The 230,686-nt window shown below is 34.5% G+C and carries 248 protein-coding genes, 6 tRNA genes, 1 other RNA gene and 6 pseudogenes (2 of these 261 running past the window's edge); 121 read left to right on the forward strand and 140 right to left on the reverse strand.

The window, feature by feature from the left end; translation table 11 throughout:
• Both SMGD1_RS04710 and SMGD1_RS04715 read left to right on the forward strand, forming a co-directional pair.
• Positions 1–650, forward strand: the 3' portion of a protein-coding gene (locus SMGD1_RS04710) for an SPL family radical SAM protein (protein WP_008338856.1). The gene continues 601 nt to the left of window position 1, outside the view; 650 of the gene's 1,251 nt are visible here — the last part of the coding sequence; the start codon falls outside the window, past its left edge; it ends in the stop codon at positions 648–650.
• On the forward strand, positions 647–1,303 hold the full coding sequence (locus tag SMGD1_RS04715) for a glucosaminidase domain-containing protein (RefSeq protein ID WP_008338958.1): 657 nt from the start codon (positions 647–649) through the stop codon (positions 1,301–1,303). The genes SMGD1_RS04710 and SMGD1_RS04715 overlap by 4 nt, the downstream gene beginning before the upstream one ends.
• 18 nt (positions 1,304–1,321) lie before the next feature.
• Here SMGD1_RS04715 and SMGD1_RS04720 read toward each other — a convergent pair whose 3' ends face one another.
• From SMGD1_RS04720 to SMGD1_RS04730, 3 genes are all read right to left on the reverse strand, one after another.
• Positions 1,322–1,564 (reverse strand): hypothetical protein, encoded by a 243-nt coding sequence (locus SMGD1_RS04720; RefSeq protein ID WP_008338817.1) that lies wholly within the window; start codon positions 1,562–1,564, stop codon positions 1,322–1,324.
• 68 nt (positions 1,565–1,632) lie between these two features.
• On the reverse strand, positions 1,633–2,943 hold the full coding sequence (locus SMGD1_RS04725) for a M14 family metallopeptidase (RefSeq protein ID WP_241761441.1): 1,311 nt from the start codon (positions 2,941–2,943) through the stop codon (positions 1,633–1,635).
• Positions 2,915–3,655, reverse strand: coding sequence for a M15 family metallopeptidase (locus SMGD1_RS04730; protein WP_008338921.1), 741 nt, complete (start codon positions 3,653–3,655; stop codon positions 2,915–2,917). Before SMGD1_RS04730 ends, SMGD1_RS04725 begins: the two co-directional genes overlap by 29 nt.
• 137 nt (positions 3,656–3,792) lie before the next feature.
• On the opposite strand from SMGD1_RS04730, the gene SMGD1_RS04735 reads away from it, so the two are divergent.
• The 11 genes from SMGD1_RS04735 to SMGD1_RS04785 all read left to right on the forward strand — a co-directional run bounded on the left by SMGD1_RS04735 (position 3,793) and on the right by SMGD1_RS04785 (position 10,841).
• Positions 3,793–4,104 carry an ArsR/SmtB family transcription factor gene (locus SMGD1_RS04735; protein ID WP_008339042.1) on the forward strand — a complete coding sequence of 104 codons (312 nt, stop codon included), beginning with the start codon at positions 3,793–3,795 and terminating at the stop codon, positions 4,102–4,104.
• Positions 4,097–4,501, forward strand: coding sequence for an arsenate reductase ArsC (locus SMGD1_RS04740; RefSeq protein WP_008339041.1), 405 nt, complete (start codon positions 4,097–4,099; stop codon positions 4,499–4,501). The genes SMGD1_RS04735 and SMGD1_RS04740 overlap by 8 nt, the downstream gene beginning before the upstream one ends.
• A complete protein-coding gene (locus tag SMGD1_RS04745; protein WP_008339086.1) occupies positions 4,501–5,754 on the forward strand; it encodes an arsenic transporter in 1,254 nt (417 codons plus the stop codon). The genes SMGD1_RS04740 and SMGD1_RS04745 overlap by 1 nt, the downstream gene beginning before the upstream one ends.
• 12 nt (positions 5,755–5,766) lie before the next feature.
• Positions 5,767–6,711 (forward strand): permease, encoded by a 945-nt coding sequence (locus SMGD1_RS04750; protein ID WP_008339020.1) that lies wholly within the window; start codon positions 5,767–5,769, stop codon positions 6,709–6,711.
• An 11-nt stretch (positions 6,712–6,722) separates the two neighbouring features.
• Positions 6,723–7,166: a rhodanese-like domain-containing protein gene (locus SMGD1_RS04755; RefSeq protein WP_008339126.1), complete on the forward strand. Its 444-nt coding sequence runs from the start codon at positions 6,723–6,725 to the stop codon at positions 7,164–7,166.
• A complete protein-coding gene (locus SMGD1_RS04760; protein WP_008338907.1) occupies positions 7,163–7,396 on the forward strand; it encodes a thioredoxin family protein in 234 nt (77 codons plus the stop codon). Before SMGD1_RS04755 ends, SMGD1_RS04760 begins: the two co-directional genes overlap by 4 nt.
• A gap of 91 nt (positions 7,397–7,487) precedes the next feature.
• Positions 7,488–8,336 (forward strand): CvfB family protein, encoded by an 849-nt coding sequence (locus SMGD1_RS04765; RefSeq protein WP_008338848.1) that lies wholly within the window; start codon positions 7,488–7,490, stop codon positions 8,334–8,336.
• 2 nt (positions 8,337–8,338) lie between these two features.
• Positions 8,339–8,551: a hypothetical protein gene (locus tag SMGD1_RS04770; RefSeq protein ID WP_008339124.1), complete on the forward strand. Its 213-nt coding sequence runs from the start codon at positions 8,339–8,341 to the stop codon at positions 8,549–8,551.
• Between the two features lie 37 nt (positions 8,552–8,588).
• Complete coding sequence (gene trpB / locus SMGD1_RS04775; protein WP_008339050.1) at positions 8,589–9,806, forward strand: tryptophan synthase subunit beta; 1,218 nt, start codon at positions 8,589–8,591, stop codon at positions 9,804–9,806.
• A gap of 388 nt (positions 9,807–10,194) precedes the next feature.
• Entirely contained in the window at positions 10,195–10,431 is a 237-nt protein-coding gene (locus SMGD1_RS04780) for a hypothetical protein (protein ID WP_008338966.1), read from the forward strand.
• 5 nt (positions 10,432–10,436) lie between these two features.
• Entirely contained in the window at positions 10,437–10,841 is a 405-nt protein-coding gene (locus SMGD1_RS04785) for an ester cyclase (protein WP_008339128.1), read from the forward strand.
• Here the strand turns inward: SMGD1_RS04785 and SMGD1_RS04790 are convergent.
• Genes SMGD1_RS04790 through SMGD1_RS04800 form a run of 3 tightly spaced genes read right to left on the reverse strand, consistent with a single transcriptional unit; the run spans position 10,834 to position 13,269 of the window.
• Positions 10,834–12,012 (reverse strand): YbfB/YjiJ family MFS transporter, encoded by a 1,179-nt coding sequence (locus SMGD1_RS04790; protein WP_008339015.1) that lies wholly within the window; start codon positions 12,010–12,012, stop codon positions 10,834–10,836. The two genes, SMGD1_RS04785 and SMGD1_RS04790, sit on opposite strands and share 8 nt — an antisense overlap.
• Positions 12,009–12,722 carry an endonuclease III domain-containing protein gene (locus SMGD1_RS04795; RefSeq protein ID WP_008338703.1) on the reverse strand — a complete coding sequence of 238 codons (714 nt, stop codon included), beginning with the start codon at positions 12,720–12,722 and terminating at the stop codon, positions 12,009–12,011. The genes SMGD1_RS04790 and SMGD1_RS04795 overlap by 4 nt, the downstream gene beginning before the upstream one ends.
• The gene (locus SMGD1_RS04800) at positions 12,715–13,269 is read right to left on the reverse strand and encodes a methylated-DNA--[protein]-cysteine S-methyltransferase (protein ID WP_008338808.1); all 555 of its coding nucleotides are present in this window, start codon (positions 13,267–13,269) and stop codon (positions 12,715–12,717) included. The genes SMGD1_RS04795 and SMGD1_RS04800 overlap by 8 nt, the downstream gene beginning before the upstream one ends.
• Positions 13,270–13,363: 94 nt before the next feature.
• Between SMGD1_RS04800 and SMGD1_RS04805 the strand changes: the two genes are divergently transcribed.
• The 6 genes from SMGD1_RS04805 (at position 13,364) to SMGD1_RS04830 (ending at position 17,558) form a co-directional block, all read left to right on the forward strand.
• Complete coding sequence (locus tag SMGD1_RS04805; RefSeq protein ID WP_008338949.1) at positions 13,364–14,152, forward strand: MlaE family ABC transporter permease; 789 nt, start codon at positions 13,364–13,366, stop codon at positions 14,150–14,152.
• A gap of 98 nt (positions 14,153–14,250) precedes the next feature.
• A complete protein-coding gene (locus SMGD1_RS04810; RefSeq protein WP_008340781.1) occupies positions 14,251–14,604 on the forward strand; it encodes a hypothetical protein in 354 nt (117 codons plus the stop codon).
• Positions 14,586–15,521 carry an MlaD family protein gene (locus SMGD1_RS04815; RefSeq protein ID WP_008340783.1) on the forward strand — a complete coding sequence of 312 codons (936 nt, stop codon included), beginning with the start codon at positions 14,586–14,588 and terminating at the stop codon, positions 15,519–15,521. The genes SMGD1_RS04810 and SMGD1_RS04815 overlap by 19 nt, the downstream gene beginning before the upstream one ends.
• Positions 15,518–16,177, forward strand: a complete 660-nt coding sequence (locus SMGD1_RS04820) for a hypothetical protein (RefSeq protein ID WP_008338752.1) — start codon at positions 15,518–15,520, stop codon at positions 16,175–16,177. The genes SMGD1_RS04815 and SMGD1_RS04820 overlap by 4 nt, the downstream gene beginning before the upstream one ends.
• A 197-nt stretch (positions 16,178–16,374) precedes the next feature.
• On the forward strand, positions 16,375–16,668 hold the full coding sequence (locus tag SMGD1_RS04825) for a chorismate mutase (RefSeq protein ID WP_008338746.1): 294 nt from the start codon (positions 16,375–16,377) through the stop codon (positions 16,666–16,668).
• A gap of 8 nt (positions 16,669–16,676) precedes the next feature.
• The gene (locus SMGD1_RS04830) at positions 16,677–17,558 is read left to right on the forward strand and encodes a sulfurtransferase (RefSeq protein ID WP_008338791.1); all 882 of its coding nucleotides are present in this window, start codon (positions 16,677–16,679) and stop codon (positions 17,556–17,558) included.
• A gap of 36 nt (positions 17,559–17,594) precedes the next feature.
• Here SMGD1_RS04830 and infA read toward each other — a convergent pair whose 3' ends face one another.
• From infA to rpsJ, 23 genes and pseudogenes are all read right to left on the reverse strand, one after another.
• Positions 17,595–17,813 carry a translation initiation factor IF-1 gene (infA, locus tag SMGD1_RS04835; RefSeq protein ID WP_008338996.1) on the reverse strand — a complete coding sequence of 73 codons (219 nt, stop codon included), beginning with the start codon at positions 17,811–17,813 and terminating at the stop codon, positions 17,595–17,597.
• An 18-nt stretch (positions 17,814–17,831) separates the two neighbouring features.
• Positions 17,832–18,590, reverse strand: a complete 759-nt coding sequence (map, locus tag SMGD1_RS04840; protein WP_008338758.1) for a type I methionyl aminopeptidase — start codon at positions 18,588–18,590, stop codon at positions 17,832–17,834.
• Between the two features lie 3 nt (positions 18,591–18,593).
• Positions 18,594–19,856 carry a preprotein translocase subunit SecY gene (gene secY / locus SMGD1_RS04845; protein WP_008340788.1) on the reverse strand — a complete coding sequence of 421 codons (1,263 nt, stop codon included), beginning with the start codon at positions 19,854–19,856 and terminating at the stop codon, positions 18,594–18,596.
• Between the two features lie 2 nt (positions 19,857–19,858).
• A complete protein-coding gene (gene rplO, locus SMGD1_RS04850) occupies positions 19,859–20,257 on the reverse strand; it encodes a 50S ribosomal protein L15 (protein ID WP_008339145.1) in 399 nt (132 codons plus the stop codon).
• A gap of 3 nt (positions 20,258–20,260) precedes the next feature.
• Positions 20,261–20,701: a 30S ribosomal protein S5 gene (gene rpsE / locus SMGD1_RS04855; RefSeq protein WP_008339003.1), complete on the reverse strand. Its 441-nt coding sequence runs from the start codon at positions 20,699–20,701 to the stop codon at positions 20,261–20,263.
• 8 nt (positions 20,702–20,709) lie between these two features.
• A complete protein-coding gene (rplR, locus tag SMGD1_RS04860; RefSeq protein ID WP_008338738.1) occupies positions 20,710–21,066 on the reverse strand; it encodes a 50S ribosomal protein L18 in 357 nt (118 codons plus the stop codon).
• A gap of 13 nt (positions 21,067–21,079) precedes the next feature.
• The gene (rplF, locus tag SMGD1_RS04865) at positions 21,080–21,616 is read right to left on the reverse strand and encodes a 50S ribosomal protein L6 (protein WP_008338837.1); all 537 of its coding nucleotides are present in this window, start codon (positions 21,614–21,616) and stop codon (positions 21,080–21,082) included.
• A gap of 9 nt (positions 21,617–21,625) precedes the next feature.
• Positions 21,626–22,024, reverse strand: a complete 399-nt coding sequence (gene rpsH, locus SMGD1_RS04870; RefSeq protein WP_008339032.1) for a 30S ribosomal protein S8 — start codon at positions 22,022–22,024, stop codon at positions 21,626–21,628.
• A 74-nt stretch (positions 22,025–22,098) separates the two neighbouring features.
• Complete coding sequence (locus tag SMGD1_RS04875; protein WP_008340791.1) at positions 22,099–22,284, reverse strand: type Z 30S ribosomal protein S14; 186 nt, start codon at positions 22,282–22,284, stop codon at positions 22,099–22,101.
• Positions 22,284–22,829 carry a 50S ribosomal protein L5 gene (gene rplE / locus SMGD1_RS04880; protein WP_008339136.1) on the reverse strand — a complete coding sequence of 182 codons (546 nt, stop codon included), beginning with the start codon at positions 22,827–22,829 and terminating at the stop codon, positions 22,284–22,286. The genes SMGD1_RS04875 and rplE overlap by 1 nt, the downstream gene beginning before the upstream one ends.
• 4 nt (positions 22,830–22,833) lie before the next feature.
• The gene (gene rplX / locus SMGD1_RS04885) at positions 22,834–23,064 is read right to left on the reverse strand and encodes a 50S ribosomal protein L24 (RefSeq protein ID WP_008338880.1); all 231 of its coding nucleotides are present in this window, start codon (positions 23,062–23,064) and stop codon (positions 22,834–22,836) included.
• Positions 23,064–23,432 carry a 50S ribosomal protein L14 gene (gene rplN, locus SMGD1_RS04890; RefSeq protein WP_008338775.1) on the reverse strand — a complete coding sequence of 123 codons (369 nt, stop codon included), beginning with the start codon at positions 23,430–23,432 and terminating at the stop codon, positions 23,064–23,066. The genes rplX and rplN overlap by 1 nt, the downstream gene beginning before the upstream one ends.
• The gene (rpsQ, locus tag SMGD1_RS04895; protein WP_008339115.1) at positions 23,432–23,680 is read right to left on the reverse strand and encodes a 30S ribosomal protein S17; all 249 of its coding nucleotides are present in this window, start codon (positions 23,678–23,680) and stop codon (positions 23,432–23,434) included. Before rpsQ ends, rplN begins: the two co-directional genes overlap by 1 nt.
• Before the next feature lie 9 nt (positions 23,681–23,689).
• Entirely contained in the window at positions 23,690–23,878 is a 189-nt protein-coding gene (gene rpmC, locus SMGD1_RS04900) for a 50S ribosomal protein L29 (RefSeq protein WP_008338863.1), read from the reverse strand.
• Positions 23,865–24,290, reverse strand: a complete 426-nt coding sequence (gene rplP, locus SMGD1_RS04905) for a 50S ribosomal protein L16 (RefSeq protein ID WP_008338902.1) — start codon at positions 24,288–24,290, stop codon at positions 23,865–23,867. Before rplP ends, rpmC begins: the two co-directional genes overlap by 14 nt.
• A gap of 2 nt (positions 24,291–24,292) precedes the next feature.
• A pseudogene (rpsC, locus tag SMGD1_RS04910) lies at positions 24,293–25,002 on the reverse strand (30S ribosomal protein S3).
• A 1-nt stretch (position 25,003) separates the two neighbouring features.
• On the reverse strand, positions 25,004–25,321 hold the full coding sequence (gene rplV / locus SMGD1_RS04915) for a 50S ribosomal protein L22 (protein ID WP_008340796.1): 318 nt from the start codon (positions 25,319–25,321) through the stop codon (positions 25,004–25,006).
• 2 nt (positions 25,322–25,323) lie between these two features.
• A pseudogene (rpsS, locus tag SMGD1_RS04920) lies at positions 25,324–25,601 on the reverse strand (30S ribosomal protein S19).
• 1 nt (position 25,602) lies between these two features.
• Positions 25,603–26,448, reverse strand: coding sequence for a 50S ribosomal protein L2 (gene rplB / locus SMGD1_RS04925; protein ID WP_008339143.1), 846 nt, complete (start codon positions 26,446–26,448; stop codon positions 25,603–25,605).
• A gap of 1 nt (position 26,449) precedes the next feature.
• Positions 26,450–26,731: a 50S ribosomal protein L23 gene (locus SMGD1_RS04930; RefSeq protein ID WP_008339166.1), complete on the reverse strand. Its 282-nt coding sequence runs from the start codon at positions 26,729–26,731 to the stop codon at positions 26,450–26,452.
• Between the two features lie 9 nt (positions 26,732–26,740).
• Positions 26,741–27,340, reverse strand: coding sequence for a 50S ribosomal protein L4 (rplD, locus tag SMGD1_RS04935; protein WP_040766442.1), 600 nt, complete (start codon positions 27,338–27,340; stop codon positions 26,741–26,743).
• Positions 27,337–27,912 (reverse strand): 50S ribosomal protein L3, encoded by a 576-nt coding sequence (gene rplC / locus SMGD1_RS04940; protein ID WP_008340803.1) that lies wholly within the window; start codon positions 27,910–27,912, stop codon positions 27,337–27,339. Before rplC ends, rplD begins: the two co-directional genes overlap by 4 nt.
• 9 nt (positions 27,913–27,921) lie before the next feature.
• Positions 27,922–28,232, reverse strand: a pseudogene (gene rpsJ, locus SMGD1_RS04945) (30S ribosomal protein S10).
• A gap of 156 nt (positions 28,233–28,388) precedes the next feature.
• Here rpsJ and SMGD1_RS04950 point away from each other — a divergent pair.
• The 3 genes from SMGD1_RS04950 to SMGD1_RS04960 all read left to right on the forward strand — a co-directional run bounded on the left by SMGD1_RS04950 (position 28,389) and on the right by SMGD1_RS04960 (position 30,561).
• Positions 28,389–29,453 (forward strand): ATP-binding protein, encoded by a 1,065-nt coding sequence (locus tag SMGD1_RS04950; protein ID WP_008335216.1) that lies wholly within the window; start codon positions 28,389–28,391, stop codon positions 29,451–29,453.
• A 3-nt stretch (positions 29,454–29,456) separates the two neighbouring features.
• Positions 29,457–30,008, forward strand: a complete 552-nt coding sequence (gene rnhB, locus SMGD1_RS04955; RefSeq protein WP_008340805.1) for a ribonuclease HII — start codon at positions 29,457–29,459, stop codon at positions 30,006–30,008.
• 61 nt (positions 30,009–30,069) lie between these two features.
• Entirely contained in the window at positions 30,070–30,561 is a 492-nt protein-coding gene (locus SMGD1_RS04960; RefSeq protein WP_008340808.1) for a cytochrome P460 family protein, read from the forward strand.
• A gap of 10 nt (positions 30,562–30,571) precedes the next feature.
• Here SMGD1_RS04960 and SMGD1_RS04965 read toward each other — a convergent pair whose 3' ends face one another.
• Genes SMGD1_RS04965 through SMGD1_RS04980 form a run of 4 tightly spaced genes read right to left on the reverse strand, consistent with a single transcriptional unit; the run spans position 30,572 to position 33,000 of the window.
• Positions 30,572–31,123, reverse strand: coding sequence for a hypothetical protein (locus SMGD1_RS04965; RefSeq protein ID WP_008340810.1), 552 nt, complete (start codon positions 31,121–31,123; stop codon positions 30,572–30,574).
• Entirely contained in the window at positions 31,124–32,341 is a 1,218-nt protein-coding gene (locus tag SMGD1_RS04970; protein WP_008336034.1) for a molybdopterin molybdotransferase MoeA, read from the reverse strand.
• Positions 32,338–32,775, reverse strand: a complete 438-nt coding sequence (locus SMGD1_RS04975; protein ID WP_008336106.1) for a molybdopterin synthase catalytic subunit — start codon at positions 32,773–32,775, stop codon at positions 32,338–32,340. The genes SMGD1_RS04970 and SMGD1_RS04975 overlap by 4 nt, the downstream gene beginning before the upstream one ends.
• 3 nt (positions 32,776–32,778) lie before the next feature.
• Complete coding sequence (locus SMGD1_RS04980) at positions 32,779–33,000, reverse strand: MoaD/ThiS family protein (protein ID WP_008336942.1); 222 nt, start codon at positions 32,998–33,000, stop codon at positions 32,779–32,781.
• Positions 33,001–33,094: 94 nt separating this feature from the next.
• Here SMGD1_RS04980 and SMGD1_RS04985 point away from each other — a divergent pair, with 94 nt between their 5' ends.
• The 3 genes from SMGD1_RS04985 to SMGD1_RS04995 are packed head-to-tail and all read left to right on the forward strand — an operon-like array spanning position 33,095 to position 36,773.
• Complete coding sequence (locus tag SMGD1_RS04985; RefSeq protein WP_008336581.1) at positions 33,095–33,742, forward strand: MqnA/MqnD/SBP family protein; 648 nt, start codon at positions 33,095–33,097, stop codon at positions 33,740–33,742.
• Positions 33,743–33,765: 23 nt separating this feature from the next.
• Positions 33,766–34,689, forward strand: a complete 924-nt coding sequence (locus tag SMGD1_RS04990) for a cytochrome-c peroxidase (RefSeq protein ID WP_008336121.1) — start codon at positions 33,766–33,768, stop codon at positions 34,687–34,689.
• Complete coding sequence (locus SMGD1_RS04995; RefSeq protein WP_008336152.1) at positions 34,686–36,773, forward strand: EAL domain-containing protein; 2,088 nt, start codon at positions 34,686–34,688, stop codon at positions 36,771–36,773. Before SMGD1_RS04990 ends, SMGD1_RS04995 begins: the two co-directional genes overlap by 4 nt.
• Here SMGD1_RS04995 and SMGD1_RS05000 read toward each other — a convergent pair whose 3' ends face one another.
• Positions 36,774–38,039: a malic enzyme-like NAD(P)-binding protein gene (locus tag SMGD1_RS05000; protein WP_008340815.1), complete on the reverse strand. Its 1,266-nt coding sequence runs from the start codon at positions 38,037–38,039 to the stop codon at positions 36,774–36,776. It abuts the gene before it with no gap.
• Between the two features lie 261 nt (positions 38,040–38,300).
• Between SMGD1_RS05000 and SMGD1_RS05005 the strand changes: the two genes are divergently transcribed.
• Positions 38,301–40,709, forward strand: a complete 2,409-nt coding sequence (locus tag SMGD1_RS05005; RefSeq protein ID WP_008336409.1) for a sensor domain-containing protein — start codon at positions 38,301–38,303, stop codon at positions 40,707–40,709.
• 46 nt (positions 40,710–40,755) lie between these two features.
• Here SMGD1_RS05005 and SMGD1_RS05010 read toward each other — a convergent pair whose 3' ends face one another.
• From SMGD1_RS05010 to SMGD1_RS05040, 7 genes are all read right to left on the reverse strand, one after another.
• Positions 40,756–41,229 carry a NanQ anomerase/TabA/YiaL family protein gene (locus SMGD1_RS05010; protein WP_008335438.1) on the reverse strand — a complete coding sequence of 158 codons (474 nt, stop codon included), beginning with the start codon at positions 41,227–41,229 and terminating at the stop codon, positions 40,756–40,758.
• Positions 41,230–41,343: 114 nt separating this feature from the next.
• Positions 41,344–41,428 (reverse strand) — tRNA-Leu (locus SMGD1_RS05015).
• A 48-nt stretch (positions 41,429–41,476) separates the two neighbouring features.
• A tRNA-Leu gene (locus SMGD1_RS05020) sits at positions 41,477–41,561 on the reverse strand.
• 32 nt (positions 41,562–41,593) lie between these two features.
• Positions 41,594–41,670, reverse strand: a tRNA-Arg gene (locus SMGD1_RS05025).
• Positions 41,671–41,771: 101 nt separating this feature from the next.
• A tRNA-Arg gene (locus SMGD1_RS05030) sits at positions 41,772–41,848 on the reverse strand.
• A gap of 55 nt (positions 41,849–41,903) precedes the next feature.
• Positions 41,904–41,980, reverse strand: a tRNA-His gene (locus tag SMGD1_RS05035).
• A 25-nt stretch (positions 41,981–42,005) separates the two neighbouring features.
• A tRNA-Pro gene (locus tag SMGD1_RS05040) sits at positions 42,006–42,083 on the reverse strand.
• A 145-nt stretch (positions 42,084–42,228) separates the two neighbouring features.
• On the opposite strand from SMGD1_RS05040, the gene SMGD1_RS05045 reads away from it, so the two are divergent.
• The 3 genes from SMGD1_RS05045 to SMGD1_RS05055 are packed head-to-tail and all read left to right on the forward strand — an operon-like array spanning position 42,229 to position 45,500.
• Entirely contained in the window at positions 42,229–43,566 is a 1,338-nt protein-coding gene (locus SMGD1_RS05045) for a sodium-dependent transporter (RefSeq protein WP_008335472.1), read from the forward strand.
• 2 nt (positions 43,567–43,568) lie between these two features.
• On the forward strand, positions 43,569–43,844 hold the full coding sequence (locus SMGD1_RS05050) for a hypothetical protein (protein ID WP_008335136.1): 276 nt from the start codon (positions 43,569–43,571) through the stop codon (positions 43,842–43,844).
• 36 nt (positions 43,845–43,880) lie between these two features.
• Positions 43,881–45,500 (forward strand): diguanylate cyclase, encoded by a 1,620-nt coding sequence (locus SMGD1_RS05055; protein WP_008336599.1) that lies wholly within the window; start codon positions 43,881–43,883, stop codon positions 45,498–45,500.
• 39 nt (positions 45,501–45,539) lie between these two features.
• Here the strand turns inward: SMGD1_RS05055 and SMGD1_RS05060 are convergent, their stop codons facing one another.
• The 3 genes from SMGD1_RS05060 to purN form a co-directional block, all read right to left on the reverse strand.
• A complete protein-coding gene (locus SMGD1_RS05060) occupies positions 45,540–46,319 on the reverse strand; it encodes a thiazole synthase (RefSeq protein ID WP_008335319.1) in 780 nt (259 codons plus the stop codon).
• Positions 46,320–46,436: 117 nt separating this feature from the next.
• Positions 46,437–47,798 carry a bifunctional ADP-dependent NAD(P)H-hydrate dehydratase/NAD(P)H-hydrate epimerase gene (locus SMGD1_RS05065; protein ID WP_008335817.1) on the reverse strand — a complete coding sequence of 454 codons (1,362 nt, stop codon included), beginning with the start codon at positions 47,796–47,798 and terminating at the stop codon, positions 46,437–46,439.
• A 2-nt stretch (positions 47,799–47,800) separates the two neighbouring features.
• Positions 47,801–48,355 (reverse strand): phosphoribosylglycinamide formyltransferase, encoded by a 555-nt coding sequence (gene purN / locus SMGD1_RS05070; protein WP_008336200.1) that lies wholly within the window; start codon positions 48,353–48,355, stop codon positions 47,801–47,803.
• Positions 48,356–48,482: 127 nt separating this feature from the next.
• On the opposite strand from purN, the gene SMGD1_RS05075 reads away from it, so the two are divergent.
• Genes SMGD1_RS05075 through SMGD1_RS05105 form a run of 7 tightly spaced genes read left to right on the forward strand, consistent with a single transcriptional unit; the run spans position 48,483 to position 56,014 of the window.
• Positions 48,483–48,986 (forward strand): GlcG/HbpS family heme-binding protein, encoded by a 504-nt coding sequence (locus SMGD1_RS05075; RefSeq protein ID WP_008335713.1) that lies wholly within the window; start codon positions 48,483–48,485, stop codon positions 48,984–48,986.
• Between the two features lie 56 nt (positions 48,987–49,042).
• Entirely contained in the window at positions 49,043–50,005 is a 963-nt protein-coding gene (locus SMGD1_RS05080; RefSeq protein WP_008336759.1) for a KpsF/GutQ family sugar-phosphate isomerase, read from the forward strand.
• Positions 50,002–50,793 carry a pseudouridine synthase gene (locus tag SMGD1_RS05085; RefSeq protein WP_008335718.1) on the forward strand — a complete coding sequence of 264 codons (792 nt, stop codon included), beginning with the start codon at positions 50,002–50,004 and terminating at the stop codon, positions 50,791–50,793. The genes SMGD1_RS05080 and SMGD1_RS05085 overlap by 4 nt, the downstream gene beginning before the upstream one ends.
• 1 nt (position 50,794) lies before the next feature.
• Positions 50,795–51,982, forward strand: a complete 1,188-nt coding sequence (locus SMGD1_RS05090; protein ID WP_008335966.1) for a replication-associated recombination protein A — start codon at positions 50,795–50,797, stop codon at positions 51,980–51,982.
• A gap of 47 nt (positions 51,983–52,029) precedes the next feature.
• The gene (locus SMGD1_RS05095) at positions 52,030–52,317 is read left to right on the forward strand and encodes a hypothetical protein (protein WP_008335413.1); all 288 of its coding nucleotides are present in this window, start codon (positions 52,030–52,032) and stop codon (positions 52,315–52,317) included.
• 1 nt (position 52,318) lies between these two features.
• Positions 52,319–54,295 (forward strand): methyl-accepting chemotaxis protein, encoded by a 1,977-nt coding sequence (locus tag SMGD1_RS05100; RefSeq protein WP_008335856.1) that lies wholly within the window; start codon positions 52,319–52,321, stop codon positions 54,293–54,295.
• Between the two features lie 12 nt (positions 54,296–54,307).
• Positions 54,308–56,014 carry a response regulator gene (locus SMGD1_RS05105; RefSeq protein ID WP_008336945.1) on the forward strand — a complete coding sequence of 569 codons (1,707 nt, stop codon included), beginning with the start codon at positions 54,308–54,310 and terminating at the stop codon, positions 56,012–56,014.
• Positions 56,015–56,038: 24 nt separating this feature from the next.
• On the opposite strand, the gene rplT is transcribed toward SMGD1_RS05105, so the two are convergent.
• Together rplT and rpmI are read right to left on the reverse strand one after the other, a co-directional pair.
• Positions 56,039–56,398: a 50S ribosomal protein L20 gene (rplT, locus tag SMGD1_RS05110; RefSeq protein ID WP_008336303.1), complete on the reverse strand. Its 360-nt coding sequence runs from the start codon at positions 56,396–56,398 to the stop codon at positions 56,039–56,041.
• Positions 56,399–56,506: 108 nt separating this feature from the next.
• Positions 56,507–56,698, reverse strand: coding sequence for a 50S ribosomal protein L35 (gene rpmI, locus SMGD1_RS05115; protein ID WP_008335149.1), 192 nt, complete (start codon positions 56,696–56,698; stop codon positions 56,507–56,509).
• An 81-nt stretch (positions 56,699–56,779) separates the two neighbouring features.
• Here rpmI and SMGD1_RS05120 point away from each other — a divergent pair, with 81 nt between their 5' ends.
• Positions 56,780–57,007: a hypothetical protein gene (locus tag SMGD1_RS05120; protein ID WP_008336068.1), complete on the forward strand. Its 228-nt coding sequence runs from the start codon at positions 56,780–56,782 to the stop codon at positions 57,005–57,007.
• A 28-nt stretch (positions 57,008–57,035) separates the two neighbouring features.
• On the opposite strand, the gene ffs is transcribed toward SMGD1_RS05120, so the two are convergent.
• Together ffs and SMGD1_RS05125 are read right to left on the reverse strand one after the other, a co-directional pair.
• Positions 57,036–57,133, reverse strand: an RNA gene (gene ffs, locus SMGD1_RS14560) — signal recognition particle sRNA small type.
• A 59-nt stretch (positions 57,134–57,192) separates the two neighbouring features.
• Positions 57,193–57,534: an Hpt domain-containing protein gene (locus SMGD1_RS05125; RefSeq protein ID WP_008336380.1), complete on the reverse strand. Its 342-nt coding sequence runs from the start codon at positions 57,532–57,534 to the stop codon at positions 57,193–57,195.
• A 47-nt stretch (positions 57,535–57,581) separates the two neighbouring features.
• Here SMGD1_RS05125 and SMGD1_RS05130 point away from each other — a divergent pair, with 47 nt between their 5' ends.
• The 7 genes from SMGD1_RS05130 to SMGD1_RS05160 are packed head-to-tail and all read left to right on the forward strand — an operon-like array spanning position 57,582 to position 64,825.
• Complete coding sequence (locus SMGD1_RS05130) at positions 57,582–58,058, forward strand: hypothetical protein (RefSeq protein WP_008335749.1); 477 nt, start codon at positions 57,582–57,584, stop codon at positions 58,056–58,058.
• Positions 58,055–59,722 carry a glycoside hydrolase family 3 N-terminal domain-containing protein gene (locus tag SMGD1_RS05135; protein ID WP_008336951.1) on the forward strand — a complete coding sequence of 556 codons (1,668 nt, stop codon included), beginning with the start codon at positions 58,055–58,057 and terminating at the stop codon, positions 59,720–59,722. Before SMGD1_RS05130 ends, SMGD1_RS05135 begins: the two co-directional genes overlap by 4 nt.
• Positions 59,723–61,192 (forward strand): sodium:solute symporter, encoded by a 1,470-nt coding sequence (locus SMGD1_RS05140; RefSeq protein WP_008340826.1) that lies wholly within the window; start codon positions 59,723–59,725, stop codon positions 61,190–61,192.
• A 1-nt stretch (position 61,193) separates the two neighbouring features.
• Complete coding sequence (locus SMGD1_RS05145) at positions 61,194–62,276, forward strand: anhydro-N-acetylmuramic acid kinase (protein ID WP_008336936.1); 1,083 nt, start codon at positions 61,194–61,196, stop codon at positions 62,274–62,276.
• Positions 62,269–63,207 carry an aminoglycoside phosphotransferase family protein gene (locus SMGD1_RS05150; RefSeq protein WP_008336626.1) on the forward strand — a complete coding sequence of 313 codons (939 nt, stop codon included), beginning with the start codon at positions 62,269–62,271 and terminating at the stop codon, positions 63,205–63,207. Before SMGD1_RS05145 ends, SMGD1_RS05150 begins: the two co-directional genes overlap by 8 nt.
• Positions 63,204–63,857: an N-acetylmuramate alpha-1-phosphate uridylyltransferase MurU gene (gene murU / locus SMGD1_RS05155; RefSeq protein ID WP_008336047.1), complete on the forward strand. Its 654-nt coding sequence runs from the start codon at positions 63,204–63,206 to the stop codon at positions 63,855–63,857. The genes SMGD1_RS05150 and murU overlap by 4 nt, the downstream gene beginning before the upstream one ends.
• Positions 63,854–64,825: a lytic murein transglycosylase gene (locus SMGD1_RS05160; protein WP_008336143.1), complete on the forward strand. Its 972-nt coding sequence runs from the start codon at positions 63,854–63,856 to the stop codon at positions 64,823–64,825. The genes murU and SMGD1_RS05160 overlap by 4 nt, the downstream gene beginning before the upstream one ends.
• Here the strand turns inward: SMGD1_RS05160 and SMGD1_RS05165 are convergent.
• Genes SMGD1_RS05165 through SMGD1_RS05175 form a run of 3 tightly spaced genes read right to left on the reverse strand, consistent with a single transcriptional unit; the run spans position 64,815 to position 67,700 of the window.
• Positions 64,815–65,618 carry a D-hexose-6-phosphate mutarotase gene (locus tag SMGD1_RS05165; RefSeq protein WP_008336070.1) on the reverse strand — a complete coding sequence of 268 codons (804 nt, stop codon included), beginning with the start codon at positions 65,616–65,618 and terminating at the stop codon, positions 64,815–64,817. The two genes, SMGD1_RS05160 and SMGD1_RS05165, sit on opposite strands and share 11 nt — an antisense overlap.
• Positions 65,612–66,880, reverse strand: coding sequence for a sugar MFS transporter (locus SMGD1_RS05170; RefSeq protein ID WP_008340831.1), 1,269 nt, complete (start codon positions 66,878–66,880; stop codon positions 65,612–65,614). The genes SMGD1_RS05165 and SMGD1_RS05170 overlap by 7 nt, the downstream gene beginning before the upstream one ends.
• Positions 66,873–67,700 carry an HAD-IIB family hydrolase gene (locus SMGD1_RS05175; protein WP_008335427.1) on the reverse strand — a complete coding sequence of 276 codons (828 nt, stop codon included), beginning with the start codon at positions 67,698–67,700 and terminating at the stop codon, positions 66,873–66,875. Before SMGD1_RS05175 ends, SMGD1_RS05170 begins: the two co-directional genes overlap by 8 nt.
• A 32-nt stretch (positions 67,701–67,732) precedes the next feature.
• Between SMGD1_RS05175 and SMGD1_RS05180 the strand changes: the two genes are divergently transcribed.
• Positions 67,733–68,428: an SDR family NAD(P)-dependent oxidoreductase gene (locus tag SMGD1_RS05180; protein WP_008335663.1), complete on the forward strand. Its 696-nt coding sequence runs from the start codon at positions 67,733–67,735 to the stop codon at positions 68,426–68,428.
• Between the two features lie 7 nt (positions 68,429–68,435).
• On the opposite strand, the gene SMGD1_RS05185 is transcribed toward SMGD1_RS05180, so the two are convergent.
• The 3 genes from SMGD1_RS05185 to fliD form a co-directional block, all read right to left on the reverse strand.
• Positions 68,436–68,690, reverse strand: a complete 255-nt coding sequence (locus tag SMGD1_RS05185) for a hypothetical protein (RefSeq protein WP_008335490.1) — start codon at positions 68,688–68,690, stop codon at positions 68,436–68,438.
• Positions 68,677–69,051 carry a flagellar export chaperone FliS gene (gene fliS / locus SMGD1_RS05190; RefSeq protein ID WP_008336801.1) on the reverse strand — a complete coding sequence of 125 codons (375 nt, stop codon included), beginning with the start codon at positions 69,049–69,051 and terminating at the stop codon, positions 68,677–68,679. Before fliS ends, SMGD1_RS05185 begins: the two co-directional genes overlap by 14 nt.
• Before the next feature lie 90 nt (positions 69,052–69,141).
• Positions 69,142–70,518 (reverse strand): flagellar filament capping protein FliD, encoded by a 1,377-nt coding sequence (gene fliD / locus SMGD1_RS05195; protein ID WP_008336386.1) that lies wholly within the window; start codon positions 70,516–70,518, stop codon positions 69,142–69,144.
• Positions 70,519–70,703: 185 nt separating this feature from the next.
• Here fliD and SMGD1_RS05200 point away from each other — a divergent pair, with 185 nt between their 5' ends.
• The 12 genes from SMGD1_RS05200 to SMGD1_RS05255 are packed head-to-tail and all read left to right on the forward strand — an operon-like array spanning position 70,704 to position 84,702.
• On the forward strand, positions 70,704–71,744 hold the full coding sequence (locus tag SMGD1_RS05200; RefSeq protein ID WP_050752152.1) for an N-acetylneuraminate synthase family protein: 1,041 nt from the start codon (positions 70,704–70,706) through the stop codon (positions 71,742–71,744).
• On the forward strand, positions 71,737–72,927 hold the full coding sequence (locus SMGD1_RS05205) for a UDP-N-acetylglucosamine 4,6-dehydratase (RefSeq protein ID WP_008335556.1): 1,191 nt from the start codon (positions 71,737–71,739) through the stop codon (positions 72,925–72,927). Before SMGD1_RS05200 ends, SMGD1_RS05205 begins: the two co-directional genes overlap by 8 nt.
• Positions 72,928–72,945: 18 nt before the next feature.
• A complete protein-coding gene (neuC, locus tag SMGD1_RS05210) occupies positions 72,946–74,079 on the forward strand; it encodes a UDP-N-acetylglucosamine 2-epimerase (protein ID WP_008335628.1) in 1,134 nt (377 codons plus the stop codon).
• Positions 74,072–74,914 carry an NAD-dependent epimerase/dehydratase family protein gene (locus SMGD1_RS05215; RefSeq protein WP_008335803.1) on the forward strand — a complete coding sequence of 281 codons (843 nt, stop codon included), beginning with the start codon at positions 74,072–74,074 and terminating at the stop codon, positions 74,912–74,914. The genes neuC and SMGD1_RS05215 overlap by 8 nt, the downstream gene beginning before the upstream one ends.
• A complete protein-coding gene (locus tag SMGD1_RS05220; protein WP_008335785.1) occupies positions 74,911–75,972 on the forward strand; it encodes a nucleotidyltransferase family protein in 1,062 nt (353 codons plus the stop codon). Before SMGD1_RS05215 ends, SMGD1_RS05220 begins: the two co-directional genes overlap by 4 nt.
• Complete coding sequence (locus tag SMGD1_RS05225) at positions 75,969–77,360, forward strand: B12-binding domain-containing radical SAM protein (RefSeq protein ID WP_008336024.1); 1,392 nt, start codon at positions 75,969–75,971, stop codon at positions 77,358–77,360. Before SMGD1_RS05220 ends, SMGD1_RS05225 begins: the two co-directional genes overlap by 4 nt.
• A gap of 8 nt (positions 77,361–77,368) precedes the next feature.
• On the forward strand, positions 77,369–78,133 hold the full coding sequence (hisF, locus tag SMGD1_RS05230; RefSeq protein WP_008335164.1) for an imidazole glycerol phosphate synthase subunit HisF: 765 nt from the start codon (positions 77,369–77,371) through the stop codon (positions 78,131–78,133).
• A complete protein-coding gene (gene hisH / locus SMGD1_RS05235; protein WP_008336014.1) occupies positions 78,126–78,758 on the forward strand; it encodes an imidazole glycerol phosphate synthase subunit HisH in 633 nt (210 codons plus the stop codon). The genes hisF and hisH overlap by 8 nt, the downstream gene beginning before the upstream one ends.
• A complete protein-coding gene (locus tag SMGD1_RS05240) occupies positions 78,751–79,980 on the forward strand; it encodes an N-acetyl sugar amidotransferase (RefSeq protein ID WP_008336841.1) in 1,230 nt (409 codons plus the stop codon). The genes hisH and SMGD1_RS05240 overlap by 8 nt, the downstream gene beginning before the upstream one ends.
• Entirely contained in the window at positions 79,973–80,668 is a 696-nt protein-coding gene (locus SMGD1_RS05245; RefSeq protein WP_008335671.1) for an acylneuraminate cytidylyltransferase family protein, read from the forward strand. The genes SMGD1_RS05240 and SMGD1_RS05245 overlap by 8 nt, the downstream gene beginning before the upstream one ends.
• Positions 80,661–82,661: a 6-hydroxymethylpterin diphosphokinase MptE-like protein gene (locus tag SMGD1_RS05250; protein WP_008335425.1), complete on the forward strand. Its 2,001-nt coding sequence runs from the start codon at positions 80,661–80,663 to the stop codon at positions 82,659–82,661. Before SMGD1_RS05245 ends, SMGD1_RS05250 begins: the two co-directional genes overlap by 8 nt.
• Positions 82,662–82,695: 34 nt before the next feature.
• Complete coding sequence (locus tag SMGD1_RS05255; RefSeq protein ID WP_008336662.1) at positions 82,696–84,702, forward strand: motility associated factor glycosyltransferase family protein; 2,007 nt, start codon at positions 82,696–82,698, stop codon at positions 84,700–84,702.
• 30 nt (positions 84,703–84,732) lie between these two features.
• Here the strand turns inward: SMGD1_RS05255 and SMGD1_RS05260 are convergent, their stop codons facing one another.
• The 8 genes from SMGD1_RS05260 to SMGD1_RS05295 all read right to left on the reverse strand — a co-directional run bounded on the left by SMGD1_RS05260 (position 84,733) and on the right by SMGD1_RS05295 (position 92,506).
• On the reverse strand, positions 84,733–85,560 hold the full coding sequence (locus SMGD1_RS05260) for a flagellin N-terminal helical domain-containing protein (RefSeq protein ID WP_008336323.1): 828 nt from the start codon (positions 85,558–85,560) through the stop codon (positions 84,733–84,735).
• 88 nt (positions 85,561–85,648) lie between these two features.
• The gene (locus SMGD1_RS05265) at positions 85,649–86,485 is read right to left on the reverse strand and encodes a flagellin N-terminal helical domain-containing protein (RefSeq protein WP_008337001.1); all 837 of its coding nucleotides are present in this window, start codon (positions 86,483–86,485) and stop codon (positions 85,649–85,651) included.
• Between the two features lie 137 nt (positions 86,486–86,622).
• Complete coding sequence (locus tag SMGD1_RS05270) at positions 86,623–87,459, reverse strand: flagellin N-terminal helical domain-containing protein (RefSeq protein ID WP_008335895.1); 837 nt, start codon at positions 87,457–87,459, stop codon at positions 86,623–86,625.
• 163 nt (positions 87,460–87,622) lie between these two features.
• The gene (locus SMGD1_RS05275; protein WP_008336101.1) at positions 87,623–88,462 is read right to left on the reverse strand and encodes a flagellin N-terminal helical domain-containing protein; all 840 of its coding nucleotides are present in this window, start codon (positions 88,460–88,462) and stop codon (positions 87,623–87,625) included.
• A 163-nt stretch (positions 88,463–88,625) separates the two neighbouring features.
• The gene (locus tag SMGD1_RS05280) at positions 88,626–89,450 is read right to left on the reverse strand and encodes a flagellin N-terminal helical domain-containing protein (RefSeq protein ID WP_008335261.1); all 825 of its coding nucleotides are present in this window, start codon (positions 89,448–89,450) and stop codon (positions 88,626–88,628) included.
• 239 nt (positions 89,451–89,689) lie between these two features.
• On the reverse strand, positions 89,690–90,517 hold the full coding sequence (locus tag SMGD1_RS05285; protein ID WP_008335088.1) for a flagellin N-terminal helical domain-containing protein: 828 nt from the start codon (positions 90,515–90,517) through the stop codon (positions 89,690–89,692).
• A 163-nt stretch (positions 90,518–90,680) separates the two neighbouring features.
• The gene (locus SMGD1_RS05290) at positions 90,681–91,508 is read right to left on the reverse strand and encodes a flagellin N-terminal helical domain-containing protein (RefSeq protein WP_008335808.1); all 828 of its coding nucleotides are present in this window, start codon (positions 91,506–91,508) and stop codon (positions 90,681–90,683) included.
• Between the two features lie 155 nt (positions 91,509–91,663).
• A complete protein-coding gene (locus SMGD1_RS05295; RefSeq protein WP_008335695.1) occupies positions 91,664–92,506 on the reverse strand; it encodes a flagellin N-terminal helical domain-containing protein in 843 nt (280 codons plus the stop codon).
• 194 nt (positions 92,507–92,700) lie between these two features.
• Here SMGD1_RS05295 and topA point away from each other — a divergent pair, with 194 nt between their 5' ends.
• Genes topA through SMGD1_RS05320 form a run of 5 tightly spaced genes read left to right on the forward strand, consistent with a single transcriptional unit; the run spans position 92,701 to position 97,811 of the window.
• Positions 92,701–94,926, forward strand: a complete 2,226-nt coding sequence (topA, locus tag SMGD1_RS05300; RefSeq protein WP_008336353.1) for a type I DNA topoisomerase — start codon at positions 92,701–92,703, stop codon at positions 94,924–94,926.
• A gap of 3 nt (positions 94,927–94,929) precedes the next feature.
• Positions 94,930–95,451, forward strand: a complete 522-nt coding sequence (locus SMGD1_RS05305) for a YfcE family phosphodiesterase (RefSeq protein ID WP_008336239.1) — start codon at positions 94,930–94,932, stop codon at positions 95,449–95,451.
• Positions 95,448–96,293 (forward strand): biotin synthase, encoded by an 846-nt coding sequence (locus SMGD1_RS05310; RefSeq protein ID WP_008336981.1) that lies wholly within the window; start codon positions 95,448–95,450, stop codon positions 96,291–96,293. The genes SMGD1_RS05305 and SMGD1_RS05310 overlap by 4 nt, the downstream gene beginning before the upstream one ends.
• A gap of 10 nt (positions 96,294–96,303) precedes the next feature.
• Entirely contained in the window at positions 96,304–97,458 is a 1,155-nt protein-coding gene (locus SMGD1_RS05315) for a cation:proton antiporter (protein ID WP_008335814.1), read from the forward strand.
• On the forward strand, positions 97,458–97,811 hold the full coding sequence (locus SMGD1_RS05320) for an AMMECR1 domain-containing protein (protein ID WP_008336794.1): 354 nt from the start codon (positions 97,458–97,460) through the stop codon (positions 97,809–97,811). The genes SMGD1_RS05315 and SMGD1_RS05320 overlap by 1 nt, the downstream gene beginning before the upstream one ends.
• On the opposite strand, the gene SMGD1_RS05325 is transcribed toward SMGD1_RS05320, so the two are convergent.
• On the reverse strand, positions 97,808–98,773 hold the full coding sequence (locus SMGD1_RS05325) for an NAD(P)-binding domain-containing protein (protein WP_008335087.1): 966 nt from the start codon (positions 98,771–98,773) through the stop codon (positions 97,808–97,810). The two genes, SMGD1_RS05320 and SMGD1_RS05325, sit on opposite strands and share 4 nt — an antisense overlap.
• A gap of 65 nt (positions 98,774–98,838) precedes the next feature.
• Here SMGD1_RS05325 and SMGD1_RS05330 point away from each other — a divergent pair, with 65 nt between their 5' ends.
• Both SMGD1_RS05330 and SMGD1_RS05335 read left to right on the forward strand, forming a co-directional pair.
• Complete coding sequence (locus SMGD1_RS05330; RefSeq protein WP_008336509.1) at positions 98,839–99,207, forward strand: hypothetical protein; 369 nt, start codon at positions 98,839–98,841, stop codon at positions 99,205–99,207.
• A 44-nt stretch (positions 99,208–99,251) separates the two neighbouring features.
• The gene (locus SMGD1_RS05335) at positions 99,252–100,007 is read left to right on the forward strand and encodes an OmpA family protein (RefSeq protein WP_008340846.1); all 756 of its coding nucleotides are present in this window, start codon (positions 99,252–99,254) and stop codon (positions 100,005–100,007) included.
• Here the strand turns inward: SMGD1_RS05335 and SMGD1_RS05340 are convergent.
• On the reverse strand, positions 99,996–100,871 hold the full coding sequence (locus tag SMGD1_RS05340; RefSeq protein WP_008336400.1) for a ketopantoate reductase family protein: 876 nt from the start codon (positions 100,869–100,871) through the stop codon (positions 99,996–99,998). The two genes, SMGD1_RS05335 and SMGD1_RS05340, sit on opposite strands and share 12 nt — an antisense overlap.
• Positions 100,868–102,760, reverse strand: a complete 1,893-nt coding sequence (locus SMGD1_RS05345; protein ID WP_008335824.1) for a sensor histidine kinase — start codon at positions 102,758–102,760, stop codon at positions 100,868–100,870. Before SMGD1_RS05345 ends, SMGD1_RS05340 begins: the two co-directional genes overlap by 4 nt.
• A 102-nt stretch (positions 102,761–102,862) precedes the next feature.
• On the opposite strand from SMGD1_RS05345, the gene SMGD1_RS05350 reads away from it, so the two are divergent.
• From SMGD1_RS05350 to SMGD1_RS05360, 3 genes are read left to right on the forward strand one after another with little or no spacing between them, the layout of a single operon-like run.
• Positions 102,863–103,444 (forward strand): class I SAM-dependent methyltransferase, encoded by a 582-nt coding sequence (locus SMGD1_RS05350; RefSeq protein WP_008336477.1) that lies wholly within the window; start codon positions 102,863–102,865, stop codon positions 103,442–103,444.
• A complete protein-coding gene (gene asnB, locus SMGD1_RS05355; RefSeq protein WP_008336574.1) occupies positions 103,444–105,249 on the forward strand; it encodes an asparagine synthase (glutamine-hydrolyzing) in 1,806 nt (601 codons plus the stop codon). Before SMGD1_RS05350 ends, asnB begins: the two co-directional genes overlap by 1 nt.
• Positions 105,250–105,288: 39 nt before the next feature.
• Positions 105,289–106,749 (forward strand): sensor domain-containing diguanylate cyclase, encoded by a 1,461-nt coding sequence (locus SMGD1_RS05360; protein ID WP_008337010.1) that lies wholly within the window; start codon positions 105,289–105,291, stop codon positions 106,747–106,749.
• On the opposite strand, the gene SMGD1_RS05365 is transcribed toward SMGD1_RS05360, so the two are convergent.
• From SMGD1_RS05365 to SMGD1_RS05395, 7 genes are all read right to left on the reverse strand, one after another.
• Positions 106,730–107,614: a class I SAM-dependent methyltransferase gene (locus SMGD1_RS05365; protein ID WP_008336652.1), complete on the reverse strand. Its 885-nt coding sequence runs from the start codon at positions 107,612–107,614 to the stop codon at positions 106,730–106,732. The genes SMGD1_RS05360 and SMGD1_RS05365 overlap by 20 nt on opposite strands.
• Positions 107,614–108,237, reverse strand: coding sequence for a uracil phosphoribosyltransferase (gene upp / locus SMGD1_RS05370; RefSeq protein WP_008336788.1), 624 nt, complete (start codon positions 108,235–108,237; stop codon positions 107,614–107,616). Before upp ends, SMGD1_RS05365 begins: the two co-directional genes overlap by 1 nt.
• Positions 108,234–108,989, reverse strand: a complete 756-nt coding sequence (locus SMGD1_RS05375) for a slipin family protein (protein WP_008336586.1) — start codon at positions 108,987–108,989, stop codon at positions 108,234–108,236. Before SMGD1_RS05375 ends, upp begins: the two co-directional genes overlap by 4 nt.
• Positions 108,990–108,992: 3 nt before the next feature.
• Positions 108,993–110,285, reverse strand: coding sequence for an NfeD family protein (locus tag SMGD1_RS05380; protein WP_008335954.1), 1,293 nt, complete (start codon positions 110,283–110,285; stop codon positions 108,993–108,995).
• An 84-nt stretch (positions 110,286–110,369) separates the two neighbouring features.
• The gene (locus SMGD1_RS05385; protein WP_008336550.1) at positions 110,370–110,963 is read right to left on the reverse strand and encodes a hypothetical protein; all 594 of its coding nucleotides are present in this window, start codon (positions 110,961–110,963) and stop codon (positions 110,370–110,372) included.
• 20 nt (positions 110,964–110,983) lie between these two features.
• Positions 110,984–111,469, reverse strand: coding sequence for a GAF domain-containing protein (locus tag SMGD1_RS05390; protein WP_008336464.1), 486 nt, complete (start codon positions 111,467–111,469; stop codon positions 110,984–110,986).
• A complete protein-coding gene (locus tag SMGD1_RS05395; protein ID WP_008336880.1) occupies positions 111,469–111,987 on the reverse strand; it encodes a GAF domain-containing protein in 519 nt (172 codons plus the stop codon). The genes SMGD1_RS05390 and SMGD1_RS05395 overlap by 1 nt, the downstream gene beginning before the upstream one ends.
• A gap of 63 nt (positions 111,988–112,050) precedes the next feature.
• Here SMGD1_RS05395 and arsC point away from each other — a divergent pair, with 63 nt between their 5' ends.
• Positions 112,051–112,404 carry an arsenate reductase (glutaredoxin) gene (gene arsC, locus SMGD1_RS05400; RefSeq protein ID WP_008336754.1) on the forward strand — a complete coding sequence of 118 codons (354 nt, stop codon included), beginning with the start codon at positions 112,051–112,053 and terminating at the stop codon, positions 112,402–112,404.
• Positions 112,405–112,410: 6 nt separating this feature from the next.
• Here the strand turns inward: arsC and SMGD1_RS05405 are convergent, their stop codons facing one another.
• The 6 genes from SMGD1_RS05405 to SMGD1_RS05430 all read right to left on the reverse strand — a co-directional run bounded on the left by SMGD1_RS05405 (position 112,411) and on the right by SMGD1_RS05430 (position 116,588).
• A complete protein-coding gene (locus SMGD1_RS05405) occupies positions 112,411–112,962 on the reverse strand; it encodes an iron-sulfur cluster assembly scaffold protein (RefSeq protein WP_008336221.1) in 552 nt (183 codons plus the stop codon).
• 9 nt (positions 112,963–112,971) lie between these two features.
• Complete coding sequence (locus tag SMGD1_RS05410; RefSeq protein WP_008336952.1) at positions 112,972–113,415, reverse strand: deoxycytidylate deaminase; 444 nt, start codon at positions 113,413–113,415, stop codon at positions 112,972–112,974.
• Positions 113,405–114,241 (reverse strand): peptidyl-prolyl cis-trans isomerase, encoded by an 837-nt coding sequence (locus SMGD1_RS05415; protein WP_008335052.1) that lies wholly within the window; start codon positions 114,239–114,241, stop codon positions 113,405–113,407. Before SMGD1_RS05415 ends, SMGD1_RS05410 begins: the two co-directional genes overlap by 11 nt.
• A gap of 66 nt (positions 114,242–114,307) precedes the next feature.
• Positions 114,308–115,594, reverse strand: coding sequence for a diguanylate cyclase (locus SMGD1_RS05420; RefSeq protein ID WP_008336033.1), 1,287 nt, complete (start codon positions 115,592–115,594; stop codon positions 114,308–114,310).
• Entirely contained in the window at positions 115,594–116,211 is a 618-nt protein-coding gene (locus tag SMGD1_RS05425; RefSeq protein ID WP_008335685.1) for a chemotaxis protein CheC, read from the reverse strand. The genes SMGD1_RS05420 and SMGD1_RS05425 overlap by 1 nt, the downstream gene beginning before the upstream one ends.
• A gap of 14 nt (positions 116,212–116,225) precedes the next feature.
• Positions 116,226–116,588, reverse strand: a complete 363-nt coding sequence (locus tag SMGD1_RS05430; RefSeq protein WP_241761442.1) for a response regulator — start codon at positions 116,586–116,588, stop codon at positions 116,226–116,228.
• A gap of 192 nt (positions 116,589–116,780) precedes the next feature.
• Between SMGD1_RS05430 and gltX the strand changes: the two genes are divergently transcribed.
• The 10 genes from gltX (at position 116,781) to SMGD1_RS14565 (ending at position 128,176) form a co-directional block, all read left to right on the forward strand.
• Positions 116,781–118,169, forward strand: coding sequence for a glutamate--tRNA ligase (gene gltX / locus SMGD1_RS05435; RefSeq protein ID WP_008335518.1), 1,389 nt, complete (start codon positions 116,781–116,783; stop codon positions 118,167–118,169).
• 80 nt (positions 118,170–118,249) lie between these two features.
• Positions 118,250–119,296, forward strand: coding sequence for an SO_0444 family Cu/Zn efflux transporter (locus tag SMGD1_RS05440; protein WP_008336591.1), 1,047 nt, complete (start codon positions 118,250–118,252; stop codon positions 119,294–119,296).
• Positions 119,289–121,058 carry an ABC transporter ATP-binding protein gene (locus SMGD1_RS05445; RefSeq protein WP_008335855.1) on the forward strand — a complete coding sequence of 590 codons (1,770 nt, stop codon included), beginning with the start codon at positions 119,289–119,291 and terminating at the stop codon, positions 121,056–121,058. Before SMGD1_RS05440 ends, SMGD1_RS05445 begins: the two co-directional genes overlap by 8 nt.
• Positions 121,058–121,705, forward strand: a complete 648-nt coding sequence (locus SMGD1_RS05450) for an HAD family hydrolase (RefSeq protein WP_008335414.1) — start codon at positions 121,058–121,060, stop codon at positions 121,703–121,705. The genes SMGD1_RS05445 and SMGD1_RS05450 overlap by 1 nt, the downstream gene beginning before the upstream one ends.
• A gap of 36 nt (positions 121,706–121,741) precedes the next feature.
• Positions 121,742–122,047, forward strand: coding sequence for a hypothetical protein (locus tag SMGD1_RS05455; protein WP_008335673.1), 306 nt, complete (start codon positions 121,742–121,744; stop codon positions 122,045–122,047).
• A 48-nt stretch (positions 122,048–122,095) separates the two neighbouring features.
• Positions 122,096–123,265: a TolC family protein gene (locus SMGD1_RS05460; protein ID WP_008340847.1), complete on the forward strand. Its 1,170-nt coding sequence runs from the start codon at positions 122,096–122,098 to the stop codon at positions 123,263–123,265.
• Positions 123,258–124,355 carry an efflux RND transporter periplasmic adaptor subunit gene (locus SMGD1_RS05465; protein ID WP_008336448.1) on the forward strand — a complete coding sequence of 366 codons (1,098 nt, stop codon included), beginning with the start codon at positions 123,258–123,260 and terminating at the stop codon, positions 124,353–124,355. Before SMGD1_RS05460 ends, SMGD1_RS05465 begins: the two co-directional genes overlap by 8 nt.
• 9 nt (positions 124,356–124,364) lie before the next feature.
• Entirely contained in the window at positions 124,365–127,418 is a 3,054-nt protein-coding gene (locus SMGD1_RS05470) for an efflux RND transporter permease subunit (protein WP_008336933.1), read from the forward strand.
• A gap of 69 nt (positions 127,419–127,487) precedes the next feature.
• A complete protein-coding gene (locus tag SMGD1_RS05475; RefSeq protein WP_139064126.1) occupies positions 127,488–127,790 on the forward strand; it encodes a monooxygenase in 303 nt (100 codons plus the stop codon).
• Between the two features lie 182 nt (positions 127,791–127,972).
• The gene (locus tag SMGD1_RS14565; RefSeq protein WP_394357042.1) at positions 127,973–128,176 is read left to right on the forward strand and encodes an Hsp20/alpha crystallin family protein; all 204 of its coding nucleotides are present in this window, start codon (positions 127,973–127,975) and stop codon (positions 128,174–128,176) included.
• On the opposite strand, the gene SMGD1_RS05480 is transcribed toward SMGD1_RS14565, so the two are convergent.
• Positions 128,171–128,842 (reverse strand): hypothetical protein, encoded by a 672-nt coding sequence (locus SMGD1_RS05480; RefSeq protein WP_008336446.1) that lies wholly within the window; start codon positions 128,840–128,842, stop codon positions 128,171–128,173. The genes SMGD1_RS14565 and SMGD1_RS05480 overlap by 6 nt on opposite strands.
• 73 nt (positions 128,843–128,915) lie before the next feature.
• Between SMGD1_RS05480 and SMGD1_RS05485 the strand changes: the two genes are divergently transcribed.
• Genes SMGD1_RS05485 through SMGD1_RS05495 form a run of 3 tightly spaced genes read left to right on the forward strand, consistent with a single transcriptional unit; the run spans position 128,916 to position 132,904 of the window.
• The gene (locus tag SMGD1_RS05485) at positions 128,916–129,860 is read left to right on the forward strand and encodes a FecR family protein (protein ID WP_171801002.1); all 945 of its coding nucleotides are present in this window, start codon (positions 128,916–128,918) and stop codon (positions 129,858–129,860) included.
• Between the two features lie 16 nt (positions 129,861–129,876).
• Entirely contained in the window at positions 129,877–131,061 is a 1,185-nt protein-coding gene (locus SMGD1_RS05490; RefSeq protein ID WP_241761443.1) for a hypothetical protein, read from the forward strand.
• Positions 131,018–132,904, forward strand: a complete 1,887-nt coding sequence (locus SMGD1_RS05495) for a tetratricopeptide repeat protein (RefSeq protein ID WP_241761444.1) — start codon at positions 131,018–131,020, stop codon at positions 132,902–132,904. The genes SMGD1_RS05490 and SMGD1_RS05495 overlap by 44 nt, the downstream gene beginning before the upstream one ends.
• Before the next feature lie 52 nt (positions 132,905–132,956).
• Here SMGD1_RS05495 and SMGD1_RS14570 read toward each other — a convergent pair whose 3' ends face one another.
• Positions 132,957–133,271: a sensor histidine kinase gene (locus SMGD1_RS14570; RefSeq protein ID WP_316680460.1), complete on the reverse strand. Its 315-nt coding sequence runs from the start codon at positions 133,269–133,271 to the stop codon at positions 132,957–132,959.
• 15 nt (positions 133,272–133,286) lie between these two features.
• Between SMGD1_RS14570 and SMGD1_RS05505 the strand changes: the two genes are divergently transcribed.
• On the forward strand, positions 133,287–134,549 hold the full coding sequence (locus SMGD1_RS05505; RefSeq protein ID WP_008337006.1) for a type II toxin-antitoxin system HipA family toxin: 1,263 nt from the start codon (positions 133,287–133,289) through the stop codon (positions 134,547–134,549).
• Complete coding sequence (locus SMGD1_RS05510; RefSeq protein ID WP_008335852.1) at positions 134,542–134,928, forward strand: hypothetical protein; 387 nt, start codon at positions 134,542–134,544, stop codon at positions 134,926–134,928. The genes SMGD1_RS05505 and SMGD1_RS05510 overlap by 8 nt, the downstream gene beginning before the upstream one ends.
• Positions 134,929–134,965: 37 nt before the next feature.
• On the opposite strand, the gene SMGD1_RS05515 is transcribed toward SMGD1_RS05510, so the two are convergent.
• A complete protein-coding gene (locus tag SMGD1_RS05515) occupies positions 134,966–136,081 on the reverse strand; it encodes a sensor histidine kinase (RefSeq protein ID WP_008336792.1) in 1,116 nt (371 codons plus the stop codon).
• Positions 136,074–136,721: a response regulator transcription factor gene (locus SMGD1_RS05520; protein WP_008336338.1), complete on the reverse strand. Its 648-nt coding sequence runs from the start codon at positions 136,719–136,721 to the stop codon at positions 136,074–136,076. Before SMGD1_RS05520 ends, SMGD1_RS05515 begins: the two co-directional genes overlap by 8 nt.
• Positions 136,722–136,818: 97 nt before the next feature.
• On the opposite strand from SMGD1_RS05520, the gene SMGD1_RS05525 reads away from it, so the two are divergent.
• The 7 genes from SMGD1_RS05525 to SMGD1_RS05555 all read left to right on the forward strand — a co-directional run bounded on the left by SMGD1_RS05525 (position 136,819) and on the right by SMGD1_RS05555 (position 145,384).
• Positions 136,819–137,010, forward strand: coding sequence for an SHOCT domain-containing protein (locus tag SMGD1_RS05525; protein ID WP_008334973.1), 192 nt, complete (start codon positions 136,819–136,821; stop codon positions 137,008–137,010).
• Between the two features lie 87 nt (positions 137,011–137,097).
• Positions 137,098–139,230, forward strand: coding sequence for a copper-transporting P-type ATPase (locus SMGD1_RS05530; protein WP_008336685.1), 2,133 nt, complete (start codon positions 137,098–137,100; stop codon positions 139,228–139,230).
• Between the two features lie 52 nt (positions 139,231–139,282).
• Positions 139,283–139,591, forward strand: a complete 309-nt coding sequence (locus SMGD1_RS05535; protein WP_008336333.1) for a hypothetical protein — start codon at positions 139,283–139,285, stop codon at positions 139,589–139,591.
• Between the two features lie 96 nt (positions 139,592–139,687).
• A complete protein-coding gene (locus tag SMGD1_RS05540; protein WP_008335486.1) occupies positions 139,688–140,068 on the forward strand; it encodes a FixH family protein in 381 nt (126 codons plus the stop codon).
• A gap of 9 nt (positions 140,069–140,077) precedes the next feature.
• A complete protein-coding gene (locus SMGD1_RS05545) occupies positions 140,078–141,271 on the forward strand; it encodes a TolC family protein (protein ID WP_008336761.1) in 1,194 nt (397 codons plus the stop codon).
• Positions 141,268–142,263: an efflux RND transporter periplasmic adaptor subunit gene (locus SMGD1_RS05550; protein WP_008336028.1), complete on the forward strand. Its 996-nt coding sequence runs from the start codon at positions 141,268–141,270 to the stop codon at positions 142,261–142,263. The genes SMGD1_RS05545 and SMGD1_RS05550 overlap by 4 nt, the downstream gene beginning before the upstream one ends.
• Before the next feature lie 10 nt (positions 142,264–142,273).
• On the forward strand, positions 142,274–145,384 hold the full coding sequence (locus tag SMGD1_RS05555) for an efflux RND transporter permease subunit (RefSeq protein WP_008335811.1): 3,111 nt from the start codon (positions 142,274–142,276) through the stop codon (positions 145,382–145,384).
• A 16-nt stretch (positions 145,385–145,400) separates the two neighbouring features.
• Here SMGD1_RS05555 and SMGD1_RS05560 read toward each other — a convergent pair whose 3' ends face one another.
• A complete protein-coding gene (locus SMGD1_RS05560; protein ID WP_008336913.1) occupies positions 145,401–146,801 on the reverse strand; it encodes an HD-GYP domain-containing protein in 1,401 nt (466 codons plus the stop codon).
• A gap of 88 nt (positions 146,802–146,889) precedes the next feature.
• The gene (locus tag SMGD1_RS05565; protein ID WP_008335454.1) at positions 146,890–147,945 is read right to left on the reverse strand and encodes a hypothetical protein; all 1,056 of its coding nucleotides are present in this window, start codon (positions 147,943–147,945) and stop codon (positions 146,890–146,892) included.
• 189 nt (positions 147,946–148,134) lie between these two features.
• On the opposite strand from SMGD1_RS05565, the gene SMGD1_RS05570 reads away from it, so the two are divergent.
• Positions 148,135–148,974 carry a PhnD/SsuA/transferrin family substrate-binding protein gene (locus SMGD1_RS05570; protein ID WP_008336295.1) on the forward strand — a complete coding sequence of 280 codons (840 nt, stop codon included), beginning with the start codon at positions 148,135–148,137 and terminating at the stop codon, positions 148,972–148,974.
• On the forward strand, positions 148,971–150,893 hold the full coding sequence (locus tag SMGD1_RS05575; protein WP_008335195.1) for a sensor domain-containing diguanylate cyclase: 1,923 nt from the start codon (positions 148,971–148,973) through the stop codon (positions 150,891–150,893). The genes SMGD1_RS05570 and SMGD1_RS05575 overlap by 4 nt, the downstream gene beginning before the upstream one ends.
• An 8-nt stretch (positions 150,894–150,901) precedes the next feature.
• On the opposite strand, the gene SMGD1_RS05580 is transcribed toward SMGD1_RS05575, so the two are convergent.
• A complete protein-coding gene (locus tag SMGD1_RS05580) occupies positions 150,902–151,342 on the reverse strand; it encodes an HvfX family Cu-binding RiPP maturation protein (protein WP_008336096.1) in 441 nt (146 codons plus the stop codon).
• A gap of 160 nt (positions 151,343–151,502) precedes the next feature.
• Here SMGD1_RS05580 and nrtS point away from each other — a divergent pair, with 160 nt between their 5' ends.
• Entirely contained in the window at positions 151,503–151,868 is a 366-nt protein-coding gene (gene nrtS, locus SMGD1_RS05585) for a nitrate/nitrite transporter NrtS (RefSeq protein WP_008335218.1), read from the forward strand.
• Positions 151,869–152,229: 361 nt separating this feature from the next.
• The gene (locus SMGD1_RS15140) at positions 152,230–152,769 is read left to right on the forward strand and encodes a methyl-accepting chemotaxis protein (RefSeq protein WP_394357043.1); all 540 of its coding nucleotides are present in this window, start codon (positions 152,230–152,232) and stop codon (positions 152,767–152,769) included.
• Between the two features lie 19 nt (positions 152,770–152,788).
• Here SMGD1_RS15140 and SMGD1_RS05595 read toward each other — a convergent pair whose 3' ends face one another.
• Positions 152,789–153,070, reverse strand: a complete 282-nt coding sequence (locus tag SMGD1_RS05595; protein ID WP_008337018.1) for a hypothetical protein — start codon at positions 153,068–153,070, stop codon at positions 152,789–152,791.
• A gap of 128 nt (positions 153,071–153,198) precedes the next feature.
• Positions 153,199–155,214: an EAL domain-containing protein gene (locus SMGD1_RS05600; protein WP_008335203.1), complete on the reverse strand. Its 2,016-nt coding sequence runs from the start codon at positions 155,212–155,214 to the stop codon at positions 153,199–153,201.
• Positions 155,215–155,353: 139 nt separating this feature from the next.
• Between SMGD1_RS05600 and SMGD1_RS05605 the strand changes: the two genes are divergently transcribed.
• Genes SMGD1_RS05605 through SMGD1_RS05620 form a run of 4 tightly spaced genes read left to right on the forward strand, consistent with a single transcriptional unit; the run spans position 155,354 to position 156,921 of the window.
• Positions 155,354–155,881, forward strand: a complete 528-nt coding sequence (locus SMGD1_RS05605) for an RBBP9/YdeN family alpha/beta hydrolase (RefSeq protein ID WP_008336905.1) — start codon at positions 155,354–155,356, stop codon at positions 155,879–155,881.
• Between the two features lie 22 nt (positions 155,882–155,903).
• A complete protein-coding gene (locus SMGD1_RS05610) occupies positions 155,904–156,104 on the forward strand; it encodes a hypothetical protein (RefSeq protein ID WP_008336655.1) in 201 nt (66 codons plus the stop codon).
• A 45-nt stretch (positions 156,105–156,149) separates the two neighbouring features.
• The gene (locus SMGD1_RS05615; RefSeq protein WP_008336048.1) at positions 156,150–156,374 is read left to right on the forward strand and encodes a hypothetical protein; all 225 of its coding nucleotides are present in this window, start codon (positions 156,150–156,152) and stop codon (positions 156,372–156,374) included.
• Positions 156,367–156,921, forward strand: a complete 555-nt coding sequence (locus SMGD1_RS05620) for a GNAT family N-acetyltransferase (RefSeq protein ID WP_241761445.1) — start codon at positions 156,367–156,369, stop codon at positions 156,919–156,921. The genes SMGD1_RS05615 and SMGD1_RS05620 overlap by 8 nt, the downstream gene beginning before the upstream one ends.
• 7 nt (positions 156,922–156,928) lie before the next feature.
• On the opposite strand, the gene SMGD1_RS05625 is transcribed toward SMGD1_RS05620, so the two are convergent.
• Entirely contained in the window at positions 156,929–157,195 is a 267-nt protein-coding gene (locus SMGD1_RS05625) for a hypothetical protein (RefSeq protein ID WP_241761446.1), read from the reverse strand.
• A 98-nt stretch (positions 157,196–157,293) separates the two neighbouring features.
• Between SMGD1_RS05625 and SMGD1_RS05630 the strand changes: the two genes are divergently transcribed.
• From SMGD1_RS05630 to SMGD1_RS14850, 4 genes and pseudogenes are all read left to right on the forward strand, one after another.
• Positions 157,294–157,659 carry a nitrous oxide-stimulated promoter family protein gene (locus tag SMGD1_RS05630; protein WP_008340866.1) on the forward strand — a complete coding sequence of 122 codons (366 nt, stop codon included), beginning with the start codon at positions 157,294–157,296 and terminating at the stop codon, positions 157,657–157,659.
• Between the two features lie 67 nt (positions 157,660–157,726).
• Positions 157,727–158,641, forward strand: coding sequence for a DUF234 domain-containing protein (locus tag SMGD1_RS05635; RefSeq protein ID WP_008335351.1), 915 nt, complete (start codon positions 157,727–157,729; stop codon positions 158,639–158,641).
• Between the two features lie 4 nt (positions 158,642–158,645).
• Positions 158,646–159,494, forward strand: coding sequence for a prephenate dehydratase (locus tag SMGD1_RS05640; protein ID WP_008336944.1), 849 nt, complete (start codon positions 158,646–158,648; stop codon positions 159,492–159,494).
• A gap of 114 nt (positions 159,495–159,608) precedes the next feature.
• A pseudogene (locus SMGD1_RS14850) lies at positions 159,609–159,740 on the forward strand (nitrous oxide-stimulated promoter family protein); the annotation flags it as partial.
• Between the two features lie 109 nt (positions 159,741–159,849).
• On the opposite strand, the gene SMGD1_RS05645 reads toward SMGD1_RS14850, so the two are convergent.
• Entirely contained in the window at positions 159,850–160,923 is a 1,074-nt protein-coding gene (locus SMGD1_RS05645) for a protoglobin domain-containing protein (protein ID WP_008335599.1), read from the reverse strand.
• A gap of 132 nt (positions 160,924–161,055) precedes the next feature.
• Between SMGD1_RS05645 and SMGD1_RS05650 the strand changes: the two genes are divergently transcribed.
• Entirely contained in the window at positions 161,056–163,161 is a 2,106-nt protein-coding gene (locus SMGD1_RS05650; protein WP_008336453.1) for a helix-hairpin-helix domain-containing protein, read from the forward strand.
• On the opposite strand, the gene SMGD1_RS05655 is transcribed toward SMGD1_RS05650, so the two are convergent.
• A complete protein-coding gene (locus tag SMGD1_RS05655) occupies positions 163,139–165,346 on the reverse strand; it encodes an ATP-binding protein (protein WP_171801003.1) in 2,208 nt (735 codons plus the stop codon). The genes SMGD1_RS05650 and SMGD1_RS05655 overlap by 23 nt on opposite strands.
• A 165-nt stretch (positions 165,347–165,511) precedes the next feature.
• Here SMGD1_RS05655 and SMGD1_RS05660 point away from each other — a divergent pair, with 165 nt between their 5' ends.
• On the forward strand, positions 165,512–166,705 hold the full coding sequence (locus SMGD1_RS05660) for a molybdopterin-dependent oxidoreductase (RefSeq protein WP_008335816.1): 1,194 nt from the start codon (positions 165,512–165,514) through the stop codon (positions 166,703–166,705).
• A gap of 9 nt (positions 166,706–166,714) precedes the next feature.
• Complete coding sequence (locus SMGD1_RS05665) at positions 166,715–167,023, forward strand: hypothetical protein (protein WP_008340877.1); 309 nt, start codon at positions 166,715–166,717, stop codon at positions 167,021–167,023.
• Here the strand turns inward: SMGD1_RS05665 and SMGD1_RS05670 are convergent.
• The 4 genes from SMGD1_RS05670 to SMGD1_RS05685 all read right to left on the reverse strand — a co-directional run bounded on the left by SMGD1_RS05670 (position 166,999) and on the right by SMGD1_RS05685 (position 172,458).
• The gene (locus tag SMGD1_RS05670; RefSeq protein WP_008335488.1) at positions 166,999–168,783 is read right to left on the reverse strand and encodes an EAL domain-containing response regulator; all 1,785 of its coding nucleotides are present in this window, start codon (positions 168,781–168,783) and stop codon (positions 166,999–167,001) included. The genes SMGD1_RS05665 and SMGD1_RS05670 overlap by 25 nt on opposite strands.
• Positions 168,784–168,811: 28 nt before the next feature.
• The gene (locus tag SMGD1_RS05675; RefSeq protein ID WP_008336109.1) at positions 168,812–170,620 is read right to left on the reverse strand and encodes a sensor histidine kinase; all 1,809 of its coding nucleotides are present in this window, start codon (positions 170,618–170,620) and stop codon (positions 168,812–168,814) included.
• Positions 170,621–170,638: 18 nt separating this feature from the next.
• Complete coding sequence (locus tag SMGD1_RS05680) at positions 170,639–171,643, reverse strand: GGDEF domain-containing response regulator (RefSeq protein ID WP_008335549.1); 1,005 nt, start codon at positions 171,641–171,643, stop codon at positions 170,639–170,641.
• Between the two features lie 110 nt (positions 171,644–171,753).
• On the reverse strand, positions 171,754–172,458 hold the full coding sequence (locus SMGD1_RS05685; RefSeq protein WP_008335710.1) for a response regulator transcription factor: 705 nt from the start codon (positions 172,456–172,458) through the stop codon (positions 171,754–171,756).
• 107 nt (positions 172,459–172,565) lie between these two features.
• Here SMGD1_RS05685 and SMGD1_RS05690 point away from each other — a divergent pair, with 107 nt between their 5' ends.
• A complete protein-coding gene (locus tag SMGD1_RS05690; RefSeq protein WP_008335448.1) occupies positions 172,566–174,398 on the forward strand; it encodes an ATP-binding cassette domain-containing protein in 1,833 nt (610 codons plus the stop codon).
• On the opposite strand, the gene SMGD1_RS05695 is transcribed toward SMGD1_RS05690, so the two are convergent.
• The 6 genes from SMGD1_RS05695 to SMGD1_RS05720 are packed head-to-tail and all read right to left on the reverse strand — an operon-like array spanning position 174,395 to position 179,348.
• Entirely contained in the window at positions 174,395–174,910 is a 516-nt protein-coding gene (locus SMGD1_RS05695; protein ID WP_008335357.1) for a M48 metallopeptidase family protein, read from the reverse strand. The two genes, SMGD1_RS05690 and SMGD1_RS05695, sit on opposite strands and share 4 nt — an antisense overlap.
• A complete protein-coding gene (locus SMGD1_RS05700) occupies positions 174,900–175,670 on the reverse strand; it encodes a hypothetical protein (RefSeq protein WP_039919847.1) in 771 nt (256 codons plus the stop codon). The genes SMGD1_RS05695 and SMGD1_RS05700 overlap by 11 nt, the downstream gene beginning before the upstream one ends.
• Positions 175,670–177,031: an ATP-dependent RNA helicase DbpA gene (gene dbpA / locus SMGD1_RS05705; RefSeq protein ID WP_008337037.1), complete on the reverse strand. Its 1,362-nt coding sequence runs from the start codon at positions 177,029–177,031 to the stop codon at positions 175,670–175,672. Before dbpA ends, SMGD1_RS05700 begins: the two co-directional genes overlap by 1 nt.
• A complete protein-coding gene (locus SMGD1_RS05710; RefSeq protein WP_008336819.1) occupies positions 177,031–177,222 on the reverse strand; it encodes a YwbE family protein in 192 nt (63 codons plus the stop codon). The genes dbpA and SMGD1_RS05710 overlap by 1 nt, the downstream gene beginning before the upstream one ends.
• A 46-nt stretch (positions 177,223–177,268) precedes the next feature.
• Positions 177,269–178,513: an EAL and HDOD domain-containing protein gene (locus tag SMGD1_RS05715; RefSeq protein ID WP_008335644.1), complete on the reverse strand. Its 1,245-nt coding sequence runs from the start codon at positions 178,511–178,513 to the stop codon at positions 177,269–177,271.
• A 55-nt stretch (positions 178,514–178,568) separates the two neighbouring features.
• A complete protein-coding gene (locus tag SMGD1_RS05720) occupies positions 178,569–179,348 on the reverse strand; it encodes a TrmH family RNA methyltransferase (RefSeq protein ID WP_008335776.1) in 780 nt (259 codons plus the stop codon).
• Between the two features lie 31 nt (positions 179,349–179,379).
• On the opposite strand from SMGD1_RS05720, the gene SMGD1_RS05725 reads away from it, so the two are divergent.
• Entirely contained in the window at positions 179,380–179,949 is a 570-nt protein-coding gene (locus tag SMGD1_RS05725; protein WP_008340884.1) for a cytochrome b/b6 domain-containing protein, read from the forward strand.
• Here the strand turns inward: SMGD1_RS05725 and SMGD1_RS05730 are convergent, their stop codons facing one another.
• The 3 genes from SMGD1_RS05730 to SMGD1_RS05740 all read right to left on the reverse strand — a co-directional run bounded on the left by SMGD1_RS05730 (position 179,950) and on the right by SMGD1_RS05740 (position 182,892).
• Entirely contained in the window at positions 179,950–180,546 is a 597-nt protein-coding gene (locus tag SMGD1_RS05730; RefSeq protein ID WP_008335899.1) for a 2OG-Fe(II) oxygenase, read from the reverse strand. It abuts the gene before it with no gap.
• 133 nt (positions 180,547–180,679) lie between these two features.
• A complete protein-coding gene (locus SMGD1_RS05735) occupies positions 180,680–181,654 on the reverse strand; it encodes an iron-sulfur cluster assembly scaffold protein NifU (RefSeq protein ID WP_008336467.1) in 975 nt (324 codons plus the stop codon).
• A gap of 23 nt (positions 181,655–181,677) precedes the next feature.
• On the reverse strand, positions 181,678–182,892 hold the full coding sequence (locus tag SMGD1_RS05740; RefSeq protein ID WP_008335220.1) for a NifS family cysteine desulfurase: 1,215 nt from the start codon (positions 182,890–182,892) through the stop codon (positions 181,678–181,680).
• Between the two features lie 174 nt (positions 182,893–183,066).
• On the opposite strand from SMGD1_RS05740, the gene SMGD1_RS05745 reads away from it, so the two are divergent.
• A complete protein-coding gene (locus tag SMGD1_RS05745; RefSeq protein ID WP_008336278.1) occupies positions 183,067–183,570 on the forward strand; it encodes a hypothetical protein in 504 nt (167 codons plus the stop codon).
• Positions 183,571–183,587: 17 nt separating this feature from the next.
• On the opposite strand, the gene SMGD1_RS05750 is transcribed toward SMGD1_RS05745, so the two are convergent.
• Positions 183,588–184,325, reverse strand: coding sequence for a GGDEF domain-containing protein (locus SMGD1_RS05750; protein WP_008336569.1), 738 nt, complete (start codon positions 184,323–184,325; stop codon positions 183,588–183,590).
• The gene (locus SMGD1_RS05755; RefSeq protein WP_008340887.1) at positions 184,325–185,164 is read right to left on the reverse strand and encodes a helix-turn-helix domain-containing protein; all 840 of its coding nucleotides are present in this window, start codon (positions 185,162–185,164) and stop codon (positions 184,325–184,327) included. Before SMGD1_RS05755 ends, SMGD1_RS05750 begins: the two co-directional genes overlap by 1 nt.
• A gap of 151 nt (positions 185,165–185,315) precedes the next feature.
• Here SMGD1_RS05755 and SMGD1_RS05760 point away from each other — a divergent pair, with 151 nt between their 5' ends.
• The 6 genes from SMGD1_RS05760 to SMGD1_RS05785 all read left to right on the forward strand — a co-directional run bounded on the left by SMGD1_RS05760 (position 185,316) and on the right by SMGD1_RS05785 (position 190,311).
• Positions 185,316–186,575, forward strand: coding sequence for a 3-isopropylmalate dehydratase large subunit (locus tag SMGD1_RS05760; protein WP_008335555.1), 1,260 nt, complete (start codon positions 185,316–185,318; stop codon positions 186,573–186,575).
• Between the two features lie 93 nt (positions 186,576–186,668).
• Positions 186,669–187,892, forward strand: a complete 1,224-nt coding sequence (locus SMGD1_RS05765; RefSeq protein WP_008335777.1) for an OmpA family protein — start codon at positions 186,669–186,671, stop codon at positions 187,890–187,892.
• Positions 187,893–188,465, forward strand: a complete 573-nt coding sequence (gene mobA / locus SMGD1_RS05770; protein ID WP_008340888.1) for a molybdenum cofactor guanylyltransferase MobA — start codon at positions 187,893–187,895, stop codon at positions 188,463–188,465.
• A 52-nt stretch (positions 188,466–188,517) separates the two neighbouring features.
• Complete coding sequence (gene moaC, locus SMGD1_RS05775; protein WP_008335051.1) at positions 188,518–188,988, forward strand: cyclic pyranopterin monophosphate synthase MoaC; 471 nt, start codon at positions 188,518–188,520, stop codon at positions 188,986–188,988.
• The gene (locus SMGD1_RS05780; protein ID WP_008336026.1) at positions 188,969–189,238 is read left to right on the forward strand and encodes an HP0495 family protein; all 270 of its coding nucleotides are present in this window, start codon (positions 188,969–188,971) and stop codon (positions 189,236–189,238) included. The genes moaC and SMGD1_RS05780 overlap by 20 nt, the downstream gene beginning before the upstream one ends.
• Positions 189,239–189,252: 14 nt before the next feature.
• The gene (locus SMGD1_RS05785; protein WP_008335943.1) at positions 189,253–190,311 is read left to right on the forward strand and encodes a DUF6781 family protein; all 1,059 of its coding nucleotides are present in this window, start codon (positions 189,253–189,255) and stop codon (positions 190,309–190,311) included.
• Between the two features lie 74 nt (positions 190,312–190,385).
• On the opposite strand, the gene SMGD1_RS05790 is transcribed toward SMGD1_RS05785, so the two are convergent.
• From SMGD1_RS05790 to SMGD1_RS05860, 15 genes are all read right to left on the reverse strand, one after another.
• Positions 190,386–190,976 (reverse strand): DUF302 domain-containing protein, encoded by a 591-nt coding sequence (locus SMGD1_RS05790; RefSeq protein ID WP_008335888.1) that lies wholly within the window; start codon positions 190,974–190,976, stop codon positions 190,386–190,388.
• A 44-nt stretch (positions 190,977–191,020) separates the two neighbouring features.
• The gene (locus SMGD1_RS05795) at positions 191,021–192,364 is read right to left on the reverse strand and encodes an FAD-dependent oxidoreductase (protein WP_008335848.1); all 1,344 of its coding nucleotides are present in this window, start codon (positions 192,362–192,364) and stop codon (positions 191,021–191,023) included.
• 27 nt (positions 192,365–192,391) lie between these two features.
• Complete coding sequence (locus SMGD1_RS05800; RefSeq protein ID WP_008336103.1) at positions 192,392–193,330, reverse strand: DUF302 domain-containing protein; 939 nt, start codon at positions 193,328–193,330, stop codon at positions 192,392–192,394.
• A gap of 33 nt (positions 193,331–193,363) precedes the next feature.
• Positions 193,364–193,795, reverse strand: a complete 432-nt coding sequence (locus SMGD1_RS05805) for an MOSC domain-containing protein (protein WP_008335279.1) — start codon at positions 193,793–193,795, stop codon at positions 193,364–193,366.
• 175 nt (positions 193,796–193,970) lie between these two features.
• Positions 193,971–195,080, reverse strand: coding sequence for an MBL fold metallo-hydrolase (locus SMGD1_RS05810; protein ID WP_008335060.1), 1,110 nt, complete (start codon positions 195,078–195,080; stop codon positions 193,971–193,973).
• Positions 195,081–195,088: 8 nt separating this feature from the next.
• Positions 195,089–195,388, reverse strand: a complete 300-nt coding sequence (gene soxZ / locus SMGD1_RS05815; protein WP_008336790.1) for a thiosulfate oxidation carrier complex protein SoxZ — start codon at positions 195,386–195,388, stop codon at positions 195,089–195,091.
• A gap of 56 nt (positions 195,389–195,444) precedes the next feature.
• Positions 195,445–195,906, reverse strand: coding sequence for a thiosulfate oxidation carrier protein SoxY (locus tag SMGD1_RS05820; protein ID WP_008337011.1), 462 nt, complete (start codon positions 195,904–195,906; stop codon positions 195,445–195,447).
• A gap of 38 nt (positions 195,907–195,944) precedes the next feature.
• On the reverse strand, positions 195,945–197,180 hold the full coding sequence (locus SMGD1_RS05825; RefSeq protein ID WP_008336018.1) for a c-type cytochrome: 1,236 nt from the start codon (positions 197,178–197,180) through the stop codon (positions 195,945–195,947).
• Positions 197,161–198,459, reverse strand: a complete 1,299-nt coding sequence (gene soxC, locus SMGD1_RS05830) for a sulfite dehydrogenase (RefSeq protein ID WP_008335942.1) — start codon at positions 198,457–198,459, stop codon at positions 197,161–197,163. Before soxC ends, SMGD1_RS05825 begins: the two co-directional genes overlap by 20 nt.
• 330 nt (positions 198,460–198,789) lie before the next feature.
• A complete protein-coding gene (locus tag SMGD1_RS05835; RefSeq protein WP_008335967.1) occupies positions 198,790–199,272 on the reverse strand; it encodes a hypothetical protein in 483 nt (160 codons plus the stop codon).
• Between the two features lie 98 nt (positions 199,273–199,370).
• On the reverse strand, positions 199,371–200,858 hold the full coding sequence (locus tag SMGD1_RS05840) for an NAD(P)/FAD-dependent oxidoreductase (protein WP_008335989.1): 1,488 nt from the start codon (positions 200,856–200,858) through the stop codon (positions 199,371–199,373).
• Positions 200,859–201,048: 190 nt separating this feature from the next.
• On the reverse strand, positions 201,049–201,369 hold the full coding sequence (locus tag SMGD1_RS05845; RefSeq protein WP_008336329.1) for a hypothetical protein: 321 nt from the start codon (positions 201,367–201,369) through the stop codon (positions 201,049–201,051).
• 62 nt (positions 201,370–201,431) lie between these two features.
• A complete protein-coding gene (locus SMGD1_RS05850) occupies positions 201,432–202,025 on the reverse strand; it encodes a DUF2231 domain-containing protein (protein ID WP_008335630.1) in 594 nt (197 codons plus the stop codon).
• A gap of 112 nt (positions 202,026–202,137) precedes the next feature.
• The gene (locus SMGD1_RS05855) at positions 202,138–202,494 is read right to left on the reverse strand and encodes a tetratricopeptide repeat protein (RefSeq protein ID WP_008335277.1); all 357 of its coding nucleotides are present in this window, start codon (positions 202,492–202,494) and stop codon (positions 202,138–202,140) included.
• Positions 202,495–202,592: 98 nt separating this feature from the next.
• Positions 202,593–202,952 carry a c-type cytochrome gene (locus SMGD1_RS05860; RefSeq protein WP_008336554.1) on the reverse strand — a complete coding sequence of 120 codons (360 nt, stop codon included), beginning with the start codon at positions 202,950–202,952 and terminating at the stop codon, positions 202,593–202,595.
• A gap of 259 nt (positions 202,953–203,211) precedes the next feature.
• Here SMGD1_RS05860 and SMGD1_RS05865 point away from each other — a divergent pair, with 259 nt between their 5' ends.
• On the forward strand, positions 203,212–203,565 hold the full coding sequence (locus SMGD1_RS05865; RefSeq protein WP_008335275.1) for a DUF6488 family protein: 354 nt from the start codon (positions 203,212–203,214) through the stop codon (positions 203,563–203,565).
• 81 nt (positions 203,566–203,646) lie between these two features.
• On the opposite strand, the gene SMGD1_RS05870 is transcribed toward SMGD1_RS05865, so the two are convergent.
• Genes SMGD1_RS05870 through SMGD1_RS05895 form a run of 6 tightly spaced genes read right to left on the reverse strand, consistent with a single transcriptional unit; the run spans position 203,647 to position 207,766 of the window.
• The gene (locus tag SMGD1_RS05870; RefSeq protein WP_008336946.1) at positions 203,647–204,060 is read right to left on the reverse strand and encodes a PAS domain-containing protein; all 414 of its coding nucleotides are present in this window, start codon (positions 204,058–204,060) and stop codon (positions 203,647–203,649) included.
• 9 nt (positions 204,061–204,069) lie between these two features.
• On the reverse strand, positions 204,070–205,143 hold the full coding sequence (gene aroC / locus SMGD1_RS05875) for a chorismate synthase (protein ID WP_008335514.1): 1,074 nt from the start codon (positions 205,141–205,143) through the stop codon (positions 204,070–204,072).
• Entirely contained in the window at positions 205,144–205,824 is a 681-nt protein-coding gene (gene rnc / locus SMGD1_RS05880; protein ID WP_008340893.1) for a ribonuclease III, read from the reverse strand.
• 21 nt (positions 205,825–205,845) lie between these two features.
• The gene (gene rnhA, locus SMGD1_RS05885; RefSeq protein WP_008335404.1) at positions 205,846–206,274 is read right to left on the reverse strand and encodes a ribonuclease HI; all 429 of its coding nucleotides are present in this window, start codon (positions 206,272–206,274) and stop codon (positions 205,846–205,848) included.
• Positions 206,249–207,295, reverse strand: coding sequence for a tetratricopeptide repeat protein (locus SMGD1_RS05890; protein ID WP_008335554.1), 1,047 nt, complete (start codon positions 207,293–207,295; stop codon positions 206,249–206,251). The genes rnhA and SMGD1_RS05890 overlap by 26 nt, the downstream gene beginning before the upstream one ends.
• Before the next feature lie 3 nt (positions 207,296–207,298).
• A complete protein-coding gene (locus SMGD1_RS05895) occupies positions 207,299–207,766 on the reverse strand; it encodes a hypothetical protein (RefSeq protein WP_008336424.1) in 468 nt (155 codons plus the stop codon).
• A gap of 95 nt (positions 207,767–207,861) precedes the next feature.
• On the opposite strand from SMGD1_RS05895, the gene SMGD1_RS05900 reads away from it, so the two are divergent.
• Together SMGD1_RS05900 and SMGD1_RS05905 are read left to right on the forward strand one after the other, a co-directional pair.
• Positions 207,862–208,569: a hypothetical protein gene (locus SMGD1_RS05900; RefSeq protein WP_008336571.1), complete on the forward strand. Its 708-nt coding sequence runs from the start codon at positions 207,862–207,864 to the stop codon at positions 208,567–208,569.
• Positions 208,566–209,084, forward strand: coding sequence for a cyclic nucleotide-binding domain-containing protein (locus SMGD1_RS05905; RefSeq protein WP_008335459.1), 519 nt, complete (start codon positions 208,566–208,568; stop codon positions 209,082–209,084). The genes SMGD1_RS05900 and SMGD1_RS05905 overlap by 4 nt, the downstream gene beginning before the upstream one ends.
• On the opposite strand, the gene SMGD1_RS05910 is transcribed toward SMGD1_RS05905, so the two are convergent.
• From SMGD1_RS05910 to SMGD1_RS15155, 6 genes and pseudogenes are all read right to left on the reverse strand, one after another.
• Complete coding sequence (locus SMGD1_RS05910; protein ID WP_008335763.1) at positions 209,074–210,138, reverse strand: YeiH family protein; 1,065 nt, start codon at positions 210,136–210,138, stop codon at positions 209,074–209,076. The two genes, SMGD1_RS05905 and SMGD1_RS05910, sit on opposite strands and share 11 nt — an antisense overlap.
• 51 nt (positions 210,139–210,189) lie before the next feature.
• Complete coding sequence (locus SMGD1_RS05915; protein ID WP_008340897.1) at positions 210,190–213,774, reverse strand: DUF748 domain-containing protein; 3,585 nt, start codon at positions 213,772–213,774, stop codon at positions 210,190–210,192.
• Between the two features lie 57 nt (positions 213,775–213,831).
• The gene (ccoG, locus tag SMGD1_RS05920; protein WP_008337033.1) at positions 213,832–215,265 is read right to left on the reverse strand and encodes a cytochrome c oxidase accessory protein CcoG; all 1,434 of its coding nucleotides are present in this window, start codon (positions 215,263–215,265) and stop codon (positions 213,832–213,834) included.
• Positions 215,266–215,425: 160 nt separating this feature from the next.
• The gene (locus SMGD1_RS15145; protein WP_394357044.1) at positions 215,426–215,770 is read right to left on the reverse strand and encodes a CZB domain-containing protein; all 345 of its coding nucleotides are present in this window, start codon (positions 215,768–215,770) and stop codon (positions 215,426–215,428) included.
• A 66-nt stretch (positions 215,771–215,836) separates the two neighbouring features.
• Positions 215,837–216,664: pseudogene (locus tag SMGD1_RS15150) on the reverse strand (methyl-accepting chemotaxis protein); the annotation flags it as partial.
• Between the two features lie 57 nt (positions 216,665–216,721).
• Positions 216,722–217,588, reverse strand: a pseudogene (locus SMGD1_RS15155) (nitrate- and nitrite sensing domain-containing protein); the annotation flags it as partial.
• A 216-nt stretch (positions 217,589–217,804) separates the two neighbouring features.
• On the opposite strand from SMGD1_RS15155, the gene metH reads away from it, so the two are divergent.
• Complete coding sequence (gene metH / locus SMGD1_RS05930) at positions 217,805–221,296, forward strand: methionine synthase (protein ID WP_008334954.1); 3,492 nt, start codon at positions 217,805–217,807, stop codon at positions 221,294–221,296.
• Between the two features lie 88 nt (positions 221,297–221,384).
• Here the strand turns inward: metH and SMGD1_RS05935 are convergent, their stop codons facing one another.
• From SMGD1_RS05935 to SMGD1_RS05945, 3 genes are read right to left on the reverse strand one after another with little or no spacing between them, the layout of a single operon-like run.
• Positions 221,385–222,047, reverse strand: a complete 663-nt coding sequence (locus SMGD1_RS05935) for an ATP-binding protein (RefSeq protein ID WP_241761447.1) — start codon at positions 222,045–222,047, stop codon at positions 221,385–221,387.
• A gap of 28 nt (positions 222,048–222,075) precedes the next feature.
• A complete protein-coding gene (locus SMGD1_RS05940) occupies positions 222,076–222,993 on the reverse strand; it encodes an IS3 family transposase (RefSeq protein ID WP_139064117.1) in 918 nt (305 codons plus the stop codon).
• The gene (locus tag SMGD1_RS05945) at positions 222,951–223,265 is read right to left on the reverse strand and encodes a transposase (RefSeq protein WP_008340464.1); all 315 of its coding nucleotides are present in this window, start codon (positions 223,263–223,265) and stop codon (positions 222,951–222,953) included. The genes SMGD1_RS05940 and SMGD1_RS05945 overlap by 43 nt, the downstream gene beginning before the upstream one ends.
• A 253-nt stretch (positions 223,266–223,518) precedes the next feature.
• Between SMGD1_RS05945 and SMGD1_RS05950 the strand changes: the two genes are divergently transcribed.
• The 3 genes from SMGD1_RS05950 to SMGD1_RS05960 all read left to right on the forward strand — a co-directional run bounded on the left by SMGD1_RS05950 (position 223,519) and on the right by SMGD1_RS05960 (position 225,122).
• The gene (locus SMGD1_RS05950) at positions 223,519–223,800 is read left to right on the forward strand and encodes a DUF3465 domain-containing protein (protein ID WP_081444044.1); all 282 of its coding nucleotides are present in this window, start codon (positions 223,519–223,521) and stop codon (positions 223,798–223,800) included.
• A 100-nt stretch (positions 223,801–223,900) separates the two neighbouring features.
• Complete coding sequence (locus SMGD1_RS05955) at positions 223,901–224,290, forward strand: hypothetical protein (protein WP_008336234.1); 390 nt, start codon at positions 223,901–223,903, stop codon at positions 224,288–224,290.
• A gap of 73 nt (positions 224,291–224,363) precedes the next feature.
• Positions 224,364–225,122 (forward strand): alpha/beta fold hydrolase, encoded by a 759-nt coding sequence (locus SMGD1_RS05960; protein WP_008335564.1) that lies wholly within the window; start codon positions 224,364–224,366, stop codon positions 225,120–225,122.
• A gap of 276 nt (positions 225,123–225,398) precedes the next feature.
• On the opposite strand, the gene def is transcribed toward SMGD1_RS05960, so the two are convergent.
• The 5 genes from def to SMGD1_RS05985 all read right to left on the reverse strand — a co-directional run.
• On the reverse strand, positions 225,399–225,923 hold the full coding sequence (def, locus tag SMGD1_RS05965) for a peptide deformylase (RefSeq protein ID WP_008336157.1): 525 nt from the start codon (positions 225,921–225,923) through the stop codon (positions 225,399–225,401).
• A gap of 10 nt (positions 225,924–225,933) precedes the next feature.
• Entirely contained in the window at positions 225,934–227,001 is a 1,068-nt protein-coding gene (locus SMGD1_RS05970; protein ID WP_008335071.1) for a GGDEF domain-containing protein, read from the reverse strand.
• Positions 227,002–227,010: 9 nt separating this feature from the next.
• A complete protein-coding gene (clpP, locus tag SMGD1_RS05975) occupies positions 227,011–227,601 on the reverse strand; it encodes an ATP-dependent Clp endopeptidase proteolytic subunit ClpP (protein WP_008335160.1) in 591 nt (196 codons plus the stop codon).
• 2 nt (positions 227,602–227,603) lie between these two features.
• The gene (tig, locus tag SMGD1_RS05980; protein ID WP_008336776.1) at positions 227,604–228,905 is read right to left on the reverse strand and encodes a trigger factor; all 1,302 of its coding nucleotides are present in this window, start codon (positions 228,903–228,905) and stop codon (positions 227,604–227,606) included.
• Between the two features lie 99 nt (positions 228,906–229,004).
• On the reverse strand, positions 229,005–230,686 hold the 3' portion of the coding sequence (locus tag SMGD1_RS05985; protein ID WP_008335384.1) for a CHAT domain-containing protein. 706 nt of this gene lie beyond the right edge of the window; 1,682 of the gene's 2,388 nt are visible here — the last part of the coding sequence; its start codon lies off the right edge, out of view — the gene reads right to left on this strand; its stop codon occupies positions 229,005–229,007.

Raw genomic sequence — 230,686 nt, forward strand, 5'->3', positions numbered from 1 at the left:
ATGCTCTGTTTCTTTTTGCAAAAGAAAATCCAAATGTTATCTTAGAGTTTAAAACAAAATCTGACAACATAAAGTATTTTTTAGAAAATGAAGTACCAAACAATATACTTTGTACATGGTCACTCAATACTCAAACTATCATAGAAAATGAAGAGCATCTAAGCGCTTCCCTGGATAAACGAATAAATAGTGCAAGAAAAGTAGCAGATAAAGGTGTTAAAGTTGGTTTTCACTTTCATCCAATAGTAGAATATGAAAACTATCTTAGTGAGTATGAAGAAGTTTATGCCATACTTATAAAAGAGTTTAAAAAAGAAGAAGTAGCACTTGTAAGTTTTGGCACACTTACCTTTATAAAACCTGTGATAAAACAACTTCGTGAGAGAGAGTTTAGGAGTAAAATCACACAGATGCCATTTGTAGATGCGAGTGGAAAAAGTTCTTATCCTGAGGCAACAAAGGTAGAGATGTTTAAATATGCCTATGAAAGTCTAACTCCTTGGCACAAAGATGTTTTCTTTTATCTGTGTATGGAAGAGCATGAGATGTGGAGCAAAACTTTTGGCTACCAATACTCAACAAACAACGACTTTGAAAGAGCTATGCTAGATGCATACTGCAAAAAACTAAATATGGAGTTTTTAATATGAAGTTATTTAACTTAACACTAACCATAGCACTACTGTTTTTCTCAAGCACGCTTATGGCTAAAAACTCAAAGCCAATAACTGTACAAGAGAAAAAAGCAAATTTTCGCAAACTAATAATACCTGCCATAAAAACTGTTTATGATGAACTTGAAACACAATATGTGGAAGTATCACATTACATAAATAATACTAAATATTATAGAAGTAAAATCTTAAACCTTAAAAAAATTTATAAGGTTACAACAGATAAAGCACTACTGCGAGCAATAAAGCCTCATCCAAAGAGTATTGCAATCGCACAGGCAGCTATGGAAAGTGCATGGGCAACATCAAAATTTTTTCGTAAAGCCAATAATGTTTTTGGCGTCTGGTCATTCAACAAAAATGAGCCAAGAATAGCTGCAGGGGAAAAAAGAGGTACTAAAACAATATGGCTTAAAAAGTATGCGAGTATTGAAGATTCTGTAAGAGATTATTATAAGAACTTAGGACGTTCTCCTGCATTTAAAGAGTTTAGAAAGTTAAAAATGAAAACAAATAATCCATATAAGCTGGCAAAAAAGTTAGATCGTTACTCTGAGATGGGTGCTAAATATGGAAAAGAATTGACTTCGATGATAAAATCAAATAAATTTTATCTATACGACAAATAAATATAGAGGCGGAAAGTCTTAATGACTTCCACATCCACCACCGCAACAACCGTTGCTTGTTGACTCAGCGAAAGCGATAACAAAGTTACTGCCAGCTTCTTGAACTTTAAAGTCGTGTTTACCACAGAACTCATCGTTCATATGATCTCTCATCTCTATGGACTTCATAAGTGCATCATCTTTAGATGCTACTTCGATGCCATTTTGAAGATCACTTTTTTTAAAACAGCCACACTCGTTTTCTACAATAATTTTAAACATATTTTTTCCTTTAATATAATATTATCGTATATTATCGGAGTGAACTTTTCTTTTACTGATGTAAAAAATTAAGTTCTAAATTTAATTAAAACCATACCTGCAAATTTATTTTTAGAGTAATACTCTACTCTATAAATAGTACCTTTTTTATCAAGTGAGTAGTGTTTTAAAATCTCTTTACTTTGGATCTCTATACCTGTTTCTTTTTTACTTTCATTTGTATAGCCTATAACATTGACTCTGTAACCGCTATTCTCTTGTACTAAAAAACTACTCTCTACATCCACAAGTGATCCAAACTTTACATCTTGGAGTTTCCCATCAATCTTAAGTTGTACACTTGGAGAAACATCATCATAATCTTGATAATCTGCTTTTAGCCTTGATAGTCTTCTGTTGCCATACTGAATGACATAAGTGTTGTCTTTTTTTATAATTGTAAGGAGAGGATTACTTGCTTTAAAATCTAAAACACCATCTTTTTTAATAGGAAAATATTTTACTATATCTCTTATCTGAGCTAGTGGCAGTTTAATCTTACCATCATATAAAGATATATATATGTCATCATTTATAGCTTTGTAAACGCCGCTAGAGTCCATTATGAATTTTCTTTTATACTCTATGCCCATAATATCCATATATTTTTCTAATGCTAAAAGATGGTAGTAAACTCTCATATGTGTCGGAAGGTTTTTACTTGCTTCATTACCAAAGGCTGCTTTTCCTTGGTTGATAGCAAAATATGTAAGAGATTTTTCCATCTCTTTATCGCCCTCTTTTGTTCTAGTGTTATGAACATGGTAAATATCTTCATTTTTAATAAGATTATCATTAACGTATTTCACAACTTTTGAAGATATCTCTTCAAGGTTTCCATAAACAGGTATGTCTATATTTGATTGATCTACAATAGAGCACTGACCCCATCTAGAAGGAGAATGCATACTGTCTTCATATGTTTTTCTGTAAAAGCCGCTTCCATCATGAAGATTTACTATAAGTTTTACACTCTCATCTTTTATATAGTTTTTAATTCTTGAGATTGTCTCATACTCTGGATCTTTTGCGGATAGTTCGGCGAATTTTCTATTCATATCGCCATAAGGACCTCTGCTTCTCTTTATGATGCTATAAAAGTTGAGATTTGGGACTATCCAAACAGAACCTTTGGTTATCTCATAATGAGTTGCAAGAAGAGATGCTGATAAAAAACCACCTGGCTCATCGCCTTGGATTCCACCTATCACAAGAAGCGTATTCCCATCTTGTTTGCCTTTTTGAATAAGGTCAAATTTAAAGCTATTATTTGCACTGACGATTATGGGCAGTAAGAGTAATATAATTAAACTATATAACTTCAACATGCCACGGTTCAAATCGTACTCCATCACTATTATTTTTCTTATATCTCATACTGATATAATCAAGTTTTTTCATTTTTTCAAACTCTAAAGTTGAAGCAAAAGCATCTGTAAAGTTTTTATATCCCCAACCAATAACTCCAACATCAAAATCACTGATAGTATGATAAGAGTATGCAGGAGGTGCTATTTGTATAGTAGCCTGTGTAATATTCCCGCCATTATGATAAAGTTTATTAGCGTAGAGGCTTAATTGCTTTACAACGTTCCTAACACCAGAAGTTAGCACAAGAGTTTGACCGACATCTTTTTTTAACTTCTCATAATCCTCTACTGCTGTACCTTGAAATAGGAAGTGTCCAGTATGAGAAATTTTAACAATATCTTTATCTGAAACTATGTTGTTTATATCAGAACAAGTTTTAGACCCGTAAAATCCATACTGATTAGGGTTTTCAGAAAAAAGCTTATCAACTAAAGATAGTTCATCTTTTGTAAATTCACCAATCTTAGGGTAGTTTCTTCCGTAGTAAAGAGAATCATTAAATGAGACTATATTAAAATTTGCATAGCCTATATATCTGCTTAATCTCTTTAGTCTATTATTTAGAGATTTAAGAGTAGCGTACTCATGATATGAAAGATATATATCTTCGCTTTTGTCTATAAAGTCATTGGCAATTAGTGGTGATAATGATAATGCTGTTAAAAAAAGTCTTCTATTCATAATCGTAATTGTACCTAATTTATCTTCTACTTATTCTTGTATAATATCAAATATTTACTTCAACACATCAACATATCTTGATATATTAAATTATTATGCTATTATTTCATTTTGAATAATAAAGGGAAGTTCTAATAATGGAAATATTTTTAAAAACTATTAGCTCCATAAATGATGAAACAAGAGTAGAAATACTTCACTTCATAGATAAAAATGGTGAAGTATGTGTCTGTGACATTGAAAACTCTTTCAAGATGATTCAGTCTCGCATCTCAAGACACCTGAAAATCCTAAAAGATGGTGGTTTTTTAAAAGTAGACAGACGCGGAAGATGGGCATTTTACAGCATCAGAACTCCACTTGATGAGTTTAGGCAGTCAATTTTAAAAGAGATTAGTTTTTCAAATATAGAGATACCTAAATTAAATAAAGGATGTAAAAGTGAATAAAAAAGTTTTAATATTATGCACAGGAAACAGTTGCCGTTCTATCATCGGTGAGGCAGTTTTAAACAAATATCTTGATGGTGTAGATGCCATGAGCTCTGGAGTAAAAGCCAGTGGAAAAGTAAATCCAAATGCCAAAAAAGTTTTAGAAGCAAACGGCTTATGGAGAGATGATTACCACTCAAAGACTTTAGATAAAGTGATAGATATAGAGTTTGATTTAGTTGTTACAGTTTGCGATAATGCGATGGAATCTTGTCCAATATTTCCAAAAAACACTAAAGTAATACATATTGGTTATGAAGATCCTGATGGAAAAGAATATTCTGCATTTGAGAAGACTTTAAAGCTTATTAAATTTGAACTTACACCAATTGTTAGAATGGAACTGGGTCTATAATGTTACTGGCATCTATCATTTTTCTAATCACTCTGATATTTGTTATCTGGCAACCTAGAGGTCTTCAGATTGGTACAAGTGCAGTTATTGGTGCTATCGTTGCACTAACTCTTGGAGTGGTAAGCTTGAGTGATGTCAGTATAGTTTTTGACATTATCTGGGATGCTACACTTGCTTTCATCGGTATTATCATACTTTCAATGGTTTTAGACGAAATTGGTTTCTTTGAGTGGGCAGCTCTTAAAATGGCAAAACTCTCTCATGGAAATGGGCATCTGATGTTTGTATACTCTATTATTCTAGGAGCTATAGTTTCAGCTTTGTTTGCAAATGATGGAGCGGCTCTTATTTTAACTCCTATTTTACTTGCAAAGATGAATATCCTTCGCCTTAACACAAAAACAATTTTAGCCTTCTTGCTAGCAGGCGGGTTTATAAGTGACAGTGCATCTCTGCCTTTTGTATTTTCAAACCTTACAAATATTGTAACGGCTAACTATTTTGATATTGGGTTTGCCGAGTTTTTTTCAAACATGATTCTTCCTTATTTTGTAAGTGTTATTGCGAGTATGGCTGTTCTTTGGGTGATTTTAAGAAAAGACATACCTCAGAGTGTAGATATTCATCTTCTAAAAAATCCTGATGATGTTATAAAGCACAAGGGATTATTTAACTTTAGTTGGTTGTTTCTAGCTCTTTTACTAGCCGGCTACTTCATCGGAGATGCTTATAACATTCCAGTTTCGGTCTTTGCTCTTGGTGGTGGAGTTCTTTTTTTACTAATAGCCTCTTACACAAAAACTGTAGAGCCTAAGCGCATTATAAAAGAAGCACCTTGGCAGGTTGTATGGTTTTCACTAGGTCTATACATAGTGGTTTACGGACTCAAGAATGCGGGACTTACAGACTACATAACCCAAATACTTGTATATCTAAACTCTCAAAGCGAAGTTGTTGCAGTATTAGGAACTGGTTTTTTAGCAGCATTTTTGAGTGCTTTCATGAACAATATGCCAACTATAATGGTTATGGATATTGCACTTGTAGATATCGCCAATGAAGCGATGATCTATGCGAACATAGTTGGATGTAATCTTGGACCAAAGATGACTCCGTTTGGATCACTTGCAACTCTACTTTGGCTTCACTCTTTAGAGAAAAAAGGTGTTCACATAGATTTCTGGTCATACTCAAAATTTGGTCTCATAGTAACTCCACCTGTTCTTTTGGTAGTTTTACTATCCCTGACTTAAAAGGTAAAAAATATGTGGAAAGAGAGTGTTGATTATCTAACGAATGACATTTTAAAGCTCGAAGGTCATCTTGGTGAAGCAATAAATTTCTTCATCTATGACACTGTAAAAATATGGTTTTTGCTTATTACTATTATCTTTGCAGTCTCATATCTAAGAACACATTTTAATACTGAATATGTAAGAGCGCATCTACAAGGTAAGTCACAGTTTTACGGAAATGTTTTAGCATCTCTCTTTGGTATAGTAACTCCGTTTTGCAGCTGTTCTGCTATACCTCTATTTTTAGGTTTTATACAAGCTAGAATTCCTCTAGGTGTAACTTTTTCATTTCTTATCAGCTCTCCAATGAACAACGAGATTGCCATTGCACTTCTCTTTGGTCTGTTTGGATGGAAAGTCACGGCTATCTACATCGGTTTTGGACTTTTAGTTGCCATACTAGGTGGTTATTTTATTGGTCGTATGAATATGGAGAAATACATTCTTATGGATGTAAAACAGATGGATGGAGAGCTAGAGGAAGTACAGATTAAGCTCACTCAAAAAGAGAGAGTCAAAGAATCATATGACTACACTCTCGATATATTTAAAAAGATATATCTCTATGTTCTTGTAGGTGTCGGAATTGGAGCAGTTATTCATGGTTATATTCCTGCTGACTTTATAGCATCTTACACTGGAGCTGATAATCCTTTTGCTGTAATCATAGCAGTTGTTATGGGAATTCCAATGTACTCAAACGCAGCGGGTGTAATGCCTCTAGTAGAAGTACTAACAGGTAAAGGTATGCTACTAGGAACTGCTCTTAGTTTTATGATGGCAGTAACTGCTCTTAGTCTTCCAGAAGCTATGATACTAAAAAGAATACTTCACGTTAAGCTAATAGCTCTGTTTTTTGGTATAGTTGGTTCAGGCATTATAGCTATAGGCTATATATTTAACTTTATATTATAAAAGGGGAACAGATGCAAAGATATTTATTGATAATTGTGTTTTTTACAACTCTTGTAAGTGCACAAAATTTTGACGCATATTTAAAAAGTTTTGATTATAAATCAAGAACAGATATGAAGATAAGGACAGTTGAGATGCTAAACATGGTAGAAGATGGAACTGCCCAAGTTATTGACATACGATTTCGTGAAGAGTTTGAACTTTGGAGTTTAGGATTTACAAAAAACATACCTCTAAACGAACTCCCAGAGAGACTTGATGAATTGGACGAAAACAAGCTAATCATAACTGTATGTCCGCACAATGACAGAGCAAATATTGCGAGAATGTATCTAATGCTAAAAGGCTACAATGTCAAATATCTAAGCGATGGAATACTGACAACTGTTAATTACCTAAGAGGTGATAACGCAAAAGAGTTTTTAGAAGAATACAAAAAAGGAAAACAAAAATGAAAATAGAGATTTTAGGCACAGGCTGTGCAAAATGTAAAACTTTAGAAGAAGTTGCAAAACAAGCGGTAGCAAAAATCGGTGGATTTCACTCAGTTATTAAAGTTGATGACATCCAAAAAATCATGGACTACGGAGTTATGAACACACCTGGTCTAGTTGTAGACGGTGTAGTTAAAAGCACAGGAAAGGTTTTAAGTGTTGATGAGGCTATTGCTCTTATGCAGGCTTAACCATCCTCAAATAACAAAACAGCTATAATGTCACCAATAATTTATGTATAACCTACGTAAACTAAAATAACGGAACAACCGGAGAAACACGATGAAACAAAACGAATACCTAGAACTAGGTAAAATCAACACACTTTTTATAGACAGACTCACAACTCCAGGTGCATACCTGATGGCACTTGATGGGAATGATGTACTTCTACCAGGACCATACCTCACTCCTGAGATGAAAGAGAGAACACTTGTAGATGTGTTTTTATATACAGACTCAGAAGATAGACTTGTAGCTACTACACTCACTCCAACTGCAAAACTTGATGAAATGGCACTATTTGAAGTTATAGACACTGCACCTTTTGGAGCATTTATGGACTGGGGTTTAAGTAAAGATCTTTTAGTGCCAAATATGTTTCAAAAAACACCTTTTAAAGTTGGCGAAAAAAGATTTATAAGAGTAATTTACGATGAGCGTACTCACCGTCTTGTCGGAACTGAAAAGCTTGGTGACTTTTTTGAACATAAGGTTAAGGGCATTAAAATAGCTGATGAAGTAAATATTTTAATCATTGCAAAGACTCCTCTTGGCTACAAGTGTATCGTAGAAGATAAGTACGAAGGTCTGATTTATCATAACGAGATTTTTGAGAACATAAAACTTGGCGATAGAAGAAAAGCTTTTGTAAAAGATGTTAGAAAAGATGGAAATATTGACTTAAATCTTAGAAAAGCAGGCAGTAAAAAAAGCGGCAGTTCTTCTGACAAAGTTCTTGATCTATTAAAAGAGAACAACGGTATCATGCCTTACAACTACAAAAGTGATGCAGAGCTTATAAAAAATGTATTTGGTCTTAGTAAAAAAGATTTTAAACGCTCACTTACGACACTTCAAGAAGCTGGTGAGATAGATGTAAAAGATACTGGAATATATATAAAGGATTAAAAGTGGGTAAAAAACAGAAAAAAAGTGTAGAATTATCAGATCAAAAAATAAACTTTATGATTCAAAAAATATCTTATAAAGCAATACGCTACTATCCAACTGCGATGAGTCTTGATGTTATGGTTACAGATGAAGATGGTACAAAGTTAGGGATGCAAAATATCCCTTTTGCACACATTCCTAAAGAGATAAAGAAAATTATCAAGCCAAATTAACTATAATTGTTCCAAATATAAAAAAGGAACAACTTTCATGTCTAAATCTTACTTAGAATCAACTCCAGATGAAAATGGATTTTTTGGAAAATTTGGAGGCTCTTTTATACCTCCGGTTTTAGAACAACCATTTGCTGACATAACTCAAGCATATAAAGAGCTAAAAGACTCTCCAGAGTTTATTAAAGAGCTTAAATATGTTAGAAAACATTACCAAGGACGTCCTACTCCTATCTCATTTGCAAAAAATCTTACTGAGCTTTGTGGCGGTGCTAAAATATATCTAAAAAGAGAAGATCTAAACCACACTGGTGCACACAAACTAAACCACTGTATGGCTGAAGTTATTTTAGCTAAGCATCTGGGTAAGACAAAAGTTATTGCTGAAACAGGTGCCGGACAACACGGTGTTGCTCTTGCGACTGCAGCTGCATACTTTGGGCTAGAGTGCGAGATTCACATGGGCGAAGTAGATATCGCTAAAGAGCATCCAAATGTTGTTCGTATGAAGATTCTTGGTGCTAATGTTATTCCTGCTACTCATGGATTAAAAACACTAAAAGAAGCAGTTGACAGTGCATTTGATAGTTATGTTCCACAGGCTGATAAAGCTATTTACTGTATCGGTTCTGTAGTTGGACCTCATCCATTTCCAATGATGGTAAGAGATTTCCAATCAGTAGTAGGACACGAAGCAAAAGAGCAGTTTTTTGAGCATGAAAACAACTTACCGGATGCAGTAGTTGCATGTGTTGGCGGTGGTTCAAATGCTATGGGTATTTTTGCCGGATTTATAGATGACAAAGAAGTTGAACTTCACGGTGTTGAACCTATGGGTAGAGGTGAAAAATTAGGTGAGCATGCAGCAACACTTACTTATGGAGAAGAAGGAGTTATGCACGGATTTAACTCTATCATGCTTAAAGATGAGAATGGAGAACCTGCTCCGGTTTATTCTATTGGTTCTGGTATTGACTACCCATCTGTTGGTCCAGAACACGCTTACTTACAGAGCATAGGCAGAACAACTGTCGGTCTTTGTAACGATGAAGAGGCAGTAGATGCTTTTTACAAACTTTCTCAACTTGAGGGCATCATCCCAGCGCTTGAATCAGCTCACGCTGTCGGATATGCAATGAAGCTTGCAAAAACTCTTGGAAAAGATAAAACAATTCTAATCAACTTAAGTGGCAGGGGTGACAAAGATATAGACTTCGTTGTAGACAACTACCCTATTCCAAACGCCAAGTTTTAAACACTCTCCAAAAAGCTACATATATGTAAATGTAATGTTTACATATATGAGCATTCTCAAGATTATTATTCATATTTTTTTTAAGATTATTTTTAGCAAAAAAAGATTAATTTGGCAGTATAATTTCAGTGAAGATAAAAAATTATTCCTGCAGAGAATATCGCCAAATATTTAGCTCTGCAAGAATATAGTTTACAAAAAATACTCTGTTTATATATATAGAAGTATTTGAAATGTATATTAACTAAAAAGACTTAGACTTAAGTTAAATATAAACTATTTTTTATCTGTTAAATAAATTAAAAAGTTAGTTGCTTTTATGCTACAAATTATGTTTTCATAATTTATCCACTGCTATGTGGAGTATTATTTACAGAGGTAAAAAAAAATGACACTAGAGGACCTTCAATTTGCACTGGAGTTAAACTGTGTAATGACTAAAGATATCGATTATTTACTAGAGTACAGTAAAAAAAATGGTATCCATACTGAAGATATAGACACTCAGTTGTTAAAGTTGGGTTATGATAAAGTATTTGATAACCAATATGAGGAGGATAATTATGATGATTACTTCAATAATATCCAAAAATTTCCAAATAAAGCTAGATTTTATGATGAGTAATAATTATGGTAAGTAGTAACAAAAATATAGTCTCTAAATACTATGAAATGTGGAATTCACATGAGTTTAAAAAGGCAGAAACTATATTAGATGCAAAGCTTCGTTTTCGTGGATCTATTGGAATTGAAACAGTTGGTATTGACGAATTTAAAGAATATGCAAATACTATTTTAACAGCTTTTCCAAATTTATATCATGCAACCGAAATAATTATAGGGGAAGCTTCTCAAGTGGCTGTATATGTAACCTATACAGGCACACATAAAGGAAAGCTATTTGAGTATGAGCCAACAGATAATAGAATAAACTATTCGGGCGCATCATTTTTTACTATTAGAAATGAAAAAATAACTGATATTAAAGTACTTGGAGATAGATACTCTCTTTACAACCAGATTAAGACTATATAGTCTTAATTGAAATTCTCTTCGCATATAGCAAAAACAATATTCCAACAAAAACTATAGATGCTGTTACATAAAGAGTAGAGTTATAATTTCCAAAACGCTCTATTAGAGCAACACTGTAAAGTGGTGCACTTACCTGTCCGATGCCATAAGCAGCTGTCATTGCACCCATAAGCACTACAGGATTTTTCCCTGCAAGCTTTCCGCCAAGATGCATAAAGAGTGCTACAAGACCTATAAATGTACTTCCATACAGAGCACCACTTAGCAAGTTTATATATATGTTTGTAGTAAATGCAGGAATCAAGATGCCGACAACTTGCAAAGCCATTGCAACTATGATGATGTTGACACTTCCATAGTTATGAGCTAATCTTGTCCAGATTATAGAAGATGGAATACCAGCGATTCCTACAACAAGCCAACCGAGACTTCCATAACCTTCAAGTCCTTCAAGCGAGTTTATAATATCCGGCAAGAATGTTCCCTGAACTACAAAACCAACTCCCTCTGCAAAATAAGCCAATATTAGCAAAATCACGTATGGAGAAAAGATTGACATAGATAGTTTATATTTCACGGCTTCTTGTTTTAAAACTTTATCAAATGAGAGAATATACATAGAATAAAAAGAGATTACAAATGCAAATATAGACAGAACAAACCAGGCATCTGAGAAAGTTCCATTTTTTAGCACATACTGGCTTATCAGTTCACTTGTAACAATTGCAATACCTATACCACTAAAGTGAATGCCCATTGCTTTTGTTTTATCTTCATAATTTAGTTTTACCATAACCAAAGCACCACCAACTATTAGGAGCATGGCCGAGCCAAAGCCAGCTACTATCCGAGATAGCAACCATAGAGTCTCGTTTGTGGTTGTTGCTAGGATTAGTGTAGTTATTACGCTTAAAATCAAGCCTATTCTAAAGTACTTTACTTTTGTGTTAATATCTTTCATAAAAATAGAAAAAATAGCACCCAAGAGGTAACCTACAAAGTTAAATGAAGCCAAAACTCCTGCATCTGTGATTGATAAAAAACCATCCAACATAGAAGGAAGCAGTGAGGTAAAAGCAAATCTTGCAACACCAACTCCGACAACTATGGCTAAGATGCCCGCAAGAAGTATTGCAGCATTATTGTTTCTGTCTAATAAATTTATATTCATACTATTTTCTCTTTTAAAAAACACCCAACGCCATAAGGTTTTTTATAGTAAAACTCTTTTGAGTGATTAACGATAAGTGCATGGTATTCCTGGTAGACAATAAGAAGTTCTTTCTCATCTTTTATGCATTCTTTTAAACCATCTTGCATCAGAAGTTTCATATCTTTGTATTTTGCCTTCTCATCTATAAGTCCGAGTTCTACAAGCAGTCTTTTTGTATATGCATCTACCTTAAACTCTGGCTGCTTATAACCATACAGCAAAATGGAGTCTGCTGTCTCTTCTCCGATGCCTAAAACTGAAAGTAGTTCATGTCTAGTTGGAATTCTACCATCAAGTCCTTCAAAAAAAGAGATAAATTCTAAAATATATTTAGCCTTTTGATTATGATAACCAGATGGTTTCATCGCAAATTTAAACACATTTATATCTAGCTCTTTTATAGCTTCTGGTGTAAGGGCATCTATCTCTTTAAGATTATGAAGAGATTTAACTACTGATGTAAATGTGGTGTTTTGAGTAAGGATAGAGCCTAAGCAGACCTCAAACACTTCATTTACATCTTGAGGGAAAGAGTAGTCTAGTATATGGTATCCCTTGGAATTTCCATTTTTGGACTCATTTTCTCCATCGTAGTTTGTAAACGGCCACCAACCTTGAGGTCCATAACTAGAATAAAGTAGTTTATAAATCTCATATATTTTATTCATTTTCATCTATTTCGTTCAAAGCTTCGTATGCCAATATTATTTTTTTCCTATCTATTCCCCATCTATAACCACTCATCGCACCGGACTTTGCTATAACTCTATGACATGGGATAAGATAGGCAATGTTGTTTGATCCGATTGCACTAGCAACTGCCCTAACCGCTTTTGGCTTATTTATTGAGTTTGCAATATCTTGATAAGTTGTCACTGCTGCATCTGGAATGCTTAAAAGTGCTCTCCAGACATTTATCTGAAAGTTTGTACCCTTTACAAACATATTTACCTTCGTTTTATGAAGAAATATATTTTTCAGATACTCGTGTACTTTTTCATCATCTCTTACTAGGTAAGCTTTTTGCCATGTTTTTTCTAGCTCGTAAAGTAATTTTTCTTCATCTTCTTCAAAAGCTAAAAAACATACACCTTGCTTAGTGAAGGCCAAAATAGATCTTCCAAAAGGCGTAAAACCATAACCATAAACTATCTCTAATCTTTTTTCTAGTTTTTTATACTCTTGTGGAGTAATAATATCAAAACTTTTTTTCATATCTAGCTCCAACTAAGCTAATTAAAATTAACAAAATTATACCTAACACTAAGGCAAATTATAGGATAATAACGCAAAATTAGGAGTCTGACTAGTGGTTTTAAGATTTATAGAAGGTATTGGCGATAAAACAATCAGCATGATGTCTTCATTCTATGAAGCATTAAGATTTACTTCCCTCTGCTTACTACATATGATTCAGCCAAGTAGCTACAATCCTGCAATGAGAATGGTTCTTACAAAACAAATATATTTCACAACAGTTCAGATTATTCCTCTTTTTATGACCATGGCTATTCTTTTTGGTTCTGTAATTATTGGAGTTGTCATTGCCCTTGCCACACAGTACAATTTACAAGATGAGATAGGTTCTATTATTATTACTTTTGTAATAGATGAGTTTTCCCCATTTTTTACAGCTCTGCTTATATCTCTGCGCTCTGGTGCTGCAGTAAACACCGAGATAGCAGTGATGAATGTGAACAAAGAACTAAACACCTTAGAAAAGTATAAAATCGATTTGATTGACTACCTATTTTTACCAAGAATAATTAGTGGCATGATTAGTGCCGTATCACTATCTATATTGTTCGCGGTGATTATGCTTAGCAGTGGTTATATTTTTACTCTTTTTTATATGAATATGGATTTTCACACATATAAATATATACTTATAAGCGCCATCGAGTTTAAAGATCTAGTTGTTTTGCTTATTAAGAGTATGGCTTTTGGATTTGTAACTATGCTTATCCCAATATACAGCGGTCTTAAAACTACTAGTGCTTACACGGCAATTCCAGTATCTGTTTTAAATGGAATGGTGAAGCTTTTTATCGCATTATTTTTTATCGAGGTGTTATCATTACTACTACAATCACTGTAAAACTATTTGATCGGTACTATGAGATAGGTGATTACCTGATAACAGCAGATGAGCACTCTCTAATCTCTAAAAAAACACCTTTAATATCAAACCTTGATATGCTTGAAAATATTGCTCTTATAAAAGAGGTACATGAGCATCTACCGACCAAAGAAGCACAAGAGCAAGCTAAAGAGCTTCTTGAAAAGATAGATCTTGGAAATATAGCTTTATACAGGTTAAACCAATGTGACTCTTTTGAAATATTTTGCGTATCTCTTATCCGTGCACTGATGACTAAAGAGATGAATGTTATAATAGTTTCACCATTTCATCTGGTAGATAACCTAAGAGATATAGATATAATTTTAACAACTATAACGAAATTAGAAACTGAGAAAAATATTTTAATCTTAGATACTATCTCAAACGAAACTCACTATAAGGGGTCCTCATGCAATATAGTAAAATGAAACTTGCAGTAGGTATTTTTGTAATTTCACTTTTCATAACTATAATCACATTTCTTTACCTTGTCCTTGAAGATAAAGGAACATTTAACAAAAGATATAACTATCACTTCACAACAGATAGTGCTTCATTTTTCAGTGTTGGAATGCCTTTGAAATTTTCCGGTTTTGATATTGGTGTTATTGATAATATTTCACTAAACGATGACGGCACAGTTTACATGACCTTTTCAGTAGATGAGCACAATAGAAGATGGATGACTGATGGAACAGTTTTAATGATCATAAAACCGCTTATAGGTTCGGCTCACATCGAAGTCTACTCCGTAATTGACAATGAAGTACTTGAAGCTGATGCAGAACTGCAGATGCTTCAAAATGATGATATTAACGATATGATTTCTAAGCTTGAACCTGCCGTAAATAAAATCATTAGCATTATAAATAATATAGATGCCATTACTGCTTATATTGCAAAAGACGATTCAGACCTCATGCTAACTTTGCAAAATATCAAAAAATTTACAGCTGATTTATCAAATAGCGATTCACTTCTAACCAGCATTACAGGGGACAAGAAATCTACACAAAGTATAATAGCTTCACTGAACAAAACTACAGAGATAATGAAAGAACTTCAGAAGATAAGTAAAGATATCAGTAAAACAACATCTACTCTTGATTCAAGTATTGTTACACCTGCCTCTTCAGCCATAAAAGAGCTTGATAAAATCATGAAAGATGTTAAACAAAAACTTGACGCTTTAGATGGCACCGTTAAGGCTGTTGGAACTTATGATAAAGACTTAGTTGATTTAAAAGAACAGATATCTGTAAGTGTTCAAAAATCTAATCAGATTATGGACAAGGTAGATGCTCTGATGCAAGATGAACAAAAGCAGGAGGTAACTCTACCATGATAAGAATAACTATTTTATCTCTTAGTTTACTGTTTTTATCTGCTTGTTCATTTAAGTCTCCACCAAACCAGTGGCAGTACAAAAGTACAGCTGCATTTGACTCTTATACAAAGAACTTTCTAAGCTCAAACGATTCGTTAGCAAGAAATGATTTAAATAGGGCCATAGAGCATGCGAAACAAAGCGCAGACTTAACAATGCTTGCTCGTGTATACTTAGGAAAATGTGCTCTGAATATCAGCGTTGGCGTAAAAGACAGTTGCCAAGAGTATCAGAATATTTCTACTCTTGTAGATGATAAATCACTATATGCTTACTATAGTTTTATTACACTTATGCCAAATGCTTCGCTAGTAGATCTAAATGCTCAATATAAAGATTTTGCATTGCATCTGAATAAAAAAGATTTTACTAAAGCCAATAATGAACTATTGAAAATCTCTAAACATACTTCTAAACTTTTGTGTGCTTCGCTAATGAAAGAAAAACTTAGTAACACAACAAGAGATGAAATGATAAAAACAGCATCTTTTTACGGCTATAAAAAAAGTGTACTCTTTTGGTTAAATGAACTAAAAACAAATACAACAGATGAAGAGACACGTAAAAATATATCTAAAAAAATGTTTATATTGGAATCAAAGGATGAAAAATAATCAATCCCAAGGAGAATGGGATTGAAGCATGGGCTTAGAGTCAAGTTAAGACCATACATGGAGAATCGTAAAAGTATTATATATCTTAATAGTTACTAAAGTGTTAACAAAGTCTTATCTCTTTTTAGATAACATTGCTTATATTAAAAAAAAGCAAAAAAATCTTTAAAGAAAAAACAATAATTGAGGAAATAAATATGATTAAATGTAATTCACTAGAAGAAGTTAGAACAGAAATAGACATGCTAGACGATAAAATCGTAGAGTTAATATCAGAGCGTAGCCATTTGATTCGTCAGGCTGCTGCATTTAAAGAGAGTGTTGATGAAGTTAAAGCAGAAGATCGTATAGATTTTATATTGCAAAAAGTTCGTCACAAGGCAATACAATTAGATGTATCTCCAAATATGATTTCTGATCTTTTCACTATTATGATTAATGAAATGGTAGAAACAGAAATATCAGAATTTAGAAATAAACAAACATTTTAAAGATTAGCATGAAATACCTTTTATTACTTAGCTTAGGCTTTTTCACACTTCTTGCATCTGATGCTTTTATAACTCCAAGCGAGCTTAAAAACTCACTTAAAGATAAAAACATCATTATCATCGATGTAGCTGATGACACTATATATAAGACTAGTCACATCAAAGGAGCAATTAACTCTGATGTAACTAAGTTTATAAATCAAGATCCTCAAAATATATACTCTCTTATGAACTCACCAGAAATAATCCAAAAGGAATTAAGATTACTTGGGATTAATCAAGACTCAAAAGTAATTATATATTCTCACAATACAAATAAAGGTGTACTACATTCTAGCTATTTAGCGTTTATACTGCTTTTTAGTGGCTTTGACAATATAACTATCTTAGATGGTGGCTACATGGCTTGGATATTTGAACATGAACTACTAACATCTTCAATAGTTCCAGATGCTAAAGATATTGGAAATATCGTTGTAAAACCAAATAAATATCTTTTAGTATCTCGTGACAAAGTGCAAGATAATCTTGCTTCAACTTTAATGCTGGATGCAAGATCTTCTCAAATGTACTATGGGACTGAGCGCTCTGAAAAAGTTGCTTCTATCGGTCATATTTCATATTCTAAAAGTAGTTTTTATAAAGATAAGTTTTTAAGAGATGGTCTTTTAAGAGATCAAAGTGAGTTAGATGAGATTTATATATATGGATATGGGCTTAAAAGCAGTGATCATGTAATAGTTTATGCTGATAATGCTTTAAATGCAAGTATGGAGTTTTATATATTGTATAAACATATGGGATTTAAAAATACAAAATTATATGAAGCTTCTCTTTTAGAGTGGGGAAATGCTTTGAATTTACCTATGACAAGGTTTAAGTGGGAGTAGAGGTTTGTCGGCATCTAATGCCAAAACCTCTTCTCTTTATTTGTAACGATATGTGATACGTCCCTTATCAAGACTATATGGTGTTAGCTCTAATTTAACTTTATCACCTGGAAGTATTTTAATATAGTGCATACGCATTTTTCCTGCAATATGACATAAAATAATATGTCCATTTTCTAATTCAACACGAAATGTTGCGTTTGGCAAAGCCTCTATAATCTTGCCATCTACTTCGATAACATCTGATTTAGCCATTTTAATCCTTCTTCTTCTCTAAGCTTGAGATAAAATTTCAGCTTTACCGTTGATAACTGCAACAGTATGCTCATAGTGTGAACCGCGTAAATTATCGGCACTAACAACATCCCACTTATTTTCTAAAATAATTGGTTTAGACTCTTTTTGACAAATCATTGGTTCAAGACAAAAAACCATTCCGTTTTTTATTTTTGGTCCTGATTTTGGATCTTTGCCATCAAGGTAATTTGGTATTTCAGGCTCTTCATGAGGCTTCTTACCAATTCCATGTCCACAAAAATTGTGCAGAGGAACAAAACCTCTACCTATAATAAACTCTTCCATAATAAGAGATAACTCTTTAAATCTCATTCCCTCTTTTATCTCGCCAATAGCATGATATAAAGTATCTTTAGCACACGCTATTAACTCTTCATCTAGCTTTTGAACTTGACCTACAGGAACTGTGATTGCAGCATCTCCAAACCAACCATCAAGCTCAGTCCCAATATCATAACCAATCACATCACCCTCTTGGAGCTTGTAATCTGTTGGTATACCATGGATAATAACTTGATTAAGTGAAGTACATACTGCATTAGGAAAGCCGTAGAGACCTTTAAAAGATGGCTTAGCACCATGAGAGCGGATATAATCCTCAGCCATAGCATCTAGTTCTTTTAAAGAAATCCCTACTTTTGTATTTTGAGCAAGAAGGTCTAACGCACCACCAACAATTTTGTTAGCAGCACGCAGTTTCTCAATTTCTTGAGGTTTTCTAAGCGCAATGGCCATTATTTATAAACCAACAGCACTTAGTGTCTCATATTTACTCATGTAAACTTGAGCCTCAATTTTTCTCATAGTATCTAGAGCAACTTGAACAACGATCAGAACCGCTGTTCCACCAAAGAAGAAAGGTACACCCATCCCCTTGATAATCATAAATGGCAAAGTCGCAACAAGACCAAGATATAAAGCACCTGTAAAAGTTAATCTACTTGCAGTTTCATTTAAAAACTCCATTGTAGCATTACCAGTACGGATACCTGGGATAAATCCACCTTGTCTTTTTAGATTATCAGCAATATCTTTTGCGTTAAATGTAATCGAAGCATAAAAGAATGCAAAGAAAACAACAAAAGCAAATGTTAAAAAGTTAAAAAAGTAACTATTCGGATTTAACAAGTCAGCGATTCCCTGAATAGTAGGGTTAGTACTACTTGATAAAACTGTCATTGGAAACATTAAGATCGCAGAAGCGAAAATTACTGGAATAACACCAGCTAAGTTAACTTTGATAGGAATATAGTTCATTACTCTTTTGTTTTGATTTTGCATCATAACTTTTTTAGCGTATGTAACAGGCACACGACGCTCACCAAGTTCAACGTAAATAATAATTGCGACAGTACTTAATATAAGAGCAAGAATAGCAATTACAGTTAAGAAACTCATAGCACCCGTATTTACCATTGTAATAGTTTGACCTATTGCACCTGGAATAGCAGAAACGATACCAGCAAAGATAATAAGAGAGATACCATTACCAATACCACTCTGAGTAATCTGCTCACCAATCCACATTAGTAACATAGTTCCAGCTAGCATTGAAACTGCAGAAAGTATGATAAATGTATTGTGATCAGCCAAAATTGCACTATTGCCATTTGGACCAGTTAAACTTTGAAGTCCTACACTAATACCGATTGCTTGAATAATAGTTATTACAATAGTCGCATAACGAATAATTTGCATATACTTAACCATACCGTCACGTTCTTTTTTCATTTGACCTAAAGGAGCGAAAGTAGCAGCTAGTAGTTCCATGATGATTGAAGCAGTGATGTAAGGCATAATACCAAGAGCGATAATAGACATTCTCTCAACAGCATTTCCACTAAACATATTAAATAAACCTAGTGCATCGGCTTGGTGTGAATCGAAGAATGAAGCAATAACAGCAGTATCTACGCCTGGTACTGGCACATAAGCCAGTAGGCGGTAGATGAATAAAAACCCGATAGTAATAAGTATCTTATTAACTAGATTTTTATTCACGACTATTTACCTGTTGTAGTAACGTTGTCGTCTTTAATTTTTGATGCTAGATCTTTAGCAGATGCACCAACTAATTTAATTTTAGAAACAGAAGCACTAATTTTATGAACACCACGGATAGATTCCACAGTTATTTCAGCTAATTCAGTAATTGCTACAATTTTCTCAACATTAATTACATAAGGTTTCACATTACGAGAAAAGAATCCAATTTTAGGAAGTCTTTTTGAAAGTGGCTGTTGTCCACCCTCAAAGTTTCTTTTTCTCTTGTAACCTGAACGAGATTTCTGACCTTTTTGACCACGTGCTGCAGTCTTACCAGTTCCAGAACCTTGTCCACGACCAACTCTTTTACGGTTCTTTGTTGAACCTTCTGCTGGTGATAAATTTTCAATACCCATTCTCTATCCTTTTATACGAGTAAGTGCTTCAACTGTAGCACGAACAAGTGTTCCTGGATTGTTTGAGCCAATTGATTTAGTAAGTACATCTTTAATACCTGCAAGCTCAAGAACGTGACGAGCTGCTCCACCTGCGATAACACCTGTACCTTCAGATGCTGGCTTTAAAAGGATACGACTTGCATTGTATTTATGCTCAATATCATGTGCGATTGTTGTACCTTTGATACTAATTGTAGTAAGGTTTTTAAAAGCGTTATCAACACCTTTACGGATAGCGTCTGGAACTTCCTTCGCTTTACCCATACCATAACCTACAGTACCATTTTTGTTACCAACTACGATAAGTGCAGTAAAACGAAATCTTCTACCACCCTTAACAACTTTAGTAACACGACCAATATTTACAATTGATTCTTCAAAATCTTCTCTATTGATTTCCATCATAGCCCCTAAAACTTAATTTCGTTAGCACGAAGTGCGTCACCAAATGCAGCTATAACACCGTGATATTGGTAACCATTACGATCAAATACAACTTCAGAAATGTTAGCTTTTTTAAGTGTTGCAGCAAATGCCTCACCTAGTGCAGCTGCACCTTCTTTATTCGATTTGTGACCTGTTGACTTTGAGTTAAGTGCCGCTAATGTTGTTGCAGTTGCATCATCAATAGCCTGTACACTTAAATAACGATTTGAACGAAATACAGAAACACGAGGAAGTGAAGCACAACCAGATATTTTTGCACGAATACGACGCTTACGCTTTAAACGATTAGCAACTTTCGATTTTAATACTTTAGCATTCATTTATACTCCTCCCTTATTTCTTAGAAGTTTTACCGGCTTTACGCACGATATGCTCTTCTATGTATTTAACACCCTTACCTTTATAAGGCTCTGGTGGACGGAATGATCTAATCTCAGCAGCAACTTGACCAAGTTTTTGCTTGTCATGGCTTTTAAGAGTAATAACATTCTTTTCAACGCTTGCTTCTAAACTTTCTGGTAATTCATAATTAATATCATGAGAAAAACCAAGTTGAAGATTAAGTACTTGACCTTGAACGGCAGCACGGTAACCAACACCGTTAATCTCTAATTGCTTAGTATAACCAGTAGTTAAACCAACAACGATATTTTGAGCTAATGCTCTATATGTTCCCCAGAAAGCTCTATGAGCTTTTGCTTCTGATAAAGTAGCAAAATTTAAAATATTACCTTCTAAAGTGAAAGCAACATTTCCTTTTGTATCTAAATCAACACTATTTTTGCCTTTAGCAAAAGTTATAACATTTCCATTTGCACTAACATTAATGTCAGCTGCAAATTCTACAGGTAATTTACCAATTCTTGACATGCTATCTCCCTACCAAACTGTACACATAACTTCGCCACCAATGCCAAGCTCATAAGCTTTGTCATTAGCAAGTACGCCATGTGATGTACTAACAATAATAGTTCCGTAACCATTTTTGAAACGTTTGATATCTTCTTTACCTTTGTAAACACGTCTACCAGGCTTAGAAACTCTTTGAATCTCATTAATTACACATTTTTCATTTTCATCGTACTTAAGTACAACTTTGATCGTCTTCTTAACGCCGTCTTCAACAACGTTACAACTCTCAATATAACCTTTATCTACTAAGATATTTGCTACAGCTTCAACACTCTTAGAGTGAACTAAAGTAGTAACTGGTAATCTTCTCATACCTGCATTACGTACACGCGTTAACGCATCTGATACTAGATCATTTATTGCCATTATTTTTCCTTGACTTTGTAATTACTTTAGTCTAAACCAAAGTAAAAACTAATAATTAGAAGTTTCCTCTTGGATTACCAAGAAGACTTTCTAACACCTGGGATTAATCCCTCGTTTGCCATCTTTCTAAAACAGATACGGCAGATTCCGAAGTCACGTAGTACTGAATGTGGACGTCCACAGATTTGACATCTAGTATATCCACGTACTTTAAACTTAGGTTCTCTTTTCGCTTTAGCGATCATAGACTTCTTAGCCATTAGTTGCTCCCTTTACTAAAAGGCATACCAATTTTCTCTAAAAGAGCAAATCCCGCCTTATCTGAATCAGCAGTTGTTACAACTGTGATATTCATACCATGAATTTGCATGATTGAATCATAATTAATCTCTGGAAAAATTAGTTGCTCTTGAAGACCGAAGTTATAGTTACCACGACCATCAAAACCATTTCTTGGAACACCACGGAAATCTTTTACACGTGGAAGTGCAATAGATATTAGACGATCAAGAAAGTTATACATGTTTTCACCACGAAGTGTAACACGTATACCAACTGGCATACCTTCACGAACTTTAAAACCAGCAACTGATTTCTTAGCGATTACAGTAGTTGCTTTTTGACCAGCAATTTTAGTAATTGTATCTTCAATGTTTTGGATAAGTTTATTATCTTTCATTGCAAAACCAGCACCAACAGAGATAATGATTTTATCTACTTTTGGAGTTTGCATTGGATTAGCAATACTTAAATCAGCTTGTAATTCAGATTTTAAACCTAAATATTTTTCTTTTAAACGAGCCATCTAATTATGCCTCCACTTTACGTACATTTGAAACATCTATTGGCATCTCTTTATTGATATGTCCGCCCTTAGTGTTATCTTCTGTTGGTTTGATTGCTTTCTTAGCTACTTTACAACCCTCAACTATCACCTTATTTTTCTTAGGTAATACTTCAAGTACAGTAGCTTTAGTTCCGCGATCATCACCAGCGATAATTTCTACAGTATCGCCTTTTTTGAAATTAAACTTTGCCATTAAACAACCTCCGGTGCAAGAGATACGATTTTCATAAATCCAGCATAACGAACTTCACGACCAACAGGTCCGAAGATACGAGTACCGATAGGCTCTCTCTTGTCATCAAGTATTACAGCAGCATTGTCATCAAAACGAATAAGAGAACCATTTTCACGGTGAACCTCTTTTGCAGTTCTAACGATAACAGCTTTAACAACTTTGCCTTTTTTAACTTTAGCAGTTGGTGTCGCTTTTTTCACAGAAGCAACGATAACGTCACCTATTGAAGCGTAACGACGCTTTGAACCACCAAGTACCTTAATACACATAATCTCTTTTGCACCTGTATTATCAGCTACAACTAAACGAGTAAAACCTTGTATCATTAGTTAACTCCTGATACAACTGTTTTAAGTCTAAAAGATTTAGTCTTAGAAAGTGGACGACATTCGATTGCGATAATCTCGTCTCCAACTTTTACTTCGTTACGCTCATCATGTACTAAGTACTTTTTGAAACGTTTTACAACTTTGTGGTAACGAGGATGCATTACACGACGCTCAACAACCATAGAGACTGTTTTATCGCCTGCAATTGTAACTACTTTACCTTGAATTTCACGCTTATGTGTCATACCAAGCCCCTAGTTTGCCACTGCATTAAGCGCAGTGTTGATTTTAGCAATATCTTTTTTAGCAACACGAAGTTCGCTAGTATTATTTAATTGCATCATCTTCTGTTTAATTTTTAAAGTAAACAGTTGTGTTTTCTTTTCTTTCAGCATAACATTAAGTTCTGCTGAATTTTTATCTGCTAAATCAGAATATTTCATTGCTCATCTCCGCAGTAATTATTTTAGTTTTGAATGGTAACTTGTGCATAGCAAGAGTTAGCGCTTCACGAGCTAAATCATGTGGAACACCAGCCATTTCAAAAATTATACGACCTGGTTTAATGTTCATAACCCATTGGTCAACTGAACCTTTACCCTTACCCATACGAGTTTCAAGAGGCTTAGCAGTTAACGGTTTAGCAGGGAATACACGAATCCAAATCTTACCATTTCTTTTAATGTGACGAGTAGCTGAAATACGAGCTGACTCAATCTGACGTGAGTTAATACGACCTGCTTCAACCGCTTTAAATGCGATATCACCAAATGCTAATGTATAACCTGAACGAGCGTAACCACGGTTACGACCCTTCATTACTTTACGATATTTTGTTCTCTTTGGCATTAACATGATTAATCAGCCTTTCTCGGAGCACGCTTTCTTGGGCGCTCTTGTTTCTCTTGTTTCTCTTCTTTTGCTTCTGCAGGGATACCTTTAGTAAGTACCTCACCTTTGAAAATCCATACTTTTACACCGATAATTCCGTATGTAGTATGAGCTTCTGCAAAACCATAATCAATTTTTGCACGAAGTGTATGTAAAGGAACACGTCCCTCTAAGTACCACTCAGTACGAGCCATTCAGCTCCACCAAGACGACCAGAAACTGAAACTTTAATACCTTTAGCACCTGAACGTTGTGCACCTTGCATAACTTTCTTCATAGCACGACGGAAAGCAACACGACGCTCTAGTTGTGTAGCAACATTCTCAGCAACAAGTTGTGCTGAAGTTTGAGCTTTCTTTTCTTCTTTGATATTAACAGCAACTGTTTTACCAATAAGCTTTTGAAGAGAATCTTTAAGTTTCTCGATGTCCGCACCTTTTTTACCAATAATGATACCAGGGCGAGCTGCAACGATAGTTACGCGAAGTCTCTTGATTGTTCTTTCTATAATAATGTTAGCAACACCAGCATAGTAAAGCTCTTTTTTCAAATATGTACGAATCTTGTGATCTTCACCTAAACTCTCTGCAGCAGTTTTAAAATTAGGGAACCAACGGCTCTCCCAATTGCGGTTTATACCAAGACGTAAACCAATAGGATTAACTTTTTGACCCATATTATTTACCCTCTACTTCTACTAAGATATGTGCTGTTGGCTTTCTGATTCCAGATGCCATACCACGTGCTCTTGGACGGAATCTCTTAAGAACTGGACCATTATCAACACGACATGATGTAATAGTACAATCTTCAGCTTCACTACCACTGTTAGCAACTGCAGATGCAATTACTTTAGCGATAATTTTAGCTGCCTTATTTGGAGTAAATTCTAAAGATGCTAATGCAAGTTCTGCATTCATCCCTTGAACTTCTCTTGCGATAAGACGAGATTTAATTGGCGAAACACGGATAAATTTCAATAATGCTCTAGCCATGATTACCCCTTCTTCTGAACTGAGCCCTTATGGCCCTTAAAAATGTACGAGTTGGTGCGAATTCACCAAGTTTATATCCAATATGATTCTCTGTAACATGTACAGGAATAAATTGACGTCCGTTGTGAACATTTAATGTAAAACCAACCATCGCAGGAATAATCATAGATCTTCTTGACCAAGTTTTAATAGGTTTTTTGTTGCCTTCAGCTTTAGCTGTTTCAACTTTTTTCATTAAATGGTCATCAACAAATGGACCTTTTTTTACTGAACGAGCCATATTAGCCTACCCTTTTTGCATTTGGTTTACGGCGAGTAATAATTAATTTATCACTAGCTTTCTTACGACGAGTTTTAGCACCCTTCGTTGGTTTACCCCATGGAGTAACTGGATGACGACCTGAGTTCGTTTTACCTTCACCACCACCATGCGGGTGATCAATAGGATTCATTGCTGAACCACGAGTTTGAGGACGAATACCTAAGTGACGTTGACGACCAGCTTTTGCGATAACAATGTTACCAAACTCTTCGTTACCAACTATACCAACAGTAGCTAAACACTCACCTAATACTAAACGCATTTCAGATGAAGGCATACGAAGTGAAACATACTTACCGTCACGACCCATAATCTGAGCAGAAGTTCCAGCAGCACGACACATTTGTCCACCTTTACCAGTCTTAAGCTCAATGTTGTGTACAGTTGTACCAACCGGAATATTCATAAGTTTCATTGTATTACCAGCTTTAACATCCAAACCAGATGCAGCTGATTCAATTGTATCACCAACATTTAAACCTTTTGGTTGAAGAATATATCTCTTCTCACCATCAGCATAGTTGATAAGTGCAATTCTACAGTTACGGTATGGATCATACTCGATAGCTGCTACAGTACCTGGGATATCAAATTTATTTCTTTTGAAATCAATAATACGATAAAGTTTTTTAGCACCAGCTTGTCTATGACGAGACGTGATACGACCATTGTTGTTACGACCTGCATGAGTAGGTAACTTAACTAGTAATGAACGAACACTTGCTTTTGCAGTAATGTCTGACGAATCAACATTAGTGAAAAAACGACGAGATGGAGTTACCGGTTTATAAGTTTTAATTGCCATCTTATACCGCCAAACTTTCTATTTGTGCACCCTCTGGTAACTTAACATAAAACTTTTTAAAGTCATTTTGTTTACCAGCAACACCACGGAAACGTTTAACTTTTCCGCTTTGATTAAGTGAGTTAATATTACTTGGAACGATTCCAAAATACTCACGAAAAACCTCTTTAAGACCTGTTTTAGTCATACGTGGTGAAGTTTGTACAACGATAACGTTGTCTTCTTGCATACCTAATGTCTTCTCTGTATATAGTATAGATTTAATATCTGTAATATCTGCCATTATTTAGCCTCACCTACAAGAATTTCCCATATCGATCACTATTGAACGATAATTCGCAGCTAAATAAGCATTTAATTCATTTGCTTCTACTACATAAGTAGGTGCAAGATTCTCAAACGCTAAATAAGTTTTTTCATCTAATATAGATTTTACTATCAATACATCTCTTTGGTTTAAAGCTTTAAAGATTGCCGCAGCATCTTTTGTTTTACCAGATGTAACTTCTAGTGTATCTACGATGAATAGACTACCATTTTGAGCATGTTCATTCAAAGCAAAGTTTAAAGCAAGTTTTTTCTGCTTTTTATTTACTTTTAAATCGTAGTTACGGTTATTGCTAGGACCAAATGCCTGACCACCACCTACGAATATAGGAGAACGACGAGAACCAGCACGAGCACGTCCGCCACCTTTTTGAGCCCATGGCTTCTTACCACCACCTCTTACTTCACTTCTACCTTTAGCAGTCGCAGAGTTTGCACGTTGTGCAGCTTGAGCAGACTTAACATATAGGTATAGGTTATGAGGATTGATTCCTGAAAAACTCTCAGGTAATGCTAACTCAGAAGCTTTTTCCATTTTTTCATTTAAAACGATTGCGCTCATTATTTAGTTACCTCCACACGACCTAGAGAACCGTTAGCACCAGAAACTGAACCAACAACCACAAGGATCTTGTTTTCAGCGTCATAAGAAACTATCTCATTCTTTACACAATTTTGTGTATTTCCATATTGTCCAGGCATTTTCTTACCCTTCATTACACGACCTGGCCACTCTGCATTACCGATTGAACCTGTTCTACGACCAAATCTATGACCGTGAGATGCAGGACCACCAGAGAAATTCCAACGCTTCATTGCTCCAGAAAAACCGCGACCTTTAGTAGTGAATCTTGATTTTACAACACTAGCTTCTGCTAATGGAGCAAAGTCTAAATCACCAGCTTCAGTGTTAGCTACTTCTAAAGTAACTAAACGGTTAAACTCAGATGAAAGATTGTATTTCTTTTGCTGACCTTCAATTGACTTGTTCATTTTTTTACCGCTGTTGTAAGCTACAATTGCAGTACCTTCATTAACTTCACATACTTTAGCATCTAGTACTCTTAAAAGAGTAACAGGCTTACTTGGTACTGTGATTGTACGGCTCATACCGATTTTTTCAACAATATATTCCACGACCTACTCCTACTTATCCATAGAGCGAACTTCAACGTCCACTTCCGGTGCAAGATCAAGCTTCATTAGAGAATCTACTGTTTCTGGCGTTGCAGAAACGATATCAATAACTCTAGCGTGCATACGGATCTCAAACTGCTCACGAGCTTTTTTGTTACGTGAACTGATTTCAATACTGTGTATTTACGAATCTTTGTTGGTAAAGGGATTGGACCACATATTACGGCACCTGTACGCTTTACAGCCTCAACTATTGATGCTACTGATCTATCTAATACACGATGATCGTAAGCTTTCAATTTTAAACGAATTTTTTCCATGTTTTTCCTTCTAAAGAACTCGTCAGGTCTAGCCTAACTATATTAAGGGAGTGGAATTGTATCGAAATGAACTATGATATTCAAGGTTTTAGGGGACAAAAGTTGAAATTCCCTAAAATTTATTTCCTTTAAGAAAGGAAATGGTAAAATAGCTTTATGGAAATTTTACTACAAGAACTTTACAAAACTGATATTCATATGGATAAATTTCATTTTAGAAAAGTTTATTTAGAAGAATTAAGTTATCAAATAAACGGTATTTCTCAGAGTGGGAAGTCAAAACTAGTTAAGAATCATCTTCTTGGACTTAAAAAAAATTCTTATTTATATATAGACTGTAATGATATTAGAATAAATATAGATGAATTGAATAAGACTCTTACAAGATTTTGTAATTTAAATAAAATAGATGTATTAGCTTTAGACAACTACAAAGAAGAGATTAAGATTCCAAATGTATCTCAGCTAATTATCTGTAGTGAGACTCATTTTGACATAGACTATCTAACATCAATACAACTCTACCCTCTAGACTATGAAGAGTTTTTAGCTTATGAGCATAAGCATGACTCTACTGCACTAAATCACTTTTTCCAGCTTGGCGGTTTTCCCTCAATGCATAAGGTTCACAGTGATGAGAGAAACATCTATATACAGAAGACATTAAAGTATGCACTTGATGAAATGGAGTTTGATATACTTGTTTTATGTGCGAAGATGATGGCACAAAAATTATCTCCTTACTCTATATATGAAAGACTCAAGCAAACAAGAAAAATATCTAAAGACAAATTATATAAAGCCTATGAGAGTCTAGGCGAAAAAAACTACATACATCTTTTAGAAAAGAACAATCATCCAAAAGCTACTAAAAAAATATATTTATGCGATATATCTCTAAAGTCTGCACTTAGTATTGATAAGCATTTTGGAAGACTTTTTGAAAATATGATTTTCTTAGAACTATTAAAATCAAATGTTAAATGTTTTTATGATGACGGTATTGATTTTTACATTCCGAATCAAGATGAAGTCATACTTGGAATGCCGTTTGCAGATGAAAGAACGCTCTTTAAAAAGATGGAAGCTATTGAAGCATTTATCTTTGGTTACGGTATAAAAAAAGTTACAGCAATTACAATGAATAAAGAAGGGAAGGTAAGTCATCCGTTTTCAAAGGTAGAAATGATACCATTTGATATATGGGCGATAGGGGATTAGGATATGGGTAAATTATGTGGAATAGATGAAGCGGGACGCGGGCCGATTGCCGGAGACTTAGTTATAGCTGGATGTATACTCAACTCGAATATTGAAGGTTTGAATGATTCCAAAAAATTAACAGAAAAAAAGAGAGAAACTCTTTATGAGTTAATTATCAAAGATTCTGATTATCATATAGTAAAAATATCTCCTCAAGCTATAGATGCTGATGGTTTATCAATATGCATCAAAAGAGGTCTTGAGGAAATTATGCAAAATTTAGAAGTTGATGAGTATCTATTTGACGGTAACTCAAACTTTGGAATCTCTAGACTTCCAACCATGATAAAAGCTGATGGCAAAGTTGCAGAGGTTAGTGCTGCATCTATACTTGCCAAAGTAACACACGATAGAGATATATTAATAGAAGCAAAAAAATATCCAGAGTATCAGTTTGAAAAACATAAAGGTTATGGAACAGCTCTTCATGTTGAAATGATTAAGAAATATGGATACTGTGATATTCATAGAAGAAGTTATAAACTTAAGGCTCTACAAGCAACTCTCTTTTAATATCTATATATAATACTTTTTTATAATTATAAGTGTTAATATCATACTGGAAGGAAAAACAATGAAGTTTTTATTTCCAATACTATTTCTTTTAGTATCTCTCTTAGCACAAGACAGTTTTGAAAACTGGGATAAACAATACAAGCTCACACCTACAACAATAGACTCACATGCTCATAGAGCATATATAGATATATTCACAAATAAAAAAGCGACTAAAGCATATATAAATAAAGCCAAAACGTATCCTATAGGCTCAATCGTATACAAACCACTCTATAAAGATAAAAATAAAAAGATATTGGTACGCGTGGTTATAATGGAGAAGATGTACAAGGGCTACGATAGCCAAAATGGGGACTGGTTCTACGCTGTAACAAATCCAAAAGGTGATGATGTATACGAAAAAGGAAGAATCCAACACTGCATCTCATGTCATAATTTAGCAAAAGAAACTGATTATATGTTTAGCGAAAGTGTTATGAAAAAGATAGATGATGCAAACTTTGCGTTTGAGAAAGTTGTTCCTGATTTAGAGCTATATGAAGAATAGCTCTATTAAACTATTGATTAGCTGTTGCATTTAGAGCTAGTATTGCCATATTTTGCATATATATTGCAATATCTTTTTTAGCATCTACAGCTTTTTCAAGCTCAGCTATAAAATACTCTTTAGTTCTATCATCAGCCATATTAAAAACATAGAGCACCCATTCAGTATTTAACTTGATGTCCTCTTGCTCTTGTGTAACTTCAAATACTCTGTAAAGATTTATATCACTATCTTTCAAAAGATTCAAAACATTTTTATAAAAAGGTGTAATATCATAATTCACAAGTGACTCTAAATCATCCTTTGGAATTGAAGCATCTACGTCAAACAAACCGTTTTTTCCAACTATAAGTGCATTTCCAATTATAAGTTGCCCACCAATGAAAAATGGTACTTTGTTTTGAGATATAGCATTGGAATCAGTATGAATTGTATGCTTATCAATAGTATTTAGTTCATCTGTTAAAATAGAGTTGAAAAAACTGTAGACTGTATTAGCCTGCATCTCTATATCTATCTCTTTTACTTCTTGTGTTGTTGAGTCAATCGAATAAGCTTTCATTTAAAAATTCTCCAATAAAATTACATTTACAAAAGTGCCCTCTTCCAGGTCACCATCATCTTCGCCGGTTACCATTAAAGCACTGCCATTTAACATGTTAGTTAGTATTGCAGAACTTCCTACTTTTTTGTCTTTGAAGTTTACAAAGTATTCTCCATCGACAACTTCAACGTTACATGCTGTAAATTCTGTTAGACGGCTTCGTTTTGTAAATCTCTCGCTTAGTTTTGCTTCTACTCGTTTATATGGTTCACTTTTACCTAACATCTTAGATATAAGAGGTAGTCCGTAAAGTATAGAAACCACAGTTGACGAGTATGCAAAACCAGGTAGAGCTAAGATGAACTTTCCTTCTCTTTGCGCAACCATAATATGCTTTCCTGGCTTAATAGCCACACCCTTGTAAACTACTTCAGCGCCAAGACGCGGAACTATATCTTTTACAAAGTCATAATCACCAACACTTACACCACCTGTACTGATAAGTATATCAGCAGATGCAAGCGCATTTTCAAAAGTCTGCATTATCTCGTCTCTGTCATCAGGAGCAGTTCCAAGCTGTATAGCATCTGCTCCGGCTTGCTCAAACAAAGCACATAGAGTATAGTTGTTTGAACTTCTGATCTGTGCCGGATTATCACTCTGCTCACCAAGGTCTAAAATTTCACTACCAGTAGAGATAACAGCGACTCTAGGTTTAAGAGCAACTTTAACCATCACCTTGTTCAGACCAGCCATTACACCAATCTCAGCAAAGCCGATTTTCGTACCTTTTTTTATTAGTACATCTCCAGCTTTATATCCTTCACCGATAGGACGAACTGAAGATCCAAAATTAACTTTTTCATCTATATAAATTTTATCACTGTTCTCGCTCACACTAACGTTTTCTATTTGAATAAGAGTATCTGCACCCTCTGGCATCATAGAACCTGTAAAAGTCTTAATACACTCTCCGTCTGCTAGAACTCTTCGCTCATCGTTTCCTGCTGGGTTATATCCAAGTATTGAGATGCTATCACTGTCTAAGTCTGCGTGCTTAACGGCATAACCATCCATAGATGCTGTTGGAAACTGAGGATCATTGTACTCTGCTACGATATCATCAGCTAGAATTCTTCCAAGAGTAGAACTCAGCGGTAAGTTTTCACTTCTAAAACTTCCTATATCTAGCAGGTCTAACATGTTTTGGCTTGTTTCATAAGATAGTAATTTCATTTTAAAATTCCACTCCCTTTTATAGCTGTTGATCTATCTAATGCATAGATTCTTTTTCCATCTCGAAGATCATACTTCCAGATTGGAGCAGATGCCTTGAAGTCTTCAACAAATTCATCTATAAATTCTAATGCAACACGTCTTTTTGGAGAAAAGACAGCAGCTATGTAAGATGATTCATGAAGCATTACATCTCCCTTAGAGTGTGCCATTTTTATTACTGCACCTTTTTCTTTTGCTTTGTCTTGCCAGTCGCTAAACCACTTCTTTAAAATAGGTTCATAAATATCAAAACTAAGACCATCTATATCATCTTCACTTCTTACAGTTCCAACAAAAGGGATGTAAGCACCATAGTTGCTGGTTGCTTCTTGTTCATACCACTCTTTTAAAATAGTCGCTACATCTAAAGGTCCCTCATAAAGATATAGCATCTATCAGCCTCCGCAAACTGGTGGAAGAAGGGCTACTCTATCACCATCTTTTAATGCAAAATCTCTACTACTTACTAATGTATCATTTACAGCCACTGCTGAGTTTTCTAACCACTCACGCATTTGCTCATCACCTTGCAATATTGTCGCTAATTCACTTAAATTTGTAATCTCTAACTCTAAGGGCTCTTTTTGTATAGGGCCTAAAAACTCTACTTTAACCATAACGTAGACTCCAAAATTATATTATTTACCAGCGATTATATCTAAGATAAGTTAAGTCATGTATAATTTCAATCAATTTATTTTGGAGTTACATTTGGTATTTGGAAAAATTGAGTATTTAAATTTACTACCTTTTCATGTTTTTATGAAACGCTTTACTAAGAGTTCTCAGCAGAGTATGAGTATGCATTATAAGCGTGGAGTACCTGCAAAAATCAACGAAAAATTTCTATCTCACAGGGTGGATGCAGCTTTCATCTCAAGCATCAGTGCAAAAAAATATAGACATGTAAATCTTGGGATTATTGCAAAAAAAGAGGTTCTTAGTGTTCTTGTTGTTCCAGATGTAAAAAACGAAGCTGATATTGAGTCTGCTAGCTCAAATGCATTAGCTAAGATTTTAAATATCAAAGGTAAAGTTCTCATTGGTGACAAAGCTCTAAAACACTATTTACAAAAGAAGCCATACATTGATTTAGCTGCCCAGTGGAACGCTAGATATAAACTGCCATTTGTTTTTGCTCTACTTTGTTATCATAAAGATCAACATCTCTATAAGAACATAGAGAAACAGTTTTTAAAACAAAAAATTAAAATCCCACAATACCTTCTCACTTCAGCATCACTCAGAACAGAAATATCAAAAAAAGACATACTCAACTATCTCTCGTATATATCTTACGATTTAGACCATAAAGCGAAGAAAGGTCTCTCACTTTTCTATAAAAGTGTCAAAAACTGACAATTTTATGTTAAAATGTCCTTATGATAAAGACATTTTTATTACCTATTATTACTCTTACACTTTTTGCAAATGAACCAATATCACCAATTCCTACTAAAGTGGAATTCAATCTTGAAAAAGCAAGACTTGGCAAAAAATTATTTTTTGATACTATTTTATCTAAAGATAACTCAACAGCATGTGTTAGTTGCCACAATGTTTTTCATGGCGGGGCAGATTCAAATGTTGTCTCAAGCGGTTATGCAAACAAAAAAGGCAATATACAGTCTCCAACAGTTTTGAACTCTAGATATAACTTTAAACAGTTTTGGAACGGACGAGCAAGAAACCTGACACAACAAGCTGATGGCCCTATAAATAACCCGGCTGAACATAACATGGATGCAAAAACTGTTGAGGATAGAATAAATGATTCTACAGAGTATAAAAGACTCTTCGAATCAGTATACAGTACTTCACATATTTCTTACACGCAAGTTCTTGAAGCTATAGTTGAGTTTGAAAATTCTCTAACAACACCAAACTCAAAATTCGATAGATTTTTAAGAGATGAAATCCAACTCACAAAAGATGAAAAAGAGGGGTACATACTTTTTAAACAAAATGGCTGTATTACCTGCCATAACGGAATAAATGTCGGTGGAAATTCATTTCAAAAAATGGGTACGTTTTTAGAATATGAGGTTAAAAATGACTATCCTGATCGAAGTAAAATAACAGATAATCCCAATCACAAAAATGTATTTAAAGTTCCGACACTAAGAAATATAAGCCAAACTGCTCCATACTTTCATGATGGCAGTGCGAAAACCCTAAAAGAAGCACTGAGTGTTATGGCAAAACATAATTTGGGCATCAAACTTGAAGATGAAGAAGTTGACAAAATAATAGCTTTTTTGAAAACACTTGATGGTGACCTACCTGAAATATTGGAAGAGAAATGAAACTGAAACAACTTATGTTTCTCGTACTCGGGGTTGGCATAATCTCATCTATTGCTATAGTTTATTTTTACATAATCCAAAAAGATTTTACTAAACAACACAGAGAATTTCTTCTATCTGTAAATGCACTGGAAAATGCCCACATTGATTTAGAGCATCAAATATTGCAAAACTCTATTTATTCTTATCACAATCAAGATGAGATATCAGCAACTATAAATCAAGTTGAAAACACTTATATAGAGTTAGCGGGGTCTAAAATATTAAATAATAAGACCTATTTACAAACTAAAAATAATTTACTATCACTTCAAGCAGATATAAGACTCAATCTGCAAAACATAGAAGAGTATATCATGCTAAATGCAGGTATTAAGAACTCTTTGGTATTTCTAAGCAGACGTATAGAAAACGCAAGCTTTTTAGAAAAAGATGACAGAGCCCTTTTCATTCAATCTATAAAGATTTTAAAACACTTCAACGATGCAAAAAGAATGCAGGACCTTGATTATATAAATCACAATAATTTTTTACTAAAATCTGATTCAAAAAATCCAAAGACTCAAAGCTTTGTAGAGAATTTTAACCTTCACTCTAAATATCTTATTAACAGATATCCAATATTTGTACAGACAACAAAAACTGTCCTTAACAGTGATATTCATAACTACTTAGAAAAAGTAAAAAAAGAGTTCTCGGCAGTTTCTGTAAATGATTTCAAAGCACTTGATATGTTTGCTTTTATATTATTTAGTCTATTTATTTCTTCACTTTCACTTGTAGTTGTACTATTCATTAAATATATAAAAGAGAATCAAAAACTAGAAGAGACTACAGCCTCACTAGAGCACTCCCTCTCTTATGATCATTTGACAGATTTACATAACAGAAGAGCTTTTGAGATTCAGCTGAAAAAAATCACAGAACCGCACCTTCTTATTATAAATATTGACGGATTTAAATACATCAATGATATCTACGGGAATGATGTTGGAAATGTCATCCTTCAAGAGTTAGCACAGATTTTAAAAGATGAATTTTCAAATCGTCCAAATACATGCATCTACCGTCTCGGCGGTGATGAGTTTGGAATACTTTTTAACAAAATCTCAAGCGAAAACGCGTTAGAAATAGCAAAAAAACTTGAGAAAAAAATATCTAATTATGACTTTATAGTTTATGACTTGACTCTGCATCTACTAGTAAGTATTGCAAGTAACTCTACTGTACCTATTTTAGAAAATACCGACTTAGCACTAAAACTACTTAAAAAAGACCATACACTGAGAATTTTAGAGTATAACGATAACCTAAATATTAAAACAGATGTAAAAGATAATATGAACACTATTGAGCTAATAAAAACTGCTGTAAGCAATGATAGAATAGTTCCTTTTTTCCAACCGATTATTAATCTTAAGACATCTAAAATAGAAAAATATGAAGCTCTTGTCAGGCTAAAACTAGAAAACGGTACATTTCTGCCACCGTTTAAATTTTTAGATATATCTAAAAAGAGTTCTTACTATCACTTCATAACCAAAACTATGATAGAAAAAACTCTTAAAATGGCGCAAGAGTTTCCTCAATATAGATTTTCTATAAATATCTCAATGATAGATATACTAGATGCTAAACTGACACACATGCTATTTGAGATCTTAAACGCCAACCCTGAAGTAGCAAAAAGATTAGATATAGAACTACTAGAATCAGAAAATCTACAAAACTTACAGGTTGTTCAAGATTTCATCACTAAACTACATGCTTTTGGTTCAAAAATACTGGTAGATGATTTTGGTACTGGTTATTCTAACTTCTCATACTTCTCAAATTTAGATATAGACTTGGTTAAAATTGACGGATCAATCGTCAGTGAAATTGAGACAGATAATAAAAAACTTCATATGGTAACTAGTATACATAAGTTTTCAAATGGAATGAATATGAAAAATGTTGCAGAGTTTGTTGAGACCAGAGAGGTGGCACTTCTACTAAAAGAAATAGGTATAGAGTATGCACAAGGGTACTACTTCAGTCAACCTCTGGAGAGACCTCTAGAGAATGATGAAGTAGTTATCTAATTATTTTAATATCTTAGCCAACTCTTTTCTGTAAGCTTTAATATCAAAACCTTTCATATCTGACGCACCACTATCTATAGCAGCCTGAGCTACAGCACTAGAAATCTCAACTATAAGTCTTTTATCAAATGGTTTTGGAATAAGATAATCTTTACCAAACTTAATCTCTTTACCATATAGTTCACAAATATCTTTTGGTACTTCTGTACGAGCTAAATCAGCAAGTGCATGTGCAGCTGCAAGTTTCATCTCGTCATTTATCTTTCTTGCACGAACATCCATCGCACCTCTAAAAATAAATGGGAAACCTAGAACATTGTTTACTTGGTTATCAAAGTCACTTCTACCAGTTGCGACAACAGCATCTGGTCTAGCTTCAATAACATCGTTAGGGAAAACTTCAGGTGTTGGGTTTGCCAACGTAAATACAATCGGTTCATTCGCCATAGTCATAATATCTTCTATGGTAAATGTTCCTGGCTTAGAGAGTCCTACAACAACATCAGCGCACTCAAACACTTCTGAGTGAGTCATGTATCCACCTGCACAGAACTCTCTCTTATAAGCGTTTAAATCACTTCTTCCATTGTGAATAACGCCTTTTGAATCAAGCATATAAATCTCTCTAGCACCAAGTTTTCTATAAAGTCTTGCACATGAAATAGCTGCTGCACCAGCCCCAACAACAACTATTTTAAGATCTTCTATCTTTCGATGTGTAACTTTACAAGCATTTATTATCCCAGCAGCAGAAATAACAGCCGTTCCATGTTGATCATCATGCATAACAGGGATATTTAACTCTTCTACTAGACGTCTCTCTATCTCAAAGCACTCGGGTGCTTTTATATCTTCTAGGTTAATTCCACCAAAAGTAGGAGCTATAGCCATAACAACAGAACAAAATCTATCTACGCTCTCAGTATCTACTTCAATATCAAAACAATCAAGTCCTGAGAAATTTTTAAATAGAACTCCCTTACCTTCCATAACGGGCTTAGATGCCAAAGCACCAATATTTCCAAGTCCTAAAACAGCAGTTCCGTTTGAGATAACGGCTACAAGATTCTTTTTTGAAGTATATCTATAAGCATTTTCAGGATTTTTCTCAATTTCCAAACATGGTACAGCAACACCTGGAGTATATGCTAATGATAAATCTTTTTGAGTTAACACCGGTTTCGTAGTCTCAACTGATATTTTTCCAGGTTGTGGAAATTCATGATAATCAAGAGCTTCTTGATCTGTTGTAGATGTTTTAGACATAAGATAAAATCCTCAATTTTTATTTTTGGAATTATATCTTATTATAAATTTATATATACTTTGTTATAAGCTATGATAATTATGATAACTCAATACAAATACAGTAACTATACAATTTTACTTCATAAGCAAAATATCATAACTGGAGTAATAGCGGATGCTAAAAACTTAGAGAGTTAAAGTTTCAAAAAATTAAAAGAATTTTTAACAGAGAATTTGATATTATACGATTATATAAACTTATACAAAATAGGAAATTAGTTGGATTACAAGATTGACAATAACTTAATACTCAATTCTTTAGAGCAGAATATTTTTGTCAAAGATCTAAATTCCAACTATCTTTTTGTAAATAGTACTTATGCCAAACTAGTTGGAAAAGAAGCAACAGCCATTATTGGTAAAAATGATTTAGACTTTTTTCCAGAAGAGATCGCTTTTAAATACCAAAATGACGATTCTCTAGTTATCAAAAATAAGCAAATTATAGACACTGTTGAATCTATACTAATTGATGGAAAATATAAAACTATCAGAACAGTAAAAAAGCCTCTATATTTCAATGGTGAAGTAAGCGCTGTGCTTGGAATATTTTGGGATATTACAGAATTTAATGAAGAAAAAGAACATTTTAAAAAACTGGAATATGGTCTAAGTAAAGCTCAAGAGCTTGCTAACATCGGTCACTGGGAATTAAATTTAGTTACTAATGATCTTTTTTGGTCGGATGAAGTCTACCGTATATTTGGATTGAAGCCTCAGGAGTTTGGTGCTACCTATGAAGCATTTTTAGAACATATTCATCCTGATGATGTTGAGCTTGTAAATTCAAGCTATAGTGATTCTATAACAAACAGATGCGGTTATCATGTTACACACCGTATAGTACGTAAAAATGGTGAAGTAGGTTTTGTAGAAGAGAGATGCGAACACGAGTTTGACAACGATGGTAATGTTCTTAGATCCATAGGAACTGTTCATGATATTACAAAACAAAAAATTGCGCAAAATGAGCTAATGCTTGCATCTGAAGTTTTTTCTAAAATGAGTGATGGAGTTGTTATCACAGATGCCAATCAATCTATCATTAAAATTAATGAGTCTTTTACAAAAATAACCGGTTACACAAATGAAGAACTAATAGGAATGACTCCAAAAGCATTTAGTTCCGGTTGGCATGATGAAGCATTTTACAAAAAGATGTGGGATGATATAAAACAAAATGGGCAATGGAGCGGTGAAATAATAGATCGTAAAAAAAGCTCTGAGAGATATATTGCAGAGATGAATATTATCGCTCTTCATAATGATGACGGTATATTGACAAACTACATATCAATTACAAATGATATAAGCAAGAAAAAAGAGCAGGAAAAACTAATACACAATCTGGCATACTTTGACTCACTAACAGATTTGCCAAATAGAGTTCTTTTTGAAGAGCGTGTAGTCAGCAGGATTCCATTTTCAAAACGCCATGATAAAAAAATGGCTCTTTTATTTATTGATATGGATAACTTCAAAAATGTCAATGATACACTTGGACACTTTATGGGTGACATGTTCTTAATTGAAGTTTCAAATATTATAAAAAATAGTATTAGAGAACAAGACACTCTAGCTCGCTTAGGCGGAGATGAGTTTACAGTTTTACTTGAAGATATTAATTCAATAATGGATATAGTACCAATTGCTGAAAAAATAATTGCTGCTTTTAATAATCCAGTACTTATAGAAAGTAAAGAGTTATATACCGGCATTAGTATGGGAATAAGCTTATATCCTGATGATGGGAAAAGCTACAATGAATTGTTTAAGGCAGCAGATACTGCGATGTATCAAGTAAAAGCTTCTGGAAAAAACAACTTTCAATTTTTCAAACAATCTATGAATGAAAAAATCACTGAACGACTGTTTCTAGAAAATAGTTTACGTAACGCTATTGGTAATAACGAGCTGTTTCTAGTTTATCAGCCAAAAATAAACCTTGAAACAAAAAGAGTTTATGGGATGGAAGCTCTCATTCGTTGGAGACATCCAGAAATAGGCCTTATAAGACCAGATAAATTTATTAGCATATCAGAAGAAACAGGACAGATATATAATATTGGGCTGTGGGTTGCTAAGCAAGCTATAATTGATACAAAAGCACTACATGAAGCAGGTCATATACTAACCGTATCTATAAACGTATCTAGCAAGCAGCTAGAGAATGAAAAATTTATAGATGACATCTGTTGTGTAGTGAATGAAATCGGTATTGATAAAAGTTATGTTGAGCTCGAGATTACAGAATCTCATATTATGAGCAACATAGACAAAGCGCTAAAAATATTAAATGAACTCTCAGATAAAGGTTTTAAACTTTCCATAGATGATTTTGGAACTGGTTATTCATCACTGAGTTATCTTAAAAAACTACCCGCTCAGACTATTAAAATTGATCGTAGCTTTGTACTGGATATTTATAAAGATGAAGATGACCGTTCAATTGTAGCTACTATAATTGCAATGGCTAAAGCTTTAGGAAAAGATGTAATTGCTGAGGGTTCTGAGACACAAGAGCATATTGATACTCTAAAATACTTACACTGTAACAAAGTACAAGGATATTTTTTCTCTAAACCTATAGAGATAGATGAATTTAAAGAGTTTGTTGATAATTTTTAATCATTTAAGAATACACAAATATTTATAAAGTTTTTATTGATAAGTTTTATACTATTTTTAAAAGCTCTGTTTTAATTTTAACAACCACTTTTTTTACAACTTCTTCTTTATCATCAATCATCAAACCAGCCATATGTGCATCATGTGGAAATAGCATTACAAATGTTCCAGGAATTACATTAACACTAGTATGTCCTGTGGTAATTCGCTTATACAATTCTAGATCTTTTGATTTATCATATGGCATATCAACTGCAAGAGAATCTCTAAAAGAGCATTCAAAACACTCTCTACCAACTATAACTGTCTGAATGTCTACATACTCTCTATGTGACTCAAGTATTGCTGTTTGCGGCAGTGTAGTCTTATAGCTCATCACGATGGCGAAGATATCATCGCCTTGTATGTTGTATCTCATATCTTCTGAATCTGGAGTCAATGAACTCAAAAAATCAAATGCAATTTTCCATGCTTCTCCAAAATTATACATATTAGAGTTTTCTAACTTGTCAATTATCATAATAAAAGTCCTTATTGTAGAAATTATATAGCTATTTGAATTGGTGTTTTTAGTTTTCTTAAAGTATTTGAATGTTTGTTATTAAGATAGTTTTGAGAGATTATTTGTTGTATGTGGTGCGGATGAGAGGACTTGAACCTCCACGCCTTGCGGCACCAGATCCTAAGTCTGGCGTGTATACCAATTTCACCACATCCGCATGTGATTGTTAAAAAAAATACTAATGTTATGAATTCTGCTTTATAAATGGTGCGGATGAGAGGACTTGAACCTCCACGCCTTGCAGCACCAGATCCTAAGTCTGGCGTGTATACCAATTTCACCACATCCGCGTAAATAAAGCAGAATTCATAACATTAATAAATGGTACCCCCTACACGATTCGAACGTGTGGCCTACGCCTTAGAAGGGCGTTGCTCTATCCAGCTGAGCTAAGGAGGCATGTGAGTCATAAATGACTAAAATTTTCTTGTATTTTCAATTTCTTGATTTTATTAAAAATCAAAGCTTCAGTGCCCAAGCGGCTAGCCTATGTAAAAAGGTGGTACGCCCGATAGGATTCGAACCTATAACCCTCGGAGCCGAAATCCGAAACTCTATCCAGTTGAGCCACGAACGCTTCTAATTAATTTTATTTGTTATTTTAAAAAGTTTTTATATTTATGATTATTGAATGGGGTGAGATACGGGATTCGAACCCGCGACCCCCGGCACCACAAACCAGTGCTCTAACCAACTGAGCTAATCTCACCATACGAAAGTTATAAATATAAAAGTGGTCGGGGTGAAAGGACTCGAACCTTCGGCCCCCTGGTCCCAAACCAGGTACTCTAACCATACTGAGCTACACCCCGACCTTCACAAGAACCAAGCGATAGTGCTGATTAATGAGGCGAAATTATAGTCAATAATGTTTTGAATGTCAATGCTTTTTTGACATTTCTTTCATATCTTTTAATTTTCTAGTATAATTACTTCGATTTAAGGGGATAAATACGTATGAAAATAGCTAGATTTAGTAGGATTGGGTTCATATTGGCAGCAGCTGGAAGCGCTGTTGGGCTTGGTAATATATGGAAATTTCCATATATTGCAGGTGAATATGGTGGTGGAGCTTTTGTTCTTATATATCTTGTTACCGTTTTACTCATAGGTTTTTCTATTATGATAGCAGAGATGTTAATTGGATATATGGGAAGAAAAGATGGAGTTACATCTTTTGAGAATTTGGCACCTAAACATAAACATATTTGGAAATATGGTGGCTTTCAAGGGCTAGCCGGTCTTTTTATTATGATTTTTTACTCTGTCGTTATTGGATGGATATTTCACTATATAGTTACATCCCTATCTTATCTTCCTGCTACAGTAAAAGAAGCCGAAACAACATTCAACGCTATGCTTCACACGGACATCTGGACACAACTTTTTTATCATACAATTGCATTTATATGGATAACTCACGTTTTAACAAGAGGTATTAAAGGCGGGATTGAAAAAGTAAATATGGTTTTAATGCCAACTCTTATGATTATTTTACTAGGAATGTTTGCTTATGCTACTACGCTTGATTCATTTGGCAGAGCAGTTAATTTTATGTTTGAACCTGATTGGTCTAAAATAGATTCTGAAGCTTTCGTAACTGCGGTAGGTCATGCCTTCTTCACTCTCTCTCTTGGTATGGGTGCTATCATGACCTATTCAGCTTCTATGGAGAAAAATTCAAATCTTGTCCAAAATGCTTTTTGGGTAGTGTTTTTAGATACAACAATAGCCATTGTTGCAGGGCTTATGTTATTTACTTTTCTTTATCAATATGGAGCAGGTCCCGCAAAAGGTCCAGGCCTAGTTTTCATCTCTCTTCCTGCAGCATTTTATGAAATGGGAATTATTGGTAATTTCTTTGCCGTCTTATTCTTCTTAGCTCTTGCCTTTGCGGGTCTTACATCTTCCGTATCTCTAGTTGAGCCTATGGTTCAGTATTTCATAGACAGATTTAGCTGGAGTAGAGTAAAGGCTTCTGTTGCAATGGGTCTATTCTTCTATCTTATAGGTATAATCGCCCTACTTTCAAACATAGATGGATATAAAGAAGCTCTTACATTCGGAGATAAAAACTTCTTTGACTGGGTTGATCATGTAACAGCTGCTATCATGCTTCCTCTTGGTGGACTCATAATGGCACTCTTTGTAGGATTTGTAATAGAGAAGCAGAGAGTTGAATCAATCCTTAGACCTCAGTTGGGCTTTGCATTTGAGGCTTGGTATTTTTCACTTCGATACATAACTCCAGTTGCAATGTTTATAGTTATGTTATCTTTAATGGGAGTTTTATAATTATGAATCATATTACAAGAGAGTGTAAACAGATACTAATAGACGAAGGTATAGATGCGAACTCTACTATAGACTTTGATGTAAACGGAGAAGTTCATACAATGACTTTTGAATATATTATAGATACATTTATGCAAGCATCTGATGAGTCTCAGTTGGTTTTCTATGCTGCCCTGCAAAAAGCACTGGATGCTAAAGATATGGGAGTTGATAAATTCTTTGAAGGCATGGGACAACTTCTGCTAATGACACATTTGTCAAAGAATATTGAAATTTAAGAAGAAGTGATTTAACTATTTGTTAAAATTAGTCTAATGAGTAATTTTAACAAATATATAGCACTTGGTGCTCTTTTTATCGTATCTGTATTTTCTCTATTCTACCCTATAGATGTTTTTAGTGAAAAGGGTGTAGAGTTACAAAAACATATACTTGTGAATCAAGCCCAAACACACTTTCAAGACCAAGTAAATACTAGAAAATGGGTTGCAAAATATGGGGGTGTTTATGTCAAGCCTCTAGAGGGTGAAAAACCAAACCAGTATCTCCCTGACAACACTCTGTATGTAGATGAAAATCTGACACTTTTTAAAGTAAACCCAGCATGGATGACTAGACAACTATCAGAGATAGCAGATATTAAAGATTTTCACTTCCGCATAACAAGCCTAATACCAATAAACCCAAATAACAAAGCGACTCCATTTGAAGAAAGAGCATTAAAGCATATTGATAGAACAGGACAAAAAGAGTACTATGAAATAAGTGAAGGATCCAACTTTGAGTATATGGGAGCATTAGTCACCACTAAAGCCTGTCTTCCATGTCACGAACATCAAGGCTATAAACTTGGTGATGTAAGAGGTGGAATTAGTGTCAGTTTAAGTAGTGCAGAGTTTAGAACTGTTACATCATCAATAAAAAATAGAGCGATAATTTTAAAAATATTTGTACTGTTTTTCCTACTAAGTATTACGCTACTTATATATAAACAATTAAAACACAGTGAAAAACTGCAAAGTGAAGTTAACCGTAGAACAAAAGAGATAGAGTCTACTAAACAACTTCTACAACAGATCATTGATACAGATGCCAGCTTTATCGTACTTGCCGATGGTAAAAATGTTATCTATGCTAACAAAACTATACTTGAGTTTGCCGGTTATACTTCTGTAGAAGAGTTCAGAGAGAAGCATGAATACCTGTCTGATATGTTTGAGAAAGTAGAAGACAACGATAGCTTCATCCAAACATACAATGATGGTGTTCACTGGATTGAATATGTAAGAAGAGAACAAGACTCTAAACAGCTAAAAGTTCGTATAGAAAAGGATGGAGAACATAGATACTTCAGACCTTATGCTAAAGATATAAAAACAGATGATAGAGTACTCTATCTAGTCACTTTCGATGAAATCACAAATGAGTATGTAAAAATTAAAGAACTTGAGCATATGGCTTCAACTGATGTTTTAACAAAATTATTTAACAGAAGTAAGTTAAACGATGTTTTAGAAAAAGAGATTGCACTCTCAAATGCTATCTCATCACCTTTATCTATCATTTTTATTGATATAGACCATTTTAAAGATGTAAATGACACCTATGGACATGATGTTGGAGACAAAGTACTAATTGATATCGCGAATATTATCAGCTCTAGCACTAGAGCAAGTGATATTGCAGCCAGATGGGGTGGAGAAGAGTTTATGATTACACTGCAATCTACAGATACTGCTCACGCTTCAATCCTTGCAGAAAAGCTCAGAGCTACCGTAGAAGAGTACATTTTTGCAATTGTTGGAAACCTTACTATATCACTTGGTGTTACAGAATATATGAATAATGAAAGTGAAGAGACATTTATTAAAAGAGTTGACAAAGCACTTTATGAAGCAAAAGAAAGCGGTAGGAATAGAGTGGTTATTAAGTAAATATATTTAGAAAAAGAAATTACTTTCTTTTTCTAAATATTAAAACTGTATCATTCCGTCTATTGGAGAAGATGCTGTTGCATATGGACGTTTAGGTATCCTACCAGACAAATAAGACATACGACCGGCTATAACAGCATGTTTCATAGCCTGAGCCATAATCATAGGGTTTTGAGCTTGAGCGATCGCTGTGTTAGTTAAAACACCTGCAGCTCCTAACTCCATTGCATAAGCCGCATCTGAAGCACAACCGATTCCTGCATCTACGATTACAGGTACACTTACAGCTTCACGAATGAAAACTATATTGTAAGGATTTTGAATACCAAGACCAGAACCAATAGGAGCAGCAAGAGGCATGATAGCATGCGCACCAGCATCCTCAAGTCTCTTAGCCATAATCGGGTCATCAGAAGTATAAGCCATGATAGTAAAACCATCACGAGCTAAAATTTCACAAGCTTTGATAGTCTCTATAACATCAGGGTAAAGAGTTTTTTGTGTGTCTCCAATTACCTCAAGCTTGATTAAATCAATCCCTGTTGCCTCACGCATCAAACGAAATGTCGTAATTGCTTCTTCTGCAGTCACACATCCAGCAGAGTTTGGTAAAAATTTTACATTTGTTCCAGCAAAAGTATCACGAAGATTCTCTTTATCTGGGTCTGTAATATTCAGACGACGAACTGCAACAGTGATAAGTTCACTTCCAGATGCAAGAGTAGCTTCTCTTGTAGTTTCAAAAGAGTCATATTTTCCACTACCAACTATTAGGCGAGAACCCAGTTCATATTTTCCAATTTTTAAAATGTTATCCATCAGTAATTTTCCTATATTCTATATTTATCTGGCTCGATAGAGCCTAGCTTCAGTGCCTAAGCGGCAAGCGTAACTAAATGAGTTTTGCTTATTTGGCGTTATTATAATGAAATTATCTTATAGCTTACCTATCTCATCTATTAAATCATCTGGAGTAAGAGAAAAATCAGCGCCCTTGTAACTTTGTGCTAATTTTGTGTGTGCTAAAGATGCATTTTTTGCAGCTTGGAGAGGTTCATATCCCTGTGCTAAGAGTGCTCCTATTAAGCCACTTAGCACATCACCGCTTCCACCTTTTGCAAGAGCAGATGTACCATGTGGGTTTATAAAATATTCTTCGCTTTGAGCAATGATTACATTAGCACCCTTTAAGATAAGCGTGATATTTGGATAAGCTTTTGTAAAAAGTTCTACATATTTAAAACGATTTTTTTGTAACTCTTTTACACTTATATCTGCAAGATTTGCACGTTTTAAAAGAGCTACAAACTCTTTTGCATGTGGAGTTAAAACCACATCTTTTCTTTTTAATATCTTTTTTACTATTGCCATATGAAAGATATCTGCATCTGCAACTAATGGCAGTGAGTTGTTTAAAAATTTATCTAGCTCTTTTTCACTAAACTCATTTCCTAAACCCATCCCTATCGCTAAAGCAGTTGTGTTGTGCGGCAGTTCATGAGAGTACATAATACTATGAGGAATCTGCTCATTTTCATATCCCATAAGTGTAACCAGACCACTTCCAAATCTAAGTGCTGCTTTTGCACTTAAGATGCTGGCACCACTCTTGTCCCCACAAGCAAGAGTCAAGTGCCCAAAACTACCCTTATGAGTATTCTTTTTACTTCTATTTGGTAGTTGCAAGTCTTCTAAATCAAGGAGATGCCAATTTGTTGCAGTCTCATAGATATCTCTGGTAACACCTAAATCCAAAACTATAATCTCTCCGACAAACTCTTTAGCTTCATCTAAAAACATAGATTTTTTCAAAGCACCCATAGTCAATGTCACATCAGCAAGAAAACCAACCGATGGAACATCACAGGCCATTTTAAATGCATCTGAATCATTCATTTTTTGAACAAGTCCTTTTAGCTCTAAACTAAATTCACCGCAAAACCCTGTTCCAACTATTGCATCTATCAAGACATCAGAGACTTCTATTTCAAAGCACTCTTGTACACCGATTGCCTCTGCACGTTTTTGCTGAAGAAGTGCCATTTGGGATTTTGGTTTTTTTGCGTAGTAGATGCTGGCTTGATAGTCACCATTAAGAAGTCTTGCAAGTGCGATGCCATCGGCACCGTTATTTCCACTTCCACAGACTACTATTACTTTAGAGTTTTTAGCAAAATTACTACGGATGTAAGTTGCCATTCCATTTGCAGCATGCTCCATTAAGATATCTTCACTTAATCCAAACTGCTCATAACATCTCTTATCCAGTGAACCTACTTCATCAAACAGCTTTTGCATCCCTAGTCCCTTAAAACTTCCACTATTGCTTGTGGCATTATTTCATACTCTATGTTTTTAATTTTAGCAGAAAAACTCTCTAAAGTCTCGTTATCTTCTTTCTTAAAACTCTTTTGCAAAATCACATTTCCACCATCTAGCTCGCTGCTTACGTAGTGAACACTTACTCCACATTCAGTGTCATGACTCTCAAAACTTCTCTCAATAGCTCTAGCACCTTTAAACTTTGGAAGAAGTGATGGATGCAGATTTATGGCTTTTACATTTGATGTAAAAACATCACTAAGTATTCTCATAAAACCACTCAAAACTACCAAATCAGGTTCGTATGAGTTTACAAGCTTAACAAGCTCTTCATCAAACTCTTCTCTAGAGTTAAAATTTAGATGCTCTAAAACTTCAGTTTTTACTGAGAGTTCTTGAAGTTTATCAAGACCTTTTGCATCTTTTTTATTTGTGATTCCACAGACTACAAAGCACTCTTTTTCATGCAACTTTTTTACAATGTTTTGAGCGTTAAAACCATCACCGCTAAATAATATAACTATTTTTTTCATAAGCGAATTATATCTTATGAAAATAAGAAAAAAACATTAGGATTTTATAATCTCGAAATTCATACAGACAAACTTAATGAAAAATGTGTACAATTATTTCAAATTATTATAAAAGAAAAGGAAAAACATGAAAATTACAAAGACAATCACACTTTTACTGATGAATACATCTCTTCTTTTTGGCGGAGATATTGTTAAGATTGAGCGTATGAGTATGGGACTTGCGATGGAAGTAGCAAAGCGCTCAGTAGAAGCTTGCCGTGAAAAAGGCTATTGGGTAAGTGCTGTAGTCGTTGACCGTAGTGCAAATGTGCAAGTCATTCTCCGTGATACTCATGCAGCGCGTTTTACTATGGATATTGCAAACCAAAAAGCAAATCTAGTAATTATGTCAGGACTTAATACTGAGGCTTTTGTTCCTGCACGGGCTGATATTCGCAATGAATTAAATAATATAGATGGTCTAATCATGATGAAGGGTGGTATTGCTGTTAAGTCTGGTGATACGATGCTTGGAGCGGTAGGTGTTAGCGGTGCCCCTGGTGGTGACATAGATGCTGATTGTGCAAAAAAAGCATTAAAATCACTTGAAGAAAGACTTGCTTTTGCTGCCATGTCTGATGGTGATTAAAAGAGTTCTCTTCATATAAAAATGCCGTTATAAGATAAAAAAGGTATAATCACGTTATGAATTATAAAGAGATTGCACAAGAAACTTTAAATATTGAAGCGCAAACACTATTACTAGCCTCAAAAAACATGGGTGATGTATTTGACAAAGCCGTTGAAATGGTTCTTGCATGTAAAGGTAAACTCGTAGTTACAGGTGTTGGCAAAAGTGGATTAATCGGTGCTAAAATGGCAGCGACATTCGCTTCAACAGGAACACCTAGCTTTTTCCTGCATCCTACTGAAGCACTTCACGGTGACTTGGGTATGATTAGTCAAAATGATGTAGTTATAGCGATTAGTTACAGTGGAGAGAGTGAAGAACTTAGCTCTATCTTACCTCATATAAAAAGGTTTAAAACACCTCTAATCGGTATGACAAGAGATAGAAACTCAACTCTTGGGAAATACAGTGATTTAGTTATTGATGTAGTTGTTGAAAAAGAAGCCTGTCCGCTTGACATAGCTCCTACAAGTTCAACAACCCTTACATTGGCACTTGGCGATGCATTGGCAGTTTGTCTGATGAGAGCAAGAAACTTTAAAAAGAGCGACTTTGCTTCTTTTCATCCTGGTGGAGCACTTGGTAAAAAGCTTTTTGTAAAAGTCAGTGATTTGATGAAAAAAGACAACTTACCAATAATTTCTAAAGATACAAAAGTAAAAGAAGCAATCATTGAGATCAGCCATGGAAGACTTGGTACTGTACTTATTGCAGATGAAAACAACTCTCTCATTGCACTTGTAAGTGACGGTGATATTCGTCGTGCTCTTTTAGCAGATGATTTCTCGCTTGAAGAAAATGTTTTAAAGTATGCAACTCAAAATCCAAGAACTCTAGATGATGAAAATATTCTTGCAAGTGAAGCACTTGTAATTATCGAAGAGATGAAGATACAACTTTTAGTAGTAACAGACAAAAATAAAAAGATAAAAGGCGTACTACATATTCATACGCTTATTGAAAAAGGCATATCATGATGATGCGATTAAACAAATATATAGCACACCACTCAAGCTACTCTCGTCGTGAGGCGGACAAAGCAATACTAGATGGTTATGTAAGAATAAACGGAGAGATTCAAGACAATCCAGCAACACAAGTAGATGAAAAAGATGACATCGTCTATGTAAGCGGGAAACAAATCACTCCAAAAGACAAATATACAGTTATAGTTTACAACAAACCGAAGGGTGAACTTGTAACAAAAAGTGACCCAAAAGGTAGAAGAACTATCTATGACGGCTTAGAGAAAAAATACAAGCACTACATTCCGGTTGGAAGACTTGACTATGCAACTGAAGGTGTTTTACTTCTTACTGACGCGTCAAAAATAGCATCAGCTCTAATGAATTCTAACCTTGAACGAATCTACAAAGTAAAAATCAAAGGTGAAGTAACTCCAGAGATTGAAGCTGCTATGATGAACGGGCTTGAACTTTTAGATGCAACTGCAGGCGGTCACTCCCACTCTAAAGTAACAAGCATGACTTTTGCACCTTTTCTAGGTTACAAAATTCAAAAAAATGAACATAATTACTCAGTCCTTAAAATAGCAATTTCTGAAGGTCAAAATAGAGAAATCAGAAGATTCTTTGCACACTTTGGAACTGAAGTAGCTGACCTCAAACGTATTAGTTTTGCAGAAGTTGAACTCAATAATCTTCCAACAGGTAAGGTTAGATTTTTAAGTAGAAGTGAATATTCTGCTCTATTTACATTTATGAAAGCAGAAGAGAAGTTAGCGAGAGAAAAAGGAAAAAAATAGCTTGGACTTCACGCATCTACTACGGCCAAACTCTTTTGATGACTTAGTAGGTCAAGAGCACTTAAGTGCTCAAAATGCTCCGCTTAGAGTTCTTTGCGAAAAGTACACATTAGGACACAGCTTTTTCTATGGTCCTGCCGGTTGTGGAAAGACTTCCATCGCCAGAATCATCGCCAAAACAATGGATCTGCCATTTTATGAGTTCAATGCAACTTCCATAAAGATTGAACAACTTCGAAAAATATTTGAGCAATATAAGAATGCTCTTCAAAAACCACTTTTATTCATAGATGAAGTTCACAGACTTGCTAAGAACCAGCAAGAAGTTCTGCTTCCGGTAATGGAAAACAACTCTGTTTTAATCATTGGCGCATCTACAGAAAACCCTTTTTTCTCTTTAACATCAGCTATCCGTTCCCGCTCTATGCTTTTTGAGCTAAAGCACATTAAAAACGAAGCACTTTTATCTCTTTTAGATAAAGCTCTAAAATATGCAGATTTAGATTGCGAAACAGATGCGAAAGAGTATCTTATAGCCAGTAGTGGCGGCGACGCTCGTGCAATGCTAAAACTTTTAGAGTTTGCTTCTAGTATAGATACTACGATAACTATGCATCTTTTAAAGTCCCTTCGACCAAATGCACTTAGTGCAGGAAGCAGTGAAGCCGGTGTTCACTATGATCTTGCTAGTGCTTTGATAAAGTCCATACGGGGTTCAGATGCAGATGCGGCTATATACTATCTCGCACGTCTGATAGATGGCGGGGAAAGTGCTGATTTTATTGCAAGAAGACTTGTTATTTTAGCCAGTGAAGATGTAGGTAATGCTAATCCTCAGGCTCTGACACTTACGACATCTGCTCTTACTAGTGTCTCTAAAATTGGTTATCCTGAAGCTAGAATCATATTAGCTCAAGCAGTAATTTATCTCTGTGCATCTCCAAAATCAAACTCTGCATACCTAGCAATCAACTCTGCTCTAAAAGCTGTTAATGACGGTGTAATGCTAGAAATTCCTAACAATATCACCCAAAAAAATGAAAACTATCTCTATCCTCATGACTTTGGTGGTTATATAAAACAAACTTATCTCTCAAAGCCATTGAAATTTGTAGATTTAAAAGAGATTGGCTATGAGAAAAAGATGAAAGAATGGATGCTAAACATCAAGGGTTTTATAAAAGATTAATCATTAACGTAATAAAATATAGCGTACAACAATAAGGAGTTCTACCTATGGAAATCACATCATCTTCGAACACTATTAACATCACAGGCAATATAAAAAGTATTAATGATTTTTCTCAAATTAAAAATCTGGTTGACAGTGTAGTGACTCAACACAAAAATATAACAATAAACATAATAGATTCTCTCTCTATCACATCTTCTGTTATAGGTTATTTTAATAAACTTATTTTAAAAGACAATATTAATATAGAGATGCGTGTAGGAAACGAACAACTTATGCATCTGCTTGCGGATCTTAATCTAGCTTCAACTTTCAAGGCAAGGAGAGCATAAAATGAGCATAAAATTCAAACTTAATCTAATTGCTGCGATTGTTGTCTCTTTTGCTTTAATTATTATTGCACTTACTACAAGCAAGGCGATTCATGACAGATCAGTAATATCTCAAGCACAAGAGTTAAACATACTCTCTCAAAAGCTATCTTTATTAATTCATGAGACGCAAAAAGAGAGAGGTGCGAGTGCAGGTTTTCTTGGTTCAAAAGGTACTAAGTTTGCAGACATTCTTCCAAAGCAAAGATTACTGACTACACAAAGAAATGACGAGTTTACAGCTTATGCTTCAACACTTGATCTAAGTTCATTTCCTATAGAGCTACAAGATGATATTGCAGCTTTAAATCTTGATATGAGCAAAATTAACAATATTCGCGCAAGTGTTGATTCTCTTAGTATTAGCGTAAAAGATGAAGTAGCTTACTATACTAAAATGAATAAAAAAATCTTAGATATAGTTTCTCTTACTGCTAAACTAGCTGATACACAAGAGTTGGTTAAATCTCTAGATGCATATACTAACTTTTTAAAGTCAAAAGAGAGAGCCGGAATCGAAAGAGCCGTACTTAGTGGAACATTTGCAGCAGATAAGTTTGGTCCTGGAATGTTTTCTAAATGGATAACTCTAGTTGCTGAACAAGATGCTTATATGGACTCATTTTTAGCAATGGCTACTGAGAGTTCTAAAGCATTTTACAAATCTCAAATGAACTCTCCTGTAATTGCTGAAGTAAACGGCATGAGAAATATTGCAAGAGATAAAGCATCTGAAGGCGGATTTGGGGTTGACAGTGTTGTTTGGTTTCAAACAATAACTAAAAAAATAAACCTTTTAAAACAGGTTGATGATGAACTTGCAAAACAAAATAACGCACTACTAGCAGAGGTAGAATCTGCTTCAAAAATGACTACAACTATTACACTTGCAAGCTATATTATCTTCGCTGTAGTAATTTTTATTATTATTTTTATAATATCTAAAGGTATAAATATAAGTGTTAAAAGCTCACTTGAAAAAATTAGCTGTGTTTCTGATAATCTTGATTTAACATGTGACATCATTGTTGAAGGTAAGGATGAGATATCTCAGATATCAAAAGCCATAAATGTTATGATTATTGCATTTAAACAGAGTGTGCATCAAGCAAAAGCTGTATCAGCAGCTACAACCGCAGAAAGTCAAAAACTAAATAATGTTGTTGAAGACTTAACTAAAAATGGTGAAATAGCAGACACTAAAATAACAAATATCAATACGCTGGTTTCTGAAGTTGGTCAGAGACTTGATGCGGTTGAAGAAGCTTCTATTACGGTAACAGAGGACTTAGATAAAACATTTAACGTTTTAGATAGTTTTGTGTCAAAACTAGATTCTGTTGTACATGCTATTGATGAGGGAAGTGAACATCAACAGGACTTAGTACAAAAAGTATCATCACTTACTGAACAAGCAAAAAATATTAAAGATGTACTAGCTATTATCTCAGACATTGCAGACCAGACAAACTTACTTGCTCTTAACGCAGCTATTGAAGCAGCACGTGCAGGTGAACACGGACGTGGCTTTGCCGTTGTTGCTGATGAAGTAAGAAAACTTGCAGAGAGAACACAAAAATCTCTTAGTGAGATCAGTGCAAATGTAAATTTAATCACACAAAATGTTATTGAGATAGCAGAAGAAACTGACAAGACATCAAGAAACATGCAGGATATATCTGGTTCAGCACAAGAGCTTATAGCTGATTCTCAAGAGACAAAAGACAATCTATCTGTAACAACCGATAAATCAAAAGATGTTATGCATCAAAGTACATATATTGCAACAAAAACAAAAGAGTTAATTACTTATATGGATGAGATTATAGAACTATCAAATGAAAATATTGAACATAGGACTAAAGTAGAAAGCAGTGTTAACAAACTATCTAGTGACTCAGATAAACTGCAGCATGAACTTAGTAAGTTTAGAGTTTAGTACAACCAATATATGCTAAAAGAACCTATTGAGTTGGACGACAACGTTTTAGAAAGTATGAAGTCGTTAACACTCTTATGTGTTGATGATGATGCTACCACGCGAATTTTGTATGAAGCTATTTTCGAAAGTTACATCAAAGAGATAGTCTTTGCCAGAGATGGGGAAGAGGGATATGAAAAATATATCTCTGAAAAGATAGACATTATTATTACTGATTACAACATGCCAAAACTCAATGGTTTGGATATGATCGAGAGAGTTAGAATATCAAATAAAGATATTCCAATCATCTTGGTTAGCGCGATTACAGAAGTCGACGTAATTGTAAAAGCACTACAACTTCACGTAAATAACTTCATTAAAAAACCTATAATTGAACAAGAAGTTCTCACTGCTCTTGAATCAGTTTCAAAATTAACAATCGCTAATAAATACTTAGAAAATAAAAAAAATTCTAAGATGCAAGACTTAGAAGCAAAAGAAAAGTATAGTTCGTATCAAGAAGATTTAGCATTTGCCAAAGAGTTAAATATACTACGAAATGATTTTTACTACCAAATGCTTGATGGGACATGTACAGCACTTGTAGATTTTTCATATCAGCCTCTAGATATTTTAAGTGGTGATTCATACAGTGCAAGAAAAATAGATAAATATAGAACGTTTTACCTCGTAGTTGATGGAATGGGTAAAGGTCTATCTGCCTCTCTTAGCTCTATGCTCGTCACATCATTCATCAATCACATAATAGACAAGATGAAATATCTAGATAATTTTGATCTTTATAGACTTGTACATGAATCATTAGAATATATTAAACCAATACTACTAGACGAAGAAGCATTATCAATTGACTATATAATTCTTGACTGCATGAACTCCAATATGCACTATGCAAAATTTGCTATGCCAGCAATACTATTACAAAATAAAGAGAATGAGATAATAAAAATAAAGTCAAACAATGGCCCTATTAGTAAGTATATGAGAGATTTTCAGATATCAACTTATGACATTTTCAATATTGATAAATTTCTTTTTTACAGTGATGGAATGGTTGAAAATTCCACAAGATTTAAAGATAAACTATATATAGATTATATAGAAGAAGACTTCTTGAATTCTTTTACGAAAGAGGAAATGAGAGAAAGACTTATTTGGAAAATTAATATAGCTGAAGATGACATTACGTTTATATTTATTAATAAACTAGACTTAGTAAACACTGTTATTGCTCAGAAAAGTTTTAGCACAAATATGGATGAGATTGAGAATGCCGGTGTATGGAATGCTAATGTATGGGATACTATAACAAATGATGTAAAACTAATATACAATGCTAGTGTAGTGTTTACAGAATTATTTATGAATGCTTACGAACATGGTAATTTGGGTCTTGATTCAGCCACTAAACATAGACTTATAGAAGAAGATACATATTTAAAAACTCTGCAAAGAAAGCAAGAATCATGTGATAAAAAGATTCATGTTACTATAAATAAAATCACATACAATTCATCTGACTATATTATAACAAGAATTAAAGATGATGGGGAAGGTTTCGACACTAAAATATTAAGTGAAATATTTAGAAATGTTAAATCTTTTAATGGAAGAGGTGTTTTTGTATCTAGAAGTGCTTCAATGGGAATCTACTATAATAGTAAAGGAAATTCAGTACTGTATTTACATAAAATCAAGACTTCCAACATATAGTTGAAAGTCTAATTTTAACAAAAATTATTTGTTAAGTGCTGCTTTAGATGCCTCTGCAACTGCTGTGAAAGCTGCTGCGTCATTCATCGCCATATCAGCAAGAATTTTACGGTCAAGCTCGATGCCAGATTTGTGAAGACCATTTATAAAAGTAGAATAATTCATCCCATTTAAACGACAAGCAGCATTGATACGAACAATCCATAATTTACGGAAATCACGTTTCTTTTGCTTGCGGTCACGGTGAGCATATACCCATGATCTTTCAATTTGTTCTTTAGCCTTTCTAAAGTGTTTACGACGACCACTATAGAAACCTTTTGCTAATTTTAATATCTTTTTGTGTCTTCTTCTACGAACAACACCTGTTTTTACTCTTGGCATTTTTTTCCTTTTTTCTTTACCCGGTCACTTTTTGTGATAAGGTGCCACATCAATTGGTGGTCTTGCCCAGTTAATTAACTGGAGATTTATAATTTACTAATTTTTAAATTAGTTAATCATAGCCTTAATGTTTGCTTCGTCAGCTTTAGAAACAACTTTTGGGCTGTTTTGCTTGCTACGAGTATCTGAATCTTGTTTAGTTAAAATATGACTTCTGAACGCTGTACCACGTTTAACAGAACCGTTTTTCTTAACTTTAAAACGCTTAACAGCGCCTTTTACCGATTTCATTTTTGGCATCGATGGCTCCTTTGTAAAATTCTCATAATTTGAGAGTGGGATTATACCAAAAAATTTCTAAATTTTAGCTACAATAACCGCATGAATTCAATTAAACACATAGATAACGCACTAAAAGAGCTAGATGACGAAGTACAGAAAATACTTTTAAATTGGGATATTCCTCTTAATGAGAAAGATAATCTAATGCTTCCAATACTTCAACAGAAGAAAGTTTTATCGCAGACACTAGAAGACTTAACATACTTAAAAAATAATCCACCAAAACCGAATCAGCCGTGTGGAATAAGTAAATATAGAGAAGATTAATTTTTTTGATTGTTTATTTAAGAAGTACCCTTCTCCAGATACCTGCGGCACATAACACTTTTGGGTGTGCTGCTGTATTCCTACCCTGACACATTGTCCTAAAACACCATTGCACAGGTCTAAAGAAGAGCGGTGGAATTATAGCTAAAATATCTCAAATAGCAAAGCTTTGTAAAAATAACTCTCTAAACAGCGGAAATAGTTGCTATTGCATCTTTAATAGCTTGCAAATAAGCTTCATACTCAAAATCTTCTTTTGCATCTGAACCTGCAAACTCTAGCTCTTTTGACATCTCATATATTTCATCAAATCTCAAATTGCCGGCACTACCTTTTATGGCATGGGCATGTGCTTTTATATTGGAATAATTTCTATCTTTTATTCCCTCCTCCAATACTATCAATATTGGAGGAGTCTCATTTAAAAAACTATTTATTAAAATAGGTATATGCTTTATCTTTAGCCCTATTGCACTTGCCATCTCTTCATGATTTATAGTTGAATAGTCAGGTGTTAAAATTGGCATGACTTATTTCCTATCTTTTTTGTACAATTGTAACACAGGATTCTAAAATGTTATACATCATATGTGCTTTAAAATCAGAAGCTCAAGCTTTTGTAGATAAATATAAACTTTCAAAAAACAAACAAAACTCTCAAGTCACTCTTATTGTAAGTGGTATAGGCACAGAGAATATGTTTGAAGCAACTTCAAATATCGTAAATTCAATGAGTAAAAGTGACACTATCATCAACGTTGGTATTTGCGGTGGAGACAAAAAGTTTAAAATAGGCCAACTAATTGATGCTTTTGAAGAAAATCTTACATGTTTAGACTATGAGGTCACATATAGTGGCAAATATGAACTTGCTGACATGGAGTCTGAAGGTTTCTTAAGAGCCACACAAAACATAAAAAACAGATATATTTTTAAAGTTGTAAGTGACCATTTTGAACCGCAAATGGTGACAAAAGAAAAGACAAAATCACTTATCTTTAATGTTATAGATGATATAAACAATAAAATTAATTTTAAGGCTGATAATTGAGATATATTTTAATACTCTTACTAACTTTTTTAACACTAGATGCTAAAGATGCAGAACTAAAAAAACAAATAGGTCGAATGCTCGTTGTTGGATTTGAAAACCAAAGCGTTAACAACAATACTGAGATTGTAGAATATATTCAGCAATATGAACTAGGAGGAGTGGTTTTATTTGATAGATTTTATAAAAAAAGAAGCCAAATTAAAAATATAGATACACCAGAACAACTTCAAGAGCTAACTGCCAAACTTCAAAAATTTTCACGTAAACCACTTTTAATATCAGTTGATCAAGAAGGTGGAAATATTGCACGACTGAAACATTACTACGGGTTTGACAGATTTCCATCTGCTAAAGAAGTTTCATACCTTTCACTAACTCAAGCCAAAGACATATATAACAGACAATCAAAAATGCTCAGTAATAATAATATCAACTGTAACTTTGCTCCTGTCGTTGACTTAGACATTAATCCTAAAAACAAAGTTATATCAGAACTGGAACGTTCATTTGGTAAAGATAGCGAAAAAGTAACTCACTACGCAAAAATCGTCATAGATTCTCAAACAAAACATAATGTAATAAGTGTATTAAAGCATTTTCCAGGACATGGTTCTTCACTGGGAGATTCACATAAAGGTTTTGTAGATATTTCAAATACTTGGAGTCAAAAAGAGTTAGTACCATATCAAAACCTTATAAATTCAAAAGAAGCAGATATGATAATGAGTGCTCATGTTTTTAACTCCAATCTAGATGCACTATATCCTGCAACACTTTCATACAGCACTAACACTAAACTTCTTCGCCAAAAAATGGGATTTACAGGTGTATTGATTAGCGATGATTTACAAATGAAAGCTATTACAGATCACTACAATCTAAAAGAGAGTGTTACTCTAGCCATAAACTCTGGTGTAGACATTCTTCTTTTTGGAAATCAACTAGCATCAAACGACGTAAAAGAGTTAGTAGAGATAATCTACGCACAGGTAAAGAGTGGAGCAATTTCAAAGAAAAGAATCATAGAGTCAAATAGAAGAATTGAAAACTTGCACACAAAAAATTCTATAGTTCACAGACCAATAGATTTTGGACAAGAACGTATAGATATGAGTAAGGCTTACATAGAACAACACTATGGTTTTGATGTGCAAAACATAAACATCAAACCTAAGGCTATAGTTCTTCACTGGACTGCCGTTATGGATTTTGAAGATTGTTTTAAAAGGCTAAAAGGAAACACACTCTACAGCGACAGAGGCGACATAGCAGATGCCGGAGCACTCAATGTCTCTTCGCACTTTTTAGTAGCCCGTGATGGAACTATATATCAACTTATGCCGGATAATTGGATGGCAAGACATGTTATAGGACTTAACTATTCTAGTATAGGCATAGAAAATGTTGGTGGTGAAGATAATGTTAAAGATGATTTAACTCCTGAACAAGTAGATGCAAATATCAAACTTGTAAAATATCTAAAAGCAAAGTATCCAAATATAGAATACCTCATCGGTCATCATGAATATACTCAGATGGAAAAAACTCCTCTTTGGCTAGAAAAAGATGCTGAGTATAGAACAAAAAAAGCTGATCCTGGGGAAAAATTTATGAATAGAGTTAGAAAACATGTAGCAGAGTTAGGACTAAAGAAACCATAGATGCATAGTGCTTTTTCTTTTCTTGATTGGTCTGTTTTTGGAGCTTATTTTCTTATATTAGCGATTACTTCATACATCTTAGCACAGACAAAAATCAAAACATCACGAGAGTACTTTGTAAGTGCAAACTCCATGCCTATGTTTGCCGTTGCCATCTCTGTTTTAGCCACTTCTCAATCAGCCGCAACATTCTTAGGAGCACCTGAGTTTTCATACAAAAACGACTTTACATTTATAGGTTTTTATCTCTCAGGTTTAGTCGCTGTTATCTTTGTAGCCTATGTTCTTATTCCTAAGTTTTACGCAATGAGAGCAGTAACTGTTTATGAACTCCTTGAAACTAGATATGGAGAATCTGCAAAGAAACAAGCGGGAATCATGTTTCTCATCGGTCGTGTTCTTGCAAGTGGAGCGAGACTCTATATCGGTGCCTTAGCTATTTCAATGATTCTTTTTGGAGATATAATCTTTCTTCATGTAATGCTCTCCATAACAATTTTAATGCTTGGGGCTTTGGTATATACATATTTTGGCGGTATAAAATCTGTCATTTTAAGTGATATCATCCAAGCCATAACCTATGTCGGAGCAGGTATTGTTGTTCTTGTTTATCTCTACTACTCGCTTGATAGTGTAAACATTATGCAAGTGCTTAGTGAGAACAATAAACTCCGTCTTTTTGACACTTCTCTTGATGGCAAATTCAGTGTTATTGGCCTTCTTAGCGGCTGGCTGCTACTAAACATTGCCGCTTTTGGTATGGATCAGGATATGACGCAAAGAGTTCTCAGCTGTAAAAATAAAGAAGATGCTGCAAAGTCTCTTATAGTCTCAATCTTGCTTACTATTCCTGTAGTTTTACTCTTTCTTGCCATCGGTGCCCTGCTCTTTGTCTTTTACCACAAAGCATCTGTAGTACAGAGTTTTGACGGAGAAAATATCACTATCTTTATGTACTACATTTTAAATGAGATGCCAGACGGTCTTCGCGGTTTAGTAACTGTTGGGGCAATCGCTGCAGCACTCTCTAGTACAAACTCAGTCTTAGGAGCTATGGCATCTGTAGCCATCGAAGACCTCTACAAACCGTGGAAACTAAAACAAGGTGAGATAGATGAGATGCACTTTGTAAAAGCTTCACGAAATGCAGTAGTTTTTTTTGCCCTTGTTTTATCTCTTATGGCAATGGTAAGTTATTTTTGGCAGAGATATAGCGACCTCTCACTCATCAGTTTTGCTCTTGGTGTTATGGCTTTTGCCTACACTGGTCTTTTAGGTGTTTTCTTCTCTGCTATATTTACTTCAAGGGGAAATTATAAACTAGTTCCTTTTGCACTCGTGGGTGGCTTTGTAACTGTACTCTCACTTCAACCTTACACTTTTGGAATCAGCCTTGGTTTTTCGTGGCAGATAGTTATTGGGACGATTGTTGCTTTTGGAGTTATGCAATTAAAATCTTCTAAGGCTTAAAATGAGTGAACTATATATCGGTGTTATGTCAGGGACAAGTATGGATGGCATCGACATTGCTCTTTGTGGGATAGATGATACAAAATGCTCCCTCATATCTTCTGCTGAATATCCTTTTGATAATGAACTAGAAGCTGAGATACTTAGCGTAATAAATGGGTCTACTACACTAGAGCAAATCGGCACTATTGATAACAAACTCGGAACTATGTTTGCAGATGCAATCAATGCCTTTATAACAAAAGAATCTATAGATGCAACAAGCATAAAAGCTATCGGTCTTCACGGTCAAACTCTTTGGCACGCTCCTGATGCCGAGTTTGGATTCTCGATGCAATTAGGCGATGCAAATGTTGTAAGTGCAAAAACAAACATTCAAGTCGTAGCTGACTTTAGAAGAATGGATATTGCAAATGGTGGTCAAGGCGCTCCTTTTGCTCCCGCTTTTCACCAAGAGATATTTAAGCATCTTGATAAAAAAACAGCTGTTTTAAACATTGGTGGTATGGCGAATATTACAATCTTAGGTGAAGAACTTAAAGGTTGGGATACTGGTTGTGGAAATGTTTTGATGGATTATTGGAGTTCTGTATATATAAACAAAAACTACGACAAAGATGCTCTTTTTGCTCTTAAGGGCGAAGTTAAAGAAGAACTTCTTGAGAGTTTTTTAAAAGATGAATATTTTTCTAAACTTCCTCCAAAGAGTACTGGACGAGAGTATTTTAACCCTACTTGGCTTGCAAACCATCTTCCGCTTTTTGATACCATCAAAGCAGAAGATATTCAGCGTACCTTACTTGAACTTACAGCCAAAAGCATCGCAGATGATGCCAATAAAATATACTCACAGCTTCTGATAGTTTGTGGCGGTGGAGCAAAGAATCCACTTTTGATGCAAAGACTAAAAGAACTGTGTAAGGCAGAGGTAAAAGTGAGTGATGAGTTTGGAGTTAGCAGTGACTATATGGAAGCGATGGCTTTTGCTTGGCTGGCTTACAAGAGAGTTCATAGAGAAGTTGTAGAGTTATCGAGTGTAACAGGTGCTTCAAAAGACTCTATTTTAGGCGGGATATATGGATAAGATAAAGGCGTGGTTAAAGACAACTCCCTATAAAGAGTATGAGATAAGCATAGCATCTGCAGATGCAAGTTTTAGAAAGTATTATAGACTTACAGATGCAGACAAAACTTTTCTGCTTATGGACTCCTCACTTGAAAAAGACTCCCTTGCTCCATTTATAGATGTAACTTCAAGACTTTTAAAAGTTGGTGTTAATGCACCTGAGATTTTAGAGAAAAATCTAAAAGACGGTTTTTTGATAATCAAAGACTTTGGAAATACTCATTATCTCAATGTTTTAGATGCCAATAACTTCAATGTACTATATTCAAAAGCTATAGATACAATCATAACAATGCAAAACGCAGACACAAAAGACCTGCCACTTTATGATAAAGCTTTTTTACATTTTGAAATGGATTTAATGAAGGATTGGTACTTAGATAAAAATCTAAATGTTACTCTTAGTGAAGCTCAAAAAAGCATCATAGAGAGTTCACTGGATGCTATCTCAGATGTAGTTCTTTCTCAGCCGCAAGATGTTTTTGTCCACAGAGATTATCACTCACGAAACATTATGATAACACCAGAAAATGAGATAGGCGTGATTGACTATCAAGATGCAATGAGTGGAGCGATTACTTATGATTTGGTTTCACTTTTAAAAGATTGTTACATAGCTTATGAGAGAGAAGAAGTTGAAAAACTAGTTTTAGAGTTTCGTGATAAAAAAGGCTTAGATACAAGTGATGCAGAGTTTTTAAAATGGTTTGATTTTATGGGGATGCAAAGACACATCAAGGTTCTTGGCATCTTCAGTCGTCTTTACCTTCGTGATGGTAAAGATGGATATTTAAAAGATATACCGCTAACTCTAAAGTACACTATAGATGCAGCAAGCAGATATGAAGAAACAAAAGAGCTCTCATATCTTTTAAAAGAAGTTCAATGAAAGCGATGATTCTCGCAGCTGGTCGCGGAGAGAGAATGCGACCACTAACTGATACACTTCCTAAACCTCTTTTAGAAGTTCATGGTAAACCTCTTATACTCTGGCATCTGGAGAGACTTGTTGCGTCCGGCTTTAAAGAAGTCATCATTAACATAGCTCACCTAGGTCATAAGATACCCAAAGCTCTCGGTGACGGCTCAAACTACGGCATAAGTATAACTTACTCTGACGAGCAGGATGAAGGTGCTCTTGAGAGTGCCGGTGGAATTGTAAAAGCACTGCCTCTTTTAGGAGATGAACCTTTTTTAGTTGTAAATGGCGATGTTTTTTGTGACTATGTTTTTGATGCTAATTTTGACTTAGGAGATAAGCTGGCTCACCTTATCTTAGTCCCTAATCCTGAGCATAATTTAAAAGGTGATTTTGGCTTAAATGGAACTTCTGTTTTAAATGAAGACAAAATAAAATATACTTTTTCAGGCATAGGATACTATAGTCCTAAACTTTTTAATAACTTAGAATATGGAAAGTCTGCTCTGTCTCCATTACTTAGGGATGCAATAGCAAAAAATGAAGTCAGTGGTGAGTTGTTTAATAACATCTGGCATGATATAGGAACACCACAAAGATTGGAAGATATAAACAAATGATTAGACTACTACTTTTTTTAGCACTTACAACAATTCTCTCAGCTAAATATACAAACTGTGAATTTCAAAACACACACTATATAGATATCTGTAAAAAGGCTGTAAAGAATGGCGTCACTTATAAGTACGCCAACAAATTTTTACTCTCATATTTCAAAACTCAGAAATTTGATGAAGTCAGCTGGAAATATTTGCAGCCACGCCATATAGAAACTCATAAAAAGAGTGAGAAAAAAGCCAATAATGTCTTAGTAAGACATGTTCCAAAGATAGTTGAGCATCTAAAAAAATACGAAGAAGTCTATAACTATAGTGAGAAAAAGTATGGTGTGAATCGTGAAATAATTGCAGCTATACTAATGAAAGAGACAAAGCTTGGAAAGATAAAACCAACTCATGATGCGTTTATAGTTTTTAATACTATTGTTGTAAGAACTAAGCCAGAGAGTTCCCGCCAAAAATGGTTACTTAATATGGGCAAGACAAATATGGTATCCATTATCACGCACTGCTATAAAAAAGGTGTTACTCCTGAGTCATGCAATCTGCCAAGCTCTTATGCCGGAGCTATAGGAATTCCTCAGTTTATGCCAAACAGCTTTGTATATACACAGGGATACAAAAATAAACATGCTGATCTGACTAAGATGGAAGATGCTATTGTCTCTGCTAGTAAATTTCTTCACAAAAAAGCAGATTTCTCCAAGCTTATAGAGTGGGATAAAATGCCTAATTTGCCAATGATAGAATCAGATTGGTACGATTACGAGCATAAGTATGAAAATGCTTCACTTGTTTACACAGAGAACAAGCATGGGAAAAAGTATAAGTGCTTTACATGTGAGAAAAAAGATTTTGATTATTTAAAAGAGTATGCTAAAAAGATCATGAGGTATAACAACTCATCTAACTACGCTATAGGTGTAATGAGACTGGCATACGACTCACACTATCTGCTCAGTAAATAGTAGCTTTTAGTGTATGAGATTCACCTGGTTCTATAAGTCTAAAATCTTCAAATGCATTGGCAGATTCGATGCAGACAAAGTCGTTGTAAGCGTCATCTCTCATAGCACTCATTCTTTTACCCTTTTCTATCCAAGGATTCCAAACTACAACTGAAGATGAACCTTCATTTTGTATATGAATAGTTCTATCTCTGTCTACAAGTAAGACTTCGCTATTTACTTCTTGGTAGACTCTATCAACTTCCTCTTCAAAGATTACATCTCCACTTTGAGTTAATTGTTCAGATGTTAAAGCGTCTAGATATGGCTTATTATTTAGGCCTTTTATTTTTGCATCTGAGATATGTGAAACAGGAAAATAAGTATGAAGAGCCTGTGTGATTTTAAAAACTTTATCATCAATGTTTTTTGTGATCAGTTCCATTGTCAGCTTGTCCGAGACAGTTACTTTTAACTCCAGTTCAAACTTGTATGGCCATAGAGTCAGTGTCTCTTGTGAGTAACTTAGAGTGAGTATAACTTCTGTTGTGTTGGCATCTATCTCTTTAGTGGATTGATGCTCAAACAATGCTGTTCTTGCAAAGCCGTGCTGTGGTAGATTAGGATTGTTCATCCCAAATGATGGCCAGCACACAGGAACTCCTCCACGAATGGCTTTGCCATCTTGGAAGTCACTTATATCACTAAGCCATAAAAGAGGTTTTTCACCTTTACGAGCGTAGTGAAAAATATGTGCTCCCTGAAGAGCTATCTTTGCAGATGCAGAGTTGTTATTTACTTCGATAATTACCATGATGATTTTTTATGCCAAAAAATTGCATACATAAATATAAAGAAATAACAGACTATACCAACTAAATATGCTGATTGCATATCACCAGTAATTTGCGCAACTTTACCAAAGGCAAGTGGAAGAATCGCTCCACCTGCTATTGCCATTATAAGTAAAGCACTTCCCTGAGCTGTGTATTTACCAAGTCCTTCCAGTGCTAGAGGCCAGATGGTAGGCCATACAAGAGCGTTTGCAAAACCAAGAAGTGCAACAAAAGTAACTGTGTCTGGAAGTGTAGGTATGGAACTCCAACCCCATAAAATCTCAGATATCTCATGAGAAGTGTTTGAGCTGTAAGCAACTCCAAGTAAAAACAAAATCCCAACAAGAGCAGAACCTATAAGTGCTTTTTCTTGGGAGAGCAACTTAGGAATAAAAGCCACACCAACCAAATAACCAAAGACCATAAATACCATCGTGTATGAAGTTAAAGCTGTTGCATTTTCAACTCCAAGACCTTGTGCATAAAGACCGATAGTATCACCTGCAATAACTTCTATACCTACATAGAAAAAGAGAGCTACAGCACCTAATACGACACGAGGAAAATGAAAAATCGTATCTTTATCGTAAGAGTCCTCTTTTTCAAATTCCAACTCAGGAATAAATGAAAACTTCACGAAAATCATAAGTCCGATAAGAACCATTGCCATAATAAGATATGGGGCTATCAGCCTAGATGCAAGCTCTTTTGTGTCAACTAATGCCAGATTTTCTGATGAAAAAGATGTGATGTCTGAGAGGATTAAAGATGTAAAAAGTATAGGAACTAAGACTCCTGCACTCTTGTTTATAAGCCCCATGATAGAGATTCTCATAGCAGCGCTCTCTAATGGGCCAATCAAAACAACATAAGGATTTGAGGCTGTTTGAAGGATTGTAAGTCCAGTTCCCAAAGTAAAAAGTGCTACTAAGAATATGATGAAGTTTGCACTAAGTGCCGCGGGAATAAAGAGTAGACTTCCTACAGCCATAACAGCTAAACCTATCACCATCCCATTTTTGTAACCTGTTTTCTCCAGCACATGAGCCATTGGAAGAGCCATTACCGTGTAAGCTATATAAAAAGCAAATGTTACAAAGAGAGCTTGAAATTCATTTAAATCGCAGATGACTTTTAAAAATGGAATAAGTGAACCGTTTAACCAAGTTACAAAACCAAATATAAAAAATAAAATGCCGATTATTATCATTGCAAACGAATTAGTGTGATTTCTACGCAAATTTTAATCCTTCGAGATATTTAGCAACTCCGTCTTCATCATTTGTGTGGGGAAGGATTATGTCTGCCTCACTTTTAACTTCCTCTTGTGCATTCGCCATTGCAACAGAAGTCGCCGCCAATTCAAACATACCCAAATCATTAAAATTATCACCAAATACAGTTAGCCTAGATAGATCAAATCCGCTGTACTCACTAACGCTTCTAATGCCATGAGCTTTGTCAGCATCTTTATGAAGAATAGTTAAAAAATAGCAGCCGACATAAGCCTCAGGTGCTAGGATAAACTTCAAAGAATTTCCAAATATTTTCTCTAAAAGAGCTGCCAATTGACGAAGCAGTTTCTCTTCACCCATATAGACTATTTTAAAGTTATCATTCATTGCTCTGATATCTTTACATTCTTGCAAATTATCATCTTTTGCGTAGCGAGTAAGAACCTCTTTTTGATGTTCATTTAAAATGCTAGAATAAAGGAAAGCCTCATTTAGATTATTATCTGCAAGTGCCAATACAAATGGATAGATGCCAAACTTTCCGCCCTCGTTTATAATAATATCGGCTACTTCTTTACTTATAAACTTAGTATCTATTATCTTTTTATCCATAGTTGCAATCAGCGCGCCATCGAGAAGTATCATCGGAGCATTAATATGAATATTTTTTAAAAATTGTGCAGTTTTTTTGTATGTTCTTGCAGTTGCAACGCTCAAAATAGAATCTGTAGATTTTGAATTCCAAATAGTTTGAGTATAATCACTTATTGATAAATCAGTTTTCAAAAAAGTGTGGTCAAGGTCAGTTATATAAATATTTTTCATGTTGAGATTATAACCAAAATAGGAAGAAATAGATGAAAAGAGCAGTAGTAACGGGTGCGAGCAGCGGTATAGGCAAAGAGATAACTTTAAGGCTTTTAAAACTTGATTACGAAGTCATTGGCATCAGCAGAAGCATAACAGATGAAGATTTCAACAACCCATATTTCAAAGCTATGCAAGCAAATCTAGCAGATGAAAGCTCTACACTTGAAGTATGTAATTATCTAAAAAAAGAGAGTGTTGATATACTAATTAATTGTGCAGGTTTTGGCCGCTTTGAGCCACATGAAGAACTAAGTGCCAATACTATAACAAGTATGACATTCTTAAACCTTACAGCACCAATGCTTTTGACAAATGCCCTTCTTCGCTCTCTTAAAAAGAATGATGGATATCTTATAAATATCAACTCCATAGAAGCTATCAAAACTAGTAAATTTGCCGGAGTTTACTCTTCTACTAAAGCTGGTTTAAAAGCATTTAGCGATTCTCTTTTTGAAGAGACTAGAAAGAGCGGACTTAGTGTTACAAACATAAACCCGGATATGACTCAGACATCTTTTTATGATGAACTGCGTTTTGATACAAGTGATAAAGAAGAAGAGAGATTACTGGCTTCTGATATAGCAGATGCTGTTGAGCACATCCTGACTATGAGAAAAGGTGCAGTCATAAGCGACTACACTATAAGAAGTTTAAAGTTTGGGATTTCTAAAAAAAGATTATGATTTATTTCTAAAGTTTAATGTCTAGTTTATTTATTTTTTGTCGTTCAGTTGAGCGTAAAAAAGCTATGTTCTTCTTGATTTTACCCATAGAAATTTTAGTTTCATCTTGAAGTGTATGCAACATCTCTGTTGCTTCTCTTAAAAGATATATAGCTTGTTCAATATCTTTAGCATCACTAAGCTCTGGAATATCATTCATAAGCATATCCAGAGAGTCTGTATTTTTCTCTATTATAGCTATTTTAAGACTAGTGAGCCACATCGTTAGTTTCTCTCCATGCTTCTAAAAGAGCTTTGAAGACATTACTTACTTCATCTAGTTTATCTATATTATTCTCAGCACCCGCAGACGCTAAAAGTTGAATCTCATAGTTGTAAAGACCTTCTAAATACTCGGAAACGTCACCCTGCTCTGGATCTAGAATAGTAATAAGTTCTGTGATGATTGCAGTGGAACGATTAATCCAATAAACACGTTTTTCAATATTAAACTCTTTTATAGACTTTTTAGCCTGAGCATTAAAACGAAGAACACCCTCATAAAGCATCTCTATAAGTTTTGCCGGAGATTCAATTCCTACGTTGTTTTGTGCATAAATATTATGAGCGTTATTACCATACATGTCAGATCCTTTTATACCATCTTTGTTAATTTCTTTCATGGTAAATATATCGACAATTCAGATACTATGTTTAGCTATTTTCTTATAAATTTAACTATTTTGTGCTGCTGTTTGAGCATTTGCCATCTGAACGAACATTGATGAAGCAGAATTGATTCTACTTATCATTAAATCGTACGCAATAAACTGTTTTTTAAGAATTTCATACTTAGCATCCAGTCTCTCAGTTGCTTTTGCTTTTCTGTCTTCAAGAGAGCTAATAGTTTCAGATATAGAATCTTTAAATTGATCAAGAGTTGCATTATATTTTGTATACTCTTCAACTTTTGCAGAGAACTCTGTAAAAGCACCATCAACAGTAGTTGTAGTTCCATCACCGTTATCAAAGTCTCCACCAGCAAAGAAAATCTCTACATTTGAAGAATTTTCATCCATTTTAGTTTCTAAAACAGTCTTATCAAGTGTCATTGTCCCAGATTTATCAACATCAAATCCATAATCAAGCAAACTGCCTACACCACCGCCAATACTACCTATCATATCTTCGATTGCTCTTTTCATATTCTTGATAGTACTCTCACCAGAGAAGATTCCTCTCTCGTCACTGTCAGTACTAGGTTTTGTCATCTTATCTAGTTCTGTTATAGTAGCATTATATTTTTCTACAAAACTATCAAACTTAGACAGAATATTTTCACGATCTTGTTGAACACTAACATCTGTTGAACCTGTTGCTTGCAGGGTGATTTTCAAACCTGTGATCAAATCATCTACTTGATTACTAGTTCTGGAAATTGCCTGACCATTAAATGTAAAAGCTGCATTCACGCCGCTTTGAATAGCAACTGCATCAAAATCAGTACTTAATTTTGAATCAATTGTACCTGTTACATCGGTAATGGTAATATTTTGTGTTGTACCTGTATCTGCTGAACTTATAAATAGTCTAAAATCACTTGCTCCAATTTGTACAACAGTAGCATCAACCTTATCTCCCGCCACATCATTTATCAGATTTTTTAACTCTTTTAATGTAGTAGTAGCAGTATAATCAATCGCAAAGTCTTGACCATCGATATTTAAGTTAATCTGTCCAGCTCCGCCAGAGACTAAATCATCTTCACTACCAAATGATCCAGATTGTTCTATTTGCTTTGTAGCTAATGTCGTAACATTTAAAGTAAAATCCTGAATATCACTATTTGCAGCTGCTGTTACAGCAACGGATGAACCGGTAAGGGTTGTTTTTCTCTCATCATAAAGCGACTGACTTTTAATCTCATTAATACTGTCAATAAGGTTTGTCATACTCGCATCTATAAGTGCTAAAGCATCTTTTTTATCACCCTCATTAGCTAAGCTCAATGTTATCGGTGTAATCTGCCCTCCCTCATCAGCAGCTCTAAGTTGGTCTAAGACATCCTGAGTTAAAATACTTGAACCCACACCTACTGAACTAATACCCATGACAAATCCTTTTTGACCAATAATCTTTCATTATTATAATATTTCTTAACTATTAAATCGGCAAATAATATTATTTATTTAGTAAAAATTATAAGATTTTCACTGGTACTATTTTTGCTAGTCTTTCCTAAAGAAAAGGCTCATTAAGTCGATATGCTAACAATATATAATCATAAAGTTAAATAATGCACGAAATAAGTATTGAAAATAGAAAAATTGGCATTAGCTATCCCCCTCTGGTCATTGTCGAGATAGGTATTAACCACAAAGGTAATTTGAATACTGCTTTTGAGATGGTTGATGCTGCTTACGGTGCCGGTGCTGAAATAATAAAACATCAAACTCATATAGTCGAAGATGAGATGAGCAAAGAAGCAAAAAAAGTCATACCTGCTAATGCAGACATTTCAATCTATGACATAATGAAAGAGTGTGCTCTAAGTGAAGAAGATGAGATAAAATTAAAAGATTATGTTGAATCAAAAGGTATGATATTTATCAGTACTCCATTTTCAAGAGCAGCTGCAGATAGACTAGAGAGAATGGGTGTAAAAGCATATAAAATAGGCTCAGGAGAGTGTAATAACTATCCATTGATTGAACATATCGCTTCATTTGGAAAGCCTATGATAGTCAGCACAGGGATGAATGACATTAGCTCTATAAGAAAAACTGTTGAGATTCTACAAAACAATAAAATCCCTTTTGCTCTGCTTCACACAACCAACCTCTACCCTACTCCATCACACTTAGTAAGACTTGGAGCAATGCAAGAACTTATGAAAGAGTTTCCAGAAACTATAATAGGACTTTCAGATCATACTACTTCAAACTTGGCATGTTTTGCTGCAACAGCACTTGGTGCTTCTATCTTAGAGAGGCACTTTACAGACAGTATGAGCAGAACTGGTCCTGATATTGTGAATTCTATGGATCCTAAAGCTCTTAGTGAGTTGATTGAGGGAAGTGCTGAGATAGTAAAAATGCGTGGCGGAAAGAAAGAAGCTGCTGCAGAAGAACAGGTCACTATAGACTTTGCATTTGCAACTGTCGTTACAATTAAGCCTGTAAAAAAAGGTGAGACTTTTACAAAAGACAATATTTGGGTAAAAAGACCTGGTACAGGGGAAATAAGAGCTGAACACTACAATGATGTACTTGGCAAGACAGCAACAAGTGACATAAACTTTGATGAGCATCTCTCATGGAGTGATATTAATGAGTAATATCTTAGAGTTGATAGGCAGGGAAAAAGAGCTTTTTTCATCTGACATATCAACCCATGAAGAGAAACTAAAATCTACAGTCTCGTCTTCAAGCTTTTTGGTAATCGGCGGAGCAGGTTCTATCGGTCAGGCGGTTGTAAAAGAGATATTTAAAAGAAACCCTAAGAAACTTCATGTTGTAGATATAAGCGAGAACAACATGGTTGAACTGGTTCGTGATATACGAAGTTCTTTTGGTTATATTGATGGAGATTTTAGAACTTTTGCTCTTGATATTGGGAGTGTAGAGTATGATGCATTTATACACTCTGATGGAAAGTATGATTATGTACTAAACCTATCTGCTCTCAAACATGTTAGAAGTGAAGAAGACCAGTACACACTTATGCGGATGATAGACGTAAACATCTTTAACACTGACAAAACACTAGCTCAAGCCATACAAAAACGCACTAAAAAATACTTCTGTGTCTCAACCGACAAAGCAGCTAACCCTGTAAATATGATGGGTGCAAGCAAAAGAATTATGGAGATGTTTTTGATGCGCAGAAGCAAATACATAAAAATCTCTACAGCAAGATTTGCGAATGTTGCATTTTCAGACGGAAGTCTGCTTCATGGCTTTAACCAACGCATCGAAAAAAGACAACCCATAGTAGCTCCAAATGATATTAAACGATACTTTGTTACTCCAAAAGAGAGTGGTGAGTTATGTTTGATGTCTTGTATCTTCGGTCAAAATCGTGATATATTTTTTCCTAAACTCAGTGAGGATCTGCATCTTATATCTTTTGCAGATATCGCAGTCAAATATCTAAAAGCTAAAGGCTATGAACCTTATCTTTGCTCTAGTGAAGATGAAGCTAGAGAGTTAGCTAAAACACTTCCAAGTGAAGGAAAGTGGCCCTGTATGTTTACATCTAGTGATACAACAGGTGAAAAAGATTTTGAAGAGTTTTATACTAAGAATGAAACTCTAGATATGGAGAAGTTTAACAACTTAGGCATCATCAAAAATGAACCAATATTTGATGATATCAAACTAAACTACTTCACTCAAAAGATAAGAGAGTTTAAACAGAGATTATCTTGGTCAAAAGAGGATATTGTTGAAGAGTTTTTCAAACTGATTCCAGACTTTGCTCATAAAGAGATCGGTAAATACCTTGATTCAAAGATGTAAGAAAAGGAAAACTACAAAATGAAAATATTAACACTTGTTGAGAGACGAGCAGACTACTCTAGAATGAGGCCAATACTAAAAGAGCTATACATAGATCCTTTCTTTGATGTACACTTGGTAGTTACTGGCATCTGTCTTCTTGATATTCATGGTAGTGATATTGATTACATCAAAGAAGATGGATTTAAGATAAACGCACAGCTTGAAATGTTCGAGCCAAACACGAGAAATACAAATGCTTCTATGGTTAAAGCCCTAAGCAAAATCATGAGTTCTATGACTGATGAACTTGAAAAAATCAAACCTGATCTAGTTCTTACAGGTTTTGACATAGGTGCGAACCTAGCTACAACTATTGCAGCAGCCCATATGAATATACCCGTAGCTCACATACAAGGCGGTGAGGTGACTGGAAGTATTGATGAAAGCATCAGACACGCAATGAGTAAATTTGCTCATATTCACTTTCCTGCGACTGAAGATGCAAGGCAAAGATTAATTAGACTAGGTGAAAACCCGGACTATGTTTTTAATGTCGGCTGTCCATCAATCGACACAATCGTGCAGACTCCTCTCATAGACAAAAGTATATTGGAGAAAAAATTTAATATTGACTTTTCAAAACCAACTATTTTACTTATCCAGCATCCAGTAACAACTGAAAGTTCTGAATCAAAAAGACAGATTTTAAACACTATAGAAGTTATTAAAGACTTAGGTGTTCAAGCTCTTGTAGCTCTTCCCAACAATGATGCGGGATCTTCAGATATTATAGATGAAATTAAAAACTCTGGACTTAGCTGGTACCCTAGTCTCTCAACAGAGGAGTTCATAAATGTTTATAGAAACATCTGGGCGATTGTAGGAAACTCTAGCTCAGGGATTCATGAATCTTCTACATTTGGAATACCTGCTGTAAACATAGGTACAAGACAACAAGACAGGGAAAGAGCAGATAATGTAATAGACGTATCATACGACAAAGCAGATATCAAAGCAGGTATAGAAAAAGCACTCTTTGATGCTGATACAAGAGAAAAAGCTAAACATACGCATAATCCATACGGAGAAGGTGAGTCTGCGAAAGAGATAGTAAAGGTATTAAAAACTGTCTCACTTGAGGGCATAGTTCAAAAGAGATTTTATGAGTAGTATCCTAATTTTAGGAGCAAGTGGATTACTTGGTCGGACTTTAGTAGATTTTTTTAAAGATAAAAATCATACAATAGGTGTGCTAAGTAGAAATCCAATACACTATACAGAACCAAATATAGAAGTTCATAGTGTTGATATACTAGAGTATAACTCACTAGATTCTGTAATACAGAAGTATAAAACTATCATCAACTGTACTGGTCAAATCACAAACCCTATCAACCTCTCTCTTTTATTAAATACAGATGGAATAAGCAATATCGTAAAAGCTGTAAAAAAGCATGATAAAAGGCTAATACATATCTCTTCTGTAGCAGTTTACGGTGAAGCTGAGTATGTTAATGAAGAAAGCCACATAAACCCACAAACTCCTTATGGAAGCTTCAAATATTTCTCAGAGTATATAGTCAAAAGCAATTTAAAAAACTACTCTATTTTAAGAGTGTCAAATCTATTTGGAAAGCATCAGGAAAAAGGAATCATTAATTATCTAACAAAAAGTTATTTAAATAATACTCCTAATGTACATTTTAATAATGATGGCAGTTTAAAACGCTACTATTTGCATATAAAAGATTTATCGTCAATTATCAATGAAATAATGAAGATAAACCTTAGTGGTACTTATAATATTATTGGCAGTGAATGCTTAAATATAAAAGAGTTGGTTAAAAGATTTGAAGATATTTTAAACTACAAATATTTTGTAAACTATTCAGAGGATTTGGCTATAGAGAACATAGACAAGATAGATGATTCTAAAATCAAAAGTATTACAGATACTACGCCTAAAGTCGATATGAATAAGTACATAGAGGAGCTCAAGCGATGAAATCTTTTGCGAAAGTAATACTTGGTAAAGACTCTAATATTAGAGATGTTTTAGAAATTATTGATAGCGGTGATATGAGGATAGCTCTAATAGTAGAGGCAAATAACAAGCTCATAGGAACCGTCTCAGATGGAGATATACGAAGAGCTTTCCTTAAGGGTGCTACACTAGATGACCCCATAGAAGGAATCATCTTCAAGGACTTCACCTATGCAAAAGCAGGCGATTCAAAAGACAAACTCATAAAACTTGCAAAGTACAATCAAATATATATCATTCCCATAATAGATGAAAATTTTATACTACTCGGGATAGAGGAAGTAAACGATTTAATAGATACTAAAGAGTATGCAAACAAGGTTGTCTTAATGGTCGGAGGACTTGGAACTAGACTTAGACCACTGACAGATGATATGCCAAAACCATTACTAAAGGTTGGTAATAAACCAATACTTGAGACTATTATAGATAACTTCTCAAAATATGGGTTTAAAGACTTTATCCTAAGTGTGAACTATAAGTCTGAAATGATTAAAAAACATTTTGGAAATGGAAGTCGTTTTGGAGTAAATATAGAGTATGTTCAAGAAGACAAAAGAATGGGTACAGCTGGTGCTCTTTCACTTATGAGAGAGAAGTTAAAAGATGATTTTTTTGTGATGAACGGGGATCTTCTTACAAATGTAAACTATGAACACCTTCTAAACTATCATCTAAACGACAATGCAGTTGCTACTATGTGTGTAAAAGAGTATGACTTTCAAATACCCTACGGTGTTGTAAATATTGAGCATAATCATATCACATCGATTAGTGAAAAGCCTATACATAAGTTTTTTGTAAATGCTGGCATATATATGTTAAGTCCAAGTACTTTAGAATTTATTCCAAACAATGAATTCTTTGATATGCCAACACTATTTGATAATTTAATCCAACATAAACAAAAAAGTATCTCATTTCCTATTCGAGAGTATTGGCTCGATATCGGTGAAATAGAAGAATACAAAAAAGCAAATATAGAATATCTAGATATTTTTGAAGGAAAAGATGAATGAAAGTATTATTAATCTCTTACGATAACGAATCACTTGTACAGTGGTTTCCTCAGTCAAACGCATACTTGGCAGGAACACTTTTAAAGCATGGCCATGAGGTTGAGATTTATTCGCAAGATATCCATCACTATCCTGATGAGCATCTGACTCAGTTTCTCAATGAAAACAAGTTTGATATGGTTGGGCTTAGCTTTATCGGTGGATATTACGAGTACGCTAAAGCGCTAAAAATATCTGAAGCTATAAACAACTCTTCGCAGAGACCTTTTTATGTAATAGGTGGATTTGGCCCTACTCCAGATCCTGATTATTTTTTGAAAAAGACTGGTGCTGAAGTTGTTGTTATGGGAGAGGGTGAAGTAACTCTTATTGACCTAATAGACCATATAGAACAAGGCAAAACACTAAACACTGTACTTGGTATCTCCTATAGAGGAGAAAACGGTAAAACAAAAAGAAATCCATCAAGACCTCTTATAGAAGATGTTGACTCGATTCCTATGCCTGCATATCATCTATTTAACATTGAACATTACAGATTATCTCGTCAAGCAAACATTGGTAAAACTGACTTTGCTATGCCTATTTTAAGTGGTAGAGGATGTACCTTCACTTGTAACTTCTGCTATAGAATGGACAAAGGTTTTAGAGGTAGAAGTAACGAATCAATCTTAGAAGAAGTTAGATACTTACAGGAAAACTATAGAATCAACTATATAGCATTCTCAGATGAACTTTTAATGTCGTCAATAGAGAGGACTATGAGTCTTTCTCAAGCTATTATTGACAGTGGATTAAAGTTCAAATGGTACTGTAACGGGAGACTCAACTACGCTAAACCAAAAGTACTTAAACTTATGAAAGAGGCTGGCTGTGTCTTTATAAACTACGGTATTGAATCTTTTGACAATGAGATTCTAAAAGTTATGCACAAAGTTTTAACCACTAAACAGATTGAAGTTGGAATCCAAAACACTCTAGATATTGGAATAAGTCCAGGCTTTAATATTATATTTGGAAATATTGGAGAGACAAGAGAGATACTTATGAAAGGAGTTGACTTCTTACTTAAATATGATGACGGCTCTCAGATGAGAACTATAAGACCTGTAACTCCATACCCAGGCTCACCGCTTTACGATCATGCTATCGAAAAAGGGCTACTAAAAGATATTGCTGATTTTTATGAAAACAAGCATACAAACTCAGATCTTCTGACTTGTAACTTTACTCCAATGACTGATGATGAATTTTATAGAGCAATTTCAGATGCAAATGAGATACTGCTTGACAACTATCAAGCTAGAATAAAAAAACAGATGAAAGAGACTCTTCATGATCTTTATATTGGGCAAAACTCAAACTTCCGTGGTTTTAGACAGACATAAGATAAAAAATGAAAAAAATAAGAGTTATTGCTAGAATAGATATAAAAAATGAACACACGATTAAAGGTATCCATTTAGAGGGATTACGAAAAGTAGGAAACCCAAACGAGATGGCACTCAGATACTACGAAGACGGCATTGATGAGATAGTTCTTATGGATGCAGTTGCCTCACTTTATGATAGAAATTCTCTTAAAGATGTGATAGTAAAAGCGTGTGAAGATATTTTTATACCCATCACAGTTGGCGGTGGACTTAGAAATCTTCAAGACATACAAGAAGCATTAAATTCAGGAGCGGATAAAGTAGCTATAAATACTCAAGCTATTAGAGAGCCTAGTTTTATCACCACTGCATCTAAGCAATTTGGATCTCAATGTATAATATCTTCAATCGTTGCAAAAAAGATTGATGATGGAAAATGGGAAGCTTATATTGAAAACGGTCGAGAGCCGACAGGTGTTGATGTCCTAGCTTGGGCTAAAGAGGTTCAAGAGCTTGGTGCAGGTGAGATAATGCTTACTTCCATCGATAAAGAAGGAACAAAAAAGGGTTTTGATTTAGAACTAAACAAAGCTGTAGCAGAACTGGTAAATATACCTGTAATCTCTAGTGGAGGCGCTGGAAGTACTAAAGATATAGTTCATCTGTGTGAAAGTTCTGACATAGATGCTGTGGCCATAGCATCTATACTTCACTACAAACTAGAGAGTGTCAGTGAAATTAAAAAGACACTAATAAACAATAAAATAAAAGTAAGAATAGATGCTTAATATAACTATCCTAGACTATGGTCTTGGAAATATCAGAAGTCTGAAAAATGCTTTTGAGCATCTCGGAGTTGCATGCACTCTTTCAAAAGATAGAACAACTATACTAAACTCTGATGCACTAATCCTTCCTGGCGTCGGTGCATTCTCACACGCAATGAATATATTAAATAAAGATAATCTTGTAGATGTTATTAGAGAGTTTGCCGACTCAAATAAACCACTGCTTGGCATCTGTTTAGGTATGCAGCTACTTTTTAAAGAAAGTGAAGAATTTGGAAAAAGTGATGGATTAGGACTGATTGATGGAAGTGTAGTAAAACTAAGTAATTGTAAAAAGCTTCCGCATGTTGGTTGGCAGACACTAGAAAATCAGATGGATACTCAAGGTACGATACTCCAAGATATAAACAAAAATTCAGAATTTTACTTCGTACACTCTTTTGTAGTAGGTATAAATAATGCTTACACTCTAAGTAGTTCAAGCTATGGAAATGCGCTATTTAGCTCTTGTGTAAAAAAAGAGAATATTTACGGATGCCAATTTCATCCGGAAAAAAGTGCTAAAGCTGGATTGAAAATATTAAACAACTTTATAGAAATAACAAAAAGGTTCAAGAATGGCTAATAAGCTAGAAGCATTTTATGGTCTACCTCAAGAGGTTAAGTTTTGTAAAAAGTGTATTATCTCAAATCAAAGACCTAGCTCTACAGTTGAGTTTAAAAACTCAAAAGATCTAAAAAAAGAAGTAATTAACTTTGATGAAAATGATGTTTGTTCAGCTTGTAGCTACCATGAAGAAAAAGAAAAACAAGTAGACTGGAGTGAGAGAGAAAAAAACTTAGAAGAGTTACTTTCACGTTTTAGAAGAACAGATGGCAGATATGATGTAATCATTCCCGGAAGTGGCGGAAAAGACAGTGCTTTTACAGCACACATTTTGAAATACAAATATGGAATGAATCCACTGACAGTAACATGGTCTCCACACCTCTACACAGATATTGGCTGGAAAAATATGCAAGAGTGGATGCATACAGGCGGATTAGACAATATGCTCTATACTCCTAATGGAAAGCTTCATCGTCTTCTAACAAAACTATCTTTTGAAAATATGCTACACCCTTTTCAACCATTTATAGTAGGGCAAAAAATAATCGGTCCAATGATGGCTCAAAAATTTGGTGTTAAGCTTGTTATGTATGGAGAAAACCAAGCTGAGTACGGAAATAAAGTAGATCAAAATACTCACTCTGTTATGAACCCTGAATTTTTCTCAATAACAGACCCACTAGAGATGCAGTTTGGTGGCGTAAGCATGAAAGAGATTATTGATAACTATGAATTTACTATCAATGATTTTACTCCATATATTCCGCCAAAACTTGATACTCTTGTAGATGCAGGCGTAGAGATGCATTACCTAGGATATTACCTTCAATGGGATCCGCAAGAGTGTTACTACTATGCGGTAGAAAATACAGGATTCACAGCAAATACAGAAAGAACTGAAGGTTCTTACTCAAAATACAGCTCTCTTGATGATAAAATAGATACTTTTCACTACTTTACTACTCTAATCAAGTTTGGAATAGGTAGAGCTACTTATGACGCTTCTCAAGAGGTTAGAAATGATAAGATAACTAGAGAAGAAGCTGCATACTTGGTAAAAAAATATGATACTGAATTTCCAAAAAAATACTTCAAAGAGTTTTTAGACTACGTCAGCATCACAGAAGAGAAGTTTTGGGAAATTGTAGATAGACATAGATCTCCTCATATTTGGAAAAATGTTGATGGAGAGTGGAAGCTTAGACATACTGCTAACAATGACGGAACAGATGACTAATAAAATCTTAGCCATCATTCCAGCTCGTGGTGGCTCAAAAGGTTTACCTAAAAAGAATATTTTAGACTTACTCTCTAAACCACTGATCGTATGGAGTATAGATGCTGCTCTAAACTCCAAATACATCACTAAAACACTCGTAAGTTCTGATAACGATGAAATACTCTCCATATCTAAAAAGTATGGTTCAAGCACTATTAAAAGACCGGATATCTTAGCTACTGATACAGCTTCAAGTGAATCAGCCGTTTTAGATGCATTAAAAAAACTAAAAGAAGATTCAGAAGAATATGATTATCTTATTCTACTCCAGCCAACTTCACCGCTTAGGGATGCTAAAGATATCGATGAAGCTTTTGAAATATTTTTCAACTCAGATGCAACTGCTCTGATTAGTGTATGTGAAACCGACAACAAAATATTAAAAGCTTTTAAAAAAAATGACTCTGGATATATTGATGGCATCTCAAATAATGACTATCCTTTTGCCAGAAGACAAGACCTGCCAAAAACATATATGAGCAATGGGGCTATATATATTATTAAAGTAGATGAATTTTTAAAGAGCGAAAAATTATTCACAGACAAAACAATCTCCTATGTAATGAGTGATGAAAAAAGTATAGATGTTGATACAAAAGAAGACTTTGAGTCTATAGAGACTATTTTAAAGGTCAAAAATGCATGATATAAATGAGTTCATTACAAAAAACTTTAACGACAATATCTCATATTTACAATCATATCATCCTGAGACCTTTGACAAATTGGCTGCCTTAGACAGTGCTATAGCAAATGCTCACTATAGAGAAAAGTACGAACTTGTGTACGAAAACAACTATTTCGATGTTTTTGAAAAAGATACAAATAGTTATCTTTACACTCAAAACAGTGCAAAATATGCCGACATAGCCGCACAGAGTGTAAACTATAACATTGAGGAAAACTTATTTAAATGCTTTCATGAACATGAGTTTAATGAAGATAGTTTAAAGATGTATAAAGCGATGAATCCACTAGAACATGAGATGAGTGGATTTGCTCCTATTATGGACTATTATAAAAAGAAATCCATAAAGAACAAGCTATTAAAAACACTAAATAAATTTGTTTTCTTTGGTGTAGGTCTTGGTTTACACATATCATCTATTCATCAAAAAATCCACAGTGAAGTCTATCTAATAATAGAAGATGATTTGGAACTTTTTAGGTTATCTCTTTTTACATTAAACTACGCAGATATTGCTAAAGAGAGTACACTAATTTTTTCAGTATTTGAGCAAAATAGTGAATTTGCACTAACATGTACAAAGTTCTTCAATACTAAGTTTTACTATAATCACTATATAAAATACTTTCATATTCTTAGTCATAGTAATGATAAAGTAGAACAGTTTCACATAGCTGTATCTTCACAGTCTCATCTTCTTTTTTATTATAATACTCTGCTTAATCAATATATAAAGCCTCTTGATTATATGTTTAAAGACTATAACTTTCTAAATAAGAATTTGAATTTCAATGACACAAAACTAAAAGATACAAAATTCCTTATTCTTGGAGCTGGTCCTTCTCTTCAAAAAAACAAAAAATGGCTTCAAGAAAATCAAGAAAATTTCATAATAGTGGCCGTCTCTGCAACCATTCCATTTTTAATCCAAGAGAATATCAAAGCTGATATTATTGTTCATCTAGATGCTTTTAATGCATCTATAAAGTTTTATGAAGACGCTAAGTACCTAAAACATTTAGAAAACTCTATTTTCTTCTTCTCAGATAGAGTACCCTCACAAATCATTGAGAAACTTCCTAAAGATAAAATATTCTTTTTCGAAAACGGAACAAAGTATAAAGAAAAAACATTAAAGCCGTCTGCACCATGTGTCGGCTCAATATCTTACCAGATACTACTTTTTTTAAATGCACAAAATATCTATCTACTAGGGGTTGATCTAGCCATTGACTCAAAAACCGGAAAGACTCATATTGATTCTCATTCATATGTTCAAACAATGAATATAGATGAAAACAGAATAAAAAAAGATTTATTCACATATGCTGAAACTCTATTTCCTGTTCAGGGTAATATTGGGGATGAAGTATTAACAACAGCTCAACTGCTAACTTCCATTGATAGTATTAACCAATCAACTCAAATATTTAAAAACAGTGAACAAAACGTATTTAACCTTGGAAATGGTGCAAAATTTGTAGATATAAAAGCCGTATCTATTCAAGAGTTAAAATATGTATCTAAGTACAACAAAGAAGCTGCATCTAGCTACATATATGACTTGTGCAGTAAAGAGCCTCTAAATGCATTAAATGCCTCAGAATTAGATAGTTTAAGAAATAAGCTAACTCACTCTATTAATCTCTATTCAACTTTAGCAAAATACTCCTCCCATGACAAAACATCATCTTCAAAATATATTAAAGATCTGATAAATTTAACTCATACGTTGACAAATGAAAAAGAAAAATCAAAGTATGAGTTAAGTCGTGTTATAGATGCATATTTAAAATATATCCTAGGCTTTATCTTTGACTTAGCAAATGCTAAAGAAGAGAACAATCTCATCTCACATCTTAAGCACATGGATGCCTTGCTAATACAAAATCTCACACTTATAACTAAAGTTTACACATATAAAATAGAGAATAAAATCAAGGGCAATTAATTTTGCTATAATCTAAATAAAAAAAGAGACATATATGGAATCTATAGAGAACCAGGCTATTTCGAACTATGAGAAGAATATGGAGTATTTTTCAAAGGAGAAAAAAACTCTTTTTAATACTATCAATGTATTTAATCATGCTTTAGAAAACGGTGACTATACAGCACAATATGATCTAGAATATATAAACGGTTACTTTGATGTAAAACTTATAAAGAGTTCAAATTTTCTATATGCTAGAAACAGTAATGATTTCTCAAAAGAGTTAGCTAAACTTGTAGATTTTAAGAAAAACACATATACTTTTGAAGGTTTCCCAGTATACAATTTTTCTGAAGAAAAACTCCAAAACCTGGATGATATGAACAGTGGATTAGAAGGCATCTACCCTCTTATGACTTACTATCTTGAAAATACAAAAAGAGATGATGAGATGAAGAGAATAGAAAAATTTATCTTTGTCGGTACTGGACTTGGTTTTCATATTCCACTTATAAATGATAAAATAGATGCTGATGAATATCTGTTTATCGAGGATGATTTAGAGCTTTTTAGACTCTCATTATTTACAACTCAGTACTACAAACTTGCAGAAACCAGCTTCCTATTTTTTAGTGTGGCTGATGATGAAAATCTTTTTCTAAATACCATGAAAAGGTTTTTACATGACACTTTCTTTTATAATCGCTTTTTAAAATACTCATACTTTAGTGCACATTCAGATGATAAAATAAAACAGATTCAAAATGCACTAATGGCTCAGTCTTTTGCTTCCTTTCCATATAAAACAGAGTTAAAAAAATTCACTAAACCATTTGAATTGATTAGTGATGAATACAATATTTTAAACTTGAATAATCATTATGAAGATTCTATCTTTAATAAAAAACCTGTTCTCATTATAACCGCTGGTCCATCTTTTAAAAAAAATATAGAATGGCTAAAACAAAATCATACCAAGTTTCTTGTAATAGCAGTATCTGCAACTTTAAAAAGGTTATATGAGCATAATATAGTTCCTGATATTCTAACTCATATTGATGGGTTTGAAGATTCTATGTCTCACTATGACGGTGTTCCTGTAGAAGAATATTTAAAAAACACTACAGTTATACTTGGACCATTTGCTCTAAAAAAACTGCGTAATATGTTTCCAAAAGAAAATGTATTTTCGTATGAAGAAAATACAGAATACTTTGAAAACCATGGTTTTTTAATAACACCTTGTGTCGGCTCATTCTCTCTGGTTATATCACTAATATTTAATTCTCAAAATGTATATTTACTTGGTCTTGACTTAGCACTAGATCAAGAAACTGGGTCATCACATGCAGATAATGACCATGTCTTCTATGAAGAGAGTGACATGGAGAAAAAAGACCTATTAATAGATACTATGTCACTTTTAAAAAATGTGTTTCCTGTTAAAGGCAACCTTAGAGATGTTGTATATACTACTTCTATCCTTCACCTATCAGTACAGTCTTTATACTTAACGATTAAGAATGTAAAAAGAGATGATCAGAATCTATATAACTTAAATGACGGAGCACAAATTAACCAAGCTATACCTACTCCTATTGAAGATGTAGACACAGCTATATTTGAAAGTATAGATAAATCAGATCTTCACAACGCTATCCAAAATACACTACTTAGTCATTCCAGCAATAAGTTAAGTGAAGATGACATCATATCTCTCAAAAAACGACTTGAAGAGACTAGAGTTATCAAAAAAGATATTGAGTCATACATAAAAAATGTCCGCCATAATAATTCAAATAGTTTTCAATATGATCTTTTAGGAATAGTATCTGATATCATAGATAAAAATGGGCGTGAAACACATAACCTTGCTCATGTTTATCAAACTTACTTTAAGTATATAGTACCCATCGTAATGGATCTGTTTAACACAAAAGGCATAAAAAATGAAAAAAGACACATTAAAAAATTAGATAAACTGATTCAAAAAGAGTTACTCTTAATTGTAAATACATATGAAAAGGCTATAGTAGATTTTTTAGAAGAGAAATATTAGAAGAGAAGAGAGCTAAAGCTCTTAACTCATCTACTGAAGTAATCTCAATACATTTTGCTGAACAGCATTAGCTTGACTCATCGCATAAGATCCAGACTGAGCTAAAATATTATGTTTTGCAAATGTTGCTGATTCTGCTGCAAAGTCAACATCTCTGATCTGAGACTCCGCTGATTTTACATTCACTTCTGTTACAGAAATATTTCTGATTGTAGACTCTAGTTTATTTTGAGCCGCACCAAGTGTTGCACGCTGTCCATCAACTGCTACAATGGCAAGGTCAACATTAGAAATAGTGCCTTCTGCTGCTGTTCTTGTAGTTACAGCTGTACCACCTGTTACTAAGACTGCTGTTTGTGCTGAACCAATAGCAACTGTTTGAACCTCAGTTGAATATGCACCTGTATGAAACGTAAAACTACCTGCTGTACCACCTGTCCCATCTAAAAGATTTACACCATTGAACTTAGTAGTGGTAGCAATATCATTAGCTTCTCCCAATAATGCAACTACCTCTTGAGATATGTAACCTCTTGATGTAGCATCTTGAGTATCATTCGAAGCTTGAATTGCAAGGACACGAACTCTTTTTAAGATATTTCCATACTCTTCTAAAGCACCATCTGCTGTTTGAATAAGACCGATACCGTCATTTGAGTTACGAATCGCTTGACCAAGGCCTTGTGACTGTGCAGCAAGTTTATTTGCAATTGCTAGACCAGCTGAATCATCGGCCGCTTTGTTAATACGAAGACCTGATGAAAGAGAGTTAAGACTTTTATCAAGTCCTACATTGTTCATTGTAGCGTTTCTGTGTGCGTTCATTGCACCAATATTTGTGTTGATTCTAAAACCCATGACACATCCTTTTTTTTGTTATCAAAATAACTTAAGCTACTGAAACAACTTTAGCACTCTCTGCTATATAACATTAGCTTGGTTTATATTATTGAAGTAACTTCAATACATTTTGCTGAACAGCATTAGCTTGACTCATCGCATAAGATCCAGACTGAGCTAAAATATTATGTTTTGCAAATGTTGCTGATTCTGCTGCAAAGTCAACATCTCTGATCTGAGACTCCGCTGATTTTACATTCACTTCTGTTACAGAAATATTTCTGATTGTAGACTCTAGTTTATTTTGAGCCGCACCAAGTGTTGCACGTTTTCCATCTACATTTGTGATTGCAGTTCCTATTGCAGCGATTGTTGTCTCAGCATCTGCTCTTGTAGATACTGTGAAAGTAGCTGCTGTTGTACCAACCAATGTAGAAACCTGAGCATCTCCAATAGTTACAGTTTGTGTCTCAGTGCTGTAAGCACCTGTATGAAACGTAAATGCACCTGCAGTACCACCTGTAGCATCTAATAGATTAACGCCATTAAATTTAGTAGTAGTAGCAATATCTTGTGCTTCTTCCATCAATGCTGTAACTTCTTGTTGAATATAACCACGAGATGTAGTATCTTGAGTATCATTGGCAGCTTGAACAGCAAGTACACTAACTCTTTTTAAGATATTTCCATACTCTTCTAAAGCACCATCTGCAGTTTGGATAAGACCGATACCGTCATTTGAGTTACGAATTGCCTGACCAAGACCTTGAGACTGTGCAGAAAGTTTGTTTGCAATTGCTAGACCAGCTGAATCATCAGCCGCTTTGTTAATACGAAGACCTGAACTTAATGCATTAAGACTTTTATCAAGTCCAACATTGTTCATTGTAGCGTTTCTGTGGGCATTCATTGCGCCTATGTTTGTGTTTATTCTAAAACCCATAACAAATCCTTTTTTTCGATATTTAAGAACTCAAAGCAAAGAATATACCAAGTTAAATTTAGTGTGATTAATGTGTGTGTGGATAGGAGGGTGTCGAAGGATTATTCCTTCGACGTATAGAAGTTAATTAAGATTGATTATTGTAACAATCTTAAAACGTTTTGCTGAACAGCATTAGCTTGACTCATTGCATAAGATCCAGACTGAGCTAAAATATTATGTTTAGCAAAGTTTGCACTTTCTGCTGCGAAGTCAACATCTCTAATTTGAGACTCTGCTGCTGCAATATTTACTTGAGTTACAGATATATTTCTAACTGTTGACTCTAGTTTGTTCTGAGCCGCACCTATTGTTGCACGTTTTCCATCAACTTTTGTAATAGATTCATCCATACTTGCAATAGTAATTTCCGCATTTGCTCTAGTATCAACTGCTGTAGCACCTGTAACAAGTACCGCTGTTGTTGCAGTACCTATAGCAGCACTTTGAGTCTCAGTAGTATAGGCACCTGTATGGAATACGAATGTACCAAGTGCAGCACCTGATCCTGCTGTACCATCAAGAATTTTTACACCATTGAACTTAGTAGTAGTAGCAATATCATTTGCTTCTGCTAACAGAGCTGTAACTTCCTGACCTATATAACCACGTGAAGTTGCATCTTGAGTATCATTGGCTGCTTGAGTTGCAAGTACTCTAACTCTTTTTAAGATATTTCCATACTCTTCTAAGGCACCATCTGCAGTTTGAAGAAGACCAATACCGTCATTCGAATTTCTAATTGACTGACCAAGACCTTGAGACTGTGCTGAAAGTTTGTTTGCAATCGCTAGACCAGCTGAATCATCAGCCGCTTTGTTGATACGAAGACCTGAACTTAACGAGTTAAGACTTTTGTCAAGTCCTATGTTGTTCATTGTAGCGTTTCTGTGTGCGTTCATCGCACCTATGTTTGTATTTATTCTAAAGCCCATAATAAATCCTTTTTAGGGTCGAAAGCCTTTCGCTCTCTATAGTTTTTCAGCTTCCTTGCTGAACTTATGTCTAGTATATCGTCACTTAAAAGAATAACTTTAAATACTAAACTAAAAAAGCCAAAGGAAAAACCTTTGACTATATAAATATATTGACTATTTACTACTGTAAAAGTCTTAAAACATTCTGCTGAACAGCATTAGCTTGACTCATCGCATAAGATCCAGACTGAGCTAAAATATTATGTTTAGCAAAGTTTGCACTTTCTGCTGCGAAGTCAACATCTCTAATTTGAGACTCTGCTGCTGCAATATTTACTTGAGTTACAGATATATTTCTAACTGTTGACTCTAGTTTGTTCTGAGCCGCACCAAGTGTTGCACGTTTTCCGTCGACTGCTTTAATACCATTATCCATAAGAAGGATAGAAGCTTCAGCATCTCCACGAGTTGTTACTAATACGGCAGCAGCACCACCAGCTACTGTAGCTGATACTTCAGCATTACCAATAGTTACTGTTTGAACTTCAGTAGTATATGCACCTGTATGGAATGTAAAACTACCTGCTACTGAACCACCAGTATTATCTAAAAGTTTTACACCATTAAATTTAGTAGTAGTTGCAATATCTTGTGCTTCACCTAAAAGTGCTTGTACTTCTTGAGAAATATAACCACGTGAAGTTGCATCTTGAGTATCATTCGAAGCTTGAACAGCTAGAACTCTAACTCTTTTTAAGATGTTTCCATACTCTTCTAAGGCACCATCTGCAGTTTGGATAAGACCAATACCGTCATTTGAATTACGAACTGCTTGACCAAGACCTTGAGACTGTGCTGAAAGTTTGTTTGCAATCGCTAGACCAGCTGAATCATCAGCCGCTTTGTTGATACGAAGACCTGAACTTAACGAGTTAAGACTTTTGTCAAGTCCTATGTTGTTCATTGTAGCGTTTCTGTGTGCGTTCATCGCACCTATGTTTGTATTTATTCTAAAGCCCATAATAAATCCTTTTTAGGGTCGAAAGCCTTTCGCTCTCTATAGTTTTTCAGCTTCCTTGCTGAACTTATGTCTAGTATATCGTCACTTAAAAGAATAACTTTAAATACTAAACTAAAAAAGCCAAAGGAAAAACCTTTGACTATATAAATATATTGACTATTTACTACTGTAAAAGTCTTAAAACATTCTGCTGAACAGCATTAGCTTGACTCATTGCATAAGATCCAGACTGAGCTAAAATATTATGTTTAGCAAAGTTTGCACTTTCTGCTGCGAAGTCAACATCTCTAATTTGAGACTCTGCTGCTGCAATATTTACTTGAGTTACAGATATATTTCTAACTGTTGACTCTAGTTTGTTCTGAGCCGCACCAAGTGTTGCACGTTTTGCATCAATTCTACCAATAGATACATCCATACCTGCTACCGCAAGTTCTGCATCTGCTCTTGTACTTACACTTGAAGCACTTACAATCAGCGCAGCTTGAGCTGAACCAATAGTTACAGTTTGAACCTCTGTTGTATATGCACCTGTATGGAATGTAAATGCACCAGCAGTTCCACCTGTACCATCAAGAATTTTTGTACCATTAAATTTAGTAGTAGTAGCAATATCATCAGCTTCTGCCAATAAGGCCGTAACCTCTTGTTGAATATACCCACGAGATGTAGTATCTTGAGTATCATTCGAAGCTTGAACAGCTAGAACTCTAACTCTTTTTAAGATGTTTCCATACTCTTCTAAGGCACCATCTGCAGTTTGGATAAGACCGATACCGTCATTTGAATTACGAACTGCTTGACCAAGACCTTGAGACTGTGCCGAAAGTTTGTTTGCAATTGCTAGACCAGCTGAATCATCAGCCGCTTTGTTGATACGAAGACCTGAACTTAACGAGTTAAGACTTTTGTCAAGTCCTATGTTGTTCATTGTAGCGTTTCTGTGCGCGTTCATCGCACCTATGTTTGTATTTATTCTAAAGCCCATAATAAATCCTTTTTAGGGTTGAAAGCCTTTCGCTCTCTATAGTTTTTCAGCTTCCTTGCTGAGTGTTTCCACGTATGTAATATCGTCATCATAAAAAAAACATTTAGTCTTTAACGAAAAAAGGCCAGTAATATTTTTAATATTACTGGCCTTTTTTGTTTAATTGTTTAGATATTAGTAGTGAAAAAGTACTAAAACGTCTTCTAAAGAAACGTGCAGAGCTTACGCTCTTAGTTCATCTACTGAAGTAGACGAAGCACGTTTTGCTGAACAGCATTAGCTTGACTCATTGCATAAGATCCAGACTGAGCTAAAATATTATGTTTAGCGAAGTTTGCTGATTCTGCTGCGAAGTCAACATCTCTAATTTGAGACTCTGCTGCTGCAATATTTACTTGAGTTACAGATATATTTCTAACTGTTGACTCTAGTTTGTTCTGAGCCGCACCAAGTGTTGCACGTTTTGCATCAATTCTACCAATAGATACATCCATACCTGCTACCGCAAGTTCTGCATCTGCTCTTGTACTTACACTTGAAGCACTTACCATAACTGCAATCTGTGTATCACCAATTGTTACAGTTTGAACCTCAGTTGTATATGCACCAGTATGGAATGTAAAACTACCAGCTACTGAACCACCAGTATTATCTAAAAGGTTAACACCATTAAATTTAGTAGTAGTAGCAATATCATCAGCTTCTGCCAATAAGGCCGTAACCTCTTGTTGAATATACCCACGAGATGTAGTATCTTGAGTATCATTGGCTGCTTGAACAGCTAGAACTCTAACTCTTTTTAAGATATTTCCATACTCTTCTAAGGCACCATCTGCAGTTTGGATAAGACCAATACCGTCATTTGAATTACGAACTGCTTGACCAAGACCTTGAGACTGTGCTGAAAGTTTGTTTGCAATCGCTAGACCAGCTGAATCATCAGCCGCTTTGTTGATACGAAGACCTGAACTTAACGAGTTAAGACTTTTGTCAAGTCCTATGTTGTTCATTGTAGCGTTTCTGTGTGCGTTCATCGCACCTATGTTTGTATTTATTCTAAAGCCCATAATAAATCCTTTTTAGGGTCGAAAGCCTTTCGCTCTCTATAGTCTTTCAGCTTCCTTGCTGAACTTATGTCTAGTATATCGTCACTTAAAAGAATAACTTTAAATACTAAACTAAAAAAGCCAAAGGAAAAACCTTTGACTATATAAATATATTGACTATTTACTACTGTAAAAGTCTTAAAACATTCTGCTGAACAGCATTAGCTTGACTCATTGCATAAGATCCAGACTGAGCTAAAATATTATGTTTAGCAAAGTTTGCACTTTCTGCTGCGAAGTCAACATCTCTAATTTGAGACTCTGCTGCTGCAATATTTACTTGAGTTACAGATATATTTCTAACTGTTGACTCTAGTTTGTTCTGAGCCGCACCAAGTGTTGCACGTTTTCCGTCGACTGCTTGAATAGCAGTATCCATATTAGATATTGTAGCTTCTGCTGCTGTTCTTGTATTAACAGCTGTACCACCTGTTACTAAAACAGCTGTTTGTGCTGAGCCAATTGCAACTGCTTGAACTTCAGTTGTATATGCACCTGTATGGAATGTAAAAGTACCTGTAGTACCACCTGTACCATCTAAAAGATTTACACCATTGAACTTAGTAGTAGTAGCAATATCATTTGCTTCTGCTAACAGAGCTGTAACTTCCTGACCTATATAACCACGTGAAGTTGCATCTTGAGTATCATTCGAAGCTTGAACAGCTAGAACTCTAACTCTTTTTAAGATATTTCCATACTCTTCTAAGGCACCATCTGCAGTTTGGATAAGACCAATACCGTCATTTGAATTACGAACTGCTTGACCAAGACCTTGAGACTGTGCTGAAAGTTTGTTTGCAATCGCTAGACCAGCTGAATCATCAGCCGCTTTGTTGATACGAAGACCTGAACTTAACGAGTTAAGACTTTTGTCAAGTCCTATGTTGTTCATTGTAGCGTTTCTGTGTGCGTTCATCGCACCTATGTTTGTATTTATTCTAAAGCCCATAATAAATCCTTTTTAGGGTCGAAAGCCTTTCGCTCTCTATAGTCTTTCAGCTTCCTTGCTGAACTTATGTCTAGTATATCGTCACTTAAAAGAATAACTTTAAATACTAAACTAAAAAAGCCAAAGGAAAAACCTTTGACTCTGAAATCTATTTACTATTGTAATAATCTTAAAACATTCTGCTGAACAGCATTAGCTTGACTCATTGCATAAGATCCAGACTGAGCTAAAATATTATGTTTAGCGAAGTTTGCTGATTCTGCTGCAAAGTCAACATCTCTAATTTGAGACTCTGCTGCTGCAATATTTACTTGAGTTACAGATATATTTCTAACTGTTGACTCTAGTTTGTTCTGAGCCGCACCTATTGTTGCACGTTTTGCATCAATTTTTTGCATTGCATTATCCATTTTAAGGATTGAAGCTTCAGCATCACCACGAGTAGTTACTGCAACTGTAGTAGCTGCAGCACTAAGAATTTCTGCTACCGTAGCTGATGCAATCACTGTACTTTGCGTCTCAGTAGTATATGCACCAGTATGAAATATGAATGTACCATCTGCACCAGCACCACCAGTACCGTTAAGCACACCTACTCCATTAAATTTTGTAGTAGTAGCAATATCATTTGCTTCACCTAAAAGTGCTTGTACCTCTTGAGAGATATAACCTCTTGATGTAGCATCTTGAGTATCATTCGAAGCTTGAACAGCTAGAACTCTAACTCTTTTTAAAATCTGTCCATACTCTTCTAACGCACCGTCTGCAGTTTGAAGAAGGCCAATACCGTCATTTGAGTTACGAACTGCCTGACCAAGACCTTGAGACTGTGCTGAAAGTTTGTTTGCAATTGCTAGACCAGCTGAATCATCAGCCGCTTTGTTGATACGAAGACCTGATGAAAGAGAGTTAAGACTTTTATCTAATCCCACATTATTCATTGTTGCGTTTCTGTGTGCGTTCATCGCACCTATATTTGTATTTATTCTAAAGCCCATCATAAATCCTTTTGTGGGTAAGAGCCTTTTGCTCTATTCAGTTCTCAGCGTCCTTGCCGATTAGTACTATATCGGTACTAATAACTTTAACTTTAATTTAATTTTAAATGTACACTAGTTTTCACTATTTAATCTTTTTTCGATACACTTCCAAAATCAAAACCACTATACTATACTATATATAGGAAAACTATTTGAACTTAATTATCGTCGAGTCACCAGCTAAAGCAAAGACAATTAAAAACTTTTTAGGTAAAGAATATGAAGTTATCGCGTCTAAAGGTCACATTCGTGATTTACCTAAATCTCGTTTTGGAATTACAGTAGATGAGGACAACCAACTTGTTCCAGCATACAGTGTTGCAAAAGAGAATGCTGCTACAGTTAAAGAGATTAAAGACTTAGCAAAGAAAGCAGATGTTATATATATCGCGACCGATGAGGATCGTGAAGGTGAAGCTATTGGTTGGCATATTGCTCACGCTATAAAAAGAGATCCTGAGGAACTTCCTCGTATAGTTTTTCACGAGATTACTAAAACTGCCATAAACCATGCACTAGAATCTGCTCGTAAGATAGATATGAATATGGTTAACGCTCAACAAGCTCGCCGTATGCTAGATCGTGTTGTTGGATATAAACTCTCGCCACTGCTCGCGAGCAAAATTCAAAAAGGTTTATCTGGAGGTCGTGTTCAATCTTCAACTCTGAAGCTTGTAGTTGATCGCGAAAGAGAAATCAAAGCTTTTATTCCTGTAGAGTACTGGTCAATTGACACTCTATTTAAAACAGATATAGAAGCAACTCTTATTGCACATAAGGGTGACAAACTATCTAAACTCTCAATTGAAAACAAAAATGATGCAGAGGCTATCACTAAAAGTGTTAGTGCTGATACATTTGTTATCTCAAAAATTGAGACTAAACAGAGAAAGACATCTACTCCTCCACCGTTTATGACTTCTACTCTTCAGCAGACTGCATCTAGCAAATTAGGCTTCACTCCTAAAAAAACTATGATGGTTGCACAAGCTCTTTATGAAGGTGTTAAAACTCCTGATGGTACATCTGGTGTTATTACATATATGAGAACAGATTCACTTAACATGGCTGCAGAAGCTGTTGGTGCAGTTCGTGGGATTATTGAAAGCAGATATGGTAAAAAATATCTTCCTGAGGAGCCAAAATTTTATGGCAAAAAAGCAAAAGGCGCACAAGAAGCTCACGAGGCTATCCGCCCTACTATGCTTCACTTCTCTCCAGAAGTTGCACAATCATTTTTAAAAGCGGATGAGATTAAACTTTACCGTCTGATTTATGAAAGATTTATGGCTTGTCAAATGAATGATGCTATGTTTGAGCAACAAAGCATCATTTTTGAGGGTGAAGAAAACGAGTATAGAGCAAGTGGCAGAAAGCTGATATTTGACGGTTTTTACGCTGTTACCGGAACTGAGGACAAAGACAAACTTCTTCCAACTCTAAAAGAGGGTGAAAAAGCTGAGATTCAAACTATAAATCCGGAGCAACACTTTACAGAACCACCTGCTCGTTACTCTGAAGCATCTCTAATTAAAAAACTGGAGTCTGAGGGAGTTGGTCGTCCATCTACTTACGCTCCAACCATTGCAACTCTCAGTGGTCGTACTTATGTAACGATTGAGAAAAAACAAATCATTCCGACAGAGATAGCATTTACTGTAACTGAGATGCTGGAGAAAAACTTTGCAAATATTGTAGATATATCTTTTACTGCAAATATGGAAGAAAAACTTGATGAGATTTCTGAAGGTGAAAATGACTGGCAAAAACTTCTAAGTGATTTCTACTTTCCTTTTATGGATCAAGTTGCTGAAGGTAAAGAGAAAATAATCTCTCTTAAACTTGCAAAACCATTAGGTCGTACTTGTCCAAAATGTGGAGAGCATGAGTTGCTACTTCGTTCTGGTCGTTTTGGTAACTTTGTAGCTTGTAGTGGTTTTCCAAAGTGTAAATACACAGAACAAGTTGATGAAGAAGGTAATAAAATAGAAGTGAAAGTTGAAACAAGCGACGAAGCTTGTGACAAGTGTGGAAAAGAGATGATCGTTAAAAATGGTAGAAATGGTAAATTTTTAGCATGTAGCGGTTACCCTGATTGTAAAAATACTAAAAGTATGGATATTGAGACTAAAGTCAGTGAAGTTCCTTGTCCTGATTGTGGCGGTGAAATAAGTCTTAAAAACTCTAGACGTGGGGCATTTTGGGGATGTGGGAACTACCCAGATTGTAAATTTATATCTAAGTTCGAGCCTACAACTATTAAATGTAAAGAAAAGGATTGTAAGGGAGTTCTTGCCCAGAGAGTTTATAGAAACAAAGATATTTATGAATGTGTTAAGTGTAAAACTAGGACCCCAAGAGGCGAAGAAGCGAAGTAAGTTATGAAGATAGGCATTATTTCAGATACTCACACCAAGGTTCAAATGGCAAAAGATGCACTCAATTTTCTTATAGAAAATGGTGCAGAGTTTATCATTCATGCTGGAGATATTGTAGAAGTTGAGATATTAAACCTCCTTAAAAATTGCGGAGTCAGGTACATAGCAGTCTATGGAAACAACGATGCTCACCTTGCCCAATATCATGGCAAATATAATTTAGTTCAAGAGCCTCACTACTTTAAACTTGCAAACTCAAAATTTAAACTTATGCACATGCCTTACTATATGGCACCAGATGCTGATATTGTAGTATTTGGTCATACACATGAGTTTGAAAGTGATTATAAAAACGGTACTCTATTTTTAAATCCTGGTGAGTCTTGTGCAAGAAATAAATCTATTTCCGAATGTGCTATGCTCGAAGTAACTGAACCGACACTATTAGTGACTTACTACACTAAAGAGAGAAAAGAGGACACTTTTAAACATCAAATATTTTCATATGAGAGAATAAAATCATGAACAAAGAAATTTTTTTATGTTCAATCTGTAACATAAACAGCGGAACATGCAACGAAGACTGTAAGTTTTGTTCACAAAGTGTAAGATACAAAGCAGATATACAACGCTATAAACAAAAAGACATAGATATTATTTTAAAAGAAGCAGTCACTGCCAGAGATAATGGTGCTTTGGGTTTTTGTCTTGTAACAGCAGACAAAGGTCTCAATGATAAAACTCTTGACTTCGTATGTTCTATTGCAAAAGTTTTAACTTTACAAGTGCCACAACTAAGACTTATAGCATGTAATGGAACAGCGACTCTGGAGCAATTACTAGTCTTAAAAGAAGCTGGAATCAAAGCATATAACCACAACTTAGAGACTTCGAGAGAATTTTATCCCCGTATTTGTACAACACACCCTTGGGATGAACGCTATGAGACTTGCTTAAATGTAAATAAAGCTGGTTTAGTTCTTATAAGTGGTGGTATATTTGGGCTTGGAGAGACAGATGCAGATAGAGTGTCTATGCTGGAGTCTCTAAACTCTCTAAATCCAAGTTCTGTACCAATAAACTTTTATCACCATAATGAAGCTCTAGAATTAGAGCCAAACTCATTAGATATAGAAGAAGCATTTTCACTTATAAAACTAACAAGAGATACAATCCCTAAAGCAGATAGAATCATGATTGCCGGCGGAAGAGAACTAATGTTTGGTGATAGACAAAATGAGATTTTCAAATATGGTGCTAACTCAATTGTAATAGGAAACTATCTTACAACAAGCGGTCGAGTTATGAGTAAAGATTTAGATATGCTACAATCTCTAAATCTAAAAGTAGCAAAAACTGTAACATGAAGGAAAGTCTATGAGTGATAACGTTGTTTTAATTATTACAATTTCACTTATTATTATCTTTTCCCCATTTTTTGCAAGACTTCTAAAACTTCCTACTACACCTATTGAAATAATTCTGGGTTCCCTTTTAGGATATATTGGTTTTTTACATAATGAACACCTCTTTGATATAGTCGCAGAGCTTGGATTTTTATATTTGATGTTTATTGCAGGTACAGAGATTAACCTCAAAAAAGTTATAAAAACACCTGTAAACCTTATGAAAAAGGTTATCTTTTATCTTATTATCCTATATACTTTTTCCATACTTATTTCTGTGTATCTAAACCTTGGAAAGATATTTATGGTGCTTCTTCCTCTAATCTCGGTTGGACTTGTTGCTACTCTTTCTAAAGAGTATGGTAAAACATCTTGGCTCGGTTTATCTATGACTGCAGGTGGTATAGGTGAAGTTGTCAGTATCGGCTTTCTAACTCTAACCTCTGCAGCCCTAACCTCTGGTTTTGGTATTGGACTCATTAAAACAATCTTTGCCCTTATGCTATTTTTATTATTTATGTTTTTGTTATTTCGTGCAATGGAACTACTGTTTTGGTGGTTTCCGGGAGTATCAACTGCGCTGATGCCAGTAGAAGACAACAAAGAACAAGATATCCGTCTCTCCATGGGAATCTTCTTCCTGCTTGTTGGTGCAATGCTATACCTTAACCTAGAACTTGCCTTTGGAGCATTCTTAGCCGGTATATTTATACCAACATTTTTTGAGCATAAACACGAACTTCCCGAAAAACTTGCATCCTATGGATTTGGATTTTTGATTCCTATATTTTTCATACATATTGGAAGTTCATTTAACCTAGATGCACTTACAATGGATGGTTTGATTTCTAAAGCTCTTATTATCGCTTCTGTAATGATTGTTATGAGAGTGATAGCATCTATAGTTTTTATAAAAGAGCTAGGTCTTATAAACTCTATTCTTATGGGACTATCTCATTCTATGCCTCTAACACTTCTTATAGCTATGGCAACACTGGCATATAACGCTTCAAGTATAGACACTCTGCACTATTACGCATTCATTTTAGCTGCTCTGTTTCAGGTTATAAGTGTTATGATTATTATCAAACTTATCAATAACTATAAACTTAAAAGGGGGATTTGATGTCTCGTTCGGTCTTGCTGCAACTTGCTCGCGATTCAATACAAGAAGTTTTAGAAATGAAAAGAACTATAGACAAATCTGCACTCTTAAATGAGCATCCTTTACTCAACGAAAAGATTGCTACAACTGTAAACATTTACATCAGCGATGAGTTGAGAGGTTCATTCACATCTAAAGAAGCTACAAAGAGCCTTCTCGAAGATATAGTATATAATGCTAAAAAATCTGCTTTTGAAGATAAAAGTTTCACTCCGCTAACAACTTCTGAATATCTAAGTTGTGAGATAGAGCTACTACTCAATACACCAGATGGTGTTATGAGTGAAAAAGACCCTGCAATTTTAAAAGACTAATCTGATGGTATTTGGTCTCCACCTTGAATATAGCAAGCTATTGCGTAGCCATGGTTAAGTCCTAAAGCGATACTTCCACCTGACTCTTGAGTTATATCTCCAGCTACAAACATCCCTTTGATATTTGTTTCATAGTTATCATCATGGACAGGTTTTCCATCTGCTTCTTCGATGCCTGAACTTGCCAAAAATGCGCTTGGAGTCGTTCCGCCGATTGCATAAATAACTCTGTCAAAAATCTCATTTTCCATGTCGTTAAAAATAACTTTAACTTTACCATCGACATCTTCAAGTCCATCAATATCTATGCCTAAAATAGGTCTGACTTCTTTATGCATAATTGCATTGGCTATATTTGTTTGGTTAGTAGGATTGGCACGTCTAAAAGTTTCTCTTCTGTAACAAATAGCTACATCATTTTTCTCACTCAAATCAACAGCGTACTCAACAGCACTATCTCCGCCACCAACTACAAGAATTTTTTCACCCTCTGAACAATCATCTAAAGTGTAACCTACCTTCTTTTTTATACCTGATGGAATCTTATAACTTGGTTTGTTTGGTTTACCCATTCTGCCTATAGTCACAACAACATTCTTAGCTCTGACGCTTTTACCAGCCATAAAAACTTCAAAAAAGTTTTCCTTTTTCTCTATGGACTGAACCTCTACATGAGTCTGTAGTTCCACTGAGTGATGGTCTAAAATCTCATCAAAAAAGTCTAAAGTTGTCTCTTTCGTGCCGTCTACAAAGTAGATTCTACCATCTAGTTCAACCTTTTGACCCTTCCAATCCTTATCTACTCTCTTATTGTCTTTGTAATATTTGCGTATAGTCGAATTATGATTTTGATCTTTTTCTAGAAGTACAATATCCCTTATCCCTTGTAAATAGCCTTCAACAGCCGTTGCAATACCGGCTGGACCTGCCCCAATAATTGCCAAGTTATATAGATGACTCATTAAAACTCCTTATGTTATTGGAATTATTTTAACATAATTTAGCAATATTGTTATATACTTGCTGAATGTATTATGTAATTAAAAAACAACACACTTCGCCACTCACTACTTTTATTAGTTTTCCTGTGCCTAAGTATATTGCTTCAAAGAATAATGAAAGTGTAATATTTGAGTTTCAAAAAGATGGAAAACCTATAAGAAAATGGGTAAAAAAAGAAGATATTATCCTGCTTACTGATAATAAAGATTATTTTCTAGAGACTGTAAAACATTTCAAAGATATAGAAGCGACTCAGCAAAAACTAGTTGATGAAGCACACGAACAACTCAACAAGTCCATCGAAGCATTCACAGAAACAATGAATTCGGAAATAGATGAATATAGTGAAATACGAGACTCTTCTGATGTACCTTGTATTCTCAAAGACTTATAAGAAATTTTATATTATAATCGACACACTTAAATTTTGGGATTAAAATGAAATACCTTTTACCACTATTAGCTCTAGTTTTTTATGCTTATGCATCCGAAGTTACACCAAAAACAGATAGCGAATTTGCCTACATTCAGCCAATAGCAGTTGAAGAAGCACCAGTAGTAAAAGCTGTTGAAGAAGCACAGCTTGATGGTGATTCTGACGGTGTACTAGATCGTGATGACAAATGTCCAAACACTCAAGCAGGTGAAAAAGTAGATGCAAGTGGTTGTATGATTAAACTTGACTCAGATAAAGATGGTGTTCCAGATACAGATGATAAATGTCCTAACACTCCTGCAGGAACTAAAGTTGACTACAGGGGCTGTGAGCTAGACAGTGATGATGATGGGATTGTAGATTCAAAAGACAAATGTCCTGATACGAGTAAAGACTTTGTTGTTGATGGTTATGGTTGTCCACAGACTGCGACACTCAAAGTAAACTTTGCACCAAGCAAGTACAATGTTTCAGAAGAACTTGTTAACGATCTTCAAAACTTTGCACTATTCTTAAAAGAAAATCCTGGATATCAAATACTCATCTATGGATACACAGATAGCATCGGTAGTGCAGCAGCAAACAAAACACTTTCACAAAACCGTGCAAATGCTGTAAAAGAAGCTCTATCTCGTTATGGAATTAAAACTACGAGAATGACTGCTATAGGAAAAGGTGAAGCTAACCCGATCGCTGATAACACGACTAAAGCAGGACGTGCAGAAAACCGTCGTATTGAAGTAGAACTACTTCAGTAACTCACCATACATCTTACTCATAAGTGGAGTTTTTACTCCGCTTATCTTTGCTTCTTTTACAATGTAACCACAAAGACTCTCTAGCTCTACTCTTTTGTCATTTTTAAAATCTAGATGCATCGATGTGTATGAATCTTTTGGAACTTTACTAGCCGTATATAGAGCTTTTTCTATTTCAGATTTTATATCTATACCCTTTGCAGATGCAACATCAGAAATCTCTTTTAAAACAGATTTTACCTCATCATAATGCTTATCATGCAAGTAACCGATGCTTCTGTCATAGTAACTAGTCAGTGTTGCAAATGCTGAGATAAATATATATTTCTTCCAAATATCTATTTTTATATCCTCTGATATTTTGGCACGTAGTGAGGAATCATCAAAGATTGATTTTAAAATGGCACTCTCATATTCAAGTCCACCAAAAACTGCTAAAAATATATTTCCCTTTTTACGTATGACTCCATGAGACTCTATATGTGAGAGTATATAGACACAGCCATCAAGAACTTTGGATTTACTAAGTTTTCTTAAGAGATTACCATTGGATACACCGTTTGAGAAACTTACTATAATCGTATTGGCATCTACATATTTACTTATAGCCTCGTATGACTTTTGAAGATCATAACTCTTTACACAAAACAAAACTACGTCAAAGTAACCATTAGCCTCGTTTAACTCTCTTGCATCTAGTTTTACACTCCAAGAGCTGTTATCTTCAACTATTTTGATTCCATCTTTTTTAATCTTTAAGAGATGCTCATCTCTGGCAAAACCGACTATCTTATGGGTGCTTTTTGTTAGATTCGCAGCGATATATCCGCCTACTCCTCCAAGACCTATAACGGCTACTCTCATTCTTCACCTTTTGTTGTACCAGTTAGTTCTATTTTAAAACATGCTCCACGATTTGTGTTTTCTACACTTATCAAACCATCACAGTGCTCGGTTATAATTATCTGAGCTATATATAAACCTAAGCCTGTTCCATTTTTTTCTTTAGTCGAGAAATACGGGTCAAATATTTTAGAGATTATATCCTCAGGTATTCCTCCAGCGTTGTCTTCTATTAAGATTACTTGATTTCCTGATTCATTCGTATCTATACTAATATAGATGCATGGTTGCTTAATTTCATTGCTAACCAAGGCATCAGCTCCGTTATGAATAACGCTTAAAACAACTTGCATGATTTCATTTTCAAAACTACTTATTTCAGGTAAGTCTTTGCCGTAATTTTTTACAATTTCTATGCCTTTTGTATCTAGCAAGTGTCCGCCGATAGTTAATGTTTTATCTACTAAGGATACAAGATTAAAAGAAGTTCGAACCTTGTCAGGCTTAAAAAAGTTTCTAAAATCATCAATCGTTTTAGAGAGATGTTTGACAAACTCATTTATCTTATTTAGACTTTTAAGGCTATATTCTTCCATATCGGCACGACCCTGTACTGTAGACAGATCATAAACACGACGTTCAAAAAGTCTGATTTGCATATCAATAGAAATGGCTGAGATTACGCCAAGAGGCTGTCTCCATTGATGAGCAATCATAGATATCATCTCACCCATCTGAGCCAAACGGGACTGCTGTAACATCTGCTCATCTTTAGCTTTCATTTGAGAGAGTTTGTTTTGCATAACCTCTTCTATCTTTACAATATTTTCATTTACTACATTTGCCATAACGGCTATCTCATCTTTACTCTCTATCTTAATCTGATTAGCACTGTTTTTCTGAAGATCCAAGTAGCTGAAGAAATCAAGAAGCCCTGTTTGAAAATTTGATATAACTCTAGAGATAGAGCGAGAGATAAGTGCACCAAACAATATGCCTATAAATATTGTAAACAGAGTTACACAGATAAGTGTAGCAACTACGAATTCACGCTTTTCATATATGTCATCTAAGGAGTTATTTCCAATATTTAGTGATTCTCCAATAACAATAGATCCTAACTTTTTTGTATTTGGAACTACAGCAGAGACATGCTCATTATTATACTTAACCCATCTGTACATAGACTCTTCATATTTTTTAGCAGAGTCATAAAACATAACGATTTTTTCGTGCTCAAAAGCTTCATTTGACATAGCTTTTAATCTATCTAGTTCACTCATCATAAAAGCAAAATCTTTTTTAAACATTTCAAAAAGATTCTCATCAGGAGAGAGAAGATAACGTTTTTCATCTGCACGTGTCATATATGTGTATTGCCAAATATTTGATCCGGCATTGATTTTCTCTATAGTCTTTTGGGATAATTTTCTCTTGACATCTACACGTTTTGCTTCCACATACTGCTGAATCTGCGAGGTAATACTTTCACCATTTTTCTGAAGAACATTACTCTCTTTCTCAAGTTCTTCAAGCAAGTAAATACCTCTTTTGTAATTTACATCGTACTCTTTCATAGCTTGCTTAATCGCTCTGGTTGACTCTCCGCTCATCCCATCAAGAGTTTCATATATATGCTTAATTGCTCTCTCTGACTTGATAAAAGCCTGTTTAGCATTGGCATGATTCATAACAGAACCATTAGCATTTAAAAGGTAGTTTTTCTCTTCTAAAATCGCACGATACGCATTTCTTTCAATACTATTGGCACGAATTAATTCATCAACCTGAGCTTGAATAATATTTAGACCGTTATTTGAAACAAATGAGAGGCTAAGCGCAGCAAGTACACTTAAACCTACAAGTATATAGGTCTTGCATCTAATAGAAAAATTATTTAAGAAATTCATGCTCTTCCTAATATAAGATAATTTGATACTTCATTATATTACATTGATTATTTGTCTTTACTTATAAAATGAATTATAATACGCTTATACAAAGGAAGCCAGATGCCACGCATAGACAGTCAAAAATTTTATAGCTCAGCGATAGAAGTTCATGGTGTTACTGCTAAAGGTGTGAACTGGCACTCAAAAGAGTCTCAACGCACTAGATTTGATATTATTTTCAATATACTACCGAAGGATTTAACACAATTCACTATTGCAGATGCAGGTTGTGGGTTTGGTGACTTGTATCTGTATGCTCAAAAAAAGAAAAGATTACCAAAAGAGTATATCGGAATAGACTCTCTACCTGACATGTACTCTATAGCATCTGAGCAAACAGGCTGTGAAATCATCATCGCCGATATTTGTAAAGACCCTCTTCCAAGTGCTTCTTACTACATCTGTAGTGGTGCGATGAATGTGCTAAATAATTTTGAGACACATCTTTTTATTCGTAAGTGTTATGAAGCATCTGAGATAGGATTTATCTTCAACATCTTACACGGAGATAAAGAGAGCGAAACTTATAACTATCTCACTACCGCTCAAATACAAAAGATTGCATCTGAGATTGGAGTTACAAAGATAACGCTAAAAGATGATTATATGGAAGATGATATAACGGTAGGCTTTTATAAATAATGTGCGCAATATTTGGAATAGTTGGAGAGTATGATGAGGCAAAAGCAAAAAGAGCTTTAGCACTACTTTCTCACAGAGGCCCTGACTACTGCGGCATTACTCAAAAAACAAACTTATTTTTTGCACACCAGAGACTTAGCATCTTAGATGAGAACGCTCGTTCACATCAACCAATAAAGCATGAAAATATCCTTCTTTCTTTCAATGGAGAGATATATAACTTCAAAGAGTTAAAGCAAGAACTCTCATCCGAATTTAACTTCAAAACTCAGGGTGACAGCGAGGTAATCATCGCTGCATATCTAAAGTGGGGAGCAGACTTTGCACTGCATCTGCGAGGTATGTTTGCCATTGCTTTGATGGACGCTGATACACTATACCTCTTTCGTGACAGACTTGGTAAAAAGCCTCTCTTTTTTATGCACCAAGATAGTTTCATCTTTGCATCTGAGATAAAAGCGCTTACTCCTTTTTTAAACAAAACTCAGATGAACGAAGATGCTCTTATGAGTTACCTCTCTTTTTTAGCACCTACTGCTCCAAACACTTTTTTTAAAGGCATCAACAAACTTGCATCTGGAGAATATCTGGTTTTAAAAAACGGGCAGTATGAAGTAAAGAGATACTTCGACCTGCTAGACACTAACCCGAGTATCATAACAGATAGAGATGAAGCTCTGTATACCTTAGAGTCACTTTTAAAAGAGTCTATTACTATGCGTCTAGATGCTGACCAGCCTATGGCATCTCTACTCTCAGGAGGGATAGACAGTGCTACTATAAACTACTACGCAAAACACAGCGGAGTAAACCTTCAAACATATACACTTGGTTATGAAAATTTTGCAAAATATGATGAACGCCAAAATGCAAAAGAGACAGCTGACTTTTTGAGTCTTAGCAATATTGATGTAGAAATAACCCAAGATGATTTTATAGATGCAAGTGATAAAGTTTTAGACTCTTTGGATGAACCTCTGAACGATCCTGCATCTGTGCCTCTGTATTTGCTGTTTGATAGAATTAAAAGAGATGGATATAAAGTAGTTCTAAGCGGTGAAGGAAGTGATGAGCTTTTTCTTGGTTATAGACAATACTTTGAATTTTTAGATATAGAGCAGATGTCAAAACTCTCAAACAAGAACTGGCTAAAAAAATACTTCCGTTCAAACTACTCTCAAAATAGAGAGTGGGAATACTACAAAAGAATCTTCGATGATACACTTCTCTTTAGAACATCAGGTGAGACTTTTACAGACCTGCAAAAAAATGCTCTTATGAAAAGAAATGTAAAAGACAACCAAGCTCTAAAATACCTAAAAACTTATAGAGATAGATTTGAAGCATCCCCACATACAGATGAGAGCATCTGGTACAGCTACATAGACTTAAATCATTTTCAAGCTGAACAATTTCTTACAAAACTAGACCGTGTTAGTATGGCTCATAGTATTGAGTCTCGCACACCATTTTTAGACCATAAACTTGCATCTGCTGTTTTTAGTTTAGACCCGAAACTCCGCTACGAAGATGGAGTAACAAAGTCACTACTAAAACAAATAATGAAACCGCATCTAAATGAAAAAATCTTAAACAGAAAGAAAAAAGGTTTCTCAAATCCTTATATGGAGTACCTAGTTGACTCTAAAAAACTAGAACTTATCAAAGAGGTAAATCAACAGACTGGGATGTTTAAACCTAAAGAGTTAGATGAACTACTAAACTCTGCATCTACAGGTGGATTTAAACAGCACATTTGGGGGCTTTATGTGCTTAGTGTTTGGCTTAAGAAGTGGATAGTTTAATTAAGATATAATTCTTTTTAATATATTTAGGAATCTTTTATGAAATCAAACTACAAAATTATTATCGTTATTACTATCTTACTTCTTATCCTTTCTGTTACTATCTCTGTAGCCAATTACATGGTTTCACTAAAATCTACGCAGACGCATCTAAAAACTCAGTCGCTGCCTCTTTCTATTGACAATATCTATACTGAGATTCAAAAGCACTTAATAGAGCCTTATCTTGTTAGTTCTATGATGGCTAACGATACTTTTTTAAAAGACTGGATAGTTCATGAAGAGGAAAATGTAGGAAAAATAGCAAAATATCTTGACAGCATAAAAAACAAGTATGAGATGCTAACAGCATTCTTGGTCTCAGAGAAGAGTCATAAATACTACACTCATAATGGCTATTTAGAGGAAGTAAAAAAAGATAACCCAACTAATCAATGGTACTTCAAGTTCAAAAATACTCCAAAGAGCCATGAGATAAATCTAGACTTTAATGAGAACTTTACGAACACTCTTATTATGTTTATCAACTTTAAAATATACGATGACAACTATAATTTCATTGGTGCAACTGGGATTGGAATAGAGATTTCATATATTGATGAGATGCTTCGTATGTTCAAGAAAAACTACCATCTAAATGTTTACTTTTTAAATGAAGACGGAAAAGTTGTACTAACTAGACAAAACAAAGAAGCATATTCACATCTAAACGAGATGAAAGAGCTTAAAAAGTACAGAGATCAGATAATCTCAAAAGACACAAGTATGATTGAGTATGAAAAAAATGGTGAAGAGTACCTGCTCAAGACGAAGTATATTCCTGAACTAGATATCTATCTGGTAGTAGAAGCAAAATTAAATGACTTTGATAAAGAAGCTACACAAGTATTTTACTTTAACCTCATTATATCTTTGATTTTCACACTTTTATTTGCGATTATTATTATGTTTGTATTAAGAAATTACCACAGAAAACTAGAGATACTAGCTGACTTTGATTCACTTACAGAGATACCAAATAGACGAAACTTCAACACAAAATTTGAACAATTTTTATCTCTGCATAAAAGAGATGAGAGGCCTATTTGTCTTGTGTTTATGGATATAGATGATTTTAAGTCAATAAACGATGAGCTTGGTCACAATATCGGAGATGAAGTTTTAATACAAGTTGCTAAAATTTTAAAAAATAGAGTAAGAAAAACTGACCTTCTTTCACGATGGGGCGGAGAAGAGTTTACTATTGCATTTATAGACACAAATATAAATGATGCTCACACTATCACCCAAAAAATCAGAGAAGCAATAGAGAAAAATGAAACTCTTAAGAAAACTGTCGGATATAACCTTACAGCTAGTTTTGGTCTTACTGCCTGTAACGAGTACGATACTATTGATACAGTAATATCCAGAGCTGATAAAGCTATGTATGAAGCAAAACAACACGGTAAAAATAGAGTTGTTTTAGCACGATCGGCTGTTAGTGAAGAATCTTCCTAGCCGTTAAGAAAAGATAGTCTTTTCCGGTTACAGTCACTCTGTATTTCTTTTGTTGAAGATATTTTTTACAAAAGTGTATATCTTTTAAAACTAGACTCAACTCAGAAAATGCATAGTTTGGTGCTTTTGCACCATAAATCATCTCCCCGTCAATCCATCTACAGTTTGGAAATCCAAGAATTATAGCCCCACCTTTTTCTAAATGGTTTTGATAGAGAGACATAAAAGTAGTGTTAAAGTTTATATTTGTGCTTTGCAGAGTTCCTATAGAGATGATAAGATCAAACTCTCCAAGTCCTAACTCATCTAGTGCATTTATATCGTGGCATCTAAAGTCTACATTTGCACTTGGGAAATCTTTTTTTGCATACTCTATTGCAGATGCTGAGTAGTCAATCCCTACAAATTCTTTTTCTTTAAACTCATCAGCACTTAGTAACTCCTCTATAACTCTAAACTCATCACCTCTGTTTACACCAAGGTTTAAAACTCTTTTTTTGTCCTTGATATTTATGAACTTCAGAGCCTCTCTATAGTGGTAAAGAAAACTAAACTGGGCTGTTTTATCTATAGTAAAAAACTCACTATCTACACCGTACTTTTCACTGCTTTTATCTGCTTTGTGAAAAGAACTTTCAAGATTTAACTTCTGAAATCTCAGGGTTAAACTCTTTGCATCTGAGCTTGTAGGAGTCAGCATCTTCATAAAAAAGACCTGCGCTAAATCAACAAATGCTTTATAGCCTATGCGTTCTATATCACTCTCTAAAACTTCCAACTCAACAATCTCGCCAGCTTCTATTTCACAAGTCTCAAACCACTCAAGTATTTCTTTTGAACTTTTTTCTTTAAAATTTATATTCATTACCCTACCGTATTATATGACCTGTCACCAGCATCTCCAAGACCTGGTATTATGTACTTATCCTCGTTGAGTTTCTCATCTATTTGTGCGATATAGATATCAATCTCAGGATAAGCAGATTTTACCACGTCCAGACCCTCTGGTGAGCCTATTATGTTTAGTGTTATTATTCTTGATGGTTTTCTTGATTTTATAAGCTCCAATGCATCTATCATCGAACCGCCAGTTGCTACCATCGGATCAACTAAAAGTATAGTTTTCCCCTTACAATCCGGAAGTCTATCATAATAGAGAACACTTTCATGTGTTGTCTCATCTCTTTTCATAGCTAAAAATCCGGCATGAGCATCAGGCAGAAGCTCCATTACACTGTCTAGCATCGGCATCCCAGCTCTTAAAACCGTAACTACGACAATACTCTCTTCATCTATAGTTTTACAACTTAATTCTCCCGTCCATGTAATTACAGTCCTATCTAGAAGAGGAAAGTCGTGAAACGCTTCATAGACAAGCTGTTTTGTGAGCTCGGCTATAGTATGTCTAAAACGAACTGCATCTCGTCTTTGATCTCTTAGATGTGTCACCAAGGTTTTTGTTAGAGGGTTTGTCAATTCATGAATCATTCTTTACCTTTAAAAAGTTTACTCAATTCTGTTGAAAATGGAAATATGATTGTATTAGTCTTGTCATTGGAAATATCACTCATTGTTTGAAGATAACGAAGCTGTATCCCTAAACTATTTTCAGAGAGTTTTTTTGCTGCTGCTAGCAGATTTTCACTGGCTTCCAACTCACCTTTTGCATTGATTACTTTAGCACGACGTTCACGCTCTGCTTCTGCCTGTTTTGCAATAGCACGAACCATACTCTCATCAAGGTCAATATGCTTAATCTCAACATTTGAGATTTTTATCCCCCAGGCATCTGTCTGCTTATCAAGAATCTCTTGAATATCATGGTTAAGTCTTTCACGCTCTGCTAGCATCTCATCAAGTTCATGTCCACCAAGAACTGAGCGCAGAGTAGTCTGTGCGAGCTGACTCGTAGCTGTATTATAATCCTCTACTTGTATGATTGCTTTCTCTGGATCTAATACACGAAAATATACTACGGCATTTACATGGACAGATACATTATCGTGAGAGATTACATCTTGCGTCGGGACATCTAAAACTATGGTTCTTAAATCCACTCTGACCATCTGTTGAATAAATGGGATAAGGATGATTAAACCTGGGCCTTTGACACCAGTAAATCTTCCAAGAGTAAATACAACACCGCGTTCATACTCTCGTAAAATTCGAATGGCCATCGCCAAAAACACTATTACTAAAACTACTACATATATTCCAAAAACTGGTCCGTCAAAATACATCTTTTACTCCTTAATTGGTTTAACTTCGAGTGTAAGACCTGAGAGTCTTATGACTTCTACTCTTTGACCTGCACTCAACTTTGACTTACTCTTTGCACTCCACGCTTCACCGTGACAATATACATGATAAGAGTTTTCATTTACTTCAATCACTTCACCGAGAGCGCCGACTAGCTCCTCTGCTCCTGAGACTATTTTTGCACTACGCGAACTTATAAAGAGCCTAATAACTAGCACGAAAAATCCAAGGCTCACAATAGTCAATGCCAAGATTAATGGAATTGAAACACTACTACCCAAAGTATCTGCATCAAATAGAAGTATAGAACCAAAGGCAAAGGATATTACCCCACCGATGCCAAGCACACCAAATCCTGTTATAAAAACTTCTGCGACCATAAAGGCAATGCCTAAAATAATCAGTGCCAGACCTGCATAGTTAAAAGGAATAATATTTAATGCATATAGTGCAATAACTCCTGCTATTCCGCCAAGGACTCCTGGAAAAATAGCACCAGGATTCATTAACTCAAAAAATATACCATATATGGCAATAAGCAGAAATATATAAGCCATATTAGGGTTTGTAATTATGGATAAAAAACGCGTTTTAAAATTTGCTTCGTAGTTGATTATATTGGCATCTTTAGTATTCAGAATGTGGTTTTGATTAGCTACTTTAACAACTCTGCCATGGAGTTTAGCAAGTAACTCTTCTGTGTTGTTAGCCATCAAATCAATAACTCCAGACTTTAAAGCATCCTCAGCAGAGAGACTCTCAGCTTCTTTTACAGCTTCGATTGCCCATGAGATATTGCGATCATTTAATTGAGCCAGACTTTTTATGTAAGCCGTAGCATCATTGATTGCTTTTTTCTCTAGTGTAGAGATGCTGCTGTTTGCATCTGCTGTTTTTTGTCCTGGCATAATGCTAACGGGAGTAGCAGCTCCAAGATTTGTTCCTGGTGCCATCGCTGCTACATGAGAAGCGTAAAGAAGATATGTTCCTGCACTAGCAGCTCTTGCACCTTTTGGGTAGACATAGGTAGCTACAGAGATAGGAGAGTTTAGAATATCTTGAATCATCTCTCTCATGGAGGTTGAGAGTCCTCCTGGAGTATCAAGTTCAATTAGTATCATCTGAACATCATGAGAGATAGCAGATGCAATTCCTTCTTTTAAGTAGCTGCTAGTAGCTGGCCCAATAGCACCACTTATCTCTAATTTCACAACTGTAGGAGAGGCACTAAAAAGTGGTAAAATAATTAGAAATAGTAAAAAAAGTAATCGCTTCATATCATACACCTTAGATCTAAAGAGTACACATAACAATAACTAATAGTACCCAAGAAATAACAATAAAGTCAATATGATATTTTTTTACGCTTGTGTTTCTTCTTTTTTACTTTTAGATCTTTTATAGAAGATATATCCTGCCCCAACTAAAAGCAAGAAAGCTAAAAGAATCTCAAGTGTGTAGTCTGCTTGCTCTTCTATCTGTGTGTTTATAGGAGCAATTTTTTTGTGAATTTTAACTTCAACAGAATCATCACTCTTTGGTCTCTCTTTAACTTTTTCTATTTCTATTTCTTTTTCAATTTTTTGAGTTTTTACTTCAAGTGCTGCTACTTTTTCTTCTATGACTTCTTTAGCTATTTTTTTGTTTGTTGCATTATCTAGCACATACGCATCGTTATAGTAACTTTCTAATGCTCTTAGTGTTCTCAGCAGTTGTACATAACTTGTAAAAGGTGACAAAGATATAGCGTGATACTCACCTATCTTTTTTAACTCCACTTCTATGGAATTTTTATTTATAAGAGTTGAAAGCTTATCATCATTAAGGATGTTATTATTTAGTTTTACTAAACTATTTAAAGCATTTTTCTCATGTAAAAAGCTTCCTACTATAATCTGTTTTTCACTTGAAAAAAGAGTTATTGCCAGCATTATAATTAAAAATATTGATTTCATTTGTCAATCCTTAGGAGTTATTATTTTTCATTCATTAATACAAGTTCTAAACTACCGCTAACGTAGTTTGCAAAAAATGTAAGTGTCTCAAGGTCTTTATCATCATAATCCCCTCTTGATTTGTTAAGCAGTTGGATAACCCCTATAACTTCTCTTTTAGAGTCAAATATAGGAACAGTGATGATATTTCTAGTCACATAACCACTTTTTTTATCAATACTAGGCAAAAATCTCGAATCATCATACGGAGAATTAACTACTTGAGGTTTTGTAGTTTTGTATGTATCTCCGACAATCCCAGAATCTAGAGCAATAACTATTCGCCCTATTCCATCACTTAGTTTAGTCCAGAGCATCTTATCCTCAGCATCTACTATAAAGATAGAGCATCTGTCTGCGTTTAAAAGCATCTTTGCCTCATCCGCTATAAGCTCCAGTGAGTTTTCAATCTTTCCCAAAGCCATAAGCTTTTTTCCAAACTCTGCTATCTGCTTGTACTTCTGCATTAAGCTTTACTCTCGTCGTTCGAGCCTTCCATCAGACAAAGGTCAATCAACTCTAAGTATCCGCTGACATAGTGAGCGAAAAAGATCATAAACTTAATATCTTCAGTATCAAAACCCTCTTCTTTATTTAGCAGTTGAAGGACCCCGATTATCTCTCTTTTTGAGTTGAAGATTGGAGCAGTCACTATATTTTTAGTTGTATAGCCACTCTCTTTATCTATATCTGGAAGAAAGTGAGGGTTTGAGTATGGATTATTTTCGATAAGTGGCTTTCTTTCTCTAATAGTATGACCTACCAAGCCTTTATTTGATGGGATAATAATCCTTTGGATATCATCTGCAAGAGTAGTCCAGAGTTCTTTCTTTTCTAAATCGTTTATAAAAATAGAGCATCTATGTGCACCGATAACCTCTTTAGCATACTTTGCTATCCGAGGTAAGCCACTTGCATAAGAGGTGTCATTTAACAAATCTCTTCCAAAATCAGCAAGTTTTTTATAAATATTTGCATATCTCATAATAGGTCCCCGTTATTTAATTAGAATAATTATAGTGTAAAATACGAAAAAAAAGGAATCTATATGAATCAAGTTACTATCTGGCATAACCCAAGTTGCTCAAAATCACGCGCGGCACTAAATATTTTAGAAGAAAGTGGTTGTGAAATAGAGGTAGTTAAATACTTAAAAATCACTCCGACTAAAGATGAAATAACAACAGCACTTACTATGCTTGGAATGAACCCTAAAGAGCTAATGAGAACTAAAGAAGATATCTACACTGAGTTAAATCTAAAAGTTGAAGATGATTATGATAAATTAGTAGATGCTATGGTTGAAAATCCAAAGCTAATTGAGAGACCTGTTATTTTTAAAGATGGACAAGCAATCATAGGAAGACCTACTTCTATAATTGCTAAGTTTTTAACTAGCTAAAGAGAATTACTTTTTCTCTTTAGTTTTTTCTACAAAACTACAATCACCGCTTGAGTATGGACAAGTTTTTACTATACTCATCTCAAACTGTTCCTCTTCTATGCCTTCTTGCTTACGGTCGTAGTGGCGCATAGCTGCTCTAAAAGAAGTAAGTACCATATTTGCACTATCCTGATGATCTGTTGAGATATGCTCTACCTGCTCACCTTCTGGTTTGGATGTATCTATTTTAGGCGGTTGGATATTTGCATAAGCTTCTTGAAGGTCTTGCTCTAATCCTAAAACTGTTACAAGAGAATCCACTATAGGTTCACCTTTTATCATCTCTGTAAGAAGAGAGCCAAGAGTTGCCGCATCTTGAGTTGCCGAATTTGTACCAAACTTCACATCAAGAATATGACTACTGTCTCTTTTCATATACATGATTACATAACTCTTTGTCGCATTATCAATACCTACACCGACACAGTCAGCGTCTTCAAGTTTGCCATAATTTTCAGGCTGCATCATGTGTTTAGCTATCTCAATACTTAGTTCTTCTTGATTTTCTTCTTGCATATCTTACCTCTATACTTTTGGAGCAAGCTGTTCTATACTCACACCATTGTCTTTAATAAATTTTGAAATCGTATCTGAGTGAGTATGCTCATACTCTTTTGCATAAACGATTCTTTTGATACCACTTGCTATTAGGTTTTTACTACATTCGCTACAAGGTTCAAGTGTTACAAATATCGAAGCACCTTCTATAGAGATGCCTTTTCTTGCTGCCCAGATGATAGCATTCATCTCTGCATGAATCTCATAAGTCTTTGACCACTCATGATGATCTGGAGTATACTCACCGTTCCAGTGATCGCAACAGTTTGTAAATCCTGCCGGTGTACCGTTGTAACCAGTACTTAAGATACGACCATCTTTTACAATAACTGCACCGACCTGTTTAGATACACACTTTGAAGCTGTAGCAAGCTCTTGTGCAATATTTATGAAGTTTTGATCACTTAACATTTCTAATCATCTTTAATTCTGCATTATGACGAAGCCTTGCGAAGTAATCACCAAGAACCTGTTCTCTCTGCTCAGCAGTTATCATGTTTACTATTTGGTTTCTAACACTATCCAAACCTGTCTCTTTAGCTGATTCTATCTCTTTGATGTAAAAGCTCATATATCCGCCTTTACCGTCTGGAACAGCTGCCGTAAAACTGTTTAATGATGTTCTTTCTAAAAGAGATGCTAATTCTGGAGAGATTCTGTCGTATGGAAGACTCTGCTCATTGCTAGAGATATCTGGTGAATAGAACATTGGATTGTCAATTTTTTCTTGAAGCTTTTGCTTGTTAGTTGACTGATATATCAAAACTTTAAATCCGCTTGGATGAGCAAACGAGTCTTTATGTGATTTAAAATATGCTTCTATCTCATCTTCTGTTGGCTCCGAAACACCGCTGTAGGCGATTGCAGAGTAAAGCTTTTGAGAAAGTAGTTTTTCTTTTATCTTCTCTTTTAACTCTTCTGATGTTAAACCGCTTGAGTTTCTAACAGCTTCGTAAAACTCACTTACACTAAGTTTATTTCTCTCAGCAGTTTTTTTGATGTCATCATAAACTTCACCGCTGCTAACAGATATTTTTCTCTCATCTATCTCTTGATTTTCAAGAGCTTTTCTTATTAAAGCATCTGTAGCAGATTTAGCATCTATTTTTGAAAGTTGCATCTCTTTTTTTATGTCATAAAGAGTTATAGCACTTCCTTTGACAATAACAGCGATTCCATCAACAATTTCAGCACTTAGTGTTAGAGCAAGCATAATAGTTAAAAATATTTTGTACATTAATTATCCTGTAGAATTAAAAAAAGTATTTTACCCCTTTTTAGCCAATAGTTGCCTAAAATAATCCTACAGCTCTGTTACGACCATATTTCTTCCTGATTCTTTTGCTTTATAAAGAGCGTTATCTGCTCTTTTAAAAGTAAGATTCGTATCTTCTCCAACATAATACTTAGTTAAACCGATTGATGTTGTAATATCTATGACATTTTGTATTTTTGTTTTCTCTATATTAGCTCTTAACTTCTCTGCTATCATTTGAGCTTCGTCAAGTTCAGTGTTTTTCAGCATTATAACAAACTCTTCTCCACCCCATCTGGCAACAACATCATTTTCTCTCAAAGAGTCTTTAATTACTCTGGCAACATCTTTTAGTGCTTCATCTCCGACTTGATGACCATAGGTGTCATTTATAGATTTAAAATGATCAATATCTGTAATCAGTATAATAAAATTAGTATCAGCTTTTCTTTGGTGAAGGGCTATAGAAGTCATTAACTCATCAAAATATGTACGATTATATATTTGTGTAAGAGGGTCAGTAACATAAAGTACTTCAAGGAGTTTTTTATTTGTAATATCCTGATAAACAGCATTGAACTCCATTAAAACTCCGTCATCATCCAGAATAGGAGTTATTCTTGACTGCACCCATCTGCTTTCACCTGATGAAGTTACATTTTCAACTTCACCGGTCCAAGATTTATTATTTGTAATAGTATTCCAAAGTTCTTTGTAGATTAAATCTGGTAGTTTTCCACTTTTTAAAACAGAAGGGTTTTTGCCGATAAGTTCATTCTTCTCGTATCCAAAAAATTCACAAAACAGAGTACTAACATCTATTATATTTCCATTTACTGAAGTTTTCATCACCATAATATTTTTGTCTATTATATCTCTGTCATTTTCTAAAATCTTATTTAACTCATTTACTTTATTTATCTCTTTTTGAAGTGAAAGTTTTGTTTCATGAAGTTCACTGATATTGTAAATAGAAACCATTACTTTATTCTCATTCACTATGTATGGAGAAATCGTTACTTGTTGTTGCATTAACTTTAGAGCTGTTCTAGTAACTTTATTTCGAGTGATTGGTATGAAAACAGTATTGGAGTTTGAGTCATAAAAAGTAGGAGTCTTTAATCTAAGTGCTGTTCTTATTTTACGAAGTAGGATTTTATAGTTAATATCCGGATAAAATTCTTGAAGATTCTTGCCAATAATATCTTCACTGCTTATTTGAGTATTGACACTTAACCATCTGTTCCAGTAAGTTACTACAAAGTTTTCATCTATTACAAAATGACCGTTTTCTAAGGAGTTTAACAAAACATCAGGACATTTTAAACTTTCCATTACGAATACAACTCTTCTATTTTTTTGTCTATTAAATCTCTTAGGCTAATAATGGCTTCATCTTTTGTAAGTATAAAAATATTTGCACATATATTATAATCTTTAAACTCTAACTCAGTACTTACTACTATGATTTTTGAATAGCTAGTCACTTCGTCATCATCTATGATATTTGATGCATTAACAAAATTAGATGTCGGTGCAAAAAACTGAACCTGAACATTCAACTCTTCCGTTAAACGGCTTACAATCGAAGATGTAACAATATTTGTAAGTTCCATAACAGCATCAGTAATGTCATCTTTTAAAGGCTCTTCTATGTCGTATAGGTGTGCTCCTAGATTACTTGCAGAATCTTCGCTTATGATAAAGACACACTCTCCACCAAATTTTCCTGCGAAAAGCTGTTTCATCACATAGTAGTTTGAATCTTTATCTATATTATCAATAACAACTTGATTCAACTCACTCATATCTTGAATAGAAATCTTTGGTATATGCATAGTACCAAAAGCATCTAGAAGTTCAGCTACATGAGAAGTTGCCTGACCAATTGCAATATTCATAAACTCTTTTAAAGCGTCTGTTTGATCTTCGTTGAAAATTATATTATTCAAAAATTAGCTACCTTTTATATTATTAAATCGTTTATAAAGATGTTTTGCATCTTCTCATCATTGATTGGTTTAGCACACATGTTCTTAGCACCAAGGGATAAGACTCTCTCTCTTGCTTGGGCTTGTATATCGGCACTAACAACTATAACTTGTGAATCTGGATCTATCTTCATGATCTCTATCAAAGCTTCATAACCATCCATTACAGGCATAGTTAAATCTAAAAACACCACTCTTGGCATCTCTTTTTTAAAGATTTCTACAGCAATTGCACCATTTTCTGCTTCAAAAAATTCCGTAGAAGGCTCTACATTTTTCACAGCTTTTATCAATGATAATCTCGCTAGTTTTGAGTCATCTACAACTAAAATTTTCAAATCTGTAAACTCCATTCTTGGTCATGTGATATAACTTTAATTAATTCATTACATTTTACCATAATAAAATAAATACTTTAGATTTTTCAGAGACAACTATTAAAAAGCTTAATATGTTTAAATTGAAAAAGTTTTACCCATCTTTAACAAACATTTGTCTAAAATTCAACTACTAAAATAAAAGGCTCTCTCATGGTTGTTACTCGTTTTGCTCCTAGCCCTACCGGCTATCTTCATATTGGTGGTTTAAGAACCGCTCTTTTTTCGTACCTTTGGGCTAAAAAAAATGGTGGAGAATTTGTTCTTCGCATCGAAGATACTGATAAAGCAAGAAACTCTCAAGAGGCTACAGATGCTATTTTAAAAGCGTTTGAGTGGTTAGGTTTAGATCATGACGGCGAGATAACTTACCAATCACAAAGAGATGAGATATATGCTAAATATATTAAGCAACTTTTAGATGAAGGCAAAGCTTATAAATGTTACATGTCAAAAGAAGAACTTACAGAGCTTCGTGAGACTCAAATGGCAAATAAAGAGCGTACAAAGTACAATGGCAAGTATCGTGACTTTGATGGAACTCCGCCAGAGGGTGTTGAGCCTGTTATCCGTATCAAAGCACCTCTAACTGGAGAAATCTTAGTTAAAGACGGAGTGAAAGGCAATGTTAGTTTTCAAGCCCAAGATATCTTAGATGATTTTGTAATCGCAAGAGCTGACGGTGCACCTACATACAACTTTGTTGTTGCGATTGATGACCATTTAATGGGAATCACTGAAGTTATCCGTGGAGATGATCACCTCTCAAACACTCCAAAACAGATAGTAGTTTATGAAGCTCTTGGCTTTGATGTGCCGGCATTTAATCATGTTCCTATGATTCACAATTCTGAAGGCAAAAAACTTAGTAAACGTGACGGTGCAACCGATGTTATGGCATATAAAGAGATGGGGTACACTCCTCAGGCACTGCTAAACTTTTTAGTTCGTCTTGGCTGGAGTCACGGCGATCAGGAAATCTTTAGTATGCAAGAGATGATTGAGCTTTTTGATCCTAAGGATATCAACAAATCAGCGTCTATATACAACACTGAAAAGCTTGATTGGTTAAATGCTCACTACATCAAAAATACATCTAACACAGAGTTGGCTCAACTTCTAACTGAGTATGATTTGGTTCTAACTTCACATGATAAAAAAGAGATTCTTCTAGATGCCGTTAAAGAGCGTGCAAAAACTCTAAAAGATATGGCAGAACTTGCAAAAGAAATGCTTACAACACCGACTTCTTATGATGAAAAAGCTGTTAAAAAAGCTTTTAAAGATGATTCTATTGCTATCATAAATGCCTTTGGAGCGAAAGTTAGTGCTTCAAAGGAGCTTCATCTTCCAAGTGATTATCACCACCTTATGGAGAGTGTTGTAAAGGAGATGGAGATAGGTTTTGGAAAGATCGGTCAACCTCTCCGTATTGCACTTCTAGGAAAGATGAGTGGTCCAGGACTGGACGTTGTTATGGCAGTAATCGGAAGAGATGAGACTATGCTGAGAATCGCAAACGCGATAACTGCAAACTCTTAAAAACTTAAACATATATTTACATGTGGAAATAGATATTATTTCCACATATCACTCAAGCTACAAAAAAGTACAATGACCTCATGGAACTACTAATAGAATTTTTCACAGCCCTGTATGATCTTAGCAATGCAATGGCTCTTTTTATCATCTTCGGTCTTGCCTTTGCGGGAGTTATGCACGAACTTGTACCTGAGACACTTGTCACTAAACACTTAGGTAAAGAAAGTATTGGCTCAGTTATAAAGTCCACTATCTTTGGCATCCCTCTTCCGGTGTGTTCATGTGGTGTTATCCCTTTAGCATCTAGCATTAAAAAAAGTGGCGCTTCAAAAGGTGCAACTCTCTCATTTTTAATCTCTACTCCCATTACTGGCATCGACTCTATTCTAGCTACTTATGGAATGTTTGGCTGGATTTTTACCATATACAGAGTTATAACTTCTATGGCTATCGCTATGGTTGCAGGAATACTTACAAATATTTATGACAAAGAGATAATCCCTGAGGAAGTAGAAGAGAAAAGTGATAGTTGTTGTTGCTCTAGTTCTTGTTCATCTGAGAGTGAAGCGAAACAGAAGTTCTCTTTTAAAAAAGCTATGGAGTATGCGTTTGTCACTCTTCTTGGTGATATAGCAAAACCTCTTTTGTGGGGTCTTATCATCGGAGCACTTATTACTATAGCTATTCCTCAAAACCTTAGTGAGATTCTTACAGAGTACTCATGGCTCTCTTACATAATAGCTATTGCTATCGCCGTACCAATGTATGTTTGTGCCACTGCATCTCTGCCTATCGCTGCTGGGCTTATGCTAAGTGGAGTTAGTGCGGGAGCTGCTTTTGTGTTTTTAAGTGCGGGTCCTGCTACAAACACTGTAACTATCGGTGTAGTTAAAAAGATGTTAGGGACAAAGTCGCTTTACATCTATCTTGGAACTATCATCTTGGGAAGTGTTATCTTCGGTCTTGGGCTTGATTTTGTGTTTGACATTAACTCTATAGATGCCAAGTCACTCATTCACATGGAAGAAGAAGCAGGTCTTTTAGAGATACTTAGCAGTGTGGTTTTATGGAGCTTCATGTTATACTTTCTCTTCAAACCATATTTTAAAAAAGCATCAAATGAATAACAAACCAATCACCCTAAAAACTATTTATAGGCTCATCCTAGAGAAAAAACCTGCACTTATTTACGGTCAGATAATCACGCTAATCGCCATTCTTGTTAGTGTACCGATTCCTCTAATGCTGCCAATCATGGTAGATGAGATTCTTTTAGACAAACCTGCTAATTTTGTAGATGCTATTAACTTCTTTGTTGGTGGCACAACTGCATTTTACTACATAGCCATCGTAACTGTCGTGGTTATTTTACTGCGTTTTATCTACTATTTTCTTGGTGTAATCATCACTAAAGTCTTTACAAAAATATCTAAGCACGTTACCTTTATGATAAGAAAACGTCTTATCGAGCATCTTCGTATTGCATCTATGAATGAGTATGAAACATTAGGCTCAGGTGCGATAACTGCAAACTTAGTAACTGATGTAAACACACTGGATGCTTTCATCATCACAAGTGTCAGCAAGTTTGTTTCGTCCATCTTAACTCTGGTTGCTGTTGGTATTGTAATGATTGTAATCGACCCTGTTTTAGGAATTTTGATTTTGATTATTCAGCCTATGATTATGCTTATGAGCAAGAAAATGGCAAAAATTGTTGGTAATCTGAAAAAAGATGAAAACAATGCAATAGAGAAGTTTCAAGACAATATTGGAGAAACATTAGATCTTTATGGACAGATAAAAGCATCTAACAAAGAGGACTACTTTTTTAGTGAGGCAATCTCTCATGCTAAAAAAGTTCAAACAACATCAAATGCGTATGGCTATAAAAGTGTCGCATATGAAAAACTCTCTTACACTATCTTTTTAACAATGTTTGAAATCATTCGTGCGTCTGGACTTATCCTTGTAGCTTACAGCGACTTAAGCATCGGTATGATGTTTGCGATGTTTGGTTATATCTGGTTTATCATGACTCCTGTTCAAGACATTTTATCTATGCAGTATAGTTACGCATCTGCCATGAGTGCAATAAAGAGAATAAACAAAATCCTTACTCTACAAACTGAGAAGAGCGGAGACAAAAAGATAGAGTCTAAAAAACTGGAAATCTCTTTAAAAGATTTGGACTTCTCATATTCAAATGAAAAGCCCATCCTTAAAAACATCTCTTTAGACATCGAAGCCGGATGCAAGATAGCACTTATCGGTGCAAGTGGAAGCGGTAAAACAACTCTTGCTCAAGTCATTTCAGGCTTTTACGCAAAAAATGGCGGTTCATTAAAATATAATGGAATGGATATAGAAGAGATAGACAAAAGCTCACTAAGGCAGAGAATCTTTTTAGTTCTTCAAATGCCAATCCTTTTTAACTCTACTCTTAGGTTTAATATAACTATGGGTGATGAGAGTATAAGCGATGATGATATTTATAAAGCGCTGGAGATAGCTCAACTTACAGATATGATAGAGCAGATGCAAGAAGGTTTAGACACAATAGTAGGTCGTCACGGTATCAGACTCTCAGGTGGTCAGAGACAAAGACTTAGCATCGCAAGGATGATTATCGCTGATCCAAGCGTAGTTATATTTGATGAGTCTACATCGGCACTCGATGTTCACACTGAGGCAAAACTACAAACGACCATAGCACCGCTTCTAAAAGACAAAACAGTCATCACCATTGCACACAGACTAAGCACAGTTAAAAATGCAGATGTCATCTACGTTCTAGAAAGTGGAAAGATTGTCCAACACGGAACTCATGAAGAGTTAGAAGCCGAAGAAGGTCACTATATGGAATTTGTAAAGAAGCAGTTACTTTAATGAGTCGTAAAAAATTTCTTCTCTTTGATAACGACGGCGTTTTAGTCGAGACTGAAAACTGGTACTACGAGGCAAATGTAAAAGCTTTAGCAGAGATAGATATAGAACTTACTTTTGATGTCTACATGGAGATAATGGCAAGAGGTGGAACAGCTTGGGAAGTTGCCCGTGCACAAAATATTTCTGAAGAAATCATAACTAAGAAAAGAGAGCAAAGAGATGTCTACTATAGAGAGTTTATAAGAACTGAACATATCGAGATATACGGTGTTGTAGAGACTCTTGAAGAACTAAAAAAAGAGTATAGCATGGGAATAATAACTACTGCAAGACGAGTAGACTTTGACCTTATTCATAATGATAGAGACATCATAAAGTTTATGGACTTCTCTCTATGTGTAGAAGAGTACCCACGCTCAAAACCACACCCAGACCCATACTTAGCAGGTATGAAAAAGTTTAATGCATCTAAAGATGAATGTCTAGTTATAGAAGACTCACAAAGAGGTCTAAGCTCCGCCGTAAATGCTGAGATAGAGTGTGCTATAGTTGAAAATGAGTTTACAAAAACACATGACTTTTCAAAAGCTACATATAATATAAAGAAGTTTTCAGACTTACCAGAGCTGCTAAGAATTGTCTCCTAAAAGTACATTGTTACCTTTCTAGAGTATACTCCTTGCATGAGACTAAGAAGCCTAACTACATTAGCGCTACTGTTTGTAATAAGTTTTTCTATCATACATGAGTATGTTTATGCAGCTTATGATGATGACCACTGCAGTGCCATAGAGTATGTTAGTGAGTTTGATTCGCCACAATCTCATGAAGATCTTTGTGATATTCACTTTGAGTATCATCAGTCAATCTTACTGTCTCAAAACCTAGTCCTACCGGATGTCGACTTCAAAGCAACTACAAATAAAATCCATAAAGAAACATACAACTTCAAAATCCATACAAATTTATATAAACCCCCTACCTCTTAACCTGTAACACAACTAAATACAAACTATATAATTATTACAGGAACAATAATGATAAAAATATTATCAGCAGTTGTTCTAATCTCAGCATCACTATTTGCACAAGATTTTGATGCGTTTTTAGACAACGCACTAAAAAACAGTCCTTACTTAAAGTCGTCAAACTTGAGTTTATCCCAAGCGCGCGAACAGGGTTCTGTTATGACTAGATACAAAAACCCTTCTCTAGATTTAGAGTACTCATCTTTTAAACCAGATAACTTTAGCGATGACAACGGTTACAGAGCTGCGTTTACTCAGCCCGTAAGATTATGGGGAGTAGGTAGTGATACAGAAGCTTATGCAGATGCAACTCTAAAAAAAGCTGCATCTAACTACTCACTATCGTACGCAGAGTTTACTCGTGACATCTCACTTTTGTATACAGAGTATGCGAACCAGAGAAAAAAGCTTGAACTAGCTGGTGAAGAGTTGGAGATTGCAAAGCATATATATGATATCTCTAAAGAAAGAAGCAGTGCCGGAACTATCTCAAGAGGCGAAATGCTTCAAGCTCAAGTTGATTATGAGATGGTAGAGATAAAAGCACAGACTCTTAACCTTGATATCCAAGATACATACTTCAAGCTTCTAAAGTTTGCAGGCATAAGAAATGAAGTAGAATTGGACTTCAAATATGAATTCAAACTAGCCGCAGATGCTAGCTCTCTTAAGAACCCAAGCATAAACTATCTCAAAAGTTATAAAGAAGAAGCAAAAGCTTCCTCGCAGATAAACTCAAACAGAGTTAAGTGGGTAGACATAACAGCTGAGTTTGAAAATGAGCCAGATCAAAATATCATGAGAGTTGGAGCTTCTATCCCTCTTGCTATTTTTAATACTTCATCAGAAGAGATGCAAATAGCAAAACTCGAAGCAGATAAAACAGAACTTCTCATAGAAAACGAAAATGCAAAGATATCTATAGAAAATATCAAACTAAAAAAGCAGAGAGAGCTATTACTGCTTTTAAAATCTAAAAATGAAGAAACTCTAAAGACTCAAATAAAACTTCTAAAAATGTTTGAAGATGGATACAAGATAGCAAGTATAAATCTGCTTGAGCTTCAAAACATCAAAAACAGAGTTATCAAGACAAAAGAGTCTCTTATCAAAATAGACACTGCACTGAATCAAAATGCAATCACTACTAACTATATTGCAGGAGCATATAATGAATAAAATGTTTTTACTAACAATCACTTTAACACTTACACTTTTTGCAGTTGAGATACCGACTAAACACTCCGTACAAAGAGCATTTGGAAAGTCAGTAGAACTAAACGCACAGATAGTCCAACTTTCAAATGCTTCACAGTCTGTCATGTCGCTTGTCGGCGGTCATATAGAAGAGTATTACGTAAGAGTCGGACAAAGTGTTATAGAGGGACAAAAAATCGTTCTTATAGAGTCTATCATGCTCTCAAATATGACAGCAAACTTTATCTCTCAAAAGAAACAACTCCAAGCGCAGGAGAAAAACTACCAAGCTTCAAAAAGTCTATATGAAAAAGGTATGACTTCGATGCAAGAACTTAATTCTCAAAGTATCAAAAGAGATGAAGCAGAAGCAAAACTAACATCACTGAAGTCTCAACTAGACACTTTGGGAATCAACACAGAGACGTTGAAAAAAGCTTCTTCAAACTTTATACTTTATGCTCATAGTGAGGGTGTTGTATCAGAGATACTTCAGCCTCTACACTCTAGTATCAAAGAAGACACTCATATCATCTCGGTTATAAAAAGCCAAGCATTTTACTTAAAGTCTTTCTTGCCCTTAGAATATGCATCTAAGGTTAAAATAGGACAGAAGATAGTTATAAAGACAAATGCTAAAAACATCGTCTCAAACGTAACACAGATACTTCCAAATGTAGATGAGAAGACTCAAAGAATAGTTTTACTATCAAGCATAGATGAGATTACAGACAACCTATATATAAATGCTTACACATCATCAACACTCTACTTTAACTCTACAAAAAAATATGTAGCAGTAGAAAAATCTGCTCTCTCTTTTTTCAATAACAAATGGGTTGTATTTGTTCCAAAAGAAGAAGAGAAGCACAAAGAACATGAAGGTCACGATGAACATGGTGAAGAAAAGCATGAAGCGGAATATGAAGCTCGTGTTATTAACATAGTGACTCAAGATGAAGAGTTTGCTGCAGTTGAAGGTTTAGAGTTGGATGAGGAATACGTTAGTGACAAGAGTTACTATGTAAAATCTCAACTACTTAAATCATCTCTTGGCGGACATGGTCACTAGGGAGATAGTATGTTAAATCAAATCATTGATACTTCTCTAAAGTACAAACTTTTAGTCATAACGCTCTTCATTGCCATAAGTGCCTTTGGTTTTAGAGCCTATCAAGACATACCCATAGATGCTTTCCCGGACATCACTCCTAAACAAGTTGTCGTCTATACCGAGAGCAAGGGTAACTCTGCTGAAGATATTGAAAAACTTATTACCTATCCTATAGAGTCAGCACTATCTGGTATGGCTGGAGTTAAGATGATAATGTCAAACTCATTTTTTGGCTTATCGTATGTATCTGTCTTTTTTGAAGACGATATGGACATATACTTTCTGCGCCAACTTGTAAGCGAGAGACTTGGAAGTGTTGATATTCCAAATGGCTGGGGTAAACCAGAGCTTGGTCCAAACACTACAGGTCTGGGACAAGTCTTTTGGTATAAACTCCAAGACTCAACAGAAAAACTCTCTTTAAAAGAACTGCGAGAGATGCAAGACTACATCGTCACACCTCTACTAAAAAGTGTTACGGGAGTTGAAGAAGTTATCGGTTGGGGTGGAGATGAAAAGCAGTACAATGTACTCATCGACACTAAAAAACTTCAAAACATCGGCATCACTTATGAAGACATAATCACTGCACTTCAAAAAAGCAACCAAGCCGCAGGTGGACAATACTTAGAGTTTAATCGTGAACAGTACCTCATCCGTGGAGCAGGTCTTTACAAGTCACTTGATGACATAAGAAACTCAGTTATAAAGTCAGGTGAAGGTCAAGCCGTAACTATCGGTGATGTAGCAACAGTTGAGACTGGCTCGATGCCACGTTTTGGAGCTGTAAGCATAGATGGAAGCGAAGCCGTGATGGGAATGGTTCTCCAACGTACTGCGACTAATGCGGCAAAAGTTGTTCAACACATAAAAGAAAAACTTCCTACTGTAAACTCTGCACTTCCAAAAGGGGTAAGTGTAGAAGCTATTTATGACAGGACTGAGATAACTCACAAAGCAGTAAACACTATGACAACTGCTCTTTTAAGTGGTGTAGTTTTAGTCGCTTTTGTTTTATTTCTATTTTTGTTTGAATTTAGAAGTGCATTTATAGTTATCATATCTCTACCACTCTCTCTACTCATAGCTTTTTCACTTATGGATTATTACAACTTATCGGCAAATCTGATGAGTCTGAGTGGACTTGCCATTGCCGTTGGTATGATAGTTGATGGTACGATTGTTGTGGTTGAGAATACCTTTAGAAAACTACACGGTGAAGAGGGTGACTCTAAACTAAAGATTATTGCAGATTCTGCAAAAGAAGTTGCTAAACCCGTAACTTTTGCAGTTTTAATCATCGTTGCTGTATTTATCCCATTACTCTCACTTGATGGACTTGCAGGAAAACTATATTCTCCGATGGCACTGAATATTGTATTTGTAATGCTTGGCTCCCTTTTTGTAGCTCTAGTTTTAGTTCCTGTTTTAGCCTTTCTTCTACTAAAACCGACGAAGAATGCTGACAATGCACTGATGGGTGGACTCAAAAAGATTTACGCACCACTGCTGATATTTTCACTCTCAAATGCTAAAAAGCTTTTAGCATCTGTAACAGTTGTTTTTTTAGCTCTAGTGATTGTTCTCTCACAACAAGGTCGTGAGTTTATGCCTGAGTTAAATGAAGAGTCGATTATGTATAGAGTCATCTCAATCCCCGGAACTGCTCTTTCACAATCAGTAAAGAGTGCATCTGAGATTGAAAAATATATACTCAAAAACTATCCAAATGAAGTTAGCTCAGTTTTATCTATGATAGGTAGAAGTGAAAAGGGTGAGACTGCTCAAGCCAACTATATGGAAGTTCTGCTTACTCTTAAAGATGGCATCGATGATTTGCCTGCTCTAACTCACAAGATGAATGAAGATTTAGAACATACCTTTGAGCAAGTTGCATTTGTTCCTACACAACCAATCGCTATGAGAATAGAAGAGTTACTTGAAGGTGTAAAAGCCCAACTTGCTATCAAAATATATGGACATGACCAAAAAGAGTTAGACGGCATCTCTAAAGCTATTCAAGAAACTATTGCTAATGTTGATGGACTTGAAAGAATGGAAGTCGAGACTCAACTAGGACAAGCTCAAATAAAGATAGAGCCAAATTACCTATCTCTTTCTCGTTATGGAATCAGTGTAGATGAAGTGATGCAGGTTATTCGAAATGGCATCGGAGAAGAAGAAGTCACTCAAATGATAGAGGGCATCAGAAGATTTCCGATAGTTGCAAAGATAAAAGATGCAAAAAAAGATATCCAAGCACTTCGAGATGTAACTCTTCGCTCACATAACGGCTCACTAGTTACACTGGATCAGATTTGTGATATCAGCATTAGTCACGGTGCTTCATTTATAAAGCGTGAAAATCTAAGCCGTTATATGGTTCTTTCCATGGAAGTAGAAGGGCGTGATGTTGCTTCGTTTGTAGAAGAAGCAAATAGACTCATACAAGAGAAAGTCGAGATGCCGACTGGTTACTACATCGGTTGGGCGGGTGACTTTAAAAACATGCAAGAAGCTACAGAGAAGCTGATGATTATTATCCCTATAACCATGTTGTTAGTTATTCTTCTTTTATATACTGCTTTTAACTCTATCTCAAAAGCGATGTTGATTCTTATTAATGTGCCTTTTGGTTTTATAGGTGGGATTATTGCTCTCGTTATTAGTGGCATCTACCTCTCAGTATCTGCGATTATTGGCTTTTTAGCCATTTTTGCCATAGCTATTTTAAACGGAATTGTTTTAGTCAGCTTTATTGATCAGTTACGTGTCAAGTTTCCAGATGTTGAACTAAAAACACTTCTAAAAGATGCTGCCCTGCTTCGTCTTAGACCTGTTCTTATGACAGCATTTACAACTCTGTTTGGGATACTTCCACTTCTATATGCCAGTGGTGTAGGAAGTGAGATTCAGTACCCACTCTCAGTTGTCATAACGGGTGGAATCATTAGCTCGACTATACTTACACTTCTTGTTTTACCTGCGGGTTATTACTTGATGTATAGAAAAAAAGCTTAACCACTTTTTAGCATCCATATTCTAAGTATGGATGCTATATACTTTTTTAAAAATATATATGGAGTAAATATGAAATTTCTTTTACAAGTAGACTTTCCACACCAAGGACCTTTTGGTGATGAACTGACAAATGCAATGAGTGATTTAGCAAAAGATATCGCAAATGAAAAAGGTCTAATCTATAAACTATGGATAGAAAATGAAGAGACTAAAGAAGCTGGCGGCACTTATGTTTTTGACAACAAAGAAGATGCTTCGAGATACTTAGAGATGCACACTAAAAGATTGGAATCTTTTGGATATTCAGATATAAAAGCTAAAATCTTTACTATCAACGAAGATCTTAGCAGACTCTCAAAAGCAGAAATCTAATTCAACTTTTTAAACTTTTTTTTATTTTTTTTGATTTAAAATTACATATGTAGAACTTGATAGCAGGACTGTCAAGGTTGTGTTCATTAAGACTATCAAGTACTACTAATCTTATGTTTAGGAGTTTATTATGTTAATCACTAAATTTGATCCATTTAAAGACTTAAGAGATCTAAATAGATATAGAGGATAATACTCTAAAGATATCTGGTGAGAGAAATTTTAAAAATGAAGTAAAAGAAGAAGACTACTACAAAGTAGAAACATCGTTTGGAAAGTTTCAAAGAAGTCTCACGCTTCCAATAGATGCTGACAGCTCAAAAATGAAAACTGACTATAGAGATGGAGTTTTAACTATTACTATACCAAAGAAGATAAATCTATAAAAGCTCTGCATGACTAAACTCTAATGAGTTAATTACTCTTTCAAAAATCTCGTTGCATTCATTGTTAATATCTTCAGGTACTACAAGATGAATCACGAAAAAACCTTTTTTAAAAGGCATTATCATAAATTTCTCATTCATTATTACAGGCTTATCTATCATTTGTATCTCTTTATTTGGAGCCATTTTATACATGATTCCGGGTCTCATCGGCGCATCATTAAAATTTGGACTTATAACATATGTAGATGATTTCATATCAAATATAAGAACTTTATTTTCACCCAATTTGCTTTTTAAAAAAATATCTTTTTTATTTGTATCCTTACGTCTAGGAGCACTAAGCTGTAGTTTAACATAACGGTCATATCCTGTATAAAAACTATTATATTTATAATATATCAATGATATTTTAACTTCTGCACCAACTTCATTCTTTGGTCCTTTAAGGATGACACCTGTTACATTGTTATCATCAAAAACATAAGGAAAATTTGATTCATCTTTACTCCAATACTTAGGAACTTCTGCTTGGAAAAGTTCATATTTAGAAGTATAAGAGATTAATTCATCTGCCTTGCCTGATGGTGTACTATATGATGGAATCCCACATATCGCAAAAGCTGTAAAGGAAAAGGAAAATATTAAAAAAAGAAATCGTTTCATAATTTATTGTATCGTATTGAAGATTAAATATTTTTGCACTACAATATAAATAAACATGATGATGGAGGTTGCAATGAAGCTTTTAATGTCACTAATTATTATTTTGTTTTTTTTACATCTTAACTTGCAAGCGCAGGAAAAAGATTCTTCCTGGTCTAGCGTGCAACTTGGTATGATTTTTAAGTTTGAACACCAGCAAGAAGAAGCGATTGAAGGTATAAAAAAAGCCCAAGCCACTATGATAAAAGCCCAAAATCTTATCTCAGTATCTAAAAAGAAAAACAAACCTGATGTTGAAGCAATTGCTTACCGTGCTTTTACTACCGCACAAAATAACAAACAACGCTACGAACGCATAAAAATGCAAATACAAAAAAATATCTCTTATATAAAAAACAAAGACGGTTTCAAAATGAAACTAGACAACAAAATCACGGGAATCATAACAAACTATACGGGGAGAGTAGAATTTACATCAGACAAACCCCCTTATGATGTCACATACATAAATGACGAAAGTGCCAAATATATTCGAGAAGGAGATGTTATTTCAACATATGCAAACAGCAGTGTCGAAATTGAGTGTTTAGATGGCAGAGGAAGCGTTAAAATCGGCGAATACAGTAGTTTAAAAATCAAGAAAAAAGATGATACGGCTGAAATACTTTCTCTCATAAAAGGCAACTTAGATGTAGCTGTAGAAAAAGCTGAAAAATTTGCTCTCATCATTGATGAAAATGTCAAAAAACTTCTCAATCATCCTATGGATTTTACAAATAAAGAAATAAACATGTTAAAAGCGAAGATGCAAAGAAAATTTGAAGTACGCACTCCGACAGCTGTATTAGCAGTGAGAGGCACTAAATTTAGAACAAATATTGATAAGGCAGGAAGAACTATTTTAGATATGAAAGAAGGTGTTGTCGATGTGACGAACTTAAAAGATTTATCTCATACTTTGGTATATGCTGGGGAAAGATTGATAATAAATATAGACGGCTCAACAACTAAAGAATAAAACAAGGATTTTGTGTATGAAAATAACATTGCGGTTAATCAGTATCCTTTTAATTTTTTCTACAACATCGGTATATGCGGTATGGAAAATAGAATATTCAAATTCCATCATTAAATTTACCGGTGGTCCAAAAAAAAGAGGAAACTTCTCAACGCGAAGCCAATGTGAACAAGCAAGAAGTTCTTCATCACGCGCCAGTGGAGATTATTCAAATTTAATGAGAAACTCAAAATGTGTCGGTTCTAACTCAGGAGGCAGTGGAGGTTCAGGCGGCTACAGCAGTAAATATGCAGTCCAACACATGATGATGCAGACTTTGCTCGAAGGTTTTATGAAAGGGCTTGAACAAGAACAAAAGCAAGAAGCCATACGCCAGCAAAAACAAAGAGAACAGCAGGCATTGCAAAGAGCTATGGAAGAAAAACGCAAACAAGAAGGCAGAAAAGCATGGCAGGATCTTAAAGAACAAGAGACAAAAAACAGAGAACTGGATAAAGGGAAAAAATACAAAGAAATAGACTCTTTGCTCTCAACCATGGGACTCTCAGGTAAAACTGATGAACTTGAACTACAACCTATGAGTATAAAACAATCATCTACTAAGGCGATAGACACATCCATAATGTCCTCGTTGGAGAGATTGTCATGCAGTGCTTATTTTTCAAATCAAGCATTGATAGCAACTAAAAACAATCAGGAAGAAAAAGCAATATATTTCAATCAACAATCAGATAATGTAATTACAGGCGGTATGATAGAAGAAAGCTGTAAATCTACTAAAATGTCCGAAATTCCTGAAGTACCGGAGCCAACACCAGTCCAACAAGATAATAACGATATCATAGTAAAGCATCAACAAATAGTAATGCAGAGTATAATAAACAATCTAAAAGAACTCGAGAATCTTGAACAGAAAATATTTACAACAAAAGTGTCAAAAGAGGTTGTAATTGCAAAAAAAGAAGAAGCAATCAAAAAAATTGAAGCTATAAAAGAGCAATCCTTAAAACCACAAAAAGAAGATGATTTAGATAACTCAATGGCTGAAGCGCAAAAACTGCTTTTAGATTCTCAAGATGAACTAAAAAAATTAGATGACATGGAAAAAGAGTTGATGGAAACTAAAACTAAAACAGAAGATGCCTTGAAAAAAATATATGAATCAACAAAAGATGGAGAAAAAACAGATGAACAAAAGTAATATTCTAACACTGATATTAGTCATTTTATTTACTGGATGTGCAAGTACGCAAAGAAGTGTCAGTCCGCAGCAGCAAGCATTTAACAATGGAACTTTACTATATTCCCAAGAGAAATATAAAGAAGCCGCTGCTGAATTTAAAACTGCTTTACAATTAAATGCAAACAACTACAATGCAAAAGCATGGCTCGCATTTTCATATTGTAGAAGTGGACAAAACGGTGAAGGAATTGATATCTTCAATAAACTTATCTACAACAATCCAACTCATTATAATAATTTTAATGGTCTGGCATATTGCTACAATGAAAATCAGCAATATGATGAATCAATAAGCGCTTCAAAACGGGCTCTTGAGCTTAAACCAAACTACTCAAATGCATATTTCAATATGGGTGTATCATATGAAAAAAAACATGAATATTCAAAAGCAATCGAGATGTATCAAAAAGCCATTTCAATAACTCCAAACTATTCAGATGCTTCACTCTCTTTAGCCAAACTCTTTTTACACAATAAAAATATAGATGAAGCAATTAACGTGCTTCAAAGAGCTTCTAAATTTAATCCTAAAAATGTGAAAATTTTAGAACTATTGGCAAATATTTATTATGGTTCATCAAACTTTGCAAAAGCAAAAGAAACTATTTCTAAAGCAATCGAATTTCAAACTCACATAGGAGTTGGCATTAGGATTAAAAGCATAAATGGATTTACGGTTGTTGATAGTTTGATACCAAGCGATTCTTCAAGCAACAAGGAGATAATTAAAGGCGATATAATTCTTGAAATTGATGGTAATGATATAGAAGGAATGCACTTAAAAGTTGTTGCAAATAAATTATCAGGACCTGAGGGCACATCTGTTAAACTGACTATACAACGTAAAGACAAAGAATTTGAGAAGGTAATATCAAGAGCTAAATTTGTAGAAGCAAAAGCAGCCTCAAAATTAGAACTACGCAGCTTAATAGAGAGAAAATTAGGCTCAAAAGATGCAGCTCTAAGAGATGCACAAAAAGCAAATGAGCTAGATGACTCTTTTGGACTTATATCGTTGGCAGCTATTAATATAGACGATAAAAATTATGAACAAGCTTCTAGCCTTCTTTTGAAGGCAAATAATAATATTCAGGCATCTATTTTTGAAGCAATAATGTATGCTAAAAATGGAAATATGCAAAAAGCAAAAGAAAAATATCTGAACCTTACACAAGACTATGCTCTATTTGAAAATATAGCTTTAACTACTGATATAGCCGAATTATTGAGTCATCTTAAACCTGTTATTGATGAACTTGAACAAAGTGCAAAAAATTATAATGAGCAGGGAAAATACAATCAAAGCATTGAAGTTTATACACAGATGCTGAGTTTTGCACAAAATAAAGCAGAAGTAGAAAAGATTAACGAAAATATGATTAACACCATACATAAAATGAATGAATTACCCGCTATCGGCGATAAAGCCAATAAACATATTGTAAGAGCTGAAATGTTTATAAAAAGCGGAAATTATCCAATTGCCATAGAAGAGTTTAATAAAGCACTAAAATTAGCTCCATTTTCGGCATTATTATATTTTAACATTGCTATTTTAGAAGGAAAAATTGCAAATTATCCGCTTGCGATAGATTCTATGAATATGTATATTAAAATGGCTCCGCAAGCACCAAATGTTACATCAGCTAAAAATCAGGTCACGAAATGGGAAGTTATCATGGAACAAAACAAAGAACAAAGAATTTCCCAGGAAAAGAAAATTGATGCAAAACCATTAGATACTGATGAAGATATAAGGAAAAAATCACTCAGAAGAATTCGTAAAATACCAAGCAAATAATTTAGAAGGTATTATTTCTAACACTATTCATGCGGATTTTTCCGCATGAAATCTACCACCTCAGTTCAAACTTACTTCCCACTTCATACTCTGAGCTTACAAGTATCTCTATCTTAAACTCATCACATATCTGTTTTACTATATTCAGTCCTACTCCAAAACCACCTGCCAAAGTAGAGCCGCGTTTGTAAAGCTCAAATATCTCATTTAGTTTCTCTTTCTCTATCCCGACACCTTCATCTTCGATGCTAAAGTAGCCCTCTTTTAAGACAATGCTTATAGTAGTATCTGCAATATAGTTACAAATATATAAATCATATATATTTGTAATAACTTCAAAAATTAAGCTATAATTACAAATATATATGGATTAGGACACACTATGGCTCAAAAAGCTAGCTTGTATTTATTTGATAAACATATTGGTGATATTATTCAGTCTGGAGACAGAGTCTACCTTAAGCAAATTGATGATGGTGCACATAGGGCTAGTCCGATTTCTATTCCATCAGGTATTAATGAGATTGAAACAACTGCTCTTTCATACTTAGAAAGAGTTCCAGGTTTTGTTAGTGATTCACTTCCAGGAAGTTTTGGTACATCAATATTAAATAAGTTTTTTGAGGATAATAATAGTGGAAGTTTTCCTACAGTTGTTGATAAGCTATTATTTATTGGAAATAGAGGGCTTGGTGCATTAGAGTTTAGACCACAAAAAGATATAGCAGAATCGAAAGATTTAACTTACGAGCTAATAGACATGTTTAATGAAGCAAAGAAGTTAAAAAAAGGAGATGGTTTTCACTCCATTCATAGTGCTTTTTTAGTGTCAGCTCACTCTTTTGTTGGTGGAGCAAGATCTAAAGCTGTTGTCTCTATTGATATGAAACAAGGCTTAGTATATCTTGGAGACAGGACTAAAAAACCTCCAGTAAATTTTATCCCTGCAATTATTAAATACGATGATACAGCAGGTGGTGATGAAAATAAATCAACCTACTCAAAATTAGAATATATTTACCATCTTTTAGCCAAAGAGTCTGGCATAAAAATGATGGATTGTTTTCTTATAGAGTCAAATGATAAACATCACTTTGTTACAAAGAGGTTTGATATTGAAAATGGAGAAAAACTACATGTCCACTCTCTTGCAGGAATCCTGCAAACAGACTACAACATTACTATGCAAACTAGCTATGAAGAACTACTAAGAGTAGCAGTAAAGTTAAATGCACAAGGAAGTATCAAGCAGTTATTTTTACAGATGCTCTTTAACTATATGTTTGTAAACCAAGATGATCACTCCAGAAACTTCTCATTTATGTGTGATAAAAGTTTTAACTGGGAAGCAACACCTGCCTATGATATTACCTTTGCAAAAGGAGAGAAGCAAACAGTTGAGCATCAACTATCTCTTTATGGCAAAGCATTGTCAAAAATAAACTTATCCGATGTTGTCTTACTTGCAAATGAGTTTTCAATCAGTGTTGAATTTGTTTCAGAATCAATAGAGAAGATGCAAGAGCTAAGAAAGAGTAAATTACCAAAATTGATGCAAGAGTATAAAGTATCAAATAAGAAATACAGTAGTGTTATGAAAGCTGTTATGAGTAGAGATTTTCAAGGGGAGTTGAGTGATGATTGATAAAAAAAATTCACTGTTAAACAAGCTTAAGGCTTATGAGAAAGAAGCAAAAAAGGTAAAGAAGCAAAAAATTAATTTAAATGCCTCATTTGATCTTTTAACTGACGAAGAGATATTAATAGTTCTTGCTCACAGATCTAAAAAGTTAAGATTGAGTGAAAATATAAAGCAAAAAGATTTTTCTCAAAAAGCCCAACTCTCTTCTTCTACAACATACTCAAACTTTGAACAAACAGGAAAAGCATCTTTGCTGAATTTTGTTAAGATTATTAGGGTTTTTGGAAGGCTTAGTGAACTAGAAAAACTCTTAAAACTAGACCTCTCTCAAGAGATTGATATTATTGAAAAAAATAAAGATGAAAGACATAGAGCTGGATAAATAGTGGTCATAAGTTTAAAACCTTATCAAAAGGCTTCTACCACCTCAGTTCAAACTTACTTCCCACTTCATACTCTGAGCTTACAAGTATCTCTATCTTAAACTCATCACATATCTGTTTTACTATATTCAGTCCTACTCCAAAACCACCTGCCAAAGTAGAGCCGCGTTTGTAAAGCTCAAATATCTCATTTAGTTTCTCTTTCTCTATCCCGACACCTTCATCTTCGATGCTAAAGTAGCCCTCTTTTAAGACAATGCTTATAGTAGTATCTGGCATAGAGTATTTTATGGCATTTGAGATTAGGTTTGAGAAAAGTAGTTCTACTCTTGCATCTATGGCATTTAGACTTGAGTCTTGCATATCTGCTTTTATTTTTATATTTTTAGCATGGCTAAGTTCTGAGTAGTACTCTATGCTTTGGACTAGCAGAAGTTTTAAGTTTAACATCTGAGACTCTTGATTGACTCCGCTAAAGTTTAGGTAGGCAAGTGACTGATAGATGCTGTAAAGTTGTTTTGTAGAGATGGAGATATTTCTCAGTATCTTCTCATCATAGACTTTTTTCTGCATCGCTCTTGAAGTACTCATACCAAGTGCAGTTATGGGAGTGTTTAGCTCATGAGAGATATCTTGGATAAAAGACTCTATCTCTTTTACTTTTTGATGAATCGGGCGCATAAATAGACGTGAAAGTATCCAAGAGATGACTACTATAGTTATAAATATCAGCGTTATCGCAACAAGTACATTTATTTGCAGAGCTTTTAGCTCTTTATGATACTCATCAGTTCTTACAAGCACGTACTCTATATTTAAGTGTTCTTGAGGTGCAGTCGATACAAGGATTTTAAATCCATTATCTTCAAAGTACTTTTTCTCAAAGATTCTATTCTCTTTTGCAGGTATAAGCAGATACTCATAATCCTTTTCCACCTTTGGAAGAATAAGAGGAGATGAAGTCATATGAGCGTTTATAACAAGACCAGAGATTCTATCAGCCAAGTGTTGAAGTTTATAGTAAGTAGTACTCTCAAGTGAATTCTTTTGTGCGCTAAAGTACCAGTAACCAGAAAGCAGTGTAAAGAGTAGAGATGAACCCAGATATAGAGCTAAAAATGAGTAAAATGATTTTTTCTCAAGCCTATTCAAACCTATACCCCTCGCCTCTTATATTTAAGATATGCTCTTTACCAAGATGCTTTCTAAGCTCTTTTATGAGTGTACGAACTGCATCTCCTGAAGGCATCTCATCATACTCCCAAAGGTTTTGAAGCAGTTCATCAACACTTACAACACGATGACGGTTTTTGTAGAGGTAGTGAAGGCACATGCTCTCTTTATTGCTTAGATGCTGCGAGCTGTTTTCACTTTTTAGTATATGGTTTTGCGTGTCAAACTCTAAATCCTTAGCTATCTGAACTAAAAAGCTGAGCCCAAAATGCCTTTTGATATTTTCTATACGCTGAGTCAACTCTTCTAAATCAAAAGGCTTTTTTATAAAGTCATTTGCACCCGATTCAAAGGCTTTTTTTAGATGCTGTGTATCGTGAAAAGCAGTTATAAAAATAGTAGGAGTCTCATCATTAAAACTTCTTAGCTCTTTGAGTAGAGAGATGCCATCACCATCTGGGACATTGATGTCAAATATATACAAGTCGTAGTTTATCTCCTCACTAAGCACAAGTGCTTTTTTCATACTATATGTATGAGTCACAGTGTATTCTTCTTGTAAAAAATCGACCAAGATATCTGCTAAGACCGTATCATCTTCTAGGAGTAAAATTTTCATGAAGTATTATATCACACCAAATGAAGCTATTAAAAAACCTCACATTCTACTCACACTAGCTAACTATACTTACACTATATAAAGTAAGGAGTCTGTCATGCATAGTTTTGGAATAGTCGGAATGGGATTGATTTGGCTTGTTTTGCTACTTGTAATCGTAGCATTGATATATGTGATGGACTCAGATTCAGATCAGAGCTCTGCTAAAGACATACTTGATAAAAGGTTTGCAAATGGCGAGATCGACGAGGAAGAGTATAAAATTATTAAAGATAGTCTCAGACTATAATCTTTAATCCTCACAATCTCCTCACAATATCTAAGTAAACTTAAACCATAGAAGAACTAGATGCCCCAAGCTAAATGGAGGTGCGTCATGAGTGTTAAAGAAACAAATATCTATACCTGTCCTATGCATCTTGAAATAAAACAAGATCATCCAGGGTCTTGCCCTAAATGTGGTATGGCACTTGAACCAATCAAAGTCCAAGCCGATGAAGAGAACGACGAACTAACATATATGAGCAGACGATTTTGGATAAGTCTGTTCATATCCCTCCCTCTCTTTATTGTAGCTATGACAAATGATTTAGCACCGGAGCTTTTACCCGAGAGTCTTTCTATGCTAAGTGTTCAATGGTTTCTTTTTATACTCGCAACTCCAGTAGTGCTTTGGGGCGGATGGCCATTTTTTGTTCGTGGATACCTTTCAGTAAAAACATGGAACTTAAATATGTTCACACTTATAGCCATAGGTGTAGGTTCTTCTTATATATACAGTGTTTTTGCACTTTTAGTGCCCCACACTTTTCCTCCGCTTATGCAGACAGAAGATGGTTTAGTCCATGTCTACTTTGAAGCATCTGCAGTTATTACAACCTTGGTACTACTAGGTCAGATGCTAGAACTAAAAGCCAGAAGCAAAACAACTTCTGCAATCAAAACACTTTTAAACCTTTCTCCTGCACAAGCGCATAAAATTGATAACAATGGTAATGAAGAAATTGTATCCCTTGAGAGTGTACTTGTAGATGATATTTTAAGAATAAAACCTGGCGAGAAGATTCCGGTCGATGGAGTGGTCATTGGCGGACACAGTAATGTCGATGAGTCGATGATTACAGGAGAAGCTATACCTGTCCCAAAATCAGTCGATGATTTTCTAATCGGAGCAACACTAAACAAAAATGGAACACTACTCATGCGTGCAGTTCGTGTTGGAAGTGACACGATGCTCTCAGAGATCATAGATATGGTAGCGCAGGCTCAACGCTCACGCGCTCCTATCCAACACATAGCGGACAAAGTCGCAGGTTACTTTGTACCAGCCGTAATATTCTCCGCAATTTTCACATTCTTTGGCTGGTATATGTGGGGTCCTGAACCACGTCTCGCTTATGCGGTCGTATCTGCAGTAGCAGTTTTAATTATTGCCTGTCCTTGTGCCTTAGGATTAGCAACTCCTATTTCTATTATGGTAGGGACTGGACGAGCAGCTCTAATGGGTATTTTGATAAAAGACGCACAAAGTTTAGAGACTATGGAAAAAGTAACAATATTAGTTGTTGATAAAACAGGAACACTCACAGAGGGAAAACCAAAAGTTACTAACTTTATTGTTTCAGATGGTTTTGATGAGATAGATGTCCTAAGATATGCCGCAAGTTTAGAAAGTGTCAGCGAGCATCCGTTAGCACAAGCGATAGTAAAGCATGCAAAAGATGCCGGTCTTGTCTTATCACAGGTTGATAAATTTAAAGCCATTACGGCAAGAGGCATTATCGGCGAGATAGATGATAAAAAAATAGTCCTAGGCTCACAAGAATTCATTAACTCTCTTTGCATCTTTGAAGCAGATGCACAGAAGAAAATAAAAGCCCTGCGTAAAGAAGATAAAGGTCTTATATTTATGAGTATAGATTTTCACCTATGTGCTATATTTGCTATTGAAGATGCCATAAAACCAACATCTAAAGAGGCAATTCACGCACTTAAAAAAGAAGGTATTAAAGTTGTACTTATTAGCGGAGACAACAAGATAACAGCAAATAAAGTGGCAGATACACTAGGTATTGACAAAGTTTACTCCAGCGTATTACCAAACGTAAAAGCTGAGATAATCAAAGAACTTCAAGATGCCGGTGAGATTGTAGCCATGGCTGGTGATGGTATAAATGACGCTCCTGCACTAATGCAGGCTAATGTCGGCATCGCTATGGGAACAGGAACTGATGTTGCCATCAACAGTGCAGGAATCACCCTTATAAAAGGTGATTTACTTGGCATCGTTAAGGTTAGAAAACTAAGTTATGAGACTATGAAAAACATCAGGCAAAATCTCTTTTTTGCGTTTATATATAACAGTGCAGGTATCCCAATAGCAGCTGGACTTTTTTACCCACTCTTTGGTGTTTTACTCTCTCCTGTAATTGCCGCAGCAGCTATGAGTTTTAGCTCTGTATCTGTCATAACAAACGCATTGCAATTAAGAAATATTAAGATTGGTTAAAAGACATTTATGGAACTTTTAATGCTAGTATTGACTCAGTAAAGGATTTTAAATGAGCAAATTGATTAACCTCCACCAAAAAAATGACCCTTTAAAAGATTGGGAAGAAAAGAATATAAGAAATAAAAAAAAATCCAATATCGCCTTTACACAAAATAAACAAGAAGCTCACGCAATATATATACCCAAAGTTTATGACTCTCCTCAAGAAATAGCAAGAATAGCTGAAATACTCGCAACCAAAGAAGAGATACAACGAAGCTTATCGTCTAAAATTATTTATACAAACACACAAGAGAGTGCAGAGATAAATCAAAGACGAAAAGAACTTCTAAACATTAAAAAAATACTACAAATGTAAAGAGCTAGGTTACAACTCTTTATATAACTGACATCCCTCACAAACCCCTCACAAACAATCAATATAATTCTTTTATATATAACAAAAGGATAAATCATGAAAACGATAGCAAAAATATTTCTAATAGCAATACTAGGGGTTAGTCTACTACAAGCAGCAGCATTTGAGAAAGTTGCAAAGTCAAGAGAAACAAACGTTGTAATGAGTTCAGAAAAACCTCTAACTACTGGGAATAATACAATAAATATGGTAGTATCTAACGAGAAGTATGCAGACGCAGTAGTAAGTATTAAAATATTCATGCCAGCAATGCCTGGGATGCCGTACATGGAAACTACAGCAGATGCTAAAAGTCTTGGCGGCGGAAAGTATGAAGTCAACGTAAACCTATCAATGGGTGGTACTTGGCAAGTTCATATCTTTATCACACCAAAAACTGGTAAAAAAGTCAGAGCTAAAGCTTCACTAAATATCTAAGGATAAGTTATGAGAGTATACATCGTACTACTTTTCCCACTTCTGCTAAGTGCTGCAACTCTATCTTCACTGATAGAGAATGCCAAAGCTACTCACACCTCTCTGGATGCAATAGAAAAACGTCTAAGTGCAGTTAGTGATGAGTACGATGTAACTAGAAATTTTGCTGACCCCGAGCTTCTGCTAAGTGTTAGCGATATTCAACTAAAAGATCCAACAAACCGCTCAATCGAGCCTATGCAATACTCTGCTGTAAACTTAAAACAAAAGATTCCATATTTTGGAAAAAGAGATGCAGCTTCTAAAAAAGTAGATGCAAAAAAAGCAACAATTAGCTTTAGCCTTGCTCAGGCAAAAGTAAAACTTACAGAGTCTATAAAGCTAACGGCATATAGCATCTGGCAAGTAGAAGAGCAGCTAAAAATCACAAATGAGTACATAGAACTTACACGTCAAAACATTGAACTTTACACTGCGTACAGTAGCAGTGATGCAAAATCTCACATGGGAATCATGTCAGCTGAGCTATCACTATCTCAACTAAAAATAAAACATAGTAAACTCCAAAGTTTATTAATGGGTCTATATAAAAATGTGAGTTACCTAAGTGCTATGGATGTAAAATCCATCGAGCTTTCTATGGAGGTTTCACAGCCAAGAGAACTCTCTTACTACATGGATGCGACAGATGAGAGCAGTGCTTACAAAGTAAAAGAGGCCATAGTAAAAGAAGCAGAAGCTGACATAAAAGTAAAAGAGCTGGCTAAAAATATTGATCCGTTTGTTCAAGTTGGTTACTTTTACAGAGAATCATTCGAAGACTACATGAATGTGAATGTAGGTTTTGCACTTCCTATCTATGGAACTCAAGACTCAAAAAAGGAAGCTTCAAGAAAAGTATCTCTAGCTACAAAAAGCGAAGTGCTTGACTTTAAAAACTCACTTGACTCTAAAGTGGTAGAGTATTATGCAAGACTTCAAGACGCATACAGAGTTTACAACATCATAGAAAAAGAGAGCTTACCACAGATAAGACACATGTTTGATCTTACAAACACATCTATCAAAAGTGGTTCTGAACTCTTCATTTACATAGAACTTTTAGGCAAAAAACTCAAACTAGATGAACAAAGCATCGAAGCTGTTAGCGCGTTCTACAAAGCTAATGCTTCTCTAGATGCACTCATAGGGGTAGAAAAATGAGACTTTTACTAATATTATTTATGTTATTATCATTTGCAGATGCAAAAGAAAAAACCGTACAACAGGTCTTTAATGTACAGACTACAAAAGTAAAGCTAATCTCAGATGCCAAGAGCATAAAAAGCTTTGGATTTGTAAAAGTGGATGAGTCTAGAGTCTATGATGTAAGTCCGAGATTTAGCGGTTTTGTTGAAGTTTTATATGCTGATAAAACATATAAAAAAGTAAGTAAAGGGGAGGAGCTTGTAAAAGTTTACTCTCCTGAAGTCTTAAAAGCTAAAGACGATTACCTAAACACTATGAACTACACAAAAGATAGACCAAATAAAACGATGCTTGAGAGTGCTAGAACAAAACTTTCTCTTTTAAACATTCCAGATGCCGAGATAAATCAAATCATAAAAAGCAAAAAAACAACTTCTTTTACAACTATAAACTCTCCATCAGATGGTTATATATTTAAAAAAGCACTAAACAACAACTCTGCTTTTAACGCTAAAAATGTACTTTTTCAGGTAGTAAATCTTGACAAAGTATGGGTTGAGATAAAAATTCACCAAAACCAATTTGAAGCACTGCAAAATATAAAAGATTATACACTCTCGACTCCATCACTAAAACAGACTTTTAAAGCTACAAGAGAAAATCTATACCCTGAACTTGATCCAAAAGAGGAGAGCTTTACTCTTAGACTCTCTCTTGATAACAAAAACAATCTTCTAAAACCTGGAATGTATATAACAGCAATTATGAGCACAGATGCTACAAGTTATCTAACTCTTCCTGCAACTGCTGTTATGAGAAAAAATGGTAAGTTTTATGTATTTGTTGTTGGAGAATACGAGGGAGAATACGCACCTCTAGAGGTAGATGTAGAAGTTTTAAATACTGATACATACATAATAAAAAGTGAGTTAAACGAAGGCGATGAAGTAGTGAATAATGCTTTGTTTATGATGGACAGTGATGCCCAAGTAAATGGGTTATATTAAAGGATAAGTTATGATTGAAAGTATAATATCCTTTAGTATTAGAAATAAATTTCTTATCCTAATGGCTACGCTGTTTTTAACTTTTGCCTCTTACTGGGCTCTTAAAAATACGCCTCTGGATGCCATACCTGACCTCTCTCCACCTCAGGTAATCGTTAAACTAAATTGGGCGGGACAATCTCCTGAGATCATAGAAGATCAAGGGACTTATCCGCTTGTTTCTCAGTTTCTCGCTATTGCAAATATAGAGACGGTTAGAGGTTTTTCAACTTATGAAAATGCTCTTATTTACATCATATTTAAAGAAGGAACTGATCTTTACTGGGCTAGGACTCGTGTACTTGAGCAGTTGGCTTCTGTACAATCCTCTCTTCCTGAATCCATGGAAGTAAACCTAGGTCCAGATGCCAGCGGTGTGGGCTGGGTGTATGAGTATGCTCTTACTTCAAAGACTAAAAACCTCAGCGAGCTTAGAACTCTGCAAGACTACTACTACAAGTATGCACTTTTAGGTGTTGACGGTGTTAGTGAAGTTGCATCAATAGGTGGATTTGTTCCGACTTACCAAGTGAGTGTGAGTAACGATACACTGACACGTTATAACCTCAGCATCCAAGATGTCGCAAAAACTCTCAAAGAAAACAACAACGACACGGGCGGTCGTATAGTTATTCAAAACGGTTTTGAGTGGATGATTCAAGCCAAGGGCTATCTCAAAGACTTAGATGATATCCGCTCTTTAGTTGTGACTTCAAAAGCTAACATTCCAGTAACCATAGGAGACATAGGAAGAGTAGAGTTAGTTCCTGGATCTCGTCGCGGTATGGCAGACCTTAACGGTGAGGGAGAAGTTGTCGGAGGAATCGTAATGGTTCGTTACGGCGAAGATGTTTATGCGACCATCAAACGTATAGAGAAAAAGATGAGTGAGTTACAAGTCGATGGTGTTGAAGTCATCGAAACATATAACCGCTCAGAGCTCATCGAGAAAGCGGTAGATACACTAAAGTTTACACTAATTGAAGAGATTGTAATTGTCATCATTATTATTACTCTATTTTTAATGCATCTACGCTCTTCTATCATAGTTCTGGTTGCTCTACCTCTGACTATCGGTGCGACTTTTTTACTTATGAAAGTCTTTGGGATTGACTCAAATATAATGAGTCTTGGTGGTATCGCCATTGCCATCGGTGCGATGGTAGATGCAACCATAGTAATGATAGAAAATGCTCACAAGACCATTATAAAAGAAGAGGAAAAAAAAGGTGAATCTCTCACAAAACAAGAGAGATATGATGCCATTGCCAGCTCGTCAAAAGTTGTAGGTCGTCCAATATTTTTTGCCCTTGCTTTGGTTGTGGTTTCATTCCTGCCTATCTTTGCACTTTCTGGTCAGGAGGGTCTACTTTTTACTCCTCTAGCTTTTACAAAAACCTTTGCTATGACTGCGGGAGCAATCATCTCTATAACTCTAGTTCCAGTCCTGATGCTCTTTTTCGTAAAGGGAAAGATACTTAGTGAGAACAAAAATCCACTAAACCGTTTCTTTGTCTGGCTCTATCACCCAATCATCATTTACGGACTGAAACTAAAGTACATCGTGATCTTAGCTGCTGTTGTAGCTCTTGGTTTTATGTATCCGCTATACAATGGTCTAAAGTGGGAGTTTATGCCTCCACTAAATGAACAGTCTCTTATGTACATGCCTGTTACTCCTTATGGGATCAGTGTCGATCAGAGTAAAATTTTGACTCAAAAGACAGATGCCATCATCAAAAGTTTTCCAGAAGTTGATACAGTCTTTGGTAAGGGCGGGCGCGCAAACTCTGCTACTGACCCTGCCCCTCTCGGGATGATAGAGACTATTATCACTTTCAAACCACAGATTGAGTGGAGAGAAGGCATGACGCATGAAAAGCTAATGGCAAAACTAGAAGAGGCTCTTCAAGTTCCAGGGCTCGTTAACTCTTGGACTTATCCTATTCGCGGTCGTATAGATATGCTTTTAAGCGGCATCCGTACTCCTCTTGGAATCAAACTATATGGTAAAGATGCAGCAGGCTTGCAAAAGTATGCACTAGAAATTGAGAGCAAACTTAGAACTTATGACAAAACACAATCAGTATTTGCCGATCAGGCAAGTGCCGGATATTACCTCGACATAGAGATAGATGAAAAAGAGTTGGCAAGATTCAAGATAAGCAAAAACTACCTGCTGGATTATGTGGCATCCGGGGTTGGCGGGATGAAAGTCTCTACTATGTACAAAGGCATAGAGCGTTATCCGATTGCACTTCGTTTTGAAGAAAATGAGAGACGTAGCATAGAAAGCATCCGGGAGTTACAGGTAAAAACTTCGCTTGGGTTTGTACCGCTTGGAAACTTTGCTAAAGTTGCTTACCGTGAGAGTGCATCTGTTATAAAAAGTGAGATGGCATCTCCTGTTACTTTCATCTACATCACTCCACAGGTAGGTGTTAGTGCGACTGAGTATAAAAAAGAAGCTAAAGTTCTTTTAGATGACATAAAACTTCCTGCTGGCTACTACATAGACTGGGCTGGTCAAAGTGAGTACCTAGATTCAGCGATGCAAAAAATAGTCTGGATAGTTCCAGCCGTGCTTATAGTTATCCTGATACTAATCTACTTTGCGCTTAAAGAACTAGTACCGACTTTCATAGTCTTTTTCAGTCTACCGTTTGCACTTTTGGGCGGTCTTATCTACATAGACATGCTTAACTTTAACATGAGCATAGCAGTTATAGTCGGCTTTTTAGCACTTCTTGGGATTGCAGCTGAAACTGCGATTGTAATGATAGTTTATCTACAAGAAGCGGTAAATGATGCAAAAGAGAAATTTGCCACAAACTTTGGTCACTTAGAGTTAAGAGATGCTATATATGAAGGAGCAGTTAAAAGAGTAAGACCAAAACTGATGACTGTTTTCTCAACTCTTGCAGGTTTACTTCCTATTATGTACATTAACGGAGTTGGTAGCGAAGTAATGCAAAGAATCGCCGCACCAATGATAGGCGGACTAATAAGTTCAGCAGTTCTAAGCCTAGTAATCATCCCTATACTTTTTGAGATTTATGCTAAGTGGGGGATGAGGAAGTAAAACTAGGCTGAAACTCTTACGACAACTCTCTTAGAATCTTTTTGTATTCATCTTTATTCGTAATGATAATATCCACCAGTTTTGGATCAAAGTGTTTACCGCTCTCTTCTTTAAGTTGTTCTATCACATCTTCCAGTGCCCACTTCTCTTTGTATGCACGTTTAGAAAGGAGTGCATCAAAAACATCTACAATAGCAACTATACGCGCATATATAGATATCTCTTCACCTACTAAGCCCTGTGGATATCCTGTACCGTCATATTTTTCATGATGTTCATAAGCTATTATTGCCGCTGTTTGTAAAAGTTTACGTTCTGAGTGATTTAAAATCTCAAGCCCTAAAATAGAGTGGGATTTCATAATATTATACTCTTCATCAGTAAGTTTTTCAGGTTTGTTTAAAATAGCATCGCTTATGCCTACTTTACCTATATCATGCAGTGGAGATGCAAGTTCTATCAGGTTTACTTCTTCTTCACTTAGACCATACTCTCTTGCAACAAGTGTACTTATAATAGAAACACGTTTTGTGTGAAGTCTAGTTTCCTTTGAACGAATCTCTTCAATACGTCCAACTGCTAACATAGTTTCTTTTAAAGTTGATTCTATCTCATCATTTAGATTTTGAAGTTGTATATTTTTGACGAGTAATTCTTCCTCTTTTTCCAAGATGTTGAAGTTAAACTTGTTGACATTTTTCACAACATCTTCAAACTCTCTACTTTCATATTTTGAACTGTCTATAACTTTATGTGACTTATAAGCCAGCTCTCCATCTTCTATGATGTGAGATAGTGGTTCACGAATATATCGCTCAATAACACGGAACATATTTAGTATGATGACAAGTGCCAAGAAGAGCAATACAGCACCGATTATATAGCTATTTTTAAGAGCAGAGACTTGATATGAGCCAATATCCATCGTAATATCAACTGCTCCAAGTACTTCTCCATCTTTTGCATTATGGCACTCTAAACAGTTTAAAGTTCCATCTGAGCTCGCAATGTATGGAACAACAGCTTCTATTGAACTCTCCATGTCGTCATATAAGACAAAAACTTCTTTTTTTTCTAGGATTTCTCTAAGAGAGGGTGTGAGTTTTTTTTCATACAGGGTGGATTCTCCATACTGTTTATTTACAGAGTCACCACGAATTATTTTTATAGATTTTATGTCATATACCGAAGATATCTCATTTAAGAAGTAAGAACGTTTGTCCATGATGCCGGCTTTCATGTGCGATGTCAGACCGGCTTTAACTATTTCTGATACTGATATAATTTTTTTTTCTATTACAAACTCAAAGAAGCTTCTATAGCTTAGTCCGATAACAGCAGCTATAATCAACATGGATACAAGGAATACTTTTAACAATTGAGCAAGTGTAATATTTTTTATACTCTGTTTTTGCATTTTATCTCATAAATAGTTTTTTGACACATTATAAGTACATTTTTTAAATTTAAGCTGAAAAAAGAGCGAGTGCTTGCGCACTAGCTCTTTATGCTTGTAAAAGTGTGGCTAGAGGCTCTTCTATAATTACGTTTGCGTTTGCTTGGGCAATCTCAAACTCCTCTTTTCGTTTTTTACCTACTTGTTCTTTTGCGCGAGATGCAAAGTCTATCTGGGAAATATTTCCGCATGTTCCGTCTTCATTCAAAAACATCCCGCAACTCTTCATCTCACCAAGAGTTTGGTTTGTGTTAGTTTTATAGGTAAACTCGCTAGATGCTGAGTCTAAAAAGATAGCTCCGATGCCAACTTCACCAAGACCGACTAACTCTTTTTCATTGTCATCTCCATTTTTGAACCAGATGCGAAGCTTGTCGAAGATGCTGTCATTTTCATCTATCCAATGATTGCCATCTATATCATACTCACTTAATTCACCAAAACCATTTCCTGTTAATGTCCCAAAAAGTTCACTTCCTTGGTTTACAATACCATCAGAGTTCTTGTCAAGTGCTAAAAAACCGCTTCTAGCTCCAAGCATTGAGATTTGATCAGATTTTCCATCATTATCTAAATCAAAAGAGAAGGTGTCAGAACTTAGGTCTGGAATATCTCCATCCAAGTTTATGACAAGTGGGTCAAAAGCACTGTAGATATCTATGTTATTTTCTATAACAAAACTTCTACTCATAGAAAAGTTTAGATTGATATCCAAGTCGCCTTTATCTGTTTTTATATGTCCTAGTGTTGAAAAGTCCAGTTTTTCATGCTCTTCATAACGCTGGAAAAAAGAGAGATGTGTGTAACCAAGTATATCTTCTTGAGGCGATTGTAGTTCCTGAGGACTTTGGCTTGATTGAGTTCTTGAACTGAGCATATTTATGAGATTCTGAATAATCCCTTCGAGTGTTTTTACCCTGTTATCGAAATATGAACCTATCTCGTCTTGAGGTTTTGCTTTGTTCATATTTTGTATGTTCGCAGTAGCTTCCTTACCGACTGGAATTCCTGTAAAAAATGTAGAAAAACTCATCTGAGTCTCTAGCTCTACTCTTCTTAACTCGTGTTTTGATTGCATAGCAATCTCGTGTGATTCTATTTTCATAGCACAGCCTTTATGCTAGGCCTTATTGCCGTCCTTGAATGCCTAAATTTAGGGAATCTCCTTCACCCGTTTAGATATTAGAGCAATTAGGATTCCCAATCTTACTATTATTTCTTAAAAATATAACTAAATTAAGTAATAATTATATTTACTTCTGTTAGCATTAGTGTTTATATTCTCGGAGAAAAAATGACAATATTCATAAAAAAAACATTCATACTAACTGTTTTTTTACTTCTTTCTACTACCCTTCTTAGTGACGAAAAAAGAGTTATAAAATTTGCTCCACTACCTATAAAAAAAGCTTCAAAAAACATAGAAGACTTTCTTCCTATGAACTATTATCTAAAAGAAAAACTCTCAGTTGATATAAAGTATGTCTATAAACAAGACTATCAGGACATATTAAACGGTTTTAAAGACGGTACTATAGATATGGCATATCTAGGGCCACTTCCATTTGTATCTCTAAAAAAAGAGTATATGTTTGTTAGACCCATCATCACTTTTAAAGAAAAGAGCGGTTCAAGCAAGTACAGATGTGTGCTTGCAAAGTTTAAAAATGACAAATTTGATAAAGAGAAGCAGATAAAAGTAGCACTTACACAGCCTCTATCTACATGTGGTTATCTTATGACAAGTATCTTGTTAAAAGATAACTTCAACATTGATTTAGAGAATCAAAAATACGACTACACCATGTCTCATGTAAATGCTCTTATCTCTGTTGTAAAAGGAGAGTTTCTCATAGCTGGTGCTAAAAAAAGCATAGCAAAAAAATATGAATCTCTAGGTATAGAGATAATTGCACAAAGCGATCTTCTACCTGGTTTTAGTCTAGTTGTAAATACTCAAACGCTATCACAACAACAGATAAAAGAGATAGAAGATGCTCTTCTTGAACTACCACAAGAAGAGTACAAAAGCTGGAAAGGGATAACATCAAACGGTATAGAAAAAGCAAATATGCAGGATTACGATGAGCTAATCGCAGATTTTGATATTCCCAAGAAAGGAAATATGCAATGAAGATAAAAATCTCTATTGCACTTATTTTTGTCATAATACTCACAGCAGTCTTTTACAAATACATGCAAACATCTAAAGATGAAGTAATACAAAACGTAGCAAATAAAAGTCTAGAGTCTATGGATGTTGCTAATAAATCTATACTAAACACTTATCTGCTGGTTGCTGAGAAAAACTTCTATGATATTATGCAAAATAAAAAAGCATTAGAGATTTTAAGAGAGTTCAAAGATGCTGATGAAGAAACAAAAGCAGTTCTCAGAGGAGAGTTTTTTAGACTTCTTTACAAAGAGTATGATTTTCTTAAAAAGCAAAGCATCCGCCAGTTTCATTTTCATACCCACGATTCTAAAAGTCTGCTCAGATTTCATCTGCCATATAAAAGCGGTGATTCCTTAAAAGATATAAGAACTTCTATTAGAGTTGCAAACGCAGAACTTAAAACAATGGTAGGTTTTGAAGGCGGTAGAGTACTTCCTGGATATAGATATGTATTTCCAATAGTTGACAAAGGAGAGCATCTAGGCAGTGTAGAGTTTTCAGTCTCTTTTGAAGGAATAGAGCGAAAACTTCGAAAGATACTTCCTTTTTATGCTCATAAGATAATTTTAGAAAAAGCAGTAAGTTATGATAAAGTTTTTAAAGAGCACATAGACTTTTTTGTACCCTCACAATTTAGTGAGAATTACTATCTTGAAAATCAAGATATCTCAAAAGTAACTAGAAAAACACAAGATGATTCTTTTGTAAATAAGCTTACATCTTTGGCTAAAGAGAGTAAAGACTTTTTACAAAAACTTGCTAAAAAAGATAGCTTCACAGTTCCTATTATAGAGGATGGAAAAGGTTATGTCGTTACTTTTTTAGCTCTTAAAGATATTGATAATAAAAATGCAGGTTATGTAGTCTCTTTTACAAATCTTCAAGAGATAGTTTATATACAAAAAAGATATCAGGACTTTAGCTTTATCGTATTTCTTGGTGCTACACTACTCTTTATACTAATAGTAGCCGTTATTGTTCAAATACAAAAAGTAAAAAATGAGTCTTTAAAACTTCAAAAGTTTATAGACATCCAAAACTCTATAGTTGTTTTAACCGATGGAAAAAAGTTCAAGTTTACAAACAAAAGTTTTTTTGACTTTTTCAAATATGCGGACATGGAAGATTTTTTAAATAAACATGATTGTATTTGTGAGCTCTTTGTAAGAAGTAATGGCTTCTTTAGCTTAGCCGATGTAAAAGAAAACGAAAAACACTGGGTTGAGAGTCTGCTAAACCTATCTGGAAGAAACAGAATAGTATCTATGATAGACAAGACTTTAACGCCACATGCATTTACTGTCTCAATAAATAGATATGATAGAGAAAACTACATCATCAATTTTAGTGACATAAGCGATGCTATGACTGAGAAACTTCAACTTCAAAAACAGATAGTTAGAGATCAGTTAACAAAAGCATACAATAGAGTATATTTTGAAAAGACTATAGACTCACTCATAGCATCAAACACCAGTCAAAACAAAAATACCGGAATCATATTTTTCGACATTGACCATTTTAAAAATGTAAATGATACTTACGGGCATAAAGCAGGTGATGATGTCTTAAGGATAATTGTAGATCTTGTAAAGAAAAATATTCGTAGTAATGATAAGCTAATACGTTGGGGTGGAGAAGAGTTTCTTATCTTGCTTCCTGCGAACTCTATCGATGAAGTATATAAAGAAGCAGAGCATTTGAGGAAGACTATAGAAAAACATGAGTTTGACATAGTAAAACATCTTACATGTAGTTTTGGACTATCTCTGCATGAAGCAACGGCAGACATTCACGAGAGCGTAAAAAAGGCTGATGAAAAACTCTATGAAGCTAAGAAAAACGGTCGTAACAGAGTTGTTTTTAGCTTCATATAAAATATAATTTAATTTTTCTCGCCAAATATAAGTCTGTCTAGAGAAAATTTACCGGCTCCATGTGCAACAAACCCGAGTAAAAATATCATATAGTATAGCGGTATTTCAAAACCGTTATCCCCTGCTGAAAAACCATGCGGAAGATGAACTGTAACAATAGCGACTATCATAACTATGATAAGAGGTATGGAGATAAGACGAGTCAAAAGTCCAAGTGTCAATAAGACAACACCAGCGATTTCGGTGCCTGCTGCCATATATGCATTTAGTAGTGGAAAAGGTATACCCATAGAGCCAAACCACTCAGCAACAGAACCTATATCTGCCCACTTGTTCATAGCTGGTGTATAAAAACCATAAGCAATCAACAGCCTTGCCAAAAGTAACGATATAGGTTTTAGATATTCACTTAAGCGACTGAATTCTAAGTATAATTTTTTGATGTTCATAATAGACTCCTCTGTTTATATAAGCCTATTCTAGCACATTAATATATAACAGTATGTAATATATGTCACATAACTAAAAAGCCTCATTGTGATATACTGCTTCGAATAATTACATATGTATGAAAGAGCTTGAAAACTAGATAAGTTTAAGGACTAATTGATGACAATAAAACGTTTTAAAATATACTGTGAAATATCTGCATCTCGCAGTGTTGTGAAAAGAGCGATAAAAGTGGCGCTAATTGTAGGCACAACTCTAAATATTATCAATCAAGGAGAAGTCCTTCTAAGTCTTGAACTTGCTAATGTAAATTTTATAAAATTATGTCTCACATATGTGGTACCATACAGTGTAACAACCTATACTGCCGTTGCCATGAAACTAGAGTTTCAAATAGGTACAAAGGCCGTAACCACAGTAGATTTAAAGTGTCATGGATGCAAAAAAACAGTCCATATAAATGAAGGTGAAATTATACCAGAGTGTGACAAATGCGGTATTAAGACACATTGGCGATTAGCCTAAGGGAATCTACATGCTATTTGGCGGACTAAAACTAAAAGAAAATGAAGAAATTATTCAAAAAGATTATCTAAAAGAACTAGAAACAAAAGCTAAACTATTAGAAAAAATACTTGCAAACAACTCACTCCAAACAGCTAATACAATTTATGACAATGCTCATCATGTAAATAAAGCTTCTACAAATCGTCTAACAAGTATAGAAAAAACAAAAGAGATGGTCAATGAATTTATCCAAAAATCTAGAGAAATCAAAAATATAACAGAAAAATCAAAAGATATTGCCGAGAGAACTTTAAACTCTACCCAAGAGAGTTCAAGTCAAATCAATCTTCTATCTCAAACACTAGAAGAAAATCATCAAATGATTAGTGGATTTCAAGAACAAGTCCTAGAGCTAAACAATAAAAACAACGCTATTAGTGGACTTGTTGAGTCAATAAAAGATGTTGCTGATCAAACGAACTTACTTGCTTTAAATGCTGCTATTGAAGCTGCACGAGCAGGTGAACATGGTCGTGGATTTGCGGTTGTAGCTACAGAGGTTAGAAAACTAGCGGACAGCACTAACAAAGCGGCTGGGCAAATTCAAATGGAGATGAATGTTATCATGGGCATCTCAAATGATGTAGTAGATCTTCAAGAAGGAATGATTAAAGGTATCGAAAAGAGCGTATCAATTGCCCAAGAAACTGTACATTTACTTAATGAGCTTGGGAACAATGCTAGTGATAATAAGAATGGAGTATTAGTTGCGATTGGCTGCATTGATGTGCAACTTAAGGATTCAGAAACTATTAACGGTGATATGCACCAGTTAGTAGAGGACACGAAACAAGCTATCGAAGGCTCAAGCAAAAGTATCACTCTTGCCCAAACTCTAATCTCGGAATTAAAACTCTAAAAAGAGTTTTAATTATTCGTTACTTGTTAGAACCACACTTTCCTGCGCCACATTTCATAGCTTTTTCTGGAGCTTTTTTATCATCTGAACTCTTCATGCCTTTTTTGTCAGCACCACATTTATCAGAATTATTTCTCATAGTCTTTTCTTTTTCGCCACCACATTTAGTTGCAGGCTGCTTCATAGAACTTCCACATTTACCAGCTCCACATTTCATACCCTCTGCGCTTGCTGTTGTAGCACCTAGACTTAGAAATAACATTGCACCAAAAAGAAGTGCTGCTAAGTTTAATTTTTTCATTTGAAATCCTTTAAATTTTAATTAGAATGATTGTAGCACAAATATAAATAATATTTATGTAACAAATGTTACATAACTTTAAATCTTAAGCATAAACTAACAAATCTCTATTTGAAGCCTGGATAACTTTACTTTGACATATGCAATGCCAGTTTTTCCACTTCCACAATTGTTATAGGTTTTGAGTAGTAAAACCCTTGAGCAATATCACACTTAGAATTTTGCAAAAATTCTATATGTTCTTTTGTCTCTGGTCCCTCCGCTACTATTTTTAATGATAGTGATTTTGACATACTGATAATCGCATTTGTAATAGCGATATCATCTTTGTCATTTGGAATATCTTTGATGAACTCTCTATCAATTTTCAACTTATCTATAGGCAGTTTTTTCAGATAACTAAGAGATGAATAACCTGTACCAAAATCATCAATAGCTATAGAAACACCAAGCTTTTTAAGTCTTGATAATATTCTTACAGTCTCATTAATATTTTCCATAATAACACTTTCTGTAATCTCTAGTTCTAAGAATCTACCATCAATTTTAGTTCTCTCAATTGCAGCTTCGATATACGAATACAAATCTTGGTGTAAAACCTGTTTAGCTGAAACATTTATAGAAAGAGTTGCTTCACTCATATGAGTATCTTTCCATAAAGCCAATTGATCACATGCCTGGTCTATAATCCATTCCCCTATAGGCATAATCAAGCCACTGTTTTCTGCGATAGGTATAAAGTCAAGAGGAGAGATTAATCCTTTTGTTGGATGCTGCCATCTTATAAGTGCTTCAACTCCAACAATTTTTTCATTCCATAGTGATACCTGAGGCTGAAAAAGTAAAAAGAGCTCATTATTTTCTAAAGCTTTATGAAGTTCACTCTCAAGCATAAGACGGTTTGAAGATAGATTTAACATATCAGCATTAAAGAAAGAGTACTTGCTTCTGCCAGATTGTTTTGCATCATACATCGCAACATCTGCATTTCTTAAAAGCAACTCTGCATCTTGCGCATCATCCGGATAGATTGCAATACCTATAGATGCTGTAGTATAGACTTCATAAGTATTTAATATAAATGGCTTTTTAAGTACTTCATGAATCTTAATCATTGTCTTTTCTATAGTCAGTTCACTCTGTACATTTGAAAATAAAAATACAAACTCATCCCCTCCAAAACGTGAGAGCATATCATATTCTTTTATTTCATTTTTAAGACGTTTTGCAACTTTTTGAAGTAACATGTCTCCTAGAGTATGGCCTAATGAATCATTGATAGTTTTAAAGTTATCAAGATCCATAAAGATTAGAGCAAAGTTGTTTTTATTTTTATTTACCATACTTGTTATTTTATCAATATAAGCATGACGATTCGGCAGACCGGTCAGACTATCATGATTAGCAAAATATTCTAATTCATATCTAGCTTTTCTCTCTTTATTGTAGACGAACCGAAAAAGTATCATACCCACAAACCAAAAGATAATATGAATGACAACAGTCTTCTTATAAGAACTTATAGCAAGTTCATATATTTCAGCCATTGGAACAATTACACTAACCCCTCCGGCTGTCTTATTATTTACGTAGGATTCTTGATGACCGTGACATGTCAGACATCCTGGAGTAACTTCCATTGAACGTATAAGACGCATGTAAGATTCATTATTGATTTTAGTAAGCTCAAGTATCTCTTTGATTGAGTCATCTTTTTTAAACTTTTTTAAGGCATCTCTTTCCCAGGCGTCCGGTGCGCTGTTTGGATTTAAAATTTCTAAGGCTGTAATATGCCCTTTTGCACCATAAAGCCCTGAGTACTCATCCATCATCTGTCTTAACATATATGCCGGGTTCATAAGGGTTAGTTTTTTACCGGTATCTGTTGTCACATCCCTCTCTGGCATATGACTTAAGTATGGACTTGGAGGTGTTCTCTTCATATCTACAGGGACATAAACTCCGCCATGAGTAGTGGCCCACTGTCTAAATGCCTGATCTTTATCAAAGTTGGCACTGGCAACATTACGGGCAGTCTCAAAACTTTGCTGATATTGGTTAAATGCGGAAAATGTAAGAGATGAGACTACTGTAAGTGTCCAGACAAGCATAGTAATAATTTTTAGATTAAATAATTTTTTCATAGTTTGTCTTTGTATTATCTTCGAATAAGATTAGATTATATTCTCTCAATACTTAATGCAATATATAAGTGCCAAACTAAATAATTTATCAATTTGTTTTAGATACACTTATGTAAGTTTTAAACAAAGGTATTTTCAAATGAAACAAAGAGTCTTACTTCTACATGGATGGGGAGGAAGTGATTATCCTCATTGGCAAAGCTGGTTAGCCGGTGAATTGGTAAAAGATTATGGTTGCGTTAGTTTTTTAAAACTTTCAAATTTTGAATTTCCCAATAAGAACATCTGGAAAGAAGAACTTTTGAAAGAATTATCTGATTTTAAACCAGATATAGTTATTTGCCACTCTTTAGCAAACACTCTCTGGTTTCACATTTGTAATGAAGAAAAAATATCTGATATAGCGAAACTATTTTTAGTAGCTCCACCAAGTCTAAACTTACAGATAAATGAGCTGGAAAACTTTTTCCCAGTTAGCATTCCTAAAAATCTACATGCAAAAGAAGTTTTACTTATCTGCTCTACAAATGATCCATACATGACGATAGAAGAAGCCAGATTACTTCAAAAAGAATTGGATGTTGAAATGAAAATTTTAGAAGATGCCGGGCATATCAATACAGACAGCGGATTTGGCCCTTGGCCTTGGATGCTAAATATATTATAATAACAAAAAAGGAAAATAAGAGATGAATGATACAGTAGAAGAGTTAGAGTCAGAGCTGCAAGAAGTTTTACTAAACATAGATAATATCGCAGCACAAGTTGTAGAAAAAAAATTAGATGCTTACGAAGGATTTATGAAATCTGAAAAATGGAAGAACAGGGTTGTTGAGATTGGTTATGCCTTAAAAGAAAAAGGTATAGATATTACTACAAGAACTGAGTAAATATTTTTGTGCTATAATTAGTGCATATACAGTAAAGGAGTTGTTATGAATGTGACTAGTTATACATTTCAATCACCTTACCCTAACGCAGTTCAGGTTGGCAGGCCTGACCCTAGTTCAAAGCAGGAAAGCAGTGCCCCAGATACTGGTACGGAGATTATTAAAGGTACAAATACCTCTCTAGCTAAAGCCGAAAGTTTTCAAGCTACTCAGATACAAGAAGTCAAGCCTACGGTTGATTCTGGTAGTACTATAGACGTATATGCTTAATCCGACGCTTTACTTTCTCAGGTCTTCTGAGCAAAAGATTGCGACTGATATGTTGCGCTACTCGATGCGCCTTGATGAGCTGAATAAATCCCTTCAAGACTTCCCTGAGCTAAATATTTATGATAGGTTTTATGGCTTGTCAAGCAAAGATTTAGGCTTGTACTCCCTTGTTGAGAACAAAATAGCTGGTGCGATTTGGATACGTCTACTCAAAGCTGAAGATGGCGCGCTTGGTTATTTAGATGCCAGCACACCTGTCTTGAACATAGCTGTTATTCCAGAATTTAGATCTAAAAAGATAGGCTCCGCTATGCTTGCACAACTTCTACTAGAAGCCGGTGCAGTTTTTGAGAGAATAAGCGCAAGTGTTACTCAAAACTCAAATGCTCAAAAGCTATTTGAAAAGTTTGGCTTTATAAAAGTAGATGGCTCTGATGCCAAAAGTCCCGTTGATGGAAGTGATGTATTTACAATGCTTAAAACATTAGAAAAAAAAGAAGTAGTCAGGCCTACTGACGGCTACGATCCGCGTAGGTGGATGGACTAAACTAGCTCTAAATGTCTAAATCATCAAAAAACTCATCCGCTGTCAGGGGTTTGTTACTTTCATCTTCGATTGGTTTTTGCTGTAAGCTAAGTTCTTGATAGGCTAAGTACATATTCAGAGCTTCAGAGACCATGACTGTTCTATTTTTACCTATCTCTAAAGACAATTTATCTAAATCTTTTAGAAGATCTAATCGTAATTCAACAGTTACTGATTCAACTTTTTCATTCATTGATAATTCTTTATATTTTTTTGTTGTGGCATCATAGCACAAGAGTACTTTGTTGTGCAAAACATTAGCACAAACTAAATAAATAATACTATTTTTACATGTCAAGAGATTTGTTCTTTATTTTAGGTAAAATCTGTATTATGAGTGAAGAAAAATTTATCCACGATAGCAAAACTGTTTTAAAATTTATTCAATGCTACTGCGATAGTGAGCATTTTAAAGTTGAGAAAAAGATAGACTCTATCAAACTCAACTACAATTATAAAGATTTAAACGAAGAGATACACTACGACTTATGCGAAAAGTGTGAAGAGACCCTAATCTATTCATATATCAAACTTCAAGAATGTATACATGACGATAAACCAAGCTGTAGGAAATGTCCAAAACCTTGTTATGACAAAGCAGAATGGAAAACATTAGCAAAAATCATGCGCTACAGTGGCCTAAGACTCGGTATTCTTAAAATTAGAAAATTCTTTAGCAGGTTTGAACATAGCGCTTAAAATACTATACTACTTATCTTCATCTAATTTTCTGTATAATTTCAAAAACTAATCAAAGGCTTCTCCTATGGCAAAGCATCCAACACTCTTAGAACAATTTCGCTCTTTTTATTTTCAAAACAACCCTAAAGATATGGAGCAAGCTATAAAGTACTTTGGTGTCTTTGGTGGAATGAGCTGGAGTGTTGATATGGATAAGCCACTTTCAGAGCTAATAGAAAGTAAAGTTTTCAAGAACTACAAGTATATTCACGCAGATATTACAAAAATTACAGAGAGCGACAAACACTCCCACCAGCTCCTAAGTGGCATCGCTACTGGAGACCGTCGAATGCATTCTGCTTTAAAAAGAGCTCGCATCTCAAGAAATGATGGTGAGTATGCGATGGAAAATCTTTTTGAGAGAGGTCTTCTAGAAGCTGAATACTCTCTTGAATCTCCACCAAACGAAGAAGATCGTATAGATAAAAAACTCAACTTTCCTAAACCTTTCATGCGTTTTTGGTTCTCTTTTATATCTCCATATTTTAAAAGTATCAAAGATGGTGATTACAAAGAAGCAAAAGAGACATTTGCCAATCGTGAACAAGAGTTCTCTGAGCTGATATTTACAAAACTAGCCATGGAAGTTGTGAAGAAAAGTATAAAAGATGATCCTATTAAAGAGATAGGAAGTTACTGGGATAGAAATACTGAAATCGACATCTTGGCAAAAACAAAGTCTGGTAAAATCGTTGCTGGCATTTGTAAAAACTCTAACTCTAAAGCAAAAAAGACTGATCTTACTAAACTAAAAGAACAATGTGAAAAGGCTGAACTAACTCCGGATATCTGCGTAATTATTTCAAAGAGCGGTTTTTCAAATGAGCTAAAAAATGAAAAGGGAGCAGAGCTTAGACTACTTACTCTTAAAAACTTTAAAAGTCTAGTTGAAGACCTGAGTGAAAAAGACTTCATAGAATGCAGTGGAAAAAGATATTAACACTATGAAAAAGAAAGTTGCTTACCAAGGCGTAAAAGGCGCTTATTCTCACCTGGCTTGCCATCATGCTTATCCTGAGTATGAGGCTATTGCATGTAAATCGTTTGATGATACTATGTATTTAGTAGAAGAAAATGAAGCTGATCTTGCGATGATTCCGATGGAAAACTCAACAGCAGGCAGAGTTGAAGAAATTTACAGACTCATACCGAAGATGAACCTCTACATAATAGCTGAGCACTTTGAACCTGTAAACCACTGTCTACTTGCACTTCCAGGAGCAAAATTAGAAGACCTAAAAACTGTATCTTCTCACCCGCAAGCACTGGCTCAGTGCAAAAATCACATCGAAAAGCATAACCTAGATGCCAGAGCTAAGTTTGACACAGCAGGTTCAGCTGAAGAGCTTGTAAGTATGCAAGATAAAACTCACTCTGCCATAGCATCTAGCTTAGCTGCAGAGATATATGACTTAGAGATTTTAGAAGAAGGATTTCAAGACTTAAAAAATAATACTACACGCTTTCTTATTCTCTCTAAAGAGCACATCGTTCCTGCGTTTTGTGAAAATGAAAAGTATATTACTTCTATTATCTTTGAAGTAAGAAACATACCTGCAGCGCTTTATAAAGTACTTGGCGGTTTTGCGACTAACAGTGTAAACATCATCAAGATAGAAAGCTACTCTGGCAGTGGAACATTAACACTATCACAGTTTCACATCGATATAGACGGGCATCCAGATGAGAAAAATGTAAAATATGCACTTGAAGAGTTAGCTTACTTTGCCAACACTGTAAAAATGCTAGGTACATATATACCTCACTCTACGAGAGAGAACTTACGCGCGTAATTTAACTAATATAAGTCAAGATAAGTAACATTATTTTTAGATACACTTACTCAAAGTGAAAGAAAATGACAGAAAGAAAAATTCATACATGATTGTCGGACTGTTTTAAAGTTTATACAATGCTACTGCGATAATGAGCATGTTAAAAGTGAAAAACGTGAAGAGACTCTTCACTACTCATACCTCAAACTTCAAGAATGCCCACACGATGAAAAACCAAGCTGTAGAAAATGTCCAAAACCTTGTTATGACAAACCAGTATGGAAACTTATAGCAAAAATCATGAGATATAGCAGTTTGAGACTTGGCATCATAAAAATACGAAAAAACTCTTTGATCGTTTTAGGAAGAGTGCTTAAAGAGCAGATCTTGCTTTATGTTCTTTCTTATCAAGATACATTTTTTCATCAGCTTTGCGAATCAAAACATCAGCTTCTTCAAAAGTATCTGGACCAGTGTCAACAATGCCAATACTTAAAGTTACATGTTTAAATATTTTATTTACTTCAAGCCTTAAGCGAGTAACGTATATATCATGTGCTTCTTCTGCCTTACATTCTGGTAAGACAATACAAAACTCATCTCCTCCATAACGAAAACAGCTATCTTCTACACGTGATACTTTTTTTATAGACTCTCCTACAGCTCTTAAGATATCATCTCCTTTATGATGCCCTTGGGTATCATTAATTATTTTAAAATCATTAATATCTATATATACAACTGAAACTGATTCAGAGCGACGCTCAGCTGCTCTTAATGTTACCGTAAGAGTTTCTAATAGAGTTCTGACATTTAACAAACCTGTCAGAGCATCTGTTCTTGACATAGTTTCCAACTGCTGCGTTCTCTGCATAACAGTTTCTTCTAGTACTAAAGCATAGCTCTCTGACTTCTCTTTTGAAGATTCTATTTCTGATACTAAACTTCTAATGTAAGTTTCAAACACTAAAGTTATGTCAAACAAGAACAATTTATCAAGTGCTCCAAGCGTCGCTATTAACTCAACTGAGTCTTTAATCTCTTCTCTAATCATAGTTGTAAGTATCTTTTTAAGAGTATTAATAGCTGAAAGGTAAAGTTTTGGTTCAACTCCAATACGCTTATGTACCAATCCTATTCTAAGTCTATTATTGACATATTCAAGATCATAAAGTCCACTAAAAAGATCTAACAAATATTTACGCTGTGCATTTTTAAGCTTAAACAGAGTATCAGCATCTCCAATCAAAAGTGCTATTTCAGGAACTGATGTTTGCATCTCATAAAACGCGTCAACTAACTCATCCATCCTAGGTTCTATAAAAGTTTTACATTTTCTTAAAAACTCAAAATCTGTATCTCCAAGATTAAACAGTAGTTTTCGATTTGTAATTTCAAACTCTGTAATTCTCATTTGTTCTAGTAGTGTTTGATCTGTTCGCTTCATAATAGATTCCCTTATTGATGTGGTATTTGTTTAGGAATATTATATTCCATCATATCTTAATTTGCAAATGTTACTATTCATTTCATTAATCCAGTTTATTTAATAGTATAATTCCCTAAAAAAGAAACAACTATGCAAAACCTAATAACCCTACTAACTCAAAAAACAAATCTAAAAAAAGAACACATCCAAAACATTTTAAAACTTCTTGATGAAGGTTCTACTATTCCTTTTATTGCCCGTTATCGTAAAGAGATGACTGGTGGTGCTGATGATGAAGTTCTTCGTGATTTTGAAACTATTTACATAAGTTCTAAAAATCTTTTGGAACGTAAGGAAGAGATTTCTCGTCTGATTGGTGAGAGAGCTACTTTAACAGATGCCATAAGTAAAAGCATCTCAGATGCTGAGACTATGAGAGCTTTGGAAGATATATATAGACCTTATAAAGAAAAGAAAAGTTCTCGTGCTACAACTGCCATGGAAAATGGTCTTACTCCTTTAGCTAACACTCTTCAAAGCGCAAGACTCTCTGCATCTGAGTTCACACAAGAAGCGAAGAAGTTTGTAAAAGGTAATGTTGCATCTGCCCAAGATGCAGTAAAAGGTGCTCAAGACATTTTGGCTGAGAGATATGCAGACCAGCCTCGTGAGCGTGAAGCCATCAGAAACACAATGCTTCGCCACGGTTCTTTGGAGACTAAAAAAACTAAAAGCTTTGATGAAAATGGAACTTTTAAAAACTTCGCTGGTAAAAGTGAAAAAGTAGCTTACATTCCTTCGCATCGTTACCTTGCCATTATGCGTGGAGTAAAAGAGAAAGAGCTATCTGTAAAAATAACTACAGATGTAAACCACATAGAAGAGAACATCAAACAGTACAAGATTCCTCGTCATGCATCTAGCTCTAGCGAACTGCTTTTTGATGCTTACAAAGATGGACTAAAAAGACTTCTTCTTCCATCGTTGGAGAGAGAAGTTCACAGCGAACTAAAATTAAAAGCGGACGTTTCTGCCATCAACGTTTTTGGTAAAAACCTCAACCAACTTCTTATGACTCCACCTGTTACAAAGAGAGTTCTTTTAGGAGTTGATCCGGCATATGTGAGTGGATGTAAACTAGCTGTTATAGATGACAACGGCAACTACTTAGAATCCGCTGTAATCTACCCTACACAGCCAAAGAACGACTATGAGAACTCTAAGAAAAAAGTTATAACACTAACAAACAAATATAACATCACAGGTGTAGCCATAGGCAATGGAACAGGCTCCAGAGAAACACAGGAGTTCTTCGCTCGTCTTAACAAAGAAGAAGGTATGAACCTAAACTATACAGTTGTCTCAGAAGCTGGAGCATCTGTATACTCAGCATCTAAGCTTGCACAAGATGAGTACCCAGACCTTGATGTAACTATTCGTGGTGCTATTTCCATAGCTCAAAGACTTCGTGACCCGATGGCAACTCTTGTAAAGATAGATGCTAAGTCTCTTGGCATCGGACAGTATCAACACGATGTTGACCAGAAGCTTTTAGCTAAAAGACTTGATGATGTTACTTGTGACCTTGTAAACCGTGTAGGTGTAGATATCAACTCTGCATCTGCATCTCTGCTTTCTCATGTTGCAGGAATTGGTGCAAAGATAGCTCAAAACATCATTGCATATCGTGATGAGAATGGAAACTTCACTACAAAAGACCAACTTCTAAAAGTAAAAGGTCTAGGTAAAAAAGCTTATGAGCAAGCAGCAGGTTTCATCCGTATAAAAAATGGTAAAAATGTGTTTGACAACAGCGGCATCCACCCTGAGAGTTACAAGATAGCTAAACAGATAAACGGCTTAGACCTCAGCACTATAGATGCAGAGACAAAATCCAAAGAGCTTGGAGTTGGTAAGGAGACTCTCAAAGACATCATTAAAGAGCTTCAGAAGCCCGGTTTTGATCCGAGAGAGGATTTGCCTCCAATTCCATTTAAAGAGGACGTAACAGACATTAAAATGCTCAAAGAGGGTAGTTTTGTCTCAGGTGTTGTTCGTAACATTGCAGACTTTGGTGCTTTTGTAGATATCGGGCTAAAAAATGACGGAATGATTCATATATCTAAGATGAGTGAAAAGCGTATCGCTCACCCCTTAGAGGTTCTATCTCTAAACCAATATCTACCACAAATAGAAGTTATCTCAGTGGATAATGAAAAAGGCAAGGTTAGTCTTAGTCTTTTAAAAACTTTTTGAGTATCCTGTAAAGTTCAGCCTCATCTATAGGTTTAGACAGATACTCATCCATTCCCTCTTTTAAGAAGCGTTCTCTATCTCCCTCCATAACATTTGCAGTAAGGGCGATAATAGGTCCGCATCTGTCTCCATGTTTTTCTCGGATGCGATGCATAGATGTTATACCATTCATATTTGGCATATTTTCATCCATCAGTATAAGCTGGTGAACATCAGGATCATACATTACCAGAGCTTGCTCTCCATCATCTGCTATATCACACTCAACACCTATCTCTTCTAAAAGAAGCTCTATAAGCATCTGGTTTGTTTTATTGTCTTCGGCTACTAGAACTTTCCCGCTTAAAATTTTGTTCTCTATCTCAAATTCATCAATTTTAGCTTTTATTATGATATCTGAAGATATCTTTTGCATAGGAATCTTAACTTTAAACGTTGAGCCTTTGCCCTCTTGGCTCTCAAGTATAAGCTTTCCGTTCATCAACTCGATAAGCTTTTGTGTGATGCTAAGACCTAATCCTGTTCCTCCATACTTTCTTGTAGTAGATCCATCTGCTTGAACAAAAGGTTTAAAGATCTTATCCTGAACATCTGGAGACATTCCAATGCCTGTATCTTGCACAACTATGGAAAATTTTTCCTCTTTATAGTCAATATAAAGGCTAATCGTTCCACCATCTGGTGTAAACTTAATAGCATTAGATAACAGATTAAGAATAATCTGACTAATCCTAAACAAATCTCCGATAAAAACACCTTTTAAATCATGGCTGATATGTGACTTAAGAGATATATTTTTATCAATCAACATACCTTCGAACTGTTGGGCATAGTCTTTAAGTTCTTCATAGGCATTGAATTCATGTGCATCTACCGTAAACTCACCTGTTTTTATTTTCGCGAGGTCCAAGATGTCGTTTATGAGATTTAGCAGTTGCTTAGAACTTGTACCTACGTGACGTAGATACTCTAAATGTTTTTTATCACTTATCTGCTTGTTTAAAATGTTTAAAAATCCAAGGATAGCATTTAGCGGGGTACGAAGCTCATGAGACATGTTTGAAAAGAACTCTTCTTTTGCTTTTTGTGCTGTTATATCGTGACGAATAGAACTATAACCTATTAACTTTTTGTTGTAATTATAATCTGGAAAAATAGTGCTTCTTACCCAGTAAAACTCACCAGCTTTATTTTTATTTTTTATGTCTCCTTCCCAAGTCTCACCACTTTTGATGCTTTTCCACATCTCTTTATACAGCTCTTGTGGCATATCAGGATGACGTATTAGGTTGTGAGATCGTCCCATAAGTTCTTCCTCTGAATAACCGCTAATATCACAAAATGCCTTACTTGCATAAGTAATAAAACCGTTTAAGTCAGTATTTGAGGCTATCACATTCTGACCAAAAGATTTAACTGACTTATTTAACTTGTACTGCTTCTCTTTTAATTGCTCTAGTCGTTTTTTCTCTAAATTTGTAAAGTATGTGACAACTATAAAGATCAATATAACAAGTAAGAAACCAGATATTATGAGAGTAAGGTTTATATAGTCTGTAATAGTGTCATAACGTTTTCTTTGCTCTTGCACGGGAATGATTACTTCAAGCACCCCGCGAACATCACCAAGTTTCCAGTCTTTTTTCGGACTATCAAATCTCGTGTTATGGCAGTTGACACATGATATATCATTAAAAACATCTCCTATTGCAACCCTAACAACTTCTACGCCATTTATAATATCATTAGAAATAATTGGCTCTTGAGCACCATGGTCTCTAAAGTTGCTTATAGATTTTTTTTCAAATTCATCAAGTACTCTACCCTCACGATTTGGATATGAATAGTCACTATAGAGTTTAAGCTGCATCCCCTTAAAATTTTTAGTTATATTTTCGCTAAGATCATGAATAAACGTAGCTGGAAGAGGAATGGTGTTTGAAATATTTTTATGCTTAGAATCAACTTTTATATCTGAATATTTACGAACTTTACTTATGATATTTTTGCTGTAGTATTGACGTATTTCTTTATACTGCTCTATAGTTCTAATGGCATAATCAACTGTATTCTCACGCATACTCTTCTCATGTAAAGAAGAGGAAATTCCTGTAATAACTAAAATTTCTACGATTATGAGAAAGATGATAGGAAGAAAAATTTTAAACTCGACTATGGGTGACAATTCATCTTCCTCCATCATCTTTAAAAATAATTTACAATGATTATAACCAAACTATTTAAGAACATGATATGAATTACTTACATTGGCAGATAATGTAAGCCGTCACTTAGCATAATCTTTTCTTCTTATTTGTGTTAGAATAACAAAAAATTATTTAGGACTCATATGCAAAGAAGAGATTTCTTTAAACTGTCACTTGCGGCTTCTGCAGTTGCACTTACAACACCTGCATCTGCTCTTACAAGAGAGCCTATAGATTCTCAAAGTGTCTCAAAGGTTGCATTTCCGGAGAAAAGACCTCTAATCACATACTCTGATAGACCTCCTATTTTAGAGACTCCGATAGAAGTTTTTACAAAAGCTATAACTCCAAATGATGAGTTCTTTGTTAGATGGCACATGCCTCGTATTCCTACTCATGTTAGCATCGATACTTACAGAATCAAAGTTAGCGGTGAAGTTGAGAATCCTCTATACATTTCACTCAAAGAGCTTAAAAGTGACTATGAACAAGTAGAACTTACTGCTGTAATGCAATGTGGTGGAAACTCTCGTTCAGCATTTGTACCGACAACCAGCGGTATCCAATGGGGTAATGGGGCTATGGGTTGTGCTTCATGGAAAGGTGTTAGACTAAAAGATGTTCTAAAAAAAGCAGGTCTTACTAAAGATGCAAACTGGATAGGACTAAACGGTGATGACAAAGCATCTTTTCACAAGACAGAAAACTTTATGAGAGAGCTTGAGCTTCATGAGATAAAAGATGATGTTATTATCGCTTATGAGATGAACGGTGAAGATCTGCCATACCTAAACGGTTATCCTGTTCGTCTTGTTCTTCCAGGATCATTCTCGGACAGTTGGGTGAAGATGCTAAGCAATATCACTGTTATGAAAGAGTATAAAGAGCTTTACTATATGGATACCGCTTACCGTGTGCCTGACAATGAGTGTGAGTGTGAGACACCTGATAATCTTTCTAAAAAAACTAAGCCTATAACGACCATGAATATAAAATCTGTTATAGGTTATCCGACTAGCAACACAAGAATAGATGCCAACTCAAATGTAATACTAAAAGGTGTAGCTTTTGATAGTGGACACGGAATAAAAGAAGTTTTAATCTCTGTAGATGCTGGAAAAAGCTGGTCTCCTGCTGAGCTTGGTAAAGAGTTGTCTTTACATGCTTTTAGAGAGTTCAAATTTGCTTTTAGACCTAAGAGTAAAGGGAATATGACACTTATGGCTAAGGCTATTAATACTCTTGGTGAGGAACAGCCGTTTGCAAAAGATATACAGTGGAATCACGGTGGGTATAAATACAATGGCATCGATAGTGTTACTATCACGGTGGTGTAAGGAAATATGATGAGTAAAATATTATTAATAACACTACTTTTAGCATCTTGTCTCGCAGCTGAGTATACGAAAAAAGTACAACTTCCAAGTATTACTTTTCAAATGGCTGAAGATGATAACTTCAAAGCGATGCAGAGAAACTGTCAATGGTGTCACTCTTATGGCTACATCTTAAATCAAGGAAAACAGTCTAGGAAATTTTGGAACAAGTCAGTTGTTAAGATGAGAGAAGTTTACAAAGCCCCTATCACTGCTAGAGACGAAAAAACAGTAACAGACTATCTTTTTAAACACTATGGCAATGGTGAACTAGAATAATTATTAAATGGTAAAGTAAAATAATTATTTGATGGTTTACCAAAATGATATCCTTGAAACTCATCAACTCCTAGATTAAAGACAATATCAAATACCTCTTTATTGTGTACATATTCCGCTATTGTTTTTATGTTTAGCTCTTTTGAAAACTGTACAATTGCCTTTACAAGTTCAAATGAGTCTTTATCAGTATCAATATTCTTGATTAAGGAACCGTCAATTTTTATGTAGTCTGGTTTTAGTTTCATTATATGCGTAAAATTTGAGTACCCTGTACCAAAGTCATCTATAGCGATCCTAACTCCTAACCCCTTAAATGTTTTGATAAAATCTTCTACAATCTCAAAATCACCTATATCTTCGCTCTCAACTATCTCAAATATAATACGTTTTGCTATCTCTTTGTCACTCAATATTTTTTTCAAAAAATGTATCAGTTCCCTATTTTTTATATCTTGATATGCTAAATTTATGGAGACATCCTCCATCCTGTTTTCTAAAAGTTTAAAAGCTTTTTTAATAACAAGATATGAAATAGCACTGTACTGCTTGGTTTGTATTGCTATTGGTAAAAAGATCTCAGGTGAAGTGTGAGAATCTATAGAGTCTTCTTCACTGACTAACCTCATCAATGCCTCATGCTTGATAGTCTTTTGTTCTCTATCTACTATTGGTTGTAGACATGCAATAAAAAGATCATCCTTAAGTCCTCTATTGAGTATTTTAAACCACTTAGCTGTATTAATTATCTCTTTTGAGGCATCAATATTCAAATGATATGTAGAAAATTTTATATTATTCTTTTTTGCGTAGCTAAGTGCCATATCTGCTTTACCAAGTATCTTCTCATTTTCTATAGCAATTCCGACTGTTATTGATAGTTCTACAAATTCATTCTTTTCTTTTAATGGAAATTTTGTTATTAAAACCTGTTTGAACAGTTCATTTATATCATCTAAAATCTTTTCATGATTTAGAAACTCTGATGATTCAAAAAGTACAAATTGATCTCCTGAAATCCTATAAACTTCATAGCATTTATTTTGTGTATAGTCTTTTAGTAGACTTGAAAAATTCTTTAAGACTTCATCTCCTACATTAGTTCCGTATAGTTCATTTATAGAATGAAAATCATCTATATCTATCAATATTAAAACAGGAAACTCAACATCTACAATATCAATATCAAGCCTAAAGCGACTTTTTAAACCAGTCAAATCATCAATATACAATTTTTCTTCTAATTCTCGTGTTCTATTTTCTACCTTTGTCTCGAGTAAATCATTTAAGCTTTTTAGTTCACTGTTTTTACGTTCAATCTCGTTTTGGTATCCTCTATTTTCTTTTTTAAGCCGTATCTTCTCAACACTTATTGCTAATGCTTCTAAGAATTGTTCTAAAATGGTCGGTTTTAGCAAATACCCATCAATTCCAAGCTTAATTGTTTGAGTAAAATACTCTGATTCACCATAAGCTGAGACTACTAAAACTTGCTGGTTTGGATTGATTTTTTTAATCTCACTTATCATTTCAATACCATTCATTTTTGGCATACTGATGTCAGTCACTACTAAGTCTATAGTGTCACTATTAAGTTTATATTTATCAAGTCCATCTACTCCATCAAAACCTTCTATTACATTCTTAAAAGTTCTTTGTAATATCAGTGAGGTAGAGTCTCTTACATCTTCATTATTCTCTACATACAAGATCTTCATATTTTTTCCATACTTTTCTAAATTTTCCAATACTTCATTCATTACTTATTTTATCCCTGGTTTTATAAATTCAAATATCACTTAACTCTATTGTAAAGACAGCACCAACATGATTGTTTTTAACACTCAACTTACCGTGACAGTGATCTTCTATGATTGTTTTAGACATATAAAGACCTAGACCTGTACCATCTTTACTTTTTTTTGTAGAAAAATATGGCATAAAAATATCATTCATAATATTTTCCGGTACACCACCTGCATTATCATTTATTTCCAATATATATTTATGGCTATCTTCTTGTATATATGTTTTTATATATATAGTTGGATTTATAATATTGCGTTCTAAAAGTACATCTTCTGCATTTTTAATAAGGTTCAAAACAACCTGTTTCAACTCATTTGAATAAGAAGTAAATCTTTTTTGGCATTTGTATTCTTTAACTAGTTTGATGTTCTTGTCAATGAGTGTTGGAGATAAAATCCCTAATGAACTTTCAACAACTTCTTCAAGTGTAATTTCATCCTCTTCTTTTTGATCTTTAAAAAAGCCTCTAAAGTCATCTATTGTTGCAGATAGGTGTTGAGTATAATCAGTGATTTTTCCAAGTGATTTTTCAAAAAATTCTTTTTCATAATTACCCATCATTACATCTATCTTCATAGCCCCCACAGTTGATGAGATGGCAGCTAATGGTTGTCTCCATTGATGCGCTATCATGCTTATCATCTCACCCATTTTTGCCAGTCTATTTTGATATAGTAGTTGCTTCTCTTTCTCTGTGTTCTTTTTAACTTCTTCTTCTATTCTTTGCTCTAGCGTCTCATTTAATTTTTGTAACTTTTTTGTTTTTTCTTCCACACTGATTTCTAGCGAATCTTTTAATCTATCTACTTTAGCTTTTAAATTACCAAACCTTGAAGAGAATGTGTATGCAACAGGAAAAGATCCTAAAATCATAAGAAACATAATAAATGCCATCTCATATATTTGGATAAGGCTCTGCTCTTTAAATTTATGGTATTTTGGTTCAATTATCATTTTAATATTCTCACCATTATCTAAGTCTATCAGTGCTGAATAGACCCCTTCACCAATATACTTATCCTTGTTTAGTATACTTTGGTAACTATCTTCAAAATGATTTTTAACACTGTATTTCGTATCTAAATATTTACCCCAGCTACGATTTTTTTCTGGATGAATAATAAAATCACCATCATTATCTATTAGATAAATATTATAAAGTGATACGCTTGATATTTGATTTAAAAAATACTTCATAGATATATTGATGATAAGTATTCCAACTTTTTCATTTTCAACAAATATTGGAATACCTACTCTCAGCACCGGTTTTATTGGTTTTTCTATTTGATTATGTTCTATATTTAAATCAATTTTTGAGTACCAACTTTTTGCTTTGTCATCTATCGCTATAATTTCTTTAAAGTAGTATCTATTTGATTTGTCTTGAAGTTCTTCGCTTGTTATAAGTTTTGGAGTAGGTTCCTTCTCTGTTTTATCTATTCTGACTTTTTCAAATCCATTTTTATCAATATACCTGAGTTGCATAACATCTTCGGAAGTATTAACAATATATGTAAATAGGTCTGAAATATCAGAATCACTATTATCATGGAGATATTGTTTGAATATTTTTGAGTCTCTGATTACAAATAATTTTTTCTCAATATTGTTAGTATAATTTTTTAAAAAGGCTTTTTGTTTAGTGAGTTGATCAACTGTATTTATAATATATTGCTCTTTTACATGTGACACTTGTATTTTATTTACAGTAAATATAGCGACCAGCCCTAATGCCAGCCCGTAAGTAATATAACTAAGCAGTAGCTTATTTTTAAATGAATTCATATTAGAAGACTTTTCTCTTTAAAAACATACTTTGTTTCTACCATTATGTTTAGCTTTGTAAAGTGCTTTATCCGCTCTTTCGACTAATGAGTCTATACTGTCTCCATCTTCAAAGCTTGCAACTCCAAAACTTGCCGTGAGCTCTTTGATATACTCAAAACTTGTATTTTCAATAATTTTCCTGAGGTTTTCTGCTAAGTGTAAAGAGCCTTCAATATTTGCTTCATGACAAATAATAAGAAACTCTTCTCCACCCCATCTACCAACAATATCTGTTTTTCTAATATTATTTTTAAGGACTTGAGAGAAACTTTGAAGGACTTTATCACCAATCTGATGACCATATGTATCATTAATAGGTTTAAATCTATCAATATCAATAAATATAATACTTATCTCTGCTTGAAGTTTCACCATTTTATTAATTTCCAAATCAAGCACTTTATCAAGTTTAACTCTATTATATAATCCCGTTAATTTATCTGTAATAGCTAGTGCATTCAACTCTATGTTTTTGCTAAGCTCTTGTTGTATTTTTTCTTCAAGTTTTATGTTTGATAATTTAATATTTTTAATATTTTCTATGTTTTCTTTTTCAATTGAAATATCGTTAAGCATCTTGGAGAGGACAAGAAAGAATTCATGATCTTTAGTCGGCTTTTGAATAAATTTATTGATTCCGATATCAATCAAATTTATAAGCATCTCGGAGTTACTAAAGGCAGAAATAATCAATATCGCCTGTTCTTTATTTATCTCAGATATAGCTCTAGTCATCTCAATACCATTCATATGCGGCATATCAATATCACTAATTACTAAATCATAATATTGTCCATTGTCTTTATGGAAATCTATATATTTTTGTATACCTTCTCGTCCATCAACCGCTACATCAACATAACCGACAAATCTTTCTAACAACTCGGACGTACTCTCTCTTACATCTTCTTTATCTTCTACATAAAGTAATTTTATAGTTTTACTTATCTTCAATAATTCTGTTAATTTATTTTCATCCATTTCTGGCTCCTAGAAATACTCTAGTTATTTAAGTACATTGTAAAGACACTTGGGTAGTTTAGCGAAGAAAAATATCCAAAAAGTTTCATTATTATTTTTGGATAGTTACTCTAGATAAAGGAATATCCTACTGAGTAGATGTTTTTTATGAGTTTTTGTGGGAGTTTATTATTCAATCTTTTTAGAAGGTTTTTTACATTTGATTTATCTATATTTCTAGAATCTTGCCATATTTGTTCAATAATTAATTCATCTGAGTAAATAAAATTTGTATTTGATGTCATTAGTTCAAATAGCAAAATTTCATTTTTTGTAAGTGTAATCTCTTGTGATTTATAGTACAGTTTGTTTGAGCCTTTACTCCATCTATAGTTTTCATTTATATCTATAATATCTTTTAAAGAATTAGATTTAGCATATAAAATTCTGCTTAGTTCTTCAACTATTTGCTCCACTTCAATAGGCTTAATCAAGTAACCATCAACTCCGCTTTTTATCGCTTTTAATAAATAATCACTTTCATCATGAGCTGAAAAAACTAAAACAGGGATTTTTTCATTAATAGAGTTATTGACTTTATCTATCATCATCAAGCCATCCATATTTGGCATATTTATATCTGTAAAAATAATGTCCGGCTTATGCTTATTAAATTTTTCTAGCCCATCTTTTCCATCAATTGCAACAATGATTTCTTCAAAAAACTTTTCAAGCAGTGTAATAGTTGAGACTCTTGTCTCTTCATTATCTTCGACATAAAGGAGCTTTAATGTTTTTGTATATGATTGAAGTTTATCTAGTTGTTTAATATTCACTTTGATGTTCCTAATAAAACTTTATGAGCCATTATAGCCTTAAAAATATAAATCAAAAAATAGACTTGCTATAATTGCGAACAAGAAATACAAACCAAAAGAGCATCATGATACAACTAACAAACATTTCTAAAAGCTTTTCTTCTCAAGAACTTTTTTCAAACCTAAACTTTAAACTAAATGCTGGAAACCGCATCGGTCTTGTCGGTAGAAACGGTAGTGGGAAATCTACTCTTTTTAAACTTATTCTCGGTGAGGAAAGTCCTGACAGCGGTGATGTTGTCATTCCTAAGGGCTATAAGATAGGTACTCTAAAACAGCATCTTACATTTAGCCAATCAACTCTTAGAGAAGAAGCAGCTTTAGCACTTGAAGAAGAAATGAAGTATGATGTGTATAGAGTTGAAAAGATTCTTTTTGGTTTGGGATTTGTTCAAGAAGACCTTGAAAAAGACCCTCTGTCCTTTTCAGGTGGTTATCAGATACGTATAAATCTTGCAAAACTTTTAGTAACCGAGCCAAATCTGCTACTTTTAGATGAGCCTACAAACTACCTTGACATCGTCTCTCTTAGATGGTTAAAGAGTTTTCTTCGTAATTTTGAGGGTGAAGTAATTCTGATAACTCACAACAGAGATTTTATGGATAGTGTTACAACACATACTATGGGACTTGTTCGCAAAAAAATAGAGATTATTGCAGGAGATACTCACAAGTTTTACGAACAACTTAACGCAAATGATGAGCTTCACACAAAACAAAAAATCTCACAAGATAAAAAAGTAAAAGAGCTTGAAGAGTTCATCGCTAGAAATAAAGCCCGTGCATCTACAGCAGCTCTTGCTCAGTCAAAAGTAAAACAGTTGGAAAAGATGGATATACTTGAAGACTTAGGCTTTGACAACTCTCTAAAATTTGATTTTAACTTCAAAGATACACCAGCAAAGATTTTACTTGATGTTAAAGATTTGAGCTTTGGTTATACACCTGAGAACATCCTTTTTGAGAAGATATCATTTACACTTGAAAAAGGTGAATGTCTTGGGATTATCGGTAAAAATGGTAAGGGTAAATCAACACTTCTAAATACTATAGCAGGTGAGCTAAAGCAACTAAGCGGCAAGGTTGACTTTCATACATCAACTTCTTTTGCTCACTTTGGTCAGACAAATATTGCACACCTTAGTGATAAAAACACTGTTATGGATGAGATATATGTAGGAAATTCTACACTCTCAGAAGCACAGGTTAGGAGCATCTGTGGCGGTATGATGTTTAGCGGAGATGCAGCTAAGAAGAAGATCTCTCTTCTCTCAGGTGGAGAAAAAAGTCGTGTAATGCTAGGGCAGATTTTAGCTCGCAATGTAAATCTTCTTTTTCTTGATGAGCCTACAAATCATCTTGATATGGATTCTATAGAAGCACTTACTATTGCTATACAAAGCTTCAAAGGCTCGGTCATCATCGTAACTCACTCCGAAGAACTGCTTCGTAGAGTTTGTGATAGGCTCATCATTTTTGCGAAAGACGGAGCTGAATATTTTGACGGCGGATATGATGATTTCTTAGAAAAAATTGGCTGGGAAGAAGAGGAGCAAGTTGAGAAAGTAAAAGCTGCTCCAAAGGGTAACCAAAAAGAAAATAAAAAACTTAAAGCTGAGATGGTTAGAGAGAGAAATAAAGTTACATCCGCTCTAAAGAAAAAAGTTGAAAACTTAGAGAGTAAAATCATGAAGACCGAAGAGCTTTTAGAAGTTCATCATAAAGATCTCATAGAGGTTTCAAACTCTGGTGAGAGTGCTAAACTTATGGAGCTTTCTAAACTTGTCTCAGATGAAGAAGCATCTGTAGAAGAGATGTTTGAAGAACTTGAAGTTGTTCAAACTAAGTTAGATGAAATCAACGAAGAGTATGAGCAAAAGATGGCGGAGCTAGACTAAGTCCACTCTTCAAGCTTACCTCTCAAATCTATATGAGTAAGATATAGTCTCAAATCAAACTCTGCTTGATGATATGATGGCTGCATATATTCACATAGTTTATAAAAAGCTTTGTTGTGCTCTTTTTCTTTAAAGTGCGCTAACTCATGCACTACTATCATCTCTAAAAACTCTTCTGGTACACTCTTAAACATAGATGCTACACGTATTTCATTTTTGGCTTTTAACTTTCCGCCCTGCACTCGTGAGACAAAGTGATGAGTTCCAAGAGCATTGTGAATAACATTTATTTTTCCGTCATAAACAACTTTACTAAGCGGAGATGCTTTTTTTAGATGTTCATTTTTTAAATCATTCACATAAGAGAAAAGTGTTTTATCACTCTTCTTATCATGTCCGTATGGATACTTTTTTAGAAGGTGTGCAGAGAGCTTATCTTGTTTTATAAGCTCTCTGACTTGAAGTTTTACAGCATCTGGATAGTGATTAAGATATTTGAGCTTACTTTCCAATACGCTTTATAAGAGCTTTTATACTCTCATCCTTTTTTTGAATATATAACTCAAGTGAATAATTCTTATTTTTTAATTTGTACATCATCTTCTGAGCATTTTCCTCACTGTCCACAAGATAAATAAGTAAAAAACTGTTATCTTGCCAACGAATTAACATATCATCTTGACGTGTACTATTTTTAAAGTGATTAACTGAATTGCAAAGAGTAAGTTCTTGCGAATCATCTTCTAAAGTTATTAGGATTGCTCCTATGATTTTTTCATTAAACTGTGCCGCATCTTGGTAGCTTCTAGCTATGTGTAAAAAATAATCTTTTGCATAAGCTCCACTTTTAACATCCATATTTGCATTGTTCTCAATCATAATCCGCTTTATCAAACTCTGCGTAATGTCATTGAGTGTAGCTATAGTATACTCAGAAGTGATTTGCTTAAGCTCTACAGAAAAAGCATGAGGTTCAAAGCTTGGTGTCATCATGCTCACAACACGATCAATCTCTGGAAGTTTTAAAATCGAATCAAACCATTTTTCGCCTGCAGAAATCTTCTCTTTATAAAAATATAATGGATGAGGAACAAAGTTATCAACGAAGGCTCCATACTCGCGTAGATAACTTTCACAAGAAGATATAGCAAAAAATTTGTTAAAACTTTTGTTTGTTAGAATTGGCTCATCATCTTTAAAAATAACAATCAGATCTTTTTGACTATCTATTACACTTTGAAGCAGAGCTATACTTATATTATCTTCAATCATTAAAGCACCCAAACAGAAAATTTCTTACCTTTTATTTTTCCATTTTTTAGCTGCCTATGCGCCTCATCAATAAGTTTAGCCTCTATAGCAACATAACTTTGGCGCTCATAGATATCTATCTTCCCAATAGAACTGCCTTGAAGTCCGGCATCTCCAGTTAGTGCGCCAAGAAGGTCTCCTGCACGCACCTTATCTTTCTTCCCACCTTCGATTACAAGTGTTATATATTGAGGTTTCATCTCAAAGCCGTTAACAGTTTTAAGTTCCCCTGCATCTTCAAAAAGCCTTGTCTCGTTTTTATACTCATAAGCCTTGTCAGCTTCATATTGACTAAAGAGTGTAAATGCCAAACCATCTTGACCGGCACGTCCGGTTCTACCAATTCTATGAGTGTAAGTCTCATCCCCATGAGGAAGATCATAATTGATTACCATAGACATTTCTTTAATGTCTAAACCGCGAGCTGCTACATCTGTAGCAATAAGTACAGGGCAACTTCTGTTGGCGAATTGAACTAAGACATCATTTCTCTCATACTGTTCAAGATCACCGTGAATAGCTAATGCATCTATCTTTTTCTTTAATAAATTTTCTGCTAACTCTTTTGCTTCTATCTTTGTATTTGTAAAGATAATGACATTTTCAGGTTTGAAATTACTCAGAATATTTACAATAGTGTCTAGTTTTTGATGGTCATTTACTTCGTAAAATCTCTCAGTTATGTTGTTTGCTGTCTCTGTAGAAGTTGTCTTCACGCTAACAGCTTCATGCTGAAGGTTTTTACTGATATCCATGATCTCATCCGTATATGTAGCCGAGAAGAGAAGTGTCTGTTTTCTCTTTTTAGTGAACGATAAAACTTCATTTATCTCTTCACTAAATCCCATATCGAGCATTCTGTCTGCTTCATCAAGAACTAGCATCTCTAAGTCCTCAAGAGATAGAGTCGCCTTCTTTAGATGCTTTAAAATCCTCCCTGGTGTTCCTACAATGATGTGTGCACCATGACTAAGTGAACCAAGCTGTGGACCAAAAGCAGCTCCGCCGCAAAGAGTTAAAATCTTAACATTGTGTGTAGCACGGGCTAGCATACGAAGCTCTTTAGCAACCTGATCCGCAAGCTCACGTGTAGGACAAAGTATGAGAGACTGAACTCTAAACTTTTTAACTTGTAGTTTTGTAAGAAGTCCTATTCCAAAAGCGGCAGTTTTTCCACTTCCTGTTTTTGCCTGAGCGATTACATCTTTACCATCAAGAATATGAGGAAGTGCCTCAGCTTGGATGGGAGTCATCTCTTTGTAGCCTATTTCTTCTAGGTTATGAAGCATCTCTTTTGAGAGAGGTAGATTTGAGAATTTCATTAGTATATTTCCTTCACACGACCGACTTCACCGCTCATAAGACGTACTTTGATGCCATGAGGGTGAGAAGGAGATTTTGTAAGAATATCGCGAACGATACCATCTGTAAGGAGTCCAGTGTCTTGGTCTTGTTTTAGGACAATAGCTACGCTTTTGCCTTGTTTAATATTTTTTCTTTGAGTGCCATCCATAACTGTACCTTTTAGTTTTTAAGTATGCAATTATAGCTGTATTCTTCTAAGCTGTCATCGCTTCTTCAAAACTATTCACATCTTCCATACTTTTAAGAACAACATCTTCTATTTGATGAGTTCCTAAGTTATACTTTGAAGTAAATATATGTACCGACTTTGTGTCAAAGGCTTCTATATCTCTAATCAGAGCATATATCTCGCCCAATAAACCCTCATCTTTTAGCAAGGCATTTGTAACTTCATCTGAGATATTTAAATCTTTCAATACCCTTTCTAGTTTAACGCTGAAAAGAGTATCTATAAGTGATAAAACACCGACAAAATATGCTTCCCCTAAAGCGTTGCTTTTCACATCAGGATTTACAGATTTTAAGATATTTTCCATTAGCTCTGTTCTATGTTTTACCATCAGCATGAGAGGTGAATGCTTAGATGTTCTGCTTACTGATTTTGAGTAAATCATCAACATTAGCCATTGGGCAAGTGGCTGTCTTCCAACTAATGTCAAGATATGATGAATAGAAGAGATTCTGTTTCTAAAGTGAAATGCACAAGAGTTCATGTAGCGTAATAACTGTACAGTTATCTCATAGTTATTCTCAAACTCTGATGTAATCTCATCTATATTGGTGTCATTTATCAGCAGGTTATAAAGCTTTAGTACATTTAATTGAGAAGGTTCATACTTCGCATTTTCTACAATGTTAGGTTTTGCAAAAAAGTAGCCCTGAAACATTTCACAGCCAATCTCTTTTGCTAATTCATAGTGTGTATTATCTTCTATTTTAGAACCGACTACTTTGATGTTGTGAGCTTTCATCTCACTGATCATATCTTTCATCTCAAGATCTATGTCTTTATCTACATTTATTTTTATGTATGAGAGTTCTTTATATACTTTTGAATATTCTTTTAAACTATCTGGATCTAAGGAAATATCATTTATAGCAAGAATATAGTCTTTAGCATGAAGCTGTTGCAGTCTCTCAACTACTCTCTCACTCATCTTCACATCTTCAAAAAGTGAAAATATAAAAAACTCTTTTGGGATTGAAAAAATAATATCGTGAAGTAAAAATTTTTCATCAACTTTAACAAATGCTCTACGATTTCCAAGTAGCGTGCTTGTCCCAAACTTATTTAAGATATTACTTATAACTGACGCACTGGCAAATCGGTCATTACTTATATGACTGGCTTTAGTACTGTCTCTATATAAAATCTCATAAGCAACAAGATCACCGTTAGAGTCAAGAATTGGTTGGCGCCCTAAATATACATTTTCCATTGCAATCCTTTTTATTTAATTGGGTATATTGTAACGAAAAAAAGTCTCTAAAAAGTTAGATTGTGTGTTTTAGTTGGTACATCATAATAGACGCTGCAACACTAACATTAAAACTCTTAACCCCTGGAGCCATTTCTATACTCAAAACTTCATCACAAATATCAAGAACTTCTTGCGATATTCCTTTTCCTTCATGCCCCATAAGCAGAACCCATTTTTGAGGAGATTTTACCTGTGATAAGAGTGTAGCATCTGGAGTAACCTCAGCTGCGTATATCCTGTATCCATCTTTTTTAAGCTCTTGTATTGTCTGAGATATATCTTCATAGATATGTACTTTCAGCTTGCTAACATATCCCATAGATACTCTCAAAGCCCGTCTTCCATAAGGATGCGGTGATTGGCGAGGGAGGAGATAAGAATCTACTCCCAGAGCAGCAGCACTTCTTGCAATAGAGCCTACATTTTCTGTTGATGTTATGGCATCTAGCATCAAGATATTATCACCTAGCGCTTCTAGCGATGTTTCATCCGGACGAGTTCCATGCATCATGCAATTATGATGAATCTTATGACCGACAATATTCTGCATCTCATCTTTGTCTACAAGAAAAAGTTTCTCTATTTTTTTTGAGTTTATCAGCTCTGAAAATTCATTATAATACTCTTTTGTAGCCAAGATGCTTTTCACTTCTATTTCACTATCTAAAAGCATATTTACAACTTTTGGACTATCAGCTATAAAACTATTATCCTCTGTAAAAGCATTATCTCTGAGCTTTTTATAAATCTCTAATTCCGGTATGTTTATGTCATCTATCTTTATATAATTCATCTTCGCTATAATAGCATACAAAGGAGTTCAAATGAAATATTCAATATCTTTTCGCATCTGGCACTGGCTAAATGCAATCGTTGTTTTAGGGCTGTTGGCAACTGTGTTCTTGCGTAAGACATTTTTGAGTTGGAGAACTAACTCAGAGATACTCATGAACAAACTCTTTGACATGGATATAGAAATAAGCATTGAACAGGCAAAGATTTTGGCAAAGGCTGTTCGTGCAGGCATGTGGGAGTGGCATATTATACTAGGTTATGCACTTGTGTTTTTGATTCTTTTTAGGATATTTCTATACTTTAAAGATACATCCATAAGAGAGAGTTTCAGCTCTTTAACACTGCACAAAAAAATGGTTCATCTTTCATATTATGTTATTTATGCGACTCTAATCTTTATGAGTATTACGGGTTTTATGATTCACTTCTACCAAGATTTGGGATTGTTAAAAGATACAGCACATGATATCAAAGAGATTCATGAGCTTGTATTTAATATCATTCTGTACTTTGTACCTCTTCACATCGCGGGTGTTATTATTGCTGATAATAGAGACGAAAAAGGTCTGATTTCTACAATGATAAACGGTAAAGAGTAATTACGCTACCTTATCTACCCTGAACCAGCCGGCTATAGAGTATCTTTTTTTTATAGCTGGTAAAACTTCATGTGGAAACTTCTCACTCAAAAAGACAACTAAAGTATTTGCTTTAGGAGGCACTTTTTTTAAAAAATTATTATGCTCATCATATATAACCAACTCTCCGCCATCTCCCTCTCTCCATCCTTCATTTAGGTAATAAACAGTGGTTACAACGCGATTTACAGAGTTTTTAAAAGCATCTACGTGAGTCTCGTAAAAATCTCCTGTATTATATATAGCATAGTGACTTTCATAATATGTCAACACTAAAAAAAGTGTCTTATTCAGATACTCTTTAAGTCCATCAGCAAAAGCTAAAAATTCACTTCGTACCGAGCCATCATCATCTAACCAATGAATCTTATCTCGTCTTCTATTTGTATCTATATGCAATGCAGGGAAGTTTGAGATGCCTGCTCTTCTAAAGTTACTTTCTATTTTTGCATCTTGTAAAAGCAGGTGTGAGAGATTTTTACTTATAGCATTTTCTATTACTATATATCCATCATCGACTAAGGCATCTGTTATTTTTGAATATATAGCTTGGTTCATATGCGTACCTAATATTAATAGCGCATTGTAATCAGTTTTATTGTTTTTTGAGCATAGGAATGTTGTTTTATTGGTAATGTTTCTGAATTTTAAAGAAGTAATCTATTTAACACTCCATAAAGAGTGTCAAATACTAAATAGGTAGAACGCGAATGTTTTTAGAAAGTTTCTCTTTAAGAGTTGATTCGATTGCATAAAGTGTACCTGTTGAAGAAGAAGCACAACCATTACAAGCACCTAAGTAACGGATATAAATATCAATATACTCATCACCTTTTTTAATGTCAATTACTTCCATATCTCCACCATCCATAACTAGGAACTGGCGAACACTCTCATCAATTACAGCATCTACTGCTTTTATCTGCTGAACTAAAGTCATACTAGCGAAATCTCCAGATGCACCTGCATCAGCAGCAGCTTTCATTTTCTCTTCATCCATCTCTTTACGAGTATCGGCTAAGATATCTACTAAGTACCACTCTCTAGCTTCGTGACCACCAGGCTTGATACAGCTTTTACAGAATCCACCGGCTTTTGTATAGTCAGTAATCTGCTCAATAGTTTTAAGATCATTAAGACGAATAACCTCTCTAAGAGTATTCAGACTAACACGAGCACATTCACAAACAATGATCTCTTCTTCAAAACTCTCAGCATCTACGCCCATGTAAAGACCAGCCGCTTTTTTAATAACATCGTAAGCCATAACTGAACAGTGCATTTTTTGAGGTGGAACTGCAGGAACATCTGGAGTATCACGAAGAGCCATCTCAACATCAATATTTGTAATCTTTACAGCTTCTTGTACTGTTTTACCAATACAAAGTTCAGTCATTACATCAGAAGATGCGATAGCTGTACCACAGCCAAAAGATTTGAATTTTGAATTTACAATCTTATCGTTTGCAGGATCTATTTCCCAGTATAAACGAACCGCATCACCACAAGACTCTGCACCGAAATCAGCAACAATTAACTTATTACCGCGTCCCTCTGCATCTGCCTCAAAAATCTCACCTTGGTGCTGAGGGTTATTCATAAGCGTTGTTACTTTATTTGAATAAGCATCCCATAAAGATGCTCCTAACATATCTGCTTTTGCCATAATATTCTCCTATTTTTTATTTTTTAGTGATGGTGAAGTTCGCATTCTTTAACTTCTCCACCTTCTGTTGGTTTCTGAATTGCGAATGAACTAGAAATTGCTCTAAGTCTTCCAACCGCATTTTTAAAATGACTAATAGTATAATCAATCTCAGCATCTGTTGTAAAACGACTAAGGCTTAGTCTGATTCCAGTGTGAGCTAATTCGCTATCTGCTCCGATTGCAAGCATAACAGTATTCGCTTCTAAATCTGCACTTGCACATGCTGAACCTGTAGATGCACCGATTTGACCATTGTTCAAATCCCAAAGCATACCTTCACCCTCAACACCTTTAATAGATATAAGGATAGTATTTGGTGTACGATTTTCTCTATCACCAACTACAAAAGTATCGCTAAGCTCTAAGATAGAGTCTTCTAAACGATCTCTTTTTTCTCTAATCTTACGAGCTGTCTCTTCAATGTTTGCAGTGGCAAGCTCAATAGCTTTACCCATACCAACAATATAAGGAACGTTCAGTGTACCTGAACGGCGACCACCCATGTGCTCACCACCGTGCATTAGTGGAGTAAGTTTTTGAGAGTCTTTAATATAAAGAGCCCCTACACCTTTTGGACCATGGAACTTATGAGCAGACATTGAAACGAAGTCAACATTTACTGCTTGTAAATCTACAGGTATTTTACCAATGGCTTGAACAGCATCTGAGTGAAAAAGAACACCTTTTTCTTTACAGATATCGCCAATCTCTTTAATAGGAAAAACCATACCTGTCTCATTTGAAGCCCACATTACAGTAACTAAAGCTGTTTTATCTGTAATAAAACTACGAACTGTATGTGCTTCTACTATACCTTGGTCATTTACCGGAAGATATGTAACTTTTGCACCTTGATCTTCTAAAAATTTACATGTAGCAAGAATTGATGGATGTTCAACCTCAGTAGTTACGATGTGGTTTTTATCTCCATTTACAACTAGGTCTGTAAATACAGATTGAAGAACCCAGTTATTTGACTCTGTTGCACATGATGTGAATACGATATCATCTTTATCACTTGCATTTAGTGCTGTATAAACTTGATCTATTGCTTTACTTAAAGCAGGATGCGATGCTGTTCCAAACTTATGAAGTGAGTTAGGATTACCATACAGCTCACTAAAGAATGGTTGCATTGTTTCTACAACTAAAGGATCTACCATTGTTGTAGCATTATTGTCTAAATAAACTTGCATGTTTTACCTCATGAAATAGGATTATTTTTAATTAAGACAAAATTTGTCTTCTTTTACTTTTGACATGATAATAGTTTTGTTATTACGATATGCTTAAACCAATCTGTACTTATGGATTATTTAAGCTATAATTATATTTATAAAATAATTTAATATATAATATAGGAATAAAATATGTGTAATTTCAATAAACATAGTGACGATACAAAAGAATTAATTCACTTGCTTATGACAAGGTTTGCGTCTTCTATTGGTGGAGCAAACTTTCTTTTAGGACTACTTGAGGCTATGAAAGAAAAAAAGCCTAATGCCCTTATGTTTAGCGCTTGTCAGATTAATTCTAAAGAAGCAACCATCAAATGGAATAAAAAAGTTTTTAAAGACAAACTTGACATTTTAGAAGAGGTTATCCGTTCACATAAAAGCTCAGAAGATCAAGATTTTAATATACTTGAGAGTGATAGTGAGAAAAAGAAGAAGAAAATCCTAAATATGGTTAAAGCTCTTGCACCACTAGAGTTTATTGTAACTCCCAATGATTCTGAGAATGGAGAAGGATTCACGTTTAAAATATTTGAAGATATTGAAGATGGCATCGTAAAAATCAACCCTGTATTTGCAGCAATGTTTTTCTGTTCAACAGAATATATGAAAAAAGTTTTAAAATATAACTCTTAAAAATTTTATGCTTGAAGTCACTGAGTTAAGTTAAATACTTTAACGCAGTTTCTTCCTGCATCTTTAGCCATATACAGTGCTTTATCAGAGTGTTCCATTACTTCATTTATGTCATCGTCTCTTAAACCAAAACTTATTCCGGCTGAAATCGTAATCTTTTGCTCTTTGCACTCAAAAGTTCTTCTCTCTATGCTCTCTCTTATCTGTTCTACTTTACGTAAGACATCTTGTTTATAGATTTCTGTAAAGATAATAACAAACTCTTCTCCGCCATAACGACAGAGTGTATCTCCTGGTCTGATAAGTGACTGCAGACTCAGAGCAAGACTTTTTAATATACAGTCTCCAGTTGAGTGACCAAGAGAATCATTGATAAGCTTAAATCTGTCTATATCTATAAAGACCACAGCAAAATCAGTATCTTCTTTACGCAAAGATGTAAAATTTTCTAAAAAATTATTCAAATAGTGACGGTTATTCAGACCTGTCAGGGCATCTTTAAATGCATATGTCACTGCTTTATTATTTACTTGATATAGCTCTTTTTTTATAGAAAGATATAAAATAAATATAATAAACACCGCAGAGGAAATTGAGAAAAACATCTCTTTGAAAATGAGATCATATATTAGAGCAATATCTTGAGCATCGTGATGTAGCACTAAAATTCTTACAATAGATAATACTATAAGAGCAGAAGCTACTATAAAGATGGCTTTATACACTAAGTGTTTTTTCTCATCATAGCTTATCATCAGCCTACTTCCTTAAGCTTTTGCATCTGATATATCTGTATCTTTTTATTTGCAACTTCATTTAGTATAACACTTGGACTTACCCCTAAAAACTTCTTAAATACTGAGTTCATATGAGAGTTATCACTATAAAGATACTCTAATTCTTTAAAAGTACACTCATCTTCTATGTATGCCAAAACTGTTCTACAGAACTTGGAAACAAAAATAAAATTCTTTGGAGTTAAACCGACAACTTTTTTAAATTGTCTCTCCATAGTACTTCTACTACATCCAAACTCTTTTGTAAGACTCTCTACAGTTACTTCAAAACGATATGAGTTTACTATTTTGTCGATTACATCATAAAGGGTTAGATGCGGACTATCCTGAGAATCATATATAGACTTCAAAGAAGTGTTTAAATACTCAAGCTCTTCTTTAATACTATTATGAGAATATAGATTTTTAAAATATGTCTCTATAGTATCAGGTTCTAACTCTTCATAACTACTGTTCAATCCAGAAGCCTCTTTATTGAACAGTTTATAGTAACCAATAGGTGTCAGTTCTGCCAATATCACTGGGAATGTGATATCTTTTGAAAAATTCTCATTACAACAAACGAATTTTTCAACCTTATTAGTTTTCACACTTACTGAATAATTTTTAGGGATTGAAAACTTATTATCTTCTTTATATATTTTTGTATATCCCTCTATTCCCCTGTTAAAAACTATAAAGTTACATCCGTTTGGAAGAAAGAGCAGACTCTCTACTCCCTCTAGTGAATTTACAATAACGTATTGCTTAACTATACTTTCTAGTTCTCGTGATGGAGAAAAAATATCATAAATCATTAAATATAACCATTAGCCTATTATTTAAGTACATTGTACTAAATTATTATAGTTTTAAGTTGTGTTAAATCGTCAATAAACTTAGTTTCACTGCAATTTTAAATCAGAAATGGTATAATCGCGAAATTATTACTTATTATAAAGGTTCATTATGGCTCAAACTATAACAGAGAAAATATTTTCAGAGCATGTTGGAAGAGAAGTTTTTGCTGGAGAAATCATCCGATCAAACATAGACATGGTTATTGGAAATGACATTACTACACCAATATCTATCAGTGCTTTTAATCTAAGTGGAGCAGAGAAGCTTGCAAATCCAGATGGATTTTCTATTGTTCTTGATCACTTTATTCCTGCAAAAGATATAGCATCTGCTAACCAAGCTAGAATTTCTCGTGACTTTGCAAAAAAACATAAACTAAAAAACTTTTTTGATGAAAAAGATATGGGAATCGAACATGCGCTTCTACCGGAGAAAGGGCTTATTGTTCCAGGTGATGTAATCATCGGTGCAGATTCACATACTTGTACTCACGGTGCACTAGGTGCATTTTCAACTGGTATGGGTTCAACTGACTTAGCCTTTGCAATGATTAGTGGCGGGAACTGGTTTAAAGTTCCTGAATCTATAAAAGTAAACCTAAGTGGAAAACCTGGCAAATACACTACTGGTAAAGACATCATCTTGGAGATTATCCGTATGATTGGTGTTGACGGTGCACTTTATAAGACTTTAGAATTTACTGGTAGCACAATAGAGCATTTAAACATGGATGACAGATTTTCTATGTGTAACATGGCTATAGAAGCAGGTGCTAAGAGTGGGATAGTTGCTTATGATGACATCACAAAAGAGTTCTTAGCAGATAAGGATTTAGCTCGCGAACCTAAGATTCATTACTCAGATGCGGATGCAGCTTATGTTCAAGTTTTAGATATAAATGTTGCGGAGCTTGAACCTGTAATTGCTTACCCGTTCTTACCATCAAATGGTCACTCAATCACTCAAGCAGTTAAAGATAAGATCAAAATAGACCAGGCATTTATAGGGAGCTGTACAAATGGTCGCTTAGGTGATCTTAAGACTGCTGCTGAAATTTTAGACGGTAAAAAAGTTCACGAGGATGTTCGTCTTATTGTAACACCTGGAACTCAAAAGATTCTAAAAGAAGCGTACAGACTTGGCTATATGGACATTATCATAGATGCAGGTGGAGTTGTTTCAAACCCAACTTGTGGAGCATGTCTTGGTGGATATATGGGAATACTTGGAGATAACGAGGTTGCTGTTTCTACAACAAATCGAAACTTTGTAGGTCGCATGGGCTCTAGAAGTTCAAAAGTATATTTAGCAAACTCTGCTGTTGCTGCAATTTCTGCTATTACTGGTTATATCACAGATCCGAGATAAAGATTAGTATTTATATTAATACTAATCTTTTGATGCATGGTTTAATTAAGATACATGCAGATATTATTTTAACAATATCTATAAAGGAATAACATGAAAAAACTACTACTAATCCCAGCTCTTTTGCTAGGTAATGTAGCAATCGCTACAGATTACAACTTCGAGATCACTCCTCTAATCGGCTATAACGTAGCTGAGGGCAATATCGATTTGGATAACTATGCAACTTTTGGTGCAGAGATTCAATACAATGGTCTTAATTCTATCATCAAGCCTGAGCTCTCTGTTTTATACTCTAAAGCAAACTACAGCACTAACACACTCCCAAGTAATGCAGATACTGATGTATGGCGCGTCGCTTTAAATGGTGTTTATGAGTATAAAAAAATTGGATCTGTAATTCCACTTGCTAAAGCTGGTATAGGATATGAGACTATGGATGGTGGTAGCTACACTGGACAGACTGGTAATGCCGATAGCGTATTCTTAGATACTGGAGTTGGTGCTAAAATTCCTTTTAACGACATGATTGCTTTAAAACTAGAAGCACTTTATATGCTTAAATATAATGACAATAGATATGACAATAACTTAGCTGTTCTAGCTGGTCTAAATATTGCATTTGGGGAAAAAGCTCAAAAAGCGGCACCAGTTAAAGAAGAGCCTGCACCTGTTGTTGCAGCCGTAGTGGTTGATGGTGATGATGACAAAGACGGTGTTTTAAACTCTGTTGACAAGTGCCCAGCAACTGCTGCCGGCAAAACAGTTAATGATGAGGGTTGTTTCATCGATGGCGATGATGACAATGACGGTGTTTTAAACTCTGTGGACGCATGTTTAACTACTGCTGTTGGAAAAACTGTTGATGCTAAGGGTTGTGAAATTGACGGAGATGATGATAAAGATGGTGTTCTAAACTCTAAAGATATCTGTCCAAACACTCCAATTGGTGACGCTGTAAACAGTGATGGATGTCCTGCTAAAATAACTCTTCATGTTAAGTTTGAAAACAACTCTGATGTTGTAAACACAAGCTCATATGATATCATTGAAAAATATGCAGATTTTTTAAATAACTACAGCTCATACAGTGCCAAAATTATCGGTTATACAGATAGCAAAGGAAGTGCAAACTACAACCAGAAGTTATCTGAAAAAAGAGCTAACGCTATTAAAAGCATGCTACTTGAAAAAGGTGTACCAGCTGATAGATTATCTTCAGTAGGAATGGGTGAAAGCAATCCTGTTGCAGACAATTCTACAAAAGAAGGTCGTGCACAAAACAGACGTATCGAAGCTGAGTTAACTAAAAAGTAAATGCTAAATATTCCATGTGTCGTCTTTGCAGGTGGCAAAAGCAGCAGAATGGGAGAAGATAAGTCTCTTCTTCCTTTTGCCGGTTTCAACACTCTCACAGAATTTCAACTCTCTCGCTTAAAAAAAATCTTTAAAAACGTATATATCTCATGTAAAGAAAAAAGCAAGTTTGATTTTGAAGCTTCATTTATTGAAGACGTAAAAACTGCTCAAACATTCGCTCCAACTGCCGGATTTGTTGCTATATATAAAGAGCTAAAAGAGGACTCATTTTTTGCACTCAGTGTAGATGCTCCTTTTGTAGGTCAAAAAGAAATACAAAAAATTATAGATGCGGATAAGCAGGATATAGATGCGACAATAGCTAAAACAGAGTTTGGCATTCAGCCTATGTGCGGCATTTATCACCGTTCACTTGAGAATGAATTTTCCAAGATGCTAGAAAATGACAATCATAAACTTGGTTTTTTGTTAAAATCATCAAAGACTACTTTCGTAAATTTTGATGATGAAAAGCCTTTTCTAAATCTAAACCACCCACACGAGTATGAAGAAGCCCTAAAACTTATATAATCAATATTTAACTCCTATTGGCTATAATATACAAAAAATAAAAAGAACTATAATGAACCTAACTCACCTTGATGAAAATCAAAGACCAAAAATGGTCGACGTATCCGACAAAAGTCAAACCACAAGAGTTGCAGTTGCATCTGGTATAATTGAAATGAGCCAAGATGCTTACGATGCAATAGTAAGTGAAAAAACTAAAAAAGGTCCAGTTCTTCAAACTGCTGTTATCGCTGCGATTATGGGTGTTAAAAAGACTAGTGATCTTATTCCTATGTGTCATCCATTAAATCTTAGCGGGATTAACTGTGATGTAGAAGAGTTACCAGAACTTCCAGGTTTTAAACTAAGTGTTACAGCTAAACTAACAGGACAAACCGGTGTTGAGATGGAAGCCCTAACTGGAACAAGTATAGGTCTTTTAACGATTTACGATATGGTTAAAGCAATAGATAAAGGCATGATTATAAGAAACGTGCAACTAGAAGAAAAATCAGGAGGTAAAAGTGGAGATTTTAAACGATAGAACGGAGAAACTTGAACTTACTTACCCATGCTCTTGGGCATATAAACTTATTGCCGGTGAGAAAGAAGCACTAGAGAAAGCTATCCATGATGTTATTCTTGAGAGAGAGCACAAGCTGACTCACTCTAATAACTCTAAAGCTGGAAAGTATGTAAGCATGAACCTCGATCTTCTTGTCCATAATGAAGATGACAGAAACTTTATATATGAAGCCCTAAAGGCTCATCAAAATATCAAAATGGTACTTTAACTAAAGGATTTAAAATGGATTTAGAGAAATTAAATAGTGATTTGACAAGCTCGTACAATCATAGATTTAAAAGTGTTGATAAGAGAGTAGCACACATAATGAATCATTTAAGCGATGATTTAAATATCCAGATAAATGATTTAAATCTTCACGAGATTAAAACTATTGCCACAACTATCTTAGATATTGAAACTCTTGCTCTAAAGAGTGATGTTGAATCTCTTTTAGCACAAAAAGAGCTTATTGAGAGAAATTTAGAAAAAAAATCTGAAGAACTTCAGCAGTCAAAATACAATGTTTTTAATGCAATAGAAACTCAACTAGAAAGTAAAAATGAAGCACTATCTAAACTTCATCAAGTTAAACTGCAATCTATAGACTTGTATGATTTTCTTAGTGAAATGGTTGAATCTGCAATCATTACTGCTCTTGAGAAAGATACTGATGGAGATATAAAAGAGACAACTCAAGAGGTAATAAAAGATATAACTTTTGAAGCTATAAAAGAGGGTTCTTTAAATACTATCAGAATAAGAAAAATATTATCAACAATACTACACTCAGCAGTAGATATTGCAGAAGCCTCGCCGACAAAAGCTGACGATATCTTAAATGCAACTCTTCATGGTATGAGAAGTGGTCTTATACGCTCTATTGATAGATTCAAAAAGAGATTAGCATACATGCCTGTAGAAGCGAAACATATCCTGATTGAAGACTATGATACTATTATGGAAGATTTAAATCAAACAGATACTCTTTTCTCTCAAGTTGTTCAGACTCAAGCCAGTGAAAATACACAAGAGATAAGAAAAATACTTCTTGATATCAACAAAGATATGCACTATGATTTAGAAGAGTTGGTACATATTTCTAAAGAGACTGCGGATGTTATGAGAGAGAGATTCTCATCATTTGCAAAAACAGCTGTTAAGAAGGCAGATACGGCTCTAAAATCTGAAGCGGCACAAGAAGCTAAGAGAATGGGTAAACAAGCCTGGGGAGTAGCTAAGACTGCTCTAGGGAGTGCAATAAAAACTGCTAAGGGTGCAATAGATAATAAAGATAAATAAAATCTTTATTGTCTATCTTCACAGGGTTTCGAGAAAAGATAACCTTGTGAAAAATCTACTTCTAAATTTAAGTTCTAGAAATCGCCCTTAGCACCTAAATCCATCATTTTATACATTGTATCTCTTACATGTTCAGCTTTTTTCATCATTTCAGGAGGCAGCGTATGTCCACCAAAAAGCATAAGTTCCATAGCCATTGTAACTAGCCATCGATCACCTTTGTCATCTTCAACTATAAGAATTCTACAAGGCATAAATGCACCATATGCTACTGAGTAGTCAATAAATGTTTTAGCAATATTTGGAGCACAATAGTGAAGTATTCTAATGTATCTTTGTCTTTTACCTGCGTGGTCATATTCATCAGCCATTCTAGAATCACCAACTTGAAGCATATTTGCATCACCAGCTATACTCTTCATAGATTCAATAACATCTTCCGTACTTACATCCGAGTTTATTTTTACACGTCTTACCATTGCATCTGCAGATTTACCACTAGTAAGTACAGCATCAAACATTGTCATATATGCACCCATAGCCTTAGGATCTAGTTTTGAGGCTTTGCTCATTTTATCAGCTAAGTCAAACTTTACAAATGCCACAAGCATTCCTACAATTATGATTCCACCTATAATACTTAAAATATTTTTTAATATATTCATTTCTTTCCTTAAAAATTACTATTTAATTTATACGTTTAGAAGCACTATTTACTAAACATATCTGCATATAATGCATTTGCCCAATCAAAAACTGAATCTGCATTAACAGTTCCATCTTTCTTCCAGTTTTCACTACTACTTGTAGATGCAAAAGCAAATGTTTCATCTATTTTGTTATAAGCATATTGAGTATAAACATATATTGCTCTCGCAGGGGCAATTGAAACAATAGAAAAACAAGTCGTTGTTGGTGGATACCATTTTATTTCTTTTGTTTTATTAATCTTTTGTGCTATCAATTTAGCAACATGGTGCCCTTCAGAGTTTGAAGTGTTTCCTGATTTAGAAAAACCCATTGGTCTAGAATCACCAGTAACGTATATGTCTTTTTCACCATTTACTTCATATGTTAAAGAATTTATATTTCCCTCTAGTTTGTTTTGCCCATCTTTGGCAATACCAACTCTTTCTAAAATTTTAGCACCTCTAACATGAGGATAAAAAGCAGCTTCTTCGAAACTTATTTCTTCAAACTCTGTTTCAACTACTTTATTGTCTAAGTTAATACTATTAATAACTGTATTAGGTCGATAGTCAATATAATCACTATAAAGTTCATCAAAGGCAGATTGAAATCCTTTTTTCTTAATAGTAATAGCATTATTCTCATCTAATAATATAACTTTTGCTTTTAGTTTTTTTTCTTTGAAATAATCAGCGATTATACAAGCTCTCTCATACGGGGCAGGAAGACATCTATAATTTCCACTTGGAACTGTTAAAATGAAGTTGCCGCCTTTAAAGTTTAGGACTTTGTTTCTTAGACTTATGTGTTCAGATCCAGGTATAAAACCAGCAGGGTACTCTTGTCTAAGTCTTGTCTCAAATGCAATATCATTTGTCCAGCGTGAGTAATCATAATCAATCCCAGGTGCAAATATCAAGTAATCAAAACTAATATCACCATCACTAGTTTGTAAGAGACGATTCTCTCTATCAAGTCCAGTTGCTGTTGCATGAAAGTATGTATAGTTATTTTCTCTTGCCGCTTGAAGATAATCATGTGTTAAATACTCTAACTTTATCTTATCTACTAGCCATAAGTTACTCATTGGGCAAGAGATGAATTCATGTCTTTGCTCAACTAAAATAACATCAGCATTTGGAGCGAATATTTTTGTGTATTTTGCTATAGAAAGTCCAGACCAACCACCTCCGACAACTACAACTCTAGGGCCTTTAGAATCTGCTATAGGGGCCTTGTAAGTTGAGTTTACCGTAAGTGCTTGATTTGCTTTTGGATCACTTAAAGTAGCACATCCGTTTATGGCTGTTGCAGCAACAGCCAAACTTGAAATTTTTAAAGCTTCTCTTCTTGATATAGCCATTTGAACATCCTACTTTAATTATTTTAATTACTCTGTTACTTCTTTAACTACTCTAACCATAGTTTTTTGAGCATCTTCTAGTACTTTAATAGATGGCTCATCCTCAATATCTAAAGAACTTATCCAGTTATATACTGATGGATATGCCATTTGTACTTCTGTAGCACCTTTTTCTTTATACATGTAGAATGTACATGGAGCAAATGCACCAGCTTCTGGGTGAGTTTTTGCAACTTCAAAGATAACCGGTAGTTTACAAATTGAGTATGCATCAAAAAAGTCATATTTATTATAACCAGCTTCAGCAAATTCATCACCTAGTTTGTTGAAACCTGCAATTACAAATCCAGCAGTTTCAAGTGAACCTTCCAGCTCAGTCTGAAGACCTTCTAGCTCATCTTCAACAGCATCACCTTGAGCTTCCATTTCAGCAGTAAATGAAGTTATTAGTTCGCCCTTTGGTGTACCTATTTTATATGACGTTTTTTCAAAGTGTCCATTTGGCAAAGCTTTAGCTAAAGTTGCTCTTACAAGATTTGAATATTCAATCATGTGTTTGTTTGATGCAGGTATACCAGTTACTTTTGCCATACCATCTAATGATATAGATGAGATAGAGATATCATTTGAATCTTTTTTCATGTATATAGACATACTTAACGGTGCAAATAATGCAGCTTTTGGAGAAATTTTAACTAACTCTAAAACCAAATCTTTTTTATAAAGAGTAAAAAGATGATACATTTTATGATTAGTTTTTTGAAACTTAGATTTAAATGCTACATTCATATCATTGTTTCCAGAAATTAAAAATCCTGAATCAGCAAATGCTTTTTGTATTGTAGCTCCAGTAATTTTACCTTTTGAGTTATCAGCTGTATATATCTGTATATCTTGTGCTGCGCTTGCAGCTACTCCAGTTACTAGCATTAGTGCTGTAACTAAACCTTTTATAATTGACTTCATTTATTTTCCTTTTTTAACTATGAGTTTTTACTATTAATTTATAAGATAAATATCATCATCTTTTTTAATAGTAGCACCACTAATCACTTTTGCAAAAATTCCTCTATCTTCTTTGAGTATTTTTGGTAATTTTGGGTCTACCTTTGCAAGACTATTGCAAAGAGTGCAGTTTTGGCTTATCTCTAATACAAGTTCACCTATCATAACTCTTGCACCTGGTTTTAAATAGTATGGATTGTAATCAATTAGTATATTTTCGCCCAATGCGCTGTATGGTGCGTCTATACCATGCTTTTTAGCCAATACATAACTATCTTGTGAAGTTATCAGAACTGATCTTTGTATATTTTTATTGTAATACTTATCTTCTATAACGCCCTTACTATCAAGAGCTAATTCTGTTGTGTTTATTCTGCCATCATTCGTAGAATAAAATAGCTCTAGAACTTTTCCAACTTTTGACATATAAACCCTTATCTATTTAAATCTTCTACTCCACTATCTGGAATATTATTATCAACAAAAATAAAAAAAATTTGATTTTGCTTGTAACTTTTTGGCTTATGCAAAAAAATCAACATATATTTATGTGATTTTTTTGCTTCGCTGAAAAAAGAGTTTTAATAATCTTTATTTTAGATTATTCTTTTTCTTCTTCTTCTTCTTTTTCATCTTCTTCATCACCTTCATACATCTCTAGCTCTTCATAAGATCTAAAAACATTACCTGGGCTTAAAAGATAATACAACTCTTTATTTCTAAACTCTTCAAGAGTTACATGTTTTGTAATAAAGTCAGGATGAATCTCTTCCTCAATACCTTCAAGAACTCTATCTTTTAAAAGAGTAAAGTATTGTATAGATTCATCATCAGCAGTCTTATCTGTAATAAAACCATGCCCTGGAACTAAGTGGTTCCAATCTCTAGCTTTAATAGCTTTAAGTGCATTTAACTGACCTACAACAATACCATCACGATTTGAGGTTACCCTTCCATTCATTACAACATCAGCAACAAGAACAACTTTATCTTCTGGAAGATATAAGAACCAATCCTCTTCAGAGTGTGCATAACCAACTTTTACATACTCCATCTTAATACCATGAAGTGTAAACTCAGTTGTCTTATCAAAAGATTCATCAACTGCAGCTAGCTTAGTGCCTCTTATTGCATTTTGGTAAAGGGCTCTAATCATTCTCGTTTGAGGTGGTACATCTCTAGTATTTTCATTTGGTTTGCCAGTATGCTCATCATAACCAAGATAGTTAACATTAACAGACTTTGGACCATATACAATAGCGCCCTGTGTCTCTTTATAGTAATTATTACCTAACCAGTGATCATCATGCTCATGACTTACAATAACTGTCTTAACAGGAAGATCAGCAATTTTTTTCATAGCTGCATGAGCTTGTTTAGCAAATATGTAAGATGGACCACTATCCCATGCTATCCAACTATCTTTACCTTTAATATAACAACTGTTTGACATATCACCGGCATTTTCTTTAGTTGGCATTTCCATAGCACCGAAGAAACACCATACTCTATCACTAACTTGTACCGGCTTTAAGTTATAGTCCCACTCTTTATTAGTACCAGTACGTGGTTCAACCCACTCATAAACTATAAAGTTATCATCTGCGTCAAGCTTATGCGGATCAGTGATTGTTACACTTTTATTAAAAATAAATGGCATAGAGATAACGAATGCCACTATTGATAATAAAATAATTATTTTAATTTTCATAAGTATCCTTATTTAATTTTTTCACTGCCCGTTTCGGTCTTTTCATTGTTGTCGATTGTAGTGAAAGTGATTTCATCACCTGATTTTCCATTAAACTTAAACTTCACAAGTGGATTTTCAGACATAAAACCACTAGTTGATACTTCAAATACTACTGCATCATTAACTTTAGCAACGATATATTTGATATATTCCGGCTTAATACCTTTCTTAATTGATTCTTCTTTATCAGCCATTAAACTTGTGAACATTGCTTTTACTTTTACAACGCCGCCTTTTTCTTTTGCTTTGATTTTCATTTTTGCCATTTTATTACCTTTTTTATTTATTTTTTATTTATAACTTATGCGGTGAAGGGATTAAATCAACCTCCACAGCCACCAATAGATACATCGATCTCTTTAGAAGCAGTATATAAAGTACCTGTTCCTCTCTCTTTACCAACTATTGTAACAACAGCAGTCTGTCTCATTTTGATTCTGAAATCATACTCTATGATTGCACCTTTAGGTACAGAGAATACACAAGATAGACATCTTGGGTTTGCATCTTGAAAAAGTGCTATCGACTCTAGGTCTAAAGATGATGTAACAGTAATTGGAATTGATCCACCGTTTTCAGCTAATTTTGGAGCTTTAAATTTTAATTTATCACTTTTCTTTAATCCAGCATTACCGTAAAGTGCTTTGATTCCATCAACTGTTTTTTCTACTTCCCATGCTTTTGGCATAGTAGCTCTGAAGTCCACTGCTCTTAAGTCTGTACCTGGTGCAACGATTGCAGCAAAAGCTGCAAGACCTACGCCTAAAAATTTTCTTCTATCCATTTTGTTTTCCTTTAATTTAAAATTTAACTAGATTTACTCTAGTGCTCTCTACTTGAATCTATCATAAAATCAACTATTTCTTTAACATCTGATGGTAATAAATCTTCATTTCCACCTTTTGGAGGCATTCCGCCTACACCGTTAATAGAGTTACGAAGAACTTGTTCAAAACCTTTTTCTCTTACTTTGTTCCATGCATTTATGTCTCCGACAGCTGGAGCACCCATATTGTCAGTTGCATGGCAAAGCTTACAAGACTGATTGTACATCTTTTCAGCTTTAGATATTGTTTTATCTTCTACTTCTGGTGGTAAGTCTCTTACTGTTGTGTAAGGTGGTACAACATCTGACATTTCATATTTGATTTTCTCAATACCTGCTTCTGTTTTACCGTCTTTGCCACCAGGATCTTTACAGTCTGTCATACATCTAGTACCAGCACCAATATTTTTAGCACGATCAGCAAAAAATGCTCTTACGTCTTCTGGACCTGTAGGACCATCTATATTTGGATAAAAACCATTATTATTTGGAAGAACTACTTTTGCAAGTTTTTCTGCATCTAAAACATAATCATCACCCATCTTTTCGCCATCAATTTTTATGCCATTTTGAGCTAGTATGTAAGCTGTAATTGCATAAGTCTCATCTGCACTTAAGCTTTTAGGAGTTGCATACGGCATAGCATCTCTTATATATGTGAAAAGTGTAGTAGCTTTTGGCCAATAAGTACCGACAGTTCTTTTTGGTGCATCTGTTTTTCCATAAACTCTCTGATTTTTAAGAGTTATAAGAATTCCGTTTTCATCTTTATCTTGATTTCCACCAGTTAGTTGAGGATACCCTTTACCACCAGCTCCAAAATCACCATGACATGAAGCACATTGCGCTTCATAGAGCTCATCACCTTGCTCTACAGAACCTTCACCTTCAGGTAAGCCTGTACCATCTGGTAGTGCATCAACATCCCATGCTTTAATCTCATTAGCTGTTGCTGGTCTACCAAAGCCAACACCTTTAGTGCTTTGCTGATTATAAGCGTATGCTGTTTCTACACCATTTGCTCTAATATAAGTAACACCACCATCAATTGCGGTCTTATTTTTGATTGCATAGTGTCCAACCGTGCTAGGAGCACTTACTGTAGCTACTGTTTTTACAGCAGCTTTTTCATTCGCACTAGACGATGAAGGCAGACATCCAGTAAGCAGAAGAGCTGAACTAGCAAATACCGATGCTCCTATTAATATTGATTTACGATCTAATTTGAACATTTGTAACTTCTCCTTTAGCATCAACAGCCCATGTGTGAATAGCGTTTCTATGGTAAACACCCTCTACACCAACTACGGCCTTCTCTTGATTAACTGTAGGCTGAACATTATCAGAGTCATCATAAGAACGACTTTGAAGTAATAATGGCTTACCTTCATATTTATACATGTAAGAGAATCTCGTCCAAGCTTTTGGAAGAACCAAACCTTTAAGAGAAGCCTCTATCCAGTTTTTACCACCGTCAAAACTAAGATCAACACCTCTAACAGTACCGTGTCCACTCCATGCTAAACCTTCTATTTCAACTAAATCGCCGACTTTAAGATCAGTCCATGGTTTTTCAGGACATGGTGAAGTAATAACCGAGTTCGTTTCAAGAGCGTAGAAATGCTGAATAGCTTTACCACTTGCAGTAAGTGCAGTATATTTAGAAGTCTCTTCTTTTGCATACCATGGTTTATCACCAAATTCTAATCTTTTTAACCACTTAACACAAAGGTTAGCTTCCCAGCCCGGAGCCATTAAACGTACAGGATAACCCTGCTCATCACGTAAAGCTTCACCATTTTGTGCATAAACTAGCATACAATCATCAAGAACTTTTTCAACAGGCAGTGTTCTACTCATCTCTGAACCATCACTACCTTCTGCAAGCATCCACTTAGCAGTTGGCTTAAGACCTAGGTCTTCAAGGATTACGCTTAAGCGAACACCTGTCCACTCTGAACAACTCATCATACCTCTAACAAACTGTAAAGAACCAAACTGTGGACCTTTCCACTCAGCAGCACCATTTGATGGACACTCCAAAAATAGAATTTTAGTTTCGCTTGGATATCTTTTAAGTTGCTCTAGAGTAAGAACTATAGGCTTTTCAACAAGACCGTGAATCATAAGTCTAAACTTATTTGGATCAATATGAGCTACACCGTTGTGAGTACGAGTAAAGTGTAAACCACTTGGAGTAATAATACCTTGTTGCTCATGTAATGGTGTCATAGAAATAGCAGCATGCATATCACCAGCTGATGACATTAATGCTGACGTTCTTCTAACAACGTTATGCTCATACTTTGACGGTAGTCCATAAGGATTATAGTTACACTCATCCCCTAAACTAGTTCCCCATTTAGTATGATGCATAATATTTGGATCATCTGCGAGTAGTGTACCTGGTGCTAAAATACTTGCAGCAGCAACAGCACTAACAGATGCTGTTCTTTTGAAGAATTCTCTTCTACTAACAGATGTTGATTCTTCTTTAAATGTTTTATCCACATCTTCTCCTTTGTAGTTTATTTATTGTTTTAATTATATTAATCTGTTAACCTTATCTGTATTTTTATCACAAAGTTGGCACAAAAATTAATTGTACCATTTTTACATAGTTAAGTGCTTTATAAAGGTCTAATAAGTCAAGAATTAAGCATATAAAAGATATTTGCATACATTATGTTACTAACAGAAACACCACTTTTAAAATTAAAATTTTACATATAATATTTTTAAATATGCCGTATTAGTAGTGCTTATATAGATAAAAAGGCCTTATTATTTAAACTGATTAAAACTAATGATTTTTTTGTGAGTTTAAATTTTTCTGCTATTTTACTTTTCTGATTCTTCTGAATTACTTTCATTAAGTTGTGAACCTACATCTTCAACAACATCTTCTTTTAGCTCAATTATTAATTCTTGTCTTTTAACCATTAGATTTTCTAAAATATTTTGACCGACTTCTTCTCTGTCTTGCCAATCTACTTCATGGTAAATATTGAAAAGTTTTTTGAAATAGTCGTAATGAGTATCACTGCTCGTAATTTTAAAAAAATAAAATCTTGTATAGTCTATATCATTTATGTGACGTATAGCTATCTTCTTACCAATACTATCTGGATACACTTCTTCTTTTATCCAGTTTGCAAAGTATTCTGATTCCTTAAACCAGTTATATAAGCTTAAATCTGAATCTTTTAAAATATTGAAAGTTAGTGTCTGCTCATCATCTAATTCAAATAGATGCTCTCTCTCATCTAGCTCAAATTTATCTAGAGCCTCATTATAGATAGTAAACTCAAATTTTAGTTGCATGTAAAAATCCTGAATAAAAAAAATATTTGTTGAAAAATTTCTTGTTGTGTGAAAGAATAGAAAAAAGGAGAGAAGGAGAATCTCCTTCTCTTGTTGACTTACGCTTTACCAGAAAGCATACCGTACATTGTCATTGGTTTAAGGGCATAAACTTTCATTAACCAGAACACCCATCTTTCTACTAATGGATCTAGTGGGAATGATGGTGTAGGTTTAACACTCCAGTCAAACTCAGCTAACATAACTGTACCAATATCTGTGATAAGTGGACAAACTGTATAACCAGCATATTTTGAAGGTAATTTTTTACCTTCCATTTTAGCTATTAAGTTATCTACAAGAACTTTATACTGCTTTCTTACAGATCCACCAGTTTTACCCATTGGTACTTGTGCAATATCGCCAATTGCAAATACATTCATAAATTTAACATGCTGAAGTGTTTCTTTGTTTACAGGAACAAAACCACCATCACCTATCTCAGATTCTGCAACTTCTCTTGGAGCTACTGCATCTGGAGTTATATGTAAAAAGTCATAAGGAACTCTTATTTTTTCATGCTTAGAGACAACCTCGAAATCTTTCATAATTGGATCAAAAGGCCCTTTTTCTTGCCACTTAGAATCAAAAATAGCTATTTTATTTTCTTTTTCAACACCTATTAGGTTAGTTCTATAGTGCCATTTAAAACCTTCTCTTTTAAACTGCTCATAGATAGCATCGTGGTATTCAGGTACACCAAACATTGCTCCACCATTTGGATAGAAAGTAAGTTCAGCATTATCTCTTGCACCAGCTTCTTTAAGTCTTGCGTTTGTAAGATACATAATTTTCTTTGGAGCACCACCACATTTAATTGGTGTACTTGGATGCGTGAAAAGAAATTGTACTTTTTTACCATCTTTAGCATTTTTAGCTTTCTCGATGTATTTTTGCATCTGCTCCCAAGTTTTAGTAGCACCTTCAGCTGTATAGATTGAACAAATACCAGTATCCTCACCTATGGCTTTATGAAGTTTTGAATTATCTCCAGTTGAATAAGCACGACCAGCATGCTCTAAACCTTCAAGTCTTTCAAAATCAAGTTGTAGACCAGTTGCTACAATTAAATAATCATAGTCAATAACTTGACCCTTTGCAGTAGTTACTTGATTGTTGTTTGGGTCAAAATCTATAACTTTATCTTCGATTATTTTTGTACCTTCTGGTACGAAATCATCTCTATTATATTTAATATCTTCAATATCCCAAATACCAGCAGCAACTAGTGTTTGACCAGGCTGATAAGATACTGATAGCTTATTAGGCTCAATAACAGTAATATCAGGGTTTTTAAGATTAAGAGTCAATCTTGCAGCTGTACTCATTCCTGCAAGTCCACCACCAACGATTACAATCTTAGCATCAACTCCTGATTTTTTAAGTGGTAATTGATCTTTTTCCATTGCTTCAAGATTACTACCGCCCATCATGAAACTTGCACCTGAGATACCAGCTAACTTCATAGCATCTCTTCTTGTCATTCCCTTTGAAGATAAATCTTTGTCCATCTCCGATAACATATTATTAATATATTTATAATCCATACTTATCCTTTTATACTTTTAACTTATAATTAACTGTACATTATCGTAAAATATTGAATTTAAGACTGTTAATTTATAAGAAAATACTAAATTGTGATAACTTTGTTACATTTATACACTAGAGTGTAGAATTGTAACAAAGTTTTATTTGTAATAAATCGCAATTAAAAACAACTTTAAATTTGATTTACTACGATACTACCTTATTGTTTAATAAGCCTAAAAGAACATAAACGTTCTTTTTTTCATCAATAAAAAATGGTATTGTGCAACCTTGATTTTCTATATCTTTTATGTTTTCATCATTAAAATAGATAGATTGTTTATACTTTTTAACCTTAGTTTGCATGTTAATGATTATAGTATCAAGATACAACTCAAAACTTTTTGCATCAGCTGCGTTTTCTTCTTCTAAAAGTTTTAAAATTTCTTTTAATTGATCTTTGTAAAGAGTTGAAGAGAGAATGTTCATACCTGGATAATAAGGTGAAAATTCAGCCTTATTATCCATATACTTTTCTAATTCTTTGTGTAGTTGTAATTTTATATTCTGCATGTTTTCAATGAGCTATATTACTCTTTATCCTTTGCTTGTACTTCAGAGTTTCCATAAATTTTATCTACTTTTTTAGACAATGAGTTGATTTCATCAATAGCGTCTTCATAATACTCTACTTTTTCATCAGACTCTTCAGTTTGTCCAGCGTTTACAGAAGCTTTTTTTAGTTTCTTTTCTATCATATAAGATTTAAAAGGCATACCGTAATTATAAACTAATTCTCCACCCATTTTACCTTGAAGAAAAGTTGTTGCTGTTACAGCAAGAAGTAAAACTACTGCGAGTGCTTCAAGCATAAAGTTTTTCAGTTTGCAACCAGCCATTTTTAAAAGAGCAATAATACCAATTGCTATAGCTAAATAAAGTCCGAGGGTTTTGTGTTCAACTAATTCTGCTTTGCCCTGCACACTTAAATAATCATAAATTTGCGGCCCTGCTTCATTTCCAGTATACCAAACTCCAATCATAGCAAGTGCTGCGAAAAGTGTTGTACGAGATGAAATTTTGGACATACCTTCAGTTTTTGTAAAAAGGTAGATAAGTCCGAAAACTGAAGCAACAATTGGTAAAACCATTGCAAAGTGAGCTGTAGCTGGATGTAACATCATAAGAAATCCTTATATTTTATTAAATTTGTCAAATTATAACATTCAATTCAAAAAGTTTATTTAAACATCTTTATTAGATTTAAATAGGTCTTTTTAACATTGTTTTGCATTATTAATGTCCTTTAGACTTCAACTTATGATATTGAACGCAAGAACGTTCACTACCTATGTTGCAACCCCTTCCAAATGATAACATTGCTTTTCTGTTACTTTTTTCAACACCTTCACCACCACGTAAAAATGTATAACCAAGGTAATAACAACCTCTAGATACCCTATTTTTACATGCTTTTTTAAAAAATATTTGAGATTTTTTAATATCTTTTTTTACACCTTCTCCATTATAATATAGCATACCTAACTCTATACAATATTGCATTTTTCCTTCATTACAGGATTGTTCAAACTTTTGATTAGCAATTAAGTTTGCACTTAAAAATATCGCTATTGATATAATAATCTTAATCATTTTATTCCCTAAATTTTATGTTTTTTGAAGAAGTCTGTAGAAAAGTGTTTATTCATGAAGGAATTGGAGTATATGCTGAAAGCTCAGCATATACTTGCTTATTTTATATTAGTACTAATATACTCAGCAAGAGCATCTATCTCTTCATAAGAAAGATCAACCAGTGTACTTTTCATTAATTGTCCATAACCATATTTGTTAACACTACCATATCTGTAGTCTTTTAACTCTTTTGCTAATTTAGCAGCATCTAATCCATTAATCGATGCATATACAACTCTTGTAGAACTATCCATTGTAGTTTGCTTCCCATCAGCTGCATGACATTGGATACAGTCTTGTTTATAAATTGCTTCACCGTTTGCTGGTAATAACACTCCTGATTTGTATGCTGGTGCACTATCTGCAGCTAATAAAGTAGCACTCGCTACCAATGCGCAAAGAATCATTTTTTTCATTTTTATCCCTTAAATTGTAAGATTTTTGTGATAATAATAACACACAAATCTTAAATAAGCAAAAAAGTCTCTTTCTCTCTAGCTATTTTGATATATAATGTTACTTTATAGCTTGCTCTTTTTATATATAATGTTAAGTGATGAAGCTTAAATAATTTCACACCAAACTTTGTTCAAGTATTTTTTATATAATGGTAGGTATAGTTTCAAATATCTTTTATTTAAAAATTGATATTTCTTTTAAATAGGCACTTAAATAATGACAAAATCAATTAAAACATCACTAATTTTATTGGCACTGACTTTTACTACTTTATATGCAAAGAATGGCTACGATTACTATTATTATGGCAACAATGGTACTACTTATAACAAACTCAACAAATCTTCAATTAGTAAAATAGCTAAAGAAGAAATTAAAAGATTAATTTTGGAAAACAAGATTTCAAAAAATTGGAGATCTATACCAATTTCAGAAATAAAGAAATCCAATTCTAATGACTGGGTAGTTACTTTTAACAATTTAAAAATTAGAAATAAATCAAAACAAAATCTTTATGTATTTGTAAATCTATATGGTCATATTCAAGGTGTCAACTACACAGGTCACTAAAAAAACTTCAACGGTAGAGAAAAATACTACCAAGATATTGTAGATAACATCTTACAAAATAGTAAGTTTAATCTCTAGTAGCTATTCGCTTGCTTTTAACTCTGCATACAAAGGTATACATGCCTCTATTTCTCCTCTGCTGGGAACTCTTCTAACTGATAGATATGTGACTCTACCATCTTTGTGAATTTTTCTAAGAGCAGTTGCATGTACCCAATAGTGCCCACCATCTTTTCTAAGATTCTTTACAATCCCAGTCCAAAACCCTTTTGATTGTATATCATCCCAAAGACCTTTAAACGCAATGCGCGGCATATCTGGATGTCTAACTATATTATGCGGTTCACCAATCAACTCATCTAACTTATAGTCAGCCATCTCACAAAAGAGATCGTTGGCATATACGATAAGACCTCTATCATCAGTTTCACTCAGTATATATTGATCAGACGAGAAAAACCACTCATCCGAATTTTCACTTTTAGTTACACTCATGACAATCCCTTATTTATAGTATTTGCTAACTCCACTCATAGTCGAACCCATATTTAAAAGCAGCATATCAGCGATGACCAATGCTGCCATTGCTTCACAGACTACCGTTCCCCTAATAGCCACACATGGGTCATGTCTGCCTTTAAGAGAAAAATCTACTTCTTCATTTGTTGTTGTAACAGTATGTTGTTCTTTAAAAATAGATGGTGTCGGTTTGAAATATACATTCATAACTATATCTTCACCGTTAGAGATTCCGCCAAGGATTCCACCTGAGTGATTTGACTCAAAACCATTTGCTCTGATTTCATCATTATTATCTGAACCAAGTGTTGCAGCACTGAGAATACCATCACCAATCTCAACTGCTTTAACAGCATTTAGACCCATCATAGCATCTGCAAGTACACCATCAAGCTTATAATAAAGCGGCTGACCTAAACCTATTGGAGCACCTTTGATTACAACTCTTGATACACCACCAACAGAATCATGATCATTTTTGGCCTTAAGTATAGCCTCTTTCTGCTCTTCTTCTTTATCTGCATCAAGTGCATAGATAATACTGCTTTTTGCTTTAGCATAATCAAAAGTTTCAGCTTTAATGCCTGCTACTTCGCTAATACCGCTTAAAACTTCAATATCTAACTCTTTGAGCATTAACTTCGCAACCGCGCCTGCTGCGACTCTAGCCGCAGTCTCTCTTGCAGAAGATCTTCCACCACCTCTATAATCTCTGATTCCATACTTATGAAAGTAAGTAAAGTCAGCATGACCTGGGCGAAATACATCTTTGATGTTTGTATAATCTTTTGATTTTTGATTTGTATTATAGATAATCATAGCTATAGGGGTACCTGTACTCTTACCTTCAAATACACCACTTAGTATCTCTACTTCATCTGCTTCTTTTCTTGCTGTCTCAAACTCACTTTTACCTGGTTTCCTGCGATCAAGTTCACTTTGAATGTATGCTTCATCAATATCTAAACCCGCTGGAACTCCATCAAGCAAACACCCAATAGCTTTTCCATGTGATTCACCAAAAGTGCTATATCTTAACTTCATGCCAAAACTATTCACTTATTTCTCCTTCTTTAGCAGTTCAACTGCTTGCTTTGCAGACTCTTGTTGAGCTATTTTTTTACTTTTTCCAGATGCTCTGGCATACTCTTTATCTTCAATAAAAACTGCTACTTCAAACTCTTTTTTATGATCAGGTCCTCTACTAGACATAACCTTATACTCTGGTGTTATTCCAAACCTAGCTTGTGTAAGTTCTTGAAGTGTTGTCTTAAAATCACGGAAGAGAGAATCTAAAGATATTTCTTTATGATTTTTTTCTATCAAACCAATAGCTATACTCCCTGCCCTTGAAAGACCGGCTTCAAGGTAGATTGCTCCGATAACAGCTTCAAAAGCGTTTGAGAGAAGAGATGATTTTTCCCTTCCTCCATTGTTTTGCTCCGCATTTGACAAAAAGATATATTCACCAAGATTCAATGATCTTGCTAGTTTATCAAAGCCTGTTTCATTAACTAGTGACGCTCTAATCTTTGAGAGGTTTCCCTCATCTGATTTTTTAAACTTAGTGAAGAGATATTCCCCTACAATAAGATCTAAAACAGCGTCACCTAAAAATTCTAATCGCTCATTATCGTAGGGCTGTTTATAACTTTTATGCGTCAGCGCTTCGATAATGAGCTGTTTATCTTTGAACGTATACCCTAAAGTATTTTCTAAAATCTCAATATTCGTACTCATTTCCTCTCCTATTATTAAATCTCATAGTGAAGCTTTTATTTTTTCTGCTTCATCTCTTGCGAGCTTATCACATCTCTCATTTTCTTCATGTCCGTCATGACCTCTAACCCAAATAGCATTTATCTTATGTCCTTGTGATACTTCGATGTAGTCTCTCCAAAGATCAGGGTTTTTAACCTTTTTAAAATCTTTTTTAATCCAGTTAGCCAGCCACTCATTAATCCCTTTTACAACATAAGATGAGTCTGAGATTATATCAACCTCACACTTCTCACTCAAAGCTCTTAATCCCTCTATCACACCTAAGAGTTCCATCCTATTGTTTGTTGTATGAACTTCTGAGCCTACTATCTCCCTCTCTTTATCATCATACCTAAGAATCACCCCGTAACCACCTGGTCCAGGGTTTCCTAAAGCACTTCCATCACTGAAAAGAGTTATTTTCTTCACTAAAATCCCTATGGTAATTTTTACTCAAACTCATCTCTACTCGTGATGTATCAATAGCGTGACAACTACTACATCGGTTAAAGGCAAAAGGGTAAACTACTTTACAGTTGCTACAGATATACTCAAAACTAAGAGTCGCATTTACATTTTTGTTCAAATTAATCAAAACATCTAGCTCAAAAATAGAACTATTTTCTGCCATATTCACATCGCCACGAGCAGTATAAAGTTCCCTTAAATAGCCATTTTGCGTAATTATATCTAAATTCAAATCTTTTTTATCTACCTGCCATAGGATGTCTGTGAGTAACTCACTTTTTGAACTGTCAAAATTTTCCCATGCCAAAGTGGGGTTGGTTCGAAAGAGATATTCAAATACCATATAAGTAAGTTGATGATGATTTTTATAAGTCTCAATTAACCTCTGAACCTTTTCATCTATAGAAATGTCTTGATCATTTAAAAGAGCTAATATCTTTAAATATGCGCGGTCACTCTTTATGTCTTTATGTAATTCATCTAGCGGCTCTAATACATCCAGAGCTAAACCATATTCTCTCATGTGTTCATATACTAAAAGTAGGTAGTGTAGAGCCTGAGGTGTTCTTGGATTGTTTTGAAGTATTTTTAAAAATATCTCTTTTGCACGTTCAAGAAAACCGGCTTTAAAGTAAGTTCGGCCAAGCAGAAAAAGTGTATCTCTATAGTTTTCTTTACTACCAACTTTTAAAAGTTCATTATATATCTCTATGCTCTTTTCAAAATCACCATTTTTAAAGTATGAGTGAGCTAAGAGTAACCATGACTTCTCAGATAGCTCACCCTTTGTGATAAGAACTTTTAATTCACTCTTTGATGGCAAAGAACGGAATTGTCTAAGGAATCTATCCAGATGCCTATGGTCTTCTTTTGTTCTAAATCTTGCCAGCCAGTAAGAGAAAAAAGCAATTATAAAAACTAGTACAAAAAATATAATTATTCCAAAAAGTGGATCTCTAAATTCTATAAAAAAAGTATTCATCAACTACTCGTAAACTATAATGCCATAGTCATTTTTTAGATTGTAAAATGTAGAGTTTGCACTAAATTCCAAGTCTTTTATCTTACCTAGTTGCACGATAGAGTTTTTATTTACTTTGATTCCAAACTCTGTAAAAAATTTCTTGATATTTACAAACTTAACATCTTCTACGAACTTGTATTCAAACTCTTTATAGAGTCTCATCTTCTCATATGAAAAAATATGTTCATTTACATGTAGTCTGTCAGATGCATACTTGATAGGCAGGTAGCCAGAGAGATCTGTTAGTATGTTTTCTACATACTCGTGCTTAGAAGGTAGGGTGTTTTTTTGAATAAAAACATACTTGTTATTAAGCTTTATATTCGGGGTATCTTTCCAGTATTTATACGCAGGATTCGATACACCAAGTTTTGAAGAAACTTCTCTCCAGAGCCAAAAAGAGTTGAGTGTATTTGGTAAATGCGACATCTTTTTAGCTCCATTATCGAGGGTTTTCTTTATTATATAGTTTTTTCATAAAGAGTTTTATTAAAGGATGGAGTTTTAATGATATAATAATTTTTATGGATTTAACAATTATCGAAGATGAAATTTATAAGTTTAATAGAGTTTTTTTTGCTGAAGTCTCAGAGGCTGCTGAGAGATGCTTGAACTTCATTGAACAAAACAACCTGCATATACCAAAAGAGAACTACACAATAGTTGGTGATTTTCTCAACACAACTCTCAGAAACTTTAGAGTTTTAGATTCAACATTTATGAGTTCAACTCTGAAAAAATTGAATGCAGATGTAAAATACTTAAAAACTCTCTATGATGAGACCATAGAAGAAACTCACAATGTAAAAGAGATATTTGAATCAGAATTTATTGCTTCATCTCCATCTTTTTCTCATTTTGCCAGAGAGGTTTTAAAAGCTCAAAGCATACGCAATCCAACTGATGAACAGAGAAAAGAGAGAAAAAAACTCTCTGCGATGCTACTAGAGTTAAAAGATATATACTATTCAACTTTCGAAGAGATTTTTAACGATGATAAAAAGTATTTCTTAGAATCTTTAATGCTATCTCTAAACTCAAAAACATACTATCTTGATAGACTTCTTTGGAAAGAGGCTACAGCGTCTATTGTTATAACAAAGCACTTTCAAGTGCTTAAAATTAAAAACAAACTAAACACTAGAGACTATCTTCTCTACACAACAGGTCTAATGCGACCATACACAAAAGAGTACCAATACCTGCAATCTTGCCTAAGGATTTATAAATGAGTGGAACTTCTAATTACCTAGTTGAGGATGTAGAAAAGTTTCTACAAATAAATAGAGAAGCCCAGAGTGATGAACAGAGCAGAAGTTTAAAAAAACTTCTTAGTGTTCAAGATAAAATATCTATCTTTAGAAGTATTGACCCAGATGAACTAAAAGCAATTGTCTACAACCTAAAATTTGTAAAGTTTAAATTTAAAGACTATGTTGTAGAGCAAAATGACACAAATGAAGAGATATTCTTTATCATTGATGGTGAGTGTCAAGTTTTTCATAACAAAAAAAAGGTTGGTACACTAAGAGCTGGAGAAATTTTTGGTGAAGCTGGGGCCATATTTAAATCTAACAGAAATGCGAGCGTTGTCTGTGCATCCGAAGAAGCTACACTTCTATCTTTTTGTATTGATGAAAACAACATGGAGTTTTGTGCACCAGCTCTAGCCATACTTTACAAGAACTTAGCATCTGAGATAAATGCTAAGCTTGAAGAGATAAATTTTGAGTTTATTAAAAAATAGCCGTTACAACTTTAGTAATAACAAAACCACCTATAACTAACCAAACGAACATTGCACCTGCTGTATAAAGCGGTGCCAAACCTAGACCTTTAAACTTTGAAAAGATAGTTCCCATACCAAGAGCAGTCATTGCCATTGTTAAAAGAAAAGTGTCTATTTCGTTTATAACATCTACTATATTTTGAGGGACAAGCTGTAGTGAGTTAAATCCTGCCATACCTATAAAATAAACCGCAAACCATGGAATCACAAGTTTGACCGGACCTGTAGAATCACCACTTTTTTTAGCTTGCATCGAAAGATAAATCCCTAAAGCTATAAGCATAGGAGCTATCATAATAACTCTTGTCATCTTGACAATAACAGCCGAATTTGCCATCTCAGCAGGAGCGCCTACGACAGATGCAGGAACTGCAACAACTTGAGCAACTTCATGAATCGTTCCACCTACATATATACCAAACTCTTGAGGTGTCATATGCAAAAAACCTGTTGCAGGTTCAATTATTGAAGCATAAAGAACTGGATATAAAAACATTGAGATAGTACCAAAAAGTACAACCATAGAAACAGCTATTGCAGTTTTATGACCTTCTGCTTTTAAAACTGGTTCAGTTGCCAAAACCGCTGCAGCACCACATACAGCAGCACCGCTTGCAGTAAGCATTGCTGTGTCTTTTTCCATCTTAAATATTTTATACCCTAAGTATGAACCTAGAATAAATGTCGTACTAAGCATGATTAGTGAAACCATAAATCCACTCATGCCTACATCTGCAATCTGTTGGAATGTTATACGAAACCCATAAAAGACTATGGCAAAACGAAGTATCTTTTTACCTGAAAATGTTATACCTGTACTCCACTCACTTGGAACATTATTATGAAGTGTATTTGCATAAAAAATACCCATCACAATACCAATAACAAGTGGTGAAATTCCTAATGATTTTACGGCGGATATGTCTGCAATCATAGTTGCTGCTGCTGCAAAAATAGCAACAAATATGATTCCAGAGATAGTGCCTTTTCTGTTTTGCTCCGAAAATGCCATCTACACCCTTAATTTTTAATTTAAAAATGAAATTATATCAAAAAACTATCACTATTTTACCTCTACCTTCATCTTCGTTCTAACCCAACTCTCTTTTTGCTCTTCAACAATCTGAGCTGTTTTTATACTCACTTTATTAGCATCAATACCTCTTTGATTAACAAGATACTCTTTCAATAGTTCTGCCCTATTATTAGCTAAATCCTGAAGCTCTTGTGGTGTTACGACTTGCATCTGTGTAGTTTCTTTAATCAGAGCATTTTGATATGCTCTCTCCAGTGCATCACCCTTGTACGTTTTCTTTAGAGCTTTTTCTATATCACTGACTTTTTTCTTAGGGGCCATCTCTTCATAGATATTCTCAAGCAGATCTATATTCATAGAGTTTTGCTGCTCTTTTTTATTTTTAACTCCACTCTTTTTCATAACAATTACAATAAGTTTTTGCTGTTTAAGTATCCATGTATCTTGAACTTCATCATATTGAGGAACTATATTTAGAGATATCTTTGGTCTTTTTAGCATTAGTTTAGCTATGTTATCAAGTTTCTCTTTCTCAGGTGGCAGGATTGCCACAAGCCCTGGTTCAAACTCTACAAATTCCAACTCTTCACCTTCAAGTCCCATCATAGAACCTAAGAACTTAAACGGAGATGCTACAGCTTTTATTATCAGGTTTCCAAAAGTTTTCCATACTAGTGCACCATATTTAAAATCAGGAGCGTCTACATTGCCCTCTACCGGCATGTTGATATCTATAACACCATCACTATCTTCTAACAGGGCAATAGCAAAACCTAAAGGCAGAGATGTTATATTTTCATCTTCTATTTCATCTCCGAGCTCTATATTTTTAACAATAATAGAGTTCTTACCTAACATCTGCGAATCAAGTATCTCGTAACCAAGATCTAAAAACAGTTTTCCGCTGTCTATCTTGTAACCTGCAAAGTTTGCACTATATCCGCTGAATGAGTTTAATTCCAGATTTCTAAAGTTAAAACTTAGATCGGTATAGAGCTTAGGGTTTGAGCTATCAACCGAGCCTAATAGTTTTGTAGAACCATACTTGTCTATCTCACCTACAATATCTACATAACTAACTTCACCAGCTTGACTTGATATAGAATAAACAACACCGTTTAAATCATGTATATCAGTTCTAAACTGTAGAGGAAGGGATAAATCAGCGAATTTTGCACTACCAGAAGCAACATTTAGCTTCATGATTTTAAATGGAAATTTTGTAGCATTGGTATCTTCACTTTGTGCTACTTTTGTTGCATTGGCATCACTTTGCACTTTTGGTGCTTTTGAGAGTGTTGCAAAGTTCATAGTCTTAGTTTCATCTATCAGGGCATTAACATAGAAACCATTGATATCAAGCTCATTTACAAAAGCTCTGTCTGGTGACATCGAATAATCAAATGATTTAAGAGCCATGTTATTAAAAGATAGAAGTGTTGAATTATCTCTAGAATCATTTAAAAAGAACTCATTTATATCCAGTCTTCCATTTACTTTAAGGTCAGCTGTTTCAGTGCTTTTTGCATATTCTACTTTTGTTTTTAAATCAACATAGCCATCATTTAGTTTCAAATATAGATCTTTTTCAATATATGGACTAAACTCTTTTAAAGATATCTTCTTCAGATCAAATGTACCTGTTTGTCTAAGAGGCGTATGTCTGAGTTTACCTTTTGCTTTTGCATATCCCTTAGAGTTAAGTCTTGCCGAGAGACTATAGTTTAACCAAGTTTTCTTTTCTGAGTCGATATTGTAAGCATTGAAGTTTATTCTGTCTAGCTTAGTATTTAGAGTCGGTTTTAGAGTCTTATCACTGAAACTAACTCGTGCAGATTGTAATGCGAAGTGCTTTAACTTCACTCTATACTCAGATTCATCTTTAGTTTTTGATTTTTTACTTGTAGCTACTTTAGTTGTTTTAGCTTTTTTTGCAACTATTAAGTTATCAACATTTAGCTTACCGTCTTTATACAGCCCAGTTCTAATATTTAAACTCTTAAGTGTTGTATTTTCAATATTTACAGCTTTTGCCTTAGTATCTAGACTTAAGTTATTCACACCAAAATCTGCAAAGTCTACAAGTCTCTCTCCTGTACTTCTTTTATTTATAGCAAACTTACTAAGATTAAGATTTGCATCGCTTACACTTACTTGCGTCTCATCTTCTAACGCTAACACACTAACTTTAGCATCAAAACCGACTGTCGCTCGTTGTAGTTTTACATCATAAACACTTAGTGCATCTTGTGCGGCTTCATCTATGTATGGACGAAATCTAACTATATCAAAATCACTACACTTTGTGTAAGAATTAACATCCAATACTTTATGTTTAACATCCCCGCTAGAGTTACAGATGAACTTCTCATTAAGTCTTAAGTTCATCTCATAAGAGAAAGTTTCCTCTCCTGCTAAAGTTACATTTTTTAGATATAGATTTAACTCATCGAGCTTCGTTGTTACGTTTGGTATTACACCGCTATCGGCAAAATCAACTTTGATTTTCTCTAAAGCAATATCATCAATAACTACATTCCAAGGTTTGCTCACTTGCTTAGTTTCAACCTCTGCTTCAGCAGTAGCATTATTTTCAGCAAAATTAGTTTTAATATACTTTAGCCAATCTATCTCTTTTTCTTTATTTCTCTCTACTTTAACATATAGAGAATCAAGAGCGATCTTTTTTATATGAACATCTTGAAGCATTGGTTTAACACTAACATCACTAACTAAAAAATGTTCTAGATTTAAAACATCTTTATATTTACTTTTTGGTTTTATTCTTAGTTTATCAATAGATGCACTTATGTTATCTATAGTTGTCGCTTCAAGGTTATCTAAATCAAAATAGTACTGTGCAGAAAATGCTATCTTACCATCAGCTACTTCAAGGTTTAATGCGTCTTGCATATATTTCCATTGAGTGTAGAGCTTACTTGCTTCAAAGTCTACGCTACCTCTGACTTTAAATGGTTTAAACCCAATTATTTCACTTTTAAGATCAAAGAATCCGCCATCACCTAGAGCAGTGTGAAACCTCATACTTGCATCACTTGAATTAAAATCTTTTGTGTCTATATCTCTTAACTCAAATCCTATTCTGCCAAACGAGAACTCAAATGGAGTCTTGTGTGTGTAATCTTCATAGTTGATTTTTCCATTTATTATTGCAACATTATCGAGAAGGATTCTTGGCATCTCAAATTCTGAGGTGCTCTCTTGCTTAGCCTCTTCCTCTTTAGCTTTGAGTATAGATGCTAGATTTATTGATTTATCTTTTTTGTAAATCAGAGAGATATTTGGCTCTTCAAGTGCAATCTTTTTTATATGTATTGATGCGTTAAAAAGTGAATGAGGCTCTAAATTTATTAGTATTGATTTTAGCGAGACTAGATGCAAATCATTTGTATCTGTGAGTTTTATCTCATTTATCTTAAGACTAAAAATAAAAGGATTAAAAAAGACACTATCAAGTGAAAGCTTGGCGTTTGTCTCTTTTTGAACTATCTCAACAAGTTGTGATTTTAAGACTAGAGGAAGAACTATAAAACCTAATATTGCATAGGCAGAGAGTAAATAGATTACTATCTTTTGAATTTTTTTAAACATAAGAGACTCCAAAAAGTTATCTTCTTAGAGTCTATCATGTTAGACTTTAAACATTAATTATTTCGTACCCTTAACAATATCAGATCTAGGAAATACAAATGTAGACTTTCTAAATACTACTATTTTTTCTTCATGCCCAATTGCATATGCACGAATAGTGATAGGAATAGTTGTGTCTTTTCTATCGTTATCTACCAGCATCTCTGTAGTTCTCAGTACAACAATCTTTTTCTTTTTAATACCAGGAACTGCTGTAAACTCTTTAATAGGCTTAGCAATAGTAATCTTTCCTTCCATACCTTTTGGAGGGATTACCTCAAAATAAAACTTCATCTTTTGGTTCTCAGTATTTTGTAGTAAAAACTCATATGCATTTTCAACTACAAACTTTGAATCTGGCATCTGCTTAACATCATATAAACGCGTCTCTTTGTTGATATTTAAAAGCATATGCTCTTTTGTACTACCCATCATTCCAAGAATAACCATAAGACCAACAAGAAGAATAGCGTATGCTAAAACTTTAGTGCGGAAGTATTGAGTTTTACCTTTTTGATCAACTATCTCATAATCACTTGACCAAGTAACCAAAGATGGTTTTCCAAGTTTACCCATAACCGTTGTACAAGCATCTACACACTCTAAACAGTTAATGCACTCTAGTTGAAGGCCTTTTCTAATATCAATATGAGTAGGACAAACTGTAACACAACTCTCACAAGCTGTACACTCTGCATGAGGTTCTTCTACTTGAATATCTTTTTGTTTAGTAAAAAGTTTATTATGATGCTCATCATAAATATGACCACCTCTATGCATATTGTAAAGTGCCATAACTGTATGATCATCATATAAAACTGATTGAATTCTAGAATAAGGACAAACATAAATACAAAAGTCTTCTTTTAAAAAGACTATGTCGTATACAAGAAACAGTGCTATCCCGATAACAGAACCAAATAGAGTCCAGTGATTGTCAAAATCCATAATATAAACAAAAAAGTCTTCAGGCGGAACAAAAAACCATAAAAAGTCAGCACCAGCGATTAGAGCAAGAACGGTCCAAAGTAAAATTGCTATTGCTTTTTTGACTTTGTTTTCAGCTTTACTCATATCTGGCTCTAGCTGTTTATTTTTAATACGTTTGCGAAGACCTAGTATTTTCGTCTCTATCAAGTCTCTATAGATTACACGAAAAACTGTTTGAGGACATACCCAACCACAAAAAACACGACCACCTACAACGGTCATACCAAATATTCCTAAAAACATCAGCATTAGTAAAAATGGCATTAAATATAACTCTTGCATATCAAATTGTATAAATGCAAGGTGTAACTTCAACTTATCAAAACTTAGAAGAAAGAAGTGATTTCCGTCTACTGTTATCCAAGGTAAAACTAAAGCTATTACAGTAACTATTATATATAAATAATAGCGTTTAATTCTCCACGCATTCGGTATTTTAAAACTGGAACTATCTGTACTCATCTGAACTCCTATAATATTAATAATAAAAAATCAATAATATCTTTGTATTACTTAATTTTGTCAAGATTTTGTCAAAGTATAGCAAATAGTAGTTGAGTTTAATATTAGTTAATTGTTATAATAATTATAATAATAGCAAATGTAGAGGAAAGTAAGCTTTTTAGCTTACCTCATCTACCATATTATCTAAGTGATCAAATAGTTGTTTTGAGTTTTTCTCAGCACTTGTAAATGCTTCAATAATTTTCTCAGCATTTTCAACTAGTCCGCCGCCAATTAGTGCAGGAACATTTCTAACACTCTCATGAACAGCTTTGTGTGGTACATCAATTTTACTGTATGATGCAGTACCAGAGAAGACATCTTTACCTTCTCCTGTATACCATTTGCCAAATCTACAAGTAGTATGCTGTGAGAAAGTATGCTCTTTGTTATTTTTAAATACTGACTCATAACCACCAAGTTTAAATACAATGTGATCAAGTTTAGCAAGATTCACAAACATCTCATTAGAGATTTTTTTGTTGGAGTATTGAATATCATGTGCACCATCAACCAGAGTATATAGACTCTCATTAAAACTGCTTAGCTTTTCTAATGAAATTGATATTTCTCCATCCATTACTTCTGAAAACTCTTGCATTGCAGCAGAGTTTTGTTTAAGCAGGTTAATATTCACCTCTACTTCACTTGTGGCTTTTTGTGTTCTCTCTGCAAGTTTACGAACTTCATCGGCAACAACTGCGAATCCACGTCCATGTTCGCCTGCACGAGCAGCTTCAATAGCAGCATTAAGAGCGAGCAGATTTGTCTGGTCTGAAATATCTTTTATCAGAGAGATAACATTCGTAATCTCATTTACACTGTTGTTAAGCTGATCAGAGTTTTCTCTGCTCTCATGCATTTTATGAGATATGTTCTCTAGTGACTCTCCCATTTGAGCAGTTGAATCTTTAACATCTGAAACAGTACCTTCTGTCTGTGCATTTTTCTCATTGATTATTTGAAGAGAGTCCATATTTCTAATCAGTCCCTCTTGCACCTCTTTTACGCCTGTTGTTGCACCTTCACTTAAAAGATCTGTAAGAGATAAAGTCAGCCTATTTTTCTCTAACTGTATTTCATTTTCTTTAGAATGTTTCTCTGAATTTTCTAAACTCTCATTTGCAGCCAATATAGCTTCATATGCAGTCTCAAGAGTATGATTTGCAGCACTCTGTATAGAAGAGATCTCATCTCCGCCACTTTGAGAAATCTTTTTTGAGAAATCTTTTGAAGAGATAATATCATCAAGTTCTTCTTTAAACTTTGAAATTCTTGAAGTTAAACCCTTTGCAACAACAGTGCCAAAACCTAAGATAAAGACCATAATTACTATATTGATAATTATGTTTATCATCAGACGCGTGTTAGCTTGACTTTTTAGAGAATCTACTTCTTCTAAGATTCCTTTAGCAAGATGGTTTTCAACTTTTTTAAGAAGATTGATCTTAGCTGTAATAGTTTTAAACCAGTAAGAAGCATCTACACCAAAACCACCATCCATATGGGAAACACCAATAGCTCTCATTCTCTTAACTTCTTCTACCGCTTCACCGACAAGGGTATTACTGCAAAAGTCAGAGTTTTCTTTTGAAGCCAGAAACATATATCTACTCATATAAACATCTTGCTCACTCATAAGCTTAATAAACTTAGCATAAAAACCTGGAGGAAAAGAGTCTTTTGCAAACGTACCTGTCATTACAGCTCTCTCTATTCCAGCTCTCTCCTTTGAATAAAGATAGTTTGCAAAAGCGTTTAAAGATGTACTCATCTTCTGATCAGAACTCATCTTAGCAATATATGCTATAGTGTCTAAAAAAGCTGAATTCATAGGTGTATAGTAACCAACAGCATCAGAAATTTTAAATTCTAAAGCACTTATTTTTGCTCTCTTTTCTTCTATTACTGACAACTTACTCATAGCATCTGACATCTGATTTTGCATCTCTTTTGGATACTTAGAAAAATCCATACTTCTATAGTAAGCTTCCATCTCGGAGCGAGTTGCATCTGTATCTTTTCTGATGTTTGGTAATTCTGTTACAAATTTCTTACCTTCAGAACCAATAAAACCGGCAGATGCTCCACGCTCTTTTTGAGTGTTGTGAATCATAGCACTGATTTTTGTAGCAAGAATAGTCGCCTCTTCTATCTTAGAAAGCTCTTGCACCTGTTGATAATTTTTAATCCCATTAATACTTAGTAAAATAAAAATAACTACTGCCGGTATAAAAACCATAAGTGTCATTTTTATCTTTATAGACATATTATTTAACATGATTACTTCTCCCTTGTTTTCATATACAAATGTTATATATTAATATATCATCAAATAAGAAAAAATTATTTGTCTCAGGTCAAGTATTTGGAGATTCCAAGCTCTTTTATAATCCTGGCTTAGTCTTATGTTTCATAAATATACAAAAAGCCTTTTTTATGTTCAACTTTGCTAAAATATATCTCAATATTCTAATATCAAAAGATTTTTATCATCATGACAACAAAACAATACATACTAGATACAATTAAAAAACGTCCACTCATTATTGATGGAGCTATGGGAACACAGCTGCAGCAACGTGATGACAAGATCTCGAAAGAGGCTTGGGAAGGCAATGAAGGTTGTAATGAACTTTTAAACGTTACGGCTCCCGAAGTTCTTAGTGAAATTTTTCATGCCTACCTAACTGCTGGGGCTGACCTTATCACGACCAATACATTTGGCTCATTCTCATGGGTTTTAGATGAGTACCAAATTGGTGACCGTGCTTATGAGCTTACAAAAGCTGGTGCAGAGCTTGTAAAGCAGGAGTGCGAAAAGTTCTCGACGCCAGAGCATCCACGCTTCTGTCTTGGTTCTGTCGGACCAGGTACAAAACTTCCATCACTTGGTCACATCACTTATGATGAGATGCATGAAGGTTATACCGAATTTTGTTTAGCTCTTATAGATGGCGGAGTGGATATATTTTTGCTAGAGACTTGTCAAGATCCTCTTCAGATAAAAGCCGCTCTTCACGCATGTCAAGAAGCTTGTCGTCAGAGAGAAGTAGAGATTCCAATGATGGTCTCTGTTACTATCGAGCTTAGCGGTACTATGCTTATAGGTACAGATGCCGCTACTATCGCAACTATTCTAGAACCTTTTGATATCTTATCTCTAGGGTTTAACTGCGGAACAGGACCTGAACAAGTTTTAAAACATGTAAAGACTCTGAGTGAAGTTTGGCATAAACCAATAAGTGTTCATGCAAATGCAGGTCTTCCGCAAAATCGTGGAGGTTACACTTACTATCCAATGGGACCTGATGAGTTCACAGAGCAACAAGAAAAGTTTTTAGCTTTTGATGGTGTCTCTTTCTTAGGCGGATGCTGCGGAACTACACCTCAACATATTCGTGCTTTGGTTGACAAGGTAAACTCTATCAGACCTAAGGCACCAAGCGGCTCACATGAGAACTCTATAGCTTCTCTTTTTAACACAACAACTCTTATGCAAGAACCAGCTCCTCTTCTTATGGGTGAGCGCTCAAACGCAACTGGTTCAAAAGCCTTTAGAGAACTTCTCTTAGCGGAGGACTATGAAGGGACTCTCTCTGTAGCTCAACAGCAAGTTCGTGCCGGTGCTCACGTAATAGACGTAAATGTAGGTTTTGCAGGACGTGATGAGACAAAAGACATGAATGCCGTCATGGGAATGTACAACCAAAAAATAGCACTTCCACTTATGCCAGACTCGACTCAAACTACTGGTCTTGAGACTGCACTTAAAAATATAGGCGGAAAACCTATACTAAACTCGGTAAACCTTGAAGATGGTGAACCAAAATTTGATGAAGTATGTAGATTGGCCAAAAAATTTGGAACAAGTTTAGTATGTCTTACGATAGATGAAGTCGGTATGGCAAAAACAGTTGAAAATAAATTGGCTGTTGCTGATAGAATTATTGACTTAGCAACTAACCGTCATGGTATTAAAAAAGAAGATCTGATTTTTGATGTTTTAACATTTACTCTCGGAAGTGGCGATGCAGAGTACTGGGATGCGGGTATAAATACCATAGAAGCCATACGTGCACTTCGTAAAAAACACCCAGAAGTTAGTGCTACTTTAGGATTGTCAAATATCTCTTTTGGACTGGACAAAGATGCCAGACCATATCTAAACTCTATGTTTTTACATCACTGTATCGAAGCTGGACTAACATCTGTTATTATCAATGTAAAACACATTATCCCTATAAATAAAATAAGTAAAGAAGATCAAGAAATATGTGATGATTTGATTTTCAACCGTAAACCAAACGGAGAGGCTCTTTTTAACTTCATAGAGCACTTTAGCACTAAAGAAGCGATAGATAATGATGTAGAAGATGCAGCTTATCTAGCAATGAGCGATGAAGAGAAGATTGCAAAGCTTCTTATGGATGGCGATAAAGAGAGAATGATTCCTTTAGTTGAAGAGGCTCGTAAAACAATAGCACCTGAGAAAATTGTAAATGAGATTCTTATAGATGCCATGAAAGTTGTCGGTGAGCTTTTTGGTTCAGGTCAGATGCAACTGCCGTTTGTTCTTCAAAGTGCTGAGACTATGAAAAAGACTGTTGATCACTTAAATCCATACTTACCAAAAGTAGAGAAAACTGTAGATACGACTCTTGCACTAGGAACTGTAAAAGGTGATGTTCACGATGTTGGCAAAAACCTTGTTGACATCATACTCTCAAACAATGGTTTTAAAGTTCAAAATCTCGGTATTAAAGTTGAACTGGAAGATTTCGTACAAGCTACAAAAGATGGTCATATCTCTGCATTTGGCATGAGTGGTCTTTTAGTTAAATCAACTCAGGTAATGCAAGAAAACCTAAAGGCTTTAAAAGCTGAAGGTATTGATATTCCTGTTTTACTTGGAGGAGCCGCTCTTACTCGTACTTTCATAGATGACTTCTGTCGTCCTTTTTATGACGGTCCTATTTTCTACTGTAAAGATGCCTTTGACGGTGTTACCGCCATGAGTCGCATCGAAGCAGGTAATCTTGACACTGACCTTCATGGTAAAGATGCAGAAGAAAAAGTTGTTAAAGAGAAAAAAGAAATTATCATTCCACCGTTTAAAGAACTTAAGATGCCTCCTCGTGATGTGAAAGTTCCGACTCCTCCATTTTGGGGAAGACGTGAGATGAAACTAACAACTACACAGATTGAGATGGCATTTGAATGGATCAACCATAAGATACTTTTCAAATCTCGTTGGGGTTATAGCTCTAAGGGAATGACAAAAGAGCAGTACCAAAAACAAGTCGATGAAGTCATCATGCCTGCGTATGAAAAACTAAAAGCTCAGTTTTTAGATGAGAAACTTTTTGAGCCTACTATCATTTATGGTTACTGGCCATGTAGAAGTGATGACAACACTCTTCTTATCTTTGATGAGAGTGAAGGTTATAACTCTAGCGACGAAGTTAACACTGAGCATCTAGAACATGTTATGCCAAGAGCTATCAAACAGTTTACTTTTCCAAGACAATCAAAAGCACCTCACCGTGCATTGAGTGATTTTTTCCATCACGATAGACATGATGTTATAGCACTAACATGTGTTAGTGCTGGTGGTAAACTGAGTGATGCAGAACGCCTTATCTACGATGAGGGCAACTATACTGAGTATTATCAGTTTCATGGGCTTGGAGTTGAGTTAGCTGAAGCGTTAGCGGAGATAGTTCATAAACAGATAAGACTTGATCTTAATATTTCAGAAGGGGAAGGAAGTAAACTAAGTGATGTTCAGATGAATAAGTATCAAGGAAGCAGATACTCGTTTGGTTATGCGGCTTGTCCAGACTTAGAACTTAACCGTCCTCTATTTGATCTTTTAAAACCTGAAGAGTTTGGGATTGAACTTAGTGAGACTTTCCAGATTCATCCGGAACAATCAACAAGTGCATTGGTTGTTTATCATCCAAATGCGACTTATTACAACGTATAAATAAAAAAAGAGAATCAAGTGTCTCAAGCTTGAGTCTCTTTTTTAAGATTGAAGTTTACTTTTTAATAGTGTGAATATAGTGTGAAATTTAGCTGCGTCTTCTATAACTCAGTGCCTCAAGCAGGTGATTCTTTTTTATGACTTCACTAGAATCTAAGTCAGCAATAGTCCTCCCTACTTTTTGAATTTTTTTTATACTTCTAAATGAAAGAGTAAACCTAGCTATTGCCATATCCAAAGCACTCTGCGCTTCGTCGTCCAGAATACAAAACTTTTCAATATCAGAATCACTTAGTTTTGCATTAAAACTATCTTGTCCTCTCTTTTTAGCAAATATATGCGACTCAACCACTTTTCTGTGTAACTCTTTTGACGTGAAACTAGCTTTGTCATCTGCTTTTACATTTTGCATCACTACATTCATATCTATTCTATCTAAGAACGGATCTGAAAGTCTGTTTTTATATCTTTGAATCTCAAGCTCGTTGCATCTACACTCCAGATGCTCATTTAGAAGATTTCCGCATGGACAAGGGTTCATAGCTCCAATGAAGAGAAAATCACTCGGATACTCTACTTTAGAGTTTACTCTAGAGATTCTTATGCGATTATCCTGCATCGGTTCTCTAAGTGCTTCAAGTATATTTTTTGAAAAGTGAGGAAGTTCATCGAAAAACAAGATGCCATTATGCGCTAAGCCTACTTCACCTATCATCGCTTTATGAGAACCACCTCCAAACTGATGTGTCAACCCTATATCATACAAAGAATATAAAATTCTAAGCAGCTATTTCATTTTGTAGCATTAGCTCTTCAAACTCAACTGGAGAATAATTATTATTTGAGCTATGCATTCTTTGCCGATTATAATAGACTTCTATATATTCAAATATAGATTGATTAGCAGCAGCCTTAGTCTCATAAATTTCATGATGTGTTAGTTCAGTTTTTAATGTGTGAAAAAAGCTTTCTGCAACCGCATTATCCCAACAATTACCTTTTCTACTCATACTTTGAATAATATCATTTTCTGTTAATAAATCTTTGTGAGAGTATGAAGCATATTGACTTCCTCTATCGGTATGCCATATCAAGCCTTTTGGTGGCTTCCTACTCTTTAAAGCCATAATGAGAGCATCATTAACTAAATTAACTTTCATATTATCATCCATTGACCAGCCAACAATTTTTCTTGAGTATAAATCTATAACAGTTGCAAGATAAAGCCATCCTTGGCTTGTTGGTATATATGTTATATCTCCAACATATTTTTTATCAGGGGCAGATGCATAAAAATCTCTATTTAAAAGATTAGGTGCAATGGGTAAGTTATGATTTGAATCAGTTGTACTAATTTTAAACTTTTTCTTTTTATTGGCGATAAGATTTAAATCTTTCATAATATTACCAATTCTTTTTCTTGAGATAACAAGCCCATATAATCGTTCTAACTTATCCTTTAACCGTCTTGTGCCGTATTTACATCTACTCTGCATAAAAGTAGTTTCTATCAGTTCATTAAGTTTTTTATCCACTTTTTTAACTACACAGCCAGTTCTAACCCAATGATAATAGCTTGATAGATTCACTTTTAAAATTTTACACATTATATTTATATTGAAGCTCGTTTTATTATCTTTTATCCACGCATACTTTACTGAACTTCTTTTGCAAAGTATACTGCTGCCTTTTTTAATATATCACGCTCTTGTCTAAGGAGTTTGGTTTCTCTTCTTAATCTTTTATTCTCTTGTTCTAAAGTCTCTTTAGGAGATTGAGCTATCGGTTTAGTTGTATCTTGGTTTGTCTTTTTGTATTCATTCATCCAGTTATAAATTGTCTTAGGATTTACATTTAAATCTTTAGCAATTTTTAGAACTGAGTCGCCACTGTTTAACACCAACTGTATTGTTGAATCTCTAAACTCTCTTGTATACTGACTATTTTTCATATTTTCTACTCTCTTCATACTTTTATTTTAGCTTAGACTTATTTAATTTCTAAGTATGAATAAGTGTAGCCACATCAACACCCACTGGTCATCTGTCGCACAGCGCCAGATAACAAGCGGGAGGAGCAAGCAACCATTGCAAAACCTAAAGGTTTTTCAACGGCAGTTACTCACCCGCGCCCCCGTTATATGAAGAATAAGATTGGAGTTTAACTTGAAAAGAATACTTTTTATACTACTTATAAGTCTGGAAATATATGCTGGCACACAAATGTGCAATTCTGGAACGGTCATTAAATTACTTAGTGATGACAATCAAGGTAGCCGTCATCAAAGATTTATACTAAAACTATCATCTGGACAAACTTTATTAGTTGCTCACAATATTGATTTAGCGCCAAGAATAAATTTAATAGAAAAAGGTGGTTTCATAAAGTTTTGTGGCGAATATGAAAGTAATGCCAAAGGTGGAGTTGTGCATTGGACACATCATGATCCAAATAATCGTCATGTAGGTGGTTGGCTAGAATATAATGGTAAAAAGTACGAATAACATATAATAAATTATCTAACACTCCGTTTTATCATACTTCTTATACGTTCAAATAAAAATGGTAAAATATAATCATAAACATACATATGAGGTTTAACAAGTGAGTATATTTGCCCTACAATCACCGGCGGGTGGTTTTTTAGATGAAGATCTAAAACGCTTTAATAAGGAGTTTGATGACTGGTGTGTCCAGTTTGACAGCTTTGAAGATGCTAATATTATTGCACAAAGTCTTGACAAAAAAAGAACTGCAGATGTTATTGAGATTACACCACTTAGTTACCCAAAGTACTTTTTTCACACTCTAAAAGGGATCATACATGCAACAAGACAAATCGAGGATAAGATTATATGCATTGTTGAGCCACATATGGGTCAAAACTTTCGCATCGCAGTGTGTGATTTAACTACAAAAAATGTAAGAATTACAAATACCAGCTATAAAAATGTACTGAGCGTAGAAGGTGCATTTGCACATTTTGAGATATAAAATAAAAAGATATAATAAAACTTTGTAGCCAATATATGAACACAAAGGATTAGGTTAAAACTATGAGAATCTTGTGCATGGACTTGGGTCTAATGGTTCTAAAAGTTGGGATGCGATTAGTGATGAGTTTGCAAAACATTACCACATCGTCACTTTTGATTTACCTGGATTTGGAGAGTCTCTAGTCCTGTTTGATGTGCCAGCATCTCCTGAATCCTATTCTGGACTTATTATGAGGATTGTTTCTATATATGCAAAATCGAAAGTCATTTTTGTTGGTCATTCAATGGGAGCGGCTATTGGTCTACGCTTCATAAGCTATAATCCAAACGTGGTAGACAAAGCAATTTTAATTGATGCCGCAGGTATCCTGCAAAAAACTGCCTACACAAAGTTTCTGACTAAAATAGCTCAAAAGAAAAGCCCTGATAATAATCACCAAGCGAAAACTTCCGCCGTCAACACATTAAACACGTTCACAGATATATGGGTAGAAATGTTTGATACATTTTCATCTATCAAAACTATTAAAACTCTTTTCCAAGATAATATGGACGCACAGATTGCAATAAATCTAATAGAAACTGATTTTACTGATGACTTGAAAAATATTCAAACCAAAACACTGCTTATCTGGGGTGAGGATGATCATGTTGCCCCTCTAAGGACTGCAAAGATGCTCAATTTTCATTTAAAAAACTCAAAGCTTATCGTACTGTCTAACGGCGGTCACACTCCTCGTATTAAAACACCAAAAGAAGTCGCAACAATTGCAGCAATGTTGAGCTTAAAAATGTCAGTGCTCGCAGTATTGAACTCAATAACACTGTAGCATCTTTAGAAAATGTAAAAATAGTTTCCAATCAAACGGGGCTTACTGCAAACGAGTCTAGTGTGATGAGTACAAACATGGTAATTGATGCTTCTGTAGGCATTCATACCAACGAGTCAAAGTTGGATTTAGCAGGAACAATCATCAATTATAAAATAGATCCAATCAACGGCTCAGGCAGTTTGATATATTGGTCCACAAGCTTTCAATCAAAAAACGGACAGCCAACTAAAACTATCCACAGAAAACAAATTCTACATTAAATACTAATAGAATCTATTTAGAGCTTTTCTTCTCTTTTTGCATTCTTTTATACTCTTTTTCAAACTTTTTTCTTCTAGCGTATGAGAGTTTATCTATAAAAAGTATGCCTTTTAAATGATCTATTTCATGCTGAATAGCTACACTAAGTAAGCCGTTTGCTTCAAGAGTCTTTGTATTTGCATCTCTGTCTTGATAATTTACAGTGATATTTTCAAATCTTATTATATCTTCATAAAAACTAGGAACACTCAAGCAACCCTCTTGATAAACAATCTCCCCGTCTTTTTTTACAATAATAGGGTTTACCATCTCAATAAGGTTTTCTATTGGCTGTTCACCATCTTCTTCTGGAATGTTTAATATCAAGACTTGTTTAGGGCGAGCAACTTGAATAGCTGCTAGGCCAATACCATTTGTTTTAACCATAATAGGATACATTGCATCTAGAAGATCATGCAACTCTTTGTCAAATTTCTCAACTTTTTCAGATATCTGCTTTAATATCTTATCTGGATATTCTACTATACTTAAATTCATCTATCTGCTGTTACTCTTTTTCTGTATTTTGTGCTGATCTCTGTCTCAATGAAACTGCAAAATCTATTTTTTTATCACTATATGCTTTTTCAATTCCATCCATAGCACTTACCACTATCTCTTCAACTGTGTAAAGAGTAGCAATATCAGTAATACCGATAGAAATTTTTAGCTGTATCTCACGATCTGCCAAGAAAAAGTTAGAGTTTGAAACCAATTCACAAAGTCTTTCACTAGCTTTTAGTGCACTCGGTATATCTGTATGTTTTAGAAGCATTGCAAAAACGCCATTACCATAGTGAGCTACCGTATCACTTCTTCTTGAAGTTTTCAGTAAAAGTCTTGCTATAGTTCTGGTCATTAAAGTAATTGCTTTTTCGTTGCTAACACTGTCTTTTAACTCACGTGATAGTTCTATCATGATAAGTGAACTTTTGTGTTTAAACTCAGTAATAAGCTCTACTTCTTGCTCTATTTTTGTCATTAAATAACGTTTGTTATAAACGCCAAATTTATTATCAAAAATAGTTTCATTCTCTACATTTTTTACTATCTTTGCTGTTTCATCGTAAAGAGTTTTCATTTGTAAACTCTGTTTTTTCAAGATACTATTTAACTTCGAGACATCACCTTCTAAAGATGCGGCTATACTGGCAGCAGCTTGAATCTCAGTGTTTGCTTGAAGTTCTTTTTTTCTTTTATCAAGAATTTTTGTCATTAGTGCCATGTTTTTGTAAAGGTTGGCAGTAACGCTCAAGATGCTTTTTACAGATCCAAACCCTTTTTTCAAACTCTGCTCAAGCATGATAGTGTTTTCATCATCATTGCTCTCTTCGAGTTCAAGCATAGACTGAATCTGTTTACGAAGATTTTCACTCTTGTCTTCTAGAAGTCTATCAAAATAGAGTGAAAAATTATTTGGAGTAGGTGGCAAGTTATCTGAGATAAGAGCACTAAGTACCTCTTTAGAATATATTTCTAAGTCACTAGTAGGCTCATCCATATCTAAAGCGGCAACAATTGGTTCATTTGTTGCATTAACATCACGACGATTTCTACTTCTTAAAGATCCTGCCATATTATCCCCTTACTCTTTATCGTTTTTAACTAAAACCTCATCAATCATACCATACTCTTGAGCTTCTGAAGCACTCATAAAGTTGTCACGATCGGTATCTTTTTCTACTTTTTTAACACTTTGACCTGTGTTCTTAGCCAATATTTCGTTTAGCTCAGCTTTCATACGAAGAATCTCTTTAGCTTGAATAGCTATGTCTGTTGCCTGACCTTGAGCACCACCAAGAGGTTGATGGATCATGATACGAGCGTGAGGAAGAGCATATCTCTTACCTTTCTCACCAGATGAAAGTAAAAATGCACCCATAGATGCGGCTTGTCCTATACATATAGTAGTTATATGTGGACGTATATAGTTCATAGTATCAAAAATAGCCATTCCTGCAGTAACAACTCCACCAGGAGAGTTTATGTAGAAATAGATATCTTTCTCTGGATCTTCTGCTTCAAGAAATAGCATCTGTGCAACTATAGAAGAAGCTACGGCATCGTTAACTTCTCCGCTTAGCATAATAATTCTATCTTTTAAAAGACGAGAGTAGATATCATAAGAACGTTCTCCACGACCTGTCTTTTCTACTACATAAGGAATATAACTCATACTTACGCTTCTTTTATCTTTGAGTTAAGAAGTTGGCTAAGAACTTTATCTTCAACCATTGACATCTGTACTGCTGGAATATAACCAGCATTTTTATACTGCTCATAAGCTTTTTGAGGGTCTTGACCCATTTGCATTGCTTCATAGTAGATAGTCTGCATTACTTCTTGTTCTTCAACTTTAACATTTTCAGCATTAGCTAGTGCATCAATAATAAATGTAGCTCTTACACTTCTCTGTGCATCTTCACGGAAAGTATCACGAAGCTCGTTTAATTTCTCTTCACTATCACGAAGTTCTTGAATCTCTTCTTCACTCATGCTTTGAGCTTTTCTGTTTAATGCCATATCAATCTCTTGATCTACAACAAACTCTGGAAGGTCAAATTTAATATTTTCAACAAAATTCTCAAGAAGAGCTGGTTTTAAGTCATCATTATAAAGTTTTGCCAACTCTTCATTCTCAATTTGAATTCTAACTTGCTTTTGTAGTTCTGCTAAAGTTGCATTTTCATCACCTGGAAGCATTTTCTTAGCTAACTCATCATCGATTGCCACTTCATCTTTAACTTTGATACCATTAACTTTTACTTTAAATGAAGCAGCTTTACCAGCTAATTCTTTACCACCATAGTTTTCAGGAAAAGTTACTTCGATTACAACTGCTTCATCTCTTTTTACGCCGATTAGTTGGTCTTCAAACCCTGGGATAAACTGACCTGAACCTAAACGAAGCTCGAAATTCTCAGCAGTACCGCCTTCAAATACTTTACCATCAACAGAACCTTCAAAATCAATAACAGCAGTATCGCCATCTTTCATTTTACGGTTTCTTGCAACTTCTATTAATGGAGCTTGAGCTTCTGCTAAGTCTTTGATTCTTTTTTCAACAGCTTCATCACTTACAGCTGGCTTATCAAACTCTTTAATCATTGAAGAATAATCACCAAGCTCTATAACAGGTCTCATAGCAACTTTAACTACTACTTCAATTTTGTCATCACTCTTGTCAAATTTAGAAATATTTGGTTCACCAATAAGTGCGTCATTAGAAATATTTAATTCTTCTAACCCACGAGCTAAAACATCACGAAGAGCTTCAGCTTCAGCATCTTGAACAAGTCTTTCACCATATTGTTTCTTAACAATAGCTACAGGCACTTTACCTTTACGAAAACCTTGAATACTAGCAGTTTTTGCTAATTCTTTAGCAATCTTTTCTAAGTTAACATCAATAACTTCTCTTAATATTGTCGCCTCTATAGTAGCGTTAGCACCGTCTATTTTATTTGATTTGATTTCCATCAATTTCCTTTTCTTATATCTATAGTTGTATTTTTGACTATTATTTTTGGTAATAATATCTAAAATCTGCTTTTAAGTATCTTTAATAGTATTTCTAAACTAAAAGGCACTGCCCGTCAGTTGAAATGCTGCCCAATAGTAAGGATGCTTATATTTCATTTTAGTAGTAAGCTGAGCTTGTCGTAAAGCATCTCTACTATTTTGTTGTTTCATATTTTTATAAAATTCTTCCATTAGATATAGGGTTCCAGAATCATCAACTTTCCATAAACTTGAGACAATAGACTTTGCACCTGCATATAAAAAGCCCCTTGTTAATCCAACTACATCATCTCCATTACTTACTTTTCCAAGTCCTGTTTCACAAGCACTAAGAGTAATAAGGTTAGCATCTAGCTTTAAGTCATACAGCTCACTGGCACTCAAATAACCATCATTTTTATCATCTTTTGCCATCATAAGACCGGACTTCAGCGGCGTTTTTGTATCAAACGTACCGTGTAGAGCAAAATGAAATTGGTTAAAATTTCCTGATAATTTCTTAAACATAGTTTCTGTAGCTTGTTCCCTTACCAATGCTTTTGTGTTAGGAACAATACCCGATATTGCTTGCACTTCTTTTTGAGCTCCCGGCAAATCATATTCACTATTTCTCAAATCAGGATTACCAAAAGCCAACAACTTTACAGATTTAGTTTTCTGAGATGGTTTAATAAATTTCATTACGGTGGCACTTGGTAAAATTCTAATCCCGTAATCATCTATCAAAAAAGACTTACCTGAGGATAATGCACTAAAGGGAAGATAATGCAATCTACCATGTGGAATAATTACTATGTTTTTTGTAACTAGCATTTTCTCTAATGGTTTTACTAAACGATTATAAAGACTCTTTGACAAAAGCTTATAGTCATCAACATCTGTTGATTGCAGTGCTATTCTAAAACTTTTTATTTCATCATCTATAGCATCTATATTAAGCTTGAAACCTTTTATTTTATCTTGATTGACTACAAAAGCATAAAAAGTATCTCCATGATAATAATACTCAACTATAACTTCTCCATTTTGAAGTATCTTCTGAGTATCTTTTACATTAATGGCATTGACTGTAACTAAAGAAGCAAACTCTTTATCTTCTGTCTGTATCTCGTTTTTAATGAGTTTAAGTGATCTTTGTTTACTTGCATAAGCTTCAGATGCTGATGTATTCATTGCCAATAACTTAGTATCCGCTTTTTCTAATTCACCTAAGAGTTTTTGAGTTTCTTTTGTATCTACTATATTTGATGAAAAGTTTTGCTTCGAAGCTAGCATATCTACTAGGGCTCTTGATTTTGAACGTTCTACATACTCGAATGCAAGAGAATACTCTCCACTTTCAAATAAAGTTTTAATAATATCTTTATATACTGCTTGCTTATCTCCGACAAATCCTATCTTATTTGCTTCAGAATGAATTGATGAGCGTTGCTCTTCAATAATATCAATGGCTTTTTTAAAATACTCTACAGCTTTACTACTCTCTGAATCTCTATATGCTATTTGCCCTAAATCATACAAGCAAATTGTATGCATTTCACCACTTGCTTTTATTTTTGGTTTTTCTAGTAATCTCAAATATTCTTTTTTTGCTTCTTTTATTTTGCCTAATTCAAATAATGCTTTTGCAAACATAAAATGTGTAGGTAGGATAAAAACATCTTGATTTATTTTACCAAGAATTACCGGTGAAAAATCATGCGATGGATATTCTTTAGTGATTAAATTATAGACTTTAT

The sequence above is a fragment of the Sulfurimonas gotlandica GD1 genome, from assembly GCF_000242915.1.
GTDB classification, from domain to species: domain Bacteria; phylum Campylobacterota; class Campylobacteria; order Campylobacterales; family Sulfurimonadaceae; genus Sulfurimonas; species Sulfurimonas gotlandica.

Bases quoted from the DNA above. Each gene is read 5' to 3' on its own strand.
- SMGD1_RS05690 (WP_008335448.1), top strand. From the start codon at position 172,566: ATGATACAACTAACAAACATTTCTAAAAGCTTTTCTTCTCAAGAACTT.
- SMGD1_RS05455 (WP_008335673.1), top strand. From the start codon at position 121,742: ATGAGACTAAGAAGCCTAACTACATTAGCGCTACTGTTTGTAATAAGT.
- rplP (WP_008338902.1), bottom strand. From the start codon at position 24,290: ATGTTAATGCCAAAGAGAACAAAATATCGTAAAGTAATGAAGGGTCGT.
- infA (WP_008338996.1), bottom strand. From the start codon at position 17,813: ATGGCTAAATCAGATGTTATCGAAGTAGATGGCAAGATTATAGAGGCT.
- rplN (WP_008338775.1), bottom strand. From the start codon at position 23,432: ATGATACAAGGTTTTACTCGTTTAGTTGTAGCTGATAATACAGGTGCA.
- SMGD1_RS05200 (WP_050752152.1), top strand. From the start codon at position 70,704: ATGCACGAAATAAGTATTGAAAATAGAAAAATTGGCATTAGCTATCCC.
- rpmC (WP_008338863.1), bottom strand. From the start codon at position 23,878: ATGAAATATTCTGATTTAGCAGATAAAAATTCAGCAGAACTTAATGTT.
- SMGD1_RS05065 (WP_008335817.1), bottom strand. From the start codon at position 47,798: ATGCAAAAGCTGTTTGATGAAGTAGGTTCACTGGATAAGAGATGTTAT.
- SMGD1_RS15140 (WP_394357043.1), top strand. From the start codon at position 152,230: ATGATTAGTGGATTTCAAGAACAAGTCCTAGAGCTAAACAATAAAAAC.
- SMGD1_RS05755 (WP_008340887.1), bottom strand. From the start codon at position 185,164: ATGATTTATGATATTTTTTCTCCATCACGAGAACTAGAAAGTATAGTT.
- ccoG (WP_008337033.1), bottom strand. From the start codon at position 215,265: ATGAGTACAGATAGTTCCAGTTTTAAAATACCGAATGCGTGGAGAATT.
- SMGD1_RS05075 (WP_008335713.1), top strand. From the start codon at position 48,483: ATGAAAATTACAAAGACAATCACACTTTTACTGATGAATACATCTCTT.
- SMGD1_RS05680 (WP_008335549.1), bottom strand. From the start codon at position 171,643: ATGGATGAAAATAAATTAACAGAATTATTGAAGATAAGTAAAACTATA.
- SMGD1_RS05185 (WP_008335490.1), bottom strand. From the start codon at position 68,690: ATGTGGCTCACTAGTCTTAAAATAGCTATAATAGAGAAAAATACAGAC.
- SMGD1_RS05620 (WP_241761445.1), top strand. From the start codon at position 156,367: ATGCTTAATCCGACGCTTTACTTTCTCAGGTCTTCTGAGCAAAAGATT.
- SMGD1_RS05145 (WP_008336936.1), top strand. From the start codon at position 61,194: ATGAGTGAACTATATATCGGTGTTATGTCAGGGACAAGTATGGATGGC.
- SMGD1_RS05820 (WP_008337011.1), bottom strand. From the start codon at position 195,906: ATGGATAGAAGAAAATTTTTAGGCGTAGGTCTTGCAGCTTTTGCTGCA.
- SMGD1_RS04995 (WP_008336152.1), top strand. From the start codon at position 34,686: ATGAAACTGAAACAACTTATGTTTCTCGTACTCGGGGTTGGCATAATC.
- SMGD1_RS05405 (WP_008336221.1), bottom strand. From the start codon at position 112,962: ATGCAAGAAGAAAATCAAGAAGAACTAAGTATTGAGATAGCTAAACAC.
- upp (WP_008336788.1), bottom strand. From the start codon at position 108,237: ATGATTCATGAATTGACAAACCCTCTAACAAAAACCTTGGTGACACAT.
- SMGD1_RS05530 (WP_008336685.1), top strand. From the start codon at position 137,098: ATGAGTGTTAAAGAAACAAATATCTATACCTGTCCTATGCATCTTGAA.
- SMGD1_RS05870 (WP_008336946.1), bottom strand. From the start codon at position 204,060: ATGAGTGTAACTAAAAGTGAAAATTCGGATGAGTGGTTTTTCTCGTCT.
- SMGD1_RS05790 (WP_008335888.1), bottom strand. From the start codon at position 190,976: ATGAATATATTAAAAAATATTTTAAGTATTATAGGTGGAATCATAATT.
- SMGD1_RS05720 (WP_008335776.1), bottom strand. From the start codon at position 179,348: ATGAATTATATAAAGATAGATGACATAAACATACCGGAATTAGAGATT.
- SMGD1_RS05395 (WP_008336880.1), bottom strand. From the start codon at position 111,987: ATGAGATATGCAAATATTTATAAAAAACTTGCTGATTTTGGAAGAGAT.
- SMGD1_RS05330 (WP_008336509.1), top strand. From the start codon at position 98,839: ATGTATTATGTAATTAAAAAACAACACACTTCGCCACTCACTACTTTT.
- SMGD1_RS05860 (WP_008336554.1), bottom strand. From the start codon at position 202,952: ATGAAAAAAATGATTCTTTGCGCATTGGTAGCGAGTGCTACTTTATTA.
- SMGD1_RS05160 (WP_008336143.1), top strand. From the start codon at position 63,854: ATGATTAGACTACTACTTTTTTTAGCACTTACAACAATTCTCTCAGCT.
- SMGD1_RS04930 (WP_008339166.1), bottom strand. From the start codon at position 26,731: ATGGCAGATATTACAGATATTAAATCTATACTATATACAGAGAAGACA.
- SMGD1_RS04965 (WP_008340810.1), bottom strand. From the start codon at position 31,123: ATGAAAGCTTATTCGATTGACTCAACAACACAAGAAGTAAAAGAGATA.
- SMGD1_RS05105 (WP_008336945.1), top strand. From the start codon at position 54,308: ATGCTAAAAGAACCTATTGAGTTGGACGACAACGTTTTAGAAAGTATG.
- SMGD1_RS05095 (WP_008335413.1), top strand. From the start codon at position 52,030: ATGGAAATCACATCATCTTCGAACACTATTAACATCACAGGCAATATA.
- SMGD1_RS05470 (WP_008336933.1), top strand. From the start codon at position 124,365: ATGTTAAATCAAATCATTGATACTTCTCTAAAGTACAAACTTTTAGTC.
- SMGD1_RS04960 (WP_008340808.1), top strand. From the start codon at position 30,070: ATGAAGTTTTTATTTCCAATACTATTTCTTTTAGTATCTCTCTTAGCA.
- SMGD1_RS05765 (WP_008335777.1), top strand. From the start codon at position 186,669: ATGAAAAAACTACTACTAATCCCAGCTCTTTTGCTAGGTAATGTAGCA.
- SMGD1_RS04830 (WP_008338791.1), top strand. From the start codon at position 16,677: ATGAAATACCTTTTATTACTTAGCTTAGGCTTTTTCACACTTCTTGCA.
- SMGD1_RS05890 (WP_008335554.1), bottom strand. From the start codon at position 207,295: ATGAATACTTTTTTTATAGAATTTAGAGATCCACTTTTTGGAATAATT.
- nrtS (WP_008335218.1), top strand. From the start codon at position 151,503: ATGACAATAAAACGTTTTAAAATATACTGTGAAATATCTGCATCTCGC.
- SMGD1_RS04980 (WP_008336942.1), bottom strand. From the start codon at position 33,000: ATGGTTAAAGTAGAGTTTTTAGGCCCTATACAAAAAGAGCCCTTAGAG.
- SMGD1_RS05415 (WP_008335052.1), bottom strand. From the start codon at position 114,241: ATGTACAAAATATTTTTAACTATTATGCTTGCTCTAACACTAAGTGCT.
- SMGD1_RS04820 (WP_008338752.1), top strand. From the start codon at position 15,518: ATGATAAGAATAACTATTTTATCTCTTAGTTTACTGTTTTTATCTGCT.
- SMGD1_RS05440 (WP_008336591.1), top strand. From the start codon at position 118,250: ATGGAACTACTAATAGAATTTTTCACAGCCCTGTATGATCTTAGCAAT.
- SMGD1_RS05380 (WP_008335954.1), bottom strand. From the start codon at position 110,285: ATGAAGCGATTACTTTTTTTACTATTTCTAATTATTTTACCACTTTTT.
- SMGD1_RS05180 (WP_008335663.1), top strand. From the start codon at position 67,733: ATGAAAAGAGCAGTAGTAACGGGTGCGAGCAGCGGTATAGGCAAAGAG.
- SMGD1_RS05340 (WP_008336400.1), bottom strand. From the start codon at position 100,871: ATGAGAGTAGCCGTTATAGGTCTTGGAGGAGTAGGCGGATATATCGCT.
- rpsQ (WP_008339115.1), bottom strand. From the start codon at position 23,680: ATGACACATAAGCGTGAAATTCAAGGTAAAGTAGTTACAATTGCAGGC.
- SMGD1_RS05750 (WP_008336569.1), bottom strand. From the start codon at position 184,325: ATGATAAGCTATGATGAGAAAAAACACTTAGTGTATAAAGCCATCTTT.
- SMGD1_RS05715 (WP_008335644.1), bottom strand. From the start codon at position 178,513: ATGGAAAATGTATATTTAGGGCGCCAACCAATTCTTGACTCTAACGGT.
- metH (WP_008334954.1), top strand. From the start codon at position 217,805: ATGACAACAAAACAATACATACTAGATACAATTAAAAAACGTCCACTC.
- SMGD1_RS05475 (WP_139064126.1), top strand. From the start codon at position 127,488: ATGAAATTTCTTTTACAAGTAGACTTTCCACACCAAGGACCTTTTGGT.
- SMGD1_RS04780 (WP_008338966.1), top strand. From the start codon at position 10,195: ATGACACTAGAGGACCTTCAATTTGCACTGGAGTTAAACTGTGTAATG.
- SMGD1_RS05630 (WP_008340866.1), top strand. From the start codon at position 157,294: ATGAGTGAAGAAAAATTTATCCACGATAGCAAAACTGTTTTAAAATTT.
- SMGD1_RS05175 (WP_008335427.1), bottom strand. From the start codon at position 67,700: ATGAAAAATATTTATATAACTGACCTTGACCACACTTTTTTGAAAACT.
- SMGD1_RS05080 (WP_008336759.1), top strand. From the start codon at position 49,043: ATGAATTATAAAGAGATTGCACAAGAAACTTTAAATATTGAAGCGCAA.
- SMGD1_RS05385 (WP_008336550.1), bottom strand. From the start codon at position 110,963: ATGAAATCAATATTTTTAATTATAATGCTGGCAATAACTCTTTTTTCA.
- SMGD1_RS04970 (WP_008336034.1), bottom strand. From the start codon at position 32,341: ATGAAATTACTATCTTATGAAACAAGCCAAAACATGTTAGACCTGCTA.
- SMGD1_RS05445 (WP_008335855.1), top strand. From the start codon at position 119,289: ATGAATAACAAACCAATCACCCTAAAAACTATTTATAGGCTCATCCTA.
- SMGD1_RS05365 (WP_008336652.1), bottom strand. From the start codon at position 107,614: ATGAATATAAATTTTAAAGAAAAAAGTTCAAAAGAAATACTTGAGTGG.
- rplB (WP_008339143.1), bottom strand. From the start codon at position 26,448: ATGGCAATTAAAACTTATAAACCGGTAACTCCATCTCGTCGTTTTTTC.
- SMGD1_RS05295 (WP_008335695.1), bottom strand. From the start codon at position 92,506: ATGGGCTTTAGAATAAATACAAATATAGGTGCGATGAACGCACACAGA.
- SMGD1_RS05785 (WP_008335943.1), top strand. From the start codon at position 189,253: ATGGATTTAGAGAAATTAAATAGTGATTTGACAAGCTCGTACAATCAT.
- SMGD1_RS05575 (WP_008335195.1), top strand. From the start codon at position 148,971: ATGAAGATAAAAATCTCTATTGCACTTATTTTTGTCATAATACTCACA.
- SMGD1_RS05740 (WP_008335220.1), bottom strand. From the start codon at position 182,892: ATGCAAGTTTATTTAGACAATAATGCTACAACAATGGTAGATCCTTTA.
- SMGD1_RS05055 (WP_008336599.1), top strand. From the start codon at position 43,881: ATGAGTAATTTTAACAAATATATAGCACTTGGTGCTCTTTTTATCGTA.
- SMGD1_RS05845 (WP_008336329.1), bottom strand. From the start codon at position 201,369: ATGGATAATAAGGCTGAATTTTCACCTTATTATCCAGGTATGAACATT.
- hisH (WP_008336014.1), top strand. From the start codon at position 78,126: ATGCTTAATATAACTATCCTAGACTATGGTCTTGGAAATATCAGAAGT.
- SMGD1_RS05000 (WP_008340815.1), bottom strand. From the start codon at position 38,039: ATGTCTAAAACATCTACAACAGATCAAGAAGCTCTTGATTATCATGAA.
- SMGD1_RS05610 (WP_008336655.1), top strand. From the start codon at position 155,904: ATGAATGATACAGTAGAAGAGTTAGAGTCAGAGCTGCAAGAAGTTTTA.
- SMGD1_RS05100 (WP_008335856.1), top strand. From the start codon at position 52,319: ATGAGCATAAAATTCAAACTTAATCTAATTGCTGCGATTGTTGTCTCT.
- SMGD1_RS05795 (WP_008335848.1), bottom strand. From the start codon at position 192,364: ATGGCTATATCAAGAAGAGAAGCTTTAAAAATTTCAAGTTTGGCTGTT.
- SMGD1_RS05800 (WP_008336103.1), bottom strand. From the start codon at position 193,330: ATGAAGTCAATTATAAAAGGTTTAGTTACAGCACTAATGCTAGTAACT.
- SMGD1_RS05390 (WP_008336464.1), bottom strand. From the start codon at position 111,469: ATGCAGAAGTACAAGCAGATAGCAGAGTTTGGAAAAAAGCTTATGGCT.
- SMGD1_RS05335 (WP_008340846.1), top strand. From the start codon at position 99,252: ATGAAATACCTTTTACCACTATTAGCTCTAGTTTTTTATGCTTATGCA.
- SMGD1_RS05710 (WP_008336819.1), bottom strand. From the start codon at position 177,222: ATGGATGGCACTCAAAGAAAAAATATTAAACAAGGCAAAAGCGTAGCT.
- SMGD1_RS04755 (WP_008339126.1), top strand. From the start codon at position 6,723: ATGCAAAGATATTTATTGATAATTGTGTTTTTTACAACTCTTGTAAGT.
- SMGD1_RS04975 (WP_008336106.1), bottom strand. From the start codon at position 32,775: ATGCTATATCTTTATGAGGGACCTTTAGATGTAGCGACTATTTTAAAA.
- mobA (WP_008340888.1), top strand. From the start codon at position 187,893: ATGCTAAATATTCCATGTGTCGTCTTTGCAGGTGGCAAAAGCAGCAGA.
- SMGD1_RS05205 (WP_008335556.1), top strand. From the start codon at position 71,737: ATGAGTAATATCTTAGAGTTGATAGGCAGGGAAAAAGAGCTTTTTTCA.
- SMGD1_RS04760 (WP_008338907.1), top strand. From the start codon at position 7,163: ATGAAAATAGAGATTTTAGGCACAGGCTGTGCAAAATGTAAAACTTTA.
- SMGD1_RS05290 (WP_008335808.1), bottom strand. From the start codon at position 91,508: ATGGGCTTTAGAATAAATACAAACATAGGTGCGATGAACGCACACAGA.
- SMGD1_RS05605 (WP_008336905.1), top strand. From the start codon at position 155,354: ATGAAACAAAGAGTCTTACTTCTACATGGATGGGGAGGAAGTGATTAT.
- SMGD1_RS05460 (WP_008340847.1), top strand. From the start codon at position 122,096: ATGATAAAAATATTATCAGCAGTTGTTCTAATCTCAGCATCACTATTT.
- SMGD1_RS05450 (WP_008335414.1), top strand. From the start codon at position 121,058: ATGAGTCGTAAAAAATTTCTTCTCTTTGATAACGACGGCGTTTTAGTC.
- SMGD1_RS05850 (WP_008335630.1), bottom strand. From the start codon at position 202,025: ATGATGTTACATCCAGCTACAGCTCACTTTGCAATGGTTTTACCAATT.
- SMGD1_RS04750 (WP_008339020.1), top strand. From the start codon at position 5,767: ATGTGGAAAGAGAGTGTTGATTATCTAACGAATGACATTTTAAAGCTC.
- SMGD1_RS05900 (WP_008336571.1), top strand. From the start codon at position 207,862: ATGGATTTAACAATTATCGAAGATGAAATTTATAAGTTTAATAGAGTT.
- SMGD1_RS05595 (WP_008337018.1), bottom strand. From the start codon at position 153,070: ATGAAAAAATTAAACTTAGCAGCACTTCTTTTTGGTGCAATGTTATTT.
- SMGD1_RS05905 (WP_008335459.1), top strand. From the start codon at position 208,566: ATGAGTGGAACTTCTAATTACCTAGTTGAGGATGTAGAAAAGTTTCTA.
- SMGD1_RS05555 (WP_008335811.1), top strand. From the start codon at position 142,274: ATGATTGAAAGTATAATATCCTTTAGTATTAGAAATAAATTTCTTATC.
- SMGD1_RS04800 (WP_008338808.1), bottom strand. From the start codon at position 13,269: ATGAAAAAAAGTTTTGATATTATTACTCCACAAGAGTATAAAAAACTA.
- SMGD1_RS04795 (WP_008338703.1), bottom strand. From the start codon at position 12,722: ATGAATAAAATATATGAGATTTATAAACTACTTTATTCTAGTTATGGA.
- SMGD1_RS05140 (WP_008340826.1), top strand. From the start codon at position 59,723: ATGCATAGTGCTTTTTCTTTTCTTGATTGGTCTGTTTTTGGAGCTTAT.
- SMGD1_RS05310 (WP_008336981.1), top strand. From the start codon at position 95,448: ATGAACAAAGAAATTTTTTTATGTTCAATCTGTAACATAAACAGCGGA.
- SMGD1_RS05245 (WP_008335671.1), top strand. From the start codon at position 79,973: ATGACTAATAAAATCTTAGCCATCATTCCAGCTCGTGGTGGCTCAAAA.
- SMGD1_RS05895 (WP_008336424.1), bottom strand. From the start codon at position 207,766: ATGTCGCATTTACCAAATACACTCAACTCTTTTTGGCTCTGGAGAGAA.
- SMGD1_RS05540 (WP_008335486.1), top strand. From the start codon at position 139,688: ATGAAAACGATAGCAAAAATATTTCTAATAGCAATACTAGGGGTTAGT.
- SMGD1_RS05060 (WP_008335319.1), bottom strand. From the start codon at position 46,319: ATGGATAACATTTTAAAAATTGGAAAATATGAACTGGGTTCTCGCCTA.
- SMGD1_RS05225 (WP_008336024.1), top strand. From the start codon at position 75,969: ATGAAAGTATTATTAATCTCTTACGATAACGAATCACTTGTACAGTGG.
- murU (WP_008336047.1), top strand. From the start codon at position 63,204: ATGAAAGCGATGATTCTCGCAGCTGGTCGCGGAGAGAGAATGCGACCA.
- SMGD1_RS04785 (WP_008339128.1), top strand. From the start codon at position 10,437: ATGGTAAGTAGTAACAAAAATATAGTCTCTAAATACTATGAAATGTGG.
- SMGD1_RS05215 (WP_008335803.1), top strand. From the start codon at position 74,072: ATGAGTAGTATCCTAATTTTAGGAGCAAGTGGATTACTTGGTCGGACT.
- SMGD1_RS05270 (WP_008335895.1), bottom strand. From the start codon at position 87,459: ATGGGCTTTAGAATAAATACAAACATAGGTGCGATGAACGCACACAGA.
- tig (WP_008336776.1), bottom strand. From the start codon at position 228,905: ATGGAAATCAAATCAAATAAAATAGACGGTGCTAACGCTACTATAGAG.
- rplR (WP_008338738.1), bottom strand. From the start codon at position 21,066: ATGAATGCTAAAGTATTAAAATCGAAAGTTGCTAATCGTTTAAAGCGT.
- SMGD1_RS05315 (WP_008335814.1), top strand. From the start codon at position 96,304: ATGAGTGATAACGTTGTTTTAATTATTACAATTTCACTTATTATTATC.
- SMGD1_RS05570 (WP_008336295.1), top strand. From the start codon at position 148,135: ATGACAATATTCATAAAAAAAACATTCATACTAACTGTTTTTTTACTT.
- soxZ (WP_008336790.1), bottom strand. From the start codon at position 195,388: ATGGCAAAAATGAAAATCAAAGCAAAAGAAAAAGGCGGCGTTGTAAAA.
- SMGD1_RS05855 (WP_008335277.1), bottom strand. From the start codon at position 202,494: ATGATTAAGATTATTATATCAATAGCGATATTTTTAAGTGCAAACTTA.
- SMGD1_RS05915 (WP_008340897.1), bottom strand. From the start codon at position 213,774: ATGTTTAAAAAAATTCAAAAGATAGTAATCTATTTACTCTCTGCCTAT.
- SMGD1_RS05615 (WP_008336048.1), top strand. From the start codon at position 156,150: ATGAATGTGACTAGTTATACATTTCAATCACCTTACCCTAACGCAGTT.
- SMGD1_RS05250 (WP_008335425.1), top strand. From the start codon at position 80,661: ATGCATGATATAAATGAGTTCATTACAAAAAACTTTAACGACAATATC.
- rnc (WP_008340893.1), bottom strand. From the start codon at position 205,824: ATGAGTACGAATATTGAGATTTTAGAAAATACTTTAGGGTATACGTTC.
- SMGD1_RS04810 (WP_008340781.1), top strand. From the start codon at position 14,251: ATGCTTGAAAATATTGCTCTTATAAAAGAGGTACATGAGCATCTACCG.
- SMGD1_RS15145 (WP_394357044.1), bottom strand. From the start codon at position 215,770: ATGTTTGTGAATCTTGCTAAACTTGATCACATTGTATTTAAACTTGGT.
- def (WP_008336157.1), bottom strand. From the start codon at position 225,923: ATGAATTTAAGTATAGTAGAATATCCAGATAAGATATTAAAGCAGATA.
- SMGD1_RS05465 (WP_008336448.1), top strand. From the start codon at position 123,258: ATGAATAAAATGTTTTTACTAACAATCACTTTAACACTTACACTTTTT.
- SMGD1_RS05545 (WP_008336761.1), top strand. From the start codon at position 140,078: ATGAGAGTATACATCGTACTACTTTTCCCACTTCTGCTAAGTGCTGCA.
- SMGD1_RS04790 (WP_008339015.1), bottom strand. From the start codon at position 12,012: ATGAATATAAATTTATTAGACAGAAACAATAATGCTGCAATACTTCTT.
- SMGD1_RS05635 (WP_008335351.1), top strand. From the start codon at position 157,727: ATGGCAAAGCATCCAACACTCTTAGAACAATTTCGCTCTTTTTATTTT.
- SMGD1_RS05565 (WP_008335454.1), bottom strand. From the start codon at position 147,945: ATGAAAATAGAATCACACGAGATTGCTATGCAATCAAAACACGAGTTA.
- SMGD1_RS04730 (WP_008338921.1), bottom strand. From the start codon at position 3,655: ATGAATAGAAGACTTTTTTTAACAGCATTATCATTATCACCACTAATT.
- SMGD1_RS05560 (WP_008336913.1), bottom strand. From the start codon at position 146,801: ATGCAAAAACAGAGTATAAAAAATATTACACTTGCTCAATTGTTAAAA.
- SMGD1_RS05700 (WP_039919847.1), bottom strand. From the start codon at position 175,670: ATGATTGAAGATAATATAAGTATAGCTCTGCTTCAAAGTGTAATAGAT.
- SMGD1_RS05495 (WP_241761444.1), top strand. From the start codon at position 131,018: ATGAATCAACAAAAGATGGAGAAAAAACAGATGAACAAAAGTAATATT.
- SMGD1_RS05910 (WP_008335763.1), bottom strand. From the start codon at position 210,138: ATGGCATTTTCGGAGCAAAACAGAAAAGGCACTATCTCTGGAATCATA.
- SMGD1_RS05735 (WP_008336467.1), bottom strand. From the start codon at position 181,654: ATGGCAAAAGCAGATATGTTAGGAGCATCTTTATGGGATGCTTATTCA.
- map (WP_008338758.1), bottom strand. From the start codon at position 18,590: ATGGCCATTGCGCTTAGAAAACCTCAAGAAATTGAGAAACTGCGTGCT.
- hisF (WP_008335164.1), top strand. From the start codon at position 77,369: ATGAAAAAAATAAGAGTTATTGCTAGAATAGATATAAAAAATGAACAC.
- SMGD1_RS05745 (WP_008336278.1), top strand. From the start codon at position 183,067: ATGTGTAATTTCAATAAACATAGTGACGATACAAAAGAATTAATTCAC.
- purN (WP_008336200.1), bottom strand. From the start codon at position 48,355: ATGAAAAAAATAGTTATATTATTTAGCGGTGATGGTTTTAACGCTCAA.
- rpsH (WP_008339032.1), bottom strand. From the start codon at position 22,024: ATGGCAATAAATGATCTAGTATCAGATGCGTTAACGCGTGTACGTAAT.
- SMGD1_RS05505 (WP_008337006.1), top strand. From the start codon at position 133,287: ATGGCTCAAAAAGCTAGCTTGTATTTATTTGATAAACATATTGGTGAT.
- SMGD1_RS04990 (WP_008336121.1), top strand. From the start codon at position 33,766: ATGATAAAGACATTTTTATTACCTATTATTACTCTTACACTTTTTGCA.
- SMGD1_RS05835 (WP_008335967.1), bottom strand. From the start codon at position 199,272: ATGCAACTAAAATTTGAGTTTACTATCTATAATGAGGCTCTAGATAAA.
- fliS (WP_008336801.1), bottom strand. From the start codon at position 69,051: ATGTATGGTAATAACGCTCATAATATTTATGCACAAAACAACGTAGGA.
- rplO (WP_008339145.1), bottom strand. From the start codon at position 20,257: ATGGGTATTGAAAATTTATCACCAGCAGAAGGTTCAACAAAGAACCGT.
- moaC (WP_008335051.1), top strand. From the start codon at position 188,518: ATGAACCTAACTCACCTTGATGAAAATCAAAGACCAAAAATGGTCGAC.
- SMGD1_RS05840 (WP_008335989.1), bottom strand. From the start codon at position 200,858: ATGGATTATAAATATATTAATAATATGTTATCGGAGATGGACAAAGAT.
- SMGD1_RS05165 (WP_008336070.1), bottom strand. From the start codon at position 65,618: ATGGTAATTATCGAAGTAAATAACAACTCTGCATCTGCAAAGATAGCT.
- rplE (WP_008339136.1), bottom strand. From the start codon at position 22,829: ATGGCTCGTTTAAAAGAAAAATATTTAGGTTTAAAATCTGAATTACAA.
- SMGD1_RS05950 (WP_081444044.1), top strand. From the start codon at position 223,519: ATGTGCAATTCTGGAACGGTCATTAAATTACTTAGTGATGACAATCAA.
- rplX (WP_008338880.1), bottom strand. From the start codon at position 23,064: ATGGCAAAGTTTAATTTCAAAAAAGGCGATACTGTAGAAATTATCGCT.
- SMGD1_RS05350 (WP_008336477.1), top strand. From the start codon at position 102,863: ATGCCACGCATAGACAGTCAAAAATTTTATAGCTCAGCGATAGAAGTT.
- SMGD1_RS05525 (WP_008334973.1), top strand. From the start codon at position 136,819: ATGCATAGTTTTGGAATAGTCGGAATGGGATTGATTTGGCTTGTTTTG.
- SMGD1_RS04715 (WP_008338958.1), top strand. From the start codon at position 647: ATGAAGTTATTTAACTTAACACTAACCATAGCACTACTGTTTTTCTCA.
- SMGD1_RS05320 (WP_008336794.1), top strand. From the start codon at position 97,458: ATGTCTCGTTCGGTCTTGCTGCAACTTGCTCGCGATTCAATACAAGAA.
- SMGD1_RS05485 (WP_171801002.1), top strand. From the start codon at position 128,916: ATGAAGCTTTTAATGTCACTAATTATTATTTTGTTTTTTTTACATCTT.
- arsC (WP_008336754.1), top strand. From the start codon at position 112,051: ATGAATCAAGTTACTATCTGGCATAACCCAAGTTGCTCAAAATCACGC.
- SMGD1_RS05510 (WP_008335852.1), top strand. From the start codon at position 134,542: ATGATTGATAAAAAAAATTCACTGTTAAACAAGCTTAAGGCTTATGAG.
- SMGD1_RS05255 (WP_008336662.1), top strand. From the start codon at position 82,696: ATGGAATCTATAGAGAACCAGGCTATTTCGAACTATGAGAAGAATATG.
- SMGD1_RS05265 (WP_008337001.1), bottom strand. From the start codon at position 86,485: ATGGGTTTTAGAATAAACACAAACATAGGCGCAATGAATGCCCACAGA.
- SMGD1_RS05480 (WP_008336446.1), bottom strand. From the start codon at position 128,842: ATGAAACGATTTCTTTTTTTAATATTTTCCTTTTCCTTTACAGCTTTT.
- SMGD1_RS05275 (WP_008336101.1), bottom strand. From the start codon at position 88,462: ATGGGCTTTAGAATAAATACAAACATAGGTGCGATGAACGCACACAGA.
- SMGD1_RS05675 (WP_008336109.1), bottom strand. From the start codon at position 170,620: ATGAATTCATTTAAAAATAAGCTACTGCTTAGTTATATTACTTACGGG.
- SMGD1_RS05535 (WP_008336333.1), top strand. From the start codon at position 139,283: ATGAGCAAATTGATTAACCTCCACCAAAAAAATGACCCTTTAAAAGAT.
- SMGD1_RS05810 (WP_008335060.1), bottom strand. From the start codon at position 195,080: ATGAAAATTAAAATAATTATTTTATTATCAATAGTGGCATTCGTTATC.
- SMGD1_RS04735 (WP_008339042.1), top strand. From the start codon at position 3,793: ATGGAAATATTTTTAAAAACTATTAGCTCCATAAATGATGAAACAAGA.
- rplF (WP_008338837.1), bottom strand. From the start codon at position 21,616: ATGTCAAGAATTGGTAAATTACCTGTAGAATTTGCAGCTGACATTAAT.
- gltX (WP_008335518.1), top strand. From the start codon at position 116,781: ATGGTTGTTACTCGTTTTGCTCCTAGCCCTACCGGCTATCTTCATATT.
- neuC (WP_008335628.1), top strand. From the start codon at position 72,946: ATGAAAATATTAACACTTGTTGAGAGACGAGCAGACTACTCTAGAATG.
- SMGD1_RS05010 (WP_008335438.1), bottom strand. From the start codon at position 41,229: ATGATAATTGACAAGTTAGAAAACTCTAATATGTATAATTTTGGAGAA.
- dbpA (WP_008337037.1), bottom strand. From the start codon at position 177,031: ATGAAATTCTCAAATCTACCTCTCTCAAAAGAGATGCTTCATAACCTA.
- SMGD1_RS05645 (WP_008335599.1), bottom strand. From the start codon at position 160,923: ATGAAGCGAACAGATCAAACACTACTAGAACAAATGAGAATTACAGAG.
- rpsE (WP_008339003.1), bottom strand. From the start codon at position 20,701: ATGGAAATCAATAGAGAAGATTTTGAAGAATCAATTGTAAATATTGGT.
- SMGD1_RS05650 (WP_008336453.1), top strand. From the start codon at position 161,056: ATGCAAAACCTAATAACCCTACTAACTCAAAAAACAAATCTAAAAAAA.
- rpmI (WP_008335149.1), bottom strand. From the start codon at position 56,698: ATGCCAAAAATGAAATCGGTAAAAGGCGCTGTTAAGCGTTTTAAAGTT.
- SMGD1_RS05260 (WP_008336323.1), bottom strand. From the start codon at position 85,560: ATGGGTTTTAGAATCAACACAAATATTGGTGCAATGAACGCACACAGA.
- asnB (WP_008336574.1), top strand. From the start codon at position 103,444: ATGTGCGCAATATTTGGAATAGTTGGAGAGTATGATGAGGCAAAAGCA.
- SMGD1_RS05825 (WP_008336018.1), bottom strand. From the start codon at position 197,180: ATGTTCAAATTAGATCGTAAATCAATATTAATAGGAGCATCGGTATTT.
- SMGD1_RS05805 (WP_008335279.1), bottom strand. From the start codon at position 193,795: ATGTCAAAAGTTGGAAAAGTTCTAGAGCTATTTTATTCTACGAATGAT.
- SMGD1_RS05050 (WP_008335136.1), top strand. From the start codon at position 43,569: ATGAATCATATTACAAGAGAGTGTAAACAGATACTAATAGACGAAGGT.
- rnhB (WP_008340805.1), top strand. From the start codon at position 29,457: ATGGGTAAATTATGTGGAATAGATGAAGCGGGACGCGGGCCGATTGCC.
- trpB (WP_008339050.1), top strand. From the start codon at position 8,589: ATGTCTAAATCTTACTTAGAATCAACTCCAGATGAAAATGGATTTTTT.
- SMGD1_RS05640 (WP_008336944.1), top strand. From the start codon at position 158,646: ATGAAAAAGAAAGTTGCTTACCAAGGCGTAAAAGGCGCTTATTCTCAC.
- SMGD1_RS05120 (WP_008336068.1), top strand. From the start codon at position 56,780: ATGAATTCAATTAAACACATAGATAACGCACTAAAAGAGCTAGATGAC.
- SMGD1_RS05865 (WP_008335275.1), top strand. From the start codon at position 203,212: ATGACAAAATCAATTAAAACATCACTAATTTTATTGGCACTGACTTTT.
- SMGD1_RS05130 (WP_008335749.1), top strand. From the start codon at position 57,582: ATGTTATACATCATATGTGCTTTAAAATCAGAAGCTCAAGCTTTTGTA.
- SMGD1_RS04825 (WP_008338746.1), top strand. From the start codon at position 16,375: ATGATTAAATGTAATTCACTAGAAGAAGTTAGAACAGAAATAGACATG.
- SMGD1_RS04745 (WP_008339086.1), top strand. From the start codon at position 4,501: ATGTTACTGGCATCTATCATTTTTCTAATCACTCTGATATTTGTTATC.
- SMGD1_RS05045 (WP_008335472.1), top strand. From the start codon at position 42,229: ATGAAAATAGCTAGATTTAGTAGGATTGGGTTCATATTGGCAGCAGCT.
- SMGD1_RS05345 (WP_008335824.1), bottom strand. From the start codon at position 102,760: ATGAATTTCTTAAATAATTTTTCTATTAGATGCAAGACCTATATACTT.
- SMGD1_RS05660 (WP_008335816.1), top strand. From the start codon at position 165,512: ATGCAAAGAAGAGATTTCTTTAAACTGTCACTTGCGGCTTCTGCAGTT.
- SMGD1_RS05730 (WP_008335899.1), bottom strand. From the start codon at position 180,546: ATGAACCAAGCTATATATTCAAAAATAACAGATGCCTTAGTCGATGAT.
- SMGD1_RS05360 (WP_008337010.1), top strand. From the start codon at position 105,289: ATGAAATCAAACTACAAAATTATTATCGTTATTACTATCTTACTTCTT.
- SMGD1_RS05670 (WP_008335488.1), bottom strand. From the start codon at position 168,783: ATGAATGAAGTATTGGAAAATTTAGAAAAGTATGGAAAAAATATGAAG.
- rplT (WP_008336303.1), bottom strand. From the start codon at position 56,398: ATGCCAAGAGTAAAAACAGGTGTTGTTCGTAGAAGAAGACACAAAAAG.
- SMGD1_RS05725 (WP_008340884.1), top strand. From the start codon at position 179,380: ATGAAATATTCAATATCTTTTCGCATCTGGCACTGGCTAAATGCAATC.
- SMGD1_RS05665 (WP_008340877.1), top strand. From the start codon at position 166,715: ATGAGTAAAATATTATTAATAACACTACTTTTAGCATCTTGTCTCGCA.
- SMGD1_RS05125 (WP_008336380.1), bottom strand. From the start codon at position 57,534: ATGCCAATTTTAACACCTGACTATTCAACTATAAATCATGAAGAGATG.
- SMGD1_RS04720 (WP_008338817.1), bottom strand. From the start codon at position 1,564: ATGTTTAAAATTATTGTAGAAAACGAGTGTGGCTGTTTTAAAAAAAGT.
- rplV (WP_008340796.1), bottom strand. From the start codon at position 25,321: ATGGCTAGAGCATTATTGAAATTTATCCGTGTTTCGCCAATTAAATCT.
- clpP (WP_008335160.1), bottom strand. From the start codon at position 227,601: ATGAGTTATATTCCTTATGTAGTAGAAAAGACAGGTCGTGGAGAACGT.
- SMGD1_RS05280 (WP_008335261.1), bottom strand. From the start codon at position 89,450: ATGGGCTTTAGAATAAATACAAACATAGGTGCGATGAACGCGCACAGA.
- SMGD1_RS05220 (WP_008335785.1), top strand. From the start codon at position 74,911: ATGAAATCTTTTGCGAAAGTAATACTTGGTAAAGACTCTAATATTAGA.
- SMGD1_RS05945 (WP_008340464.1), bottom strand. From the start codon at position 223,265: ATGAAGAGAGTAGAAAATATGAAAAATAGTCAGTATACAAGAGAGTTT.
- SMGD1_RS05520 (WP_008336338.1), bottom strand. From the start codon at position 136,721: ATGAAAATTTTACTCCTAGAAGATGATACGGTCTTAGCAGATATCTTG.
- SMGD1_RS05325 (WP_008335087.1), bottom strand. From the start codon at position 98,773: ATGAGTCATCTATATAACTTGGCAATTATTGGGGCAGGTCCAGCCGGT.
- SMGD1_RS05285 (WP_008335088.1), bottom strand. From the start codon at position 90,517: ATGGGCTTTAGAATAAATACAAACATAGGTGCGATGAACGCACACAGA.
- SMGD1_RS05410 (WP_008336952.1), bottom strand. From the start codon at position 113,415: ATGTTAAGTGATCAAAACTTCATAAATATTGCACAAGAGCTTGCTACA.
- SMGD1_RS05240 (WP_008336841.1), top strand. From the start codon at position 78,751: ATGGCTAATAAGCTAGAAGCATTTTATGGTCTACCTCAAGAGGTTAAG.
- SMGD1_RS05580 (WP_008336096.1), bottom strand. From the start codon at position 151,342: ATGAACATCAAAAAATTATACTTAGAATTCAGTCGCTTAAGTGAATAT.
- SMGD1_RS05375 (WP_008336586.1), bottom strand. From the start codon at position 108,989: ATGTATTTTGACGGACCAGTTTTTGGAATATATGTAGTAGTTTTAGTA.
- SMGD1_RS05760 (WP_008335555.1), top strand. From the start codon at position 185,316: ATGGCTCAAACTATAACAGAGAAAATATTTTCAGAGCATGTTGGAAGA.
- SMGD1_RS05150 (WP_008336626.1), top strand. From the start codon at position 62,269: ATGGATAAGATAAAGGCGTGGTTAAAGACAACTCCCTATAAAGAGTAT.
- SMGD1_RS05970 (WP_008335071.1), bottom strand. From the start codon at position 227,001: ATGGCAGGATCTTTAAGAAGTAGAAATCGTCGTGATGTTAATGCAACA.
- SMGD1_RS05600 (WP_008335203.1), bottom strand. From the start codon at position 155,214: ATGAAAAAATTATTTAATCTAAAAATTATTACTATGCTTGTCTGGACA.
- SMGD1_RS05085 (WP_008335718.1), top strand. From the start codon at position 50,002: ATGATGATGCGATTAAACAAATATATAGCACACCACTCAAGCTACTCT.
- SMGD1_RS04815 (WP_008340783.1), top strand. From the start codon at position 14,586: ATGCAATATAGTAAAATGAAACTTGCAGTAGGTATTTTTGTAATTTCA.
- SMGD1_RS05420 (WP_008336033.1), bottom strand. From the start codon at position 115,594: ATGGAAAGTTTAAAATGTCCTGATGTTTTGTTAAACTCCTTAGAAAAC.
- fliD (WP_008336386.1), bottom strand. From the start codon at position 70,518: ATGGGTATTAGTTCAGTAGGTGTGGGTTCAAGTATTTTAACTCAGGAT.
- SMGD1_RS04875 (WP_008340791.1), bottom strand. From the start codon at position 22,284: ATGGCTAAGAAGTCTATGATCGCTAAAGCGAAAAGAGAACCTAAGTTT.
- SMGD1_RS05550 (WP_008336028.1), top strand. From the start codon at position 141,268: ATGAGACTTTTACTAATATTATTTATGTTATTATCATTTGCAGATGCA.
- SMGD1_RS04950 (WP_008335216.1), top strand. From the start codon at position 28,389: ATGGAAATTTTACTACAAGAACTTTACAAAACTGATATTCATATGGAT.
- SMGD1_RS04765 (WP_008338848.1), top strand. From the start codon at position 7,488: ATGAAACAAAACGAATACCTAGAACTAGGTAAAATCAACACACTTTTT.
- SMGD1_RS05305 (WP_008336239.1), top strand. From the start codon at position 94,930: ATGAAGATAGGCATTATTTCAGATACTCACACCAAGGTTCAAATGGCA.
- SMGD1_RS05490 (WP_241761443.1), top strand. From the start codon at position 129,877: ATGAAAATAACATTGCGGTTAATCAGTATCCTTTTAATTTTTTCTACA.